Here is a 230,686-nt window from a genome sequence, read left to right on the forward strand (position 1 = left end):
AGATACCAATCAATCCACGGATTTGCGTAGGCAAAGTACTAAGAATTTTGAGTTGGATAAGACAATTAGCCATACCAAAAATCAACCTGGAACAATTAAACGACTCACTGTTGCAGTTTTGGTAGACAATAGGGCGGTAATGGATGAGAAAACTAAGAAAATGTCTAAAACTCCTTTGACGCAAAAAGAAATACAACAAATTAAATTACTTGCTGCAGATGCAATTGGATTAAATGCACAACGCGGTGATAGTTTAAATGTAATCAATACAGATTTTGTAAAACCCGATCCTATAGCGGCTATACCTGAAGAGCGTTTTTGGCAAAAGGATATTTTCTGGTCCATAGTGAAGCAAACGGCAGCTGCTCTATTTGTTTTGGCTTTAATTTTTGGCGTGCTAAGGCCCATGCTAAAAACACTGGCCAGTAATCGAAATGTCAGAGGTGTTGCGGATGATGAGCAACCTATAGCAGATTTGACCTATGATGGAACAATCTCAATCAAAGAAGCCAATGATTATGAATCGCAGTTAAATTTATTACGCCAGGTTGTTGATAAGGAGCCCAAGCGCGTAGCACAGGTAGTTAAAAATTGGGTTGATCGGGGGTAATTATGGATGGGATAGAGCGTGCAGCCATCTTGCTATTAAGCATGGGTGAAAAAAATGCTGCTGAAGTATTGAGACATCTTGAGCCGAGACAAGTACAAAAGGTGGGTGTCGCGATGTCGACGCTCAGTAATGTTACCAAGGCGAAAATGGAAACTGTGCTTGTCGAATTTACTAATGCTATTGGGGAGCAAACCAGTTTAACGGTAGATACAGAGCATTATTTACGTACGGTACTCATTGAAGCTTTAGGATTAGAAAAAGCGACTCCATTTATTGATCGCATTCTGATTTCTGATAAAGACAGCGGACTTAACCGTTTAAAATGGTTAGATGGTCGATTAATTGCTGATGTAATTCGTAATGAACATCCACAAATTATTGCAACAATATTAATCCATTTGGATAGTGAACAAGCGGCTGAAGTGGTGCGTTATTTTAGTGTGGAGAAGCGCTCGGAAGTATTGTTGCGTATGTGCAATATTGATACAGTAAAACCAGAAGCCATTTCAGAGTTAGGCCAAGTTATAGAGAAACAACTCAGTGGTCAGAAAGTAAGTAAATCTGCCTCGGTAGGAGGCATTAAGAGTGTAGCTGATGTAATTAACTATTTTGATGGTGCTATGGAAGAAGAAGTACTCGATAAAATTAAAGACTGGGATAAAGAGTTAAGCGAAAAAATTCGAGATAAAATGTTCGTCTTTGAGAATTTGGTGGATATGGATGATCGAAGCATGCAAACGTTATTGCGTGATGTGACACCGGAGCAATTAAAACTGGCTTTGAAAGGGACTACCGAGCCTACTAAGGAAAAAATATTCTCTAACATGTCTAAACGTGGTGCCGATTTATTACGAGAGGATATTGAGTTACAAGGACCTGTTAAAGTAGTTGATGTAGAGCGTGCTCAACGTGATATTCTGGCGACAGCAAAAAATCTTGCAGAAGATGGTAAAATTGCACTAGGCTCCAAAGGTGGGGATGAGATGATCTAACCTGGGTTGTAGTGAAGGGAACTAATGTTTATTTTTTTGCACTAAAGTTACATTTTATGATTGGATATGATTTTCAGGGATGATAAGTATATGTCGGATAAATTCGAGCCTTACCTAAAGAGAAATGAGAATAATAGCGAGTTTAGTGCCTGGGAATATAAATCGATTATAAATAATGAAGCGAAAGTTGAAATTAATGAAGAGGAGCGGTTTCTCGCCGAGTGTGAACGTTTAAAGCAGGAGGCTAAAGAAAAAGGCTATGCAGAAGGCATACAACAGGCACAGGCTGAAATTAATGAAAAAAGAAAACAGTTTATATATTGGTTTGATCTACTGCAAAAACCGATAAAACTTGTGGATGAACAGGTTACTCAAGAAATAATTCAAACTATAATTTGGTTAACTCAGCATTGTATTGGTGTGGAACTATCTGTTAATCCTAATAAATTAATAGATTTACTCAATGCCATCAAATCTGAATTGCCTTCCCTAAAAACCTATAAAGTGCTTGCCATGCATCCAGAAGATGTTACCTGGGTCAAAAAAGAATTTGGTGAAAAAGAGATACCTGGTCTGCAAGAGATTTTGGTGGCAGATCCTTTATTAAATCGAGGAGATTTTTATTTAAAAGGGGAAGATAGTGAATTAGATGCTCGAGTATATACCCGTTTAGCCACTTTATTCACAAAGTATATTACTCACGATCTGATTGAACCTTTGCAAAACTAAGGTGAACAGATGAAAGTTTACGAGTCACATCTGGCCAAAATATTGCCTGAAATTCGCGAAAAAAAGCATTTAGGATTATTACATTGTGGTCGCATAAGTCGGGCTGTCGGCCTCACACTGGAGGCTAAAGGTTTTAATCAACCTGTTGGTGCGCGTTGTTTTATTACTATTGATGAATCACGCACGATTGACGCTGAAGTTGTTGGCTTTAGCCAAGATCGTGCTTATTTGATGTCCATAGGCGCGATTCAGGGGCTTGCTCCCGGGATGATTATTACCCCAACGGGACGTGTCGCTCAGGTCGAAGTGGGGGCTCAATTATTAGGGCGAGTTATAAATGGTTCTGGAGTTCTTATAGATGACGGTCCTCCTCTTGAGCTAAATGAGGTATATCCTTTAATTAGTCCCATAATTAATCCTTTAAAAAGAGCGGTCATTGATACGCCCCTAGATGTAGGAATACGCGCAATTAATGGATTACTTACTGTGGGACGTGGCCAACGAATCGGATTATTTGCAGGATCAGGAGTAGGAAAATCTGTTTTGTTAGGAATGATGACTCGTTTTACCAAAGCTGATGTGGTTGTTGTGGGTTTGATTGGGGAGCGTGGTAGAGAGGTCAAGGAATTTATTGAATTGAATTTAGGTGAAGAGGGTTTAAAGCGCGCAATTGTTGTGGCGGCACCTGCAGATGAAAGCCCTTTAATGCGTTTACACGGTGCTAAAGTAGCTACGAGTATTGCTGAGTATTTTCGCGATCAGGGCAAGCATGTACTCCTGCTAATAGACTCTTTAACTCGTTTTGCTCAGGCTCAAAGAGAGATTGCTCTATCTATAGGTGAAGCGCCAGCAACTAAAGGATATCCCCCTTCTGTATTTGCCAAATTACCAAAACTCGTCGAACGTGCGGGTAATGGCGAAACTGGCAGTGGTTCGATTACTGCATTTTATACAGTCTTAACGGAAGGCGATGACATGCAAGATCCTATTGCAGATGCAGCACGAGCTATTTTGGATGGGCATATTGTTTTAAGTCGGTCTATTGCTGAAGAAGGACAATATCCTGCTATTGATTTGGAAGCTTCAATTAGTCGGGTAATGCAAACTATAGTATCTGAGCAACAAATGAATGATATGCTATTATTCAAAAAGAATTTATCACTGTATGAAAAAAATAAAGATTTCATATTGCTGGGCGCTTATGCAATGGGAAGTGATCCAAATCTCGATAAGGCGATTCAATCTCGAGATAAAATTCGCAGATATATGGAGCAAAGTATCAATGAACGGTTTCTTTATGAGGAAAGTGTGGATATGTTATCCCAGTTAGCATCATCTTTTGGAGTTAATGGATGAGTCAGCGATTGGAACGTTTAAAACAGCTTTTACAGATTAAAAAAGAAGCAACTTATGCTGCATATCAAGAGTTTTTAAAAGCCCAGGAGCAATTTAAGCATAATAAGTTAAAGCATGATCAGTTGGTTGCTTATCGACAGGATTATCTAAAGCAAGTTGAGAAAATTGGTCAACAAGGAACAGCAGTTGCTCGACTACGTAATCGCATCGATTTTATTAGCCATTTGGATACGGCTTTAATACAATTAACCGCACATTTGGCTCATTTAGGAAAAATAAGGGCAAAGGCTGAACTCAAATATAAACAGACAAAGATTTCTGAAGAAGGGGTTGGCCAATTGGTAGATCGGGTTAACAAGATCGAACAACTCAAATTACAGCGCATCGAACAAAAAGAAAATGATGAGTATGCGCAAAAGCAATGGTATAGTAAAAAAATCAATGAGTAATCGAACACAACGCGTGAGTACAGTATTAAAAAGAGTTTGGATGCTTTTAGCTGTCCTAATTATCTTTATGGCTGTTTTATCCAGCATATTTCGCTCTCTAACTCCCTGGGCAAAAGAATATAAGGGAGAAGTAGAACATCGTCTATCAATCCTTATAGGGCAACCTGTAACAATACAAACAATGGAAACAGGATGGTATTGGTTTCAACCTGTACTTAAATTAAATCAGGTTACTTTGGGGGATGATTCAGAGCATGATTTTCATATCAATAAATTGTTAGTCGGAATTAACTTATTTAAATCATTATGGAATTGGCAGATCCAACCGGGAGTTCTCTTTATTGATGACATGCATCTCAATTTGAGAGAAAAAGATAATCATTGGTCTATTGATGGTGTTGCTACCGATCCCCTAAATAGTACCGAGATGACGCCAGAGAAAACCAAGCGGATTTTGGTCTGGCTCTCGCAGCAAGAACACTTAATCATTAAGCATGTTTCAGCTTATTTCCATTTTAGCGACGGGGGCTTGATTCCTGTTGATGGTTTAAATGTATCGGTAGCAAATCGCGGTGGACATTATAAGTTTAAAGGAGAGGCGCAACTTGCACAAACAAGCAGTACTAATTTTCAACTGTTAGGTGATGGATATTTTGATCCCGACAATTTTGAGGATATTGAAGGGCAATTTTATTTTTCAGCTAAAAATATAGTGCCTGCTCAATGGCAAAATTTGTTTCCTAAGACGACTGAGCATTTTGAGGGGGGAAAGGGCAATATTAAGGTCTGGCTTGATGTACATCATGGTGCAGTTTCTTCAGTGCAAGCACAGATAACCTTTAAGCGGCTGGCTTGGCGATTGCTGAATAATCAAAACAGTCAACTTATCCAATCATTCTTTGCAAATCTTTCATGGAAGCCCGACAATTTAGGCTGGCAGCTCCAAGCCGATCCAATTAAATTGCGTATTGGTGGTGTAGCTTGGCCTGAGAATAAATTATTGCTTAAATACAATAAAGAACAACAAAGTTATCTATTATTTGCAAAATCAATCATTATTGAATCATTGTTTTCTGATGCAATTAACTGGCCTGAAAGTATCCAGAACATATTGGCTATGAAACCGCAGGGAATTTTAAAAGATACTCAGGTCCTGGTCTCACTAAATACCAATGTTTCGGTTATTCCTCCAGTCCCGGTTTTTAGCACGGTTACTGAAAATGAGCATTTGCAATCAGAATCTTCGACCGTACTTAACACAACCCCAAATGCTACGGACACATCACAAAAAAGAGGGAATGGTTTTTCTATTGATGACTATTCTATAAATTATATTTTAACACGTTTTGAGCAGTTAGGATGGGATGCCAAAGATGATATTCCCCAAGTAAAAAATCTTTCAGGTGTTATAAACTGGCAACCCGAACAAGGGCGATTGGAGCTTGACTCTGAAAATACTTCGATAAAGGTTAATGGTTATCCAGAGCAAACATTAACACTACTTAATGGTGCTTTTGACTGGAAGGAGTTGAATGATGGTTTACGGGTTAGTATGGAACGGTTTGTAGTAAGCCAGCCTGAATTAACATTAAGCATGCAGGGCGCGGTAGATCAGGTGACTCGCCAATCTGTGGGTCATGTTCGTCTTGGTGCGGAATTTTCTGGTAAAAATTGGCAGCAATGGGTTCCGTTTTTACCTAAAAAATACATGAAACCTAAATTGTATCTTTGGCTAAAAAATGATGTAAAACGGATTGCTAATGCGAGTGGAAGGGTAAGAGTTAATGGTATGGCAAAAGATTTTCCTTTCGATAACAATACCGGCGAATTTATCATAGAGAGTTTTGCAAGTGGTGGAGAGATAGCAATCAACTCCAAATGGCGGGCTATAAAAGAAATTGATGGATTTATTCATTTAAAAAACCGGGATCTTAATATTGATATAGTCCATGCTAATTTCCAGGGTGTACCTACAAAAGAAATGTATTTGCGTATCAATGACATTGGAAAGAATAAAGAAAATTTGCTGGTGACTGGAAAAATTGATGCATCAGTACAAAAAATGATTAATTATGTTATGGCTTCTCCTTTAAGGAAAAAGCTAACCCTTTTAAAAATGCTGTCCATTAAAGGCTCTGCCTTACTCAATTTAAGCGTACAGGTTCCTTTATATCCAGAAAATGATGAGGTACTTGCTAAAGGGAATCTCACCTTTAAAAATAATACAATTACAGTGAATCATGAAGTAGCCCAATTTTCTGTGAAAAATCTATCAGGCGGGTTGATGTTTAATGAAACAGGGATAACAGATAGTTACTTGTTTGCCGCAATCTTGGGACATCCAATGAACATCAAAATTCAATCGGTTAAAACACCAATGCCTGCAACAACAATTACGATCAATGGGAAATGTACCGTTGATTCTTTGAAAAACCAATTTAGATTGCCCCAACTTGCTGTAGTTGATGGTTCTTTAGATGTGAACGCAGTATTAAAGTTAAGTGATAAACCTTCCGAAGCAGACAGTATCAGTTTTAATAGTACTTTAGAGGGGATGGATGTAAATTTACCTACTCCTTTAGGTAAAAAATCAAATGAAAAGACCCCCTTGGAATTAACTCTTGAGCTCAATGCGAAAAAATCAATGCGCTTACGAGGTAACTACGATAATCGTTTAAGCGCGGATCTATTATTTAAAAATTCTAAAGAGGGGTATGCCTTTGATTCTGGACAGTTGCGTTTAGGTAGTGCAAATGCTGTAAATCAAAAATTACCCGGCCTTTCTGTTGTAGGTGCCTTAAAAGGATTCGATCTCCAGGAATGGAAGGATATCTACAGTCAATTTTCTTCTGCAAAAACAGACTCATCTATATTAAATAATTTGCGAATTATTAATATAACTATAGATAAATTCAGTTTTTTGAAACAGCAGTTTAATAGAATTATAGTGAAAGCAAAAATATTACCGAGTAAAGATTGGTCTTTTAATTTACAGCAAAAAAATGTTGCTGCTGACTTAATTTATCATGGACCTACCAATGAATTAAGCGGTCATGTGCACCATTTAAATTTGGATAAAATGGATACCGCAGGTAAAGAGTTTGCTGAAACGACACAAATGCATCCAAATCAAATACCAAACCTTAATTTGCGTGTTGATAATTTGTCTGTGGGAAAAGTGCAAGTGGGGGATGTAACTTTGAAGAGTAAATCCACCACTGAAAAATGGAAAGTCGATTATTGCCAAATTACATCTCCAGTCTATCAATTTAATGTTGAGGGGGAATGGATTCAAAAAGAAAATGTAAATCAGACAAATCTTGATGTAAAACTGAATATCACAAATTTAGCTAAAACTTTAGAGCGTTGGAATGTAACTCCTGCTGTTCATGCAAAAAAAGGGTATATGGAGTTTCATGGGGGTTGGAAAAAGAGTTTGTATCAATTTTCTCTTGCCGCGCTAAAAGGAACTATGTATTTACAACTTAAAAATGGAAGAATTACGAATTTAAGCAAGGACACAGAAGAAAAGTTAGGCCTAGGTAAATTATTAAGTATTCTAAGTTTGCAGACTATTCCACGCCGTTTACAATTGGATTTTAGTGATTTGGCACATCAAGGCTATAGTTTTGATATTTTTCAGGGAAATTTTAGTGTGAATAAAGGAATCATGGGTACACAGGATAGTTATCTTGATGGGCCTGTTGCTTATGCAAGTATGAAAGGAGATCTTGACTTAGTGAAACATACCTATGACCTGAACTTAAAAATATCTCCCCATATAACCGCGAGTTTGCCTGTGGTTGCAACTATTGCTGGCGGTCCTGTAGCAGGTGTTGCAGCTTGGGTGGCGAATAAAATTATTAATCAGAGCATGCAAAAAATATCTGCATACAGTTATAAAATTTCAGGGCCATGGAGCGAGCCTGTTGTACAACAGCTCGGCATGGTAAAAAAAATAATGAGAAAAGAAGAATCATTATCGGAGAGTAGGTAGTTTTGTAGTGATTAAATTTAATTAAAAAATGAAGACTTAAATGTTACATCTAATATTTGATCGTTATTGGGATATTTGCTTATTAAAAGAAAGTCCAGAAAATACACCTTACTCTATTACTCGAATGGTTTTGAGTGCTTTCTTATTGGCTTTACTTATGGCGGTCGAATGGGATTACGCTTATTTCAACTCTACTGAAAAGATGATAAATTCTTCTGGGGAGATGATAAATAATGTATTCACCTCCATATCTTTAATTATCTCCTATGTCATTTATACTTATCTTGTGTTGTTTGTTAAAGGATTGACCCCGAGGCTTGTGCAGACAGTCACTTCATTGTACTGTATTAATATTATCATCCATATATTAATTATTCCTCTATTGATTATTGGACCATATCTTTCTCTGGTTAATTTAAGAAATCCTTTATTTTTATTTATTGGCATTCTTTATTTATTTTTAAGTTTGGGATTATCTGTTTGGCAGATTGTTATCACAGCTCATATATATAAGTTTGCATTAAACACTACAGCGATTCAATCTGTATTGGCTGCATTTGGCTTAATAGCGGTTAATATTTTAACTATTTCTTTATTACAATGAGATTAGGATTATCATGCATTTACATATTTTAGGTATAAGCGGCACTTTTATGAGCGCCTTAGCTTTGTTGGCGCGTGATGCGGGCTATAAGGTTACTGGAAGTGATGCCAACTGTTATCCGCCAGTAAGTGACTTACTCGCAGCAAAAGGAATAACCTGGAATGAGGGTTATGATGATACTACTTTAGCATTACAAGCAGATCTGGTTATTGTGGGCAATGCCATTAAAAGAGGTATGCCAGTACTCGAAGCTGTAATTGAATCAGGCAAACCATATACTTCTGGACCACAATGGCTTGCTGAAACTATTTTATCCAGATATCAAGTAATTGCCGTTTCTGGTACCCACGGTAAAACAACAACTACGTCAATGGTTGCCTGGATTTTGCATCAAGCAGGACTTAATCCTGGATTTTTAATTGGTGGGGTCTCATCTGATTTTCAAACAAGCTCTTGTCTTGGTTTGGGTAAATGGTTTGTAATTGAAGCAGATGAATATGATAGTGCTTTTTTTGATAAACGTCCTAAGTTTATGCATTATCGTCCAAGAATCGCTATTTTAAACAATCTGGAATTTGATCATGCAGATATTTATCCTGATTTAGCAGCGATTCAATTGCAATTTCATTATCTGATGAGAACTATCCCTGCAAGTGGTGTTGTGATTAAGCCTCGAGATGATAAAGCACTTAATGAAGTGATTGCTCGTGGTCAATATTCGCGAATTGAAGAGTTGAGTTTAGGTGATAGTGCACAATGGACAGCACAATTAATTGAAGAGAATGGTTCAGCATTTAAAGTCTTGCATGATGGCAAGGAAGTGGCTGAAGTAAGATGGCCTTTAATTGGGCGTTTTAATGTGGAAAATGGCTTGGCTGCTCTTGTTGCCAGTGTAAATGCTGGAGTAAGCCCCAAAGTAGCAGCTGAAGCGTTAGAACGTTTTACTCCAGTAAAGCGTCGTTTAGAGGTTCGATCCAATAAATATGGTATAACACTTTATGATGATTTTGCGCACCATCCTACAGCCATTATGCGAACAATCGATGCTTTAAAACAAAGTAAGAGACATCAACGTATTTTTGCGGTGTTAGAATTTGCCTCATATACCATGCGTACTGGTGTTCATGCTAATGAAATGGCACATGCTTTGGAACCAGTGAATGGCGCATATGTTTTGGAACCGAATGATTTTAATTTGCACGAAACTGTAAACAACTGGACTTGTCCCTATAAGATTTGTAAAAACCATGATGAAATAATTAGAGAGGTGACTGGGGTTGTACAAGAGGGGGATGCTGTTTTGGTCATGAGTAATCGAGGTTTTAATGGAATTCATCAAAAATTAATCAACTCTATAGACGAGCGCTTTTCAAGATAGTTTATAACCTGGGCGAAGCGTACCCGCTTCACCCAGGCTTCCTTTAGTTTTTTTAGTTATGCTGCACCTTTGTTCGCCCGGGCTTAATTTCTTTGCTCTTCACCTCTTTCTTACTTGAGTTATCCTCGAACGTATTGGACATAAAAAATTATAAAAAAGACTTTTAATTCTTTTTATGTTCAATTAGTTAAATTAATAGTTGCATTATTTTTTATAGGTTGCTATAAAAAATGAAGGCGTTTACATTTTTGGACAATGACGCGTTGCAGTTATTGCGGGTCAATATTTGCAGGAGGGACGCAATGACAATGTTGTTTGCCGAATTTCAGCAAAAAGCAAGAGGACTAGCGACGTGTTTAGCGCGAACTAATGGACAACATGCGGGATGTTTAAGTTTTTTTTCCCTATTCATTTCGAGACATGCTGCCATGGATGATGCGACCACAATAAGTATGCTGGCTCACAGTTTAGATGAGACATATGAATTAATCCAATATGTTAAAGTCGTTAAAAGAAATCCTGAGCTAACTCTAGATGATTTCAATGAATTTAGAAGAAAGGTTATTATTGGAATATATTTGGTCAAGTGGTTTCAATATGATTCCTCGGTAAGTAATTATCTTCATCAAAGTTTAATTGATTTATTTCGCAGTCATTTAGACATTCAATCTCTTGAAGACATGGATAAGGATTTTTTTAACTCATGTTTGAGTGAGTTTAGTTACTATTGCACCTTTGTATATGAACGAAGAGAAGAAAAAACATATAAGGATCTAAACGAACGATTAGGAGCAACAATTCAAAAGGATATTCATGAGACAAAATATTTTTCGTTTAATAAGAACTCTTCATCCTTATATGGCTTTTATAAAGGGGTTATGAGTTCTCTAGGAATGAGTATGTATTAAGGAGGATGTATGACTTTTATCCCGCCAGCATTTGCAAAATTTAGAGTCAATACGCTTAATCTAGAAGCAAAATACTCCACTTTATTAGGAAGATATAAAGTAGTGGATAGTCAGGTCAATGATGGATCCTCTGTAGTACAACAATCTAGCCTTGAAGTATTAATTGCTAGAACAAATGAGGTAATAAAATGTAAATCGGGCAGAGATACCCAGGTTGATGTGTTTAATTTACTCATAAATGAACTGCGGCAAATTCCCAAAGAGGATAAAGAAAAAACCAAACAAGGTACTTTGTTTTTATTAGGTGCATTAATTCATCGCTATTTTCGGTTGATTAAAGAATATGATGATTATAATGCATATGCATCTTGGACCTACTTTGGCAAATGTGATGTGACCACTTGCAAGTTATTCCAAGCCATAAGAAGAGCTTTGCAATTTAAAGAAATAGATGTTGTCAGAAAAAGATATAAAGAGGATGATTTAAAGATTCTTGATGTTGTAACCATCGTAAAATCATTAGAAGTTTTTCGTGATAACATGTTGCTTGAAGATAAAGAGAAAGTTCCCCGTTTCATGAAGTACCCCCATTTTGTAAAGGATGAACATTTCAAACAGTATCTTCAGGATATTATTGATGAGCAAAGAAAACGTGGCGCAGCAGTGTTACATCGATTTAAAGCGATTGATTTTGTTAAATCTCTAGTGACACAAATCGAAAGCGAACGCCAACAGCTTGAAAAAGATATGGAGAAATGGTGTAGAGGGGTTGCAAAAGATTATAGGAATTTTAATTCGTTTAAAATTTTAGACGGAGAAACAATTAATGCCAGTCTGATTAAACATGTTGAGTCAGAGACATCAAGAAATGCAATATTTAGTTTATTTTATACTCCCTCGGTTCAAGATGATCTTGAATCGATTGATCACAGTAATTTTTTGGGAAAGATGAAAGATTGTTCTGATTCTACATGCAGTTACATGCTTTTTGGTGGTTATGTATTACTACTGCAACAACTAAAGCTCCTTGATACAGATCTGTTATTTATTATCCAACAGGCTTTAGGTCTGGAACGATCTCTGGATGAATTGTCAAAAGAAGATATGTTAGACGGTGTGAAATTTCTCAAACGGTTCATTGAGTCCAAACAGGATACTGCCTTTGATTGTGAGTTTTTTGAAGGAGCAGAGAAGATGCATACTGCGATTGCAAGGGCTGAAAAAGAACTTACTTTGCAAGTAGCACCGAAAAAAGAAGAGAGCGAAGTGGTGATTCTTACGGTTTAATTTTTATTGCAAACTAACCTGGGGTCGCGACCCCCAGGTCACACTGTATCATTTCCTCTTGTTTTGTTTAAATACTCGTTTTCTTGCTGGATGTAGTTGAGATCAAAACGAAATAAATTAAATTTTGTGTTTTTATCATAAATATCAATTTGTTCTATTTTTTTTAACTTATTGACTAGATTTATGGAGAGCGGAAGGCCACATAATTCAATAAACACCTTAATGAACCACATAGTGAACATCATGGTAATGAAAACAGAGTTAGGTAGTGTTTTATAAAATGCAATCGCTGTAAAAATTACACTATCCAGCCCTGAGGCTAAAAATGTAGCAAAAAGAAATCTTCCTCCCATATACCGTCCTTGAGTCTTAACTTTGGTTTTGGCAATAAGGTAAGAATTGAACGATTCGGCAATTAGGTAACTGATAAATGATGCCAAAATAATTCTGGAGTTAATGGTTAACAGGGTATCGAAAATAGCATTATTGGTGGTAAAATTAGGATTGGGCATATGGATGACAAGTTGGCCATATAAAATAAAAAATAAATTAAATACGAACCCACACCAAATAGTACGACGTGCATATTTATAACCATACACCTCAGTAATCAAATCAGAAAGCAAAAAGGATAATGGAAAGATCAGTGTTCCAGCATCAGTTGTTAAGCCCCAAACATTAATTAACCTTGGATCAAACCAATTAGCCAGTATAATGATCATGGAATAAGTTAAGGTCAAATACCACAAATAACTCGAATGAATAATAATTCTTCCATTTCCAGATAGATTATTTATGGTTGTATCCATGATTAAAGCGCTAATGAAAACGGATTAAAATTAGTTTTTACATCATAATGATCGACATTATCTTTTCGTTTTAAATAATTTGAAACACGATATGTGATGGGCAACGCACATACCTCATACAATACTTTGAGTAAATACATTGTTCCAATAATTTGCCAAATGCCTGCGTAGGGAATTAGGAACAAAAAGGCAATATGAGTAAAAAGTACTGTATCAATACCCACCCCAACCATCGTGCTTGTAATCGCACGCAGCCACAGACGCTCCCCGGATGTCAGCACTTTGAGTTTGGCTAAAATAATTGAATTGGCAAATTCCCCAAAAAAATAACTAATGACGGAAGCTACGAAAACTCTTAATGTTCCTTGATATACTGTTGCATAAGCTTCTTGATGAGACCAGTAGGGCGAAGGGGTCAGATAAATGGTAAGCCAGGTGCCCAAGAATACAATAGTATTCGCTAGTAATGCCATCCAAATGATCCGCCTGCTAACTTTAAATCCATATACTTCAGTCAGAATATCATCAAAGACATAGGTTAAAGGGAAAAAAATTAAACCCGCAGCAAAATTGATGGAACCAAAAGCAGCTATTTTAAAGGCTGCTAAATTCGATAAGATTAAAAAAGTTGTGAACAGTATTCCAACACTAATAACACTGGATTTGTTTGCGGGGGTTTGTTTGGGGAATCGTTTAATTAAATCCAGATTCTTGGTTTGTTCTGCAGAATATAAAGCCGCAATATGTGCTACATCTTCATGCGAAAAATTATCCAGCCATTTTTTTTGATACAATTCGCTTACTGACTTGTCAAAGGTTACTGCTTTTCCAGTAATTTGCACTGTAACATAAACTTTTGCAGTGTTTTGATAACTGTCATTAACTGAGATAATCCGATAAGCATTAGAAATAATTTTATCCGCTGGAACTTGGAACAGTTGTTTTATTCGATGAAATAATTTATTGATCATGTTTTTAGATTGAGAAAACAATAATGTATGACATGCTTATTATGCCCAAAAGTAAAACAAAAGTCAGTACACTTGTGCCTGAGAACCTTATTGGTCAAAGCATTCAAATGGAGCCTCTTGCTTTAAGTCATTACGAGAGCTTGCGTCATCCAGCCAATGACGCGCGAATTTGGACTTATATGCCCAATAAAGCGAATGGTAAATTTTATGATACCTGGTTTCAGAATTGTTTGATGAAGCAGCTCCACGGCATCCAACTTACCTATGTAATAAGACGGTTAAAGGACAATGAATTAATTGGAAGCCGAGCTTATTATGAGATAGATCTGCAACATAAAAAGCTAGAAGTTGGTTATGGTTGGTTTACACCGTCAGTGTGGGGGAAGCACTATAATCACGAGTCTTTGCTGTTACTGTTTCAAAATGCATTTGAGATCTGGAGTATCAATCGCATACAAATTGCAACAGACCCTCGTAATGTCAAAAACTACAATACGTTAAAAAAATTGGGAGCAACACAAGAAGGTATTCTCCGTCAACATATGATTCATCACAATGGCCAGGTCACAGATACGGTCCTGTTTAGTATCCTTGCCGGAGAATGGCCAGAGGTGAAAAAACGGTTAGTAGAACGGTTAAAGCGTATAAAGTGTTAAGAAGTAATCTAGATAGCATTGGATGAGGTATAATGGGGTCTGCTATTCAGTTATCTGCTTCCCGCAGACAAGCCGCGGGAAGCAGGGGAGAAAGTCGAGAATCCTTCACTTAATGGCCAGCACGACTATGACTCGCTCATGCGGCCATGATTAATGACTTGTAAATTTCATCTCACCCTCTTTATAAGTGACTTTAATGGTATCACCTGCCTTGAATTTTCCTGTCAATATATCTTGAGCCAGAGGATTTTCCAATTGTTGTTGAATGGTGCGTTTTAAAGGCCTTGCCCCATATACAGGATCGAAGCCTGCTTCTGCTAAGTGTGATAATGCTTCCTGAGCTACATCAAGATGGATATCTTGTTGTTTCAGGCGTTTTTGCAAATAACCAATTTGGATTGCAGCAATTTTCGCAATTTGATCTTTAGCAAGGGAATGGAAAACTACGGTATCATCAATGCGGTTAATGAACTCAGGACGGAAGTGCTGGCGCACCATTTCCATTACAGCATCCTTAATTTGTTCGTATTTAAATTTATTCCCCATTTCCTGAATCAGATTGGAGCCCAGGTTTGAGGTCATGACAATAATGGTATTGCGAAAGTCAACAGTACGTCCTTGGCCATCAGTCAAGCGTCCATCATCCATCACTTGCAGGAGTATGTTGAACACATCCGTATGCGCTTTTTCTACTTCATCAAGCAAAATAACGGAATAAGGCCTGCGTCGAACCGCTTCCGTTAAATAGCCTCCCTCCTCATAACCAACATATCCAGGTGGCGCCCCAATGAGACGGGCAACAGAATGTTTTTCCATAAACTCGGACATATCGATGCGTACCATCGCATCTTCGGTATCAAAGAGAAATGAAGCAAGGGCCTTACATAATTCAGTTTTACCCACACCAGTAGGACCAAGGAATAAAAATGATCCAATAGGACGGTTAGGATCGGATAATCCTGCACGTGAACGACGAATGGCATTGGATACAGCATCTATTGCCTCATTTTGACCTATGAGACGATGATGCAATACTTCTTCCATCCTCAGTAATTTTTCTTTTTCACCTTCCATCATCTTAGCTACAGGTATGCCAGTCCACTTGGAAACGACTTCTGCCACTTCATCTTCTGTCACTTTATTACGCACTAATTTATTTTCATGAGATTCTGCTTCAGCCACTTGTGTCAAACGTTTTTCAAGTTCTGGAATACGTCCATATTGTAATTCAGACATTCTACTCAAATCTCCAGCTCGACGTGCGGTTTCCATTTCAAGTTTTGCTTGCTCAAGGGCCTCTTTAATTTGAGTTGCTCCCTGCATCATCGCTTTTTCTGATTTCCAAACTTCTTCTAAATCAGAGTAGTTGTGTTCCATCTCGTCAATTGTATGTTGTAAGTCATCAAGTCGTTTTTTAGATGCTTCATCGTGTTCTTTTTTGAGTGCCTCACGCTCAATTTTTAATTGAATCAAACGTCGTTCTAACTTATCCATGCTTTCGGGTTTAGAATCAATTTCCATGCGGATCAGGCTTCCTGCTTCATCGATTAAATCAATCGCTTTATCGGGAAGTTGTCTGTCCGTAATGTATCGGTGCGATAAAGTAGCAGCTGCGACTATAGCTGGGTCAGTAATTTCAACCCCATGATGTACTTCGTAACGCTCTTTTAAACCACGAAGAATAGCAATTGTATCTTCAACACTGGGTTCATCAACAAGAACTTTCTGGAAGCGCCGTTCCAAAGCAGCATCTTTTTCGATATATTGTCGGTACTCGTCAAGAGTGGTTGCACCGATGCAATGGAGCTCACCGCGCGCTAAAGCTGGTTTGAGCATGTTTCCTGCATCCATTGCGCCTTCCGCTTTTCCAGCTCCCACCATAGTATGAAGCTCATCAATAAAGAGAATAATTTGACCTTCTTGTTTTGCTAGATCGTTTAGAACAGCTTTCAATCGCTCTTCGAATTCACCGCGAAATTTTGCTCCGGCAATCAATGCCCCCATATCCAATGAAAGTAACCGTTTATTTTTTAGACCTTCAGGAACTTCACCATTAATAATACGTTGTGCCAATCCCTCAACAATTGCTGTTTTACCTACGCCGGGCTCACCAATTAAAACAGGATTATTTTTTGTACGCCTTTGCAATACTTGAATGGTTCTGCGAATTTCATCATCGCGACCAATTACCGGGTCTAATTTACCTTGTTCTGCGCGGGCGGTTAGGTCTAGAGTATATTTCTCAAGAGCTTGACGTTGTTCCTCGGCATTAGGATCGTTAACCGTTTCTCCACCACGCAATTCATTAATTGCATTTTCTATTGCTTTCGCTTCACCACCTGCTTGTTTTAGTATGCGAGAAAGACTGCCTTCCTCACTTATTGCCGCCAAAACAAAAAGCTCGCTGGAAATAAAATTGTCTTTCTTTTGTTGCGCCAGCTTGTCAGTAAGATTTAATAGACGATTTAATCCATTTGAAATATGGATATCACCTCCCATACCAGCAACTTTAGGAAGTTTATCTAACGCCTGATCTAAAAGGGTTCTTAAGAGAGGGATATTAATACCAGCCTTACTAAGCAGCGGTCTGCAAGTACCTCCTTGTTGATCCAGAAGCGCCTTCATTAAGTGTTCGGGTTCGATAAAGCCGTTGTCTCGTCCTAAAGCCAGAGATTGAGCATCTGCCAGAGCTATTTGAAATTTTGATGTTAGTTTATCCATTCTCATGATGTATAACCTTCTAATGGTTAATGGGTATTAATTTTCTTGCATCTACCGTAAAATAAGGGCTTATTTAATTATTTCAAGTGATTGATTATGACAAATAACCATTCTTCTAATTCTACTTCGGATTCCCAAGCTTTGCTGAATCAAATCATTATTGATTATATGAAAGAAGCGAAAAGGAAGCGCCGATGGAAATGGTTTATGCGTGTTATTTATTTGCTCATCATTGCTTATATAGTTTATTACGTGTCAAAGGGAACCAATGAAGGTGTAGGTACTAATATCAAGTCTCACGTAGGTATAGTAGATATTACAGGAGAAATGTCTGAAACTAAAGCCAATGCAGATGATTTTGCAAAGGGGTTGGATTCAGCTTATAAAAATCCTGGGTTAAAGGCAGTGATTGTTCGTATTAATAGCCCTGGAGGCAGTCCAGTTCAGGCTGAATATATGTACAACATTATAAAATTTTATCATAAAAAATATCCGGATATAAAAATTTATTCAGTTTGTGTGGATGCGTGTGCTTCTGCTGCTTACTACGTTGCTGTTGCAACGGAAAATATTTATGCCAGTCCTGCAAGCATGGTTGGTTCTATAGGTGTTTTGTATAATGGTTTTGGTTTTGTAGATTTAATCAATAAAATTGGTATTTCGCGAAGATTACAAACATCGGGTGCAAATAAATCATTTTTAGATCCTTTTACCCCTGAAACTGATTTCGCCAAGCAAAAATTACAGGTTATGTTGGATCAAGTACATGAACAGTTTATCAATCGAGTAAAAGAAGGTCGAGGAAGTCGCTTACATATTGATAATGACACATTCTCTGGACTTTTTTGGACTGGCGAACAGGCTTTATCAATTGGGCTAATTGATGGTCTTGCCAGCAGTGGACAGGTAGCTCGTGAAGTGATTAAAATCCCTGAAGTTATTGATTATACCCATAAGCAAAATCTTTTTGATCGAGTGTCCAAAAGTCTTGGAACTGCTTTGGCTGATGAACTTCCTTTAGCTCTTGGATTAAAGCCGGGGTTTAAATAAAATTTAAGCCCTGAATTCTTTGCAGCCTGGGTGGAGCCCAGCGAAACCCGGGACTGTAACAAATTATTCCTGGGTAACGGCTCTGCCTTCACCCAGGCTACGATTTTTCTTATTTCAAAATAGGGGAAATAGTTTGTAACAATGATTTAAACACCTTAGGTGTTCCAGCTACAATGTCTCCGTATTTGAGAAAATCATCACCGCCTTGTAAATCACTAATTAATCCACCTGCCTCTCGAATTAATAAGGATCCTGCTGCAATATCCCAAGGCCGCAAACCGAACTCCCAAAATCCATCCAGCCGACCACTGGCTACATAAGCCAAATCAAGTGCTGCAGATCCAGTTCTTCTGACTCCGGCACATTTACCAAATAATGCTTCAAAAGTAGGTAGGTATTTTTGTGCTGCATTGATGTCCCGTGAGGGGAAACCAGTGCCTAAAAGCGAGGCCACAAGTTGAGTTTGCTTGGAAACGCGTATTCTTCGATCATTTAATCGTGCTCCGCGCCCTCGGCTTGCAGCAAAACATTCATGTCGTAATGGATCGTAAATAACTCCATGTTCTATCCTGCCTTTAACTTTTACCCCTATAGAAACTGAAAAGAAAGGAAATCCATGTAAGTAATTGGATGTTCCGTCCAGTGGATCAATAATCCAGATTGACTCGCCATCTCCTTCCTGGATACCACTTTCCTCAGCAAGAATCCCATGTTCAGGATATGCTTTATGAATCGTATGAATAATGGCTTGTTCGGCTTTGATGTCTACTTCACTAAAATATTCATGGTTATTTTTAGCGGTAATTTTGAGACGATCCACTTGCTCCATATGTCGAATTATAATTTCACCGGCCAGTCGTGCTGCGTTAATTGCTATATTTAAAAGTGGTTCCATGAATATACTCTTGAATGTACAAAACCGGTGATTCTATCATATTTTTTTTGCGCAAATAGAGTTAAATATGAAAAAAGCAAAAATCGTCAAAAAGGGTGTTCGATGATATGATAGAGGCATTTCAATGCATTAATAAAAGTTTTTTTATGAAGTTAAGCTCAATTCGTATTATTCTAGTAGCAACATCTCACCCCGGTAACATAGGCTCAGCAGCTCGAGCGATGAAAACTATGGGGTTAAATTCACTGTATCTGGTTAAACCTAAATCTTTTCCGGATTATAAAGCAAAAGAAATGGCAGCAGGGGCTGATGACCTTTTAGAACGAGCTGTCGTTACTGAAACTTTAGATGAGGCTTTGGTTGGCTGCCAGCTGATTTTGGGAACAAGCGCTAGGCCTAGAGGTCTTTCCTTACCTGGCTTAATTCCTGCATCGTGTGCGGATTTGGTAAGCCAACAATCAGAAAATACTCAGATTGCGATTGTTTTTGGAAGAGAGCATGCAGGTCTTACTAACGAAGAACTGCTAAAATGTCATTATCATATCCATATTCCGAGCAATCCTGAATATGCTTCACTTAATTTGGCACAGGCGGTACAGATTATTGCTTATGAATTGCGAATGAAGCTGTTAGCACCCAAAGCAGAAGTGGCATTACGTGAGGATGAATATGCTGCAGCGGATGAAATAGAACAATTTTATGAGCATTTGAGAGAAGTGTTTATTGAGATTCAATTTTTAAAAGCGTCAAATCCAAGACGTTTAATGCAGCGTGTGCGTCGATTATTTAATCGGGTAAATTTGGAAAAAATGGAAGTAAATCTGCTAAGAGGTATGTTGAGTCAAGTTCAAAAAACGTTGGAATGGGCAAGTAAAAGGAGCCGGAGTGAACAGAATAATTAAAATACCAATTTATTTTGATTATATGGCAACAACACCGACAGATCCGCGTGTAGTAGAGCGCATGATTTGTTATTTAGGCCCAGATGGAGATTATGGTAATCCTTCTTCAGTAACCCATGAATACGGTCGCGTTGCAGCTCTTGCTGTTGAGCATGCGCGTTTACAAGTTGCAGATTCAATTCGCGCGTCCATCCAGGATATAGTATTTACTTCAGGTGCCACAGAAGCGAATAATTTGGCGATAATAGGCGCAGCCCACTTTTATAAGAATAAAGGGATGCATTTGGTTACGATGAGTACAGAACACAAGGCAGTACTTGATAGTTTTTATCGTTTAGAAAAAGATGGATTCGAAGTAACTTATCTGCAGCCTGAATCCAATGGTTTGCTTGATCTTGAAAAACTTACTCAAGCATTGAGATCAGATACCATTTTAGTATCCATCATGCATGTGAATAATGAAATTGGTGTAGTACAAGATATTGCGTCTATTGGTGCTTTATTACGTAATAAAGGAATTCTTTTTCATGTTGACGCAGCACAAAGTGCTGGAAAAATTCCTATTGACCTTGAACATCTTTCTGTAGATTTAATGGCGTTATCAGCCCATAAAAATTATGGTCCCAAAGGTGTGGGTGCGCTTTATGTCCGGCACAAACCACGAATTCGTCTTCAGCCGCAAAGTTTTGGTGGTGGGCATGAGGGAGGTTTACGGTCAGGTACCTTGGCCACGCATCAAATTGTAGGCATGGGAGAAGCGTTTGCGTTAGCCGAAAGCTTACGAGAAGAGGAACAAGCCCGTCTTTTAAGCTATCGTCAGCGTTTATGGAATGGTATTAAGCATTTGCCGGGCATCCAGCTTAATGGAGATGAGCAAAAGCGAATTGCGGGCAATCTTAATATAAGTTTTGCCGGTTTAGATGGGGATTCTTTGCTTTTAGCATTGAATGAGTTAGCTGTATCTACTACTTCAGCCTGTAGTTCTGCCAGTATCCAACCCTCTTACGTGTTGAGAGCTTTAGGGCTAAGCGATGATTTGGCGCAAAGTAGCATGAGATTATCAATAGGGCGTTTTACTAAGGAAGAAGAAGTAGAGCACGCGATTAACGTTATTTGTACGCAAGTAACTCGATTGCATGAAATATCACCATCATGATGTATAATAGAATTGTAGAGGATTGTTTTTTTTCACCCAGACATGTAGGGGTTATCGATTTAAATGATCATTTTGCGGGAGTTGTTAAAAACGACCAAAAAGGTCAAGGAACGATTGAACTCTATGTACAGTGTAATTCAGAGGGTACAATTGTCCGAGCTTGTTTTAAAACAAATGGTAATCCTTATGTAATTGCGAGCCTGGAATGGTTATGCAGGCAGCTTGAAGGGCGGACCATGGATGCCGTACCGCAAATTGATTATCAGCTCATCGTTAAAGAATTAGATATTCCTGTTGCTCAATATCCTATAGCATTAAGGATTATTGATGTTTATAAAGAAGCATTGCTTTTAATGAAGAAAACAAATCGAATCGAGAGGTAATAATGAGTGTAGTAATGCATCATGTAGAAAGCACCGTACCTGAAATCATTTTTACTGAAGCAGCAGTAAAACACTTGGTGTCTTATTTGCAAAAAAATTCTGAATATACTGGGATCCGTTTATCGGTAAAAAAAACTGGGTGTTCTGGTTTATCTTATGTCATTGATTATGTACGAGCTCCTGATGAAAGTGATTTGGTTCTTACTCTGACTGAAAATTATAGTGCATGTATTGATAAGTCCAGTTATCCCTTTCTGAAAAATATGAGTGTTGATTACGTAAAACAGGGTTTAAATTATAAATTCGTTTTCAATAACCCTAACCAAACAGGTCAATGTGGATGTGGGGAAAGTTTCACAGTGGAGTAGAATGCGTTGCGGCATAAGCAATGTCTTTATAGCCTACGTGCTACGGAGAAGCTGTGGCACGTTAACGGAGGGCTTCATCAATAAACATACCTACATTGATGAGAATTTATATGGAAAACATAATGGATGCTCTTTAATTTGTTTCCTGTTTAATTGCTGCTTATTTGAAAAAAAAGCCTAAGACTTTATTTAATTCAGCTTTGGAAGAAGCGCCGAAGATTAACTATAGGCCGAATATGAATGAATCTATATATCTATCACGCGTTTCATTCGCCATTTCTTTAGGTTTTGTTCTAATTTCAATATACTTAGCTTTTGAACTTTCTACTATATCCACCGCGCCATCAAAAATATCAGTTAGATTCTGAATCATCTTATACACCAAGTTAAATGTTTCCAAATAATTACAATTAACTCTTTGGAATAAGCACTTTGGGGTGTTGCGGTGTTTTTTGGAGATATTCTCTACGTACTCGAATTAATTCTTCATATATTTCAATGCAGTTATTTTTTTTGCTGTTTTTTCCAGAAAAGGGAAACTAAAGGTTCCATTAAGATGGTAATACACGTCACTGGTATGCTCTTTTGGCCTATTTATCCTTAATAATTCAAATGCCACCAGTTATGAAAAATAATTGAAAAGATTAAATAGGAATCTACAATTTTTGGGCATTTGAGATAAAATCATACAAATTTTCTTATTATTTTTCTTCTACTTAATAAAAAATAACAGTCATACAGCAATTAAATAATAAATTCGCCTTGTCCATTCAACTTGTAAAATGGTAAAATTTTTTTGACTTAATATTTCCTTAAGAAATGAATATCATTAAAACAATATTTACACTCTTTGAGATGTTTGGTACTATATAGGCCATAGTGTTCGGTGAGTGTATGTACTGGGCATAATTTTATTTAATTAATCTGTACTAGGAGACTTAAATGAGCACAGAAACAATGGTGCAAAGCAGCGAAGCACTTTCACATCAAGTAATTCATGCTGTTAAGGGTTATTTAACCAGTATTAGCAATAAAGATTCCAACTTAAATTTATATCAATTAATTGTTGAAGAAGTTGAAGCTCCGTTATTTCGTACTGTTATGGAGTTAACCCGTTACAACCAATCAAAAGCTGCCCGTGTTCTTGGTGTAAGCCGTGGTACATTACGTACTAAATTAAAGCGTTATTTTGATGATGAATTTATTGGGACTCGTGATTTCTAATTGATTAGAATAGTCTCGCTGGTTTTTTCATAATTAAATATTCCCAATATAGTGGTCTTTAGCTAGGCACTCTGCTACTATTGATAACAGAGTTGGTCAGACAATCGCTCTTTGCTTTGCAAAGGGAGGAAAGTCCGGGCTCCATAGGGTAGAGTGCCAGGTAACGCCTGGGGGGTGTGAACCTACGGAAAGTGCCACAGAAAATATACCGCCTCTTTGAGGTAAGGGTGAAATGGTGCGGTAAGAGCGCACCGCACGGCTGGTAACAGACGTGGCAGGGAAAACCCCACTCGGAGCAAGATCAAATAGGAATCCATTTGGCTGAAAAGTCATTACGTGTGACCCGCACGGGATTCGGGTAGGTCGCTTGAGGCATGTGGTGACGCATGTCCCAGATGAATGATTGTCCATGACAGAACCCGGCTTATCGACTGACTCTTTTTACTTCATTATCCAATTATCTACCCATCGATTTGATTCTTATTCCTTAAATTACAATAATTTCAAGTTATAGAAATTCAATGTCAGATATCCATTTTATCATTATCGGGGATAGTGAAAGTAATATTTATGTTGTAAGAAGCCTTTGACACGAACTAAGCTACAATCCCAGCGCACTATGAAGCGACTGATTTCCAAGTTAAGGATTTTCAATTAGGTAGATCAATAGCTATATTCTTATTTTTAAACAATGATTCAATTTTGCCCTTAATGTAAATTCAATTTCCATTTAGCTCGAAATATGTGTAATTAATTGTCAATTTGGATTATAATATATTCATTCTGTTTTTAATCCGTAATGCTTATTATGAAAAATCAGCAACTGCGTGCCATTTATACAAACCCTGACGAAATCTCTGAACAAACTCTTCTAGAGCAAGTTAAGGAGTTCGCTGAAATAGGGTTTAATGAACACCTCAAAAAATTCATTGAATCCAATAAAAAGAACATTAAGTTATTCACTTCTACCGCGTTTGATGCCTCAAAATACAGCCAGGACTATTTGGATTTCCTAAATGCCATGATTCTAGTATTGTCTTCAGCAAAAACGGATATTAATACAAGGATTATTCGTGAGAAGCATGCTCAGAATCAACATTATTCAAGGCAACCAAAAACGAAGGACGAATATCCGTCAATTGAAGACATTGAGGACTCGACTCTCAATATGAACGTTGCCAAACGACTGGATGCATTTAAAAAAGAGTTAGAGGCTCTTCGCAATCAACAACTAGTCTTCAAAGCCAAGTCTTTAGTAAATTCAGCAAGAGTTGACATAGATATAAATCAGGAAAACTTGGGATTAATGAAAGACGATTATCTTGAGTTGCTTTCAAATTATTCGCAAGAATCATTTGTTGCATTTGAGAAGAAATTTGCTCGTTTATTTGCTGAGAAGTCCATCTTGGCATTCAGAAAGCACTTTGCTGAAAGAAAGCTCAGTATGGATGGAATCGTAAAGGAATGTAAAGGAACCTCTGTGGAAGAAGTGATTAAGAAGGAGCAATCAGAGCTTAATCAGCAAATAATAAACTTTGAATTGATTATGAAGCAAGCAACAGATTTAAAGAGCTTAACGACGCTGCTTAAGCAAGTAAAAACGATTGAAGGCATTATCACGCAAAAAGAAGTTGAACTACTAATCCTTTCAGATGCTCAGAAACTGCAAGAATTCATACGATTAATTGAAGCTAAGGAACAAGAAATACAGCATATCAAGCAAGGGATTAATGGCAGCTCGGAAATACATCAACAAACTATCCAGGCTATTGAAAAGATTGAACAATCCATTCGGCAAAAAAAGGTGGAGGCCGAGTCTCTTTTACAAAAAATTAGCAAGACGAGCAGTGAAGTGCCACAAAAAAGAATAGATGAGGAGTTTTCCTCTCCACAGGAGTTACCTGAGAAAAGTGATCCAAAAAATGAAGAAACGTTTATGGCAAAGAAAAACCGACTGCAAGAAGCAATCTCATTAATACAAACATATAGAGAAACAATAGAACACGAGCAAGAACGATTTTCTGTAAAATTTTTTCATAAATCACGAAATCAGGCGAAGATAAGCTATTGCAATGCATTAGAAAAAGAACTTAAGTTGCAAGATAAAGGTTTAAATTTTGAAAGCAACTTACACGATATTATTAATAATGCTCATAATAAAGTAACCACAGGCGCTGGTGCTCAAAAAGAAATCATCACCAAAGGTGGTAGCTATTTCGGTACAAGCCGCATGCTTAGTTTACAACGACTTTTGGGCATTGATGAAGCCTGGAAAATGAAAGGACACTCCAAAATTCTTTTATTTTCAACCAAGTCTGATTTGCATGGACTTAAAACTTCGGGCTTAGTTGGTGATGACGTAGAAAATATCGTGAAAAATTTCTTCCTTGAAGAAGCTGACAGTGATAAAGCATACCAGCAGCTAAAAGAACAGGTATTTCCAAGCGCAGCTGACAAAAAACTAGAATGCCTTTAATAACCTGGCTTGATTTGAAATCAAGGAGGGAGAGCGTTCTTTAATACCTAAAGCATTATGTGAAACAGGTGCCTCGAGTTTCTGGATAAAATTTCTTTTCTAATTCAAAATGAACCATTTCCTGTTAAGTGTTTTTTCAGGAGGGTATTAATTTGTTCCGGATTAGCTTTTCCTTTAGTTTGTTTCATAATTTGTCCGACAAAGAATGCCAATAATTTTTCTTTTCCTGCTCGGTAATCCGCAGTTTGCTCAGGATATTGCTGAATCAGCTGAAGGATCATTTCCTCCCAAGCAGCAGTATCATCGACTTGTTGGTATCCTTCACGCTCAATAATTGCTTCAATGTCTTTTTCTCCAGCCCAAAGTAATGCAAAAATAGCTCGCGCATTGTTTAAAGAAATAGTACCGTCATGCAGTTTATTAAGAAGGCTCGCCATGAGTTCTGCTGATATGCGCGGTGTATCAAAGGTTAAGTTCTCTTCATTTAAAGCAGCAGCATATTGACCTTTAAGCCAATTAATAATCATTTTTTCCGGAGCACGGCATTCAGCTTTAATTGATTTAAAAAACTGATAAGCTGCGGGTGAAGAGAGAATAAAATTAATGTCCCCCTCATTTAGAGAAGGTGCATTTTTTAATTCAGCATGAATTTTCTCAGGTAAATCCGGTAAATTATTCTTTACTTCGGCAATAAGGAATCGGGTGATTTGTATTGGCAGTAAGTCGGGATCTGGGAAATATCGGTAATCATTTTCATTTTCTTTACTGCGCATTGCATGTGTTGTATGTGTGTCAGGATTATAAAGACGAGTTTCTTGGATTATGGGGTGGCCACTTTCCAGTATATCCTGATGGCGTGCTTGTTCATAAGCGATGGCTTTTTCAATAAAACGGAATGAATTCAAGTTTTTCAATTCAGTTCGTGTTCCTAAAACAGAAGAACCTTTAGGTTTTAAGGATAGGTTGACATCGCAGCGGAAATTTCCTTCTTGCATGTTCCCATCACAAATACCTATAAATTGAACCAATTGATGCAGTTTTTTGAGATAACTCACCGCTTCATGGCTTGAAAACAAACAGGGGGCAGTTACTATTTCCAATAAGGGTGTGCCTGCCCGGTTAAGATCAATACCACTATAACCTGAATGTACTCCATGTAACGATTTACCTGCATCTTCTTCCAAATGGGCACGTACAATCAACACCTCTTTTTCGCTGCCGTCATTCAAAGCAACTGTTAATTTACCATTGCTAACTATTGGCTTTTGAAATTGGCTGATTTGGTAACCCTTGGGTAAATCCGGATAAAAATAGTTTTTACGCTCAAAAACAGATTGATCATTAATGTCAGCTTGGATAGCTAAGCCAAACTGAATCGCCATAATGACCGCTTCCTGATTTAATACTGGCAAAACCCCAGGAAATCCTGCATCGATAAAGCAGGTTTGAGAGTTAGGGGGAGAACCAAAAGCGGTAGATGCACCAGAAAAAAGTTTTGACTTTGTTTTGAGCTGAATATGTACTTCAAGGCCAATGACTGTATCCCATTCCATAATTCACCCTTATTGGTTTGGACTGGCCAAGTGCCAGTTGGTGTGTTGTTGATAATGATGAGCTATCTGGAGCAAGTGGCTTTCACCAAAATGTTTGCCCATGAGTTGCATGCCTACAGGTAACCCTTTAGAAAAACCTGCAGGTATTGAAATTGCGGGGAGTCCAGCAAGGTTAGCAGCTACAGTAAACACGTCTGCCAGGTAGTTTTGGATTGGATCAGCAATTTTTTCACCCAGTTTAAATGCACCTATCGGGGATGTGGGACCGAGAATAACATCGACCGATTTTAGTGTTGTAACGAGTTCTTCTTGGATAAGGCGACGAATTTTTTGTGCTTGCAAATAATAAGCATCAAAATAACCTGATGAAAGAACGTGGGTGCCGGTAAGAATTCGACGTTTAACTTCGATACCAAAACCTTCACTGCGCGTATTACGAATGAGTTCGGTTAATGTTGATGCATTATCACTGCGGTAACCAAAACGCAAACCATCGTAACGTGATAGATTGGATGAAGCTTCAGCGCACGCAACTACATAGTAACAAGGTACCCATAAAGGTTGGAGTTCTAAATTCAAATCAATAATTTCGGCGCCCATGCTTGCAAAAATTTTTACTGCTTCAAGAATCGTATTTTGTATTTCTTGATCTACCTGGGGTTGAAAAAAACACGAAGGTAATCCAATTTTTAATTCGGATAAAGGTTTATTGAGTTCAGTGTAGTAATCGGGAATTGTTGTATCAACCGATGTAGAATCTTTGGGATCAAATCCTGCCATAGCTTGGAGGACCAATGCAAGATCCTCTGCGCTTCTGGCCAAAGGTCCTGCCTGATCCAGACTGGATGCATAGGCAATCATTCCGTAGCGAGAAATGAGTCCATAAGTGGGTTTAATTCCACTAATTCCACATAAGGCGGCAGGTTGTCTTATCGAACCCCCAGTATCAGAGCCTATAGCGAAAGGGATCAACCCGGCAGCTACGGCCGCTGCTGAGCCACCCGAAGAACCCCCAGGAACCCGATCTTTATCCCATGGATTTTTTACCGCACCAAAGTAACTGTTTTCATTAGACGAGCCCATGGCAAATTCGTCCATATTTGTTTTACCTATCAGAATCGATCCTTGTTCAAGTAACTTACTGGCCAATGTCGCTTCATAAGGTGACTGGAACTGTTCAAGCATTTTAGAAGCACAAGTGGTCGGCATACGCTTGGTACAAAACAAATCTTTCAATGCCATAGGGATACCAGTAAGGATTTTGTCATCCCCATTTTTTAACTTATGATCTGCTTTTTGAGCTTCAAGGAGAGCATGCTCTTCATCCAAACTGATAAAAGCATTTAAATCTTTATGTTTTTGAATTTGCTTTAGGCAATGCTGAGTTAATTCAACACTAGAGAGTTTGTTCTGATGTAAATCCTGTGATAATTGCTTTAATGATAAATGTTCCATGATTATTTACTCTGGTCTATGACTTGAGGTACTAAATAAAGATCTTGTTCGAATTTTGGTGCAAGAGCCTCTAATTCAACCAGACAATTTTCTTCAGTAACCGCATCAGGCCTTAAACGTTGACTTAAGGCAAGGGGATGAAAAAGCGGTTCAACCTCTTGGGTATTAACAGAGCGCAGTTGATCGACAAAATTCATGATTGCGTTAATCTCTTCAACGAGCTTTGGCGAATGCTCTATATCCGTATCCAGATAGGCTAGTTGAGAAATTTTCTCTAAATCTTTTGCTGAGATGGTCATAAAATGGTACCCCAAGAATTAACACCATATTATAACGAGGATGTTATAACTTATAAATATAAATATAGTTATAGCCTGGGGGCTGCGTAGCGAAACCCGGGTTTTCATAATATGAATGAACTTCTAAATGCCGGGTTGCGCTGCACCCAGGATACATAATTTAATTATTTTTTCAGATAAGGAAATTCATCTTGCAATAAATGAATTACCTGGTGTAATTGTTCTTTGCTTTTTACAATAAGAAGCACGGTATCATCGCCAGCAATTGTACCTAATATACCTGAGTTTTGAGCGACTTGAGGGGAGTAAGACACGAATTTTCTGTCAATAAAAAAAGCCAGACTGTTTGCATTCCCTGGATGTGTATGAAGCACGATAAGACCATAATCGGATACTTGCATATTCAACACTAAAGGCAGGTTGGGTATATTGAAATCCACTACTTGATAAGTGCCCCCTATTTTCGCAATTTTTAATTTTTTCAATCTTCGCGATAGGGTTGCCTGAGGAATAGTATAGCCTCGTTGCTTTAAACTGTTTTGTAAATCAATTTGTTCCGCAATTTTCTCTGTTTGCACAATATTTAATATATGCCCATCAAGAGCAGCATCTTGGCTCATTTATCTCTCCACTTTATTAGTGTTTTTTGAATACAAAATCATTTTCAATGAAATTATATTCAAAATAAGTTGACAGGGCAAGTCAAGATTGATAAATTTAAAAAACGCATAAAAACTGGATTTATATTCAAATGAAACAAATATTCTTTACATTTTTAGTGGGGTTTGCTTTTTTTGTTTCTCTTTGTTACGCAAAGATTTCCAATGAAGGGGGGCAATATATTCATTTTGCAGTAGCTGCAGAATATCCACCATTTGAATATAACGATCATGGTCAAATCAAAGGGTTCGATATCGATTTAGCACGCTTGATAGCAAAAAAGCTTGGTAAGGAAGCAATGTTTGATACCATGCAATTCAGCAGTATTTTACCTGCTTTAAGTTCAGGACAGGTTGATACAGCAATTTCTACGATTACGATTACAGAACAGCGGAAAAAGAATTTTGATTTTACTAAGCCTTATTATTTTGAAAGTATGGCTGCTGTTTTTCCCGAAAAAAAGCCGATTAACGATGTAAAACAATTAGCTGATAAAAAAATAGCGGTTCAATTAGGCAGTACCATGGAAATTTGGCTAAAAAAGAATATGCCAAATGCCAGCCTTCTAGTAATGGATAATAACAATCAAACCATCGCAGCCCTAAAGGCTGGCCATGTTGATTTGGTTCTCGTTGATGGAGTGCAAGGTGCGGTATTTAGTCAGAAAAATCCTGGATTATCCTTTGCGATTCTTGCTCAATCAGCAGATGGCTATGGTTTGGCACTGAAAAAGAATTCTGAATTAACTCACAAAATAAATCATGCTTTATATGAACTGGAGCAAACTGGTGAGCTTACTGCACTCAAGAAAAAATGGTTGGAGGACACAAAATGGAAGAATTAAAACAAAATGTCCTCTATATTGGCGAGGGAACTCTAGTTACTTTAATTCTGTTGTTTGGTGGGTTATTGATAGGGACTTTATTAGGAACAACACTGGCTTTACTGCGATACCAAGGAATTATGAAGTCAATAATAAATGGATTTATTTCGCTAATGAGAGGGACTCCAGTAATTTTACAACTTAGTTTTATTTATTTTGCTGCTCCTGCATTAATCGGTATCAAACCAAATATTTTGGTAGCAGGACTTTTAACTTTTGGTTTGAACAGCTCCGCTTATATTGCCGAGATTTTGAGAGCAGGAATAGAGCATTTGCCAAAGGGACAGTTTGAGGCAGCAAAAACGCTTCAAATACCTGGTTTTTATCTATGGAAGGATATTGTTTTGCCGCAAGTGATTAAGAATATTTTCCCTGCATACATTAATGAAATGATTGCACTGCTGAAAGAAACTGCTTTGATTGCGACTATTGGAGGAATGGACTTGATGCGCAGAGCTCAATCGGTGGCTGCAGAGCAATTTACCTATTTTGTTCCACTGTGCATTGCGGGTTGTTTTTACTATGGCATGGTGCTTTTGATAGAGTTCCTGGGTAAGAAAATGGAACAAAGGAGGCTTTATGTTAGCAATTAATCAAGCCTGCAAATATTTTGGTTCACTCACCGTATTAAATAATATTAACTTAAAAGTACAAGCACAAACGGTGGTTGGTTTGGCGGGACCATCTGGAAGTGGAAAATCCACATTGTTGCGTTGCATACAACAATTAGAAACTTTGGATTCGGGTACGATTGAAGTAGCAGGTCAAAGTGGTTTTATGTTTCAGGATTTCCAGCTTTTTCCACATATGACTGTGATGCAAAATTTGGTGTATGCACCTCGCCTACATGACAAAATGTTACATCATGATGAACAGGCACATGAGTTACTGCTGAGTTTGGGAATTAATGATAAAGCATCTGCCTATCCCCACAAATTGTCCGGAGGCCAAAAACAGCGAGTTGCTTTAGCACGTAGCTTAATGATGAAACCCAATTTATTGCTTTGTGATGAGCCTACATCAGGTCTTGATCTGGCAACAATTGATGACGTGATTCACTTATTAAATACAGTGAAATCTTTAGGAGTTACGATGGTAATCGCCTCCCACGATCTTGATTTTCTCAGCAAAATGTCAGACCGATTAATTGTTCTAAAAGGGGGACAGCTAGTCGCGGATGTAGTACCTAAAGAATTAGCTGAACCTATTTTACATTTAAAACAATACTACCAGGAGTAAACCATGATTGAATCGATTAAAAAAATTGTCCTTGCCTATTCGGGTGGCCTGGATACTTCAGTAATGATTCCATGGCTTAAAGAGCATTACCAGCAAGCAGAGATTATCGCGATGGTTTGTGATTTAGGACAAAATGAAGATTTAACGGCGATCAAGGAAAAAGCAATAAAAAGCGGTGCCGCGAAAGCCTACGTGATGAATGTACAGGAAGAGTTTGTTAGCGACTACCTGTGGCGATTGGTTAAAGCAGGAGCACTCTATGAAAACCAGTATGTTCTGGGTACCATTTCTCGACCGCTCATTGCAAAAAAACTGGTTGAAATTGCCCTGTTAGAAAAGGCAGATGCTATTGCTCATGGAGCCACTGGAAAAGGTAATGATCAGGTTCGTTTTGAATATACTGTAAAAGCTTTAGCTCCAGAACTTAAAATTATCGCTCCCTGGAGATCCTGGAAAATTAAGTCCAGACAAGAGGCAATTGAATATGCCAAATTACATGGTATTGAAGTGCCAGTTACACCTAAATCACCTTATTCACGCGATCATAATCTTTGGTATATTTCTCATGAAGGTGGTGTTTTAGAAGATCCAGCACAACCTAAGCCCGATGATTTATTGCTGATGACTGCATCCTTAGAACAATCGTCAAATAATACTGAATTAGTGAACATTGAGTTTGACCACGGTGTCCCTGTTGCCTTGAATGCAAAAAAAATGAATTCAGTGGCGTTACTTAAAGAGTTAAATAAAATTGCAGGCGCTCATGGAATTGGGGTGGCAGACATTGTAGAAAATCGATTGGTCGGAATGAAGATTAGAGGAATATATGAAGCACCTGCGGCAGCAGTTCTTTATAAGGCCCATCAGATGCTTGAAAGTTTATGTCTTGACCGAGCAACTTTGCATTTAAAACAGTCCTTACAGCAAACTTATGCCAATCTTGTTTATGAGGGACGATGGTTTTCCCAAGCCAAAAATGCATTGGATGCATTGATTGATGTAACACAACAGCATATGACTGGAACTGTGAGTTTGCAATTATTCAAAGGGAACATCATTCCTTATGGAATGTACTCTCCATTTAGTTTGCATGATCCTGCATTGGCTACTTTTGAAGAAGATGGTGTTTATAACCAACAGGATGCTGAAGGATTTATAAATTTATTTTCTTTATCAGCGCAGGTGTATGGCAAGGTACATAAAGGAGATAAATAATGGCTCATAAAACATGGGGAGGGCGATTCAAAAAAGAACTCGATCCGGGTGTCATGCATTTTAATGCTTCTTTGGCTTTTGATAAGGTGCTTTATGCTCACGATATAGTCGGGAGTCAAGCACATGCAAAAATGCTTGCACGACAAAAGCTTATTTCCGGGAGTGAAGCAGATTTGATTTGCAATGGACTGGAAGAAATAAGTCATGAAATAAGGAAGGGCATCCATGAATTGGATGAGTCTTGTGAAGATATTCATATGTTTGTGGAGCAATTACTTATTGCGAAAATTGGTGATGTGGGTAAAAAGCTGCATACAGGTCGAAGTCGAAATGATCAGGTTGCCCTGGATTTAAGATTGTATGCTCGTGATGCAGGTGAGCAAATTAATCTGCTTTTGCAGCGCTTAAACCAGGTTTTGCAAAAGCTGGAAAGCCATCATGCTGAAGATAAAATTCCAGGTTATACCCATTTGCAGCAAGCTCAGCCAATTTATTTAGGACAATTTTTTGCTGCTTATGGGGCAATGTTTCAACGTGATTTAAGCCGTATGCACGATTGGCATACACGAATGAATTTCTCTCCTCTAGGTGCTGGGGCTTTAGCAGGGAGCTCGCTTCCTTTAGACAGAGCGTGGGTTGCTGAAACTTTGGGTTTTAACGGAGTGATTGAGAATACACTTGATGCAGTAAGCGATCGAGATTTTATTATTGAATTTTGTTCTGTTGCTTCCATCATTTTGATGCATTTATCACGTCTTGCTGAAGATTTGATTCTTTGGGCTACTCAAGAGTTTGGTTTTATTACCCTTGATGATGCCTTTGCAACCGGCTCATCGTTGATGCCTAACAAGAAAAATCCGGATGTTCTGGAGTTAATCAGGGGTAAAAGCGGTCGAGTTTTTGGGCATTTAATGGGTATTCTAACGGTAATGAAAGGATTACCGCTCGCATACAATAAGGACATGCAAGAAGACAAAGAATGTCTTTTTGACACAATAAAAACCTTGACTGCGTGCTTGGAAATAATTACTCCTTTTCTTGAAAGCGTGCAATTTAATACAAAATTGATGGAACAGAAAGCCAATGGCGGCTACTTGAACGCTACTGCAGTTTTAGAGTCCTTAGTATTACAAGGTATGCCTTTTAGGGATGCACATCATCAGGTGGGTTTGTGGGTGCAGGAAGCAATAGATAAAAATTGCTCTCTTGAGGAGATCATTAAAAATCCATCTTAACAATGTAGCCTGGGTGCAGCGTCTGTCTTGATTACATCCCTGACTACGCCCCCGCGGCTTTCTCCGCGGGGTCCAGTGTTCTAGGAAGATCTTCTGGATCTCGCGGGCACCCCTGCGAACAAGTCGTGGGGGTGGACATAGGAATAGGGGCTTGACTGGTTTTTCAGGGATGTGTAGAAAATTCAGTTCGCTGCACCCAGGCTACATTGGATCTAAGAAACGAGATCCTTGCAGAACACCATTTTTAAAGTAGAATGAAGATCTCTATAAATTATTTAATCGAGTTAGTCATTCATGTTGCAGCATTACAAAACCCAAGGAGGCGTTGAAGTAGAGTGTTCTCAGACCACTGTAGAGTACCAACAAGGTATCGAAAATCTTCTTGAGCATCTGGATTCACAAAGGGGAGCATTATTTGCTTCAAGTTTTGAATATCCAGGACGTTACACATGTTGGGATATCGGCTTTTATAATCCGCCTCTCGCTGTTATTTGCAAACAGAATTTAATTCAAATTGATGCTTTAAATCATCGTGGCAAGATATTATTAACTTTTATTATTCCCTTATTGGCAAATGAAGCGTCTTTAGAAATTGTGGCGCAAAGTAATGAGTTGTTGCAAATCCAGATTAAGGCCTCTGAAAGGGTTTTCAGCGAAGAAGAACGCAGCCAACAGCCTTCAGTATTTACGGTAATCCGTTTGTTATTGTCCTTTTTTAAATTCGAAAATGAATCTTATTTGGGATTATATGGCGCATTAGGTTTTGATCTGATTTTTCAATTTGAAGAGTTACAAAAGCATAAAGAAAGAGAGCTGTCACAAAGAGATATGGTTCTTTATCTCCCTGATGAAATTTATGTAGTAAATCATCGCAAAGAAGAAGCTTTTCTTCGACGTTATGATTTTCAATTCCAAGGTCAATCAACAAAATCTTTGCCGAGAGAGGGAGTTTCTCAAGTATATCAATCCTCTAATAAACCCGAAAAAGAATGTGATCATATGCCAGGTGAATATGCTCAGGTTGTAAATACAGCCAAGGAGCGTTTTTCTTGTGGTGATTTGTTCGAAGTAGTTCCAAGTCAGACTTTTTACACCCATTATAGAGAGCAACCGTCTTCTTTATTCAAACAAATGCGTCGATTAAACCCTTCCCCCTATGGTTTTTTTATTAATTTGGGTAATGGGGAGTATTTGGTTGGTGCGTCTCCTGAAATGTATGTTCGAGTTCAGGGAAGAAGGGTAGAAACGTGTCCAATTTCTGGAACGATTAAACGGGGCGCTGATGCGATTGAAGATGCAGAAAATATCCAGATCTTATTGGATTCAAAAAAAGAAGAATCTGAATTGACGATGTGTACGGATGTGGATAGAAATGATAAATCCCGTATTTGTGAGGCGGGCTCCGTGAAAGTTATTGGTCGTAGACAAATTGAAATGTATTCACGATTGATTCATACCGTGGACCATGTTGAAGGCATTTTAAGGGAAAACTTTGATGCTGTAGATGCTTTTTTAACTCATATGTGGGTCGTGACCGTAACGGGTGCGCCTAAAATTTGGGCTCTTAATTTTATTGAAAAACATGAAAAATCTCCTCGCAAGTGGTATGCCGGTGCGGTGGGTTGGTTTGGGTTCGATGGAAATTTAAATACCGGTTTGGTTTTAAGAACTGTACGCATTGAAAAAGGAGTTGCTGAAATTCGTGTAGGCGCTACTTTGCTTTACGATTCAGTTCCTGAATCTGAAGAACAGGAAACACGTTTAAAAGCATCTGCTTTTTTAGACATGTTGCAAAAGCGAGAAACCCATATCCAAGCAGAGACGTCCCATTTGCCTTTGATTGGAAAAGGTAAGCACGTCTTACTTATCGATCACCAGGATTCTTTTGTACATACTTTAGCAAATTATTTCCGCCAAACCGGGGCAGAGGTGAGTACAATTCGGTTTGATAAGGCCTTACACTATTTACAAAATCAAAAGTATGATCTTGTTGTTTTATCTCCCGGACCTGGTAAACCCAGTGATTTTAATCTATCTCAAACAATTGACGCTGCTGTCTCTCGCCACATCCCTTTGTTCGGAGTATGTTTGGGCTTGCAAGGAATTGTTGAGCATTTTGGTGGCATTTTGGATGTTCTAGAATATCCCATGCATGGCAAGCCATCCATCATAAAAGTTGTAGATAATTCCAAAATATTCTCGGGTTTGGGGGAGCACTTCAAAGCAGGGAGGTACCATTCACTCCATGCCCGTTTAAACGCGATGCCAAAAGAGTTGAAGGTTACAGCTATGAGTGATGATGGGATTGTGATGGCTATTTCGCATCGGCAATTACCAATCCATGCAGTTCAATTTCATCCTGAAACCATATTATCTTTAGTCAATCAGGCGGGGCTCAAAATTATTAACAATTTGATGGGGATGATTTAACGCAATGCGCAATAAGATATTAATGCTTTATGCTGTATCTTTTGTTTTAGGCATTGTAGTTGGCCTTGTCGGTTCAACATTTCGATTATCAATCGATATGTTGAGTAATTTGCTCGATAATTTTTTTCATTTACTTAGTCTTCATGGATGGCCGGCCGGATTGATTTCAGGTTTTGTCTCGATGATTATGGTTTACGTTGCATATTTAGCTGTGAAGCACTTTGCACCTGAGGCATCAGGAAGCGGCGTGCCGGAGATTGAAGGCGCATTACTCCATTTAAGACGCATATCCTGGCGCCGCTTATTACCTGTAAAATTCTTTTTTGGTATTTTGGTGCTCTCTGCCCAAATGATTTTGGGACGAGAGGGACCCACGATCCACATTGGGGGTAGTTTGGGAGAAATGTTGGGCGGGTTATTCAACCTGACGCGGCGTAGAAAGGACAGTTTAATTGCCGCAGGGGCTGCTGCAGGTTTAGCAGTTGCATTTAATGCTCCTCTAGCTGGAGTTATCTTTGTCATGGAAGAAATGCGAAATCAGTTCAACTATTCTTTTACCAGTTTCAGTATGGTGGTTATTTGTTGCATCACAGCTACTGTTATTCTTGAATTGATAATTGGTCCTCAGCCAACGATCCCAATGAATGTATTTGAATTTCCTCATCTTGATTCGTTATGGTTATTTGCTCTCTTTGGCATTGTGGTAGGCTTTGTAGGACTTTTATTTAATCTTTCATTAATAGGTACCCTAAAGCTCCTGGATAAACTTTCTTCAAAACAAAAAACATATTACGTGCTGGCTGTAGGATTTTTGATTGGCTATTTAGCAGTACATCATCCAGAAGCAGTAGGTGGCGGCATGCACATTATTCATCAGGCATTAACCCTATCGCCAGGATTTGGTTTTTTGTTTTTTCTTTTAGTAGCACGATTTATAGGAACCATGGCATGCTATGGAACAGCGGTTCCGGGAGGAATTTTTGCTCCTATATTGTCTTTAGGGACACTTCTTGGTTTGGCGATATTTCATATCCTGGAAATTTTGCATATTGACTTTTTAACCCAGCCGGGGATGTTTGCAGTTGCGGGGATGGCTGCACTCTTTGCCTCATCTACGCGTTCACCAATAACCGGAGCAGTATTGGTGGTAGAAATGACTCATAATTATTATTTAATCTTTCCGGTAATGATGGCATGTATTACCGCAACGATTGTGCTCCAGCTCACCCCAAATGGACCTATCTATGAGCAATTATTGAATCGTGCTCTCCATACTAAGAAAATTGCGTCTAAATAACCAGCACTCAGGCATACAATACATCCCGACTTAATCTACATGGACAACAATTTTGCCGAAATGTGCTCCTGATTGCATGTATTGATGTGCTTCTTCAATTTGTTCCAGTTTAAATTCTGAGTCAATAATGGGCATCAATTTTTTTATTCTCAAGTTTTCTATCCACTCTTTATGGGCTTGACTCCATAATTTATTTTTTTCTTCAATCGATTGAGAACGAAGCACAAAACCAATGATCTGCAATCTTTTACGCATAATCAATGCAAGATTGCATTCCACTGAGCTTCCCTTGAGGCATGCAATCTGGATGAGCTTGCTTTTAGGCCTCAATAAATGCAGATGCTTATTAAAATAATCTCCACCTATAAAATCAACGATTAAATCCACGCTGTGATCTTCAATTAAGTCTTCAAAATCCTGTTTGTGATAATTAAACACTTGATCTGCGCCGAGTTTAATTGCTTTTTCTACTTTGAAATCTGTTCCTGCTGTGGTAACTACATGGGCATGGATCAATTTTGCCATTTGAATTGCCAATGAGGCGATGCCGCTTCCTGCTCCATGAATAAGCAAGGTTTGTCCCGATTTGAGCTTCCCTAAATCGAATAAACTGGCATAAACGGTTGTTAGTGCTTCAGGAAGTGCTGCTGCATGCGCATAACTCCAATTTTCAGGGATATGTTGGGCTAGCGATTCTTCTACAGGACAAAATTCGGCATAAGCCCCACTACCGACTAACCCATAGACTTTATCACCAGGTTTGAATTGAGTTACGTTTGCACCCACCTCGACAACTTCTCCAGCAACCTCCAGGCCTAGAATATCTGATTCCCCAGGAGGAGGCGGGTATTTACCATAGCGTTGCATAATATCTGCCCGATTAAGGGCAGTCACTTTAACACCCACTAAAATTTGTGACGCGCTGTATTCTGGCTTAGGACCATTTTTGATGATCAATCGACTGTGGGGGCCTGGATTTTCTATGTGTACGTAGCGCAAAATGGTTTCCTTAATTTAAGAAATTAATGGGGCGAGTGAAGAGCTCAGACACTTTACTTAAAAAAACATACCTATATAATGCTTATACAGACCCTCTTATATATTGGGCAATGGCTAAATTCAATCATCAACGTCTTTCTGCTTGGCTTTTTATAATTCCACAACTTATTGTTACCCTCATATTTTTTATTTGGCCTGCATGTAATGCATTATTGCAATCTTTTTTTTACACGGATGCTTTTGGGTTACATAAAAAGTTTGCAGGATTTTCCAATTTTGTGGATCTATTCATTGATCCAAGTTATAGCAAGACAATTGGGGTAACCTTTATTATTGCTCTGAGCGTGACTTTTTTCACAATGAGCTTAGGACTCCTTATGGCCATATTAGTGAATAATAGAGGCAAGACGCAAGGGGTTTATAAATCTTTATTAATTTGGCCTTATGCTATAGCCCCTGCAGTAGCAGCAATTTTATGGCGTTTTTTATGCCATCCCACTTTAGGATGGCTGACGCATCTTTTACAATTATTAGGGATTAATTTTGATTATGTAAATAATGTAAATCAGGCATTTTCAGTAATAATTCTCACTGCCAGTTGGCAGCAGTTCAGCTATAATTTCCTATTTTATCTCGCAGCACTCAAAGCGGTTCCTTCGTCATTAATTGATGCGGCGATTATTGATGGTGCATCTGGATGGCAACGTTTTTGGCAAATTATTTTTCCACTTTTATCACCAACTACTTTTTTCTTGCTCATTATAAATTTAATGTATGGTTTTTTTGATACTTTTGGCATTATTCAAGTGATAACACATGGCGGACCTGGCAACAGTACGACTAATTTGATTTATAAGGTATATCAAGATGGGTTTGAAGGAATGGATTTGGGAAGTTCATCAGCGCAATCAGTACTGCTGATGTTTATTGTAATTATTGTTTCTTTAGTGCAATTTAGATACCTCGAAAAAAAGGTTCATTACGCATGAAATCATATTTCGCTCGTGTTATCCAGCATAGTTTTTTATGCTTTTTTGTGATTTTGATGTTATTGCCTGTTTATTTGGCTCTTGTCGCTGCCAGTAATGATGGCAGTGCTATGATGCAATCTCATATACCTATAGTTCCAGGGAGTTTATTATTCAAGAATTTGAAGGCTGTGATGACGGAGGGCTTGTCGGTTACAGGTGGGGAACCTATTACTTCTATGTTGTTAAACAGTTTTTTTATGGCTATAGCTATTGCTTTGGGAAAAATTGTTTTTGCCTTAGGTTCTGCCTTTGCTTTGGTTTATTTTGATTTTCCTTTTAAAAAATTATGTTTTGCATTGATCTTTACTACCATGATGTTGCCTATAGAGGTCAGGATTGTACCTACTTTTCAGGTTGTTGCTTCATTTGGATTATTAAATTCATTTACTGGGTTAACCTTACCTCTATTTGTATCTGCAACTGGAACTTTCTTGTTTCGTCAGTTTTTTAAAACAATTCCTTCTGAACTTGTTGATGCAGCAAAACTGGATGGGGCAGGTGCTGTACGTTTCTTTTTTGATATTGTTTTGCCTTTATCCAAAACGCAAGTTGCCTCATTATTTGTTATTTTATTCGTGTACGGTTGGAATCAGTATCTTTGGCCATTAGTGATTACTACGGAGAGTAAAATGGCAACAGTAGTTATGGGGATTCGCTATTTAGCTGGAGTGGCAGATCAAGTTCCACAATGGCACTACATTATGGCTGTTGCATTGATTGCTTTAATCCCACCTTGTATGGTGGTCATGTTAATGCAGCGCTGGTTTGAAAAAGGGTTAAAGTAAACATGGCAACAGTCAGTCTCATTGAAGTTTCAAAAAGTGTTGGATCAACAACGATTCTGGATAAAGTAAACGTTAGCATCAAAAAAGGCGAGTTTATGGTGATCGTTGGTCCTTCTGGATGTGGAAAAACTACATTATTGCGCTTAATTGCTGGTTTGGATGATTTAAGTTCGGGCTCGATTTTGATTAATGATCAATGTGTCAATAAAATACCTGCAGCAAAAAGGGATATGGCTATGGTTTTTCAAAATTATGCTCTTTATCCTCATATGACTGTATTTGAAAATATGGCTTATGGATTAAAAATGAGGCATTTTAAGAAAGCAGATATTAAGCAACGAGTAGATGAAGCAGCACAATTGTTGCATTTAACTCCTTATCTAGAGCGTAAACCTCAGGCACTTTCAGGAGGACAAAAACAAAGAGTGGCGATGGGAAGGGCTATGGTGCGTTCCCCAGCTGTTTTTTTATTTGATGAACCTTTATCTAATCTGGATGCAAAATTACGTACGGAAATGCGTCATGAAATTCGCCGTTTACATCAGCAATTAAATACGACCAGCTTGTATGTAACCCATGATCAAACTGAAGCAATGACTATGGCGGAACGCGTTATGGTACTTAATCAAGGAGTTGTTGAGCAGATAGGCACTCCCCAGGAACTGTATCAAAATCCTGCTACCTTATTCGTTGCAGGATTCACAGGACATTATCCTTTGAACATAGTATCTGGCGTCTTCAATAAAAGCAGCAATACAGTACAAACAGATTTGGGAGTTGATTATCTTATCCCAGAATTGGCACGGAACCTTGAAGATAAGGACGAACTCATTATGGCAATTCGAGCGGAGCATGTTGGGCTTTGTTCTGAAAATAATCCACAAAGCATCTCAATTCATGTCGAGTTTGTTGATAATATGGGTGCAGACAAATTGATACATGCGACATGCATCAAGAATAATCAGCCACTTAATTTGCGCGTCACTGCGGATCAACACATTTCGAGTGGACAACTCTGGGTTGAGCTACCTAAAATTAAGTTACATCTTTTTCATCGTAAGTCTGGAAAACGTATTGGAGAATGACGTGAGTAAAGAAAAAAGCAAGCAACTAAAACCAATTGATACTCCGGTCTACCGCTATTGGTCAGCATTGTATATGTCTTTCTATTCACGACGTCTTTATGTGGATGTTGGAAAACGTTGGCGAGGACTTGGTATTCTTTATCTCTTGCTCGTTATTGCCTTATTTTCGATTCCATTTTCTTTAAGGATGAGTTTCAGTTTGAATCAGGCGTTTAAAGAACAAATTACCGATCCTTTATCAAAAATTCCTGTTTTTATTATCCAAAATGGAGAAGTTTCTTTTAATAAGCCCATGCCTTATTTGATCAAGAATGATCAAGGAGAAGTGGTTATTATTGTTGACACAACAGGAGAAATCAATGATTTCCCTTCCAAATATCCTTACCTCACGATTTTGGTAAACAAAAATAAAATTTCACTTAAGGTGCCCAGTTTGAGGCTTTTTAATATGGCAGAAACAAAGCCGAGCAAAGGCACTCCATTAGTTCAAACTTTTGATAAAGGAACTAATCTAGTATTTGATGGCAAAAAAATTGCAGAAGAAGATTCAATTAGAAATCTGAGATTTTATTCAGAACTAATGATTTATCCTATGGTTGTAGCCATGTTATTTTCAATTTTCATCATTCTTTTCCTGGTCTTAGCTTTTTTGGGACAAGTTTTTTCAACCATATTCTTTTCTTTTAGTGTAACTTTTGCCCAATCAAGCCGGCTTTTAGCTGTTGCTGGAACCCCTATGTTATTACTTCTACTTGTCATGCTCACACTCAATTCAATTTTCATGGGTTCTGGTTACATTTTATTCGCATTGCTTGTTTTCTATTACAGCTTTGCACTTTATTCCCTACGCGCAGAAAGCAGACGAGTTGCCATTTTATAAGAAATTGTATTTTGTTAAGGCATTTTCATGGAGGTGGAATTAAACCGCTTATGGAATTAATGAATATGGAGCAATGCACGTGGTGACCTTATGAAAGAGTTGATTCATTTTGCACATGGGAATGGCTTTCCGGCGTTATGTTATAAACAAATGCTGGATCGACTCGAGGAAGAATTCGATTATTGTTATATTGACAAGATTGGACATGATCCTTTGTTCCCAGTTAGCGAAAACTGGCATAATCTGGTTTCAGAAGTCATTGCCAGTGTTAAAAAACAGGCCGATCGTCCTGTTATAGCAGTTGGGCATTCATTAGGTGGCATTTTAAGCTTATTAGCAGCAGTTGAACAACCTGAATTATTTAAAGCGGTCATTATGCTGGATTCACCCTTAATCGGCACTTTTAAATCAAGCATGGTTCGTTTGGCAAAAGCTCTAGGTATTATTGATCGGGTTACGCCGGCGTTTAGAACCCGAAGTCGGCGTATGTATTGGAAAGATCATGATCAATTAATGGGTTATTTAAAGACGCGAGAGTTATTTAAGACCTTTACTGATGTCTGCTTAAATGATTATATTACCTACGGTTTAAAGTATAAAGATGACGGTTATCATCTGCGATTTGATAGACACATTGAATATCAAATTTATCGAACTATTCCACACGTTATTCCAAACTATGAAGGTAAGTTATTAATTCCGGCAGCATTAATTTATGGTGACAAAAGTACTGTGGTTGGTAAAATGGATGTGCGCTATATGAAAAAATATTTTAATGTAACAAGTCATAAAACCAAAGGGACCCATTTATTTCCTATGGAACACCCGGAATTTGTGGCAAAGCAGATTATAAAAATTGTGACTGGTTTATACTTAAATAGTACGAGTGGTCGGAAGACCTCAAATAATTAAGGAGAATAATGTGCTACACGCTATTTTAGTGCTCATAATCATTGGTGCTGCAGGGATATTGCTTACCAGGCAGGCAGCAGTTTCAGTGTGGGCTATTAGCTTTGCTCTATTTAGTGCTCTTGTTTTCATGTATGGTTCTCCGGGATTGGCGACTCAAATAGTGCTTGTTTTAGTGGAACTTATTTTAATTGCTGGCTCTATAAAACCTTTAAGACGAATATTATTATCCAAGTATTTTTTTAAAACAGTAAGCAAGGCCATGCCTGCCATGTCTTCAACTGAGAGAGAGGCGCTGGAAGCGGGCACTGTAAGTTGGGAAGGTGATTTATTTAGTGGTGCTCCAGATTTTTCTGTACTGAGAAATGCCCCTACAATTCGTTTGACTGATGAAGAGCAAGCTTTTCTTGATGGTCCCGTAAATACCCTGTGCGGCATGATCGATGATTGGGATATAACTCATAACCTAACCGATTTACCTCAAGAAATTTGGCAGTTTATCAAGGAAAATCGATTTTTAGGTATGATTATACCCAAACGTTATGGTGGACTTGAATTTTCTGCCACCGCACAAATGTCAATTTTAGTAAAAATCTATGGTCGCTCAATTACAGCTGCTACAACTATATCTGTACCTAATTCTCTAGGACCAGGAGAGTTGTTACTTAAGTACGGAACCGAAGAGCAAAAAAATTATTACTTGCCACGCTTGGCTGATGGACGGGAAATCCCTTGTTTTGCATTAACTGGTCCCAATGCGGGCTCTGATGCAGCATCAATCCCTGACAAAGGCATAGTATGTCATCAAGAAATTGATGGTGAAAAAATATTAGGTATCCGCTTAAATTGGGATAAGCGTTACATTACTTTATGTCCAGTAGCCACAGTAATCGGGTTGGCTTTCAGGTTATTTGATCCGGATAATTTATTAGGTAAAGGCGAGGATGTGGGCATTAGCTGTGCATTAATACCAGCAAACACCCCAGGAATTACTAAAGGACGTCGTCATTTCCCATTGAATACAGGATTTTTAAATGGCCCAACTCAGGGAAAGGATGTTTTTATTCCCATGGATTACCTAATCGGTGGTGTAGCTATGGCAGGTTGCGGTTGGCGCATGTTAATGGAATGTTTAAGCGCCGGGAGAGCCATATCCTTACCTTCGAGTGCTAACGGCGGTGCCCAGGCTGCGGCTTTGGCTTCGGGAGCTTATGCACGTGTTCGCAAACAATTTAATCAATCAATTGGAAAGTTTGAGGGAATTGAGGAACCTTTGGCCAGGTTAGCGGCAAATACTTACATTATTGACGCTGCTGTAACAATGGCTGCTGCTGCTATTGATCATGGAGCCAAGCCTTCCGTAGTTGGGGCTATATTAAAATACCACACGACAGAACGTGCAAGACAGGTATCACTTGATGCCATGGATATCCATGGCGGAAAAGGCATTTGTCTTGGTCCTAATAATTATATGGGCAGAGGTTATCAAGGTTCACCTATCGCAATTACCGTTGAAGGAGCGAACATACTTACTCGAAGTTTAATTATTTTTGGCCAGGGAGCAATTCGATGCCATCCTTATGTATTTAAGGAGTTAGAAAGTATCAGAAACAACAATCTGGTTGAATTTGATAAGGCATTTTTTTCCCATGCTGGATTTATTATTGCTAACTTTACGAAGTCAATTATTTTTGCATGGACTGATGCACATTTGTCCAAAGCACCAGTGAGCAGTGTAAAGCGTTATTATCAACTTGTGCATAAATACAGTGCTAATTTGGCGTTTCTTGCTGATTTCTCAATGACTGTCCTGGGGGGTGACTTAAAACGTAAAGAGAAATTATCTTCACGTCTTGGGGACATGCTTAGTTCATTGTATTTGATTTCAGCAGTTTTGAAACGTTTTCACGAAGATGGTGAACCCAAAGCTGATTTACCTTTGGTTGATTGGAGCTGCCAACAACTTTTGCATGAATGTGAGACAGCAATGCATGGCGTTATTGTCAATTTTCCAGTACGTTGGGCACGAGTTGTTTTACGCTTGATTATTAAACCTTTAGGTAATCTAAGAAATAAACCAAATGATCTGCTGGGCCATAAGTTAGCCAGAATCCTAATTGAACCTGGGGAAACCCGTATGCGCCTCACTCGTTTAGTCTACAGCAGAGCCGGGGATAATTGTCCTTTAGGTCGTCTGGAGGAAGCTTTCCACAAAATTTGCGCAGTGGAGGAGTTGGAAAGAAAAGTAATGCGTGCAGTAAAAGATAATGTTTTAAAATCACTTACTTTACTGGAACAAATCGATGAAGCTTTGGCTTGTGGTTTGCTAACCGAGAAAGAAGCCAAGCAATTAAAAGAAGCAGAGTTGGCACGACAGGATGTAATTAAGGTAGATGATTTCAATGATGAAGATTTACGTCGACCCGCATCAACAAAACCTGTTAGGACTAAAAAGCTTATTGTTAATAAAGATGATATAGAATCAGAAATGATTTGATTTTTACTCGTAATAACTATAAATATTTTTCATAACCCGGGGTGTTTCGACATAACCCCCGGGTTTTTCTTTGATGCATACATTAAAAAATGAAAATACCAGATCAAGCCTTACTTTGCTTTAATCAGGCAACATTAGACTATACTTAGACAAGGTTATCCAGGTAAAGAAAAACACACTCATTTGTAAGAAAGCTCCTTAACGTATCAGGAATAATATAAGAATATGGAGGTTAACATGAAGCAAAGGGCAGTGAAGGAAAATATCATGATGTCCAGTATAGTGGGTTGCCTCCTGTTACTGATATCTACCTTGACCTTTGCGGATTCCTTCAATCAGGTTGCCCGATTAAGCTATATTAGTGGAACAGTCAGTTTTGTACCTGCAGGGGTAACGCAATGGGTAAGTGTCACCCTTAATCGGCCTTTAATTGCAAATGACCGGATATGGTCAGATACAGGATCTCATATAGAAATGCAATTGTCTGGAGCCACCGCACGTATGGGAAGTCAAACCGATCTAAAAATTTTGAATTTGGATGATCAAATCACACAATTACAAATTACCCAAGGAACTCTTGCTTTAAGTATCAAGCGCACAAAGCGTCAACAAGTTTATGAAGTTGATACACCAAATTTAGCTTTTATCATTACTGAACCTGGTTACTATCGTTTTGATGTAACAACCCAAAATAATATGACTACAGTTAGTGTGAGAATGGGACAAGGTATGGCTTATGGAGAAAATGCATCCAATAATATTGGTGTAGGTTATTCATGCAGTGCTACAGGAACTAATTTAGAAAATTATCAATGTACCCGTCTTGCTCCACTTGATTCTTTTGAAAACTGGAGTTTGGAACGGGACAAGATTGCAGGTACAGTCTCAACTCAGTATGTTTCCCCAGAAACTATAGGTTATGAGGATCTTGGAAATTATGGGGCTTGGATTGAAGATAAACAATATGGCCCAGTTTGGTATCCCAATAATGTAGCTTCAGATTGGGCTCCGTACCAAGATGGCCAATGGATATGGATAAATTATTGGGGGTGGACTTGGGTAGATAATCAACCCTGGGGTTTTGCACCATTTCACTATGGACGCTGGGCTTTCCTTAAGGAGCGATGGTGTTGGGTACCAGGACCAATAGGCGCATTTCCTATTTATGCACCTGCATTAACCGTATTTATTGGAGGTAATAATCCACAACTCATGCTCGATGGAGGATATGGTATAGGTTGGTTTCCTTTAGCTCCAGGCGAACCCTACATTCCGCCTTATCATGTTAGCTATAACTATTTTACAGCGATCAATCTGAATAACACAGTGATTAATGTTGCCTATCTTAAGAATATTTATAAGCATCAAAATATAAGAATTAATTATAAAAATACACAGATTCCTAACGCAGTGACCCTTGTAACAACTAATGATTTTATTAATTCCAGAATAGTGAACAACCTACGCTCACGTGTCCCTAATAAGATACTTTTCGATGCAAATAAAATATATGCCGCGCCTGTTGTCCCCCAGCCTATCAGTATATTCGGGGGGAGGAAGTTTACTCAGGTAATACCCCCAGCAGAAATACTATCAAAACCCATTATTGTCAAAACTCAACCTGCTTTAGCAACCCCATCCTTCTCTGAAGCACAACCACTTCTTTTAAAAAATGGAGGCAAGCCTCTAACCCCAGCACAAATTCGGACGCTAAGCGCTGGAAAGAATAAGGGTACACAGCTTCCTGCAACTGGAAAACCGACGATTATCAGGCAAACATTTCCGGGAGTTCAATCCGGTACACCGGTTCAATCTGTAACACCGGTTCAATCTGCAACATCTGTTCAATCTGGAACATCTGTTCAACCCGGAATACCGGCTCAATCTGGAGCACCGGCTCAACCCGGAATACCGGCTCAACCTGGAGCGCCGGTTCAATCTGGAACACCGGCTCAACCCGGAGCACCGGTTCAACCCGGAGCACCGGTTCAACACGGAATACCGGCTCAACCCGGAACACCGATTCAACCCGGAACACCGGTTCAGCCCGGAGCACCGTTTCAGCCCGGAGCACCTGCTCAACCCGGAATATCGGCTCAACCCGGAATACCGGCTCAACCCGGAATACCGGCTCAACCCGGAGCACCTGCTCAACCCGGAGCACCGTTTCAACCCGGAGCACCGGTTCAATCCGGAATACCTGCTCAACCTGGAGCACCGGCTCAACCCGGAGCAAGTGTGCCACCTGGTGCAAATGTACAACCTGATATAAATACTCGGCCTGGTGATGTAAATGTGGAGCCTGGTCCAACTATGCAACCTAATCCCAATATTCCTCCTGGCCTCAATGTTCCACCAAATAATCCTTGAACTTGTGGTATATAAATGAAGTAGTTATTATAGGATCAGTAGTGGAAGTGATGATTCTGGATAAGAGGACATTAACTGCAAATCATGAAATGAAACAATCAAAACATGAATCTATTACAGGAAAGTGGGAAGTCACGCATAATTAGTATAAGTACTTAAACTCTCTCTATGTTTTGGCAAAAAAATGCATTTGATTTCTAGTAGACTATTATTGAGTAAGATGCACTATGAATAAACAATATCCTCATTTCAATATAATCTTTCTAAAAAAGTCTCTAGGCGTTTTCTTTAACATCGTCTGGCATAGTGATGTTTAATTCAAGCACCGAGTTATCCCCCATGCGTTCAAGATTCACACTGACTTGATCACGTGTGACATGTACGTATTTAGCAATAACAGTAAGAATTTCTTCCTGAAGTTTGGGTAGGTAGTCAGGTGTGTTACGTTGAGAACGTTCGTGAGAAATTATTATCTGTAGACGCTCTTTAGCAACTGATGCTGTAGCACTCCTTCTGCGCAGGTAATTGAAAATACTCATACCGTCACTTCCTCCTTATTTTTGCTGAATAAGCGACGCAATAATCCTTTACGATCATTATTTATGAAGCGCATAGGTCTTTCTTCGCCGAGAAAACGAGCAATTGCATCTTGATAAGCAATACCGGCGTCACTTGTTTCATCAAGCACTACGGGTGTACCTGTGTTTGAAGCTTTAAGTACAGATTTTGATTCTGGAATAACACCAATTAATGGAATGGCTAAAATTTCCTTTACGTCAGTAACGGAAAGCATGTCGCCACGCTCAACGCGTTCTGGATCATAACGTGTTAATAACAAATGCTCTTGAATTGGTGCTTGATTTTCGACGGCTCTTTTAGTCTTGCTTGCAAGTATTCCCAGGATACGATCAGAATCGCGCACAGAGGAAACTTCTGGATTAGTCACAACGATTGCATGATCAGCAAAATACATAGCCATTAATGCACCCGTTTCAATTCCAGCAGGCGAATCACAAATAATAAAATCAAAGTCTTTTGCAAGATCATTAAGGATTCGTTCAACCCCTTCAAGAGTTAATGCATCTTTATCTCGAGTTTGTGATGCAGGAAGTATAGAAAGGTTTGCAATGCGTTTGTCTTTAATTAAAGCCTGATTTAGGCTTGCTTCCTTATTAATGACATTAATAAAGTCATAAACAACTCGACGTTCACAGCCCATGATAATATCGAGGTTTCTTAAACCGATATCAAAGTCAATGACGACAGTCTTGTGCCCTAATAGAGCGAGGCCTGAAGAAATAGCTGCAGAAGAAGTAGTTTTTCCTACCCCACCTTTACCCGATGTAATTACAATTATTTTAGCCAACGCTGAACCCTTCCTATTATTTTTGATTCAACACAATATTTAACCAACAGTGTACACGTTAATTGATAACTAATTCAAGTAGTGCAATAGTAATCTGTGGAAAAACATTTTCCACAATAAAGAAGAACTCTAAAGACAATTTTTAAACTTTTTATTGCCTTATCAATACCGTAAGATTATAAATTATTTAGCTTAATGATATTGAAAGAATTCTAAGCTCAATGAAAATATGAGGGGGTTTTTGATAAAAATAGATCAACAAGTCCTATAATTATAAAGAATTATTTTTGTTTACTGTAAATTTTCTGTTTAATTTGTCCACAATTTATAGTAAACTATTCGGTTAATTTAACTCTTGTAACGAGAATAAAATGGCTCTATCTATTGTGCAGCAATCACTAACTTTTGACGATGTCCTTCTTATTCCTGCCCACTCTTTGATATTACCTAAAGATGTGTCTTTAAAAACAAAATTAACTCGTGCGATTAGCTTGAACATTCCTCTTGTATCAGCAGCCATGGATACTGTGACCGAGGCTCGCTTAGCCATCGCTTTAGCGCAAGAGGGTGGTATCGGTATTATTCATAAGAACATGGCAATTATGGCGCAAGCTGATGAAGTCCGAAAAGTGAAAAAGTTTGAAAGTGGTATGGTGAAAGACCCGATTACAGTGACTCCTAATATCACAGTAAAAGAATTGCTTGAGGTAATGACCAAATATAGTATCTCGGGGGTTCCTGTAGTTGATGGTGAAAATTTAGTCGGTATAGTAACCAGTCGAGACATCCGTTTTGAAACCAATTTATCTTTGAGCGTTGAGCAGGTAATGACTCCTAAGACAAAATTAGTCACTGTGAGGGAAGGATCAAGTCGTGAAGAGGTACGCAGTTTATTACATAAGCATCGTATAGAAAAATTGCTTGTAGTTAATGATGCGTTTCAATTACGTGGATTGATCACGGTTAAAGACATACAAAAAGCCAAAGAAAATCCTTATGCATGTAAAGATGCTGCAGAACAGTTACGAGTTGGTGCAGCTGTTGGCGTAGGTGAGGGTACTGATGAACGTATTGAAGCATTAATTGAAGCGGGTGTTGATGCGCTTGTTGTTGATACGGCACATGGGCACTCACAGGGTGTGCTTGATCGCGTAAAATGGATTAAAAAATACCATCCGAATATAGAGGTGATTGGTGGGAATATCGCTACAGCTTCAGCAGCTCGAGATTTATATGCAGCCGGTGCAGATGCAGTAAAAGTAGGTATAGGTCCTGGTTCTATTTGCACTACGCGGATTGTAACTGGCGTTGGTGTTCCTCAAATTACTGCGATTGCAAATGTGGCACAAGAACTCAAAGGAAAAATCCCAATAATTGCTGATGGTGGTATACGTTTTTCTGGTGATGTGTGTAAAGCGCTTGCTGCAGGTGCAGATACTGTAATGCTTGGAAGCATGTTTGCAGGTACGGAAGAGTCCCCAGGAGAAATCGAATTATATCAAGGTAGAACCTATAAAAGCTATCGCGGCATGGGCTCAATTGGTGCTATGGCTTCATCACAAGGTTCTAGCGACCGTTATTTCCAGGATGCCTCATTAGGTTCCGAAAAATTAGTTCCAGAAGGAATTGAAGGACGTGTTCCTTATAAAGGATTGGCGCAAACAATTATTCATCAATTGTTAGGTGGTTTGCGTTCATGTATGGGATATACAGGATGTGAAAATATCGAACAATTACATACTAAGACTGAATTCGTACAAGTGACTAATGCAGGAATGAGGGAGTCACATGTTCATGATGTAAGTATAACAAAACAGGCACCAAACTATCAGGTGGATAATTAATAATGAGTGATTTAAAACAACATCCTTTGCTGATCCTGGATTTTGGTTCTCAATACACACAACTGATCGCACGGCGTGTGCGCGAATTAGGTGTCTATTGCGAAATCCATCCATTTAATATAACACAAGAACAATTTGCAGCTCTAAATCCTTGTGGCGTTATTTTGTCTGGTGGTCCAGCAACTGTAACCCATGATGAGAATCCACGTGCACCCCAATGGCTTTTTACTTCGGGCCTGCCTATTTTGGGGGTTTGTTATGGAATGCAAACTATGGCAGTGCAATTAGGTGGTGAAGTACAGTCATCTTCAATTAGAGAGTTTGGTTATGCTGAATTGAAATTACATGGTCACAGCCAATTGTTTTCACAAATTGAGGATCGACTTAATTCTGATGGAAATGCTTTATTAGATGTCTGGATGAGCCATGGAGATAAAGTGACGAAATTACCTCTCGGTTTTAAGGTAATTTGTGAGACACGTAATGCACCGATTGCTGGAATGGCTGATGAAAGCCGTCACATGTATGGAGTACAATTTCATCCGGAGGTAACGCATACACTACAAGGAATGCGCATTTTATATCGTTTCGTTGTTGATATCTGTAAGGCGTCGACTAATTGGACGTCTGAACTTATTATTGATGAAGCAATTAATAAAATCAGAGCTCAAGTAGGAACTGAGAAGGTATTGCTCGGTTTGTCTGGCGGGGTGGATTCTTCTGTTGTCGCTGCTTTATTACATAAAGCGATTGGCAAACAGTTGGTTTGTGTTTTTGTAGATACCGGCTTGTTGCGTTTTAATGAAGCAAGTGAAGTTATGGAAATGTTTGGCAAGCACATGGGTCTTGAAGTTATTTCAGTTCGAGCGGAAGAAAAGTTTTTGCAAGCGTTGAAAGGTGTGACCTGTCCAGAAGAAAAAAGAAAAATTATTGGCCGTACTTTTATTGAAGTCTTTGATGAAGAAGCACTAAAAATTCCTGGGGTTTCGTGGTTGGCGCAAGGAACAATTTATCCTGATGTTATTGAGTCGGCAGCAACGAGCACGAATGGTGCTTCAGTTGTAATTAAATCCCATCATAATGTGGGTGGTTTGCCGGAAACATTGAACTTGGGATTACTAGAGCCTATTCGTGAATTATTTAAGGATGAGGTGCGTAAAATAGGTCTTGAGTTAGGTCTGCCTCACGATATGGTATACCGTCATCCGTTTCCTGGACCAGGCTTGGGTGTGCGAATTTTAGCGGAAGTTAAAAAGGAATATGCAGATATTTTACGTCGAGCCGATGCTATTTTTATTGATGAATTAAGGAAGGCCGATCTTTATCATAAAGTCAGTCAAGCTTTTGCTGTATTTTTGCCTGTTAAAAGTGTTGGTGTGATGGGTGATGGACGTAAATACGATTATGTGATTTGTCTTCGCGCTGTGGAGACAATTGATTTTATGACAGCGCATTGGTCCCAATTGCCTTGGGATTTTCTAGGCCATGTATCCAACCGGATTATTAATGAAGTAGAGGGAGTATCTCGTGTAACTTACGATATTTCCGGTAAACCACCTGCTACGATCGAATGGGAATAATTGTAGCCTGGGTGCAGCGAAGGAGAACCCGGATTTCGCTTCGCTGCACCCAGGCTACGTTTTAAAATTTTTTGAAAATGAATGATCACTATTGGATGCAAAAGGCATATGCTCAGGCTATTCTCGCCCAAGAGGAAGGGGAGGTTCCTGTTGGCGCCGTATTGGTAAGTAAAGACAATCAGTTATTAGGTTTTGGACGAAATTGCATCCAAACCAGTCACGATCCCTCAGAACACGCCGAAGTCCGTGCAATTAGACAGGCATCGCAACAACTAAAAAATCATCGTCTGTTAGACACGACACTTTATGTGACTCTTGAACCATGCGCTATGTGTTCTGGACTTATTGTGCATGCACGAATTAGAAGACTGGTTTTTGCAACTAGAGATTTTAAAGCGGGTGCAGCAGGATCTGTCTATAACTTATTACAGGGTTATCCTTTGAATCATAAAGTTCAAATTGACGAGGGAATAATGCAAGCGGAATGTGCTTTATTACTCGCAGAATTTTTTCAGATACTACGATAAATTTTTGAGGGCTGCTCTTCTATTTGAGAATAATGGTGCATGGGGGTTGCCTTCAGGTATTTATAAAAGCAGAAAAATTAATCACTCGGAACTGATAATGAGTATAATTTTGAATGTTAAATTTTTCTTTATTTCAGTTTAGGTTGGCTCTTTTTTGGGCCTTCCTGTTGGTCTTTCAATACGGACGGACCCTTAAAAAATCTCAATGTATCTTTTTCCACGGGTGCTAATTTTTTATCAAAATCCAGAATTGCCTGATAAAATTCGGTAGTTTCTGGTTTTTGTAATTTTTTGGGATTACGAATTGCTTTCTCGGCAGCTGCTTGAATTTTTAGATATTTTGCAGCCGGACTTAAAGCAGGGTCGATAGCAATTTTATAAATACGCGCAACTCGATGAGGAACAGTTTTCTCATGGCCATCAACAATAATTGACTTGCCTCCTCCAAGTCCAAAGAAGCCAGTACTCCATATTCCATTTTTTATTTCATTTTTGATTAGATCAATTACAAAACTATTAAAAAATGCATGGTATTTCTTATTAGGGATATTTCGGGGTGCATAAGTCCCAACGATATCTGGTTTTGATTCCCAAGGAGCCTCTACTCTTTGTAATTGGTTCGCTTCATTTAAGAAGTAAAAATTGATTTGTCCTCGTTCATAATAAGGTTTAAATTGCTCCCAATAGCGGTAAAGAAAACGAAGTTCTGCAAAAGTTATCTTGTCAAATTTTTTCTCAAAACACATCTTATAATCTATTTTATTTAAAACAAAATGCAGTTTATGCTCATCGTTTAGCGTCCAAAATACTCCCATCTTGGACATTTTCTTAATGAAGGGTACATTCTCTTCAGGTAGTCTTGAGGGAGAGAACTGGTCTATCTCAGGTCTTAAAAGACTGGCATAAGATTTAAATGTTTGTGCTGGGGTATAAAAGGGATTGGATGGTTTTGCTAAACGGGGATCGAGTAATGAATCAAGAAAGGGATCAATAGTCGCATGGAATACGTCATCAACCCTGGTAGCGAAATCGTGTTTCCCTTGTTGTCTCAAAAAATGAAATAAACTAATACGCGAACCGCTTATTCCATAAACCAGATCTCCCTCTTCAAACCCATCCAATAAGACATCCAAGCTGTCCTCTAAAACAGCAGGAATAAATTCTTTCCAATACAAGGGGTAATGAGGCAAAGAAGGTTCACTCATGACTTCTACAACATGATGATATTCTTCTTCTATTTTTTCAGGGACTTCATCTTCGTCACCAAGATTTTCCAAAGTAGCATAGCTTTTTCTTAGCTCTTCAATTTCATCGATCTTAGAGTCCTGATAGAACTTCAAATATGAAGCCAGTCTTTTTTTTTTCATAAAATTTAAAGAATAAATTGTTTTTTATACTATAGATAATTTATGGTCGAATTGCAAAACTAAAAGGCATCTTGAGTATGTGAAAAAAATAGTTCCTCTATCTTTTACACAATCTGCATTTTTTTATTAATATCACTTTACTTTGAACTAATTTGTAATTCATGAATAAGTTTTTGTTTTAAAACTTCTTTCTCATCATTATTTAGTGACTGATTTTGTGGATTTGTAATATAAAAAGTATCTTCGGCACGTTCTCCAGCAGTCACAATTTTTGCGTTATGTAAGTGAACATTTAGAGTTGAAAAAACTCTACCTATTGTTGCCAATAATCCAGGTCTATCTCCAGTGACTAAAAATAAACGAGTTTGATTGTAAGAGAGATCATCATTGTAATGGATTTGAGTTTTGACATTAAAATGTGCTAAAGCACGCGAAAGTCTTTTTCGTGCTACAACGGGCAATTGTTCAGTTTTTGCTAAGTGAGTACATAGAGCTTGTTGAATATCATGAGAGCGTTGTTTATCAAAAAATGCCTGATTTTGTTCATCTAAAATAATATAGGTATCCAAATCATATTGATTATCACAGGTAAGAATCATTGCTTCCTGAATGGTGACATTGTGATTGCTCAAAACAGTAGTTGCTATAGCAAATCGATCATCTCGGTGAGGCATGTAAATGAAAACCTCGGTTCCGCCCTGGCTGTGGTGAGGCATAATCATGACGAGGGGGAATTTAGTGCAAGCCAGTATCGCTTTGGTATGGCGTGCTATGATTTCAGGGGACTCATGCAAAAAATATCTTTCCTTGAATTGCTTCCATAAATTTTCTACTGTTTTTGCTGCAATACCTTCTGTAACCAATATAGATAATGCATATTGTTTGCGTGCTTTGATGAGAGCAGTTTCATCTATTAACTCTTGCTCTTTATGTAACATATGTTTGGCAGCACGATACAACTCTTTAAGTAGAGAATCTTTCCAGGAGTTCCATAAAGTGGGATTGGTTCCACAAATATCAGCCACGGTTAGCAAATACAGATAATCGAGGTAGTGGGGCTGGGGTAAAAGTTGACAAAAATTTTTAATGGTATTGGGGTCATAAATATCTTGTCTTTGTGCTGTTTGTGACATGATGAGGTGATTACGCACAAGCCAAACAAGTAAATCACTGTCCTCTTTTTCAAGATGGTGATTTTGTGCAAAATATGCTGCTTCAATTGCCCCTAATTCCGAATGATCACCACCTCGTCCTTTAGCAATATCATGAAATAATGCACTTAAGTAAAGTAGTTCAGGCTTGTTTAAAGTTTGCATTATTGGGACACAGAGGGGAAATTGTTCAGCATAGTTTTTTTCTTTGAAGCGGGACAGATTACGAATTACGAATAAAGTATGTTGATCTACGGTATAAACATGAAATAAATCATACTGCATTTGTCCTGTTACCATAGCGAAACATTCAAGATAATGCGCTAGAACACCGTATCGGCTCATTCGATGTAATGCCTTATAAGGGCCCTCTGCTGTTTTAAGAATATTCATAAACAATTCTGTCGTTTCTGGAGATGCTTTAAAGCGTTTATTCATCAGGTAGAGTGATTCCCTAATTAATCGAATAGTATTTGCTCGAACTCCTTCAATATCAGGCCGTTTTGCTATCCAAAGAAATAGTTTTAATAGTGCCTGGGGATGGTGAATGAACACGCGAGTATTCCTTACTTCAATGTAATTGTTGGATAGCTGAAATTCATTATCCAGATGAAACAGTTTTTGCCTTGGGGAGTGGGCGATGGTTTCATCAAACCATTGTAATAACATCTCATTGAGTTCTCTATTACGTTTAATTACTTTAAAGTAATCCTTCATGAATTGTTCTATGGCTAATGAATGGGGTTTATCTTTATAACCAAAAAACTGAGCTAGTTTGATTTGGTAATCAAAGGATAAGCGTTCTTCTGCTTTTTCAGCTAATACATGTAAAGCAAAACGTACGCGCCAGAGAAAATGCTGACAGTAAGTAAGTTTTTCGTATTCTTTATCAGTAATGAATCCATAGTTTATGCCGTCAGCTAATTTTTTAATGTTAAAATGGCGTTTGCCAATACTAAGCAGGATCTGTAAATCACGCAGACCACCAGGACCATATTTTACATTAGGCTCCAAGTTATAAGCTGTTTCACCGTACTTGGCATCACGTTTTTTTTGTTCTTGAAGTTTCGCTAAAAAGTAATTTTGGCTGGTCCACATGTGTAAGGGATGGATTTGATAAATTAATTCCTCCATTAAGGCACCGCGACCACATAATAAATACATATCCATGAGACTGGAAATTACTGTGACATCTTGACTCGCTAGTTCCGCACAAGAAGAAACACTAGTGATTTGATGGCTTAGATCCAAACCTACATCCCAGCAATCCTGGATAAAGTTTTGTGCACGATGCAATTGTGATTTAGAGACTCTATCAGTATGCAGCAACAATATATCAACATCGGAATAGAGTTGCAGTTCTCGACGTCCATAACTGCCAAGAGCTAGAAGACAAAAAGCATCATGATCCAGTTGATTCTTAGTAAATAAACTAATAACCAAATCATCAATGAAGCTAACTAATTTACGAGTTATGGTGGTGATATTGGTTTTATAATCGAATTCTTCGCGAAGTTTTTCTTTGAATTGTTTCAGGTTATTTTTAAGATGTTGCAGTCCTAGTATCATTCTTTTTTTTTCTGCATCCTGCTTCTGGGAAAGGAGATGAGTTTTTGTATGTTTACTTTCGTTCTTCATCGCGCAGAGTCAAAATTTCTACACCATCATCGGTAACCAATAAGGTATGCTCCCATTGGGCTGAAAGGCTATGATCTTTAGTGACTACAGTCCATTGATCAGGCAATAAGCGGGTATGGTGTTTACCAACGTTGATCATAGGTTCTATAGTAAAGGTCATACCTGGTTCCAATTTCATTCCTGTTCCGGGTATTCCATAATGCAATACTTGAGGATCTTCATGGAAGATGCGTCCTATACCATGACCGCAATAATCACGGACAACCGAACAACGATTTTTTTCTGCATGTTGTTGTATGGCATAACCTATATCACCTAACTGTACTCCAGGTTTTACCATGTCAATTCCAATAAACAAACACTCATGAGCCACCTGAATCACATGTTTTGCTTTAACTGATGGTGCACCAATAACGAACATTTTACTGGTATCCCCATGATAGTCGTTTTTAATTACCGTGACGTCAATATTAATTATGTCTCCATCCTTTAAGACTTTTTTTCCTGGGATCCCATGACAAACCACATGGTTTACTGAGGTACAAATAGACTTTGGGAAACCATTATAATTTAAAGGGGCAGGAATTGCTTTTTGGATATTCACAATATAGTCATGACAAATAGTATTCAGTTCGTCAGTGGTGATTCCTTCTTGCACATGAGGACCGATCATCTCAAGAACTTCGCCAGCAAGTCTGCCAGCAATACGCATTTTCTCAATTTCGTCAGGGGTCTTTATAGTAACTGCCATATAAATCCAAAAGTGTTATTTGATTGTCCAATATATTTTGTTCCAATATATAGTGTAGGTTAAATAAGAACTGCATGTTTTAATCATTTTGGAACGAAAAGCATATTAGCATAATTGATTATGCATGTCACCGAATCCCAATTTTAGCGGGTTTTGATTTATTGTTGAGTAAACATGGATGCAACGTTGTTGCATCCATCTTGTTTTTTTATCTAAATAAGAATTTAGGTTGCATTAGGACTACTGCCAGTATGTCTGCGATTTTCTCTCTGCTCCAACATTTTATCTTCAATTTCCAGTTCCTGCTCCGTAGTTAAAAGAATTTGCTGATACCAAAAAGAACCGTATTTTGTGTTGTATTTGGGATCATATTTCTGCGCGCTTTTTCCACTCACAATTTCGGGTTTTACTGCAGTTGGATATTTTCCATTATGATTTGGAACGTAAGCTAAAAAAGAATCATCGGTGTTAGGTGGTGTACTCAGATATATAGTAAATTCGTTTTCTTTTAAAACAACATGGCTTTTACGTCCTGTATTGTTACGTAAAGCCTCTTTAACTAAATCTTGTAGTTCTATAACAGTTCCCTTTTGGGGATCCACAAAACAATCTCTAATCCTTACCCCAGAACTCATTTTCCTAAAAACCATACCAACAGGAATTGATAGATAAATCATAGAACCTCCATATAAGGCCAAGCAATCACTCAAGTGTACCATGAAGATCCATAGTTTCTATTTATTTGTCATGAAATTTTGTTGCGCTTACTTTCATTTCGAGTACTATACTTTATTAAAAACTGGCCTCTTAACTCTAAGGAAAGAAAATGAAACTCCGCGCACGTGTTTTAATATCTACCTTAAGTTTTCTGCTAAGTGCTTCGGCTTTTGCTTTTGAGGGGCATGGCGGAGGGTATCATGGTGCGCTTCCAAATACTGGGTATCACAATAATGGATATTATAATAACTATTATGGTAGTTATTACCATAACAACGAATGGTATGGAGGAAGTGTAAATGTGAATACCTGGAATGATGGTATTTGGTATGATGATAATTTAAATGATGATACAAATGTGGTTCTGGGAGTACCTAATGAAGGTTATTATGATCCTTCATGCCAAACAATAGATGATTGCAGCTCGGGTACTTGTGTTCTGGTAAATACATGTGATCAAGAATAAGCTTATGCATAAAAAAAAATATCAATGGGCAGTAGTAGGGGCCGGTCCCTCCGGAATCGCAGCTGTGGGCAAATTATTGGATAATGGTATTTTACCAGAGGATATTTTATGGCTTGATCCTCATTTTAAGGTTGGTGATTTTGGCCTTTATTGGCGTAATGTCTCAAGTAATACTAAGGTCAAATATTTTAAAGATTTTTTATCGGCAGTCCATTCTTTTCATTATCAAGAGGCTCCAATTGATTTTCAATTAAATCATTTACCTCTAGATGAAACATGTACCTTGAGTTTCATGGCAGAGCCCTTGCAGTGGATCACAGAAAATTTTTTACAAAAAGTCCAAGCAGTGAAAACAACTATCCATAATATGTTTTTATCTAAGCGGCTATGGTCTTTAAGTTCAGATTCACAAACCTACTACGCTAAAAATGTAATATTGGCTACAGGTGCATTGCCATCAACATTAAATTACCCTGGTGTTAACGTAATCCCTTTTGATACAGCAATTGATAAGGAAAAATTGTCTGCTGTTGTTCAGCGTGATGAAACTTATGGGGTATTTGGTTCTTCTCATTCTTCAATTATTATTTTAAAGCATCTTGTAGAATTGGATGTTAAAAAAATCATCAATTTTTATCGCTCCCCTTGCTGTTACGCTATTGAGATGGATGATTGGATTCTTTTTGATAATACTGGGTTAAAAGGGCAGAGTGCAGCCTGGGCTAGAGAACACATTGATGGAACTTTGCCCACTAATCTTGTACGTTACAATGTCAGTGAACCCAATATCGCACGTTTTTTACCCGAATGTGACCAAGTAATTTATGCAGTCGGTTTTGAGCAACGTAAAACGATTGTTATCGGCGATTATGAAAATTCACGCCATAACCCCTATGTCGGTATTATTGGACCAGGACTCTTTGGTTTAGGTATCGCCTATCCAGAAACAAAGGCAGATGTCTATGGTAATGTGGAATCTCAGGTTGGCTTATGGAAGTTTATGGTTTACCTCAATAAGGTGATGCCCCTTTGGCTTAAGTATCCAACTTAATTTTCATTCGAGCTCTCGGGGATTGATAGGATCATTCTTCCGATGGCTTTAAGTATGTATGATTTTAAAATACAGAAAAAATACTTTTCAACCTACGTAACACCTACTAAAATGAGTCTCTTTTTAACTTAAAAAATAATAATGCAAAGGATAGGTATATTATTCTGGTTTTCAGTATGTATCTTCGTTATGGGATGGCCGAAAAATGCAGAATGTGCACTTGAGCGTGATTTTCAATCTTGGTTTAATGTAACAGCGACTGCTAAGACTCATAGTACGGACAAAATACTGAGTCGTGTGCGATATTGGTTAGAAACACAAGAGCGCTTAGGTGATGACAGCAGTCGCTTCTCACAGATATTAGTACGCCCAGGATTAGGTTATGAATTAACAGAGAATCTGAGTATCTGGGTTGGATATGCCTGGATATATACGGGAAAACCTAATACCGCTAATCCATTTGAGGAAGATCGAATATGGCAACAACTTTTATGGACTAAAACCAATCGGTATTTGACATTCACCAGCCGAACACGTACAGAACAACGATTTTTAGAAAATAATCCTAAAACGGCTTATCGATTCAGGGAGCTTATTAAAATTTCAGTTCCGCTCAAACAATATGCTAAATTTAGTTTTGTTACGAGCGATGAACTGTTTCTTCATAAAAATAATTTTGTGGGTACAAACAGTCGCGGCTTTGATCAAAACCGATTTTTCATAGGTTTGGGTTATAAAATAAACCCAATAGCCACTACAGAAATTGGCTATATGAATCAATACATTCGACGTTTTGGGGTTCCTGACTTTTTAGCCAATATTGCATCAATAAACTTTTCTATGAATTTTTAAAAAGTGAGTTTTTTTCAGGATGAACTTAAGTGAAAAAATTGCAGGTTATTGCAAGTTATCTTGAGTATCATCCTTTAAAAACATTCATCTTAACTTAACGACCGCCAGCACCACCAAGTCCTCCTGCGCTACCAGGTCCCCCAGAGCTACCGCTTCCTCCAGCGCCGCCAACCCCACCGTAACCTGTATTATCTATTTTAGAAGTTTCCCCATGTTTTGGCGCATGACATCCTGTTAATAAAGAAGTTAAAAATAATAACAATAATAGTGCTTGCTTCATGAATGTCCTTATTATATCGATAAAAGAATATAATGTTCCTAGTAAACAAGTATAACTATTTTTTAAATGCGTGCAAAAGAAGGATAACTGATTTTTTAGGGTATAAAGCTTATTTTTTTATGTGCTTTCTTGGTGAAGGTAGTGTAATTCTTAAATAAATTTAGGAGTTCTCGGTCTATGTTGAGGTTTCTGCTTGGTGTGAGCGATAATGCCAAAATTTTGGCAAGGCCAAACAACAAAAGGTTACCCCTATAATGCATAATACACCGCCTGAGATCAGAGCCGTTGAAATGCTAAAGCTGGTAGCAATAAATCCAGCGCGTGTATCACCTAATTTAGGGCCACTCAAATAACTGATCATTTCAATCCCGGCTAACCTTCCACGATATTCCGTTGGAATAGTATTATTCCACAAAGTAGTGCGAAATATTCCGCTTACCGCATCAAAAGCCCCAGCAAGTGCTAAGAAAAACAGGACAAACCAAAGGGAACTTGATAAACCAAACCCAATCATTGCTGCACCCCACAAGATAGAGGCAATGGCAATGGCTCTACCATCATGGTTTATTTTTGCAGTCCAACCACCGACAAATGAAATAATCAGTGCTCCTGCAGCGGGTGCTGAATAAAGCAAACCTAAGGTTTTTGCACCGCCGAACGATTGGGCTACAGCAGGAAGTAACGAATTAGGCCACGCAAAAACCATGGCGATAAAATCTACAGCATAGCTTCCTATTAATTCCTGCCGATTAAACGCAAAAGAAATCCCTTGCTTTAGGGAAGATAAAATGGAAGCATGCTCCTGCGTGGCGGGCTTGGGTATTGTATGAATTCCGGCTAAAGTGATTAAAGATATAAAAAATGTAATTAAATCAACCGTATAAGTAACAACTATACCATATTGGGCAATAATAAGCCCAGAAAAAGCCGGTGCAATAATCATACAAAAACTGAATTTAAATGTAGCAAGCGCACCCAGTTTTTTGTAATCACTCGGGTTAACAATTTGTTGCATAATACTATCAAAAGCAGGGCGATGCAGTCCGTTAATCGCAGACATAGAAGCTGAAATGATAAAAATAAGACTTAGGGAGGGATATGTCTGATATGAGTTAAGAGCAAGTATAAAACATCCTCCGGCAAGAAGTAATTCACTAATAATTAATAATCCGCGACGATTGTATCGATCAGCAAATACACCACCAATCAGCGCAGTGATTAATAGAGGCAATAATTGAACCAAACTGAGTAAACCGACCAAAAAAGTTGACTGAGTCATATGATAAATTTGATAGGGCAGTGCGACACTGCTGATCATAGTACCTATAAATGAAATAAATTGACCTAAATAGAGAAATCTGAAGTCTCGATTCTTTTTAAGAAGAGAGAGATCTAAAAACAGGCTCATTTTGAAAATATCCAAATGTGTGGAACGGTAAAATAAAAAGACAAGAAAGATTTTATTCTTTTTAATTGATCCAGTACAGAACTGATTTGTTCTGGGAAAAGCGAGTACTTAAATAGCTGATCTAAGAAGGCTCGGACCCATTATTATGTTTTTTATTTTCTTCTGTATTTTGTGATTCATTTTTTGCTTTATTTTGGGATCCACTTTTTTCTTTATTATGAAGCATCAAAGGCTCAATAAAGCTCACCGGAGTGGAATAGGTCATCGGGATTTTTTCCTCATCAAGTGCTTTTTTAATCGTTGTGAGTACTTCATCAAGTGAACGACGTTGCTGGCTGGGTTCAGGATTTGTCCACCAATATATTGCAAAGTCAACACCATTAGAAGAAAAAGAAACCACATAGACTTGAATGTACTTATCTTTAGAAACCGTTTTACACTGCTCCATAGCTTTTGTAATGACGGAACGAGCTTTTTCTATATCGGTTTCAAAATCAATACTGCAAACAATTTTTTCGCGTCTGAGGGATTCATCAGTATATACCCGAACTATACTCGAATACATTTTAGAGTTCGGGATAAATATCCGTGTACCGTCCGTTTTACGCAAATGTGTATTTTGAACGGAAACACGATGAACATACCCTTGAATATCCTCTTGCCCTGACTCAACCTCAATAAAATCACCAATGCTAAAAGGTTCTCTGAGTAAGATCAAAATGCCAGTAAAAAAATTTTCAAAAACATTTTTGAATGCCAGACCGATTGCGACAGAGGTTAACCCCAAAGTTGCCAAAACATTTGCTGTTGTTACTGAGGGAATTAGAATAGCTGAAATAATTAATATCCCCAAAAACCACACTATGACAATGGTTAATTTATGAAAAATTGTTACTAAATTGGCGCGAATTGCTATTCTCGGTAAAAACGAACTCACCAGACGACTAATTAATTTCGCGAGAAAATAAGTAATAAAGGCAAAAATAATGGCAATAATGAAATTTGGAATAAGCGCAATAAAATTTTGCGCAAATTTATTTAGAGTTTTTAGAATAAGATCTAAATAGTTCATATATCGAATTTCCTTATTCTACTTTAGCTATTTATTGATCAGATTATCAATTTGCCGATAATAAAAGATTTCGAATCGGATTTATTGTAGTGTAGCAAAAAAACTTGAAAGTAAGTAATAAGTACGATCCCGATAAAATTGTGTAATTTGATGATTTATTGCATGTTTGTGTAAAATCAAAGCTTAGTTGTTGCGCTCTCATTTTAGAAACTTCCTTTGGCGGTATTCTTTATTGCACTTGGGATTTTTTATGATTTCTGCTTTTTGTTAGTTTTTGATCCTTTTTCCTTTGAAGGATAGATATCTGCTAAGGAAACGGATGTACCATGCTCTGAGACAATTCGTGCATGATGTCGTCTTAACTCTCGTGGCTCCTCTACGCCACAGGAATGGCAGATGATCCCTACTTCATTGGTGAGATTTTTGACATAATGATAGACGCGAACAGCCTTGTTTTTGGGGTTTAAGCCTCGGGTCAACCATTTGTTATGGGTTGTAATTCCAGTCGGGCATGTATTCTTATGACATCTCAGTGCTTGTACACAGCCAAGTGCGAACATAAATCCGCGCGCTGAATTAACAAAATCAGCTCCAACGCAAAGTGCCCATGCTACCATTCCTGGGGTGATTAATTTTCCGGAGGCAATGACTTTGATTCGATCACGCAAATCATATTCTACTAATTTATCAACAAGAACAGGAAGACTTTCTCTTAGAGATAGACCCATATAATCCGCGAGTGTTAAAGGAGAAGCTCCCGTTCCTCCCTCAGCACCATCAAGGGTAATAAAGTCTGGTGCGTACTCCAAACCGCGTTTGATGATTTCCTCACATAACTCATCCAACCATTCATAATCGCCAAGAACGACTTTAAATCCCGTAGGTTTTCCGGTTATTTCTCTTACATGATGAATTAGATTGAGTAATTCAGATGAATTTGAGATTTCAGGGAAGCGATTGGGGCTAATAGAGTCCTCGTGAGGTTTGATTCCCCGAATTTTAGCAATTTCCTTTGTTACCTTAACAGCGGGTAATATTCCACCTCTTCCTGGTTTTGAACCTTGACTTAGTTTAATTTCAAACATTTTAACTTGAGGATGTGCCGCTGCTTCTTTTAATTTTTCATCAGAAAGGTTACCGTCTTCATCATGGTATCCATATTTTGCGGATCCGATCTGAGCAATCAAATCACATCCACCTGCTAAATGGTAAGGGGATAATCCACCTTCCCCTGTATTGAGCCAACAACCTGCCTTTTTTGCACCATGCGATAAAGCAAGAATTGCATTTTGTGAAATGGAGCCATGACTCATTGCCGAAATATTGATTAATGAGTTTGTTGTATAGGGGTATTTGCAATGAATTCCAATTGTAACCGAATGCGCCTTTACTACATATCGTTTTAGCACAGGAAAAGGTGAGTCAACAAAATATATTGTATTCGGTTTTCGGGCACGAGTAGTTCCAAATCCTATAGTTGTATCGGTATTCTTACTTGCTTCATAAATCCACGTACGTTCGGTACGATTGAAAGGTAACTCTTCCCGGTCGCGAGTAAAAAAAAAGTGTCTTAAATAGACCCCTAATGATTCAGAGATATAACGCACATAGCCTATGAGAGGAAAGTTTCTTAATATAGTATGTTTTGTTTGGAATATATTCCAAATTCCTAAAAAAATAAGGAATACGAGAAAACTAGCAAATAATAATCCTAGTGTTGTAGAGAAATGGAAATAAGATTCTTTCATAAATTCGCAGCATCCCAGCCAAAGCAAAACCAGAATACACCACAAAAGTATTTTTCAGCAACTCCCACTTAAATCATGAATAATACTCATTTAAATTAAGTGAGATATAAAGGAACAGAGTGGATTGAAAATAATAACAGTTGAGCATATAATGCACACCAATTTAAATTAATTATAGAGGTGATATGCCAACAACTACGAATAACAATAATCATGACCCCAGTCAGGAAAATTCTAATTTTATGCCAATGGATGAAGTTTCAAAAAAAGCTCCTGTCCTAACTTCAACTCCACAGCAAATCATTCAGTCTAATCAAATAATTAAACTATTAAAGTTCAAGTCTCGTCAAAAAGAAGCAGAAAAAGCTTTTTTATATGCATTTGCAGATATAGAAAAACAAGCAGTATTGGATTTTATTACAACACTACAAGATTTACCTTTAGAAACCCCTGATACTGAGGCTGCTGCATTAATCCATAAATGGTATCTTTCAGTTGGCATGCAGTATAAAAAGGAGTTTGCAATGACTGATAAAGAGTATCAGCATTATAAATCTGCAAATATTGCGCGTATTATCACCTCTCATTTTTCACCGCAACAGAAGGAAAAATTGAAAGGAAAAGCTCTTCTTGATGTAGGTGCTGGTGATTGTGTAATGACTTATTTAGTAAGCCAGCATTTAGAGATGGAAGGAAATGCAATTGATATTCAAACTGAGATTGACTGGGGTGGTGAAACGAGCAGTGATCAAAAAAGAAAAAATCATTACATGGCTCAACTTCATAACTATTATGTATATGATGGCAGCGATCTGGTAAGTGCAGTTAAAGGGAAAAAATTTGCGGTAGTTATGTATAATCATTCATTACATCATTTCCCTTCATTTCAAGCACAGCTCAACAGTTTAAAACAGGCAAGCCAAATTCTAGAACCAGGGGGAGTACTTTTTTTGTCAGAGCATGCGAATTGTTTTGATGAGGACATACTGGATTTATCCCATATTTTATTAAACCTCAGATACAGTATCGATAAAAATCAAATTCCTACCCCTTCGGATGCTAAGATGGCTATTTTAAAATTTAAAGCCGAATATCAATCTCTTTATTTTTCTAAAAATATTCTTGATAGGATAACCCAGCAACTAGGGTTTACCTTGATGAGAGAGGAAGTACGTTCTCCAACGGATGTAGCAAAAGCAACATTTTTCTGTTTTGTAAAAAAACCTTCGAGAGCCGAGTTGACGTATTCTCCATATTTCTTTGATGAAGATAAGGCAAGTAGACTTCATCATGTAAAAGACTCCGATCATCAGGATCTACCTCAAAGAAGATACTCTGCCGAGTCTTTTAATTAATTACTGCAATCAAGTAGGGTTAGCTTGTATTGAACATGGACTTAGATACGGGCATTACCCTCCCATGAGCAAAAATTACATCATGGGAATATACGAAGTTGCTACAGTTTGTTCAGCTTCTGGGAGTGAGCTTACACCCAGAGTCTTTAAAAATTTTGAGCAAATTTCTTTAGATTCAGGAAATATTTTTGCATAAAAAGAAAAATCTTCAACCGTTTGACTCACGGTATTTTTCATGTATGCCTGCACATATTTTTTATCTTCAAACTGATAAGATTGACGATCCAAATTGTATAAAATATTCAAAACATGTTGTTGATATGCTCCAATTAATTGAGTCACATTCATTCGTTTTTCAAACAAATTAAGACTTGAAGGAGATTTGCGGATCGTTGCATCCAATGGTACTACATTTTTATTCCAGTATTCATTGTAGCGTTCTTCAAAGAAAGAATCTTGAAAGTTCATATTTATCCTTTATTAGTTAAAATGATAAATATAGTGACAAAATATTAAGAAAATATTAAATGCAGCAAGTTAATGTTTCATTAAAATTCATTTTTTAATGTAACTTTGGAAGACATGACTGATTCCCATACAGAGTGTACAAAGTCAGAATCTTCCATTTCAGGTAGCGTAACTGTTGGGGGCAATGAGGAATTTACATCCGCAAAGTGATTTCTTACAATTTCTCCATTTAGCAAGTCTTTTAAATCCGTTATATACGCAATAATACGCTCTGCAGGTAAACTCTCGATAATTGCTTCATGGGTACATTCTTCTGGAATGATATCTCTATGATCGAGAAACGATTCATATAGAGAAGATAATACGATTAGTCTTTCTGCAACGCCCACGATTAATCCACTCGTTCCATTTTCAATTTCTTTATCTTTTAAAAAGCCTGTGAATAAATCATTAAGAGCAACAGCTCCTCCATATGTTATTAGAGGTTTGTTTTCCGATAAGTATTTAGTTAAAGCCTCGATTGTTACTCTGTCAAAACTACCTCTTATTGGCAAGCCATCCTCAGGAAAAGTACCATGAATTCTATAATAAGGCACATTGCGTTCTATTGTTGATGCTAATCCACCAATACTTTGAGGTTTTGTGCTAAAAAAGCGTAGCTTCCCAATACTCATGCCCACACTCCGAATAAATAAATATACTTCAAAAAACAAAAGTAATTAGAGCGTTCATATTTTTATACGTTACTTGTATTTATTATAGTCATTATTTGGTTCTGTGCGCCTTTTGGCAAAGTATTCTTGGACCCAATTAAACTGTTTAGTCGGTTTTTTTCGCTTAACGTAGGGGTATGGAGATGTAGTAACCTTTGGGTGGATGCTACCCGATTAGAATAAAATTAACCTTTATAATTAATTTAGAATGATTATTTGGGTGATTTATATGGAGAGTCAAAAAACACCGGCAGCTTGAAACATGGGAATCATCCACATGCAAAGAATTAGAATGAAATCATAAGACTGCATCATTAGCGTGCATGAAAATTGTAAAATAACTTAGAGGTTTATTTTAATACTAAATCACAGCATACTCATTTCGCTTAGATAGCGTATTTAACATTCCGATAAAGTTTTCGGATGCACTAACTTTAAAAAATCTTCACTTTTGATTTTCAGAAGTTGAGTATGATTACCAGCATTAAAAACCAACCATTCCTTATGTGCAAGACTATCTGCAAGATAGACATCCATGCCATAAAGTTCACCAAACAATGGTATCGCTCCAACTTCACAGTCGGTAAACCTGTCTTGAAATTCAAATTCTTTAGCAATTTCTGCACGTTTTGCCTGAGTTTCTCTTTTTAATAGATTTAAATCCAGACGACTATGGGCGGGAATTGCTACGAGTGCAAATTTTCCATCCAATTTGACAACTATAGATTTAGCAAAACAATTTCCTTTAATATGCGCTGCTTGCGCACATTGTGATGCTGTATATGCTCTAGAGTGGCTGATAGTCTTATATGCAATATCATGATTATGCATGTATTTTCTAATCGATGGGCTTAACATGGAGCTCTCCTGAAAAAGATCTATTGATTAATTATAGTCCTTATTTAGCCCTGACAGGATAAAGGAGAGCTAGCACGCCAAATAGATTAATCTATGCTTGTTTGCTACGTCGCACGGGTGGCAGTTCAACAAGAAGAGAAAGCACCAAAGCAGCAAGGGCGACAATCTGAAGAATCGCGCGTGAAGCGTGTGCAAACTCCCACTGGTCCCGCAAACGAGTCCAATCAGGAGGCAGGGTGTCGGGTGACAGTGGTACAAGCGCAGCGTTTACCGGAGCGACCCAGATCCAGAAGATTGCGTGAGTCACGACAAGGCATAATGCAGCGAGCAAAGTCCAAAAAAATGCCTTCGGATGGTTGCGGATAGCAACAACCAGCACCAAAGAGGTAACAACCGCTCCGATTTCACAAACCCCTGAGACTCTTCCAAAAGTTGGATAGAGGGTTTGTAAGAGGTTAAGCCACAGCGCGCTGTCATAAGTAAGTTTGGCCGGCAATTCCAAAAGATGGGCAAACGCTGCACTCAAGCTCAACGCCGTCAGCATGATCGTGATGAATCGTAATGTCTTCATAAAACTCCCCAAGTTCAAGCCGGTGGTTTTTAATCTTTCTCCTCCATATGCAGCACCAATAGAATGATTTGGAGGTGCTATTTATTAATGCTAGATTTAACAATTCCAACCTACAAGTTTTATTTTATATTGGATTATTTATCCTATTTAATTTTTACAAAATACCTTATTTTCATAGTCATCCTTAGAATGGAACGTGCTGAATTAATTTTTCTGCGATTGATTCTGCAAAAAGGAAAATGCAGTTATAACGATACGTGATTGAGTCATCTATCCGCAAAGCCCATTTTTCTCACAAGGAGAAGCAGGTCTATCTACTAATCCCTATTCCTCTTTAGATCTGTATGAAAGATTGGCTAGCATGTTGCGTACTTATTTGATCTAGCTAATGAATATGTCCAACAAACTTATTGAATCGAGAAAGATGGTACATTTTATTGATGCTGATGTTAGATAAACCAGACTAAGGAGCTCTTTGTACTATAATTGATACAAATCAATGAATATATAGGCACAAATATGAACAGGGACGCAGAAGTATTAGAAATTTATCATCGAAATATAAGTAAAGAAGAAAAAATTCGTTTACTTGAAGACATTGCCCTTGATTTACGTAATGAAATGGAAGCTCAAGATCAAAATATGCATCCAGAAATTCATAATAAATTAGCTGAGGGCTTGAGACTTGCAACGAATTTTATAAGAGAACTACAGTCACTTAATAAATCATGACATATTGAAAGCTAAATAGCGTCAAATGTATAAATTTAACCCAAAGAGTTTATATAATAATTATAAATACCCCATTTTTGAACTGTGATAAATCAACTTTAGGAGTATTTATAAAATGAAAGCTAAGAAAGAGTCTCAGGAAGAGCTTCAAATAAAAAGAATTTTTGGAATAGTAGAAGAATATAATCAAGATCCAAAAAAAGAACCGATTCAATTTATTCATGGTGGAAGCTCGGCGCCCTTTGCATTTATGGGAAAAACGGTTTCCACACGGCAAGGCACACAAGAAATCCCTCAATCGTTAATTCCTACAGGTATATTAAGAAAAAAATACGGAATTTATCCTATTTCTGGAGAGCTTTCTAAAGGGGTATTTGGCACAGCTGGAAGTAGAAAATTAGGCGTCAATTATGATTCTTTATCGGGAATGGGAACAAAAGTAAGTGATATTGAGGTGGTTTATGGTTTTGCCAATAGATCTAAACGACATACTGACATTCATTCGTTCCATCAAAATATGGAGAACTTAATTACCCAAATTAGTCCAGCTACTTATCTTACAGTACTCAAAATGCTGGTAATGACAGCAACAAATTTAATGATCATGGATGCAAATGGTGGAAATGAGAAACGAGGTTATTATTTACAACTCTTACAAAATGAAAAAGAAAATCTATTAAAACGTACACAAGACCCCGAGGGAAAAATAAAAATTGTAAAATATTTTGCTAAATATATGAAAGAAATAGGAGAGCTCTTAGCTGGGGAAAATATACCTTTTATTGCCGATGACCTATTTATAAGGCAACTATTTAATCAGTATCCAATCATCTATTGTTCTACAGCAAAACCAATTCCATTTTCAATGGGTTCACCCGATGAGCAAATTTATACAGGGGAATTGGATATGCAAACGGTAAAACTTCTCTTTACTCCAGAAGAAAATGTACAGGAATTACACCTCATGCTAGACAAATTGGGACTTTCGCACATTCAAGTTCATGGCTTTACATTGCCACAAAAAACTCAAGAAACTGAATTAGATACACAAAGTGAAGCAGAAGAATTTGATTTGCTATTAAAAAATTTACAACGTATTGATTTGGGAAATAGAAAAATAACTAACTCATTAATTAAATTTTGCATGAAAAATTATTTTAGTGAGACGGGTCAGTCTGAATATCTAGAAAAAGGGATTTGGTTGTTGCAACGCGCTTGTTTTACAAGCACTCTCGATAAAAGCCTGATTAATGAACTAAATGCTATTTATCGAGAAATTCATTCTAAAGTACAGGCAGATCCTAATTATATTGAAAAAACTTGCGGCATTATAAGCACTGACTACTATCAAAAGCTTCAAGCAATTGAATACGTTTATGCCTTAATTGAATGCCGAAGGGTTATAAAAAAAGATGATTTAGGTATTTTTGATTATTCAACAGAAATGAATGAAGAAGTAATTGATGGGTTAATACATAGAGAAGCGCAAGATCCCCAGGCAAATATATTTTTGGAAAATCTTCATTTTATATTTTCAGAAGATCTGAAGAAAGCTATCAATGATTTTGAAATTCAAAATCTGGAGGCCAGAATAAAGGCAATTGATGATTATCATTTAAAACGATCAAGTAATGCAAAGATTGAGGATAATGTTACTCTCGATTTTAAAGATAAATTAATTGAAATTCGACACAATAATGTAGGAGAACCTGAAGATATTAGAGATCTTATTAATGAAATTGATGGGAAAATCGTTCTCCTAAAACAAGACCAGGAAAAATATCCTACTTATGGAAGATATCCTCACAAAATAAACGTTTTGGAAGCAACAAAGGATTTTTTAAGAGGAGAAATAACTCTCAAAGATTTAGAAAAAAAAATGGAAATCAATCATAAATATGATAAAGGGAATGGTTTACTTCGTACCGGTACAGGAAAATTAGTCGATAGAGCAGTAGAGTTACAAAATAGAATGAATCAACGATTAGAATTTTAATTTCTTATTTAAATCAACAATAATCAATGCATTGGGATGCATCAATAATTTAAAGAATTAAAACTGCATTAAATGGCTGCTGTCTAAAATTCTATTCCATTTGATCTCTAGATTGTAATAAATCCTGTAAAGGTTGGGGTAATATCGAGCGAATTGTATGCGTTAGTTTCGCTTCATTTTTTTGCCAAAGAATACCTAAATAAATAATACCAAAGCCAATAACTGTCAAAGCAACAGGGAATAAGTAACTGAGTTTAAAGACCTTGAATGCCAAATATCCTAGGTAGTAACAACTGCCTAAAGCGCCGAATAATACAAATACTTTTCTGTTTAGAATAACTCCAATCAAGATCATTAAAAGATTGATGCACAGATAGATAAATTTAGAAAGCTCATTATCTGAGTGTTGTGCGCTGAGTCCTCCCCAAAAAGTTATCACTCCAAATATATAAAGCCAGAAAGCAAAGTCTGCTGAATTTCTTGATCGAACGTCCACCCAAAAAGCTATTAATACGGTAATTATGCCAAAATACATAGAAACCATAGCGCCTAGCTCATAGGTATAATTTTCAGGATCAAGCATAGAAGTAAGATCCATAGACATGTACCAGAGGGTAACTGCAATCGGCATAATCATAAAGGGGTAGCGGTAGATCCAGGCCAGTATAATTCCTACGATAAGAGTCCCTAATTCCATGAAGATCCAGTTCCATTTGATATAGACATGATAGTCTTGGTACACGCTCTTATCTGGCCACCAGCCCATGCCTTGTTGTAATCCATAAATAGCTAGAGGAGTAAGACAGATTACAAAGGTGGCACATATTCCGGCGGGTATTTTATAACCGATATTATATAACTTATGAGTCAGTGCAACACCCAGAATGGAATAGCACACGGAGAGAAATAAAATTCCCCAGCCTCCATACATTTCCCATCCCAGGTTCATAAATAATGTCATGGCACCTATAGCAATAAGTCCACCAAAATAATAAAGAACATTCGTTAGATTAAATCCTGGACTTTGTTCGGGAAGATTTTTTATGAATTCAATTAAATCATTCGCTTGTTTTTCTGTAATGATTTTAGCTTCAATGGCTTTATTCATCATATTTCGGGAAATTTTCATCATATCTCTCCATGAGATTAGGAGTTCCTTTCAAGCAATAAGATTATAGCTTAGACTCAGAGAGTAAAAATGTAAAACTTACATTAAATTGTCTTAAACCTGCAGCGTATCCTTTATTTTGCTTGGGGAGTTCATTTTATTCTCGTATATTTAAAACTACTGTCTTTTATTTTATCATTTAATTGTATTACTGCTTTCTCTCTATTCTTTGGAAGGACTTTTTTGGTAGCTGCTAAAGAGATATGGGGTGTATAATTTTCTGGAGTAATATCTGCATACATTTTGAAATTTGTATGATAATCCTGATTGTATTTTTTAAGTAATAAAGCCAATTTCAAGTTAATGTTTTTTAACTCATTTCTAGTTGATTCATCCGGAAACAATACAATCGCATTACGAGTACATTTTTTATTGTTTGGTGTTGGCTTAGGACATGATGGCGATACCTGATAAATACCCGCTTCTCCAAAAAAATAGTCTATTGGTGATTCAGCTTTTAGCTCATCTTTCATCATATTTTCCAAGTTTTTATCGCTTTTTCCGTTTATAATCCATCCTGCTGTAACATGATAGTTAGGCATGTTTGTTTTATTTGTATTATTATCTTTTGCAATAACTGTATCCTTTACAAACTGAGCATAAATTTTTGTTTTATCTGTTGGATTGACACGTAGTAGCAAAACAAGATCAGTTGGTTTTGCTGCAAAAGATTGAGAAAGAAACATGAAAGAAAAAAGATAAGTAATTAATATTCTTCTCATAATTGGCTCCTAATAATATTCATTAGACTATATCCATTCAACATTAATTAATTCTTAATTAACATTAGTAACTAATGCATTCCCGATAGCCAATCATTAACTTTCCTCTACCCTGACGGGTGTAGGACAGGTGTGATCAAGAGAAAGTTGCAAGCATCCAGGCTATATTTGCTGGAGAAAATGGATGACACATTATTATTTCAAAGGAGAAATTTAACTAAGACGAAATGCTCTTTATTGTCTGCATTAATTTCATTTTCTTGGTCTGAGATTTCTTCTTTGGGAGTTAAGTGATAAGTTAACTCCCGTTTGCAAGCAAACGGCTTAGTGATTGTTGGGATGATATTTTTCCTCTGATGTAATGGCTTCAGTTTTGGCTTGATTATTAATATTAGTTCTTTGATCTTTAAACATTTTTTCAAATGCATCTACCGAAGATGTGTTAATACCTGTGGCTTGAGTAAACCATCGCTGCGCTGTTTTTAATGTATGATATTCGGGTGATTTTACTAATACATCTTTTAAATCATTTAATTCTTTTATCGTAGAAGTACATTCTATCCGCTTCTTAAAATCATTTAAAATTTTAGTTTTTAAACAATCACCTACCTGAGATTTATACCGTTGTTTAAAAGATTGCATTTCTTCTGGTTTAAATTGAACATCTGTTTTTTTATCCAAGCTATTAGTATCTATAAGATAATCATGCTTCCTTGGTTGATCCTGAAAGCCATATTTATTCAAAATGCGGTGCTTAGGCTTCTGTGACTGTAACTGTTGTGCAAATTCTATTTGTTGCGGTAGATTATTTTTTATAGCAGAATCAATCCTATCTTCACCCAAATAAATTTTTTGACCTTGTCGTTTGACATGCCACTGTTCCGCAAAAGCTTGAGCTGCTTGCTCTGTTTTAAACGTGCAGCATGCCACCTTTTTTCCTTCTTTATTTCTATCGGGTATCCAAGAAACTGAAGGTTTTTCTTTAATTGGCGCAGGCTTATCTGATTGAAGCATCGCTGTTTGTAATTGTTTAATTTTAGGATTATTTAATATGGTATCTAATATTGAATTTTGCTGTGCCTGGTCTACTGGCTTATTTCCTTGGGACTTATCCAATAAGATAAGTGGTTTACTTGGATCCGTTGGTACCATCAATTGATAGTGGTCAAAAACCAAGGTACGTAGATTGCTTTTTTTGCCTATACCAAACTCGATATTATCTGAAAACTTCTGCCAATCACCAATTGCGTAGCGATTAATCAACTGAGTAATTTGTTCCGCTTTAACCTTATCCAGCTCAGGAATCATAGCGGATTCCAATTGCTTTATATTAGCACTTTTTAATATCTCATCTAGTATTGCACCTTGCTGTACCTCATCTATGGCCTTATATCCTTGAGCCTTATCTAATACGATAAGCGGTTTATTCGGATCATTAGGTACCATCAGTTGATAGTGGTCAAAAACCAAGGTACGTAGATTGCTTTTTTTTCCTATACCAAACTCGATATTATCCGCAAACTTTTCCCAAGCGCCGGTTGCATAATGATTAATCAAACGAGTGATTCGTTCTATTTTGGCTTTATCCGCTACAGAAGGCACTGCTGTTTGCAATCGTTGAATTTCGACATCCTGTAATATGGCATCTAATATTTGACCACGCAGTGCATCATTGACTGGCTTATTGTTTTGAGCTTTATCTAAAATGATAATTGGTTTGTTGGGATCAGCGGTTATCATCAATTGATAATTGTGAAATGCCATGCTGGGTAGTTTGCTTTTAAATCCAATACCGAATTCAATATGGTCTGCATATTCTTTCCAATTACCTGTGGCATAATGATTAATTAAGCGAGAAAGCAATTCTACTTTAGCCGGATCCAATGCAGTTGATGAAGTAGTCTTAGGAGATATAGGATTTAATTTAGGAGCAGAATTTAGCAACGAAACAACAGCCTCTTGAGGGATACGCTTTAAAATACTCGCTATAATTTCCTGAGGATTATCCGTATTTTCCTCATAAGAAATGCCATTTTCGTTGTGATACTTATTTAAAACTTTGAACGTTCCATCGTCTCTTAGCTCTATCTTATGATCTCTCGTGATAATACCTGGGGCATAAGGTGGGACGTAATCGATACCAATTCGGCCAAACTTATCGTCAGCGAGCTCCTTCCAGGAAAAACTATCTTTTCCCTTAGTCTCCTTTAACAATTGAGCCACTTGTTGATGATTCGTAGGCAAAAAAGGAACCGCTGTAGGGACTGAAGGAGAAGGAATTGATTTAAGCTTTGGAATAATTACATCTTGTGGTATGCGTCTTAATACACCGTTTATTATTTTCTCACATTCTTCTAAATTTGTATTGATCTGATAAGAGGGTTTATTCCGAACGATAAAACCTCCATTATCATTTAATTCAATTTTATGATCCCGAGTTACAATGCCAGGCTTGTGGTTAGGCGTATTGTCGATGCCAATCCATCCAATCCCGTCTTGAATAATCGGGTTCCATTTTGGTGATGTCCCAGTATCGAATTCTCCGAGTAAATGAGCAAGCTGTTCCTTGGTAGCGAAATTTTTAAAATGCGCAGAATATTTTTGTAATGAAGGATCTTGTTTTATAAGCTTTTCTTGCTCTGATATTGGTAATTTCGCAAAAGAAGCACCTAAAATGTTATCCCGCATTGCCTCCATTTTTTTGCGTATTCCCTCTCGATGAGTGAATCCTTTGATTTCACCTAAAAAGTTATCCAAGTGATGTTTAAAATCGGGTTGGGCTAGCATTCTTGTTAATTTTGTACTAACTTCGGGATCTTGGAGTAACATTTGAATATAATTTGGGCCGTGAGCACTTTTTCTATTTAATTTACCAAGCGCTTGCAGGACATCATTCATGTGAGCATCTTGAGAATAATTAGCATTCGTTTGAAGAGCCAAGAGATCTTTAAATGCCTCTATCCTATCTTGCTTACGTAATTCCCTATACCCTTCTTTCGTGGCGATTAATGCTTCTTCATATGTTTTACCCGGATTTTTTTTTAAATAGTCAGAGGCCAGCTGAAAATGCCAAGCAATATTCGAATTGGCAATCGAGCAATTTCCTACTTTTTGATTCGATTTTTGAAGTTTGCTTGGTGCGGTTGAGTAAGATTTATTATCTTCGATAAATTTAGATACAACATCACGCTTTTCAGAAGTAAATGCGGTCCATATATCTTTAGAAAATCTCTCAAGATCGGCATCAGGTACTGTAAATACCCTTATAGTTGCATTGCTACCTGGACCTAAATGGCGTTCTCCTCGATTTGTATATACAAAATGGGTTCCATTCTGATCTTTCATCACATGTAAGGTAAATGCATGCTTATGCCATCTTGTTGCAAAACCAGAGTAATCTCCTAAAGCAAGATCTTTAATTTTCTTGGCAAACTGATTTTGAGACTGAGTTTTTATTGGATTGAATGCTACTGGACGCCCGTTAGTTAAATTTTTATATCTGCTTTTTATACTTTCTTGAGCATTCTCAACATACCAACCTTCATTTTTAAAGGCGGTATCAAATGGATTATCTTTTAAACCTAAAATATGAGAAATTTCTTTACGCTTTAATTTCGGCCGTTTGGCTTCAAATTTAAAAATTGACATCTAATAAAAACCTCAAGAGCAAATGCCTTTGTTGTTTAAATTATAGTCAATTGATCTTAAAGCGCGTTTATATGCATTACGTAAAATATGCAGTTACAATCATATTTAAATTTACTGTAGATTTGCGGCAAAAAAGCATTGAGTCATTATTTTCGTCCCAACCTATTGATTTTATTACGCCTGCTAGCTAACCTTGCTGCCCTTAAGAGGAGCAGGGTTGCTAAATGACACCAGCAAAAGAACTACCGATTGTCATTGAAAAATCACAAGAAGACGTTGATCAGATCATTGCATTGGTACACTCATCAAACTTACCAGAGGGAACAAAACCTTTTGTCATTGGGTGTATTCACCTGGCCTCCTGGATCCCGCGCGCGCATTGGTCGAGCATAAAATAACTGTATCCAATTTAAAGCGACTTATCTTTGGCATAGGAGATAAGGCTACGAAACAACAAGACAAATCTCCAAAGGAAGAAGAGAATAACGCCGATGCAGAAGAATCCGAAACCAGCCCTTCAAATGATGAGAGCTATGAGCCCAAAGAACCCACAGGACATGGGCGCCTTCCGCATACCGCCTACATCAATGCACAGGAACACACCAATGCCTTAGAGAGTCCCTAAGTACTGGACAACTATGCCACATCACTGTGGTGGCAGGCTTTATTCCATCAATCCCGTCATCCTTATTAATATCAAAGAACAGAATTTAGCTTCCGTTAATAAATATTGGATTGAGAAGCTACGATGCGCTTTATGCAATGAGATCTTTTCAGCCAATATTCCAGCTCATGTTCACCAGGAAAAGTATCATCCAAGTTTTAAAGCCATGTTAGCCTTACAAAAATACTACATGGCCATGCCTTTTCATCGAAAAGAATACTTTCAATCGCTCATTGGCTTTCCCATTCCTTCCTCTACCCAATGGCAACTCATGGAAGAATTAGCTGGTTGTGCGTTATTGGTATTTCCAGCATTAGAAGAACTGGCCGCTAATGGCTTTAATTCACAATGAAGATACTGTTCTTCGAATTCATTCAAGGGAAAAAGCTCGGTTAATTATTTACTTACATATTTTTTCTTCAATAATGATAATATAGTATAAACCCAAATTGGTATAATAATTTAGATGATAAATTCAAAGAATCTTTGAATAATCTTTTAAACTTACAGGTTGATTTTTATGGAAAAATAACTTCATATAAAGGAGTTTTAGATTTTCATAAAGTCATTGATTATGAAAAAATTACAATATATAAGTTCATTGAATAAAAAATGCAGGCGGCTTGCCAAAAGTTCATATTTAACCTCTCTTTAGTCACGGAAACATTCTTTGTAATAAAGCTAGAAGGGCGGTTATAGAGCGCACCATCTTCAATGTCTTGAATGGCTAAGCTCTCTTTCTCCGTTGCATCATGAGCTCCTCCTATCATTCTTATCAAGCAACCTTGCTCGGCAAAAAATTGGGGTAAAAGCGTTTTAGGTGGAGTAATCATCTTTTATTCTCAGCACTTATAAAACAATCACTATTTAAAAGATATATATCCAATAGTTCATTGCTGTCTCAGCAATAAAACCTTTTTCCCCATGCTAATTAGTCGAAGAAAAACACACAGGTTACGCTTGCTGAAGCGGAGTAACAGACTCTTGTGTTGTTTCTTTTGAAGGCATTTTAAATTTATCAAGCTCGGGAAGATCGCTCATTTCACTTTCTTTTGGTGTTATAGATTTATCTGTAATCTCTTGCGGACCATCTTTTCCTGGCCTGTAGAGCTTTCCATCACCATTAGAAAAAGCAATGACTTTATTGGTTTTTTCATCAATCATAATAAAACTTTTTCCTAAGTCAGCTTGTTCTTTAAAAAAGGCAGCCATGTCCTCATCAGATTTAAAAGATAGGTTTAATCGACCCTCTTCATCTTTCTGAGGCGGGTTATCCTTAAACCATTTTTCCCCGCAATGTTTTTTATAGGCTTCAAGCAAAGCTTCAGTTTGTTCACTTTGAATACTAGTACTCTTTTTCTTACGGGCAAGAGCTTGCAGATCCTGCATCTCAGAAGTCCCGGAAACTGTTTCCTTAGGAGGTGCTAATGGTAGATTGTCTTCCAAAGTTGGTGGCTGTAGATTGTTCTTTACCCAATCGTTAATCATTTGTTTTTGGCTTGATGTCTGCACACCAGCAGCCACACCACCACCAATTGCCAATCTTCCTTCAGGGGTTTTTTGATTAGTCCAGCCTAGTAACACGCCTCCATCATCCATAAATTGAGAAGCATGGCTAAGACTTTTTTTTACTGAATCATCATCAGCTGGCCCTGCATTTCCTTTGCTGTCGAATTTCATCGTGGTAATAGGAACTGTCCGGTATACGCCCTTTAAATGTTGATATTTTGGCTCAGTGAGTAGTTGCTCGATTTCGGATATAACAGATGCCTGATTCGCTCCATTTGTACCTGTTTTCCAGCCACCTTTATTGTAAGTATCTATAATTTTATCTGTTTGAGCTTGATTGGCAGAATAGGTGATCCCAACCGTTTTAGCTCCATTAGCGTGTAATCTCGCTACTTCATCCAAAATTTTAATTGCCTGATCTCTAGATGAAATTGAAGTACCATTCTTTTCGAAATCTACTCGGAAGGGAACAATACTGTTTGGCATGTCATAAATCCTTACAATTGTTATACTTTTTAAAGCATAGTTAAACCAATTTATATTTTCAATCAAAACCAAGCTAGGTTTAAATAATTTGTTAATGACTTAATTAGTAAGCGTAGGCCCTTTGCTTCAAACGGGGTTAACCTATTCGGAATCGTAAAAAATTAAATTCAAAGTCGGCGAGTAGTCAAATTTAGATAGAGACTATCACCCATGGATTACTTTAGTAGTTAGAAGAGTCCCTAAATGAACAAATAGGATACGCTTGGTTTTATTTTTAACAAAATTATTGACTAATTCAAAAAGAAATCTATTACTTTTAATAGAAGCTCATTTATTTCAGATTTTATCAATCTGATTATGAGAAATTGTATGATAAAGTGACTTTTGAAATAAAATGTAAGATAAGAAATTACATTGTTCTTTTCTAACAGCAAAAGGAGAATAGATGGATACTATTGCTGTTATTATAAATAAAATGGCCCAAAATTCCGCTAAAGCCATACTCTATTTAGATGGTTTAAAAAGTGCGAATATTTCTTATATTCTCTATGAGGCTACACCAAAAAATTTGCCGGCAACGATAAAGAAATGTATTAAAAAATATAAAATTATTTTGATTGGTGGAGGAGATGGGACGATACGTACAGCAGCTCATTATTGCGCCCATACTTCAGTAATTTTAGGGGTAATTCCCTTAGGAACTCTTAACCATTTTGCTAAGGAACAGGCCTTACCTAGCGACGTTAAAGATATAGTTACCAGTTTGAAAAAATCTCATACAATTAAAATCGACTTAGCTGCAGTCAATGACATTATTTTTATTAATAATTCTTCCATTGGCTTTTATCCAAAATTTGCCGACAAACGAGATCAGTATAATAAGAGCTATAATAAGTGGTTAAGCTATATACCGGGGTTTATCCAGAGTTTTAAAAAACATCCAGTCTTTTCTTTAACTGTAAAAAGCAAAAACCTGGATTTATCGTTTCACACTTCTTTTTTGATGGTCAGTAATAATGTATATTCTTATAAGTTTCCTGCAACAATTAAAAGGGATAGCTTTCAAAAAGCATTGCTCGGACTTTATTATTTTAAACAGGGAAAAATTCAACTATTTAAAATAATACAAAGCCTATTTTTCAGTAAAAATCTCTTTGAAAAAATTCAATCAAAACATCCTATTGAAATCCATTTTAATAATGAGAAAGAAATTAAAATCTCTGTAGATGGCGATACCATCAAAACAAAAACTCCATTGTATTATCGAACTTTACCCCGCTCTTTAATTCTTCTGAAGAGTTCATCATGAAAATAATACATATTTCCGATCTTCATTTTGGAATGCATAATTCTATGATTATTGAATCTCTTCTGGAGGATCTAAACTTATTGAAACCCGATATTATTATTATATCTGGGGACTTAACACAGAGAGCTCGTCCTAAGCAATATAAACAATTATTAGAATTCTTACAGCACTTCACTATGCCTCTGCTTATTGTTCCAGGCAATCATGATATTCCTTTTGATAATCCCATCCGCCGTTTTTTATATCCATTTAAACGCTATAAAGACTATATTTCTACTCAGCTGGAGGTAAGTTTTAATAATAAAGAAGTAAATATTCTTGGAGTTAATAGTGCCACCCCGTACCAGATTAAAGATGGTAGGCTAAGTAAAAAGACATTAGGTCGTATAAAAAAACATTTTTCAGGTGCCTCAAAACAATTAAATATTTTATTTTTTCATCATAACCTTAAATATTTTTCAGGGATGCATCATCCCTTAAATAATGCGGAAGAATTTATAAATTATTTAAAAGAAGGTTCTGTTCATATCGTTTGTACAGGTCATCTGCATTATGCCAATTTAGCATTAATTACCAAGAATCAAGGAGAACAATGTGCATTACTGCACGCGGGTTCAACATCTTGTTTACGAACTAAAGATGGGAAAAATAGTTATTATTCAATCAGTACGGATCAATTAAAGTGCTCTATTGATTGGCGGGTTTTTGTCAATAATTCCTTTGTATCCCATAAGATTTACGAACTCGATTTTACCCCTAAAGATGCTATTTGAGAACAATCACAATTATGAAACAATAATTAAGGATAATGATAATTCAAAGAAATTGTTTATACTAAGTTAATACTATAATTTCGTTTTAAAGGATATACATTATAAGTACCAGAAGAACTTTTGAGGTAAGCAAGCGCTGAAGTTGCACCCAGTAAACAAGTTAAAAGGGACCAGATACATGGATAAGATAACACCACATTTATGGTTCGATAAGGAAGCCAGGGAAGCTGTCGAGTTTTATACTTCTTTGTTTCCTAACTCGAAAATTAGGAATATTACAACACTCCATGACACGCCATCGGGAGATTGTGATGTTGTTTCTTTTGAGCTTTCAAGCCAGTCTTTTATGGCGATCAGCGCAGGACCTTTTTTTAAACTCAATCCTTCGGTTTCCTTTATCGTAAATTTCAATAAGGCAGAGGAAAAGGATGCCAGGGAAAAACTTGATTTGCTATGGAACAAGTTGCTTAGCAACGGCAGGGCGCTCATGCCGCTTCAAGAATATCCTTTTAGCAAATACTATGGATGGGTTCAGGACAAATACGGTCTTTCATGGCAACTCATTCTTTCGGATATCGGGAGTGAAGAACAGCCCCACATCATGCCGTCGTTCCTGTTCGTCGGGAATGTGTGCGGTAAGGCAGAAGAGGCTATCAATTTCTATATATCGATATTTAAAAACTCAAAATGGGGCAATGTCACTTATTATAGTTCTACTCAAGCTCCAGAAAAAGAAGGGACAATTGCATTTGCCAATTTTATACTTTCAGGCAAATGGTTCGCTGCGATGGAGAGTGCCCAAAATCATGATTTTACTTTTAACGAAGCGATATCGTTCATGGTGAATTGTGAAACTCAGGAAGAAATTGATTATTACTGGAAGAGGCTCTCTGCAGTACCGGAAGCGGAGCAGTGTGGGTGGCTTAAGGATAAGTACGGAATTTCATGGCAGGTAGTTCCCATCGCTTTGGGCGAAATGATGAAAAATGGCACCCGGAAGCAGATTGATCGGCTAACGCAAGCATTTTTACAAATGAAGAAATTTGATATCGCGACGCTTAAGCGAGCTTATGAAGGAAAATAAAATGAGAAAACTAGTAGTTCTATCATTTATATCTCTTGACGGTGTGATGCAGGCTCCTGGTGGGACCGAAGAGGATCCCACTGGCGGATTTAAATATGGAGGTTGGACCTTTCCTTATTTTGATGAGTTCCTTGGCAAAGTGATGGACAAACAAATGGGCCATCCCTTTGATTTATTGCTTGGCAGGAAAACGTATGAGATATTTGCTGCTTATTGGCCATATATAAAAGATGATCCAATCGCGGATAAATTCAATAGTGTGAAAAAATACGTTGTCTCAACAGCGCTTGAGAATCTTAGTTGGTCGAACTCTGTGCTCCTCAGTGACAATATCACGCAAGAAATTAGAAAGCTTAAGGAGCAAGATGGACCTGAATTGCAAGTATATGGTAGCGGTAATCTCATTCAAACACTTCTGAAGCATGACCTAGTTAATGAGCTTTGGCTGAAAATATTTCCCATCACGCTCGGCAATGGCAAACGTCTGTTTGATAAAGGTACAATTCCGGTTGGATTCAAGTTGCTGGAAAGTTTGGTTTCTCCAAGTGGAGTCATCGCTGCCTCATACGTGCGTGCAGGAGATGTCAAGATAGGGTCATTCGCGCTGGATAAACCATCGGAAGCAGAACTTGCTCGTCGCAAAAAGCTTAAAGAAGAATAACTAATTCGAAAAGAGTAAGTATAGGCTTCTTCACCCCCACCCCAGTAAACATCATCTCTCATTACCCCACGAATCGCATCCCCAGTGTCCTGAGCAATGATGAGACGATATAATAGGCTATCATTATCCTTTATCTTTAAGTTGGCGAGCATATTCCAAACCAAGACCTCTATTTGCTCCGGTAATTAGTACCTCCTCTGTAATTCAAAATTTTCACGAGATTGGAGAACTAGATTTTATTGTTTAAAATTCAAGTTATTAATTTCTAAAAAGTAATTTTTAAATTAATAAGTAGAGCATAGTCAAAGAAGAAATGACTACACTTATATTATTTTATTGGATATAGCATTTTTTTGGGAAACCAGAATATAATTCTTCACTCCAATCTGATTGAAGCCACCAACTCTGCTAAAGAGTCTTTATAACAGAATCGCTTATACCGCTGCAATCGGGAAAAAGGGTGTTAGAATTTATTTTTAAATCAGGAGAACTACATGTGGATTAAGGATTTGTTTATTGATATCCCTGTGAGAGATAATGGCCCGGAAACCAGATTGCATATACGGATAGTCAGTGAAAATGAGGACAATCTCGACAAAATGCCGTATGTTTTTATGCTTCCTGGCGGACCTGGTGCCAACCATTCGCACTACAAGGATTACGAATGCTTATGTAAGACAGGTAATATGGTATTCATTGATCCAAGAGGATGTGGGTTAAGCGATAAACACGAACCTTCTTCATATACCATGCAAAACTACATCCAAGATGTTAATGAAATTCGTAAATACCTTAATTTGGATGAAATAGTTTTATTGGGTAAATCTTACGGAGCTATGTGTGCATTGGGATATACCCTTGATTATCCGAAACATGTTTCCAGTCTTATTCTGGCAGCAGGTTCTCCAAGCTATAAAAATATTGAGACGGCGCGCATAAATGTTGAAAAAAGAGCTACCCTGGAGCAACAAAAAGCCTGTGAACAGTTATGGGAAGGGAGTTTTAAAAGTGATGAAGAGGTAGATAAATTTTTTGATGCCATGGATTCCATGTATTCTTGGAAAAAAAGACACAAGCTCCCTGTAAGTCGACCAGCTCCGGAATATGCTTTTGCTCACGAACCTTTGAACCAGGGATTTGGCGGATTTTTACGAACATTTGATTATGAAGATCGCTTGCATGAAATAGCCTGCAAAACGCTCATTCTGGTAGGGGAAGAAGATTGGGTTACCGATAAAAGACATTCCGAATTTATGGCGAGCAGGATTCCAGACAATAAGTTTATCGTATTTCCTAATGCAGATCATTCAATGGAATCTGATGTTCCAGAAGCATTCTTTTCAAGCATACAAACCTTTATAAAAAGCCAGTATGAAAAAAAAAATCCACATCATTTTTTTCAGGAAAAGGAGAGTACAAATAAGGAAAAATTTGATTTGAAAGCTGATGTAGTTAGTGGATTTTTTAATTCATAGAGTCCCACATAAGCTGTTACTTTTTTATTATTTGGCATCCTACTAGGGCTATGCAATTTTCTAATAATTTATCTATCAATGATTTGAAAATTGGAATAATCTACTGCTAATTATGTGCACATGACGAAAGCACCTTGATTTTAAAAGGAAATTAAAATGTCTAACTATGATCTCAACTATCGACCTGATATTGATGGTTTGCGAGCAATTGCTGTTTTATCAGTAGTTGGGTTCCATGTCTTTCCAACTTTGATAAAAGGCGGCTTTATCGGTGTTGATATTTTTTTTGTGATCTCGGGCTTTTTAATTTCCAGCATTATTCTTAATAATTTAACTAATGATAATTTTAACATCTTTAGATTTTATAGTCGTCGTATCAAGAGAATTTTCCCAGCACTTCTAATTACATTGTTAGTTTGTTTAATAGTAGGGTGGTTTATTTTATTCCCGCATGAATTTGCACAGCTAGGTAAGCACGTTTTGAGCGGTGCGGGTTTTTTTTCAAATTTTACTTTTTGGTCTGAAGCGGGTTATTTTGATAATTTGGCTGAAACAAAGCCTTTACTCCATCTTTGGTCTCTAGGGATTGAAGAACAATATTATATTATTTGGCCATTATTATTATATCTTATCTGGAAAAAGCCCCGGATTATTCCATTTGTTCTGTTGATTATTTTTATAGTTTCCTTAACCTTAAATATTAGCGTGGTGCACCGCGACTTAGTCGCCGCTTTCTACTCACCCCAAACTCGTTTCTGGGAGTTAGTAGCAGGGTCTCTTTTAGCCTATTTTATCTTTAAAAAACAAGTCTCAACCGCTGTTCCGGCCGCTAGGTCTTGCGAACAAGACACAGAACATAGCTTAGCCAGAGGCACTGTCAACAAGCCAGCTGCATTGTATAAGAATCGCTTAACATCAGGAAAAACTCTCTTCCAGAGCGCGAGTTATATAAACAAAAAATATTATATTTTACAACATGTTAGCTCGTTAATGGGTTTTATCTTACTCGGTATCAGCCTTTTATTTATTAACAAAACCAAAATTTTTCCGGGCTGGTGGGCAATCTTACCCAATATCGGAACCTTGTTGATTATTTTAGCTGGACCTAGAGCCTGGTTTAACAAAGTTATCTTATCCAATCGTATTTTGATTTGGATCGGATTAATCAGTTTCCCATTATATTTATGGCATTGGCCCATCCTTTCTTTCGCATTCATTCTGAAAGGGGATCATATAGGAATAAAAGCAGGATTAATGATTATTTTAATCTCGATTATGTTCGCCTGGGGAACCTACTCTTTTGTTGAGAAACCAATACGCTTAAATCAAAAAAATTTTATTGTGTATTTATTGATCTTGATTATGTTGGTGATTGCTTTAATGGGATTTTATTGTAATAGTAAGGAGGGTTTTTTAAATAGACCCTTCTGGAAAAATTTTAATGAAGTAAACGCCCAGTTTGTAGGTCCTGCCTGGCAATACACACAAAATGATACTTGCTTAAACCGCTATCCTTTTGATGAAGCAAAAGATTATCGATGGTGGTTTTGTATGACCAATAAAAACAAGAAACCAACCGTTATTTTGCTTGGGAATAGTTTTGCAAACCAGCTATATCCTGGGTTATTAAATAGTAAGCTATTCTCGAATGAGACCATACTTTCTATTGGCACGTGCGATGCGGCCAAAGTTGACAAAACTAAGTCAGTTGATATTTCCGATCCAGCTTTTCCTTGTGCGGGGGAGAGACCCATACACCAAGAAAAGTTTATAAATAATATTATTAAACAAAACGTTGGCTCCCTAAAATATGCAATAATTGCAGGTCTATTTGCCTCACCGTCAGAGGATTACATTTCTCGCTTGAAAAGAAAAATAGATTTTCTAGAAAAGAATCATATAAAAGTTATTATCTTTTTACCTCATCTTCTTTTTAATAAAGATGTCAAAAGCTGTATTAGACCATTTAGCAGATCTACTGGATGTATTTCCGATTTGAAAGAAAGGAACTCTCTTACTCAATTGAGTCAATCAGTAATTAAAGCAATATCAAAAACCAATCCAAATGTTGTTTTTTTTGATCCGAATGATTTATTTTGTGATAGCAAAAAATGCTCAATGACAGATACAAACGGTCTTCCATTCTATCGTGATCAATTGCATCTTTCTGAGTACGGAAGTATAAAGTTGATCGATTTGTTTGAAAAACAGTCAGAAAAAAATCTTTCGAAAACGATAATAACTCAGGCATAAGTAAGTATAGCAGGAAAATGCCTAAGCCGTCGGTGTAGGTCGGGCCTTGGCTCGACAATTTTTTTAAAATTGATTTGATAATCATAGAAAAAATCTGAATGTGGTTTTTATATATTGGTATTTTCGTTAGAAGGCCAGTAGAACCTTATAAGAAAGGCAGAAGAATCACTATGGAAAAAATTATTGTTCAAAATAATCTACATCAAGCCGACCTAGGGAAAACGGAATTGCTGCTATAATTATTATATTGAATTCATGGAGGAGAGAAAAACATGTTTACCGCCCATATCACACCCCTTATTTCATTAATTGCTGGAATTCTAATACTGCTTATACCTCGATTATTAAATTATATTGTTGCTATTTATCTGATTATTGCTGGCATAATAGGCTTAGGATTTTTGCATTAAGAAAAGAAATTCATTCATAACTGCCCGATAATAAGTCATCGTTGAGTTTAATAACTGATTCGGGGGCTAATGTGGTTTACTCGCTTAAGAGGCATTAGCACCTCTTCGGTAAGTGCATTTTAATAAATCAGAATAATGTCATGCAGTAAGATAGTAGCCATCAACCATAAGATCTTTTAGGCGGAGATTAAGCGAAAAGGTATTTTATATAACTCCAGGAGCTTCTTGAGGGCATCCCGCTCCGCCTATTTCAATACTCCGCTAACCAGAAAAACTTCCGTCGCCATTCGATGTAAAAATTCGAATATAGTAGCATTTAATTTCTTTCCAAGTTTTGCAGGAAAAATCTTTTCGACATCCAATGCAGCTGTCAAACGCTATTCCGCCTACACACATTTTAAATTCAAAGTTCAATAGCAATATTGTCAAGGATAATGCTACCCAGAAAAAATACAAATGTGTATTTGGAAATTTTTATTTTAAATTGTTTACCGAAGAAGGGAAAAGAACTCTTCCTAAAATTAATATTGAGCGTTAGCTGTTAAGCTTTACCAATAAAAATATGGTTTCTCTGCGTGAGTTTTGTCGGGCCAATGCCCGACCTACAACGGCTTCGTTTAATTTTGTAACGAGCAATAGGAGAAATATTTATAAAAAAAAGATTAATGGAGCAAGTTTTTGCTGCAAATCCGGATAAAATACTGTACAATATGTGACAAATTTTTAACCATTAAATTTTATAAGAGTGCTATGACTGATTTAAACCTTTACAGAAATATTGGTATCTTCGCCCACGTAGATGCCGGAAAAACCACCACTACCGAACGAATTCTTAAACTCACTGGTAGAATCCACAAAATAGGTGAAGTTCACGATGGTGAATCAACAACTGATTTCATGGAACAGGAAGCGGAGCGCGGTATTACCATTCAGTCAGCAGCAGTAAGCTGTTTCTGGAAAGGTCATCGCTTCAACGTTATCGATACCCCAGGACACGTCGACTTCACTGTAGAGGTATATCGTTCACTGAAAGTACTCGATGGCGGCATCGGGGTATTCTGTGGTTCTGGCGGTGTAGAACCTCAATCAGAAACAAACTGGCGTTATGCGAACAACTCAAAAGTATCTCGTTTGATTTTTGTAAACAAACTAGACCGTATCGGTGCGAACTTCTTGAAAGTTACTGAACAAATTAAAAAAGTATTGGGTGCAAATCCTTTAATTATGACTTTACCCATTGGCTTTGAAGACAGCTTCGTAGGTGTTGTCGATGTATTAACCCGTAAAGCGTATGTTTGGGACGAGTCTGGCCAGCCAGAAAATTACAAAATTACTGACGTACCAGCCGATATGGTTGACGACGTTGAAATGTATCGCGGGCAATTAATTGAAACCGCACTTGAAATGGATGATGAGTTGCTGATGGCTTATTTAGAAGGAGAGGAGCCTTCAATAGAAGACATTAAGCGTTGTATTCGTAAAGGTACGCTCGAACTAGCTTTCTTCCCAACTTATTGTGGTTCGGCCTTTAAGAACAAAGGGATGCAGCTATTATTGGATGCAGTGGTTGACTATTTGCCTGCTCCCCATGAAGTGAATCCACAACCTTTGACCAACGCTGAAGGTGAGCCAAATGGTCAATTCGCTATTGTTTCTCCTGATGAGCCATTTCGTGCCTTGGCATTTAAAATTATGGATGACCGTTTTGGTGCTTTAACCTTCGTGCGTATCTATTCAGGAAAACTGAATAAAGGGGATACTATCCTTAACTCCTTTACCGGTAAAACGGAACGTGTCGGCCGTATGGTTGAGATGCAGGCGAATGAGCGCAATGAATTACAAAGTGCTGAAGCAGGCGACATCATCGCGATTGTGGGCATGAAAAACGTTCGAACTGGCCACACTCTTTGTGATCCTAATCATGAGTGTACACTTGAAGCGATGGTTTTCCCTGAGCCCGTTATCTCGATTGCAGTGACGCCAAAAGATAAAGGCGCCACCGAAAAAATGTCAATTGCTATAGGTAAGATGGTTGCAGAAGATCCAACGTTTAGAGTGGAAACTGATCAAGATTCAGGTGAAACCATTCTTCGTGGCATGGGTGAATTACATCTTGATATTAAAGTGGATATTCTAAAGCGTACTTACGATGTTGAGTTAATAGTAGGCCAACCACAGGTTGCCTATCGCGAAACCATCACCAAATCGATTCAGGACAGCTATACCCACAAGAAACAATCAGGTGGTGCTGGTCAATACGGTAAAATTGACTATACTATTTCTCCAGGCGAACCAAATACTGGATTCACTTTCATCACCTCCGTGGTGGGTGGGAACGTTCCTAAAGAATTCTTCCCGGCAATTGAGAAAGGGTTCCGTTCAATGATGGATTCAGGTACGTTGGCAGGGTTCCCCGTATTGGATGTTGTAGTTAATCTCACCGATGGTGCTTATCATGCCGTTGATTCCTCGGCAATCGCATTTGAAATTGCTGCGAAAAGTGCTTTCCGTCAATCCATACCCAAAGCTGCCCCCCAATTGCTTGAACCAATCATGAAGGTTGACGTTTACAGTACGGAAGAGGATGTAGGTAATGTGATTGGTGACTTGAACCGTCGTCGTGGCATGATCTCGGGCCAGGAACCCAGTGCAGCTGGTGTTCGCATTAAGGCTGATGTTCCTCTTTCAGAAATGTTTGGTTACATCAGTACCTTGCGTACCCTTACCTCGGGTCGTGGTCAATTCTCAATGGAATTCTCGCACTATGCTGCTTGTCCAAACAATGTAGCTGAAGCAGTAATTGCCAAAGAAAAGGAAAAGAAAGCCGCTGCTATGGCGTAAGATAGTTAATAACTTTTAAAAAGCTCTGTCGGTTTGTTCTGATAGGGCTTTTAAAAGTTCAAATAAATCAGGTATGGAATTTAAAAGAAAGTTTCTAACTTATTGTAAACTTTTCCTTAGCCTGTCATTTATTACGCGATATTTACGTAGATTCCCCAAAATAATTGATTAAAAGTAATGAAAGGGGGCTCGTTGTACCTTACACTATTCAGAAATTTATACTTTGAAGCCTGCCAGGATCATAAGCATTCGGATAAGAAAGGCAATGATTCCTAAACCAACAACACTTGCTCCCCATAGAAAAATTAACCACCCAACACGATATAGCCATGATGTTTTATTTCCCATATTAATGATATCCCTCTCCAACTTTCACTTTACCGCGGAATACATAATAGGACCACATGGTATAAAAAAGAATGCATGGAATTACCAGTAGAGCACCAACCAGGGTAAATCCCAAACTTTGACTGGGTGCTGCAATTCCTCTAAAAGTTAGAGAGGGGGGAATAATATTCGGCCATATACTGATAGCAAGTCCTATATATCCCATAAAAATAATAAAAAGAGTAAGAATAAATGGAGAAAGATGGGGGATTTTTTGCAAAGCCCGAAGCATTATTCCTCCGGCAGCCAATGCTAAAAGAGGAAAAGGCGCAAGAAGAAAAATATTAGGAAAAGTAAACCATCGTTGAAAGATATTGTTGTGGGTAAGGGGTGTAATAATACTCACGAGCACAATCATAAAGAGAAGCGTGATTAATGTGGGTTTTGCCAGTTTTGTTACCTTTCTTTGTAGCTCTCCTTCAGTTTTCATAATTAACCAACTGCATCCTAAAAGTGCATAAGTGATGAGAAGACCAAGGCCAGTAAATAAACTAAAGGGAGTCAGCCAGTCTAATGCATTACCAACATAGACCAACCCATTGAGTTTGATCCCATTAATAAATGCTCCAAGTGTTACCCCTTGGAAAAAAGTTGCTATGTAGGATCCTCCAATAAACGCTTTATCCCAAAATGGTTTATGGTTCTCGCTTGCTTTAAAACGAAATTCAAAAGCTACTCCTCGCCAAATCAATCCACATAACATGAAAATTAATGGAATATAGAGGGCTGTTAATATCACTGAATATGCTAAAGGAAAAGCAGCCAATAATCCCGCGCCACATAAAACGAGCCAGGTCTCATTCCCGTCCCAAACGGGCGCAACGCTGTTGATCATCACATCGCGTTCCTCAGGATTTTTTATAAGGGGAAACAAGATGCCTATTCCTAGATCAAAACCATCCATAAAAACATACATCATTAATCCAAAGCCAATAATTAAATACCAAATGAGAGGTAAATCGATGCCCATTAGAATTTCTCCTTACTCAGATGTAATTTAGGGAGCAACATCGTTAGGTGCTGCAGAAAAAGGACGCGCAGGACTATGTATTCCTTTCGTATCTGCTTCTATATCTGATTCATGATCTTTGGGACCTTGTGCAATCAATTTTAATAAATAAATGATTCCTGTTCCAAAAACGAAAAAATAGATAATTATGAAAATAGCGAGACTTATGGAAAGTGTGAGTGCGGAATGATTGGATACTGCATCTTTGGTTCGCATGATTCCATAAATGATCCAAGGTTGCCTTCCAATTTCTGTGGTATACCAACCAGCAAGAATTGCTAAAACACCTGTAGGTCCCATCAGAGTGGAAAAAAACAAAAAAGGACGTGATTGGAATAATTTATCACGCCAGCGCAGCCATAAACTGATTATTCCTAATAACAGCATTAATAGTCCCAAACCAACCATGATTCTAAAAGTCCAAAATATAATAGTAGAATTAGGGCGATCCTCTGGAGCAAAATCTTTTAAGCCAGGAACCTGGCCATTCCATGTATGAGTTAAGATGAGGCTGCCTAGGTGAGGAATTTCCAGGGCATAGTTCGTGTTTTCCTCTGTCATATCGGGTAGTCCAAAAAGGATCAAGGGAACGCTTTCCCCTGGTTTATTTTCCCAATGTCCCTCCATTGCTGCTATTTTAGCGGGTTGGTACTTAAGTGTATTTAATCCATGCTGGTCGCCAAGGAAAATTTGTAATGGTGCCGCCGCTAGAATCATCCACATTGCCATGGAGAACATGATTTTAATTGGGCGTATCGTATTTCCGCGTAATAAATGCCAGGCTGCAGAGGCTCCAACAAATAAAGCTGTTGCCAGAAATGCCGCGGTTACCATATGGAGTAAGCGATAGATAAATGATGGATTAAAAATAACCTGAAGCCAATCTATGGGCACAACATGATTATTTTCAATGATAAACCCTTGAGGAGTTTGCATCCAACTATTGGATGCTAATATCCATGTTGCAGAAATTAATGTTCCTAAAGCAACCATCATAGTGGAAAAAAAGTGAAGCTGGGGCCCCACTTTGTGCCAACCAAAAAGCATGACTCCAAGAAAACCTGCTTCAAGGAAAAATGCAGTTAATACTTCATACATGAGTAAAGGCCCAGTCACACCCCCTGCAAATGAAGAAAAACTACCCCAGTTTGTTCCAAACTGATAGGCCATAACGATTCCAGATACCACACCCATAGCAAAATTTACAGCGAATAATTTGCTCCAGAAATGATAAAGATCACGATAAACACGCTCTTTTCTATAAAGCCATAAACCTTCAAGAACAACGAGATAGCTCGCTAAACCTATAGTAATTGCGGGAAAAATAATATGAAAGGAAATAGTAAATCCAAATTGAATTCTGGCAAGTTCTAAGGCATGTAATTGAAACATATCTCTCCTCTCCTAAAAAACAATGGGTTGCTACAAGTGGTTTATTTAGAAAATCTGTTGGCAACTATACTGATTTTTTAATTCGGATCAAATTAAGCTTTCCTAAAGGTTATAGGCGCATTAGGAGAATGTTATTTTCCAGTTCGATTTGGTGCTTCCTGAAGCAATACCTAATCTATATCTAACTTGTATAAGTTGGTAAACAATATATTAGCAGTTATATTTTTTTAAGTGTATAGCTATGTGTTTTAAATAATTGGAAGACTCCAAATATAAGAGTCACTCTATTTCGTGAAAACTATTGAAAATAGAAGATCTCTCCTTATATAAAACATGCCATGACGCGGTCCCATTATTGAGAATAGGGCGTTATTGGACCTGAATTAAGAATTAATTTTCCTATAAAAAATTTAGAATAATAATGCTAATAAGAGCAATAATATGGGCACTAATATATATCCAATAGCAAACCACATCATTTGAACCCTTGAGTGTATTTGAATGAGCAGCTTATGTTTTATTAAAGAATTATTAGTGCATCTGGCGGGTCGAGGGTAAAAGGTGTTGAAACTTTAATGGGATTCATTTTAAAGCAGATACCTATACCTTTGAAAAATCAAGTACTTCTTTTGTCCTGAAACACACCATGATATACTGCATAATTCTACCCTTCGCCTATAGGGAGGTAGTGCGATGGAACACGAACAACAAGTGGGTGAAAAGCTTCTACCTGTTTTTGAAACTCCTCCATTTCCGAGAACATCATCTGAATTCATCACGGTACTGGCGCATTATCATCGCGCCGAGATCGGTCGGATGGCTGGATGGCGGGATCGGATCGACCGGACGAGTAACTGGGCAATTACTGCTGTAGCCGCAATGCTTTCGCTGTCTCTGTCGACGCCCTCCGCGCATCATGGAGTACTGCTGTTTGCGATGCTTCTTGTTCTTCTACTTCTCCTCATAGAGTCGAGGCGATATCGTTTTTTTGACGTCTACAGAGGACGTGTGCGTCTGATAGAACGGTTTTATTTTGCCCCTATGTTTACGGCAGCCAGAGTAACTGATGATCATTGGGCTCAAGTTCTTGGCCAAGACCTGCGTGAGCCGCGTTTTCTTATGAGCTTCAGCGCGGCAATGTCGCGGAGGCTACGTAGAAACTATGTATGGATGTTCCTCATCCTGCTGATGGCATGGATCTTGAAAGTTTCTTCCACCCGGCTGCAAATCAGTGGTGTTCCTCGGGGAGTAGCAATGTCTTGGGGTAATATTGTGGAAAATGCAGCATTAGGTCCGGTTCCTGGGTGGGCCATTTTAATCGGGGTTGCCTTGTTTTTTATATGGATCGCCTATGCTTGCCTCCATTCACCCGAATATACTGGCGAATTATCATATGGCAATGTGCATGTATGATTATTTTCTATTACTAGATATATCTATATAGAAGGAGCTAACTATGTAAAACAAAATAATGTGAGCTACTTTTTTCCGCAAATCATCCAGAGTCTCCTCTTGATCTTTAATTAACTACTTTAGCCATTCGTATTAATTTATTGATCTTAATTTCCAAGGAACTACATTCTGTAACAAGTAAGCTAAGCATTAAAGATAAAAGATTTTCACCCTTTTGAGGCATTACATCCGGAACTGCTACTAAATGGGGCTTACGATCCAAGTATGAGAGATTTTCTTTTAACTTTATCATTGCGTTACTTAAAAAAATAAAGTACTCCTTATCCTTTTCATTGAGTCTAACCCCTTCATAAAGAATCAACGCAATTATTGATGCATAGTAACGGAAAATATGCCGGAAAGATTGTAAAATATCAGCCGCAACCTGGGTAAATCCAGAATCCTTGCCGATCTCAACCTGTGCTTCACTAATTAGTGTTTGAAAATGAGGAATCAGTGTTAGGATGTTGGATTCGCACCGGGTTAACCGTTTGGCTAAGTCTGTTGAATCATCTATGTTTGCAATGTACGTAGATAAAGCGGCATATTCTGCCAGAAATTCCTCCATTTCTAAAATGAGCATCTTTGTTGCTCGGTTTGGGAAAAAAAATCGTAGGGTAAAGAAGCCTATTAATATACCAATAATTACATTTGTAGGGCGTATAAACACATATGAAAAATTATTATAATTAATGAGACAAATAGCTAAGGTTACGCAACCCAAGATTCCAATATAACTTTTTTTAGTCCCTAAAAATAAATAGGTATATAGAAAAATTCCTATTATAAGTCCAATAAGATTCATAAGATAATTATTATGAAAAAGAAAAATAATAATAAGACTATATAAGGCACTACTAATCGTTGCGAACGCTCGCATTGAACAGCGAGTCAAAGAAGCGCCAATAGTATGTTGCTCAAACAAAATAATGAATAAAGAGATATAAACCCAAGTTGGCTCAACCAGAGTGAAATATGTTGTAACGATAAAACTAATAATTGCACCAATGGCCATACGTGCAGCCATTATTGTTTTTTGGCTTGTCATTTCTATAGAAAAATTAGATTTGAATAATGACATAACACGTCGCTCCAATAGGCAGAGGATAATGTTTGGAGTCATAATCAGTGATTTTAATCTGTACAGGGAAACGCTGAGGCAAGAGTACCCAATTATTCGTATCATTGGTTACAGTTTGGAGCTGAGTCTTGGGGTTTGTAATTTGCCGATTAGCAGCCCAAGCGCCAGATACCACTGTTCCATGGTATAGTTTTGTGCCAAAGTACATTCGTGGAATAATGTAGACTTTATTGCCAGTCTTTACCATACGCAAATCCAGCTCAGTAAAATTGGCTTGAATGTAAAGGCTTTCAGTATCAACAAAAGAAAATATAGGTTTATTAATTTCAATAGGTGTTCCCAAAGATAAATACATGTTTTGAATGCGGCCATTACTTTGGGCATAAACAGTTGTTTGTTCTAAATTAACTTTGGCATAACGCATTTTATAAATTAACGCTTTGATTTTGTGGTGCAGGCTCTGAATATTTTTTTCAACCATGCTAATCTGCTGTGTTTGCATGTTTACTTTGGCCAAACTACCAAGATTTTCATATTGCAAATCTTTGACATTAATTTCAGAAATTGCTCCTGATTTTAAAACTGCTTTATTGCGAAAATAATTTAAGTGAATTCTATTGTATTCTTGTGTGTATTGTATGAGTAATTGTTTCTCTTTTTGTAGCTGGTATTGTAAGCTTTGAAGCTCCGCTTTCGCAGTATGCACTTCCTCAATTAGCCTACCGTAAGTGAGCTTATAAGGCTCTTGGAAAACAGTAAATAAAGGTTGTCCTTTCTGGACATATTGTTCATTTTTAACATATAAATCAGTAATATACCCACTGACAATAGCAGCTACAGGGCGAACATTAGCGACGACAAAAGCATTATTAGTAAATGGAATTAAAAAAGAGAAAAAATAATATAAAACTGCGAATAAGACTAAGAAAAGCAAAACTGTATAAGGTTTTAACTTTCGAAGCTTTTGTGTTACCATTTTTCAATATTAGTCATGTTATTTATGGATCCGTTTAATTGCGCAGCCTGGCAACGCTAATTACTTTAGTCATGACAAGTGTGCTAGTAGCATGTATGCCAAGCGCAAAAAATTCACGACTCACGCCAATTTATATCCCTACATATCTGCAAGACTCAAGCAATGATGCATTAAATGGGCTTCCTTATCAAGCATGGTGGGAAGATTTTAGAGATCCTCTTCTTAATCAGTTTGTTGATAAAGCACTTCTTTACAATAATAATGTTACAGTAGCGAAGCAATCAATTCGTGTTGCACAGGCTGAGCTGCAAACGATTCGCTTAAATTGGCTTCCTGGTCTGAATCTTTTAATGGGTTTCGCCCAAAATCCTGCTTTAGGAAATCCTGGAGTGTTTTATGGTGTTCTTCCCAGCTATTACCAAAATTTTGTTGCGCTTTATTTTCAGCAAAAAAAAGCAGAATTTATCTTGGAGCGTTCTAAGGCATATTATCTTGGTGTTCGATTGGCTGTTATTGGAGAAGTAATCAGTAGCTATTTTTCTCTACTCGCTTGGAATCACCAATTAACTCTTCTGAAGCAAATTGAACAAGACAATAAAGAGCTTTTAGCATCATTAGAAATAGCAAGAAAACAAGGATTAGCGAATAAACTACAATTGTTAGCCTTAACAAGCCAATTACAAAGTATTATGGGACAGCAAAAGCAAGTACAAAACAATATCGTCGCAAGCGAAAATGCGCTACGTTATTTAATTAATCAGCCACCAGGAGAAATAAAATCAAATAAATCATTTATTAACATACCAAGTAAAGCAGTACCACTAAATAAAATTAATACTCAAGTTATTCTACGTCGTCCCGATGTAATGGTTGCTTTAACATCTCTTCTTGCGGCGTGCAGTGGAGTCAATATAGCAGAATCACAATTATTCCCAGCCGTAACCCTGGATTATTTTTGGGGAAGGGCGAGTTTGAACGGGACATTTAATAGTCCAACACATTCAGCATCATATGGCGATATATATGCAACATTTAACTTATCCCCCTCTCTATTTGGACAAATTATCACCAGTGAGGCGATTTTTAATAGGAGTTTGGCAGAGTATAATAATGTCATCCAAAATGCATTACGTCTGATCGCAAACAGTATCGCTGCCAATCAAAAGCTTATGGCTAAATACCAGGAAGACGCTCTCTCTTTAGCATCATTAAAGAAAAAATATCAATTGCAACAGGAACTCTATCGCAAAGGTCTTATTAGTCATAACGACTTATTATACAGCAGTATAGATATTAGCCAAAAAGACTATGAACTGACCGTAAGCAAATTAGAACAGTTAATTAGTGTTATCAGTCTTTATGAAGAGTTAGCAGCAGGCATACTTTATCAGAAACAATTCTAATGGAAATTCAAAGACCTAAAATTTTTTGTAGAATCGTGGCCATGAGTTTCCTTTAATCAGTTTTTCTGTTTGTAAAATTATCATTCAATATGAACTTATAATGTACTATAATTATATAAAGTTTTTCGGACCTTATCTTCAAACAGAGGTAAAGTTGATGAAAAAAAATATAATGAGTTGTATCTATTCAGTTCTTATTTTTTTATTCTTTATCTTTGGTCCTGCCTATGCTGAAGATGGAGGCGAACCCCCTCGGGTTGCTCGATTAAGTTCTATCAATGGCTCTGCAAGTTTGCTGCCCGGAGGGGAAACCCAATGGGTAAAAGGCCTTGTCAACCGTCCATTAATCCCCGGTGATCGCATATGGTCAAGTAATAAATCATTTCTCGAATTACAGCTGGGTTCTACAACGGTGCGTATGGGTAATCAAACCAGCCTTAAAATTCTAAACCTTAACCAAAAAATTTCCCAATTACAACTTTCCAGTGGGACCTTAATTGTCAAAGTAACCCGTTTGAATCCTGGGCAAACAATTGAAATCAGTACGCCCACTCTTGCTTTTATAGTAACAAAGCCAGGTTATTATCGAATTTTTGTCAACAATCAAGCAAAAATAACACTCATAAGTGTAATAAAAGGAAGAGGAAAGGTGTATGGTCCAAAAGTTTCTTATATTGTTAATCAAGGAAAATCCTACCCTTTTGGAGTAAATCTCAAACTATTTAAACCCACTGGTATCCCTGCGCCTGATAGTTTTGAGCGTTGGAGCCGTATGCGAGATCGTATAGGAAAAGGTATTACCCAATATGTATCTACTGAAATGATTGGCGAAGAAGATCTTCAACTCTATGGAAGTTGGAAAAAAACCCCTAAATATGGTCATGTATGGATACCTAATAAGGTGAACCCAAATTGGGCCCCTTATCGTACAGGTAAGTGGTTGTGGGTGCGCCAATGGGGTTGGACCTGGGTGGATGAAGAGCCCTGGGGATTTGCTCCATTCCATTATGGTAGATGGGCTTATCTTGAAAGAAGGTGGAGTTGGGTCCCTGGACCAAGATATGCCCGACCTGTTTATGCACCTGCATTGGTGGCATTTGTAGGAGGTAACAATTTTAACCTGAGACTGAGTACTGGGGTACCAGGAATAGCTTGGTTTCCTCTAGCCCCAGGAGAAATCTATATTCCTCCAGCCCACCTGGGACGTAATTATTTCATCAATGTCAATACAAGTAATACCCAGATTAATAATACCTACGTAAATAATATTTTCATTAATAGAAATACCAATATCTTCTATCAAAATGTAAATGTAGCACCCGCAATAACTGCGGTGCCAACGCAAACATTTGTTAATTCGCAACCAGTTAACCAGGCAGTGGTAAATGTCCCTTCTCAAATAATACAACAAGCGCCTAAAACCCCTATTGCAGCGATCGCGCCTGACACTGCCAGCGTATTAGGAGGAAGTTCTGCGCAGTCTCAACCGCCAAAAGAAATTTTAGAGCAAACGGGAGTAGTAACTGTTGCTCCTCCAACACCTCCTGTACCTTTTTCTGAAGAGAAAAAACTACTGGAAAAAAATCCCGGATCTCCTTTATCTACACAGGAAACACAATCTTTAAAACCATTGCCAACTGAATCAGCCGAAAAATTAGATGTAGTTAATCCAACACAAACGTCTACTCCCATTACTGAAAAAATTATCGATCAAGCCCCAGTACCTGATCCAGAATTGATTAAACCTCAGGAACAAACACAACCTCAGGAACCAACGCAGCCGCAGGAACCAACGCAACCTGCTCAGGAACCAACGCAACCTGCTCAGGAACCAACGCAGCCTGCTCAGGAACCAACGCAGCCTGCTCAGGAACCAACACAGCCTCAGGAACCTACGCAACCCCAGGAACCTACGCAACCCCAGGAACCTACGCAACCCCAGGAACCTACGCAACCCCAGGAACCTACGCAACCCCAGGAACAAATACAACCTCAGGAACAAATACAACCTCAGGAACAAATACAACCTCAGGAACAAATACAACCTCAGGAACAAATACAACCTCAGGAACAAATACAACCTCAGGAACAAATACAACCTCAGGAACAAATACAACCTCAGGAACCAACACAGCCTCAGGAACCAACACAGCCTCAGGAACCAACGCAACCCCAGGAACCAACGCAACCCCAGGAACCAACGCAACCCCAGGAACAAATACAACCTCAGGAACCAACGCAGCCTCAGGAGCCAACGCTGTCTCAGGAGCCAACGCAACCCCAGGAACCAACGCAACCCCAGGAACAAATACAACCTCAGGAACCAACGCAACCCCAGGAACAAATACAACCTCAGGCACCAACACAGCCCCAGGAGCAAATACAACCTCAGGTACCACCACAACCCCAGGAACCAATACAACCTCAGATACAAACACAGCCCCAGGAGCAAATACAACCTCAGGCACCAACACAGCCCCAGGAACCAATACAACCTCAGATACAAACACAGCCCCAGGAACCAACACAACCTCAGATACAACTACAGCCTCAGGCGCCATCGATACAACCGCAGATGCCCATCCAATCCCAGGAACCCATGTCACTTCAAGCTCCTGGACAACCACAAGAATCAATGCAACCCCAGTCTCCATGACAACCATAAGTTTATAAAATTACATAGAAGATACTTCATTAGTTAAAATCCAAAATTTATTCATTTCGACGCATATTTGAACTATAATCCAGCTATATGTAGCAATTAATATTTGATTATGCCAAATCCAGCTTTTGAATTTTTGCGTGCGATGGGTGTTGATCCACTGGAACAGCCAATTCATTTACCTTTTAGGTTAAGAAAAGAGTTTCATAATGCTTCTGAATATTTTAGAAACAATCAAGATGTTTTTAAATTAGGAAGAACAGATAAAGTAAAATTCAGAGAAAGATATGCTATTAAACATGGGGCGCAAGCAAAGCCTCCTGAGACAGAGCATAGTTTTTTTAATTTTAATGGTAAATTGGTTTGTACTCTACCTGGGGCGGAAGGAACTATTGGTTCAGGTAATTATGGCAAGGGGCGTCTTGCAATGGACGAATATGGACATGTTTTTTTAATTAAAGTTGAGAAAAAGTCTATTATTCGTAGACGCACTAAAATTAAAGAAGAATTAGGAGCAGAAGACGTTCCGCAAGATTCAATGGAGGAGGAAATATCGATTGGGAAGGATGTTAGGCTAATCATTGCCTCAAGTCAAAAAGGAGGAGAAAGTACGGAATACAATGAGCCAGGTATTCCAGAACAAACTTATGTATTAATGGAGTTCAGGGGGGATAGTGTCAAGAAAAAAATCATAAAATCCGATTTAACTCCAGAGCAAAGATTGGACATGGCGATTCAGGCAGCTTGGCAATGTCATTTATTGCATCAAGGTTATCTATCGCGATCAGGGATCCCCTATGTACATGGTGATTTAAAACCCGATCAGCTCGTCATTGATGCTCAAAATCAATTATCCTTGGTCGATTTTGGTTGTGCAAATAACAGATTAGAGGAAAAGCACGGAAATGATTCAGGGTCATTTGACTATTTATCACCATCCTGCAGAAACTATACTCGAAGGGAAGTAGATAATTTTGCCCTGCTTAGAACAATTTATATGCCCCAGATGTTTAATGATAGACTTGGGAATCCCAAACAAAGAAAAGAAGCATTTAATTCAGATAATATTTCTCTATTAGACGATGAATGTATTGAACAATTTCGGCTTAGAGAATGGTTTGATACATCCAATGGTAAATTACCTAAAGACAGCAGTCCTGAGCAAATAGCATTTTTATTAATTTTAACTCGGCTTCAATGCAAACAACTTTTTGAAGACTATAAGAACAACCAAGAAGCAATTTCTGCTTTGAATATTGTCTACCAATCCGGATACATTTCCACTCAAGAATTTAATGCTGAATCATTTTTAACTAATGAGATGGCAATAAGCTGCTTGGCGGAGCTCGCCCCAATCATGCATTTAATCGATAAGGATGCTCAATTAAAGCTTGTTGAGCAAATACTGAGTCCAAATCTTAATTTAAATACATCAGAGCAACATCCGTTATTAGCTTATTTGCAATGTGACTCCCAAACAAGACATTTGATTGCACCTGTTTTAAGCATGGCAATTAAAGAGGATATTGGCCTGAATCAGATCTTTGATAATATTGAATTTATAAAAGCTATATCTCCTCTTATTCGAGAGAATCCCAAAACTATTGTTTTTAGACCTGGAGAAAATATAGTGGAGCGATTATGTCAGGAATATAAAGAGGAACTTGGCAAGAATCTTTCTCTTTTTTTCACAGCTAAAAAATCGCTAACTCCAGAAAAATTTAAAGAAATTTTTAATACTCGGGATGTGATGGATGCATTAAAATATGAGGTTCAGGAACATAAAGAAAAATACTCTAAGAAAGGACAGGGATTTTTTGGTCGAAAAAACAATGATGGGATCAATAAATTAAATCGATTAGATAGCAGTGATGAAAGTACTTATAGTAAGTTTGCAAATAAGATTGAAGGAATCAGCCCTGATGGTGCACTACCTTTTTTCCGTTCACGAGATCCTGAAATCCAAAAATTTTATTGTATTGCCCATGTTCTCTTAAGTACTGTAGGTTATATTCAAGAAAATAAGCAAATTATGCAAAAACAAAGTGACTTATTCCAACCAGGGTAGATCCTAGCCCATAACTGCTTAAAACGGCAGGGGCACAGTTTATGATACAGAATAAACACTTTTGTGATATTCGTGTTTAATTTCTTTAATTTTGGCCATGTGATATTTGTTTCTGAGAGGCAAGCTCATCCAGAACCTGTTGTATCTGCGGTTCTTTATTTAAATTTGCTACAATACTTGCAAAGGTTGTTGACGTAGAACTATTAAATACCGCTCGTAATGCAAGCACATGACTGTTTTCATCTGGAGCCGGTTCCATTTTAGAAATACGTTTAATTTCTATTATATTTTTTACAATATTTAATTCGTTATTATAATCTATCTGTCTAAGAATACTTATTATCTCTTTAATATAACGAGGAGGAGAGTCCTCTGTATTGCGAAATAAAGAATTTGATAATAGATGGAAAACTGTATTTATATTAGTCTGTCGATCTAACGGGTCAATTCTCATAACATTCAGATGCGCTCTTGAAGTAAAGGCGGAACTTTCATCAGAGGTTGATTGATTTAGGCTTTTTATATATTTTAAACCGTCAAGAAAAGCAACATGAGTTGCATTATAAAGCTTCATTGCCTTATTTAATTTAGCGCAAAGCTCCTGAGCAGTGAGATTTAGCTGTTCTCCTTTATTTGGATCAAAAAATGAATCATATTATCCGGATTCTTCTTTATGAAGTTGGAGTGTCCATCCATTTTCTCAGTGATTTAGTAAAAGCCATAAATTTTATATAACAGCTATCTCCAGTTCATCTAGTTGTTCTGTAAATAAGGTGGAATCTAATGGTGATAATAATATCGTTTTATAAGAGAATCAAAAAGCATTATTTGCGCAGTAAGAATAGAGTATTCCGGGTATTAATATAGTCTATATTTAGTATAGAATATAAGAATCAAGAATTTTTTGATTGACGTGGTAAAGATCCTGAACTATCAATCACACATTGTGAACCTATCTTAAAAGAGCAAATGCAAGATTAATCTCAGATTGACAATCCACTGTAATTTATTAATTACTTCTGTAAATTTAGGCTTTTTAAGCTCATAAGCAATATATTAAGGTTTACAAAACTTACACATAAATCTATATATTTAAAAGGCCCTATTAAAAAATACTCACATGAACCTGTTATCTTGCTTAAAAGGTTTTATTGCTACGATTGAGTCTAAAAGCTTTTCGAAGGCAGCGCAAAGGTTGTATATCTCTCCATCCAAACTAAGCAAACAAATCACGTGGTTGGAGCAAGAGTTAAAAGTAGTTCTTTTTATACGCTCCTCAAAAAGATTAATTATTACCGAACCTGGGCAAATATTGTATGAAAAAAGTCTGGAGCTTTTTGAGCAATTAGAAAGGGTTAAACTGATTGCCAATCCTGAAACAATCGAATTTAAAGGTGTTATTAAACTCTATCTTATTGTTCCTCCGGCAACACCTTATTTAACTTCATTGTGTATTGAATTCATGCAGAAATATCCTCAGATTGAAATGGATATTGTAGTGGGGGCTGACACTAAAGATATCTTTTCCGCTACTTTTGACTTAGCAATCTCATTTGATGAAATCAAACATCCAAAACTTGTTTGTAACAAATTATTTTCAGTTCATCGAAATGTATTTGTTTCTCCTGCTTATATTGCTCAGTATGGCCAACCTCAGACAATTGATGAGTTACGCAACCATCAGTGTTTAATTAATACTCTTTATGGCCTGCAGAACAAATGGGTATTTAATCAAAGAATTATACACGTATCAGGACCTTTTAAGAGCAATAGTGCTTACGCTTTAAAACAAGCCGCTGTCGCAGGGATAGGGATTTTATGGGCTCCTTATTTTTCCGTACATGAAGAAATTAAAAAGGGGGAGTTAGTGCAAATATTACCTCAAGATGGATCACCAGAAATTAGCCTTTACTCAATTTATCCTATACACCTGGTTAATGAGCGTAAAGTGAATTTACTGTTAAATTTTCTTTGTGAGAAAGAGACGCTAGAAGAAATGTCCCTGTCACTAAATACGATACAATGAATTTTTAAAGTTAAAAAGAAAACAGCTGTTTTTATTCAGAGCTATATTAAAACAACTGTTTTGATGAAATTAAATATTTAGTGAAAATTAGTTTTTCTTTTCAATACCCCTGATGACGTCACCTAAAAAACTATATTTAATTGTTGAAATTTCTGTTTCAATAGCGAGTGCCAATTTATATAATGCATCATTAACCGCTTCCATCAGCAATTTACACGTATTAATTCTATTATCCCAATCTCCATAAGAAGCCTCGATATGAAGTTCCAACAAATTATGATTTCCATCCACTTTAGCTTTTGCAAATCCATTTGTTGAAAATCCTTCAACAACCAGGAGCTCAAGTTCCTCTAATTTTGCAGCTATTGCTGCTTCCATTCGAGCACTTTTTATTCTGATATTTTTTGCTGTTTGAGCACCTAGCGTTTTCATAATATTTTCATCAACTAACATTTCTTTTGGGTTGTTCATTTTAAGTACTCCTATGATAACAGGGATAATTTCCGAGAAAAGACCATTATAAATGGGTGGCAGTACGCAATATTTGTTCGTCTGTTTCACGCTCTAATAGGTCATATTTACTCATAATTTTGGGCAGCACAGAGGTCATTTGTGCATTTACTACTGCATTATTGCTGACTCCACGAGCGAAATTATCTGTCGAAAATTTTGATGCTACATTTGCTATTGCTTGTATATCCAATTTCTTTCTTTCTTCATCACAATCTCGTTGGTCAATAATAGTCGCTAAAACTCCCAGACCATAAATGGACGCAGAATAGCAATTTGAAGTATACATAGTGCAGTGTTGAGCCTCACAAATTGTTTTATTAATATCGCTGATTAACTCTTTAGCTTCTTTACCCGATATTACTACAGCATTCGAATTGGCCGGCCTGTGTTCAGAAACAGCTCTCAATGCGAATGAAGAGTGATAAAAAGGAGACCGTTCATCAGTCGTAGTAGCAAACGCTTGCTTTCTTGCAAAACTTATCTCATATCGCTGCTCATCCGGGATTTCTTTAAGCTCAATATCAATCATTTGCTCCGGTTGAATAATAACTCTCGGGTCGTTAGAGTTGTGACTTAATGGTTCTGTAATAAAAGGGCTAGATTTAAGTAAGTCATAATGACTTTCATTATCTAAATGCGTTCCAATTTTTGCTATACTTATAGAACTAATTTTAATTTGTTCTAAAATATAATTTTTTGACGATTTATGATCATCACGGACATATCCAGGACTTTGACGGCCAAATATCAAATATTCTTTATGTTCGGCTTGTACCAGAGGTCTTTCTGAAGACGCTTCAGTTGTTGAAAGGGAAGCCATTTCTTTACTAAATTGTTCATATTGATACGTTTCTACAATCAAGTATCCTCCAACAGCACCGGCTGTCATCAATCTACTTTTAGCAAACATACCACCATTAGTTGAAACACGAGACCACATAATTTTCTCCTACAAATGTAATGTTTTTTTAGTGTAAAACTTGAACATTAAGGGATTATTATTTAAATATTAAATAAATATTAAGCAATCAAATGGGTTTCTACATAAATTCAATGTAATCATGAGGTTAGAGCGACATCTCAAGTTAAATTCTATTTTGGAAAGAGTGATTTTCCTAAATAAGATATTTTCAGATTTTTATCAATATAATCATAAGCTTATAGAAGATCCTCCATCAGATTTCCATTTTGGAAACAATGACTTTTCGTTTTAGGTTTCGTCAAAAGGAGAAGAGTTGATCTATTGGAAATGTGGTCTAAAACTGCAAATAAGGTAAAATAAAAACAATCAAAGAGTTATTTTTAAGTTAAAACTTATATGAGCTAAATTCAGAAGGGAATTTGAAGATTTTGCATTTCTTTATAATTGGTTGTTAGCTTTCTCCATACTGTGTCAGAATGTTCAACCGATTTTCGTGTGACAATTAATAAAAAGTTATAATGAGCCAATTAATAAATAAATCATTAATGTTAAAATTTGTAATGTTATATTTGTTTTCACCTATTGATGATAAAATGATAGAGGTATTTAAAGCGTTTTTAGATCTCAATCATAATCAATCTAATTTCATTTATACTTTGAAAATGTTTCAAAAAGAAATTCATTCTATCCCTCATAACAATCGTTATAAAAGAAAAAATTTGTTCTTTTGCTATATGGTTCAAGAATCACCGCATTTTAAAAAACTAAATGCACTTTTCGACTTTTATATAGCACCTCCCGCAAATAAAGCGACTTGGTCTGAAAACTTATCTTACTTTTATCATCGTACTAGCCTTCATTTATGGAAAAATTATAAAAAATATATTGGTGGTATCTGCTTATTAGGAAGTGCTTACTTGATAGCACCACTATTCAGGGCAGAATATAATTGTAGTAATCCCTACCAATTTAAAAACTTGACCCATAATGGATTATGTTTAAATCCTAATGAGTTTATCTTAAATAATTCGTTAACTATATACGGCTCGAGCAATCATTTTTTTACAGAATTACTATGCAGCAATTGTGATGAGGGAAATTTTTACTTTGATAGGCATAGTATATATGGTCCGATTATAGGAACGCTCAGAGATGACTATAAGACAACAAAGCATTACCGCGGAAAATTTTTCAAAAAATTGATTTCTGATGAAGAAGCAGTTAATGTCTTAAAACAAATCCGCAGTATTTACTCTCAAATCGAAAAGGGAGAAATATCTTACTCTTTATTCACTTTTTCATGCATGGATTTTTCCCAAATTATTTATCAAGCAGCTGGTGGAAAAGAAAATTTATATAAAGAGTTCACGCAACAACGTCTCTCAGGATTAACAGGAGCATGGGCTACCTTAAGATATAATCGCTTCCATTATAACTATTGGTTATCCGCATTAGCTGTGCTTTGGCAAATGCCCTCTATCCAGGAAGAGATAGATCAATTTGAAGAACAACTTATACCTTGTATAGATAAAACAGATACAGATGAAATCATGTACTGCCATCAAACTCCATCCGGAGAAAAATATCCTGAAGGCTATCAGCCAAGCTATCAACCAACTGCTGAATTTCAAGAGGGAAATTTGAATTATCTATGCCGGCCATAAAAATAAGTTAGACTATATAGTCTTCCCTGGTTTGTTGTCACCTTGTTAATTACAATCTTTAACAATCAAAAATGCATCATAAAAAAAAACAGCTTAAAACGGGAGTGTATTGTCACAGGTATTCCGGTGTAAGAATAAAATTTTCATTATAAAATCATCAAGTCGTATCCTGTTTATACTCACGCTTACCTATCCAAAAAATTACTTAGTGCCCTCTTAATGCTCACTTAATCTATATATTGTACTATATGATCTCTTTAATTATTTCATAGGGTGCTTAATGCTAGTAAAGGTGGACAAAATATCATATGAAGGTCGATTCTTTGTGCCAACAGTGGAATTAAAAGAAAGAATAAAATCAAAACACGAAGTTAGCCCGGAAGATTTTACGATAATAGCTTACTCAAGTTCTGGTGGCAGTGAAGATGGTATAGATTTATTAGAACAAACTACGACTGCCTTTCCCAAAGAAATGGTTAGAAATTTAGTATGTTTGTATCCTGGACGACTTGTTGAACATGAGATACTTGCTCAGTTACAAGCGACCATGAAATTGGATAAGCATGTTGATGATGAGATGGATACATTCGGGCATGCTTTTACCCTGGTACAAAAAACACTAGAAGGGGATTTGTTTGAGGGAATGGTGTCTAAGATCAGTTTAATGCATGCCAATACCAAAATTGATATTATCGAATTTTTCAATGACTTAGATAATGGTAAAACAAAAAAGGTGTATCCTTTTTCCTCTGAGGAGTTAGGAACTCTAGGATCATTTTATGCGTCGATTTCAGGAAAAGAGCCATGGAGTTCTAATAAAGAATTACTTAAAGCGGTATGCGTCCAGCGAGCCATGGCATTGATTTATACTCAGAGAGCACGAGCAATAATTGAACCTGTGGTGACAGGATCTATAAATGAGCTTTGTAAACAACGTACTCTTGAACGATTAGAGTATGTTGAAAAAGAACGATCTGTAGCCATATTTACTACTGGAGGTGTTGCTTCCGGAAAAGGGAGTTGTCTTAAACTCGTTTCAAAAGTTATTGGACAATATAAACCCGAACCTGTTGAATGGAATCAACTTGTTCATCATAATGCTGATAGGCTTAAGCCTTTTCTACAAAAACCAGAAGTACATCCACTGAAATACTCTCAATTTACTTATGAAGAAGCCTTGTTAGTTAAAGAAAGGGTAATGCAAGTTATTGCAAAAAACAGCAATGAATTAAGTGGAGAGAGATACCCCAGTTTTCTCCATGACCAAACCAAATTAAAACCTGATGAGCTTCGAGAAGCGAATCACCGCTATGGTGAAGTAGATATTGTTGCGATCTCTACGGATGTAGCTGCTGCTATCGAGCGAGCATATGGACGAGGGAAAACAACACAACGATATGAACATACAGAAGGTTTACTTGGATCGCATCAAGCAGTACCTGGAGAAATGATGAAATCGTTAAATCAAAAGGAATTAATAGGTTCTAATGTATCTGTGGCGATGTTTGATAATAATAGTCCCACAAGAGAATTGACCATGTTTGCTTCAGTTAATATGAAAACGAAAGAGATTATTATTTATAACGAGGAAATGATGGAAAATTGGATTAAGAAAGAAAATATTAATCCTAAAGCAAAGTCAGGGGAATCTTTATATTTAGAAAAGCCTGTTCGCTCAATTACCGAATATTTTGCGCCTTTGATTGAGAATGGGTTCGAACTTGAGTATCCGGGGGAAGAGGCTACTATGACATTTAAAGTATAATTAAATTACCCATATTTGTTAAATTTAATATATCGTGGTTTAATGTTTATAATTTAATCACAAGGAGTAAACATGATGATGAAAAAGACTGACGGTGTAAAAAAACCTGGCGATGTTTCAAAAAAATGGTCTTTTTTAGATACGTCTAAACGAGTTTTGGATGAAGACAAAAGTTTAAAGAACTCAGAAGAAAAAGAAACAGTTAAGGATAAGGAAGAAACTATCAATAGTTTAGATAATATGGCTGAAGCGGAGCCAGATATAAATCAGCTTTTTAAACATAAATAGTTTGGATATAAGAGGCAATGCTCTTCGCTCTGCATTTTGGCGAACCTCTTTCGGTTCGAACATTTCCGTGCCAAAGACATGGGATGCTTTGGCAGCTATTTCGGAGTGACTCTGCTTTATGTGATTTTCATTCAGAAATGGAGCGCTAGAATAAAGCAAGCAAATGGTTACTTTTATATTATTAGCCGCTTTACTTTGACTTAGTATGACTGACGCCATCTTCACAAGTACACGTTCCGCTTTTTGTGGAGATATCAATGATGCAAGATTTCATCCCCTGATGGGCTTGACAAAAGCGGCCACAATTTCCTTGCTGAGTGGCATTGCACATTTTCGTTTCATCTGCTAAGGCTAAAAAAGGACTCAAATACAAGGCGAAACCAAACAAAGCAAGTACCGGTTTAATAAACATTTTTTCCTCCTGGCTGAATATTAATCACCATTATTATAGCAAGCATATCAATTTTAGCTTGATTGATCAGCAGCGAAATCAAGGTTATTTTTTAAATCCATGAGACTAATACTGATCAATCTTCGGAAGAACAGTAAGCTGGTTAATTAACGAAGAAAGTGTAGCCTTGATGAAGCAATATCTATTTAACATTTTATCTATGAGGCTCTAATATTTTTAAGAATTATTTTTCAGAATTAAGCTTTGTCAAGAACTTGACTCAAGGCATTATCTTTATGAGTATCATTATCAGCCGTAAAAATTCCTGTGGTTGCCATTTGAGATGCCTAATCATTCAATAAAGGAAGTACTATGCATATTGTCTTTTGGTTTTTATTCTTTGGGGCTACTTTAGTAGCCTTCGCCTCCTCGTCTAATATTCCTGATAGTTCACAAGATAGAATTGTATCCTTACCAGGCTTTGGTAGGCTTAAGAATTTAGAGTATGCAGGCTATCTTCCTCTTTCGACTTCTGTTTGTTTAAAGCAAAAATGTAATACACAAGGTAATTTATTCTATTGGTATGTTGAAAATCGAGAGCATTATACGAATGCTCCTTTGGTGTTATGGTTAAATGGTGGTCCCGGATTCGCGTCAATGTATGGTTTTTTTATGGAAAACGGGCCTTATGCAATTAATCAAGATGGGACTTTGTCAGAACGTCATTATTCTTGGAGCCGAAAAGCCAATTATTTAGTAATTGATCAACCAGCTGGGGTTGGATTTTCTTATGGGGAACATAATACATTCTCAAATGAGTCAGAAGCAATAGATCAATTATATGTTGCACTTAAGACTTTTTTTCAGCAGCATCCGGAGCTAGAGTCGAAACCATTTTATTTGGCTGGTGAATCTTATGCTGGAAAATATTTACCTCAATTAGCTATTCGAATTATTTCTGAAACAGGGACTACTCCCAAAATTAATTTAAAAGGACTGTTAATTGGTGATGCCTGGGTTAATCCTCGTCTGCAACAACGTGCAAATGCTGATTTTGCTTATTCACATGGTCTTATTGATCATCAAGTTCGAGACAAAGTATTAAAATTATATTATTTATGTACTAAAGAGATAGACAAAACAATCCCATCAAGTCGCAAAGCAAACCAGGTTTGTAAAAAAATGCAGGAATTAATAGAGAAAGAAAGTGGCGGACTTAATATGGCAAATATTGCCAAAGGTACAGAACCTGATGATACACCCATGATTAATTATTTAAATAAATCTGAAGTTCGTCAAGCTTTGCATATAGATAAGCGTATTCCACAATTTAACAATTTTAGTAAACAAGTAGCTCGTCGGCTTGAAATTGGTGAACAGGATTCTGTTGCCGATTTATATCCTAAAATCCTTGCAGCAGATATTCGAGTATTGATTTATAATGGTCTGGAAGATGGAAAGGACTCAAACTTTATGAGCACTGAATTATGGCTATCCGCACTTAAATGGCCATTCAAAAATAAATTTGTTCATACAACTTCCTGTGTATGGCATACAGATGGCAAAGTAGCTGGTTATGCTAAAATGTCAGGTGGCCTAACCCAAGTTAAGATTCGAAATGCAGGACATCTTGCCCCTATAGATCAACCGGCAAGGTTATTTGACTTATTTAATCACTTTATTAGTAATAAACCGTTGTGCTAATCTTGGTTGAACCAGTCCTTTGAGATCTGCAGTTGTTTAAACCTATTGAACAAGACAACGCTCTGGTTTTTCATCCTGTAACGCCAATGTGGCAAAACCGCCGGATGCCTTTTCATGTTGAGTGTGTTTCTGTTTATCTTGATTGGATTTCGTATGTGATTCCTGAAGTTGTGATTGCACTTTGGACATGGTTTCTTTGATACGCTCTAGTGAAAGCTCATCGGTAGGGTCAACGAATAATCCGGCTCTCACATGACTAAAACAAGGATTAATCCCATGCTCAGCCCTTAGCTTATTCTCATTGATATTCCCGCGATCAATTGTCCATAGCTCTTCTATGCTTTTTGAGAACAATCTTTCTATATACATTTTTTCGCTGTCCAAAAAAGCCATTTTACGTCTATCTTTGCCTCTAAAAAAATGTAACGTATGTGTAAACTCATGTCCAATGGAGATAAATGGAGGTTTGAAAGCTAAACTTGTTTCTTTGCCAAACGTTAAAGCTTGGAATGTAAAGCGCGGGTCTTCCCAAAAATTAGGAGGATATAAAAGCTGCATTTGCTTCCATATCGTTCTGGGATAATTAAAAAATTTTAATACTGGCTTTGTAGTAGCATCAGTCATTGCCGCGGATTCACCAACACCTGAGGTTGCCACAGGAGTAACAGATAGCATAGGGGTATTTTTTTCTTCAACTGAAATGCGACAACCATGCTGATATGCAAGTTGGTTTAATTTGATGATCAATCTCTGTCCGGTAGGTTGAGATAATAGTTGACGCACAAATACCGCAATATGTTCTTTCTGTTTGCTTTTTTTATCAAATACCAAGAAATTATCCATAAAGTAATTATATTGCTCACGCAAATATTCTGCGGGATGTGATTGTTTATCTTTCGGGATTAATTCTATGTTGAACGCATGAAAATATAAAAGTGGGTTATGTAAATGTACATTATGTAGTGCATTGAGTTTTTGATTCAGCTGACTGACTTCTTGAAATAAATCTGTAAAAACAATACCTGTTTTTACGTCTTGGTTACTATCAAATAACGCTAAAGTTTGATCAATACGCCGGTAGATTAGATGCTCTAAATTATCAGCTTGTTGAATAATATCGTTACTCTGCATCCTGGACATATTAGAAAGAAAAACATCAACTTTTGCCGCCAGTTTTTTATTTTCTAACTGTTCTATCTGTAAATTTTTCGCGTACATTGCACATTTCCAAGGCATTATTATTTCATTTTATAACACAATTAGAGGGCGTTTGCCAATAAATAAGCAAGAAAACTGTATTCAGGGTAATGATATGTGCGCTCTTGCAAAATCTTCGATCTAAGTATTCTAATTTATTGTCCATAAAATACCTGGTCTGGTATATTTGTGTTTCTAGTGTTCAAATGCAAATCTTTTGTTCAATTAATGTATTAATTCATTTTACCCTTAAGTCCAGTTTTTAAAGGTTAACTATGAATTAAAATCCAAATAAATAAGCGAGGATCAAACATGAAACTGATGTCTGTTATTGGTATTAACCTTGGAATAACAAAATGGATAGTTAGTGAATCCAAATCTCCATTTGATGAAGAAGATACCCTGTGTGTTTATGAATGCACCAAACCAGAAGAGGCTGAGCAGATGATGGAAAATATAAAGTCAGCATTCGTAAAGGATTCTATGGATTTGGATATAGGAGAACAAGAATCTCCATTATTGGATTATTATCTAGAAACACATGGTAATTATGTTGTTGCATCAATGAAGTTTTTAGAGAGGTATTTCGACGGGAAAGTTGAGGAAGTTCATCAGGAAAACAAATTCAGAAATCAATTTTTCTTGATAGGCAAGTTAATGGAGGACGAGGATAAGAACTTACGTTCCCGTTTGATTGTAGTAAATACCAGTGAAAACTCAATAATAATTAAACATATAGTACCGGAACAAATAGAGGAACCAGATCTAATCGATTTTGCGGAAGAATACCTGGGTGTTACTTTATATACTAAGAGGAATAAGGGAAGTACTGCTCAAATAAAAGAAGCGTATAATTTTAATGGACTATTTTTACCTGATGATAATTTTAGTGTACTTTGGTTACCTGCCAAACCTTATCAAGGACACGCTATGTTTACTGCCTATGGATGTTCGAGTCATAGGGTGGCTAAAATACTGGAAACAAAAATTAGAGAGGATGAAAATAAGAAACAAAAAGTAACTCCACTGGTAAGTAATAGGGAACATATGACTATGGTGTGTGTTGGACCTATCTTACTGGCTTCAGGGGAGTATTTAGAACAAATTTATGGTAAACCAATTCATGTGCCTCTAGTCAATGATTTAGTAAAGCAAGGTCTTGCAGATAAACAGGCTAAACAACGAGCAACTGTAGTAGATAAAATTTATGCCGAATGGAATGAAAAAACTCAATTAAGGAGTCAGACTTATCCTTTAAAGCTACAAAGCAGAACAACTCCAACGTTCTTCGCGTCCCAATTGACTCCAACTGGAAAGCATAGAAATCTTCTATTCGCATCTTCATCGATTAATGGCGAAATGACTATTGTTCCAAAACCTGATCCTATGCCATATCCTGGCATTTCTACTGAGGAAAAAACTATTGTTCCCACGCCTGCTCCTCTACCGTATCCTTTTATGCATGGGAGTCAAAATTCTGTAACAACTCAGAAAATGGTTGCTCCAAGAGCTCAATCAATGTTTTTTGCTTCTCATTCAGACGAGCCTTTAAAAACGTTTACTGAAGAGGAGTATTTGGGGCTCTTCCAGTAATAAATTATAGATGTCGCAGCTCTATTAGAAAGAGCCCAATGGTTATGCCCTATGGAGTTCTTTCTAATTTTAATAAAACTTCTGGCGAAAGACATGGAATGACATGGCGGTTATTCGGAGTGATTCTCCTTTTATGATTTTTATTGGGAAATGGCGCTAGCTATTATTTAGTATTTAGAACAAAGAATTAAATTTAACAGCTCCCAAGATTCAGGAGAAGGATAGATTCGTTACTCACTTTGTTCGCCCTCACTTCTTAGCGGCTCGCTGAAGCGCGTCAAAAATACTCGCCACGCTTTGCGCTCTTCTAATGCGGCTTTGAGCAATTTATTTTTGTAATTTTTAAATAAAATTTTTAGAGGGCTTGTTACCTCGTTCCTTTTTCATTACTAAAGAGCAGGAATTTCACTAGGAGTGATATCGATTTAGGTCATCTCGATGTTATTTCAATCAGCAAGGATTTATATTATAGTCCAACTTTTTAATTTGATGAGTATCTATATTCAATTCTCTAAAGGCTCATCCTCTTAGTCCTTCGAATTCAACGAAATCTAAAGTAGAAGAGAATGTGGAGCTAAGTCCTCAATAATTAAGATTAAGAAAACTTTCAATTTAAGAGCAACCAACTTTGAAATTGTTGGTCAATGACCTGACGGACCGTCAGTTTTTCATTTTAAATTTCTCTACGTACCGCGCTTTATGCGCGGTAACCAGAACGATATTTTAAGATGCCGCTGAACATTTCCATAGAAAGATCCCCTAGATACCGCGCATAAAGCGCGGTACGTAGCCGAAAAAATTAGTGGGTTTCTCATCAAAAAACTGAGGATCCCTCAGGACGAATGAACCCAAAACTACTGTTAAGCTGCTCCGGTTGCTCCCAATATAAAATATTTCCTCGCTTTAGATGTGTATATAAATCAGATAAGTTGAATAAGTGAACCAATAGTACTTATTTTAAGCGCATCAGTGTCGTCTGAGAATACTCTTATTTTGAAACTAGTTTTTCCAAAAAGGAAATGGACAAAAAAAATAGCGCGTCCGGAAGCTAGATATTATTTAGTATTTTAGAACATAGAATTAAATTTAAATGCTCCCAAAATTCAGGTGAAGGAATAGTTCGTCGCTTACTTTATTCGTTTTTCATCGCTTTGCGCTCTTCATTTGGCCTTTTGTCGTCGTGACCCAGTAACGAAGTATCTACCTTTTTCTAAAATGAATAATCTTCTTATTTTATAAGAAGCAGACATAATCCTGCGTAATTATTACTTCCAGAAATAAATCCTATTTCGCGACAGTGTCAAGTTACCCACAAATTCTGGGGATAAACCTGTGGAGAATCAAGGATAAAGAAGATTGGTTACTTATTATTTAACCAATGATGAATTTCTTGTATGCTTTCATCAATAACAACTATGGCTTCAATTTTGGCCATGCTAGGATATAAATTAAGGGAGTTACATGATGGAATGGTTCTTTGATCCCGCCATTTGGATAGGATTGCTTACACTCGTAACCTTGGAAATTGTTTTAGGTATTGATAATCTTATTTTTATTGCAATTCTTACCGATAAACTCCCTCCCCAACAACGTAATAAAGCAAGAGTGATTGGGCTAACTCTTGCAATGTTTATGCGTCTTATCTTGTTGTCCCTTGTTTTCGGGCTGGTTAAACTGACCAAACCGTTATTCTCTATAGGTCCATTTTCATTTTCAGGTCGTGATTTAATTCTTCTGCTTGGAGGACTGTTTTTATTGTTTAAGGCAACTTTTGAATTACATGAACGACTAGAAGGGGTCTCTCCAGTTCGTAAAGGAAGTAAGGTCTATGTCAGTTTTGGATTAGTTATTACGCAAATTGTTGTGCTCGATGCAGTATTTTCTATCGATGCAGTTATTACTGCGGTAGGGATGGTTGATGAACTTGCTCTAATGATAGCAGCTGTTGTCCTTTCCATTGCCGTTATGATATTAGCCTCAAAACCACTAACTCGTTTTGTGAATGCTCATCAAACAGTGATTGTTCTTTGCTTAAGTTTTTTATTAATGATTGGCTTTAGTCTTGTTGCTGAAGGGTTTGGTTTTAAAATTCCCAAAGGTTATCTCTATGCCGCTATTGGATTTTCGATATTGATTGAATTTTTTAATCAGTTGGCACGTCGAAACCTAATTAAAAATGAACCAGGTATCAGTTTTCGTGAACGAACAGCAGATGCAGTACTTCATCTGCTGGGAGGTTCTCCGATTGAAATTACGGACGAAACTGAAACTACGGCCAATTTAGAACAAGGACCTGTTTTTGTTGAAGAAGAACGCAATATGGTACGTGGTGCACTGACCTTAGCGGAACGAACAATCAAATCCATCATGACGCTACGTTCGGATATTTCCTGGATTAATCTAAGCGATAAGATTGATGTGATTCATCAACAATTATTAGAAACACCACATAGCTTTCTATTAGTTTGCCGCGACAACCTTGATAATATGATTGGGATTGCGCGAGCAAAAGATTTAATGGCTGATGCTATTTCAAAGGGTAGCATTGATGAAAAAGGCAGTTTAAAAAAACCCATTGTTTTACATGAAAACTGGAGTGTCATAAGAGCAATGGATATATTAAAACGTTCTTATGGACAGTTATTGGTAGTAGTGGATGAATACGGTGAGGTGAAAGGGCTTTTAACACCCATTGATGTTTTGGAGGCGATTGCTGGTGAGTTTCCTGATGAGGATGAGCAACTAACCATCCAGCAATTAGATACAGGGATCTGGAAGGTCGACGGTGCTGTCGATCTTTATCATCTGGAGCAAACGTTAGGAGTCGATTTTCTTAGCGATGATGAGGAATATGTATCTCTCGCTGGCTTTTTAGTAACACGATTTAATAGGATTCCTGAGGTAGGCGATGTTCTGGAATTTGAAGGTTTTCGGTTCGAGGTAGTAGAAATGGATGATCGACGAGTTGCCTTCGTTATGGTCAATAAAATTGAGCAGGAAAAAACAGCAGACTAATGGTGTCAACACAGGATTAAACACGAAGCTTATAGAAACCAGTTCTTTATTTATTTTATTCGTGATTTTATTGGCTTCCGTGTTTGATTTTACTAATGGATTTCATGATGCAGGCAATTCTATTGCTACATTGTGGCTACTGGTATTTTAACGCCTTTACAAGCGGTAATGTGGGCCGCTTTTTTTAATTTCATCGCATTTTTAATTTTCAAATTATGCGCTGAAACAGGAGCCGCTATGGTTATCTTTGCCGCAACAGATTTTGGTGTGCCTGTTTCTACTACCCTCATTGTAACGGGATCTATTGCGGGCGTGGGTATCTCGCAAAGTTTTTGGGGAACACAGTGGTCAATGATGCGAACAATCTTTTTAACATGGATATTGACCATTCCTGTAACAGCACTCATTGCTGCAATGATAATGCTAATACACCAATAAGGGTTAATGAGTAACAAAATTGTGATTATTCGAGTAATTGACAGTATGTTCAATAGGTTGCAAAATATTTTCGAAGTCCTAGGGCAGTTCACTTTTTAGGTGTTTTTCTTCTATCTTGTCTTTCCAAGCTGGTTATGCAAGACCCCTAGGTTTTAACCTAATTAGTGGAGATATATCGATGGCAAAACAAAGGTTTATATATTTTATTTCTTTTATTTTATACTTTCTTCTGGTTTTCCCTGGGTATAGTTTAAATCTAGACTCTCTTCTCCCTGATGAACAAAATACAGTAAAAGTTTTTCATGATTCATCCCCTAAAGTAGTTTATGTTCACAGATTGGCAACAGTTACCAATCCCTCTTTTGAGAAAATGCAAGTTAAGGAGGGTGCCGGTTCTGGAATTATCTGGAATAACAGTGGGTATATTGTCACGAATTATCACGTTATTAAGGGAGCGGATAAGTTGGCAATTACTTTGGGTAAAATGACAGTCCCGGCAAAAGTGGTTGGAGCAGAGCCGCGTAAAGATATTGCAGTATTAAAGATCGAAGCACCAGAAGCCTTGGTTTTATTAAAGCAATTTACACCATTCCAAATAGTACATCTTAATGATCTCATAGTGGGGCAAAAAGCGATTGCAATAGGTAATCCTTATGGCTTGGATCATAGCTTATCTAAAGGAGTTGTTTCTGCTTTGGGTAGAAAAGTTCCAGGGATCGGTGGGGTGACGATTCGGAATATGATTCAAACAGATACTCCAATTAATCCTGGTAACTCTGGCGGACCCTTATTGAACAGTGCAGGGCAGTTAATTGGCATGAACACCATGATTTACTCTCCCTCAGGTTCATCTGCTGGAATTGGTTTTGCTGTTCCTGCTGATGATATTGAGCGTATCGTAACGCAAATTATTCAAAATGGGCGAGTGGTATTGTCTGGAATAGGTATCCAAAGCGTTCCACCTACTATTGCACGTCAATTGGGCATACATAAAGGGATCTTGGTTGCAGATGTTCTCCCCAATACCCCAGCTGCTGAAGCTCATTTAAGAGGTACTCATCGAGATGCTTGGGGACGAATCATACTAGGAGATGTTATTATAGCGCTTAATGGTCACGTAGTTCGTAACTATGATATGTTATATAATATGCTTACGGAAATAAAAGTAGGGGAGCAAGTGACTGTTTCCATTGTGCGTGGTAATAAGCAAATGGATTTACAGATGAAAACTATAGATATAGCTGGAGTTTAAGCTGTAAACGTTTACATTTGATTACCCCTATTCAAAGTCTTCCAAGCCGGCGAGAAATCGCCGGTTTTCAATAGACCTTGCTCACTTAAAAAAAGGCAACTCAGATCCAATTTAAGCTTAGCTGGGAGTAAACGATAAATTAGCACAATCCTGAGAATTAAATTCATCTGATGAATCATCCGGCGCTCTGGAATATTATCGCACACACTCTGAAATGCTTGTTAAATTGATTCATCTCTAAGAGAACAAAAAGAAAATTTTATTGAACCCTTGAAATGAACCCATCACGACCCTATTTTCAGATTATCCAAAAACACTAATCAAGGAGATACTATGAATACTTTACGAAGAAGCTTACCTATGTATCAAGAAATGAATAGCTTACTGGAAAACTTTTTTAATCCTCAACGAGATGATGCCTCTTTTATCGAAACAAGTACGTGGTCTCCTCTTGTGGACATCAAAGAAGAAAAGGACCGTTTTGTTGTGCTTGCTGATATTCCTGGTGTAAAAAAAGAAGACATCGATATTTCTTTGGAACAACATGTATTGACTTTAAAAGGAGAGCGTCATTTTGAAAAGTCAGAAGAGCGCAATGGTTACACACGCAGAGAGCGGGCTCAAGGACAGTTCTACCGACGGTTTAGTTTGCCTCAAACCGCTGATGATTCAAAAATTACAGCACGTTATGCGTATGGAGTACTTGAAATTTCAATTCCTAAAAAAGAAACAGCTGCTGAGAAAAAAATAGCAGTTACCTTAGAAGACTGATTGTCCAAGCAACGTAGGTTTGGTAAAGCCTACGTTGCTCCATGATTTAGAGCCTAAGGGTTTACAGGTTCGATAGAGTGCTAATTTTTCCTAGAAATTATCCTGAAATAAGAACCGATAATCCTTATGAACAATCACGATACTTTTTGATGAGGAGAATTAACAACATCTACTAGCTTGAATTTTTGATATCCCAGTTTAGAAAGGAGATTTAGATGAAAAAGAAACTACTTCCTATTTTAATCTCTGTTCCTCTTATCACTATGATATCAGCAGGAGCCATAGCACTTGAAGTGAAACAAAATAATCAAGTGCAAAAGAACAATCAACAAGTAACCTCGGATCCCTTTGATAACGATGCCTTCTTTCAATCACCTAATGATATTTTGAAGCAAATGGATCAAACGCAACGAGCTATGGATCAATTTATGAAAAGTCAATTTTTACAAATGCAACATAACTTGGTGAATCAACCCAATCAAATGCCATTTGGTAGTACAAATACCATTGAAATTAAAGAAAGTAAAAATGAGATTATCTATAAAATAAAATTACCAAAAGGTGCTGATGGTAAAGTCGATGTCTCTGTTAAAGAGGGACAATTGAGAGTGAGCTCAAATGTAACGCAAAAAATTACGCGAGAACAAGATAATAGCAAAAGTGTAAGTTACTCTCAAAGCAATTACAGTCAAGCATTTCAATTACCCGAGGGTTATGATCCGAACACTATGACCACAAAAATGAAAGATTCAAATTTGATTGTTATTTTCAAAAAATCCATTGCGACATCTTCAGTACTCTAAGAAATTATGACCTCAAGCTTTTTCATAGTAACGCCAGTTTTTGTGGCGTTATTCCACTCATATCATTTCTATGAATTTATTAGATAAATTCATAAATTTGACCATTGCTTCCCGCTTGGGATTTATATGACTATTATATTAGAAAAAAATTGTTCTAATAAACTTCCTACAATGTTATTTGCAGGAAAATAACTTCCTAACAAATTATATTATCAAGGGATAAAGGGAACTTTTTTAATCTATGTAGGAAGACAAAATAAACTTAAAAAAGAACTTTTATGTTTACTAGTGGGGCAGTGTTAATATAGTTACCCCACTAGCAATTGAAAGGAAAATATTATTTATTCTTAAGGGATTTGTATCTCTCCATGCATATGATGCTCACCAAGAGAGAAAGGATATCTTCTGGTTGTATTTTTCCTTTTAAACTGTTTTTCTAATAATTTTTCAATAGCTGCAAAACCATCACGTAGAGCAATATATAAATTTTGGCTTTGCTTTCTACTGCTGATTTCCTTGCCAAGTAAAGTCATGTTAATGTTTACACTAAACATTATCCCTTTAAGTCGATTATTTTGTTCCCTATCGATGACTACTCGACAATGATTTATTTTTCTATAGATTCTCTTGAGTTTGTTATAATATTTATCGATATGGCATTCAATTGCCGATGAGTATGAAACAGAACGAAATGTTATTTGAACTGATGACATAGCTAAATCCTCTTAATTTTAAATTAATTTTTAAAAATAAAACAAAAAATTTTCAATTTAATGATAAGAGATATGATTCATATATTACTTCTTTGGTAGTTGTTAGTGATCCTCCTTATAAAATGCATTTTGATTAATCTATAGGGACATTTAAGTGAAATTTCAATGTATTTTTCATCATTTTTCAATCTTCATTTATATCTCAGCAAGCTATGCAGATGAGTAAGTGTAGCCAGGCGCTAGCTACAATGATATTGATTTAAGCTGTTGCGAGATAGTCTGTTCCAAAGTTGAGATGCTGTCGATAAAATGGCGATTGTGACTTACGAATAAAACAGCTCCGGGAAAAGCTTGAATAGACTCTACTAAGGCGTCAATTGATTCGAGATGGAGGTGATTTATTTCCTCACTACGTTGTGCGATACCGATGTCGATTTTTGTCGTTTGCGTTGAACGCGCGAACAACGAAAACGGCTCTTTTTATGCAATAATTGGTCAAGCTTCCCTGCTATACCTGCTGGACTATAGATATAAGCATAAATGGTTTCATGAAAGATAATGCATTGTCCGGCTAACCCTTTTAAGCCGACTTGAAATTTGTTGAGGAGACCAGCCTTCTTTCAAGCGAGCAATAATAACTTCCTTAAGCTCAGGAATCCAACTTAAATCCATGATGAAATTTTCATGATAAATACTGTTTGGGTATATCTACCCATACACAATCTAATGTTCATTTAATAATAATTTCTTACCATAAAGTATATTTATATTTCAAAAAACTTTTAGAAGATTAAGAGAATTACTGATTGAAAGACTTTCAATAACAAATTCACTTTATGAGTGGTTTGAACCTGAGAGAGATATTTATGGCAGATATAATCGATTTGATGAAGGAATTAGAATACCCGACCAACGAAGAAGGAGTATGCCTGGGTTTGGCTGTAATGGCAGAAAGAGCTCGCCATTGTGGTCAATATGAGCAATTTAAGGAGAGAATGGAGTATCTTGAGGGACTAAACAATGGTACGCTCAAATCACTTCTATGCGATGCAAAAGAAACGGCTAAGAGAAACGAAGTACTCACACAGGAGGAAAAAATTCTATTATCCATTGAGCCTTTCTTTTTTCAAATATGGTGTTATTTTAAACCGAGAGCAGTTCAAAAGTTTTTTCAAATTAGCGGACCTCATTTTAAACAGGACGATATTCCAAGAGTAGAAAAATTAATTCACCAGGATTTTTTATTAGCGAAATCTGATAGGTTTTTCCTCAGCACAGAACCAGAAGATGACGGAACATACGACCAAGGAAGATTTTTAACTCAATTCTTGCATGTCATTCAAGAGTATGAGGAATGCGGTTTATTAATTGCTTGTCCCGACCATATGGTACATCTTTACTACGATAAAAAACAAAGCAAATGGTATTTAACTGATCACTCGCGGTTATCCAATTATGAAAGAGTTGACGAATTATTGAAACCGCTCATTGATGTATTCACAGACAATGGAGTAACTAACTTATCGATTCAAGTATTTGCTGAAGAATCTCCGGATAAACAAGAACTACTAAAAAAACTCAATCAATTGAGTATGGATTCGGTGCAGCAATTAAAAGAAAGTGATAATCCTCATCGTTTTGACACTAATTGGTTCACAGCATTATCAAATGCAGCTCTAAATGATCATTACCTTGTCATAGAAAATTTATTGAACAACCGCAATGTTAATATAAATTTAGTCGATGGAACAGGAAAAACCCCTTTGGGGTTAACGGCACAAAATGGTAATAAAAAAGCTACAGAGGTCTTATTATTGCATCCTGATATTTTAGTAAATAAAGGTAATTCAAACGGATACCCTCCATTGTGGTCTGCGGCAAATGGAGGTTATTTGGGCGTAGTTAAAGCTTTACTTACACATCCAGATATACTAGTAAATAAAAGAAAGAGAGGATGTGTAACTCCCTTAGCTATAGCAGCACGAAAAGGCCATTTAGATGTTGTAGAGACTTTTTTGAAGCACCCAGATATTCTAGTTAATGAAGGTGATAAAAATGATATTACTCCATTACTTATAGCAGTAGCCTCTAGTCATTTAGATGTTGTTAAGGCATTGTTGAAGCATCCAGATATTGACGTTAACCTCTCCGATAAGGATGGGGTTACTCCTTTATGGATGGCTGCATATAATGGTCATTTTGATGTAGTTCAAGTCTTAGTAAATCATCCTAATATTAAAGTGAACCTAACAAATCAGGCTGGATGCACACCCTTATGGATCGCAGTACAGAATGGTCATCTCAATATAGTTAAGATTTTACAGGCTCATAGTGATATTCTTGTAAATTTAACTAGGAATGATGATGAAATTTCAGCGCTATGGATAGCTACTCAGCGTGGCCACTTGGATATAGTCCTTGAGTTACTTTTACATCCAACTATTGATGTAAACCAGCCTAACAAGAATGGAGTAACACCCTTGTGGGTAGCAGCATGCAACGGGAGGTTGGACATTCTTCAGGCTTTATTGAAACATCCCCAAATTAAAATAAATAAAGCCCAAAAAGATGGCATCAAACCTATAGATATTGCTAAGTACAAGGGACATCAAGATATAGTGGATGCACTAGAGAATCATCAAGAGTCGAATCAGAGGGATAAAGATCAATGTATTGAAAGATACGATATTGATCACTCTAAAGAAAAAACTTTAATGCTTAGAGACAATTTTTTTGCTAAAGAGCAAAGTACAGAATCAGAAGTGAATAAAAACTGGAATAGAGCAATCTGCATGTTGTTCTAATATGATACAAATATTCAGATTTATTGTAGCTGCGGGTACATTTAACTATCTACCTTCGCTCACTCGGCCATCTCTCCAATCAATGGCTGAGGAGCAAGCGTAGCCTTGATGGAGCAGCGAGTAATCAAGATTTTCATTCTCCCGGCAATATCATCACTATTTATATGTCCCACCAATTTGCATCATGAGAATGATGATAAGACTTCATCTAAAGGTTGGTGATTTAGGTAAATAAAACTTGAGCTACGAAATGTTCCATCAGGCTGGCTAGCTCCAATGATATTAATTTAAGCTGTTGCGAGATAGTCGGTTCCAAACTGATCAAGATAATCTTTATAATTTCCCAGGTAATTTTGAGCCCCATATCGCTCGGTTAAGACCAGGACCCGGGTTGAGATGCTGTCGATAAAATGGCGATTGTGACTTACGAATAAAACAGCTCCGGGAAAAGCTTGAATGGACTCTACTAAGGCATCAATTGATTCAAGATCGAGGTGATTGGTTGGCTCATCAAGAATAAGAACGTTGTTTTTTTCTAAAATCAGTTTGGCCATAACTAATCTTGCCGATTCGCCACCACTTAACAGTCCAATCTTCTTATCAACGTCTGAGCCGCGGAATAAAACCTGCCCTAGTATTTTCCTGATCTCCTGAGATGTGGCGACAACCTGCTCTTCCATCCACTCCAATACAGTTTGAGCCGGATCCAACTGCACTCTATAGTCCTGCGAAAAATACCCAACTTTTACGGTATCGCTCCATTCAAAATAACCTTGATCCGGTTGAAGTTCACGCAATAAAATTTTTAATAAGGTCGATTTACCGATGCCATTAGGGCCAATAATCGCGCATTTGTCGCCGCGATTAACATGAAACGCGACCTCTTTTAATAAAATTCTTTCATTAAATTGTTTATGAATGTTATCAACTTTAATAACGGATTTACCGGATGGTTTTTGTTGTTGAAAATTAAAATACGGTTTAAAAATATTAGAATCTTTTATCTCAACCAATTCGATGCGATCAATCATTTTTTGACGAGAAGCTGCTTGAGTAGCTTTACTTGCCTTTGCTCCAAATCGATCGACGAAGGATTGCATTTCATCAATTTTCTTTTGTTGATTTTTTAATTCACTTTTTTTCAGGATAAGTCTTTCTTCCTTAGCGGCAACAAATTGATCATAATTACCATGGTAATTTTGAATGGTATCGTAATCAATATCTAAAATATTGGTTGACACGTTGTTGAGGAAACCACGGTCATGCGAAATGAAAATGAGCAACCCTGTAAAAGACGTTTTTAAGAATGACTCAAGCCATGCTATCGATAAAATATCCAAGTGGTTAGTCGGCTCGTCGAGCAGCATGATATCTGGATTCTGATACAAAACTTGCGCCAGTAAAACGCGCAGCTTATACCCGCCAGATAAGGCGCTTAGTGGTCCGTTATGGAATTTTTCTGCGATGCCTAAACCAAGTAATAAATTTTTGGCAGTGGATTCGGCCTCATAGCCTCCTTGTTGCATGATAAGCTCTTCAAGCTCACTCACGCGATAGCCGTCTTCTTCGCTAAAGTGCTCACTGGCATAGATTTTATTCTTTTCGGTGAGCGCATCCCATAGGATCGCATTTCCTTGAATCACCACATCCAGCAGCGAATCGTCTTCGTATCGAAAGTGATCTTGCTTCAATATTCCCACATTCAGACTCTTCGCCTTTTCAACACTGCCACTGGTCGAGGATTCTTCACCCGCTAAAATTTTTAAAAAGGTGGATTTTCCTGTCCCATTTGCTCCAACTATGCCATAGCGCTTAGTCGGCAATAAAATCAAATCAACATTTTGAAATAGGGATTTTTTTCCAAAATCCATCCCAATACTTCTTACTTCTAACATATGAGCAACCTCAAACTAGGCATTTACTTTACTACATGATTTCAACTTGTTTGGCATATTCGCCTCGCTCACCCTCGGCCAAGGTATAACGAACGCGTTGCCCTTCAATTAATTCTTTGTAACCGTCGGTCTGAACTTCAGAAAAATGAACAAACACCTCTTTATCTTCTGCATCGGGTGTAATGAAACCATAGCCCTTAATTTTATTAAAACGCTTTACTGTACCTGTTTGCATTATTTGATTCCTTGCTACGAAATGTATGGCAGCCGTCGAACACTTTCTTTCCGACCTTCCCATTTTTAAATATTTATAAAACTTATCGCCCTGGCTTTGCCCCTTTGCGACAGAAGAATAAGGTGTGAAATGAAAGCCCTTCCAGTTTCTGGAACAACACGCCATGAAAATTGTTCACTTATATACAGCAAAAGGGTAATAAAATGAAGACTATCTTAACATTGATCGACCTCATTTTAAACAATTAATTTAAATTAAATACACTTAGGCCCTTTGCCTCTCTCTATATTTGAAAAATAGGTGGCTTAAACCCTGAGATTTTAACAATCAAGTTAGATTTTTTAATAGTGTGAGAATCTTGTCGAGACCCAGTTTATGCATTGTTTCAATATTATAATCTGGAATTTTACTGGTATCACCGTAATAATCAATCGCTTTTTCAATACTGCTTTCTCTTAAAATATGCAGCATAGGGTAGGGACTACGATTGGTATAATTGGATACATCTGTTGTCAAAACATCAGCAAAGCAATAATCAGGATGAAATGTCGCTAGTTGATAAATGCCTTCATAACCGCTCCCTGTTAACATCTCTTCTGCTAAAGAGACAAAGTCTAAATAATTATCAAAATCCGAAAGTGAAGAGGGAAAGAGTAATAAAACTGTTTCTATTTTAATGTCTTTGTCCATGCGCACCATTGTAGACATCATCATTTCAAGGGCTTGTTCTAAGTTTTTCGGTCGAACAATATCGATAACAAGTGTTTCTTGATTAACGGTATATTCAGCAAACGGGCAGATTTTAAATTGAATAATAAAGGAACGTATCCACGCTATAGTTTGTTTTTTAATCTGGTCGTCTGTTAACTTGGGCATATAAAATACCGTTGGCTGCAAGGAAAGCATATAGTACCGGATTGAGTTTAATTAGAAAGCTTTTTATTGCAGAAGGTGTACCAGGGGCTGGTTAATTCCTTTTCATTTTTATCTAAATTAACAGTTAGTTCTCCACTACACGACTATTGAGTTTGCGATGTATATCAAGAAATTTAGAATAAACTACATCTATTAGAGAAGGAATTTTATTGAGTCTGAGACCACATAAGAATAATCAATTTGTGCTTGTAGATTATTAATAGATTAAACAGATCAATACAGTTCATAGTGGCATAATTTTCAATTTGCCGAGTATTTTTCCGAATTATAGTGTTAGTGAACTACTTCTATCTATCGATGTGATAACATCATCGGCTGTAATGTCAGGATTTGCTTGATATTGTTGTTTTATAATTAATAAGTTCTTCGCAATAGTTTCACTACTTAAATCTCCCATTAATAAATCATGTGCAAACTTTGATGAAAATTCAGTACCGTCAATTATTAGACTCACGTCGCTACTTTGACTTTTACTTTCATAACAAGCAAGGCGGTAATGATCAATACTCCCTACCAATTTATCATAATTATCATCATGTTGTACTATCAACCCTTGCTTAACCTCAAGAGCTTGTACAAGATGCTGGAAGTTTTCACTCAAGAAATCCATTGCGTGCATGCGCTCCTTAGGCTCTGGAGCGTTTAAGCCTGCTAAAGCAGCTTGTATTCCAATAAACTTCTCCTCTAAATCAGGATACAATTTAAATATCACTTCCACCACTTTTTGGGCATACAGCTCTTGGAGGGTGATCCCAAGACTGTAGATATCATCTGCTCGGGTAAAGGTATAATCATCTTTAGGATGGGCCTGTGCAAATTTTGCTTGTTCAGGTGATGTGTAGGCAGGTGTAGAAATGGTTGAGTCATTAGCAGTGTAGACTCCATCCTGCATCTTAACTGCTGAGCCAAAATCGATTAATTGTACTTTTCCAGTATCGATAAGCATCAAATTATGAGGTTTAATGTCCCGATGGAGATAATTTTTTCTATGGAATTCTGATACTTGTTCTAGGATATTATTTATAACCCGTGCATAACCCGTTACAAAAGGACCCCATTGTACTGAGTCATCTGGATTATTTTTAGCAGAATCCATAATCTGGTCGAATATGGCTGTTGGGTTTGCTTCTTTTGCTCCACTAAGCATGACTAAATCATTACCCCGCAGCAATGGCATAGTGGAATAGACCAGCATATCGGTAGCAAAGACTGTTGCCGGGATGCCAAAATCGTTAAGTATGGTTTTGTTTTTCAGGGCATCTTCTAATGATTTTTTTTGGGTCTCAGGAATTACTTCCTTTAATAATCGATTTTTAAAAAATTCTATTAATTCTTTTTGAGATAATTCGTCATAATCTGAGTCTGGATATTTTTCAAGGTACATCCCTCTTAATGTGGGCTCATAATTTTCCATAAGCATATTTTCGTCAGAAATAAGTGTTATAACCAGCTCACGTAGTTCCTTACCAGAAAAACATTCTTTAATTGCGAGCCAACTGGATTTTCCAGTTGGCTCAATAATTTGTCCAGCCCTCATGATTCCTTCACCGCCTTCACCCAAAATGATATCAGATAAAACATATATATTGGCGCCATCATATAATATTCTAAAAGGCACATCGCTTGTATTATTCAAACAAAAAGGTGGCGGGCTAGAACTTTGTTTTATATTTTGTTTTATTTTTTTTATTTGAACGTCGCTAAGCAAGGGGGAATTTTGATCCATTAGTTCTTTTTGCTGTAGAAGGGTAGGCGGCATCTCAATGTTCTGAGGGGCTTTTTTTGGAGGGGGCTTCTTGAAAAAATTCTTAAACATATTATTTCTTATTAAATTAATAATAGATTAAGTATAGAATGATTGTATAAAAAATGTATATAATGGTTTAATTAGGGCAACCTCTAGGGAGTGGCATGCCTATTAAGCAAGAAATTTTGCACAGTCTTACTCGTAATGCTAGAAATTTAAGCACCTTGGACCTTAGTAATCAACAACTTACTGTAGCTGATATTAAAACATTGTTAACCGCGCTTGTTTTTAATACCCATTTAGTGCGATTAAATCTGGCAAATAACTTATTTGGCGATGAAGGGGCTAGCTTGTTGGCAAGTCAGCTTCGGGTTAGTGAGTTAAATGTAAGTTACAATCATATTTCTGATGAAGGGATAAAAGCCTTTGTAAAAAATAACGATTTGGATGCTATAAATATACAAGGCAATACCTTTACCTTTATTACACGGAAGCGTCTGGATCAAAAAATAGCTGCAAATTTTCAAGCTAAAATTAGCAAATTAGCCATAATCTTAAGTGTTATCGCACAGGGTAGAGGGCAGATCGCTAGCCCGCTGACTTTACTTCCTACTGAACTTATATTTTCTATTATTAGCTATTTGGGAACAAGTTGGTGTTCGGATAGCACATTGAATAAAATGGCAACGATAATATTTAATAATATTAATTACGATAGTAATTATCAAAAAATATTTCTCTGGAATCGACCTACGGAAAAACCATTTAAAGTTCCCAGTTTTTTTTCAATAGCAAAAACATATACACCTCACCTCATTGAAGGTCCTGACCTTGAGGCACAAAAAGAGCATAAAAGGTGAGCATTTACTTTAAATCTATTAGTTATCGAAACATATTATTGAACCCAATAATTTATAGTTTACTAATCATTTAAATGCTAATTAATTGAGTTTATGAATGAGATGTTGGGTCAAAATGAATTATTGCCCGCAAATATTCTGCTGGATGTGATTGTTTGTCTTTTGGGATTTAACTCCATGTTGAAAACATGAAATATAAAAGTCCCTAAACCATTCGGCCAAAAGGTATATTATCGGATGCTTGGGTCTATCAGATAAGATGCTCGTTAGTCCACCGGGATCTAAGAAAAATCAGGACAGATGCACATAACACCAGTCAAAAAAATTTCACCAACGTGAAGTCATTGAATTAATCGTTTCCTGTGACACATTGGTTTTAGATAGGGAATCTAAAGCATCAAGCTCAAATTTTAACGCCCCATGTAATTCCTTCATTATAAATTCTTTATGCTCAGCATATATTTCAAGCACTTGATCAATCGATTGTTTTTTTGAAACAGGGTTTGGAGTATCGATCATTCCTTTTGATTCATCAGCTGAAGCTTTTAAAATATGGAATAAAATTTCTTTCTTTGTTTCAACCTGCAAATCTGGGTTTGCTAAAACTTCCTTCGCAAAAGGAATTCCCTCGGATATTCTATCGAGTTTTCGATAAATACCCATCATTTTAGCGCATAATGCTGATTCCCATTCTTGACTCCTTACCTCTCCTTCTGAAGGAATGCTATGAGCAAGACTCAGGGCTTCTTGATATGCTCTCAAAGATAAATCAAAATCTCCCTCTTCTTTTAATCTTTTGCCTTGCTCTTCAAGAACAGTGAGTATCTTCTCCAATTTAATGAACGCATCTTTACGTTCTCTACAATCAACCGGGAGATCTGTAAGGGATAGAATAAATCTGTCTTTTGCTTCAATTAAATTTAAAAGCGATACTTTCCCCTTTAAATCTAAGGGATTAAATATCTTTAAGGCATTGTTGTAAGCTATTCGGCCATTAATTTCTTTTAATCTGTCGTTATACAGTATCTTTTCCTGGGGATCTTTGGTTCTTGAAGCGGCTAGTTCATAATATTTCTTTGCTTTTTCCAACCATGAAACAAAATAATCTTTTCTTTCTTTGTAATGCTCGATAAGCGCATCACGATGTTTTATTACCTCGGGGGATACATTTGACTTATATCCTTGTTGATTAAAATCTTTTATTTCTCCGTTGACAACAGTCATATTTTTTACCATCAAATCAATACGCTCAAAAGAGCCAATGATTCCATGTGCTAAGAAATAATTAGGTTCTATTTGCCCATCCCCCTGAGCGATGACCATGGGCAGGCTCTCCCCTTGATAAGAGAGGGGTGTGATTTGTTTTGGGTTTACAGGAAAATATGTTAATCGAGGTTTATTTTTCTTATTGGGTAATTCCTCAAAGCTTAAGCCATCATCACCAGTTCTTGCTTTCATGACCGCTTCGAACCATTCCATTTTTTTCTCTGGGGCTAAATTTTCAGGTGCCTCCACATAAAAGCATACCTTGTCTTTTGCAAATGGCATATTATAACTCCGAGGCATAGCAAACTCACGCCAACCAAATTCGCGAAGACGTTCCATTCCTTCAACAAATTCTATAGGTCCAATCCCAGAGATATCTTGAGGGGTTGGCGCACCCGTAGTTACTTTTAAAGTTCGCCAATCAGTTCTTACGTAAACGAGTAGATGATTTTTTACAACGACATCGTCAGTCACAAAAGAGGTACTAAATGGTTTTGTTTCCGAAGGGGTAGCTTCGTTTAATGCTTCAACAACCAAACGCTTACTGCCAGTACAATCTATCACATAATCACAAGGGGCAATTGTATTTTTTCCTTCTTTATCCTGAACAATAATCCCTTTTCCCTGTGAATCAAAACCAACAAATGCTTGCTTTTCAATACGTATATGTTGAGATATTGCTTCCATATAAAGAAGCCGCTCTATATCTTTAATATGGGCGGTTTTTTCAGGAAAATTGAATTGGATGCCTAAACCACTTTCGGCACGTTCAATTACTGACTTATTGATATGTCCAGGCCTTAAATATTCACCTGCACGAGGATCATAAATAACAATGTCTTGAACACCTGCTTTTTTGAGTTGAAGGGCTGTATAAAGACCGCTAGGACCTGCACCGATAATAACAACTGGCATTTTTAATCCGTGATTCACAAAAATATACATTGTATATTAATAATATTAAATGATTATTAATAAATCAATCTCGGATTAAAACTCAAAATATAAAAACAGTATCATGGGGTGCTTGTGGGACATTACATAATACAAATAGCCATTAATACATCTTTTATTTTGATGAAGTTTTGATTTGCTTTCTTTAATTCAGAATCCACTTTACTTTCTTGCTTTGGATCTATGATAACTACTAATGATTGGTCTAATATCTCAATATCCTTCTTATTTAAAAAGTATATATAAAATCAAATAACTAGTTTCACTCAAACCGTTTATCTGTCACATTATTTGTATTCCCGGTCGCCATTCATAGACAACCGGGACGTTACTAGGAAAGGGTATTTTTTTAATTAATCGCTAAATCTTCTGCAGCTTTTTCTACGGCTTTTACAGATTCTGGAGATGCGTATGAGAAGATGCTGTGACGTGAACCCAGAGCAGCAAAGGTAATCACTGCATTATCCAATCTTTTTACTAGGTTCTTCAGATAGTCACCCCAACCCAATCAGTTAAAAAGGAAGTAATTCAGGAACAAAAGTTTTATTTATGCATCGTCCCTAATGTAAAAATAAAAAAAACTTTATATTGTTCTTCACTATCCCTCATTTTGTGAAGGACTAAAAAAATATGGAGCGAAGATTTTGAACAAAACGAACGGAATTAAATTGTTTATTTGGATTTTATCTTTTGAATTAATAGGTTTCTTCTTAGGTTTATTAGCGCAAGGGAATATTTATTCTTGGTATGACGGGGTTCATAAATCAACTCTAACTCCTCCAGGGTGGGTTTTTTCCGTCGTTTGGTCCATATTATATGCCCTTCTCGCGATTGTTGGGTTTAGGTTATGGCAAAATCGCAGCAAACCCCAAATTAAAATAGTAATGCATCTATATGTAGTACAACTCATCATGAATTGGGTGTGGACCCCAATCTTCTTTCAACTGCATTGGATAGGATTTAGTTTTTTATGGATAGTAGCAATGATTAGTTTGAATGCAATAATTATCTTAAAAATTAAAAATACGGAAAGATGGGTCGCGCTATTATTAACTCCTTATTTCTTATGGCTTATTTTTGCGAGCTACCTCAATGGGATGATATGGATTCTCAATACGTAGGCCTACTGAAATGGTGCAGGCAAAATCGTGGCCCCACTCGGGCATTTTATATGATCGGAGATGTATATTATATCTAGACTCGATGACGCCCTCTGCCAATGTTTCTTTAGCCTACTCAGGGGTTAAATCTTTTATCTATATCTATAATTATTTTATTTATCATGGATTATGCCCACCTTAAAAAATTATTATTAATTTAAGGTGGGTTGAGCAAAGCACAGGAGATTCATCTCAATATGGATAAGATAAAGATTATGTCAATTAAGACGGTTTATCAGACGATTATTACGAATGTGGTTATTTTTTTTCTAATTTTAAGCACAATCCTTATATATGCGAATTATATTCAAAATCAGATTTTAAAAAGTGAAAGTAATCGTTATAACTCCATAAATACTGCTCAAGAACTATTGCAAAGTTCTGATGACTTAACAAAGATGGCTCGACTTTATACAGTAACGGGAGATGAGAAATATAAACGCTACTTTAATGATATTCTCGCCATTCGGGAAGGGAGACTAAGTCGCCCTAACGATTACTCCCAATTTTATTGGCATTATGTTGTGGGGGGTAAAATAATTCACAATCCTAACGGTGAAATTAGCAGTTTTAGCTCGCGCGTAAAACAATTAAATTTCAGCCAATTCGAAATGGCAATGCTAAAAAAAGCGGAGCAAAATTCGATAAATCTAACCGCACTCGAAAAGCGAGCTTTCGGACTAACAAAAGGTTTATACCCTGATAAAGAAGGGCGATATACGATTCAGGGGAAAAAAGACCTGGAACTGGCCCGGCAGTTATTGCATGGTAAAGAATATCACCGGGAAAAAGTAGCCATCATGCAAGCTATTGAAGAATTTAAGTTAGCTGTTGAGCGACGAACCGCTAAAAAATTTACAGACTTAGAGACAAAACAACAATACCTTTTATATATTTTTCAGTTTTTTATCCTTTTTGGCATCCTTCTATGCCTTTTTGGTTGGCGTTATGCTAATCGTCGCGTTATGCAACCTATTGCTGAACTTGTTAAGCAAACTGAGAAAATTGACCATGGGGATTATAGTGCGCGTAATCATGTTGCCGTTAAAAATGAGTTGGAAACACTCGGAAAAATATTAAATAAGATGTCTGGTTCCATTCAAAAAGATATAAGTAAACGTGCGCATCTGACCAAATTGCTTCAGGCGAGTGAAGAGCAATTCCGTAGTGCAATTGAGTTTGCGCCAATTGGCATGACAATTAAATCCCTGGATGGGCATTGGATTCAGGTTAATCAAGCTTTGTGTGAGATGCTAGGCTATAGCAGAGAAGAAATTCTAAGCCTAGGCCCAAAACAAATTACCCATCCTGATGATGTAGTCAAAGAAGAAGAGTTAGAAAAGAAATTAGCAAGTGGTACATATAAAAATTATCAATGCGAAAGCCGCTATATTCATAAGTCCGGCAAAATCGTATGGGTTTCATTGAGCGCCGCACTGGTATATGATGCTGAAGGTAATCCCTTAAATTTAATCTCGCAAGTTTATGATATTGGGCCCCGCCGGAGCAATGAAATAGCAATGACCAATCTTCATGAAAAAATGTCAGCAACATTAGTTGAACTTCAACAACGGGAGCATGAAAATGAATTGCTCTATAAAATGAATGAAATGCTCCAAACCTGTAAAAATGCGGACGAAGGACACTCTATCATCCAGCTAACAGTAAAGGCCTTATTTCCTTCGTTAAGTGGTGGTCTGGCAATCTATAACAAGTCTTCACACAAATTACAAACAAGTGCGGCAATGGGGCAAGCATCAGCTTTTAAAACTCTCTTTTACTCCAGATGATTGCTGGGCACTACGCAATGGTAATATATATACTGTCGATGACCCTCAAAATGCCATAATTTGTGAGCACTATATTTCACCACCCAAGGGTGCTTATATTAATTTACCTTTTATAGTCCGTGCTGAAATTATAGGTATGCTGGATCTTAATTGCGCTTCGGGTGAAACAATTACCGATAAGGATAAAAAATTGGCAATAACATTAAGTGAAAGCATCAAGCTGGCTCTGGCAAATATTAATTTGCGGGAAGCCTTGAGCTATCAAGCATTACGCGATGGTTTAACAGGGTTGTTCAATCGCCGCTATTTAGATGAGACGCTACCTCAAAAACTCGAGGAAATAAAACGAAATAAAAGCATTTTATCTATCGCCATGGTCGATATTGATTTTTTCAAAAATTTTAATGATAAATTTGGTCATGATGCCGGAGATACGGTACTTAAATTTCTTGCCAAGATCCTGCAACAATCCATTAGGAGCGAAGATATAGTTTGTCGATTTGGAGGTGAAGAGTTTGTTGTTATTTTAATGGATAGTAACATTTCTGAAGCTCAACGCCTAATGGAAACAATCTGTCAACAGGTTAAAAAAATACATTTGAATTTTCAGGGCATCCGTTTACCAAAAATAACATTGTCTGTTGGAATTGCACAAGCACCTATGCATGGGAGCGAGGTAGAAAAGTTGTTGGGTGCTTCCGATGAAGCACTATACATCGCCAAAAATTCTGGAAGGGATAAAGTCAAAATATTCCATAAAGATGATTAGGGAATTTTTATTTGGAAATGGCGCGCCCGGAAGGATAGATATTATTTAGTATTTAGAACATAGAATTAAATTTAAATGCTCACAAGATTCTGGGGAAGGATAGATTCGTCACTCACTTTCGCCGCACTTCGTGCTTTTCGCTTCACATTTTGTCGAACCTCCGACCCCCTGGTTCGTAGCCTTCTTCTTTTTGTTTAAAACCTTTAATAATCAACGCGTTGCGATGTATCGATTAGTTAAAAAACTTCATAAAACTGTATTAAACGGCATAGTACTGTCACAGTTATGTCATAATCTATGACACATTTTGTTAGTTTAAAAATAGCCAAAGTCTAGACAGATTTAGACTTCTTATAACCCAACCGTATTTCAAGAAATAGGTGCAAATTTAAAAGAACTATATATTATTCTTGATCCCTCTGATGCTCAGAAACAAACTTTATTAATACATTACCCTTCAGTGGATGTACATTCAGATGATTATGTGAAACCATCGATAAAAATCGAGGCTGGAGCAAAATCAGCACTAGATCCTCATTGCTCAGTAACTTTTCAACCCTATGTAGCTACAGAAATTTCCCATAATAATCTTCTGGGGAAAATATTATAACTATTGAACCATCAAGGACTTTTTGGGATAAGGTGATCATTTTACACGGTATTAGGTGTTGGTATGAAAATCGTGGAGAGTTACGACAGAATGGCCATCGAGTATCTCGTCATTATTATGACATTTATCAATTAATGCATTCAGAAATAGGAAATGAAGTCCAAAAAAGATCACGGGCTAGCAATAGACTGCGCTCGTCATGCACAATTATTTTTTAATAGTGCCGATCTAAATTTGAAACATGCACGTTTAGGATCGTTTGCTTTAATACCAACACAAAAAATGAGGCAGCTGCTTAATCGTGATTATCAGGCAATGGCAGGTATGATTTTTGGTCAAGTGCCTAAATTTTCAGATGTCCTTGATGTGGTTGCAGAGCTTGAGCAAACAATAAATTCTTATAAAATTGATGAATGACGGAAGTCTAATGTAAAGTCTGATGGTTTTACATAAATATATTCTATCAAAAGATACTGTGTTCTGAAGATCAAACTAACACTTAGTACGCCAATAAAAGCTTCAAGAAAAATAACTATATATATGGGAATAGAAATTTTTTCTTTCTTTAAACAAGAAGCAAATAAAAGAGTACTAGCTATAATAAATGTTGCTTCTGTGTGATATACAATTTATTTACTTCTTTTCTTAGAAATTTGGTCGCACATTTTTTTATATTTGTTTTCTAGGATTTGAAGCTCTTCATCACTTAACTCATCTAAATCGAGAGTAATATTACTTGCAGCTTGAATCGATTTAATGAGCTCATCCAATTTCAAGTTTATAATTTTAGTATCGCGATTTTGAGTATGTTGAATCAAAAAAACCATTAGAAACGTCACAATGGTAGTGCCTGTATTGATTACGAGTTGCCATGTGTCTGAAAATTTAAACACAGGTCCAGAAATAACCCACAAAAAAATCAAAAAAAGTGCGGTTAAAAAAGCCCATACACTACCGGTAATTTTGCTCACCACATCGGAAAATTTTTGAAACAGCACTTTTATATTATTCTTTTTTTTAGTCATTTATTAACCCGTTTACGCTTTGTTAGTTAAATATAAGCTCGCACGATTATATTTTCCAATTTATGGAAAACATTATATTTATAAATTTACTTTTCGCCATTTCATCTTACCTCGAAATTCCGGACATCCTTTTTAGCAGGCTAATCCAAACTAATTGAGTGCCATATTGCATGTTGAATGCAATCGCTGAGGAAAACGCATTCAATGTATGCGAATACAACCAATCGAGTTTCCGCTCTAGTTATACCCCAAAAAGCAAGCTGGTATGATCCAGGCTTTTTAAAGCTACTGTCTTTCAACTTTAAATTCCTGGGAAGGGTACTATTATATATTTGTATGAATTAAAAGAAAGGATACTATTATGACTCAAAAACCGAAGCCTCCATTTCCGGAGCAACCCATTACCCCACCTGGAATTGAAGAAGAAATGGACCCAAAGCCTCATTATGAAGCAGAGTCCTATCATCCTGCTGGAAAATTAAAAAATAAAGTCGCTTTGATAAGTGGAGGAGATTCAGGAATAGGTCGTTCTGTTGCGTTACTTTTTGCTCGCGAAGGTGCAGATGTGGCCCTGGTTTTTTTACCCGAAGAAAAGCGGGATGCAGATAAAATTAAGCAGGAAATTGAATCTTTGGATCGAAAAGTTTTGCTTATTGCAGGAGATTTGAAACAAGCAGATTTTTGCAAAAAAGCAGTGACGGATACTTTGGCTTTTTTCGAAAAGATAGACATTTTGGTTAATAATGCGGCTTTTCAAAAACATCAACCTAATCTGGATGCGGTGAGCATGGACCAATGGAATATTACCTTTACCAGTAACATTTATAACTATTATTATCTTTGTAAATTTGCAGTACCACATATGCAGCCCGGAAGTGTCATTATCAATACTGGTTCAATTACGGGATTAGAGGGAAGTAAAGAGCTTTTGGACTATTCTTCCACAAAAGGAGCCATTCATGCCTTTACCAAATCTCTAGCTAAAAATTTAATAGACAAGGGGATTCGCGTAAATTGCGTAGCACCAGGGCCTGTTTGGACTCCTTTAAATCCAGCAGAAAGAACAAGCGAGAGTATAAAAAATTTTGGTGGAAACACTCCTATGGGGCGACCCGCGCAACCTGAAGAGATTGCCCCAGCTTATGTGTTTCTCGCTTCTAATGCGGATTCGGGATACATCAGTGGTCTCATTCTTCCTATTTTAGGGGGAAATACAATAGCCGGTTAGAAAGTGCTTTAAGTTATAAGGAATATTTCCCAGGGAAAATAATTGGATTTATACAAAAAGTAGTGAGTTATAAAATATTCAGAAAGCTCATAATTATTTTTTATATCTATACTTGCATTGTAGATGGTGTCGTTCTCAAAATTTGAATTGACATACAGTTAAAAGGAGATCGTTATGAGCGAAGGAGATAAATCAAGTTATACAGATAAACAAAAGCGAACAGGCAAAACACATTGAGGATTCTTATGAAAAGGTATATCTAAGAAAGAAGCAGAAGAACGAGCTTGGCGTACGGTTAACAAACAAGATAAAGGTGGAAAGAAAAAATGATTTTAAACTTTTAAAAGCCTAAGTAAGATGATTATTTGGGCTTTTATTTTGAAGTAAGTGATTCTTCCTAATTTGTTATAATCGTATCACCTAAACTTTTAAAAAACACTATTATTTGATGCTTCAATATAAGCTATAATCTATTTAAATAGAGGATACTTTAATATTTTATCGACCCCCTGGTTCGTAGCCAGATTGATTGAGAATAAATTATAATAAAATCAGTGAGTTGTGATGTAACAAATATAACAACTACTGCATGGAACTGCCCGAAATAAAAGAGATTATATTTAACTTTGTTACAAATCTGCTACAGGGTAATTTTCAACAAGGTGATATATCTCAGTTCGGCTCACAAAAACATACGTGCGTTGCATTTTTTTATAGGCTGTTTGCGCCTGACCTATCTAATGGGAATTAGGCCTTATATGGATGCTAAAACTGGATTAGTCGGAGCTAAACGACGTATCATTCATCAATCGATATCAGAACAATTATACGTTGAGCCACATCAAGGGATTAAAAGTCAGAGTTTTTCAAGCGCTATATGGATTAGTACGTGCTGGTGTTATTAGTATTGTAAGTTAAAAAATTTGTATCATGGCAATCAAGAGAGAAGCCCCTTATAAAAAATAAGGGGCAGCGGCGTGAGCGACCGTGTATGGATGCCGTCGACAACTACGGCACCTCAGCACTCCCGAAACATTGTCGACAAAGGCTACTTCAATTCAGGTGTTTTCCCTTCCTTGAATTCGACTGGCTCAGGATATTGGCGCTCCCCCAGGAGTATTTTTGGATAACTAGCTGTTAACGTAGTTACCGAGGTGCTTTGGCGTGTTGCTGGCCTTGTTGTTTGCTGTTGGATTACTTGCTTTGTAATGGCAGGGATGTCAATAGAAACACCGTATTGCTTCATCATCTGCAGACCTGCTTCATCGATAGCAGGCGGTTCATCATCGAGTGCAGCGTCTAATGGTGCCTGGATAATATGTATGAGCAGCGCTTTAAATTGGAGCGGGCTACACTGTTTTTTGATGAGCATTGGTTGCGCACCATGACTAAATGCCGCAATTAAGAAGCGAATTAGATTATTATTGTTTTCTTGCCAAAATGCAGAATCATCAGGAATGGCTACAAGTAACTTGGCAAACATATGGATGAACTCACGATGTTGCCTGGTATCTAAGAGCATGACGTAGGATAATAATTGGGTGGCAAGTGCCTCCAAGTCAGATTTGGCTTCGTTATCCAAGTGAAGCAATACCTCGAGCTGATGTTTAACGAGTAAGGTACAATAGGGCTGGATGGTTTCTAATTGTGCTTCTACCGTTAGCACTTTGCTGTTGTCGCCTTGAGATAAGTGAGCCATCATTTTTAATAGCAACTTTGCAAGCGCTACCTTTTCGGTCAGTGCCAAGACCGACGATTCGTGGGCAAAGGAGCTGAGTTTTTCAAAAACACTCCGAAGATAGGTATGGTTAGCCCCCAGGCGCTCTAAATCTTCATTGATAAACAACAAGCAATCGGAGGGGCGCTGAAGCGCCTTGAATGCCGCACATTGCGTGGCTATGGCTTTGCTGTCTAACCGATGAATTCGTGCCAAAGCATAGTCTTTTAATGCCGATGCAGGAAAGCTGTTTATTTGAGTAATGCACCGCTGGACATCAACATCCGCAGTTCGATATAAAATCGCGGCAATCGAGAAATATTTAAGGGCTAAGCCGGTGTTATTTTTCCGATAGAAAACAGCCAGGTTCCATGCAGCACTCGCATGCGCTGCCCTTATCGCTTGAAGGTATAATTGAACCACTTTGTCATCACGCTCATTCTGGCTTAATTCTTTGCCTGCACGATTGTTTTCATACATCCATGCCAAGTTGCTTTGGGCTGGGGCATCTCCTGCTGTTGCCGCTTGAAGGTATAATTTAACTGCTTTGTCATCACGCTCATTCTGGCTTAATTCTTTGCCTGCACGATTGTTTTGATACATCAATGCCAAGTTGTTTTGGGCTGGAGCATATCCTGCTGTTGCCGCTTGAAGGTATAATTTAACTGCTTTGTCATCACGCTCATCCTGGCTTAATTCTTTGCCTGCACGATTGTTTCTATACATCCATGCCAGCAGGTTTTGGGCTGGAGCATGGTGCTTTTCTGCCAGTATAGAAAAAAGTTCCTGTGCTTTTTCATCCGATTGGGCTATGCCAATACCTGATAAATAGCACAATCCTAATTTAAAATCTTCTGTGCTATCGCGCGATCTTGTTCGGGCTTCAAGAACCTCTTGCGTCAATGGGATGGTATCAAGCGATTCATTTTTTTTAAAAAAAAGTGCGGCAGAGAGGCTTCCTGACATCCAGGCTTCATAAAGTGCTAAAACACCATCCAGGTTATTTCCCTCTTTAATCAGTAATAAAGCTTTTTGGGTTGCTCGATCGTACATTAATAGGTTCTCCTCATCTTCAATTCAGCTGGTTCCTCTTTCTTGAATTCGACTGGCTCAGGATATTGGCGCCTCCCCAGGAGTGTTTTTGGATAACTAGCTGTTAACGTAGTTACCGAGGTGCTTTGGCGTGTTGCTGGCCTTGTTGTTTGCTGTTGGATTACTTGCTTTGTAATGGCAGGGATGTCAATAGAAACACCGTATTGCTTCATCATCTGCAGACCTGCTTCATCGATAGCAGGGGGTTCATCATCGAGTGCAGCGTCTAATGGTGCCTGGATAATATGCATGAATAGCACTTTAAATTGGAGAGCGCTGCACTGTTTTTTGATGAGCATTGGTTGCGCACCATGACTAAATGCCGCAATTAAGAGGCGAATTAGATTATTATTGTTTTCTTGCCAAAATGCAGAATCATCAGGAATGGCTACAAGTAACTTGGCAAACATATGGATGAACTCACGATGTTGCCTGGTATCTAAGAGCATGACGTAGGATAATAATTGGGTGGCAAGTGCCTCCAAGTCAGATTTGGCTTCGTTATCCAAGTGAAGCAATACCTCGAGCTGATGTTTAACGAGTAAGGTACAATAGGGCTGGATGGTTTCTAATTGTGCTTCTACCGTTAGCACTTTGCTGTTGTCGCCTTGAGATAAGTGAGCCATCATTTTTAATAGCAACTTTGCAAGCGCTACCTTTTCGGTCAGTGCCAAGACCGACGATTCGTGGGCAAAGGAGCTGAGTTTTTCAAAAACACTCCGAAGATAGGTATGGTTAGCCCCTAGGCGCTCTAAATCTTCATTGATAAACAACAAGCAATCGGAGGGGCGCTGAAGCGCCTTGAATGCCGCACATTGCGTGGCTATGGCTTTGCTGTCTAACCGATGAATTCGTGCCAAAGCATAGTCTTTTAATGCCGATGCAGGAAAGCTGTTTATTTGAGTAATGCACCTCTGGACATCAACATTCTCAGTTCGATATAAAATTGCGGCAATCGAGAAATATTTAAGGGCAAATTCGGTGTTATTTTTCTGATAGAAATAGAAAACAGCCAGGTTCCATGCGGCACTCGCATGCGCTGCCCTTATCGCTTGAAGGTATAATTGAACCACTTTGTCATCACGCTCATCCTGGCTTAATTCTTTGCCTGCACGATTGTTTTCATACATCCATGCCAAGTTGTATTGGGCTAAGGCATATCCTGCTGTTGCCGCTTGAAGGTATAATTGAACCGCTTTGTCATCACGCTCATCCTGGCTTAATTCTTTGCCTGCACGACCTTCGTCATACATCCATGCCAAGTTGTTTTGGGCTAAGGCATATCCTGCTGTTGCCGCTTGTAGGTATAATTGAACTGCTTTGTCATCACGCTCATCCTGGCTTAATTCTTTGCCTGCACGACCTTCGTCATACATCCATGCCAAGTTGTATTGGGCTAAGGCATATCCTGCTGTTGCCGCTTGTAGGTATAATTGAACTGCTTTGTCATCACGCTCATCCTGGCTTAATTCTTTGCCTGCACGATTGTTTCTATACATCCATGCCAGCAGGTTTTGGGCTGGAGCATGGTGCTTTTCTGCCAGTATAGAAAAAAGTTCCTGTGCTTTTTCATCCGATTGGGCTATGCCAATACCTGATAAATAGCACAATCCTAATTTAAAATCTTCTGTGCTATCGCGCGATCTTGTTCGGGCTTCAAGAACCTCTTGCGTCAATGGGATGGTATCAAGCGATTCATTTTTTTTAAAAAAAAGTGCGGCAGAGAGGCTTCCTGACATCCAGGCTTCATAAAGTGCTAAAACACCATCCAGGTTATTTCCCTCTTTAATCAGTAATAAAGCTTTTTGGGTTGCTCGATCGTACATTAATAGGTTCTCCTCATCTTCAATTCAACTGGTTCCTCTTTCTTGAATTCGACTGGCTCAGGATATTGGCGCCCCCCCAGGAGTATTTTTGGATAACTAGCTGTTAACGTAGTTACCGAGGTGCTTTGGCGTGTTGCTGGCCTTGTTGTTTGCTGTTGGATTACTTGCTTTGTAATGGCAGGGATGTCAATAGAAACACCGTATTGCTTCATCATCTGCAGACCTGCTTCATCGATAGCAGGCGGTTCATCATCGAGTGCAGCGTCTAATGGTGCCTGGATAATATGCATGAGTAGCGCTTTAAATTGGAGAGCGCTGCACTGTTTTTTGATGAGCATTGGTTGTGCACCATGACTAAATGCCGCAATTAAGAAGCGAATTAGATTATTATTGTTTTCTTGCCAAAATGCAGAATCATCAGGAATGGCTACAAGTAACTTGGCAAACATATGGATGAACTCACGATGTTGCCTGGTATCTAAGAGCATGACGTAGGATAATAATTGGGTGGCAAGTGCCTCCAAGTCAGATTTGGCTTCGTTATCCAAGTGAAGCAATACCTCGAGCTGATGTTTAACGAGTAAGGTACAATAGGGCTGGATGGTTTCTAATTGTGCTTCTACCGTTAGCACTTTGCTGTTGTCGCCTTGAGATAAGTGAGCCATCATTTTTAATAGCAACTTTGCAAGCGCTACCTTTTCGGTCAGTGCCAAGACCGACGATTCGTGGGCAAAGGAGCTGAGTTTTTCAAAAACACTCCGAAGATAGGTATGGTTAGCCCCCAGGCGCTCTAAATCTTCATTGATAAACAACAAGCAATCGGAGGGGCGCTGAAGCGCCTTGAATGCCGCACATTGCGTGGCTATGGCTTTGCTGTCTAACCGATGAATTCGTGCCAAAGCATAGTCTTTTAATGCCGATGCAGGAAAGCTGTTTATTTGAGTAATGCACCGCTGGACATCAACATCCGCAGTTCGATATAAAATCGCGGCAATCGAGAAATATTTAAGGGCTAAGCCGGTATTATTTTTCCGATAGAAACCAGCCAGGTTCCATGCAGCACTAGCTTGCGCTGCCCTTATCGCTTGAAGGTATAATTGAACCGCTTTGTCATCACGCTCATTCTGGCTTAATTCTTTGCCTGCACGATTGTTTTCATACATCCATGCCAAGTTGCTTTGGGCTGGGGCATCTCCTGCTGTTGCAGCTTGAAGGTATAATTTAACTGCTTTGTCATCACGCTCATTCTGGCTTAATTCTTTGCCTGCACGATTGTTTTGATACATCAATGCCAAGTTGTTTTGGGCTGGAGCATATCCTGCTGTTGCCGCTTGAAGGTATAATTTAACTGCTTTGTCATCACGCTCATCCTGGCTTAATTCTTTGCCTGCACGACCTTCGATATGCATCCATGCCAAGTTGTTTTGTGCTGGAGCATATCCTGCTGTTGCCGCTTGAAGGTATAATTTAACTGCTTTGTCATCACACTCATCCTGGCTTAACTCTCTGCCTGCACGATTGTTTTGATACATCCATGCCAAGTTGTTTTGGGCTGGAGCATGTCCTGCTGTTGCCGCTTGAAGGTATAATTTAACTACTTTGTCATCACGCTCATCCTGGCTTAATTCTTTGCCTGCACGATTGTTTTCATACATCCATGCCAAGTTGTCTTGGGCTAAGGCATATCCTGCTGTTGCCGCTTGAAGGTATAATTGAACCGCTTTGTCATCACGCTCATCCTGGCTTAATTCTTTGCCTGCACGACCTTCGATATACATCCATGCCAAGTTGTATTGGGCTAAGGCATATCCTGCTGTTGCCGCTTGAAGGTATAATTTAACTACTTTGTCATCACGCTCATTCTGGCTTAATTCTTTGTCTGCACGATTGTTTTGATACATCAATGCCAAGTTGTTTTTTGCTGGAGCATATCCTGCTGTTGCCGCTTGAAGGTATAATTTAACTACTTTGTCATCACGCCCATCCTGGCTTAATTCTTTGCCTGCACGACCTTCGCCATACATCCATGCCAGCAGGTTTTGGGCGGGAGCATGATGCTTTTCTGCCAGTATAGAAAAAAGTTCCTGTGCTTTTTCATCCGATTGGGCTATGCCAATACCTGATAAATAGCACAATCCTAATTTAAAATCTGTGCTATCGTGCGATGTTGTTCGGGCTTCAAGAACCTCTTGCGTCAATGGGATCGTACCAAGCGGTTCATTTTTTTTAAAAAAAAGTGCGGCAGAGATGCTTCCTGATACCCAGGCTTCATAAAGTGCTAAAACACCATCCAGGTTATTTCCCTCTTTAATCATTAATAAGGCTTTTTGGGTTGCTCGATCGTACATTAATAGGTTCTCCTCATTTTCAATTCAGCTGGTACCTCTTTCTTGAAATCGAATCTCTCGGGATAATGAATTGCTGGCATAAGCATTTCTCTATTCGGTAAAATTAATGACAAATTGTGCTTTATATGTCTTGCGGTTGCATCCGTGAAATTCACGTATTGACATATCAGGATAACTTGGATAAGTAGTAAGTCGGGATGGATGCTCGATAGGGTGCGTTCTTGCTGGCGCTTTAATTTTATTTAACTTTGAAAATATAGCGTAGTTGAGCAGTGTCAAAAACGCACGGGCATGAGCGACCGTGTATGGATGCCGTCGACAACTACGGCACCTCAGCACTCCCGAAACATTGTCGACAAAGGCTACTTCAATTCAGGTGTTTTCCCTTCCTTGAATTCGACTGGCTCAGGATATTGGCGCCCCCCCAGGAGTATTTTTGGATAACTAGCTGTTAACGTAGTTACCGAGGTGCTTTGGCGTGTTGCTGGCCTTGTTGTTTGCTGTTGGATTACTTGCTTTGTAATGGCAGGGATGTCAATAGAAACACCGTATTGCTTCATCATCTGCAGACCTGCTTCATCGATAGCAGGCGGTTCATCATCGAGTGCAGCGTCTAATGGTGCCTGGATAATATGCATGAATAGCGCTTTAAATTGGAGCGGGCTACACTGTTTTTTGATGAGCATTGGTTGCGCACCATGACTAAATGCCGCAATTAAGAAGCGAATTAGATTATTATTGTTTTCTTGCCAAAATGCAGAATCATCAGGAATGGCTACAAGTAACTTGGCAAACATATGGATGAACTCACGATGTTGCCTGGTATCTAAGAGCATGACGTAGGATAATAATTGGGTGGCAAGTGCCTCCAAGTCAGATTTGGCTTCGTTATCCAAGTGAAGCAATACCTCGAGCTGATGTTTAACGAGTAAGGTACAATAGGGCTGGATGGTTTCTAATTGTGCTTCTACCGTTAGCACTTTGCTGTTGTCGCCTTGAGATAAGTGAGCCATCATTTTTAATAGCAACTTTGCAAGCGCTACCTTTTCGGTCAGTGCCAAGACCGACGATTCGTGGGCAAAGGAGCTGAGTTTTTCAAAAACACTCCGAAGATAGGTATGGTTAGCCCCCAGGCGCTCTAAATCTTCATTGATAAACAACAAGCAATCGGAGGGGCGCTGAAGCGCCTTGAATGCCGCACATTGCGTGGCTATGGCTTTGCTGTCTAACCGATGAATTCGTGCCAAAGCATAGTCTTTTAATGCCGATGCAGGAAAGCTTTTTATTTGAGTAATGCACTGCTGGACATCAACGTCCGCAGGTCGATATAAAATCGCGGCAATCGAGAAATATTTAAGGGCTAAGCCGGTGTTATTTTTCCGATAGAAAACAGCCAGGTTCCATGCAGCACTCGCATGCGCTGCCCTTATCGCTTGAAGGTATAATTGAACCGCTTTGTCATCACGCTCATTCTGGCTTAATTCTTTGCCTGCACGATTGTTTTGATACATCCACGCCAAGTTGCTTTGGGCTGGGACATCTCCTGCTGTTGCCGCTTGAAGGTATAATTGAACCGCTTTGTCATCACGCTCATCCTGGCTTAATTCTTTGCCTGCACGACCTTCGATATACATCCATGCCAAGTTGTATTGGGCTAAGGCATATCCTGCTGTTGCCACTTGAAGGTATAATTGAACTGCTTTGTCATCACGCTCATCCTGGCGTAATTCTTTGCCTGCACGACCTTCATCATACATCCATGCCAAGTTGTTTTTTGCTGGAGCATATCCTGCTGTTGCCGCTTGTAGGTATAATTGAACTGCTTTGTCATCACGCTCATCCTGGCTTAATTCTTTGCCTGCACGATTGTTTCTATACATCCATGCCATCAGGTTTTGTGCTGGAGCATGGTGCTTTTCTGCTAGGGTAGAAAAAAGTTCCTGTGCTTTTTTATCCGATTGGGCTATGCCAATACCTAATAAATAGCACAATCCTAATTTAATATCTTCCGTGCTATCGCGCGATCTTGTTCGGGCTTCAAGAACCTCTTGCGTCAATGGGATAGAGTCAAGCGGTTCATTTTTTTTAAAAAAAAGTTCGGCAGAGATGCTTCCTGACATCCAGGCTTCATAAAGTGCTAAAACACCATCCAGGTTATTTCCCTCTTTAATCATTAATAAGGCTTTTTGGGTTGCTCGATCGTACATTAATAGGTTCTCCTCATTTTCAATTCAGCTGGTACCTCTTTCTTGAAATCGAATCTCTCGGGATAATGAATTGCTGGCATAAGCATTTCTCTATTCGGTAAAATTAATGACAAATTGTGCTTTATATGTCTTGCGGTTGCATCCGTGAAATTCACGTATTGACATATCAGGATAACTTGGATAAGTAGTAAGTCGGGATGGATGCTCGATAGGGTGCGTTCTTGCTGGCGCTTTAATTTTATTTAACTTTGAAAATTATAGGTTAAGAGTTAAGGTTTTGTGTTCTTGTTATTTGCCCCCGGAAATGGGGAAGAGTCCACAATTTCTCAAAAACCAGATGCTTAGTCTGTAGGAAAAAACTTAAGTCTTTGATTTTAAATGGCGCGCCCGGAAGGATTTTATTACGTAGGATTAAATTGCAGCATTAAATTTAATTAGTTCCCAGATTCAAGGGAAGGATAGATTCGTCGCATACTTTGTTCGCTCCTTACCGCTTTGCGGTGCGCTGAAGCGCATCCAAAATACTTCGCCGTACTTCGTGCTCTTCGCTTCGCATTTTGTCGAACCTCGTTCGGTTCGAACACTTCCGGGCCAATGATATTGGAGTTTTGTTATAGTTTTCGGAGTGATTCTTATTTTGTGATTTTTATTGAGAATGGCGCGCCCGGAAGGATTTATTGCGTAAGAATAAATTGCAGCATTAAATTTGCATAGTTCCAAGATTCAAGGGAAGGATAGATTCGTTGCTCACTTTGTTCGCTCCTCACCGCTTCGCGGCGCGCTGAAGCGCGTCCAAAATACTTCGCCGCACTCCGTGCTCTTCGCTTCGCATTTTGTCGAACCTCGTTCGGTTCGAACCTTCCGGGCCAATTACATTGAGGCTTTGTTCTAGATTTCGGAGTGATTTTTATTTAGTTCTTCGATCTTAGGAATGGCGCGCCCGGAAGGATTCGAACCTCCGACCCCCTGGTTCGTAGCCTTCTACTTGTTATTTAAAATCTATAATAATCAATACCTTGCGATGCATCAAAATCATAAAAAACTGCCTAAAACTGCCATGAACCACCTAGTACAGTCACAGTTATGCCACAATTTATGACACAGAATTCTTATTTGTAATTAATAAAATTTTAATGATTAGATAAATATAGGATTTATGAATTTCATATAATTTTTTACAAAAAAGGTCTATTTGTGGAACGTACTTATAGCCTCAGATTTTTTTTATAACCATCCGTTCTGATCTAAAAATATGTTTTCTATGCAGAAAGTTGTATAGACAGTTATTTAAAATCTGCTTTGAGTAAAACTTATCTTATTTAATAATTCTAATGTATTAATTTTTCTACTATTTATATTAACAACATCATCTATTTTATTTTCACTTAATATATACCTTTCCCAAAAGTACTGAACTTGAACAGGAGAGATCTTTTGCACAAGATAAAATCCGGAAGCAACGATAACCGCAATTGAAATTATTAAAATTAATAAATTTATCCAACCCGGGGTTTCCTCAAAAAATTGAATATTTTTATTTGGTTTCTTTTTTAATTTACTAGCTTCAACTTGCTCATCTGATGGATTTGTAGAACTATTCAGGTTTGAAAACTTAAATTGAAATCCAGGATACTTATTATAAGCAATTTTACAGCTTGGGCACTGCCAATCAGGAGTTAGCTCATTTTCTTTACGAATATGGTCACAATTTGGGCATTTTATGAGTGATTTATCGTCATCGAATAATTGATTACTTTCTAAACCCTCTTTTTGATTATCTTCTGATGGAGGTTTATTAACAGTATGAATCATTTCTTTTTCAGTTGGTGAGGATGTATTAATAAAATTTGTTAAGCTAGCATGTTTGGTGTTCAAATCATTATATTCACCAAAATTAAAACAATAACTTTCTAATTCTTCTTTTTTATAAACAAAAACAATGATGTTACCTTGATTTTGAGTGGCAATAATATTCTTTTTGAATAAAAATTGTTGTAGTTTGTCTTTTATTTTATTTATAGTACTCTCGATCGAATTAGAAATAGTTTTATGAACTAAATATAAACTTTCAATATATTGCTTTAAGCAGAATGTAAGGTGATAAATGTCAGCTTCCGAGGGAAGACTCGAATTTGTCTCTCCACCAAATGTTGATTTTGAAACATGTTTATCTATCAAAGAATTTAGATTTTCTTTTTTATGAAGGCAGTTCATCCCAAACACTAATATAGATAATGGTTTTTTTTTATGAAGTGAAAATTTTCTCAAATTTTCTATTAAATTAAAGCTGGTAGAATTCGATAATTGATAATCAAATAGGTTCTTAAATTGATCTGGAGCTAGCTTTTCGCTTTCATTCCAATAGACTGTAAACAAGCTCAATAGGCTCATTAATTTTTCATTTAATTCAGATAGGTAATTGTGTATTAGGAACATCTTACTTTCTCTTTGTTCAATGCTTATATGTGATAATGTAAGTTCATAATTTATGAAATTGTGTATGATGGCTTCAAAATTTTTCTCAAAGCTTATAGCAGAATCGACAATTTCGTTAACTTTTTTCAAAAAAGTTAACTCCTCGTCTGATATTGGTATCCTTTCTACCGACGAAATAGAGCCATTTATTTCAAGCATAACAGTCTCATAGTTCCTTTTATATTATTATAGAGCATATGAGTTGTTGGATCTTAATAAAGAGGTTTCAAAACAAGATTGTGCATTTAGTTTTTATTTGGATTTATTAATCAAACCCAACGAAGCGATACTCTATTTTTGCCCCTTATTGAGTTCAATAAGGTTATCAGCTTAAGATAATCATTTAGTATTTATAAAAAAATTTAATACGTGGATCTACAACTATTAGGTAAAAATATAAGGAGCACTTAGGAATAGAGTTATAGCAAGTTCTATTTTATTTTTCTATTCAAATAAAAAACAACAGCAATAATTTTGAATGAAACTTTAGAGTCAATTAATGTATTAGCCCAATCTTCATTTAATGCTATTAATTCAAATAAATGCTCTGATGTAGAAATAGATAATTGCTTATATTTACGAATGATGATCTCCTCATCCTTTCCAACTTTAACCGCAACAAAATCTCCTGGATTTAGTTTTGCACTTGGATTAAAAATTAAAATATCATTTGTTCTGAATTCAGGTTCCATACTATTGTCTTTAATTTGTAACGCAAATGCATTTTCATCTATTTGATTTGATATGTCAGGGCTGACAGGTACAAAAGTTATTTTTTCGGGATGAAGCTCATCTTTAATTTTTTGTATATAAAAACTCGGATCACAAGCTTGTTTGTAGTCCAGCAATGGTATTAATGTCCCCATTCCAGAGTTTCTGCTAATTTCACCATCTCGGACATCGGACAATCCCATCAAAAAAGCAGGGGATACTTCTAAAGCTTTTGCTAACTGCGTAATTTCTTCCGGGCCAGGGGTTCTTTCTCCACGTTCATAATTGTTAATTCGAGAAATATTCAAACTATCGGTCAATTCAGCCAATGCCTTCCTAGTCAACCCTTTGGTTGTGCGTTCGTGTTTTATTCGCAATCCAATTTTTTCTTTGACATTCATATCGTTACTGAGCCTTCCAATTTCTAAGAAATAAAAAATTAGCAGATATTGACAAAAGCTCAATACGTGCTAAATTATACTCTTTAAGAGTTAAATTGCTCGATTAGAGTATTTTTGTGTAATCCATCGTTTAAAAGATAACACAATAAGAACTTTATGACGATAGGTAGAAGGAGCGAAGTGAGTAAATGGATTTCAAAATTAATCATCAGGAGTTAGATGCATTAAGTGGCTTGCCACATATCCAGCGCTTGGCATATCTAATGGGAATTAGGCCTTATATGGATGGTAAAACTGGATTAGTCGGAATTAAACGACGGATTAGCCACCAATCAATATCAGAACACTTGTATGTTGATCCTCATCAAGGGATTAAAAGTCAGAATTTTTCAAGAGATCAGGTTCGACGAGCGTTATATGGTTTAGTCCGTGCGGGTGTAATTACTATTCAGTCAGAAGGAATGCAGTTGATTTTAAAATGTGAATTAGCAACAATGCATTATTCTGTCCAAAATAAAGCCGCCATAAACCCGCCAAAGAAAGCCGCCATAAACCCGCACAATGAAAGTCTTGTAGAGACTAGGCTATCTTACGTTGAGCCACAAATAGCCAACATAGCAGAATCATCAAAAGCCGCCATACCTCTAAAAGAAGATAATTATATTTATTTATTATCGCGATTCGAACAATTTTGGTCGCTTTACCCAGAGAAAAAATCTAAACCCAAAGCACAAGCAGCATTTTTACAACTTAATCCAAGTGCTTTGTTATTTAAGCAAATCATGAACAGATTACAAGCCCAAATCCATCATGTTGAAACCATGAAAGTCAAGGGTGGATGGGTCGCGGAATGGAAATATCCTGCCAATTGGTTGGCACATCGCTGTTGGGAGGACGAAATCACTGAAATGAAGCAGGAGAGTCATCATGAAACACATTGGAAGCCTCATCCACATGAATCCACAAGAGACCCATTTTGGAACCCCAGTGAAGAAGACCATGAACCCGAAAGAACCAACATCGTCCATTTCCCGAGAGGTTAATCCCAAAAGCAAACTTATTGAAACCTTGTTTTCAAAGTTTGCAGCTTTTTATGGTCACATTTGGAGAAGCCAGTTTAAGAGTGAAGGATTTTTGGAGTATGCAAAAAAAGAATGGCAAGAAGGTTTGAGTGGGTTTAGCGAAAACACGCTTAATAAAGCCATCATTCAATGCCGCGAGTTTTATGAGTTGCCTCCTTCTTTACCACAAATGATCGCATGCTGTCGGGAGATTAAAAAACGAACTCAGTTCTATGTGGTTAAGAAGAATCATGTACCTGCAAAACAAGAGGTTGTTCTTACTCATTTAAACAAGTGTAAAGAAATTTTAACCAAAAAATAAAGGAAAAACATCATGTTGGTTTTAAGCAGAAAAATTGGAGAAAAAGTGGTGATTGGTAATGGGGAGATCGAGGTTCAGGTTTTGTGCTCTCGAGGAAATAAGCTCCTTTTGGGATTTAAGGTGCCAGAGAGTATGGGGGTCGAACGAGAGGAAGACTTTCTAAAAAAAATATTACAAGTTCCGGAGTTTTTAAAAGTAAATCATGCTTAACCAATGAATCATAAGGAGAGTGAAATGCAAAAACAAAATACCCTCATAAAAATCTTTAAAGGAGTCATCAGTACTTTATGTGGTTTTCTTCTTTCATCAAGCCTATGGGCTAATGATCTTTTATCCAAAGCCTTGGAAGGTGATGTTAAGGATTCATTAGGAAGCGGTTCGATGTTTTGGAAAGTATTTATTTTGGTGGACATCATTTTAGCCACAGCTATGGCTGTTAAAAGTAAGAATCCAATGGTTTTTGTTGGTGTTACTGCGGTTGCCTTTATTCCAGCATTTTTATTGAAAACATTCGTGTTTTAAGGAAGTTAAAAGATGAGCACCATAAGTTATCAATTTTTGAGCCACATTGATGCACCCAAGAGAATACTCACTTTAACCTTGGATGAGCTAGTGGTCGCAGGATTGGGCTTTATGTTGCTCGTCATCAGTAATCAAAAAATTTTGGTATCACTATTTGGACTGGGGCTATTAAGCGGTTTGCGTTATTTGAAAAAAGGGGATGGACCAAAAGGATTGCTGGTATTGGCTTATTGGTATCTTCCCAGTGGATTGACGCAATTCTTTTTACCCCAATTACCACTGTCGCATCATCGAGTGTATGTGGCTTAAGGAGAAAGCAATGGATTTTAAAATGTATCAAAGCCGATTAAGCCTATTATCTGCACGATTTAATTTAATGGTGTGTTTGGTATTTGGTTTATTAATCTCCAATATTGGATTGTCCTGTTTTGTTTATTCAGCATTTAAACATCATACCGTAGAGATTACTCCTTTTTCAGGAAGTCCTGGTTATCTCAAAAGTGCTTCATTTGTTGACAGTCATTATTTAAGTTTAATGACGGAGAATTTTATCAATGAGCGTTTGAACGTTAGCCCTGAGACCATAGATGCCAATCACAAGCGCTTACTTTCTTATGTGAGTCATCAACAGTATCCCTATTTTTTAAAATTGCTCGCACAAGAAGCCAGAGTGATTAAAAACAAAAAAATGTCCTCTGCCTTTGACATCACAGAAATTATAGTCAATCCCAATGAGCTTTATGCCGTGGTGAGTGGCACGTTAAAGCGTTATGTAGGAATTAAAGCAATTTCTGATATCCAAACAACCTACAAATTAGTATTTCAATATGTTAATGGCCGTTTATCAATTATTCAATTTGCACCAAAGAAGGAGAGCGACCATGCTTAAGGGGCTGGGTGTCATTTTGGCACTGGTATCACTGAATGTTGTGGCAAGTAACACTATCCCTATCAAAGACAACAGCGACATCTCATTAACGTTAAGCCAGGGAAATTACAACCGCATTTTAGTAAAGAATGACAAAATCATAGAAGCGGTGTTTCCCGAAAAGACAATGGCGATTAAACGTGATGAGCAGGATGGCTCAGTTTATATCATGTTGGCAGCAACGAATCCTTTTACCTTATTTTTGACTACCGAGGCAGGACGTCATTTTTCTCTAACATTAACCAGCGAAGAGTCATTAGGTAAAACCATTGAATTGATTCCTCAATCGCCTCACTTAGCAAAAGCGACTCCACCAAAAGTAAAAACAAATTTAACAAAGATAACTCATGAGGCTGTTCCAGAAGCAATTCTAGCACTGCTTAACGCTATGGAACATCACAAACCATTTACCGATGTAGTGGTAAAGCGCCAATTTGGCAAAGCAGAGCGTTGGTCGAAAGGGTTAACCCTTTTACCTAAAGATTATTGGAATGGAAAATTGCTTCAAGGAGAAACCATTGAACTTTATAACGCAGGTAAAGAGCCTTTAACATTGTCAGAGGCTTGGTTTGCCAAGAAAGGTACGCTTGCCATTAAATTTTCTAAGTCAACAATTAAGCCTAAAGAACATGCCATGCTTTATCGTGTTCAAGGAGTAAACCATGGCTAATTGGCAACTCAATCTCATTATTAAAAGTCGCCAAGTTCGGACATTGATTGTGGTTGGCAGTGCTATTTTACTAATCCTTGCAATCTTGGTTTCATTGTATGTAGAGGGCCGTCCTAAAAAAACTCCTGCTATCGAAAAACCAGTAGATATCACAGGTATTGTGGATGAATCATTCACCGAAGCTGTAGCCGATAATGCACTCACTGTCCAACAAACCGAGCTTGAATCACTCAAAAAGCAAATTAGTGAATTAACCTCCAATATAAAGAAGATGAGTGAAGAACAGCAAAAGCAATTAAGGGCACAAAAAGAAGAATTAACCGCGCAAATTTCTACAATGGTTTTAGCACATCAGGAAAAAGAAAAGGGTTCTGAGCTACCACAGAACCCATCCCAAGAATTAAAAGAAGTACGAAGTTCAGAGTTTTGGCATCATCCTAACACCTATGCCATGAATGGTGTCAGCAAATCAATTTCAATGGCTTTAGCTGATGGGGCACCACGTATTCATACTGTGTCATTTCATAAGAAACATCGTAATAAAAAAATTCACCCTAACACCTATTTAAACCCAGCCCATTACGTGCCCTCCAACACTTCAGTGCGCGCTGTTGTTTTAGGAGGGGCGGATGCAGATGCATCGGTTAATGGTCATTCAAAAAACAATGGCGTCATGCTCTTTAAATTTCTGGAGGATGGAACATTGCCAAATGGTGCACGTTCTCGCCTTCGAGGATGTCGCGTCAGTGCGAATTCTTATGGGGATATTTCCAGTGAGCGTGCTTTTGCAACGCTTTATCGTTTGTCGTGTGCTCATCATGGTTATCCCATCATTGATAAAGAAGTAACCGGCTGGGTGTTTTTTAATGGCAAAGTGGGAATAAAAGGCAAGCCCTTGATGCGGGATAACAAAGTGATGACCTGGGCAGGAGTCAGTGGTGCCTTATCAGGTATTGCGCAAGCGGCGCAGTATGCCCAAAGTATACAAAATATTGGTCCCTATGGTGCGACTTCCGTTGTTCCTTCAAGTCAAATTGCCCCATTTGCAGCCTATGGCGGTGCGTCCAAAGCTGCAGATACTTTATCGGCCTATTACGTCAAACGAGCCGAGCAATATCATCCCGTCATTCAAGTAGGCTCAGGCAATGTAGTCACCATTGTCTTTAAAGATGGATTTTATTTAGAGCCTGATGAAGACAAAAGCCAATATGCCATGGGTCAAGTAAAGAGAGAAGAAGAGTCACAAAGATTAATCGCATCCAATAATGATGACAGTTCAACTGAAATGAATTTTACAGTACCGCCAGAAGTCCTAGGGAAAATTGACCATGCGAATACCTTAACTGCAAATCAAATAGGAGGATTGCCATGAGTCAACTAAACAAGATTCTAATTACCTTAATTTCTTTTGGGTTAGCCGCATGTGGCCCCATTAATTCTAACTTTAGTTGTAATGCGACTGCAGGGGATAGTTGTTTGACGATTGAGCAAGTCGATGCCATGACACGATTCGCCGACGATTCAAGGCCTTTAAAAAATCAAATCAACGCAAAAAAAGAACCTCTTATCAAGCCTGGAAAAAGAGTCACGCAAAGTAATGGGCAAGCACTTTGGCTAGCACCGACAGTTAAGGGGCAATCATGGGCTTAAAACTCAATCAATTGCGAGATAAAGCACGTGAGCTAGCGCATCGTGCAAGCCACAAACTGGGGGAAACTGCAGGAATAAAACCTGACTCTTTGCAGCATCACTTTAAAGCATCTGAAACCTGTGCTTTAGATTTACCCTCCATAACCAGTTTGCTTCCTTATGAAACAGTGAGTGAGGAAGGATTTTTTATTAATCGAAACTCTGCAGGGTTTGGAATTCGATTAATGCCTATGGCCGGAGCAGATGAATCTTTAATGAAATCTTTGGCGGAACTATTTAAAAACAAACTCACAGAAGGCACCGATTGTACCGTATTGCTGTATAAGCATCCCTGGCTTGCCCAAAATTTGCAACACAATTATGCGCCTATTTTAAAGCAAGGTGGCATTTATGCAGAGCTTGCTCGTCAAAGTTTGAAATACCATCTTAATGCCATTACCAAGGGTTATAAAAATGGCCGCAATGTCCCAGCCACGTTGTCGGATTGCCAAGGTTATCTGTTCATTTCAAGACCTAACGAACCAGAAGTTGAAAGCACGCTGCGGGTACTTCGAGAAGAGTTTGAATCCGAACTCAAAGTGGCAGGATTTAGTTTGGCACGCTGTGATGCAGACGATTTTAAAATATTAATGCGTGCTCTAATGTCACCGAACTTTAATGAGCTGTCCTGGCCAGCCATCGAGGATTCATCACCTTTTATTGCGAAGTCCATTCTTAATCCCACTACCGTTTATGAAATTGATGATGAGGCGATTAATCTCTCCATCGCCGATGAGGAAGGAATTATCCAGAACTCAAGGGTGGTCAATTGTGAACTTAGTAGTTTTCCTAAAGCTCCTTTTGCGTTATGGCAAACGCCTGATTTATTTGCCAACCTTTTAAAGTCGGAACAAGGCATTCAGTGTCCCTTTCTGCTTTCATTTACCGTTCGCGGTGTGAATCAAGAAAAGATGAAAGCGCAAGCAAAAAAAAGAGCCAAATCGTTAACTGCCAATAATAATGCCATTCAATCCTTTATTAATCCGGGTATTAAAGAAGAAGCTGCAGAATGGCAATTTGTGCATGAGCATGCGTCCAAAGGTGAATTACATCTTCTGCCTACATTTTACAATTTAGTGTTGTATACGACAGTTGAAAAAGAACGCGAGCATGTGGCCAAAGCAATTGCAAGTTTTAGACAAATGGGATTTACCTTAGTACAAAGCCGTTGCAAACAATGGCTGCGATTTTTGGCGAGCCTTCCTTTTATGCTGACTGAAGGTTTTTTTTCAAGCCTAGACCTTTTAGGCATGACTAAAAAACTAAGCCATACGAATGTAGCTAATCTTCTGCCCGTAGTTGCCGATTTTAAAGGAGCACGACAGGGGCTCATTGTACCGACCTATCGGCATCAGTTGTTTTATCTAGATACCTTTGATGACCGAGTTTTACCCATCACCAATTTTAATCGCTTAACGGTTGCAAGCCCAGGCTCTGGTAAATCCTTTTTTGAACAAGCACAAATTCTTGATGGCTTATCCCGTGGCCAGCACATTTTTGTCATTGACTTAGGGGGATCGTACAAGCATTTATGCGAGTTAGTTGGGGGAAGCTACATTGATGCCTCCACATTGACCCTCAACCCTTTTACGCTATTTGATTTTGATGGAGTCACCGAAATTGATGGCGAAAAGGTGAACGACTCCATTCAAATTAGGGATTTATTAGCCATTATGGCAAGTCCCAATGAGGCTTTAGGAGAGGTCCAAAAGGCATGGCTTTTGGATGCAGTGCTTACCTGTTGGCAAGAACATGGCCGGCAAGCCAAAATGGATGATGTGCTCAATGCGCTGCGTGGACTGCTGCAAAAACCAGAATCCAGAAATGACCGCAGATTAAAAGATTTGCTCATTCTGTTGGATAAATATGGCAGCCAGGGAATCTATGGCAGGATGTTTAATAGTGATACTCCACTTTTAGATAACTCTAATTTTGTGGTGCTGGAAATGGGCCAACTTGAGAGTAATCCAGAGTTACTCACTATCGTCATGTTTGTGATGATAGTAATTATCCAAGGGCAGTTTTACCATTCCGACCGCAGAATACAAAAACGCTGCATCATAGACGAGGCATGGCGTTTTCTGGCTGTAGGCTCTAATCCAATTTCTGCAGGTTTTATTGAGCAGGGGTTTCGTACAGCGAGAAAACACACCGGTGGATTTGCCGTAATTACCCAAAATCTTGCCGACACTATGAATACCCTTCAGGGGCAAGCCATTGCTGCAGCAGCAGATACCAAAATCATCATGCGCCAAGGAGCATTTCGTGAGTATGTTGAGAAACATCCGGACCATTTTAGCCCTCTAGAAGTTTCAATGATTGAATCCTTTGGGGAGGCAAAAACCCAAGGCTTTTCTAATTTGATGATTCAGTTCGGTAATGTGACTACATTTCATCGTTATTTTTGCGACCCATTCTCAAGAGTATTGTTCTCCACATCGGGCGATGAATTTGGAGGAATCGAGTCCTTAATGAATCAAGGGATATCCCTCACGGATGCGGTTTATCAAGTAGCACAACATCACTATGGAGATGAATTATGCGATTGATTCATGCAGTAGTCGTCAGCGCTGCCGTAATGCTCTTTATTGGTTTGCAATTTTGGAGTTCACCAAAAACCAACATTGTACTTTTTGATTCTGCAGCGATTCAAGCGCAATTAGTCAGGCAATTAGCAGAACATCAAGCCAATGAGAAACAAGTGAGCCAGACAACCCAGCAAGTTAAGAAAAAATTGCACATGCTGTTAACACAGTATGCTAAGCAACATCACGTCATAATTTTTGACCAGCGTGAAGTGCTTGCGGGTGGTGAAGACATTACAGCCGAGATTGCTAACAAGCTCAGTCAGACGATGAGGAGGAGCTCATGAGAAGCGTAATACTGCTGGGTTTCATTATGATGGGTTTTTCGAATGCTTATGCCAAATCATTTGGTGTAGTAGGAGAGGTTTTTCCCATTAAGGAAAAGAGCTTCTTAGAGGTGATTGAAGAACGGTTACGTGCATTAACTGTTAGTGGTGAATTGGAGGCATTAAAGCAGAAATGGATTCATGCAGCAGCTCAACACGCAAACAGACCGACTGCATTAGATTTAAAACGCACTCAACAAACACTCAAGCATTACTACGCGCCAGAAATCACTTTAAGTCAGGATATAACCGATGCTAAAAGCAAGGTGCTTTACCCTAAGGGAACTGATGTCAATGCGCTGGAGTACATGCCGACGTATAAACCTTGTTGGCTGTTTTTTAATGCAGATGATGAAGCACAGATTCGTTGGGCGATGCTACAAAAGAATCAATGCCCAAATCCAAAATTGATTTTGACAGGTGGCGCGATTCACAGCACCGAAAAGAGACTCAAGGCAGTGACTTATTTTGATCAGGGAGGCCGAATTACACGAAAGCTTGATATAAGGCATGTGCCAGCGCGAGTAAGCCGCGAAGAAAATCAGCTTCTTATTGTTGAAACAGCAATTAAGGAGAGTGGCGATGTCCTTTAAAGTCCTTCTTTTCGTAATCTCTTTCGCTTTTTCTTATACAGGATGGAGCAAACAATGCACGGGGCATTTCGTCAATCCGATTCGTGATGTGTGTTGGCGATGTTTATTTCCTTTGTCGATTGGCAACATCAAGGTGGTCAATTCATCTCTTCCTGATACCGACAATGCAACAAGTCCCGTAGGAATATGCCCAGGTCCCTTGGGTTTACGTGTCGGGTTGAATATCGGCTTTTGGGAACCAATCGGATTAGTAGATATTACCGATACTCCCTATTGTTTGGTTAATCTTGGAGGCATTAAGCTCAATTTGGGGTTAAAGCACAATAGAGGAGGGCGTCATGTGGTAGGCCATGGCCAGCAACGCGCCTTTTTCCACGTGCACTGGTACAAATATCCGCTGATTAGTTGGCTAAATCTCCTCACCTCACTAGGTTGTATGCAAGGAGGTGATTTTGACATTGCTTACCTCACGGAGCTTGATCCTACCTGGCAAGACTCTGAAATGAGTTTTGTCTTAAGTCCTGAGTCGGTGCTGTTTGGAAATCCGGTGGCAGCAAGCGCATGTGCCGCAGATGCCATTTCTTCGACATTAACCAAAAAGCCGATAGAGAGCCTTTTTTGGTGCGCAGGTAGTCAAGGAACACATTATCCGTTGACTGGACACGTCAATGCGTCAATTTCTCCAGTGCAAACCGCGCTGCTTTTGACAGAGCGCATGAATTACAAAATGCATCGCGAATTTTTAGTGTCTGATTCAAGTCCTGCGTCGGGTGCGATTTGCAAAGAACATTACTATACCGTAACCCCTAAATCCCGCTACCGCTATGAAATGGTGAATCAAGTCGCAGATGGCAAACATTGCTATCCAGGAGGCTTAAGCACTTTGGCTTGGGAGTTCGGAAAAATTAAACCGCATACGCCCGACCAGTATGGATTTTTAGTGTGGCGAAAGCGCAACTGTACCTTCATTTAGATGGAGATTGAAATGCTAAGAAAAGGAATTATTTTGTTACTGGGATGCCTTACCAATACAGTACTTTTTGCGTCAACGGTATCAGTGTTTGTTAGTTTTTCCATGCCGGATAACTTATTGGAAGAAACGCTTAAAGAAAGTAGCCGTTTGCAGATTCCTGCTTATTTAAACGGACTTTATCATGATTCAATGCAAGACACTGCACTCAAGGTGATGGAATTAAGTAAGCATATCCCAAATTTAAATTTAGCAATTGACCCCACCTTATTTGAACGTTTTGGTATCCAGCAAGTACCCGCACTCGTTGTTGATGAGGGGAAAACCTTTGATGTGATATATGGTCATTTGCCGCTACACGAAGGATTATCACGAATTGCAGGACGTGGAGATACTCGCTTTTCAATGAGCGATGTCCGGAGGATAAGCGGTGAGTAAATTCATCTTAATGTTATTTTTGAGCGCGTTCATTACCGCAATCGTTGCTCAAACCCAATCTGATGCGTTAAAAGCGCGTGATGAGTCAATGCAAGCTTTGAATGGATTTAATCCTGCAAGCGTATTGAAGGGATATACACAAAACCCGAAGGAGACGAGCCTTCTCCCGCAAGAGGGAACGAACACTTTGTCCTCTACAGGTTTAAATGCACTGTCCAAAAATCCGGAAGCTTTAGAGGTTTATCAACACGCAGGCACCCGCACTAAAGGGCGCTACAATCCGAATAGCCCTGAGATGCGTTATGCCGAGAAATTACTTGAAAGTCCAGACAGCGCGGTAAATGGAGTCTGCTATAAAGAGCCAGGCTTTTGTGAATCCACACCAGAGACCAAAACCTGCGAAGAAACTATGGGCTACAAAAATATCTCATGTGGCGAAGCGCTTAAGGTAACACTAAAACCACTCACGCAACAGTTTACTCGCGAAGTCATGTTTCCTCGTGGAAGCGCAACCTTTCATTTAGCCCAATGTGGTAAACACAATAAAGGATGCAGCAAGGCAAATCTTGCCGAAATACACCCTGCCTGTGAAGCATTAAATCTTGTGGTGATGTATCACAATAAAGTGCTGCAACTCATAAAAATGCCTACCTGCAAAGACCCTACAGTCACAGTATTCTTAGGAAAAGTAATCCAAGCACCTATACCCCTTAAGATGATATTAACGCAACAGGTGGGTGAAGAGTCTTGGGTTACTCAAGTCTGCGACAAGAAAATTTCAGATTCTTGTATTTTGACGAACAACAATTCATGTCTAGATCCAAATGCCACAAAAATCATTGAGGGTATTGCCATTACCAGACCATGCTGGGGTCATGCTTCGAACTATCAATGCTCCTATTTAGAAAACAGTTATTGCATGCATTTGCTGCAGGCTGGCTGTTCGCAATTGAGTTCACAGTGTCTTAATGCGTCCAATGGATTGTGTACTCGATTTCTACAAACATTTTCATGTATGACTCAGGTTTGTTTCCCAGAAAAAACCATTTGTCCTGACAAAATACCCTGTAGCGATGGAGCGTGTGACTTATCTTTTGAAGAAGAAAGCGATGATGTGGCGGAAGGATTGTCCCGCCTCGGGGCTCTTGCCGGTGTGGCATCCGATGTTGCAACCAAGCAAGTTCGCAGTGGGATTCCTGCCATTTTTACTGGAACAAATTCAACCTGTCGCAAAGTGGTTGCCAATACACGCAATTGTTGTCATGGCAGTCACCAAATGACCCATTGCAGTGAAGATGAGAAGCGACTTGCCAAAGCCAAGGAGGAAGGCAGAGCATATAAAGTAGGGACTTTTTGTGCTTTAAAAAAGTTAGGGCTTTGTCTCGAGGAAAAAGAATCGTGGTGTGTTTTTCCCACAAAATTGGCCTCCATCCTGCAAATCCAAGGGCGATATTATCAGTTAGGTATTCACTTTGGCTGGGCCAAAGATGAAGACAATAAAGCCAATTGCCGTGGCATCACCCCAGAAGAACTGGAGCGTATTAATTTTTCTGTTTTGGATTTATCCCCCATTACCCAAGAGCTGATGAGTCGCAAAGTACTGCCAAATGATGGGCAAGTATCTGCGGTCAATCAGTCCCATATTGAGCGCTTAAAACAGATGGGGCGTGCACATGATTAAATGGGGTATTTTTCTTTTGCTATTCCATAATTCGCTTGGTGTATTCGCTGAGAAACCGGTCGGTTTTCTTTGGTACAGCATTGAAAAGGAGCAGAAAAAATCGAAGCAACCCAGTTCTCGAGGCAAGGCTTTTAATCAACTTAGCTTTACTGAACGTGATGCAGTGCTTCGCTTTTACACCATGGAAGCCTTACATAAAGCACGATATACAAAGAAGGTTGAAGACATGCGTGTTTTTTTAAGGCTGCAAGATTACTGGCTTAAAGAATCCACGCATTTTAAGCAGCTTTTTCAAAAAACGATGTTGGCTTATCCTGAGTACGACTATACGGTAACTCACCCTACGTCCAATCTTGGCGCCAAAATTACGGATGAGGTGCGCGAAGAGCAGCGAGTCGAACTCATCAAAAGGCTAGCCAAATCCCATGGGCTATTATTCTTCTATCGGGGAAAAAGCCCCTACGATATAAAACAAATTCCTATTCTTGTAGATTTTTGTCATCGTTTTCATTTGACTTTGATGCCTATTAGTATCGATGGAACCATTTCATCTCAATTACCTCATTCAAAGATTGATTCAGGCCAGGCAAACCATTTGGGTGTACGTTATTTTCCAGCAGTTATTTTAGTCAATCCAAAATCTAATAAAACAGAACCAGTGGCATATGGATTAACTACTCAGGATGTATTGATGGAGCGATTAGCCCAGGTGGCAACCCAATTTCAAGGAGTACAGGTATGAAAGGACGTATGCTTATTATCCTAATGATGTTACTTAGTCGTTCGCTTAGTGCAGCAAATTCCGATTGGCTCACAACAACGATTGCTGCAAAGGAGCAGGGGATAAAACCACAAATATTTAGCCAACCTCAAACGAAAGCACAAGTCTTTTTTAAAGAGCATGGGCTCATTTTCTTTTATGCAAGCTCTTGTCCTTATTGCCAACAATTTGCCCCTATTCTTAATTCATGGGCAAAACACAATAAAATAAAGGTACTTCCCTTAGCCTTTGATAACCAATCCTTGAGCGAATTTCCCAACTTTTTACCTGCTACCACCGAATGGATTAATGCAGCGTATCAAGAAAATCCGATTCAGTATCCTGCTTTATTTGTGGTAAATCCAAAAACAAAGAAGCTCTATCCCGTAGGGTTTGGGGCAATGACACACGATGAGTTGAGTGGCCGCTTAGAGCGACTCATCCCAAAAATTATCGCTTATGAGCAAAGTGGAGGCATGCATGACTAAAGGATTTGGCTATCTTTTACTATTGGTTATCTCAACGGGCCATGCCAGCGTGAGTACTGATTTAGATAATTTCTTCAATGGCATTGGCTATGCATCCAACATCACCTCACCTGCAGCGTTTGAATCCCAAGCCGCAGGTTTTTTTGGTGGCGGCTCACTCTATGCCCGCAACCAAGTTCGCCAATATCAACTGGTGCAATTAGATCTTCCAAGCTATCGCGCAGGATGCGGAGGAATTGATTTGTTTACAGGGAGCATGAGTTTTTTAAGCGAACAAAAGCTTGTGGATTTAGGCAAATCAGTAATGACTAATGCAGGGGCTTATGCCGTAGATGTAATGCTTGCTTCCACGGTGCCCGAACTCAAACAAGTTAGAGATTATCTGCAACAACTCGAACAAATGGCCAATCAAGCGAGCATCAATTCCTGTCAACTCTCACAAAATATGGTGGGCGGGGTTTGGCCTAAAACCGCTGAGAGCCAACAAAAAATCTGTAAAGACCAAGCTGCTATGGGAAAAGAAGGTTTATTTAGTGATTACGTCAAAGCACGCATGGCGTGTTCAGGAACTGGATTTGATAACGTCATGAGTAAGGCATCAACTGACCCCGAACGAAAAAAACAGGTGGTGCTCAACAAAAATTTAATTTGGTCCATTTTACAAGCAAAATCATTTTTAAACTCAGACCGAGAACTTGCTGAAATGGTCATGAGTCTTACGGGAACCCTCATTATCGATGGTCAAGGTAAAGTAACCAATGTACCCTCACTTGCCTCTAACCCCACTTTAATTAATGCATTGATTGGGGTAGGAACCACCCATCAAGCCAAAATATGGCGTTGTAAGGATGCAGGAAGCACGGGTGCATGCTTGCAAGTGAGTCTTCAAGATATTTCGATACCCGAAACGGCAACGCTCACTTACAAAGTACGTGAGATTATTCGCACCATTAACTCAAAACTAGTTAATGATGAAAAGCCAGGAACGCGTGAGCTCAATTTCTTAAGTATGACTTCATTACCAGTTATGAAGTTTTTATCCGTTCTAAACAGCATGCATTATGGCAGCACGACTGTGGATATTGAAGAGTATTCCATGCTTATTGCTCAAGATTTGCTGACTAATTATTTAAGCGAATTGCTCACCGAAGTAAGCCAAGCTACGGCAGGTTCTGAACTCAATTCCGATTTACTAAAAGAAATTCAGAAACGTATCAGTCAGGCAACAACATTAGTGACTTCAATCGATCCGAAAGTAGGGCATAAGCTGCAGCAGAAATTAGCGTTGGTGGAGCGCATGGCACGCATTGAAAAGCAAGTCGCTTCCAGCATGAATAGTGTAGGAGCATAAAATGATAACGATTCATGTACTGGCCGGTGGTGAACTCGTCCAACACGTACTTAATGCAACGACCTCTTTTATGAAGCAAGACAGCTTTTTAGGATTACTGCGTATTACCGCATTGATTGGCATTGTCATGGCTACCATCGGTTTTTTAAAAACCCGAAACCCTATGGCGTTTGCTCATTGGTTTATAGGATACATCGTATTAATTAATATTATTTTATTGCCTAAAACTTCAGTACTTATTGATGATATTTCCAGCCAAACTCCCAAATTAGTCGATAACGTACCTGTAGTGTTTGGCTTGAGCGCAAGCCTTATCACCACCATCGGCTATGGGCTTGCACAAAGTTATGATGCCTTGCTCTCAATGCCCAATGATTTGCAGTATACCCAAACGGGTGCTTTATTTGGTTCACGTCTTATTCAAGCATCCACCAGTTTTCGCATTATTGACCCCGTTCTTAAAGAAGAGATGAACGAATATTTTCGAGTCTGTGTGGTTGGAGATATTCGCATGAATCATAAATATTCAGTGGGTGATTTGGCACATTCTGCCAATCTCTGGGATTTAATCACCAAGAAAGCATCTCCTCTTCGAATGCTTAAAGTAAGTGGAAAGCTGGTGACTTGCCAAGAAGCATCAAAAGCTGATGGTCCATACAGTCTTCGCAAAAAACTTGAGACAGAAATTAAAAAAGCCTATACCTTTTTCGGCGTTAATTTATTTGGTAAACCCAAAAATACCACTTATGAAGCGCTCTTCAACACCCACTTAAAATCTGCGTTCAATTATTATCAAGGGCTCACCGACTCAGCAAGTAATGTGTTTTTACAAAGCATGATGATTAATGCCATGAGAGAAGGAGTAGGACAGTATCAGGCATTTACTGATGCCACCGCAGGAGTGGTTAATCAACAGTTTACTAAATCGCAAGTACAGCATCGCTGGAGCTGGGAAGTTCTTGGACAAAAAGCACTATGGATTCTCCCGATTACCCATACGTGCCTTACTCTGTTACTTTTTGGTGTTTTTCCTTTGATTATTGCCTTGAGCTCTCTTCCTGGTGGGGTGCGTATTCTGTATGGATACGTGCAATTTTTTATGTCGTTGCAGTTTTGGCCTGTTCTTTTTGCCATACTCAATGCAGGTATGACACTTTATGGTGCCTCTTCATCGGCAGAATTCGGTCAATTTACTATGGTGAATTTGAATCAAATCGATGAGCTCCATTCCGACATCTCTGGGGCATGTGGCTATTTGATGATGCTTATTCCGTTCTTATCCCATGGTTTAGTGTCCAATTTGGGTGGGGCTTTTAGTAATCTGGCAACAAGTATGATGAGCCACATGCAAGGCTCGAGTATGTCAGTTGCCGGCGAAGCTGCAAGTGGTTCGTTTGCTCTAGGGCAAACCAGCTTCTACAATACCACTGCCAATAATTTCTCAGCCAACAAACATGATTCCAACTGGACCCATCTTCATGGAATGCATACAGAACAATTAGGAAGCGGTGCTTTAAAAACAGTTAACGCACAGGGTGGAAGTATTTTTGATGTAAGTCCAGGTATGACCCGCAGTGCTGTTTCTATTAATACCGCTGAAGGATTAAGTGCATCACTGAACCAAGCCTATGAACAATCGCGTCAAGCAGCCATTAATGAATCCAACCATTATCAATCTGCTTTATCTCAGTTTGCCCATCGTGCCTTACAACTGTCTCAGTTACAAGGTCATGAGATGCGTTTAGGTGAGGGAGTTTCTGCCAGCGAGTCATCTCAATATTCAAAAGCTCTTTCCACAATCAGTCACATCGCCGAAGATGCAGCCCAACGAATGGGCGTGAGTAAAGAAGAAGCCCTGACTCATTTAACCAGTGGCGGTTGGGGTGCGCAGGCAGGGATTAGTACGAAACGCAGTATTTTTGGTAAGTTAGCACAATGGGGCACTGGGTTTCATGCAGGAGGAGAGACACATCTTAAATATGAGCAGTCCTCAAGTAACAGTAATCGCTACCACAAGTCAATGGATGGAAGTCTTTCTGCACGAGAAGCGAAAGATTTTAATGATGCAGTCAATTACATACAACACTTTGCAAAAAATCATCATTTTGACGACGGTCATTCACAAGCAGCTTCCTTATCCAATCAGCTGGGTGCAGACCTTCGGCAAGCAGAAACCGCAAGTCATAATTATGATGCGAACACGTCGAAAGCGCAGCGCATCTCTAAAGCAAAAAATTATGTGGAGTCGCATTCGGCTCAAATTAATACCGACTTAAATCAAGCATTTCCTGCCTATGTTGCCAAGAAAGTTGGCGAATTAAAACGAGACGAACTCTTTGGCCGACCGGGTGATATCAATGCGCTGAATCAACTTCAGGCACTCGGTCAAAGTTTCCTTGCCGACAAGCGAGAAGAATTACTCACAAATTTTGACTCCCAAGCCTCCCAAAAAAATGTGGCTTCTTTAAGTCAAGAAGGAAACCAGTATGTTGAGCAAAGAGAAAACCAATTGAGCGCATCTTATCAAAAGAATACTCAAGAATTGAAAGGGAATGCGGCAACATTAAACCTAGGAATAAATACTAAATCGACAGACTACTTACAACAAAATGTTCAAAAGCAAATCCATGAAATACCGCATCATCTCCAAGCAGAAGAAAAGTTGCTTCATAAGGCTCAGCATGATCTAATGAAGAAAGAGACTAAGGTCATTAATGAAGGGAGAGACGCACAAAAATTTGTTTTAAATGGAAAAAGTTCAAAGTCTTAGGACTGCAAACGCGAGGAGAAAAACAATGAACTCAATGGAATTGAAACGTGCATTAGATGCAGACATACAGCGCATTAAGCGATTAAATCCTGACATCATTCCTGCACGATTTTATTATGGAGCCTTGTTGAAATTATTTTTTAGTGGTTTTTGGAAAATATGGCTCATTATCTTAGCCACCTTTGTTTATACAGGTATCCGTAACCCGTCTAATGATGTTATGGCGCATGATACAGTAATGCACATTATCCAAGATGCAGCACTTTCGAGTTTATTTTTGAGTCTTGGTGCCATGCTGTTACTTACTCAAACACTTAACTTTAGTATTCTGGTGCGCTTTCATCTGGAGCGTCAATTAAAAACAGGTCCGTTACTGGTCAAAAAATTAAAGCAATTTGCTCATTTGTTCTTTGGCGTATTTACAGTAGTCTGCGCCTTATGTGCAAGTTTTGCTGAGTCTTCTGACATCTTTTTTCTCATGGGATTTACATACTTTGGTAGCCTTCTCATTACTTATTTTGTGGTGAGCATGGAAATAAATCGCATTGGATTAAATCTCCTTTTTTCAGTCATGCATGAGTTCTTTCAAAAAGACCAGAAAGGACACTGGGATTCTGTAAATTAAATCACCAAAGTAATTTATTAATTGCCATAAATACAAGCAGTGGTAGCCACTGCTTTGTCTAAAAGTAAGGAAGAAGAGTTAAAATGCAAAATGAGCCTAATTTCAAACATTATACCCGTGGCGGTCAAATTAGTTTTCATAATCTAAGAATGTGGGATCAGATTACCAAATCATTGACTGTAATTTGCTTGTTTCTTTGGTTGGTCGTAACTGGGCTTATCATTTGGAGTGTTACCTCCATTGAAAAATTACAGCATGCTTCTGTGTATTATTGGGCTAAACTTTTAAATCTTATTGGCCAAAGTCATATTTTCACGCTTTCTTTTCATGGCAAAGAATATCACCAAAACGTTAAGCAAGTTCTAAATTATTCCTATTATTATGAAAACGCTCGTGAGATGACTCGAACCTTAGGTCAATCTGCTTTAGGTGCTTTTTGTATTTCTTTTCTTCTAGGGGTGGGGCTTGCCTTTTATTTTATTCGCCGGGGTAAAGAGCAAAGCATGCATCAATTTATTCGAGGAAGTCGTATGGGCACTTCAGAACGAGTAAAGAATTTAATTATTCGCGATAATGTTGCTTCAGACATCCATATTGATGGCTTTCCATTAATTGCAGGAAGCGAAGTGCAACATTTTTTAGTCCATGGAACCGTGGGGACAGGTAAAAGCCAACTCATTATGAAAATGTTGGATGCATTACGCACACGAGGCGATCGCGTTATCATTTATGATAAAGGCTGCTCCTTTATCTCCCATTATTTCCAAGAAGAATTGGATGTTGTGTTAAACCCCTTTGATACACGCTGTCCTAATTGGGATATGTGGGCAGAAGCACCTCGGGATTCTGATTTTGAAAATATGGCCGAAAGTCTTATCCCGATGCACGGGGAATCAGATCCATTTTGGGTCAATGCAGCCCGAACGGTTTTTTCCTCAGTAGCGTCAACTATGCGCCATGACTCAGACCGATCGCTTGAGAAGCTTCTTCGGCTTTTGTTAACTGGCGAATTTTCTTTATTGGAAGAGTACTTAAAAGGAACGGCTGCTGCAACATTAGTCAGTGGTAAGATTGAAAAAACCGCGATTTCAATTCGTTCAGTAATTACGACCTATCTTAAATCCTTACAGACTTTATCAGGACTTGAAGCTCACAATAAATCAGCTTTCTCCATACGTGATTACATTTTAGAGGATAGTCGAAAAGGGTGGCTTTTTATTTCATCCAATGGCGAGCAGCATAAAACCTTAAAGCCCTTGATGTCGATGTGGTTGGCTATGGCATCACTGACTCTTTTAAGCTTAGAACCAAATCGAAATCGCCGTATTTGGTTTGTCTGTGATGAGTTACCTAGTTTGCATAAATTGCCTTTGTTAGGAGAAACCATTGCTGAAGTACGAAAGTTTGGAGGATGTTTCTTATTGGGAATGCAAAGCTTTGCCCAGCTTACCAAAGTATATGGACAAAGTGGTGCACGTGAATTATTTGATTTGCTCAATACCCGTTTTTTCTTTCGCAGTCCTAGTAGTGATATGGCACGTCTTGTTGCTAATGAATTGGGTGAAGAGGAAATAGAAGAATCTCGAGAGAATTACTCCTATGGGGCGAATAGCATTCGGGATGGGATTTCTCTGGGAAGTCAGCGGGTCACCCGTCCTATTGTTGCCTATCCTGAAATTTTAGAACTCCAAGATTTAGCCTGTTTTTTACGTCTTCCAGGCCCTTATCCTATGACTAAATTGCAGATTCAATTGATACAGCGCAAAACACAAACACAAGGATTTGTCGAAAGATATGTACCAACCTGTATCTCAGAGGATTCTTTAAAAGTGGAACAAGAAAGCGAGTCTTCCTCAGGTCCTATTTTAGAGGCGGTTTCCCAAAAAGCCAAAGAACGTCAACTCACAGAATATATGGACTAACAAAGAATGCTCAGCATACAACCATTAAAATCAGCCCAAGGTGCAGCAGATTATTATACTGCAGCGTTTAACTATTATGCAGGTGATGCAACAGCCATGCATTGGATGGGGAAAGCATGTACCCATTTGCAATTGCAAGGCGCTGTTGAAAAAGAGCAGATGTTATCTTTGTTAGAAGGTCGATTACCTAACGGACAAGTATTGCAAAACTTAAAAGGTGAGCACCGACCTGGCTTTGATATGACCTTTTCCGCACCTAAAAGTGTTTCCCTTTTAGTGGGTTTGGGTGCGGCTCCGGAGCTGATTCGCTTTCATGATGATGCAGTTAAATATGCGATTTCTCAAATAGAGACTGAGTTTGCCGAAACTCGCATCCGACGAGATGGCGAACTCTTTTATGAGAAGACGGATAATTTATTAATTGCGGCATTCAGGCAACCCAGCTCTAGAGCAAACGATCCAGCGTTACATACTCATTGTGTCACCATGAATATGACGTATCACCAGGGGAAGATGCGTTCTTTAGCCAGTGATCCTTCTCGAAATCGTGGCGTTATTGAGCAAATCCAAAATAATGCCCATTATTGTGGGTTAATTTATCGCCAGCATTTAGCCAATCAACTCAAAGAAGCTGGCTTTAATTTACGACTTACAGGCGATGGATTATTTGAAATTGAGGGAATTCCAGATGAAGTGTTAAAGGAATTTTCAAGAAGACGAGAAGACATTGAACAGCATTTAGAGGAAAAAGGTTGGTCGGGTGCAAAAAGTGCTTCTGCAGCAACCCTTCTCACGCGTCAGCATAAAGAAGAGCAAAATATGGAGGTGCTCGTTAATGATTGGCAAGAGCGTGCTAAAGAACTTAATTTTGATGCGCATAGTTTCATCAAGAATCGAGGTCAAAAGAGCAAATCCACCTCTTGGGTTTCAGAGTTGAAAGAGAAACTTATTAGCTTCGTTACAATAAATCGCCACACTAAAGAGCCAACAGAATCAAAGGCCGCAAAGGCCTGTGTGCAAGTAGCTATTGAAACACTAAGCCAACGAACTGCCGTGTTTAGTGAGCGAACCCTACTACACGAAGCCATGAAACACAGTCTTATTTATCCTGCAGCAATTACCAAAGAAACCATTACTGCAGCGATAGCACAAGAGAAGACAAAGCACACACTTTATGAAGGTACATGTCCAGAAACCCAGAAAACTCTTTTAACCACCCCTTGGCTGCTTACAGTGGAGTCCGAAACCCTTGCTCGAATTGAGCTAAATAAAGGAAGTGTAAAACCTATTGCAACGAAAGGGAGGGTCGAGACGTTTCAAAGCGAACGAAGCTCGATGTTAGCTCATTCAATGACTGCCTCCCAAAAACAAGCGATGATTGCATTATTGACCAATACCGATCGATTCTCTGCAATTCAAGGTTATGCAGGAGTTGCTAAAACCTCTATGCTCGCTGAGGCACGACTTTTAATCGAAGAGCGAGGATATGCCTTACGTGGCATAACTGTAGCGAGTTCCGCAGCGCATGAACTTCAAACAAAAGCAGGAATTACCGCCGACGTTTTTCCGATTGTGCATAAGGAGCTAAAAGATGCGCCAACCGCTTCTTTGTCGAAAACACTATTTATTGTTGATGAGGCGTCAATGCTTTCGTCGCATCAAGGCCATGAGCTGTTGAAACAAGTCGAGCGAACGGGTGCCCGTTTAGTGTTGGTTGGTGATAAGGCGCAACTTCCAAGCGTTAATACAGGTAGGATCTTTAGCCTAACCCAAGAGTATGGAATTAAAACCTCCATTATGGATGAAATCGTACGGCAAAAAAATAAAGAAACAAAAGATGCAGTAATTTATGCGACTCAAGGAAACGTTAAAGAGGCATTAAATCATCTTAACGTACAAACTTTAAATTCTCATGAGGAACGAATTCAATGGATAGCACAAAAGTGGTTGTCTTTGCCTCCACAGGAGCGTGAAGAAACCTTGCTGTTTGCTCCTACTCATGCCAATCGGCAAGAAATTACAGAAATTATTCGCCAAGGTCTTAAGGAGGAGGCGGTTTTAAGAGGAAATAAATTTGAGCACCAAGTGCTTAAGGCTAAATCTATAGAAGCAGCTCAGCTGCGTCATAGTCCTTATTATCAAAAAGGAAATGTTATTCGTTTTAATCAAGACTTTATGAATGGGCGGATAAAACAGGGGGCTTACTATACTGTTGGAAAAATGGACAAAAGCCATTACCGAGATAACATGTTACCGCTGACTAATAGGCAAGGAAAAATCATACCATTTGCGTTAAAAAATCTTCCCCAATATAAAACCCACATAGCACCCTTTGAACGAGTTATAGAGCTTTATGAATCGAAGCCCCTTGAACTCTATGAAGGTGATAAAGTCATGTGGACCCGGAATTTTAAAGAAGAAGGCATTCGAAATGGTCAATATGCCACCATTCACGAAATCAATGATGAAGCGATTCATTTTAAAACGAAGGAGGGTATTTCTTTGCGGCTGAAACGTACACATCCTTCCTTAAAACATCTTGATTACTGCTATGTCTTAACCAATTACAAAGTCCAGGGAAAAGATGCAAGTTATGGAATCGGACTTATGGAGTCTTATCATCGTTTTAGTGCCACTCTAAAAAATTTCTATGTACAAATTTCTAGAGCTGTTCATGGAATGACCTTGGTTACAGATAATAAAGAAGAATTGATTCAGGCAATTCAAAGAAATGCTGATGAAAAGCCTGCTTCTCTTGACGTTCTTTCCAGTAAACAATTAGTGGGTCATTACGAACGATACAAACAACAGAATCCTTTATCACTTCAGACAGTCATTGATAAGAAACAACTATTTGAAGCTCACCCACTTCCAAAGAATATCGGTGAGCTGTATTTCACCCAAAATACGAGTAAAAACCTTGTTTCTCAGAAACCAAAAGAATTGGTCAAAGAATTAGAACTATAAAGCAGGAGAAAATAATGCACCGTTTAACTATTTCATTACCCGAAAATTTGCATAGCCGTATCTCGTCACTCGCAATACAACATCATGAATCAATGTCCAGTATTATTAATCGGTTAATTCATGTTGGGTTACAGCACTGGTATGAGGAACAACAAAAAGCAAATTCGATTGTAGAACAGCATTGTCAGCAGTTAATTATTCAGATGAATGCATTGATAAAAAACATGTCAGTGGAATTACTTAAGTTTACTCCGGATGATTTGGAACAATTGCAAAGAGCAGCAATGAGTAAGTTTGCTGAATTGAGCAAAGTGAGTAAGAGTAAGTTCTCATTTTAAATATCGAAAAAATTAAGAAAACAGGTAGAAGGAGTTGGTGGATTAGACTAAATCCTTTTGCTGATAGGTAGATGGTGTTAAAAAAATAGAAAAAAAATGACAGAGCCTTATAATGTCGCCTATTTACTTTTTGGTGATCGTAATGATTCGATACATACTTTTACTGTGCTTTATCTCTCTAAGTTATGCCCAATCTCCAGGCTCTTTTTCACAGTCTAAGAAAATTGCAGCACAATTATTTCAGAAACATCAACAAACCATATATTGCCAATGCAGTTATGAAGATAAAGAAGTAAATTTAGCCAGTTGTGGCATGCAAGCTGCTGATTCAATCAAACGAGCGCATCGCATTGAATGGGAGCATATTATGGCTGCCGAACATTTTGGGCAGCAATTTGCATGTTGGCGTGAACTCATGTGCGAGGACAAACATGGCAAACCTTATAAAGGACGACGATGTTGTGAAAAAATCGATGAACAATTTCGCCATGTGGAGGCCGAACTTTATAACTTATGGCCCGAAGTAGGAGTGGTGAATCAAGCCCGGTCGAACTATCGATTTAGCGTGTTGCCGGAACAACCCGATTATCTGGGATGTACGATGAAAATTGATAAAAAATTGCGCCGTGCCGAGCCGCCTGACTCTGCCAAAGGAGTTGTGGCACGCGCTTATTTATTTATGGCTGAACATTACGGATTATCCTTAAGCTCATCGCAAAGACAATTGTTTATGAGCTGGAATAAAACATTTCCTCCAAGTTCCTGGGAAAAACAATGGGCATTGCAAGTTGCTGCAATTGAAGGATATGAAAATCCTTATATTATAAATTGGCAAGAACATGCGTCGCAAAGGATAGTTTCTCGATAAGAAAAATCACTTTGGTGGTTTTTCTTGGTGTTATTGGCATTCTCCTTCGATGAAAAGATGTTTTGTGCACAAAGAAAACATAAAATTCCCCAGAGTATATTTCACGAGGCCTTTCTCATTAATCAGTATTAAGGGACTATACTGACAATAACTCCTTAAATGGACGAAATCATGTGTGGTCGATTTGCATATGTGGCGTCTTACGACAAGTTAAAATACCAATTTCATCTATCGAATTCGATTGAGATTGCTCCACGATTTAATATTGCACCAGGAGCTGAGTTGGTGTGTCTTGTAGAAACCGAAATTCATGAAATTCAAAGTGTATTATTGCGTTGGGGACTTATTCCTTCTTGGATAACGGATAGAAAGAAAATAGGAAGTCTCATTAATGCACGTGCTGAAACACTTTTTGAAAAACCGGCGTTTCGCCAGGCGATGAAATCCAAGCGCTGTTTAATGCCCATGAGTGGTTTTTACGAGTGGCACCAAGAAAATGGTGTCAAACAACCGTATTTTTTTCAAAAAAAGAACCGTGATTTGCTTGCTGTGGCTGCTCTTTGGGATACCTGGCAGTATGCAGGGGAAGTAATACATTCGTGTTGTCTAATAACTACCGATGCCAATCCACTCATGGAGCCAGTACATCATCGGATGCCCGTTATTTTAGATGAAGAGGCTCAAGCCATTTGGTTGAATAACTCTCAATGTGATAAAGCACAATTGATTTCGTTAATGAAACCTTATCCTCATGACGATTTAGAAGGGTATAAGGTCTCTACTTTAGTGAACAAGGCTGACTTTGACCATCCATTGGCGATGGAGCCATTATTTAAATAAAAAGCATAAAAAAAATTTTCTTAATATTCTCGAAGACTTAATGTTAATTTCAGCGTATGTACCTCGAGTTGGGATTTACAACTTATTTTCTTGCGTCTATGATAATTGTACGTAAATCAAAAAAAGCGTCATTATGTCACCACGAGGCGGAAAAAGAGCAGGGGCAGGGCGTCCCAGGGGTGAGCCTACCAAAGCAGTTCGTCTTCCGGTAGCTCAGATTGCTGAATTAGAGCAATTAAAAAATCGTCCTGATTACCAATTGCCGGTATTCGCAAGTAAAATTCAAGCAGGATTTCCATCACCTGCGGATGATTACATTGAAGGATATCTCGATTTAAATGCCAAATTCATTAAACATCCATCCTCCACATTTGTTTTGCAAGCTACAGGGGATTCCATGGTGGATGCGGGTATTTTTTCAGGGGATTGGTTGTTAGTGGATAGAAGCCTGGATCCCTCTGATGGGCGTATTGTAATTGCGGCAGTCAATGGGGAACTCACAGTAAAGCGTCTTTCAAAAAAAGGGAGTAGGGTACAATTACTTCCTGCCAATCCCAAATTTAAACCCATTGATATTACAAAAGACTGTGAGATGGTGATTTGGGGTGTGGTCACTTTAGTACTTCATGAGCTGGCCTAACATGTTTGCTCTAATCGACTGCAATAATTTTTACGCCAGTTGCGAACGTTTATTTCGCCCGGATTTAAGGGATGCTCCCATTGTGGTGTTATCCAATAATGATGGATGTTGCATTGCGCGCTCAAATGAGGCTAAAGCATTGGGCATCGCAATGGGTGAGCCTTATTTTAAGATTAAAAATTTGTGTACACAGCATGGTGTGGAAGCATTTTCTTCGAATTACACCCTTTATGGCAACATCAGTCATCGAGTGATGTGCACCATTGAAGAAAGCTGGCCACATGTAGAAATTTACTCGATTGATGAAGCCTTTCTTGATTTAAGAAGTTTACCTGTCGCTCATCATAATACTTTTTGCCAGGATTTACAGAGGAAAATCTTAAAGCACATAGGAATACCCACTTCCATAGGCATTGGACCTACTAAAACATTAGCAAAAGTGGCCAATCATTTATGTAAAAAGGTCTTTAAGATTCCGGTATTTAATATCACATCGAATCGTGAGCAATTATTAAAGCAGATTTCAATAGGGGACGTATGGGGAGTAGGGCGGCAATGGGAAAATAAATTAATCGCCCGAGGTATTCATACTGCCTATGATTTGGCAACAACCAATACGCATCTTTTAAAGAAGAGTTTTAATGTGGTTCTAATGCGTACCGCAATGGAGTTGCAAGGAATTGCTTGTGGTGGTTTAGAGGGTATAGAACCTAAGCAAAGTATCATGTCGTCTAAAAGTTTTGGACAGATGCAAACACAACTCGGCTCAATTGCGGAATCAGTAAGTAGTCATTGTGCACGCGCAGTGGAGAAAATGCGTCAACAACATTTGGTGGCGCAACGTATGTTTGTTTTTGTGCATACCAACCGGTTTCGAGAGGATTTGGCACAACACGTTCAATCCATAGAGTTTCGTTTTATTAATCCAACGGATGATTTGCGGTTAATTACCAAAATCGCCAAGCGATGTCTGCAACGTATTTTTAAACCAGGGTATTACTATAAAAAAGCAGGTGTATGTCTTGAGGATTTAATTCCTACAAACCCACGACAGCGGGATCTATTTCATCAGCCAAATGATGAGCAACTCCGCCACACGGAACAATTAATGAGTATTTTTGATCAAATCAATCAAAAATATGGAAGAAGCACAATTCATTTAGCCGCTGAAGGTTATTCAAAACCCTGGGCCATGCGTGCTGAACTTAAATCACCTGCTTATACCACGCGATGGTCTGAAGTTCCTCAAGTTCATTTGTATTGAAAGGATAATTGATGAATGAATTAAAGGAGAGAAATCCGATAAGAAAAATCATTCATATTGATATGGATTGTTTTTATGCCGCAATCGAAATGCGGGATTTTCCTGAGCTTGCGAATAAACCCATCGCGGTAGGAGGGGCGGCTGATCGAAGAGGAGTTATTGCAACGTGCAATTATGTGGCACGAGCATTTGGTGTGCGCTCAGCCATGCCCACAGCACAGGCATTGAAATTATGTCGTCATCTCATCTTACGGCCTGTACGTATGGAGGTCTATCGAAACGAAAGTCAGTATATTAGAGCCTTATTTGAAGAATATACTGATCTCATTGAACCTTTATCCTTGGATGAAGCCTATCTTGATGTGACACAGTCTTCCAATTGTAAAGGGAGTGCTACGTGGATGGCACAAGAGTTACGTGCGCGAATTTATCAGACACGACAATTGACTGCGAGTGCAGGAATTGCCCCGAACAAGAGTTTGGCAAAAATTGCCAGTGATTGGCATAAACCTAATGGACAGAAGGTAATTCGACCTGGGGAAATTGCGGCATTTATGATTGATTTGCCGGTGCGCAAATTATTTGGGGTCGGCCCTAAAATGGAGGAAAAACTAAAGACACTAAATATTAAAACATGTGGTGATTTACACCATTATTCCATGGAGTATTTATACAATGAATTTGGTGTTATGGGGCAGAGACTTTATGATTTAGCACGTGGAATCGATGAGCGCCCTGTTAATCCTGAGCGCATTCGCAAATCCATTAGTGTTGAAGAAACTTATTTGCAGGACTTACCGGATGTAGAAGCATGTTTTGCTGCTTTACCTGAATTAATGGTACGTCTTGAAGCACGAATTAAGCGGGCGGGAGCATTGTCCTCAATACACACTCTTTTTGTTAAATTAAAATTTAATGATTTTCAGCAAACGACGGTGGAATGCGTGCATGACAGTCTCGATATAAATATTTTATTCCAACTCATACATGAAGGTTTTTTGAGAAAACAGATACCGGTACGATTGTTAGGTTTAGGAATTAAATTGAAGCAAGAGCTGATTCATGAGGGCATTCAACTTGAATTAAACTTAGATCAGAACGAATTAGAAAATTAACATAGAATTGCGGTAGAACGTTTTTTAGCTCCTCAAATATTATATCTGTTGTGTTACAAACTTCGCATTTAAAGTTGCCATACATCTGATCATTATAGTTTATTGGTTATTTCAAATTTCATAATTTCTTTATTCCAATAGTTGATTTTTCCCATATTACTCATTCCGCATTTTTTTAATACATTTTGGGAAGAGGTATTCTCAGGATGTACTACCGCAATTAGTTTTCGGATCTTGATATCTCGAAAACCAAATTGAATTAGAGACATGGTAATCTCTGTGGCGTACCCTTTACCCCAATATTGAGGCAGTAAAGCATAAGCCACCTCAACCTCTGATTGGTTGTCATCATAATTGAAATAAATCAATCCTGCTCGACCGATAAACTCATGTGAATCTTTTGTATAAACAGAGCCAAGACTAAATTGATGTTTTTGAAAGTGATTAATGGCTTTTTCTAATCCAACCATAACTTCATTTTTATCACGTTTCCCATTACCTATAAAACTCATCACGTCAGAGTTTGATTGTAGAGTGTATAGATTGTCTAAATCATTCAGAGATGGGTTGCAAATAATTAGTCTAGTAGTTGTTAATAATGGGCTCATTTAATTTTCATTTATGGCTAATAGTTATATTCAATAGTATACATTGGAGTCATTCATTAGTAGCAATTTATATTACTCAAGATATGGGGAGAAAAAAACTTTGAATTAACTGGATAGACTGGTTTTAGTCATAATGAGTAGATAATAATCGATTAAAATACTATTTGATCATTATGGGAGGTTTTGCTGCTAAATTTGGTGGGCAAAAATTTGACACAGAATAAAATGTGCCCTTAAAATGCGCGGCTAGGAAAAATATTGCCACTTACTATTGGCATTTTTATTCTGAATTAAATTTGCAAAGTGCAAATATAGATAAATAAAAAACAGATAAGGGCTTTTCTCTCTTTTTTGCAAAAGAAATATTAAATCATAAAAATCTACTTAAAATAGGTGTAATTTCATATGCAAGCAATTGCTAAAATTAAAGCGATTTTAGAACAAAGACCTAATCAATATATTCCTTCTATAAGAAAATTCCATCCACTTGATTTAGATGTATTATCAAATCAACTGAAATTAAGCGAAAAAGCGAAAGCTCGAGGCCAAAAAAATCAACCTAACTCCGATGCGACGGAATTAGATAGTATTGAAACTGAAATAATAAATACAATAGAAGCTGAAAAAAATCGCGACTACTCACTCCTTCTTGATCAAATACATGCATATGAAGATAGGATTACTGCCCTCAATCTGGATAATGTTACATTTAAAATTAAAAGTGCCGCTGAAAATGCTATTTCTGAGTTTGAAGCAGAGGCTCGTGATGGAATAAACCAACTTGAAAATGATATGCGACAGGTACAAGAATTACATCAAGAAAGAAATGATTTCCGTAAAAAAAATGGATTAGATAGAACAGCACGTTATCCTGAATCACGCATCTTTCATATTAGTATCATTATGGTTTTATTCTTAATAGAAAGCATTCTAAATGCAAATTTTCTAGCAATTGGTCTAGAAAATGGAATATTAGGCGGCTTTATTGAAGCATTAGCAATTTCAACGATTAACATTTTCGTTAGTTTAGGCGCTGGAATATTCCTATACCCCAGAGTAAATCATAAATATCTGAAATGGAGAATGTTCGGATGGATTTCCATTCTAATTTATTTAGCAATTATGATACTGTTTAACCTATTAGTAGCACACTATCGCCTAGCCTTAGCAAGCAATCAACCAGAATTTGCAAGCACACTTGCCCTTCAAACCCTGATTAATGATCCCATCAATCTACCTGATTTTCATTCCTGGATTATGATTTTTATTGGTTGTATTTTTTCTGTGACAGCATCAATAGATGGGTTTAAAATGAATGATCCATATCCAGGATATAGTAATTTAGATAAAAGATATAAATTAGCCCTAGATGACTATTCTAATCACCATGCAGATATTATAGATAATCTAAGAGAAATTAAAGATGAATCAATCTCTGATATTCATCAATCAAAAAATACGTTATCTGAACAACGTACTAACTTTGAAAATATAATGGTGAGTAGGCAAAGCTTAATTAATGCTTTTGACCAAAGAATTCATTATTTACAAGATTGCGCACGGCATCTCCTCAATATATATAGAGATGAAAATATTGAATCTCGAACTACAAAACCACCCTTGTATTTCACTCAACAATTTATACTTCAATCTCCTAGAAAGATAGATACACCAGCACATTATTTTGATTCTCAAAAAAAATTGGAAACGAATGTTGATGAAATTTACTCAGAATTGGACCTGATTATAAAAAAAATGCATTCAGAATTTACAGTAATCCAAAAAAGATTTCCTTTGTTAAATGAGCTATTTAGAGAAATATAATGAAGAAAAGAAGTAGCAGGCGATCAAAAAGGGTAAGAAAGAAAAATATATTTGGAGCTAGTTTAATTTTTTTAGTGTTAATATGTATTAGTGTTGCTGTTTCAGTGTATCTTTCACAAAAAAAGAACTCTATAAATATAGATCCAACCACGTTTTGTCCGGTTAATGGCTCACCCTTTGTAACTGCAATTTTAATAGATGAAACCGATCAACTTAGCCCTATTCAGCAGGCATCGCTCAAAAATGAACTTCAAAAAATCAGAGATGAAATTCCAAAATATGGAAAAATAGAAGTTTATCTTATTGGAAACACCAAGAAAAACCTTCTAAAACCAATACTGAGTCTTTGTAATCCAGGGAGAGGTGATCATGCAAACAAGTTATATCAAAATGCCAGGCTTATTGAAAAAAAATGGAAAGACGCTTTTAATAATCCTATGGATAAAATTATCTCATCCCTTTCAGATGTTAGTACATCAGATGAGTCTCCAATTATGGAGTCAATTCAGTCAATTTCGGTTTCATCTTTTAATAACGCTAATAATAAAAATGCAAAATTTCGCCTAATTATAGCTTCCGATATGTTGCAATATACAGATGGATTCAATCTTTATCATCTTAACACCAATACATTGACCTCATTCAATAGTGAGTATCTTAAACAAATGCATTCTGATCTTCGTGATGTGAAAGTTGAAATTTTACTATTTCGAAGAACAACTTCGAAAAAACTCCAAGGCCACCAACTCATTAATTTTTGGGAAGCCTTCTTTAACAATCAAGGTGCATTTATTGATCGCATCTATGCAATTACTGGATAAGAGGAATCTATGATAGACGATACCATCCCATTGAAGAAAAGATTTAATCTTCCAATCAAACACCAAGTGACAGATGGAATTGATAAGTTTGGATTTTTTGCAGCATTTTTTTTAGGACTGATTGGTATTTCTTGCTTAAAGTTATTGAATTGCTCTCAATCTTGGGTAACTTTATTTCCTGTAACAATAATGGTTCTCTATTCTTTTTTAATCTACTCGTTTCTTCGATTTAGATTAAATGAAGATCAAGCCGGAGATAATTTATATTATCTTGGTTTTTTATTTACCCTTATTAGCCTTGCATTCGCATTATATCAATTTGATAGTAATGGAGGCACAGCCATAATCATAGAAAATTTTGGAATTGCTTTAGCCACTACTATTACGGGACTTTTTTTACGCATTCTCTTCAACCAAATGAGACACGATCCGGTTGAGATAGAGAGAGAAGCACGTATGGAACTGACAAATGCTGCTTCACGTTTGCGCACTAATTTATTAGAAGTAACCGAAATAATGAAAAGCACTCTTATAGCAGCACAACAACAAACAGCAGAAGTTATGCAAGACTATGGAAAAAGATTCGATGATGTTGCTCATACTATTATCGAAAAAACAAATGAAGTCCACTCAACTGTTATAGAAAATACCAATCGACTAAAAACCAATACAAATGCACTTGTTGAAAGTGTAGAGAATTTGCTCGATCGTATAAATAAAATAGAAACTCCTTCCAACATACTTGAAGAGAAATTAGCCCCAGCTATAGAATCAATAAGGATGGCTGGAGAGGAAATTGCAATTAGAGCAAAAGGTGATGAATTAACAATTAAACAACTCACTAAAATTGTTAAAAACGCAATTAATTCAAGTGTGCAGCTTGAAGATAAAGTAAAATTACTCAATGATCAAAGTGAGAAAATTTATTTAATTCTATCAAACATTGACACAATTAATTCGCAATTTGAACAGTCCGGCACCCGATTCCACGAGGCTGCAGAAAAAGTAGCACGACTGTCAGAAGTGCAAACATTAATGCAAGATACTATTAACACTTCTTTAAATAATATAACTAAAACAAGCTCAACGATTATTTCAAAATATTCAGAAAGTACTAACGAAGCCATTGAAGCACAAAAATCTACCTTTAAAGAGCTTGAACTCACACTAAATGGCTCTCTCAAAATAACACAAACTCATAATGAAAAATTAGCAGAGGAACTTAAACGATCTCGAGAATATACAGAAAAAGTACATCATTCACTTGTTGAAATGACGGACTCTCTTACTCAAAAAATAGCAAATGAAAATCATATTAATACCTCTAATGTAATTGGACAATAAAATGTCAACTCAAGTTCTTGATCAAAATAGAGCATATCGGAAGGGACTTATTCTCGGCTTTACTATGGCTGAAATTTCTATCCTAATTATTTTTTGTCTTCTTCTTGCAACATCATTTCTTATACAAAGAAAAGATCAACAAATAGCCAAATATGTTGAAGAAAATAAGCAACTAACAGAAGTTAAAAAAATTTTAAAGAACTTGAACAGAAACTCTATGAATCAAAAGAAATTTGATGATTTTTTCCAAGAATTAAAACGTTTAGACGAAAAAACACAAAATATTGAACAACTACAACAACAACTTAAGAAATCACGAGAAGACACTAAACTTGTTCATAAAATTACTCAAATTCTATCATCTGAAAATACAACTAATGAATCAATCGAAAAAACAATAAGCCGTATAGCGAAAGAGGCTGAGTTTACCAAACAATTAAAAAACGCAATAAAAAATACAACTCTTCAGGAAAGCTCACCACAAATCATAGCTAAAATATTAAATACAACAGGGGATATTAAAAAAGAAACGGCTGAAAAAATTGAGGCTATTACTGAAGTAGAACGTTTAAAGGGCCAATTAGCAAATGCTCAAAATAAACTTGAACGACTCGGTAAAGGTACCGAAATGCCTGCATGTTGGGCAGACCCAAAAAATGGTAAACCAGAGTATATTTTTAAAGTCGATCTTACTTCCAATGGATTAGTAATCCATAACCAAAATCTTCCAAATAGAGTTGCTGATCAAAATTTATTGCCGCTTAATACAATTCAATTTGATCAAATCTTAAGTCAGAATAACTTTTTAACTCAAACCTTTCCTATATATCAATGGAGTATTAAACATAATTGTCGCTTTTTTGTAATTGTTAATGATAGTACTGAATCAAACCAAAAAAATGCATATAAAGCCATGCTATATACTTTAGAATCTCACTTTTATAAATTTGAGATAAAATGAATAAAAAAACCATTGAAAATGCAATCTTAGAACTAAGAGCTGAGATATTAATTAAAAAGTTATTACAAAATAATAAATATCTATCTACTAAGGATGCTCAAAATCTTGTAACAAGATATTCTGATACCGAAGCATTCGAAAAATGCATGAAGGAACTATCAAATTCCTTATCATCTTGGGCTAAAGAAAGATGGTATAGGGTCTTAAGGATATTACAAAAATAATACGACTTTAAACATGAACTTATTCAAAAATAGAATATTTCTCGGTGAAAAGGACAGTTCAAAGTGATGAAAACTGGTGAACCGGTGGTGAATGTCTTAGTGATATCAAAAAAATTATTCTTGTGGTTCATATAAAATATGGATTTTTGATTTTTATTCTTCACGATCACTCTTCACCACTCATTCGCCTACTTTTTAAACTTATTTTTTGTCAATAATCACTGCAAATGATTATAAAAAAGGATTAATACGCATATTTTAATAATGCGATAGGTGTGTGTGTGAGCTCAATATCCATTAAAAAATTTATTTTGTCTTTGCTTCTATCTTTTTTTATAAATTAATAATTTTGTAGTGCAGAAAATTGCACGTTTGTGATTGATAATATTTCGCCGTGGCTACATTAAGACCCACTTTTTATCTCAGTCTGCTTTTTGCAGTAATCAGACTTTTCAAACGTTATTTGAGCTGACTCTCTCCCCTCTTCTATGTTTGTTTTTACTATTAATCAGACTTAGTTGATAGGTTACCTGATTTTATGTGTATCTAACTTCGCCCCTTCCAATAAGTATAAATTCTAAGTTATATTAGATTTTAAGCAAAATTAATTTCTGATTAATATTTCATGGATATGATCAATAATATAATTACTGTGTTTTCATTCATACTTTCTGCTTTTGCTTTATACTACTCTAAATTTTATCTTCATAATTCACTGGTTATGAATGGGATAGGTATTAGTCACAGTGATAAAACCATCATAAGATTTAGTATTGGTAACATTGGTAATTGCAACCTTTTAATATACGACCTCGAAACCACAATCAAATTTACCAATGAAAGCAAAGAATTTGTTGAAGTTATGGAATCATTGGGCGGTAATCCATCGCCTGAAAAACTAGAGATTCCATCAGTAATAAAACCAGGTGAAATACAAATACATGAAGTCATTTTTTCACGAAATGACTATAAATTAATTTTAGAAAATAAGGTAAATCTAGTCATTATATATCAAATTCTTACTGTAAAAGGTAAAACAAAATTTCTTGTTGCAGAATTTGTTCCATTTAAACATAGATTGGATTGGAAGGAAGGATCTACAAAATTAACTAAAAATCACCCGCAATATAGTTAATTTAACCGGGACAAAATCACATAATAAATGGTATTGCTCGACCAGTTTTTCTGACTCACTCCCAATACATAATTGCTTGATCATTACCACTGCTCTTCAGTACTCAATACATCCTTATATACACTGCTTTCAACAAAATATAGTGTTCTTCATTAAGATTAGGAGCCATGTAAAATCTGAATTAGTTGGTCTCTAATTTTTAGCGATTTTTTCAGAGATTAAAGGCAAGTGTTATTTGACACATATATGTTATTTTTGCGATTATTATTTTATTTATAAGGACAATTATGGATTCGCTTGCAAATGTTGTAGATTGGAATAAGTTAGCCTCAAGTATTCTTAAAGCAGAATTGAAGCGTCGTGATATTAGTTATGAAAAATTAATCTCTTTATTACAGAAAATTGGGGTTCAAGAAACTCATTCCAGCATTTTAAATAAAATGAGCCGTGGTTCATTTCAATTTAGTTTTTTTTTACAGTGTGCCGCAGCTATTGGAATAAAAAATGTACGACTTGAAGATCTAATATCAGAGTTTGATTAATCATTTATTATTTTTTAAGAACAAACTCTATAGATAGGTAAAAGTGGAATAAATAACACGGGAAAGAATAATCCCAAAAGAAAGAAGGTTAAACTGTGTCTATTTTTGACTTTATAAAGCGACAAATTTTACGTTACCGAGACCTTCTCGCTAATTTATCACGGAGAAATAAAGAGATTTATTATCGTGAAAGTCGAGGACATTGCATCAATTTATCAAAAGCCCCAAATGTTGATGAGGCTTTCAGTGAGATTATCGCAGACAAATTTGTCCCAATGCGAATTGGGTCGCCATTATTCCAAGAATTATTAAATGATTCTAGTTTTGATCTTAGTAAGCATCTCTTATTAGAAGAAACTAATAATAGAGATTTAATTAAACGACTAGACAAAATAAGACTAGCGGATGATAAATTTCAACGTGAATATGGAATTTCAGGAGCCTGGATGCTTGGGCCGTTCCTTTGCTGGAGAGATACATCAACCTATAAACCAGAAGATCTACTAATTTCCCCTATTTTTAAAATAGCCGTAGACGTTATCAAGGACAAAAGAAAAAAATGGAGCTTAAAACTTGAGGATAATACAGCGCAATTAAATCCGTCATTAAGTCTAGCACTACGTCAGAAATGGGGAATAAAACTTCCAGAGTACTTTGAATCTGACCAGGTCAATGTAGCTTTGGAGGAGTTTAAGTACTTTCTTGAAGAATCTGGTAAATCTATTAATTATGATGATTCATTTACAGACTCGCTTCCTAAAATACCCCCTCGATTTAAAATTGTGAAAAATGAAGAAGGGGAAATTATAGATAGGGTTCCAGTAAACCTGGAGGAAGCCCTCTCCAAAAAAGAATTTGAACTATATAGCAAAGTAACAGCAAACCAGTTTTATATTATTGATATTGTCTTAGTAGATCATCTTAATGCAAGTCGTACTGTCCTGCTTCGTGATTATGACTCTATACTCGAAAATTCCGAAATGCATCCGATTATATCGGAATTATTTCTTGGAAAACCTATTCCTCAAGAGAAATCTGATATTACCGAACGAATTAAAGCACTTGATGATTATAAGGAACACGAAAATTACTTTGTTGTCAACATCGATTCTTCACAACATAGGGCAATTGATCAAACAACCAAGAGTAAAGTGGTAGTGATACAAGGTCCTCCTGGGACAGGGAAAAGCCAAACCATTACAAATTTAATTGCAGAAGCTCTTTCCAAAGGAAAAAAAGTTCTATTTGTCTCAGAAAAAAGAGCTGCGCTTGATGTTGTATTTGCTAGATTAAAACAAGCAAATCTTACCTCTCAATCTGTTCTAATTCATAGTAGCGATCTAAACAAACAAAGTTTATATCACTCCTTCCTAGAATTATCTGATGCAAGTCATGATCCTCAAGCAGATAAGGAGTGGAATTTATTAACTAGTGAACTTGATTCACTTAAGGCTGAAATAAATAGTTATTATCGTATCCTTGGAATGGTACATAATCCAAGTACATTATTTATTTCAGATTTACTTACGCAATATTCCGATCTGAAAATTGACAAAATGAATATTCCTTTAGTCAATATATTCAACAAATACTCGTTCGATGATTTAAATAGTATTTGCAAAAAAATTAATGAACTCCAAAATTATGTCAAAAAAATAAATAATTTTTCTAGTCACCCATGGCTTCATAGAAAAGCGGATGCAATTTTAACCAGTAGTTTTATTCAACTAATATCTGATTTAGTAGAGAAAATTAAAATAGCGCAGGAAACAATATCTAAAATTAAAAACTCACTTTCAGATATTGGTGTAAATAACTTCGAAAAAATACCTCCATCAGATGCTTTATATGAAGTATCTCAATTAGAAATTCCCCCTGAATGGCTAAACTTTGCGAATCAGTTTTATTCTGATCTTTCAGTTTTAGAGATATATCAAAAACAAGTTCAAGAAATATTGAATATAATTCATTGTGAAAAAACAAATTATAATTTAATTAATAAAAATGCTGACGAGCATGTTATTAGACAACTTGAATCCTACTATTCTATTTCGCATGGTGTCTTTGATTGGTTCACGCCTACCTTTTGGAGAATGCGTAATTATAGACGTCAATGTATAGCAACTTGGGATGGAACAAATAAACCCTTCCAGTCATTTAGAATAATACGAGAGGCGATTAAATCTTTTCAATCTATAACTCAGAACAAATTCCTCCCCTCAGAAATTATAGAATCGGATCCACAGACAATTATCCTAGCCTGTCATGAAATTAATCCTATATTGAAAGCTATTTTCAAAATAAGAGATACTATGATGCGATTAGGGTTATCAAATACACCAGAGTTTTCTACATATACACGTGAATCAGATACCACAATTAAAAAAATAATTTTAGACATTGCTAAATCAAAATGTAACCTTGAAATTCAAGTTAATATTCTTAATAAACTTAAAGAAGATTTAAACCAATATTTCGAAATGCCCCTTACAGATGAAGCTGATAAGCAAGATTTCAATTATGATATGCTTATTGAATCAATGAACGATTTAGAAATTCTGGATAAAATAGATTTATGTTTAAAAGACATTAGAGCCTCCTTTAATTGTGAGTTGTCCAAAGAATTATTGATTAAAAATTTGATTCTTATTTCTGAGAGTTGGGGTGAATATGTATTTTCATCTGTCATAAAGTGGTGGATAGATGAAGTTATTACACAAAACCCTGAATTGCGTAATTTCGAGAGAAATACTTTTCATGAAAAAATCGAAGAATTTAAAAGAACTGAAGAAAAGCACCGTATTTCAGCACGAGAATTTGTTAACAATACTTTCTCAAAAAGATGGGATAATGGTCATGGTGAATTTGAAGGTTTAAGTCTACTTAAAAAAGAAGCAAATAAACAACGTAAGGTGCTCTCACCACGAGAGATTATGGAACGTGGGGCGCTTTCCACTATGCTCAAACTTAAACCGTGTTGGTTAATGAGCCCATTAAGTATCAGTCAAGTACTTCCTATTTCTATGGGTCTCTTTGATATAATCATTTTTGATGAGGCATCCCAAGTGAGGGTTGAAGATGCTATTCCATCAATTTATAGGGCAAAATCAATGGTAGTTGTGGGTGATCCCAAACAAATGCCTCCAACTAATTTCTTTTCAGCAATTGAATTTGTTGATGATGACGATGATGATGAAAATGATTCGGACCTATCACAAAGCATCTTAGACTTATCGTCTCAAATTTACCCTTCTGAAATATTAGAGTGGCATTACCGAAGCCGATCTGAATCTTTGATTGCATTTTCAAACAGAGCCTTTTATGGTGGTAGATTAATTGCTGCTCCTAACCCATATTTTTTGACTGAGGGTGATGTTATTAAATTTCATCAAATTAATAATGCTTATTTTAATCAAAAAGATGGGAATAAGATCGAGGCAGAATCTTTAGTAGACAGGCTAGCTGAGTTATTACAAGTGCACTCAAAAGAAAAATCTTTTGGGGTAATTGCAATGGGGCAAACACAGATGGTAGCTATTGAAGACGCGATTGAGCGAAGAATACTCGCAGATGTAAATTTCAAAAATAATATAAAAATGGCAAGAACACACATTGATAGTGAAACAGATGCACATTTTTTTGTTAAAAATTTGGAAAATGTTCAAGGTGATGAAAGAGATATCATATTAATTTCTGTGGGCTATGCTCCTTCAGCCCCGGGAAAAAAATTATTTATGAATTTTGGCCCGCTTTCTAAGCAAGGTGGCAGTCGACGTCTGAATGTTGCTATAACTCGCGCAAAACAAATAATAGAAGTTTTTTGTTCTTTTGATCCCAATCAACTTCCAACTGAAGAAAGGAATTTTGGAAAAAACCCAGATTTAGTCCTATTTGGTAGATATCTTAAATACGCAAAAGCAATAAGTGATAAAAATTATTCTGAGGCCAAAACGATCTTAGATTCATTTGGTATTGGTGGTGCAATTACTACCAGAAAATCAAGCTCATTTAGCAAAGATGTTAAAAGACGATTAGAAGAGCTGGGTTATAAGGTATCGGCTGAAATTGGCTCTAGTGGATTTTACATCGATTTATGTATTCATCATCCAGTTATTCATACAAACTTTGTATTAGGCATAGAATGTGATGGAGCATTATTCCACTCCACACCCTATGCACGTGATCGTGATAAAATTCGCCAGGAATTATTAGAGTCACGTGGCTGGAAGATAGAACGTATTTGGTCTCAAGATTGGTCTAAAGATTGGAAGAGTGAAATAGCAAGAATAGATGATAGATTAAGAAAGATTTTAAGTAATCATTGATTAAATAATAGTCATTAACTTATGCCTTACTAGAATTGTGATTAAGGTTCAAGAACAATATACGGGACTGTAGTTCTCGCTTAAACGTCAAGATAGCTTACGCCATATATTAGCTCTGAAAGCGAAAGGAATCGAAATGTAGGCTTCTTTGTTGGTTTTATTGATAACGCCGCAATATATTTCTTATCTAGTTCTTCCAGCGTGATATTTAAGACTGAGTATTTTAATTCTCTACGCTGGTCAAACCATGTTGGAGCATAATTAACTCCATTGAGATTTATATAAACTTTGGTTTTTGCATTGTAGCCAATCCATGTTTTATCTTGCTGAATAAAGCATGAGACATTTTGCGGAGCTAGGCCAGGGAAGTAGACCTCAGCTTTTTGTCTATAAGTGCCATCGCTTAGTTTGGTGGTGTCGTCTCTACTAGGACCAAGATATTGACCATATATGTCTTGAAGTATTTGATTGCAAAAACTCATTAATCGTAGCGATATTCGAGAACTGTATAATTCATTTCGTGATTGATGAACTTTGAGGCAGAGAGAAATGTAGGAAATAAGCAAAACAAATAGAAATATGTTGAGCCATAGCTTAAGCTTTCGGTTTTTGCCGATATTTATCATTTACTTCCATCTCTTAAAGAATATAAAAAGACCAAACGGTAATTAAAGGTCAATAATAACACAAAATAAGTAGGGTCAGGCCCTGAGTGATCGACACTTTTAAAAAAGAAAATGTAAACAATAAATTACAACGAGTAGAAATGAATTGACCTGCATATCTTAATGCATATTATGACTGTTTTTCGACGACAGATTTCATAAGGAGCACTAAGATGCAGGTGACCGCAATTCTAGCCACATATTTAACAAAAGTCATGCGCAAATCACGCTTAAAAACACTTTCCGTATTAGTTGAATCGCTATTTCATGCTAAATTTTTTAGTCTAACCGGGCTTGGTCGCGCATTAATAACTGATGCACAAGAGCGAAGTTCAATAAGACGGGTTGATCGGTTTCTAGGAAATAAAAAACTACAAAATGATAGGCTCCCCATTTATGATACCATTTGTCGATTAATAGTCGGTGGAGCTTTAAAGCCCTTAATTATTGTGGACTGGTCAACAATCCCTAATCAGTCACACAATGTTTTAAGAGCTGCCTTGGTTGCTTCAGGACGAGCACTGACCATCTATGAAGAGGTTCATCCAGAAAAAAAATATACCAATCCGAAAGTACATATTCGATTTTTAATGAAGCTTAAACTGATATTAGATGCTGAGGTAAAGCCGATTATTATTACGGATGCTGGATTTGCTACCCCCTGGTTTAAGGCTGTTCAGGGACTGGGTTGGGATTACGTTGGGCGCATTAGAGGCAATAAATATTATCGCTTACAAAATAGCTCAACATGGTCACCAATCACAGGTTTACATAAAGCTGCAACAGCTACACCAACGCTTTTAGGAGATGTTGAGCTTTGCAAAGACCACGGATTTAAAACTACGCTTTATCGTTACAAAGGGAAAGCATTGGGGAGAAAAAACAAGAGTAAACGGGGACAGATTAAACAAACAAATCAATCAAAAAAGCATGCGAAGTCTAATAGAGAACCGTGGTTACTAGTTAGTTCGCTTCTTATTAACAGTAAAACAGCAATCAAAGTTGTAGAAATCTATAGTCTTCGAATGCAGATTGAAGAGGGATTTAGGGATCTAAAATCAACTAAATATGGCTTTGGCTTTGAGCATGTAAATACACAACATATTTATCGCTTAAATATTTTTTTCTTAATAGCAATGCTCTCAGCTTTTCTTGCCTGGATTGTTGGATGGGTGGCTGAGAAAATAAATATACATAGACAATATCAGGCCAACTCAATAAAGAATATGCGCATCCTTTCGCTGTTTTACCTCGGGTGTAGAATTATACTCAAAGACAAAGTGAAAATAGAAAATGCATCTATTCGTAAAATTATCGATGATTTCCCCGATTTTAGTGTGGTTTTTTAAAAGTGTCGATCACTCAGGGCCTGACCCCATTGGTGCGGCGAATACTCCTGAGACCCTTCACTCATCTAATGCGAGTATGCGACATAGCATAAACCTTGCTTTTAATAATAAAAATATGAAAAAAGATGGAATAAAATGTTTATCTCAATCCGATCAAAATTCTGCGACAGAATTATTTGATTTTATGGATAAATATGGTGTATTCATTGTTCGTAATGGTGAATTAGAATCCTAGCTTTCAGAGTTAAACATAAACAAAATGAAAACCAACTGGACGATTGATATCTTAAAGAAAATTGATGAAATAGATTTAAAACCCGGAAAAATGATGTTTGGTTATTTATAAATGCGATTCAGCAGTGGATTTCTGACCCTGAAAGAAAAGGAATGGACAATTAAATCTGCTCCACACTCCGAAGATGTATTTGTTGTATGGCGTCTAGACCGATTAAGTATATCTTTCATTTAATTGAAATAGTAGCTCTACTCGACTCGAAAAAGATTGATCATAAAAGTTTACAAGAATTCATCGATACATCTTCAAGTTCTGGTAAATTGATATTTCATATTTTTCGAGAATTAGCTGGGTTTGAGAGAAATCTTATTCGAGAACGCACCCAGGCAGCAAGAGGTGAAAAAGGTGGATGGCTTAAGAAACTATCTTCAGATAAAAGCTAAATTAGCTATACAGCTTTATTAAGGAAAACAACATAGCATAAGCCAAGTTTGTGAATTCATTGAGGTTTCAAAGCCAACTCTGTATAAATATCTTAAACAAATATAATACTCCGTACCGTTTCATATTGCTATTTAGGCTTCAATAACTTAAGTTCAAGAAAATTAAATCTTCCAAATAATTTAATAATTAGAGATATATCTTTTAATTCATATTTTTTTCAGTAAAACTATTAAGAATTACCAATTATTTCTAGAATAATTTAAATAGGTTAACCATGGCCAAAATTGAAGGGTTCAGAATAAAAAATTTTAAAGCACTAAAAGATATTACTTTAGGTAGATTATGGAACTTACAAAATGCCGAACCTCTTTCCCCGTTAACGGTAGTAATTGGTAAAAATGGCGTCGGTAAAAGCACTCTATTTGATGCATTTGGATTTCTTGCTGATTGTTTAAAGTCAGGAGTAGAAGAAGCTTGTGACGCACATGGGCGAGGTGGTTTTCAAAAAATTTTAACTCAAAATGAAAAAGGCCCTATCGAGTTTGAGATTTATTATAAAGAAGATGGTAATGCTCGTCCTATAACTTATGAATTAGCGATAAATATTGATAAGACCGGCAGGCCATATGTTCAAAAAGAACGTCTAAGACAACGCCGAAAAGGACAAACCAAGGGATGGCCCTTTTCCTTTTTAATATTAAATGAGGGTGTGGGCTTAGTTTGGAAAGGTGATAATGAAGGGCAACAAATTATAGAAAATAAAAATGAATATTTTAATCTTGATAAATTAATGCGTTCAATTAGTGATGAAGAATCGAGGGAGACTGAAGTTGTTGAGCTAGATGATAAACGTAAGCTCGGTATTTCAACATTTGGCTCCTTAAAACAGCACCCAAGAATTTCTGCATTTCGAAGATTTATTGAAGGTTGGTACTTAAGCTATTTCACTCCCGATGCAGCTAGGAGCTTACCACTTGCGGGTCCACAAAAACATCTTAATATACATGGTGATAATCTGGGTAATGTTGTTCAGTTTATGGAAAGAGAACATGCAAAACGATTTCAAACTATTCTTTCTAGAATTGCGGAGAAAATACCAGGTATTTATAAAATTGACACAGAAAAAACTAATGATGGGAGGTTGTTACTGAGATTTAATGATAGAGGTTTTAAAGATCCATTTTACTCACAACAAATGTCCGATGGAACATTAAAAGTTTTTGCTTACTTATTACTTCTTGAAGATCCTAATCCGCCTCCATTTCTTTGTATAGAAGAACCTGAAAATGGTTTATATCATAAACTGTTAGAAACCTTGGCTCAGGAATTTCGTGAACATGCGACAGGACGTAAAGGTGGCTCGCAAGTTTTCATCACTACACATCAACCTTATTTAGTCGATGCACTTTTACCTGAGGAAGTATGGATTTTAGAAAAAAACTCTAGTGGGTATTCAACTATACGAAGAGCAAGTGACGATGAACTAATAAAGAACATGGTTGCAGAAGGTTTACCTTTAGGTGGGCTTTGGTATAGTGATTATTTAGATGCGAGGTAATATGCATTTTGAAATTCTTGTGGAAGACACCTCTGGAAAAAAATTATTAGATATTATTGTACCTAAGATTATTGGAGAAGATCATACTTATAAAGTGCATGCTTACAAAGGGATAGGTAAAATCCCTAAAAATCTAAATGCAAAAAGTGATCCTCAGAAGCGCATTCTTCTTACCAATCTTCCTAAACTATTACAAGGTTATGGACAAACTTATCAAGGAACAAGATATAATGTAGCTATAATTGTAGTTTGTGATTTAGACAAAAAAAATTTAACCGAATTCCTTAGCGAACTAAACCAAGTTTTGAATTCTTGCAAACATAAACCAATAACTCGATTTTGCATTGCGATAGAAGAGGGAGAAGCTTGGTTTTTAGGCGATATTCAAGCTATAAATCAAGCTTATCCTAAAGCAAAAAGTTCGGTACTAGAGCAATATGTAAATGATAGCATTTGCGGAACTTGGGAAATTTTAGCTGATGCCATATATCCTGGTGGCGCTCAAAACCTTTCAAAAGCAGGTTGGGTAAGCATAGGTACAGAAAAATCTAATTGGGCTGAAAAAATTAGCCCCCATATGAATTTAGAATCTAATAAATCTCCAAGTTTTAAATTTTTTAGAGACACATTGCGTAAGCTTATTAATTAGTAAGCTCTTTAAGAATCATTTCCCTAAAAATTATTTCGCTAAATTTTGAGCATCAACGTTATGTGGTCTTATCGTTAAAGAAATTATTCACTAACTTAATTATTTAATATTAAAACGAACTTTGATTTTGGGCCAGAGTTTCCGAACCGATTCTAAGCAAAATATAGAGAATAACCACTCCTTCCCCACTTATTCCACAAACCCATCCTTTTACAAACTTGTAATTCTATAGCGAGAAGTAATTTTTTGCTTTAATTATATTTTAGGAAAATGAATCAAAGGTCTTGTGTTCTTGAGTAATCTTTTCAAATTGGTTTAGAGCATTTTTCATCGGTACCAAAACTGGTACCAAATTTTTCTGATGGGGTTTGGAGAACTTTATAAAACCCTTACTGGGCTTGGTCTGGACGGAAGGATTTGAACCTTCGACCACTAGCACCCCATGTACTTAACCTATCCATTTAAAAAAATAAATAACCAATCAATTAATTTTTTAAAAGTATCTCTATCAAAATATTCTTTACCATTGGCAACATGGCTTAGAATTAACGGATTAACTTCTAAAATTTCTGCAAATGATTCTAAATCCAGGAAAGTATGATGTAATATCATTTTCACTATAATTTTTTGGGATTTATTGGTTAATTTATATCTTGTTTCCTTTTGATCTAAAGCAACTGACAAACTCTCCATGTCCACTCCATCTAAAACAAAAAAATCGATAGTTGTTTACGTTGATTAAGAGTAAGTTGTTTTGATAATTTAAAAAATTAGAATATTTGCCTCGAAAATGTTATAGGAAAAATGCATAAATGAATCAAGAATAGTCATATTTTGATTTTAAATTTGCACAACTGAATCATTGATAACTTTGCTAGGTAAGGGCTCATCTAAAAGATTCTTAATTTTTCTATCAATGATTAATAGAAATATTCCACCTGCTAATGCCCATATCCCCAGTTGATAAAATACATGAAGATAATCTGGATTTGTGATAAGAGGATCTGTTACTTGGGTATGCACCATTTTATTAGAAATATATTGTGAAAGTGAGGCAGAAACTCCTGAAACCATCATCCAAGTTCCCATTAGAATACCTTGTAACTGAATAGGTGCTATGCGTCCAATCATTGCATAGCCAACTGGTCCTATAAGTAATTCAGCAAATGTTATAGCTGTAAAATGCAGTATGACCCAGAATAATCTACTGAAACCCTGATTATTAGAAAATATTACTGCAAAAGCTAAGCAAAGGAAGGACAAAGCTAAAATAAAAAAAGCACTAGCAAACTGAGTGGAAGTAGAAAAATTATATCCTCTGTTTTTAAATTTATTAATAAGTATTGATAAAACTGGAGCTCCGAAGATAATTATTACTGCATTAATATTTAAAATCCATTGTGTAGCAATTTCATAATTGAATATTTTTTTATCAACATTGTTTTTAATAAATAATATAATACCCATTGGACCAGTATAATAAATCATCCAGAAAATAATTGAGGTAGTTGCTAAGATTAAATAAATAAAGATTTTTTGCTTATCTTCTCGATTCTTTTGTCTAAGACCTAAGGTAAGAATAATTAAAAGCATGCCCAAACTTGTAATAATCACAAGACTATTACTCAAGTAAGAGGAATGAAAACATAAAACCAGTAAAGGGATAAGCAATAGAATTACCCATACACTAGTTATGTTTGTTCTAAGTTTTTCTCTACTGTTTATAAAACCTCTTAATTCTTTATCTTTAAGATTACGCCAACAAAAAATCAGGGTTAACACAGTTAGGATATTAGCTACTGAGCTTATATAGAATAAATGCTGATAGTTATTTGAATAGTCATAAAAGCCGCTAGTAATAAAGCCAGATAAAAATCCAACATTCATTGCTGCATAGCTTAAAAAAAATGCTTTATCTCTTCTGCTATCATCTGGCCCAAAAAGTTGAGATAGGAGGGTATTATAACAAGTCGTATTTAAACCACAGCCTATCAAAAATAGACTTAGACCAATATACAGCAGTGATTCATTAGCAAGTGAAAGAACTAAAAGACCAAATGTTTGGATTATAGTAGTAATTAAAAATAAACTGCGATTACTTAGATATTTTCCCCCTATAACCCCACCCAATAAATGTAAAACATAATTAAAGGCAAGGAATAAACCCACAATGCTATTAGAAGTAGTTTGAGAAAAGCCAAGCTTTTTATTGATATACAGTGAAAGTGAAGAATAAAGCACTGCAAACGAAAACGTTGAAAAAGCTTGAATAAAATATAGAGAAGTTACTCCTTGAGGCATTCTTTGTGATTTACTAAACATTTATTTCCTTTTACATCCTTGAGGAGGGTGACTCTATCATTAAATTTGACTACTATTAAATCCTTTTTACAATTATGCAAATTTTTAAATAAGGATATTTGCAGTAAACTGCATCATAAGTGTTATGGATATGAATCGAATAGTAAAAGTTTCATGGAATGAAATAAAAGATAGAGTGAATGTTGTAAACCCTTCTATTTATCAAGTGCTTGAAGAACTTTTATCTGAGTCACGAATCCCATTTTTTTTAGCTTCGTATAAATTCGGTGAGCATTTTGGTATTAAAAACCATGCTTATCTGCCTTCTCCATCAGGGAGTTTAGAAAAAATTGATAGTATTCATTTAGAGAACGAGTTATTTAAACATTTAGGTTATGGGAAAAATAGTCTTCCTTTGGGGATGATTCTGGACAAATTCTGCGAATGGCATTATTTTGGGGAGGAAGAAAGAATTTTTCCGGATTGTGTTCAAGGTCCAGGAGCAATTTTCAATATGCAAATTGTTTTTGATGAGGACCAAACAGTAGATAACAACGTCCTTTCTGTTTCATCGGGTGCTTTATCCTCCTTTTTGCTACCCAATATTGGTTGTCAAAGAAAGCATTCCAGAATACAAAAATTCTTTAATGTTTCTCACCCTCCGCCAAAATCTCCCTATGAGCATTATCGTATTTTTAAAGAGCTTTTAAGTGAAAAATTAACTACAGCAAGGTGGAATAGTCAGATTCTTTATTTTTCTGAGCAATTTATTGAAGAAGTTAAAAATAATGAAAAATGGTTGAAAGTAAAACTTTATTTTTCTGAAGCTCTGCGTAAGAAATTAACAAAAAATACCTATGATGCCTCCTGCAATGATTTATTTTTAAGTGCAAAGAAAGTAAATCGTTTTAGACCTACCCCCTTTATTATGGATACAGCAAAATATATTTTTAATATTTGTATGGGCTCTGGAATTGGAGTGAAACCAGCAGTTGATGAGCAATATTTGCCTGTTAGTGATATTCAAAAAATATACAACACTTGTTATGGACTTGAATATACCCCTACTGTAATGGTTCCATCAACTCTACAAGAAAAAAATGACAGCGTTTACTATCCATTACAATGTCCATTTGCAAAAATAAACACCTTTAAAACAAATCAAAGCAATAGTACGTTAACAGAGCTTGAAACTTTAAAGAATGTATTGTTAGCCTATAAAGAGGAATTTACAGAGGAGAAAGGGGATGCATTTGGTAGTACTTTGCATAAAGTAAGCAAAGAAACGCAATTTACTTTTTACCATTATAAAGAAAATGGGCAAAATTTGATTAGAAATCCTACTGAGTTATTAAATGAGGATCCTCGTTTTTTATATTCTTATTGTGATAACACGACGAATTTCTCTAGTGATGCAAAGCTATTTCGAGGATGTGTTCGACTTGCTAGATAGTTGATAATCTTTGATATTGATATCTAGGTTCCGTGAACCAATTTTTTTAATTACTTGAAAAGTAGGCAGTTTTTATAGTGAAATTCGATTGCGATCGTTAACAACACTAATGGAACTGCCTACATGTATAATAATATATCAGAACGAGTCTGGGATACAATTTATTCTTTTCTGCAAGGAGTAAAAGGATTGCACATTAAGAATAATGAGAAGACAAGATGCTTTGTGGAAGGAGTCTGGTATGTATTACGTACAGGCTGTCAATGGCGCCTGCTCCCGCCCTATTACGGACATTGGCGTAAAATTCACAAGCGATATAAAATGTGGTCAGATCGCGGCATTTGGACTGGCTTAATGTCTTCAGTTAGCGATGTTGATGATCAAGCCGTCATGATTGATGCCACCATAGTGCGCGCGCATGCGTGTGCATCTGGTTACGACAAGGAAGGGAATGATGCTCAGGCATTGGGGCGCAGTAAAGGAGGTTTTACCACTAAAATTCACGCTTTGGTGGATGGACTGGGGAATCCGATTAAGTTTATCCTGACCGGGGGACATCGAAACGATATTACTCAAGCAGCAGAGCTATTGAAGGAGCAGCGTGACACGATAGTTCTTGCAGATAAAGGATATGATTCACAGGCACTTGTTGACACACTGGAGAGTCAAGGCTGTATTGCAACCATTCCGTCAAAAAAGAATGCGAAGAACCCAAGAAAAATCGATAAAGAGCAGTACAAAGAGCGGTTTTTAGTTGAAGCTTTTTTCTCCAAAATCAAACACTTTCGGCGTGTTTTTTCTCGTTTTGATAAAACAACGACCGCTTTTTCCGGGTTCTTACATTTGGCCGGAGCGCTTATATGGATGCGCTAGAAAATTGGTTCACGGAACCTAGAAGTTGAAGATACTTTTCACTTAATTCTTTTCGATGAGCGGGTGGTAAATATAAGGTTGTGGTTTGATTAATTTTTGAATCTATTAAGTCCCTTAGTTTAATTTGCTCAATCCTAGGTTGTTTCATGGGAACTTGTGCTGCTTCATAAAGATAAGTGAAATGATCAGGGGTGTAGAACTTATTTAGGTATTCAAATAAAACCTGAATTTTGCTCGTTTGATTATTATCATGCATTCCGAGGTTTGCTACTTGCCATAAAATGACATGTGCATTTGTATCAATGTTTCTTTCATAGAGAAGCAGTTCTGTAGCATCCATAGTAAGGCATCCTTTATCACCTGGATCTATTTCTAAATCACTACATAGACAATCAAAAGTTGAAATTCCTGGGAGTATTATGGCACTTCCATTGTCTTCTTTTATTTTTTTTACAGCATTTAAGGCTGACTCAGAAAAGATTGTTGGATGTCCATAAAATAGAACACAAAGTACTATCCCTTTATTGTATTCGCTAATAATGTAGTTTGTGATGTTACTATAAGAATCTATTCGCTTATCACTATTGAAATAAAGTTTCTCTAAATTCTCAGCTTTTTTAGATTCACGTTGAATCCAAGACTTGAGATTATGCTCATTGACTAAATAGAGTACTTTGTCTGAATTTTTAATTATATATTTAGTTTCTTCAGTAAGATGCGAAACAGATTTTATTCCTGATCCACAAACTATTAGTTTTGACATTAACTATATAATTTCCACTATTTTATTGGAATCGGGTTGTGGCTCGGAACTCATTTCCTGAACCCTACACGCCAATTCTATATGTTTATTTGTATTTATAAATTCACTACCAACTGCATTTTCTATCTGCTCCAATAAATCCATTTTTTTCTCCATGAATCTAGTTGAGTTTATTGTATAAACAAAAGGGTTAAACGTATAGCTAATTTAAAAATTTAAACCAATCCTTTAAAAAATAAAAGACATTTATATTGCTCGCCAATACTCGATATGATGTAATAAGTGCACGAATCGAGTTATTCGAGAATATGGATATTAATATGAATCAAAATAATTTCCTCTCTAACAATACAAAAAGCAACAGAACTCTAAATATCCTCGAGGCCGCTAAGCTTTTAGGGGCTCATAAGGAAACTATTAGACGGATGGCTGCTAATGGATTAATCCCTGCCGCAAAAATAGGTAGAGGTTGGCGTTTCATAGAAGAAGATCTTGTGGTGTATATTAGAAACAAGTACTCTACTTGTGATGCATCGCAGGGTGTCAATATAAGGAGTAATGGTATATGGCACTCTATAAAAGAGACGGTATCTGGTGGACCGATATTTACCACCAAGGAAAACGTATACGCAAAAGCACTGGGACTGAAGTAAGACAAGACGCTCAACGCGTACACGACCAGCTTAAACGTGATTTATGGAATGAGAAAACTCAGAAGTCCTTACCTAAAAAATCATGGATGGATGCAGTTGTTCGATGGCTAGACGAATCCTCTTATAAACGAAGTTTAGAGATGGATAAAATGCACTTATTGTGGCTTGATCCTTATCTAAGAAAGTTTATGTTAGTTGATTTGGATAGAGATGTAATTGAATCCATTGCACAAAAAAAGGAAAAAACTGGTGTAACTTCTTCTACAGTAAATCGAATGCTGGAAGTAATTCGGGCAATTTTAAATCGAGCTCATAAACAATGGGGTTGGTTAGAATCTGTGCCAGTTATTCGGATGAGAAAAGAAGAAAATAGAAGAATACGGTGGTTAACTAAGGAACAGGCTGAACGTTTATTAAAGGAATTGCCTGAACATTTAAAATGTATGGCAGCCTTTACTTTATGTACTGGTCTACGTGAATCGAATGTTACTCAGTTAAAATGGAGTGAAATTTATTTGGATAAAGGACATGCTCTTATTCATCCTGATGAGTCTAAAACTAAAAGAGCAATTCCTGTTCCTTTGAATAAAAAAGCTATTTCACTTATTCAATCCCAAAAAGGTAAACATCCCTTGTATGTATTTACATACAAGGGTAATCCTGTAACTCGATGTAATAATCATGCATGGAGGAAGGCTCTACAAAGAGCGAATATTGATGATTTTCGATGGCATGATTTACGACATACATGGGCTAGTTGGCATGTGCAAAATGGAACGGCCTTACACGAGTTACAAGAACTTGGAGGATGGTCTAACTATGAAACGGTATTACGTTACGCTCACCTTTCAAGTGAGCATTTAAAAATAGCTGCAGAACGAGTTTATGACACGTTTATGCCACAGTAGATGGTTTTTTATGACACAGTAAAAGACTAATGCATTGATTTTACTATGTTAAAATGGCGCGCCCGGAAGGATTCGAACCTCCGACCCCCTGGTTCGTAGCCAGATACTCTATCCAACTGAGCTACGGGCGCGTTGACTGGCGGAGAGAGAGGGATTCGAACCCTCGATGGGATTTCTCCCATACTCCCTTAGCAGGGGAGCGCCTTCGACCACTCGGCCATCTCTCCAATCAATGGTTGCGCAGTATATCAGGTATTTTGATGCCGTCAATATGCGTTATCTATAAATTAAAATGGGATGCATAGGAAAGAAACTTTAAATACAGCAATATGAACTATAATTATCCAAAGAAGGGTAAATTGCTGTGTCAATCTTAGAGTATTCATTTTTTTCAACAAGTTAGTTTAATAATTTTTTATGTAATGCTTTATAAAAATTTCCAAATTTTCATGATTACTGCTACTCTTTATCATTCATAAATCAGAGCTGCTATCAGTGAAGAGGTATGGCGTTAAGTTAAAGGATCCGGGGTATCTCAACGGAAGTATGCTTCTCAATTTGGTAAAGAATAATTGAGAGTAATCTATTCTTTTAATGAAACATCGTTGCAGTGATGTAACCGCAATTTAAAAATAAGGAGGATCGATGAAACAGAAGTCGAATTTACATGGTCGAGATGTGTATGTTGTTGATGGAAATCGAACACCATTTCTCAAGGCCAAGGGAATAGGTCCTTTTTCTGGATCTGATTTAGCGGTAGCTGCAGGGATGGTATTATTAAATCGACAGCCTTTTTCTCCAACAGAGTTGGATGAAGTAATTATTGGTTGTGCAATGCCAAGTCCCGATGAGGCAAATATTGCGCGAGTAATTTCTTTGCGACTGGGATGTGGTGATAAAGTGCCTGCATTTACAGTGATGAGAAATTGTGCTTCTGGGATGCAAGCATTGGATAATGCAGCCATCCAAATTGCAAGTGGCCGTAGTGATTTGATACTTGCAGGGGGTACAGATGCCATGAGCCATGCTCCGTTATTGTTCAATCAAAAAATGGCATCCTGGTTGGCCAGTTGGTACTCTGCTAAGAGTATGGGCCAAAAATTAGGGTTAATCACACAATTTAGACCTAGCTATCTTGCTCCGGTTATTGCTTTGCTGCGCGGCCTTACTGACCCTATAGTGGGTATGAACATGGGACAAACCGCCGAAAAAGTTGCTTACCGCTTTAATATTACTCGTGAACAAATGGATGAATTTGCCAATCAAAGCCATTTAAGACTGGCAAAAGCCTATGACGAAAAGAGGATGTCGGAAGTATCACCGATTATTGGCTCTAAAGGACATATTTATTCACAAGATGATGGATTGCGAGCAGATTCAACCGTAGAAAAATTAGCGAAACTAAAACCATTTTTTGATAAAAAATACGGCATGGTAACTCCTGGTAACAGTTCGCAAATCACTGATGGGGCTTGTTTGTTGTTACTGGCCAGTGCTGATGCAGTGAAAAAATATGGTTTGCAGGTTATAGGCAGAATAGTGGATTCACAATGGGCCGCACTTGATCCTTCGCAAATGGGACTTGGCCCCGTACATGCAGCAACTCCTATCTTACAAAGACATAAATTAAAACCTGAAGACATGGATTGCTGGGAAATTAATGAAGCGTTTGCTGCTCAAGTTTTGGGTTGCGTTGCAGCTTGGAATGATGAGAATTATTGCCACACCCAGTTAGGTTTGGAAAAGGCCTGGGGAGGCCCTTCGCTCGAGAAGCTTAATCGTGATGGTGGTGCAATTGCAGCAGGACATCCTATAGGCGCAAGTGGTGCGCGTATTGTATTGCACGTTTTAAAATCATTAGAACAGAGAAATGAGTCTCGAGGTATGGCTTCTATCTGTATTGGTGGAGGACAGGGCGGGGCTATGTATCTTGAACGAGTGACTGAGGTGAAAGGACATGAATAATTACAAACATTGGGACTTGAAACGCGATAGTGACAATATTCTGTGGTTAGGCTTGGATAGAAAAGATACATCCATAAACAGCATTAATGAAGAAGTATTAGATGAACTCAACAGCCTTCTGCATGAAATTTCACAGGATAAAAAAGCTATAGGCTTAATTGTGCATTCAGCCAAAGAAAAAGGATTTATAGCTGGCGCAGATGTGAATGCTTTTTCAAAATTTGAGACTCCAGCCCAAGCAGTAGATTTCTTGCGAAAAGGACAAGCTGTATTTGCTCGATTACAGGCTCTGACAATTCCTAGCGTTGCGATGATTGATGGTTTTTGCATGGGCGGCGGTTATGAATTGGCTTTGGCTTGTACCTACCGAGTTGCGAGTGATGAAAAAGATACTCGAATCGGTTTGCCTGAAGTGATGTTAGGTATCCATCCAGGTTGGGGCGGCTCTGTACGATTACCTCAATTGATCGGTGGTTTTAACGCTTTATCACAAATCATTCTTACCGGAAATGCAGTCCATGCGGTAAAAGCTAAGAGTTTAGGTATGGTTGATGAGGTCGTTCCTGTTCGTCAGTTAAAACGAGCAGCAGTTTATTTCATTAAAAATAAACCACCAAAGCATAAACCTTCCTTTGTACAACGACTGACTAATAGTGCTTGGTTGAGAAAACCTATTGCTGCTTTAATGCGTCATAATATTGCGAAACGAGTGCGACGAGAGCATTATCCTGCACCTTATGCTATTGTTGATTTATGGGAGAAAGAAGGCGGCATAGGGGATAGGGCTTATTTGAAAGAGATAGACTCAGTGGAACGTTTAGTATCTACTGGAATTACTTCAAAAAACTTAATCCGCGCTTTTACCTTGCGTGAACGCTTGAAAGGTTTTGCAAAAGGCAGTGATTTTAAGGCAAACCATGTCCACGTTATAGGTGCTGGCGTCATGGGGGGCGATATTGCAGCATGGTGTGCTCTACGTGGCCTGCGAGTCACTTTGCAAGATCAATCTTATACTCAAATTGCTCCGGCAATTGGCCGTGCACATGCGCTATATAAGAAAAAATTGCGCAAGCCTCGTCTTATACAAGCAGCGATGGATAATTTAATTCCTGATCCTGAAGGACATGGTATTGCTCGTGCTGATGTAATTATTGAAGCGGTATTCGAAAATCTTGCTGTAAAGCAAGAAATTATGAGAAAAGTTGAAAAACTTGCTAAAAAAGATGCCATTATTGCTACAAATACTTCCAGTATTCCATTGGATGAAATGAGTAGTGTCATGGTGAATCCTAATCGCCTTGTTGGAATTCATTTTTTCAATCCAGTTGCTAAGATGGACCTGGTTGAAGTAGTGAGTAGTACACAAACCTCCAAGAAAGTTGAACTTAATTCCTGCGCTTTTGTCAATCAAATTGGCAAACTCCCATTACCGGTTAAGTCCAGCCCAGGATTTTTAGTAAATCGCGTATTAATGCCTTATCTCATGGAGTGTGTCCAATTGCTGGATGAAGGATATAGTGCTGAAACTATTGATGAAGCAGCTTTATCTTTTGGTATGTTCATGGGACCTGTAGAACTTGCAGATACAGTGGGGTTAGATGTCGGTTTGGCTGTTGCTGAAAATTTAACAGCCCATTTTGGTGGAACTGTACCTCAAAGGCTGCGTGACATGGTTAAAGAAGGTAAACTCGGTCGGAAAACAGGTCAAGGGTTATATCAGTACAAAAATGGTAAACCCATTAAAAAACAACCTAGTACGCCAATTCCTCCTCATATTGCAGATCGATTAATCCTAAGAATGGTTAATGAATCAGCTGCTTGTTTGCGTGAGGGAGTTGTTGCTGATGCAGATTTGCTTGATGCAGGTATGATTTTCGGCACCGGATTTGCTCCGTTCCGCGGCGGTCCAATGAACTATGCTAAGGATTTTGGAGCAAATAATTTGGAAAATTTATTTAAGACCCTTGAGTCCAAGTATGGCGAGCGGTTTAAAGTAGACGAAAGCTTTTAATTTACTTTTGGTATTTTTATGAAATATGTAGCCTGGGTGATATGTAGCGGAAACCCAGGTTACGTCTTTATCTTCATCAGACTCTGTTTATGGATAATTCATTGAAAATGATCTTCATCAAACAAAGGTTGCTCTTCTTGATTTTTATACAATTCTTTTGGGTATCTATTTCTAATGCCACCACCTTGGTTATCCCTGCAACAGGTGATGTAGTTGGAGAGGTTCAATATGCACAATCAGAGTTAAATGAAACGATTGATGAGATAGGAAAACGTTTCGATGTTGGATATTATGAGCTACTCAGAACAAACCCTCAAATCGACCCACGGCGCTCTTTAGCAATTAGTTCAGGACTTATTATTCCTACACAATATATATTGCCTAATGTTCCTAGAAAGGGAATTGTGATTAATTTAGCAGAATACCGCCTGTATTATTTTCCAGAAAATGAGAACGTAGTGATTACTTTTCCTGTTGGTATCGGTCGGGAAGGGTGGAATACCCCACTAGGGGTCACCAAAATTGTAGCCAAAGAAGCAAATCCCAAATGGCGCCCAACAGAAAATCTGCGCGCTGAAGCAGAAAAAAATGGAGATTTTCTTCCTGATGAGTTTCCTTCAGGACCCTATAACCCCTTAGGCCAACATGCTATGCGTTTGGGGTGGCCAACGTTTCTTATTCATGGGACAAATAAGCTTGATGGAATTGGCAAGCGTGTCAGCGCTGGGTGCATTCGCATGTATCCTGCTGATATCGAGTATTTATTTCGAATGGTACCCATCGGAACTCCAGTCAGGGTAATTAATGAACCAGTAAAAATTGGAAAATATGAAGGCGGATGGGTAGTACAAATACATCCTCCTTTAAGTGAACAGAGCGGTGTAACACTGCAATCTTCCCTGCAAAAATTGTTAAGTAGTCATCACGTACTTAACTTAAACAATAAGAAAATAATTCAAAATGAACTTGTTCATCCTACAGGTTTACTAAGAAAAATTTAGAACAAGACGAATTTTTACGGATCCAGTCTACAAATGGGCTATATTTTTTCTTGAGAACAGTATTTCAACACATAGTAGCTAATCCATAAAACAATAAATCCCCCGATAATATCAATTAAATAATGCCATCCTAATAAAACACAGGATGCAATAAGAAAAAAATTAATTATGGATAATAGAATACACGGAATGGTCCATTCTCTAAGCAGATTTACACATAAGATTGCCCAAATCACATGAAAAGAGGGAAGGGCTATTAATCCTCCTTCATTTGTAGTTGGATTAACATGGTTATGAATCTGATTGAATTTCAAGCCTGTAGCAATTTGCTCAGGCATGAAGAATGGGCTATTGGTGACGCTTGCTGGTGCAATAGTAGGAAAAAAATAATAAAATCCAAAACCAATTAGGACCGTGCATAACATATAGAAATAATATTCTCTGATCAGATGGAAGCGACGAGTAATAATGATCAGTACAGGCAAAATACTCATTTGATATGGAAGGCTGTCATAAATTACACCCAGTAAATATTTAAATTGAGGATGATTATGGGTCCAGGATACTATTGACTCCATATAGACATTCATATACTTCTCTTCGAATATGACGATAAATGGATCAATGATTGGAAATGGAGTTAATTGCACTGCATTTGTTGCGATGGCAATTACACTCATTATCGCAAAATAGTAAATTAGTTCTCGTCCAATTTGCCTGATTTTATTGTCCTGAGGAAAATAGAGGATGAGACCAAGGTTCAAAAGAATTAAGACTAAAGCAAGAAATGGGATGTCTTCAGGAAAATAGTTATTTCCTGGATATTTGAAAAAAAAATGGTTTATTAAAAGAATAATAGAGGATAAGGCCAGAATTAAACCGGAAAGAAAAATAATCGAACGCGATGATACCTGCCCCATTTTAGATATATTATTCAACAGTTTCTAAAAGTTTTTTTTGTTTAATTGCATGAAAAATCTCTTCTCTATGCACGTTCACGGATCTGGGTGCATCGACACCAAATTTTATATTTCCATGTTCTTGTGTTTTAAAAGCTAAAATCTTAATAGCTGTATCACCAATATGAATCATTAAAGGTTCTTCAAATTGAAGAGAAATTATATCCATTAATTACCTCTGTAACTTTCAAATAAGTTGATTATAAATCAAAGACATTTAACTTATGCACGGTAACTCAATTCATGGATATTTGTCACTATAAATTAATAAAAAATTTTACATAGGACATCTGATTTTAGCTTAACTCAGTTATTTAATTATTTTTAATTGTTTGATAATTGTATGATGCGATTAAAATGGTTATAATTAGCAGCTTTTTTTAAACCTTGCCTTACTGTTGTTATAAATAACAGAAGGCTTTAATCCATAAGGAGAAATCATGAGACATTATGAAATTATGTTTCTTGTGCACCCGGATCAGAGCGAACAAGTACCAGCAATGGTAGAGCGCTATGAAGGGATCATAAGTAAGCACAGTGGGGCGATCCACCGTAAAGAAGACTTGGGTCGTCGTCAATTAGCTTATCCAATTTGTGATGTACATAAAGCACATTACATTCTTATGAATATTGAATGTAGCCTTGAAGCTCTGGAAGAAATTAAAAATGCATTCAAATTTAATGATGCAATTATTAGAAATTTAATTACTCGTCAAAAACAAGCGATCACTACTGAATCTGTTTTGATGAAGAAAGAAAAAGAAACCAGATCTGCTTAAGAGGAGTTTTAATTATGTCAGCTTATTTCCGTAGAAAAAAAATGTGCCGTTTTAGTGCTGAGGGCGGTAATGAAATTGATTATAAGGATATCAATTTACTGAAAAATTATATTTCTGAAACAGGTAAAATTGTACCAAGCCGTATTACTGGTACTCAAACTCGTTTTCAAAGACAACTAGCAAGAGCAATTATGCAAGCCAGATTCCTTGGTCTGTTGCCATATTGTGATAGCCATAAATAAATAATAATGATGCGTGCAGGTAATTTTATAACAAAACAATGTAAGGTGATACTTGAAAGCAAACAGCAAGCAATTATTTATGCTGTGATTTTTTCAATATTGCCTTTTGCATCTTGGCTTTCAGTTGCCTTAGTATGTTTGGTGACATTAAGGAGGGGTGCAAAATCCGGTTTTGATGTTTTATTACCTGCACTTGTTATTCATACTGTTCCATTGATGATGTTAATACCATTATCCGGAGCTCTAATTAATACTCTTATTGCCTATCTTCCATGCTATTTTGCGGCATTGGGCTTGCGAAATACTGAACGATGGCAGGCAGTCGCCGGAGTATTTTTTGTACTGGCTTTTTTGGGGTGTCTACTCATCCAACTTTGGATTCCAGGTTTTATTGTCGAACAATTTAATTTGTTTAAAATGATTTTGACACAATACCAGGAACTGGTTGGGCCTGCTCTTAATGACATAAATTCAATAATTTTGGCGCAATTATTTTTTGGAATTCAGATATTAAGTGTTCTTGTTTCTGCGACAATTTCCTTAATGTTTGCGCGAGCAATGCAAGCAAAATTATTTTTACCTGGAGGTCTCAGGAATGAGTTAATGGCGTTTCGTAGTGGCAGACTTTCATTTTTAGTTTTCTTGGGGGTTTCTTTAGCAGCTTTTTATGAAATTCCTTTAGCTATTAATGTACTCCCCATAGTGCTTTGTTATTTCTTGGCTTCCGGATTTGGTCTGGTTTATTTTATTTTTTCTCGTAAGAGACAAGTTAAGGTCTTCATTTTATTAATGTTGTTAATATTTTTGAAACCAACTTTTGTATTATGTGCCTACATGGTCCTTGGTTCATTAGATAGTTTAGTTAATTTTAGATCGTATTTCCCTTCAGGGGTTGGCGAGTCAATTTAAGGGGTTATTAAGATGGAAGTTATCTTATTAGAAAAAGTGAGAAATTTAGGTAACCTGGGTGATAAAGTAAATGTCAAAGCGGGTTATGGTCGAAATTTCTTGATACCACAAAATAAAGCTGTTTTTGCAACACCTAAAAATATAGAATTATTTGAGCAACGCCGGGTTGAGCTTGAGAAAAAAGCCCAACAATCTTTGGCTACTGCGGAGCAGCGTGCGGCTAAATTGAATGATACTACTTTAGTGATTAACGCTATGGCGAGTGACGAAGGTAAGCTATATGGTTCTGTTGGTGTTAATGAAATCAAGGATGCTTTGACAGATAAAGGTATTGATGTGATCAAACGTGAAATTGTAATGCCAGAAGGTCCTCTGCATTCAATTGGTAATTTTGTGGTTGAGATACATGTTCATAGCGATGTTATTGCTAAATTGAATGTTGAAATTGTTCCATCCAAGTAATTATCTGAAGTTCTCATAGCCTGGGGTGAAGCGTAACACGCAACCCAGGCTTTTTCTTATATAAAAATCTGAGTGGTCGCTGGGCTGATGTGATTTATACGAAGATAATTCGGTAAAGTGCAAGTAGTGCAATGATCGTATTCAGGATAGCCCAAATATAAGAAGGAGATAACCCTTTATATCCGCTGTAGTAAGCATATATAGCAACTAATGTACTTCCCGAGAAAAATATCCATTTATCATTGTAGGCAAATCCCATAGAAAGTAAGGCGATACCAAAAACTCCCAATATTAAAAACACACTGTTTTCCTTACCGAACATCAAATAGAAAGTGAGTAATTGGCAACACATTAATATGGGTAAGAAAAATTGAGTATAAGGTCCGCTACCCAGTAAAATTGCTGCATGCCCTGCAATAAGTATTAATTGAAGCGCAATAAAATAAAGCATTCTAAAGTAAATAGCAGTTATAAGTAATGCAATAGCGCCAATAAAATAATAAAGTTGAGAATGAAGTTTAGGTAGGGTGGTCCCGAAAAACTTCAAAAGACCACACAGGATTATAAGTGAACCAATCCATCCTATAAGAATAAATATTTTTCTAGCCACATATCACCATTTTAAGTAAATTCCTTTTGCCACTGATTCCTGGATAATTGCACCTTGGGGTTTATTAAATGAAATCCAATAATTTCCCATATTGCTCAGAGCAAACTTAACTCTCGGATATTGACATACTTCTAAGACATTACGACAGTCCACTAGAGTAGTATTTTCGTCAACACGTTTATAACATTTAAAATTTAAGTTTTTAACATCAGAAGCAAATGCGCCCCAACTCATTGAATCCAATGTAGCATGTAAGGGCGGACTCATAAAGGCTTCTTCTGTATTTACACGCTCTAATTCAATTTTAGAATCAGAATGATTTTGAATTAAATAGTACGATTGATTTCCTGTTTCATTTAAAATCAAATAATTTTGACTGTATCCAAACCCCGTAACTTCACATCCACGTGGGAAAATACTTTCTGCCTGAACGGAACTAATGAGAGCTGCAGAGAAAATAATTGATTTATTAATTTGGTGAAATAAAGACATAATTACCTCAATAAGTATATTTTGTGGGTTATTTTAATCATAAAAAATACAAAGTCTATCCCACAATACAAACTATTCCTTTTGTGCGGCAATTTTTGCCTTAATCATAGGGTAATAAGTTCTGTAAAAACTTAAAAATAAGTACATTCCAACATAAGCCAAAGATAGGCTAAGACAAATGATATTTGTATTAGGATAGCTAATAAGTACGCAAATCGAGCTAATGGCATAAATAATAGAACAGATATGCATGAGTATTTTTAATACTCTGGATTCTGTTAAATAGTCCAGTCTCGAGGGATATACATACTTTACAGGTACAAAAATAAGTATGGAGAGTATGATTAATATAATGGCATTCGTTGCAGCAGAAGTATCAAAAATAAACATATATAAAATGGTAATATTCCAGTAACAAGGAAATCCTTTAAAGAAATGATCTGGAGTCTTGGCATCAGATTGGCAAAATTGATAAGCAGAGGTAATTGAAACCGCAGCAATAAGAAAGACAGAGTATTCAGGTGGGAGCATACCTGGTTTCACGAGTAAGAAAAAACATGGCGTAATAACGTAATTTAAATAGTCAACAATGTTATCAAGCAAAGCACCGTCTATCTTGGGCAAAATTTCCTTAATATTAACCAGGCGAGCTAGACTTCCATCAACGGCGTCGATAGCAACGGTAATAAACATAAGCCATAAAGCGAAAATGTATTCGTGCTGATATATCTTTACTAATGAAAAGACACCGATACAGGCTGCGCTCGCAGTAAAGAGATGCACTGACCAAGCCGCTACGTAGTGTAATGGATGGAATTGCTGTTTGCTTAAGTTCATTAATTATCCTAGTGTTAATAGCGCGTTTTTTAAAATATGGATTTTCCGAAATATTTATTAATTGTACTAATGTATTGATTTAAATTACTATTGCTTTTTCTGAAAATCTAAGAATATGAAAATAGTATCAATAATCAAAAGTAGTGCGCAAGGAGAGTTGATAACTTTAATTAAATATACTTTATTCTGTATGGAGACATCATGATAATTCAAACGGTAAATCCCGCAACTGAACAAATAATACAAAGCTACGATTGCATGAATGAGCAGGAAGTTGATAAAAAACTTAACGAATCACATAAAGCATATTTGGAATGGAAAAAAACGTCTTTTAGCCGCAGAAAGTCATTAATGTTGCAACTTGCCCAACTTTTAAAGACAAAAGCAGATGAATTGGCTCATTTAATGGCAATTGAAATGGGTAAACCCATTACTGCAGGTAGAGCTGAAATTAATAAATGCGCCTGGTTATGCGAGTATTTTGCAGAGCATGCAGAAGAATACCTTGCTCCAAAAGTTATTCAAACGGAAATGAAAAAAGCAAAAGTATGTTATCGTCCTCTTGGAATTGTTTTTGCCATCATGCCTTGGAATTTTCCTTTTTGGCAGGTTTTCCGTTTTGCTGTTCCCACACTTATGGCTGGAAACGTTGCCGTATTGAAGCACGCACCTATTTCAACGGGAACAGGCAACAAAATAGAAGAATTATTTCTTGAGGCAGGATTTCCAGCACACGTTTTTCAGCATTTGATCGTCGATAATGATGGAGCGGCAAAAGTTATAGAACATCCTTATGTTATTGCTGTTACCTTGACAGGAAGCGGACGAGCAGGACGTGCTGTTGCAAGTCATGCAGGAAAATTTTTAAAAAAATCAGTGTTAGAGCTTGGTGGAAGCGATCCCTATGTCGTTCTTGAAGACGCTGATCTTGATCTTGCTGCACGCTGTATTGTTAATTCAAGACTTAATAACTCAGGTCAAGTCTGTATTGCTGCTAAGCGTATCATTGTTTTAAAATCCGTTGAAAAAGAATTGACACATAAAATAATGGAACATATGGCTGCATTTAAAATGGGGAATCCACTTGATTCGGAAATGAACCTTGGTCCTTTAGCCCGTTCCGACTTGCGCGAAAACTTACATATTCAAGTAGAAAAATCACTGAAACAAGGTGCTAAATTATTGGTAGGTGGTATAATTCCCGCCGGAAAAGGTTTTTATTATCCACCAACTTTATTAACTCAGGTGACGCCTGGCATGCCAGCTTTCGATGAAGAGTTATTTGGACCTGTTATTGCTCTTATTACAGCCAATAATGAGAAAGAAGGCCTTGCATATGCAAATCAAAGCCAATATGGCTTGGGTGCTGCGGTGTTTACTCGTGATTTGGAGAGAGGAGAGCATATAGCTACTTACGAGATAGAAGCTGGTGCTTGTTTTGTTAACGCTTTTGTAGCTTCAGATCCCAGGTTACCATTTGGTGGAATAAGAGAGTCAGGGTATGGTCGTGAATTATCAAAAGAAGGCATATTAGAGTTTGTTAATACTAAAACCATAGCCATTAGTGATTCTTAATAATTAACTCATGCTGAGTAAAAAATATGATTTTTTGGCCACTCTTATCCAGCCGGTAAATAACCTGCCGGGATAAGAGTGGCTGGTTATTTATATATTTAAACAATAATTCTCGCTGTAGGGCTGAGCAAATCGATGAGGTAGAACAACAATGTCTTATAAATTTGAAGAGGGTAAAGACGTATTAATTGAAGCCATTGTCAATAGAATTAGAAGTTCTATGGTTGGTGATCAAACCGAGTTTTGCGCCGAATTTGCTAAACAGCTATATGGCACTGTAGCAATGGAAGATCTTAATGCATGGACTATCGATGATCTTTACGGCGCTGTAGTAAATTTTTGGGCTTTAATTAGTGAACGTGCACCACATGAGACAAAAATTAGAGTCTATAACCCAGATTATGAACGTCATGGATGGCAAACAACTCATACCGTCATTGAAGTAATTTGTGATGATATGCCGTTTTTGGTTGATTCAATTCGTTTGGTAATCCATAGAATGGGCCTATCCTCTCATCTAACCATTCATATGGGAGGTATTCGAGTTAAAAGAGATAAAGACAATCGAGTTTGTCAGATCTTACCCCGTAGCCAACTGTTAGATGAAAAAGGGGTGATCCATGAAGCGCCTATATTTCTAGAAATTGATCGGCAAACTGATCCTAAGGTACTTGAAGAACTGCATCAAGGATGTGAGCGAGCCCTGGAAGATAATCGCGTCGTTTTTGAAGATTGGGAAAAAATGCGTGCTGAAGTTCGGGAAGCAATTGCAGAGATTGATAAAGTATCTTCAGTACTTGATTTAGATGAAGTGGAAGAAACTAAGGCATTTTTACATTGGATTGAAGACCATCATTTTACTTTCCTAGGGATGAGAGATTATGAATTGGTAGAAAAAGGTAAGGAAACGGTTTTACAAGCTGTTCCGAAAACCGGATTAGGACTTTTGCGTGAAAGCGTTACTAAATCAATGGCGCGAAGCATTTCTGCAATGGCGCCTGAAGCACGTGAATTTACCTTGTCTCCACGAATTTTGGTTACCTCAAAAACAAATACGTTGGCAAGTGTTCATCGTGATGCTTATACCGATTACATTGGAGTCAAACGATTTAATGAGCAAGGAAATGTGATTGGTGAACGAAGAATTATTGGCCTTTATACTTCTGCTGCTTATCATACCAATCCGAAACAAATTCCATTCTTGCGACGTAAAGTAGCTCACATTATGGAAAATTCCGGATTAAATCCACGCAGCCATGCAGGTAAGGTTTTATTAAATATTCTTGAAACTTTGCCCAGAGATGATTTGATTCAAGGAACAGAAGATGAACTTCTGGAAATTGCAATGGGTATATTTTACATGCAGGACAGAAAGCGTATTCGTTTGTTCGCGCGGGTTGATGTTTATCGACGCTTTGTCTCTTGTCTCGTATATGTCCCTAAAGACAGGATAAATACCGAGTTAAGAATGGCTATGAAGGAAATTCTTGACGAGAGTTTTAACTCAATTGAGACTACTTATTCGACTCAATTTACTGAGTCTGTTCTGGCACGTGTTCATTTTATTATTAAAATTAATCCGAGTGTACCACTTGAATATGATTTAAAAGACATTGAAAGGAAACTGATTGAAGCCGGGCGCTCTTGGACCGACGATTTACAAACACATTTATATGAAGCTTATGGGGAAGAACAAGCAAATACCCTTTATGCTCGTTACAAGCATGCATTCCCTGTTGCTTATAGTGATATGTTCCCAGCCAGGACAGCAGTTTATGATATTAAACATATCGAACAACTCACAGCGGAACAACCTCTGGGTATTAATTTTTATAAACCCTTGGATGAATCAGAAAATAGTTTTAGATTAAAGGTGTATCAACATGATACCACCATTCCTTTATCTGATGTGTTACCGATATTAGAAAAATTGGGCTTGCGTGCTATAAGTGAACGTCCCTATCCATTAAAATTTGAGGATGGCAAAGTATCTTGGATTAATGATTTTGCCATGCAATATAATAAACCAATTGAGTTTGATCTTGATGAGATTAAAGAATTATTCCAGAATGCTTTTGCTAAAGTTTGGTTTGCTCAAGCTGAAAATGATGGATTCAATCAGTTAGTTTTAGCCGCAGGACTTAATTGGCGTGAAGTCGCTGTTTTGCGTACCTATGCCAAGTATTTTAAACAAATTGGTATTACCTTTAGCCAAGACTATATGGAAACGGCATTAAATAATAATGTTGCTATTGCTAAAAAATTAGTGAGATTATTTGAAATTCGCTGTAATCCTGCTGATGATACTAATAGAGAGGATCGTTTTGCTGATTTATCCATCGAAATATTAAGCGATCTTGATACTGTATCGAATCTAGATGAAGACAAAATAATCAGACAATACATTCATGCCATTAGCGCGACATTACGTACTAATTTTTATCAAATAAATGAAGATGGACATCATAAACCTTATATTTCTCTTAAGCTAAATAGTAAAATTATTCCCGGTGTGCCAAAACCACATCCGATGTTTGAAATTTTTGTTTACTCTCCTCGTTTTGAAGGGGTTCATTTACGTTGCGGCAAGGTTGCTCGCGGCGGTTTGCGTTGGTCTGATCGAAGGGAAGATTTCCGTACGGAAATACTAGGTTTGATGAAAGCACAACAAGTAAAAAATTCAGTTATTGTACCTAGTGGTGCCAAAGGTGGTTTTGTGCCCAAGTTTTTACCTGTAAACGGTACTCGGGAAGAAATAATGGCTGAGGGAATTGGTTGTTATCAATTATTTATTCGTGGTCTTCTCGATATCACCGATAATTATGTTGAAGGTAGAGTGGTTAAACCTAAGAACGTTATATGTTTTGATGAAGATGATCCTTACCTTGTTGTTGCTGCAGATAAAGGTACGGCAACCTTCTCTGACCTTGCTAATGCTATTTCTTTAGAATATGGCTTTTGGTTAGGTGACGCTTTTGCATCTGGTGGATCAATAGGTTATGACCATAAGAAAATGGGAATTACAGCAAAGGGTGCATGGGAATCAGTGAAGCGTCATTTCTATGAATTAGATATAGACATTGAAAATAACGATTTCACTGTTGTTGGAATTGGAGATATGGCGGGAGATGTATTTGGTAACGGTATGCTGTTGTCAAAACACATCAAGTTAATTGGTGCATTTAACCATATCCATATTTTTGTCGATCCTGAGCCTGATGCAGAAGTCAGTTTCAAAGAAAGAGAGCGTTTATTTCATTTACCACGTTCAAACTGGACGGATTATGATAAAAAACTTATTTCCAAAGGTGGCGGTGTGTTCAATCGTAATGCCAAATCCATCCCTGTCAGCAAGGAAATGCAAGCGGCTTTTGGAATTAAACAAACCGAAATTGAACCAAACGAGTTAATTAAAGCAATTTTAAGAGCTAAGGTTGACTTACTTTGGAGTGCAGGAATTGGTACTTATGTTAAGGCTAGTACTGAATCAAACGCTAATGTTGGTGACCGAACCAACGATGCAACTCGAGTCAATGCAAAACAATTACGTTGTAAAGTTGTGGGAGAGGGCGGCAACTTGGGATTAACCCAATTGGCGCGAGTCGAATACTCATTAAGTGGTGGAATGGTATATACCGATTTCATCGATAATTCGGGTGGTGTGAATTGTTCGGACAAAGAAGTAAATATTAAGATTCTGTTGAACGGCATTGTAGCGGTCGGTGATTTGACTCCCAAACAACGTAATGAATTGTTAATTGAAATGACCGACGAGGTCAGCAAACTGGTACTCCGTGACAATTTCTTGCAAACGAGAGCGATTAGTTTAACTGCATCGCAACCTCTTCAAGCATTGGATCTACAAAGTCGCTATATTAGTGAATTGGAACGCACTGGAAAAATTGATCGCAATCTCGAGTACTTACCTGACGATAAGGTTATTTTGGAACGCAAATTAATGGGTAAAGGTTTGATGCGTCCCAGTATTGCTGTATTAATGTGTTACAGTAAAACAATTCTTAAGGAGCAAATCCTGGCTTCAGCTGTTCCCGAAGAAGCGTATATGACACAATTTTTAATTAGTTCGTTTCCCAAACATTTGCAAAAGCGCTTTAGCAAGCAAATGCAATCTCATCCATTAAAAAGAGAAATTATAGCGACTCGATTAAGCAATATTATAGTAAATGAGATGGGCTTTACTTACATTTACAGATTACAAGATGAAACAGGAGCTCCTGTTTCAGCAATCGTAAGAGCATACGTCATTACTCGTTCTGTGCTTAATTTAGAATCTGTTTGGAAACAAATCGAAGAGTTGGGTACTAAAATAAGCGCTAAAAAGCAAATCGAAATGATGATGCTTTATTCCAGATTAGCTCGACGCCTTACTCGTTGGTTCTTGCGTAGTCAACGCAGAGCTGTGGATATTTCTGAGGTTGTCAAACTCTATGCACAAGGTGTTGTTGAATTGAAAATGTCCATCCCAGCGATTTTAAATGAAGAGCGACGAACAAAATACAATGAACATTATCAAGAGCTAGTTGATGAAGGAATTCCACCAGCGCTCGCACATGATTTAACGGTAACTCGAAGTTTATTTGCGGCAACTGACATCATCGAAATTGCTTATAAGAGAAATATGAAGGTAGCACAGGTAGCTGAGATTTATTTCGGAATTGGGGAGTTTCTGGATCTTGCCTGGATAAGAAAGCAAATTATTATGCATCCAAGTGAGAATCATTGGGAGTCTCTCTCTAGAGAAGCATTGCGGGATGATTTAGATTGGCAACAACGCCAACTCACTTCTGGACTGATTAACTATGATGGTGATAACCCGGATTTGCAGGCGCGCCTTGCTTCCTGGGGAGAGTCTCATCGTGCTTTAATTCAGCGTTGGCGCTTTATATTGGCAGATCTAAAAGCAAGTACAATTCTAAATTATACTATGTTTTTTGTTGCAATCAGGGAGTTACTGGATTTGACTCAAACAACTTTGCAAGCTTACGCATTGGTTGAGCAAGAAGCATAATACGAGTATGTTTGTGCTGGTTGAGACTTAGTTAAAGATCTCCGCCTTTTCGATCAGTTTATGATAAAGGCGGCGAACCAGTAGCTTGGGTCATTTTGACCTGAGGTAACGTCAGTTTTTCATTTTAAATTTCTCTATGTGCCGCTTGAATTTCTCTACCTACTGCTTGAATTCCCTACGTGCCACTTAAATTTCTCTACGTGCCGCTTAAATTTCCCTACGTACCGCTTAAATTTCTCTACGTGGCCACTTAAATTTCCCTACGTACCGCGCTTTATGCGCGGTATCCAGAACGATATGCTAAGATGCCGCGGAGCATTTCTATAGCAAGATCCCTGGATACCGCGCATAAAGCGCGGTACGTAGGCGAAAAATTTAAGCACGGTACGTAGGCGAGAAAATTAGTGGAGGTTTCTCATCAAAAAGCTGACATTACCTCAGGTCAAAATGACCCAAGCTACTGGTTCGCCAAGCAAGATCATATTAAGCGAGTGGATTTGCTAATATAACTGATGGATTGGTCAATTCTACTAACTGATTATGCCCTTCAAAAAACACCGTTGGCTCCACTTCTTTCAATATACTTACAGCAATTAAATACCGTCCAGATGTCAGAATAGAAAAATCAATTAATTCACCAACCTCTGACCCTTCGGTTTTGTTTAATAATTTTTGTCCGGAATAAATTTTTTGCTCAGTTGCAATTTCATAAATTTTCAATTGATGTTTTATAGTAGCTTTATAGTGCATCCGAGCAATAATTTCTTGCCCTTTATAGCACCCTTTATTGAAACTAATGTATGAGGTTTGTTGTAAACCAATTCTATGAGGTAAAAATAAGCCTCGAGATTCCGGATAAATTTCTATTTGCTGCTGGAATAACCTTAAAGTATGCCAGGTTAAGGAGCCAAGCAATTGGTCATTTTTCATAAAACGTTCTTGAATCGCATGTGCATAGTCAGTCAGGACTAGAAAAACATAAAATCCATTACCTAAATGATAGGAGCAAGAATGGTTGGTATATGTTTGTGCATATACCGAATTAGGAAAAAACTCTGTATCAGGAATAATATCTTCATGATTTTGTAAATAAAATCCAAAAATATGAAATTTGGTATTTTCTTTGAGCATAACGCGAGACAGTAATGCATATTTGCTTAATGAATTAATGGTTCTCTCTTGCAAATCTTGGGGTAGTACTAACTTAACCCCTTGCCAGTTAATAATATCCATTAACGTAAGAATTCGTCCTTTAAGATTGCACTGAGCGCCTTCTATCATTTGTATGTCAGACATGGAGTTTAAGTCGCAGGTTAATTGACCCTGAAGAAAATCAATGGCTTTATTACCTTCTACATCAATAACTGCAAGATAAGATAAATCAAATAAATAATTTTTGTTAGGTAGGAGTACTAATTCCTCTTCTAATGCTTTGAAGGTCGTTAATGTTCTGTCATTGATTAAATGTGTAAAAGTTGTGCTCATTATTTTAAACCTGAAAAACAGTTACTTTCTACTTGAGGGGTAACTATCAATTGAAATATTACAGAGTTTATCTGATTTTTTAAGCGCGCCATAGTAGTGCTTTAAATAGAGCTTAATGATTTCCGTTTATATAGACAGTAGTGTATTATGGTGTCCGTAAGCTGATCATAAAGAGATTTACCCATGTTGGATTTGGAAACCAAGGAAAAAGCAAGACTTGCATGGCATTGCCGCCGAGGAATGCTCGAATTGGATCTTATTTTGCAACGTTTTCTTGAGCATCATCTCGTGCATTTGTCTACAAAAGAACTTGAGGCGTTTAATTCACTGTTAAATTGCACTGATCCAGAGTTGTATGCTTGGCTAATGGGCCATGAGGATCCTCAAGATAAAGAGTTAAAAAAAATTGTCACCATTATCCGAAATAGTAATTAAACCAGGAAAATCAAAAACTTATTTGCGTTTGATTTTAGTGATATACCTCATTACCGTCATTTTGATTCTTTATTCATCAATATCTCTTTTTATTAAACCTATTTTACTTGGCTTTATTTTTCTCTTGCTGAAAATTGATTGGACTAATCAGAGTCCATGCCCATCAATTAAAAAAATTCAATTTATAGGCAATGCGTGGATTTTGGAAATCTCTCAGGATAAAAAGGAGACTTATACTCAAGCCGTTATTCTTATTCATAACCCTCTTTTTCAACTTATTGAATTTGCGAGTCCAAGTCAAAAAAAGCATATCGTTTTATTCCTTGATCAGATGACAAGCTATCAATTACGGTTATTACATCTCAAAATAAGTCAAAGTGGTATATAATTACACATATGACACAATAAAATAACAGTCATTCTTATAATGGAATTATGAGGGAGTGATGAATAAAGAAACTTCTTATAGTGATGAGGACTTGATTAGTTTGGCGAGACAAGGGGACATGGAAGCTTATAATCTGTTGTTGTCACGGTATAACAATAAAATACAGCAAATTATTTACTTACATATTCAAGATACGGCAAATGTTAGTGATCTGGCACAAGAAGTATTAATTAAAGTTTATCGCTATTTACATTATTTTAAAGAGAAAAGTCAATTTTCTACTTGGTTGTATCGAATTACCCAAAATACAATTAAAAATCATTATCGTGCTGCTAATTTACGTATGGATATGGAAGCAGAATATGCTGATAATTATTATTCTTCGGTTGAGCTATCCCCAGAATATCTATTGATTAATATCGAGTTTGGCGAGCAACTGGATACCATTCTATCTACTTTATCTGAGGAGTTACGTCTTTGTTACGGTATGTATATCCTAGATGGTCAATCCTATGAAGATATTGCAAGAAAAATGGATTGCCCCGTGGGAACGGTACGATCTCGTATTTTCAGGGCTCGAAAATTAATTATGGAGTCAATAGGTCAATTTGTTTAAATAGACATTTTTTCTTTTCGCAATTATGATATAAAAGCAATTTTTACTTATTAAATAGTCAGTTATCTTCTTTTAAAATTTCTAAGAGTTGAATTTATGCCTATTACTCTGGAGGTACGTTTAGTAAATTGCCGCGATAAATTTTTACGATTGTATCTAGAAAATGAACATCCACTAAGTCTTCTGCAGCAATTAAAGGATGTGGATGCATATTATAATTCCTCATTCAATAAATCGACTTATATGGCCGAAAGGATTGTGCAAAGTTATGAATTGTTTGTTGACAATCTTGTTAAAGTTAAAAATCGTCACCTTTCTGCTGATGAAGCATTACAAAAAATTCAAGATACTACATTTGACAGAAAACTTGGGATTGTTTTTTATAATATTGCGAAAGTTCTGGAAATAGCTTTCTGGTCTGCAGCAACCACCCTTTTTTTTCTTTGCGCAACAACAGCAACAGTACCCAATCCAATTTTAGGAGTCGGATTCACTATTGTTTTTGCTGCCCTAATGGTTAAATCAATAAGTAATTTATTTCATTGTATTGATGATCTTAAATCATGTACTCGATTGAATGCAGAAAATGAACGAGAACGAAGTTTGGTGTCATTTTTTAAACCGCCCATTTTTTCCATAATCGCCGAGCATTCTCCTGCAACTGAGCAACTTTCTGAAAATGGGGTTATGATGTTAGATTATCATTAAGCGGCAAGCTACCTTAGCTTTAACTGCTTTTTCAATTATGTTATAAAACGACCCATTATTCTTTTATTAAGGGATGAATTATGTCGAGTGCAATGGAAAAACGTTTAAACGAATGCGATAAAAGAATTGATGCATTGTTTCAAGGAGTGGAACTCAATGCGGAAATTAAACGAAGGTTAGAAGCGCTTAAAGCTTATTATCACAAGTTATATATTGAAGCCCTTGATGCTGAGTTAGAAAAGGAATCCATTAAATTCTATGAACTTCTTGTCCTAGGTCTTGAGAATGTAAAAAATGGAACGCTAAACTCTGAAGAGGTTTTAAAAGATATTGAAGAAATAAAGTCGTTAAGAAAAACGGGTATCGTTCTTGAGAATATCCTTACTTCCTTAGAATTATTATTCTGGGCCGCAGTCTCAAGTACATTCTTCTCGTATTGTGTTCTTATGGCTGCCCCATTAGTAGCGGTTAATCCTTTTTTTGCGCTTGCTGTATTATCGGTTTCCTGTGTGGTTGCAATATGCTCAATAGTTCGTTTTTTCAATTGCATTGATGAATTTAAATCGTCAACCCCAGTTGAGGAAGAGTTTGAGCGAGAAAAAAATTTAATACTATTTTTTAAACCTGCTGTATCGTCCCCTGAAGTAACTCCATCAATCGTCTCTGACCATGATGAGTTCCAACAAAATGAGGGATTATGTTTTCCATCAATTTAGGTATAATTTTTTTGGTGAATAAGAGTCCCCGGGTATGGGTTAAATTATAATCCGGGGCAATGAGGCACTACTTTTCAGAGTATCGCTGTGATGCCGCTTAAATATCTGTTAACAAATAAGCTGCTATTCAAAAAACATATGATAAAATGCTACCATTCATCTGAACTGTTAAAAGAACTTTATGCTGGAAAGTGACCGCTTAATCAGTACTCAAAGCACTACCTCAGAAGAGGCCATCGATCGTGCTATTAGACCTCTAAGTCTTAGGGAATATATAGGGCAAGATGCAGTCAGTTCGCAGATGCAAATTTTTATCGATGCAGCAAAAAAGCGAAGTGATGCTCTGGATCATGTCTTAATCTTTGGTCCTCCTGGCCTTGGTAAAACTACTTTAGCAAATATCATTGCTCACGAAATGGGTGTCAATCTGCGTCAAACCTCGGGGCCAGTGATTGAGAGAGCAGGGGATATTGCGGCAATACTTACCAACTTGCAAGCAAATGACGTTCTATTTATTGATGAAATTCATAGGCTTAGCCCTGTAATAGAGGAAATACTCTACCCTGCCATGGAAGATTATAAACTGGATATTATGATCGGCGAAGGGCCGGCTGCACGTTCTATTAAACTGGAATTGCCTCCTTTTACCCTAATTGGCGCAACGACACGAGCTGGATTGCTTACTTCTCCTCTTAGAGATCGATTTGGCATTGTACAGCGTCTGGAATATTACTCTGTTGATTCATTAACACAGATCGTTGCTCGTTCCGCACAATTACTCAATGTAAAAACCAAACCTGAAGGAGCAAGAGAAATTGCATTACGATCAAGAGGAACACCACGTATTGCAAATCGTTTACTGCGTCGTGTTCGAGATTATGCCGAAGTTAAGGGTAGCGGAATTATTAGTGTTGATATCGCGCAAAAAGCTTTGGAAATGTTGGAGGTAGATCGACATGGATTTGATCTTATGGATAGAAAATTGTTGTTAGCGGTAATTGAACAATTTAATGGGGGGCCGGTAGGGGTTGATAGCATTGCGGCAGCAATCGGTGAGGAAAAAGGTACAATTGAAGATGTTTTGGAGCCATTTTTAATACAACAAGGATTCCTTATGCGCACGCCAAGAGGTAGAATAGCTACCCCAAGAGCGTATCAGCATTTTGGTTTAAATACAGTAGAGCAGGATTAATCAATGGATGGCACAATCACGCATCAACATTCCTTTCGTGTTTACGCCGAAGATGTAGATTATATGGGAATTGTTTACCATGCGAATTATCTTTGTTATTTTGAGCGAGCTCGCACAGAAATGCTAAGGAAAAATAATTTGATCCTCTCGGATCTGGTGAAACAGGATACTCTTTTTGCCATATATGATGCGCATCTTCGTTATAAAGCACCAGCTCGATTGGATGATTTACTAACAATTAAAACCCAAGTACAGCAATTAGGGGCTTGTAGTTTTTTATTTGATCAGAGTATGCAAAATGAGCAGGAAAAAATAATTTGTGAAGCCAAAATTCAGGTGGTATGCGTGGATAGAAATTTGAAGCCAAAACGATTTCCGCATTGAATAAAAGAATTGTTATTGTAATTTGTGTAGGTAAAAGCACAGCACGAAAATGGTACTGGAGATAATATAGATGGGTAATCAAGCAAATGTATTAATGTATTTTATGCAAGCAGGTATGGTGGTTAAATCGGTTATGATATTGCTGGCTGCTGCATCCATTACTTCTTGGACATTAATATTTCAACGAGCCTGGTTTTTTAACCGCAAAAAACAGCTCACAGATGCTTTTAATCAAAGATTCTGGGATAGTGGTGATTTAAGCAGACTTTATGCCGATATTGATAGTAATTCGGATGAGCGACAAGGTATGGCGGCTATTTTTCATGCGGGGTTTAAGGAGTTTGTACGGGCGAGAAAACAAGGTAATGTAGTTATTGAACCAATACAACGAGTAATGCAAATTACTCATACAAAAGAAGCAGAGAAACTGGAAAAACATTTACCTTTTTTTGCTTCCGTAGGTTCTATTGCACCTTATGTAGGACTATTTGGTACCGTTTGGGGTATAATGACCTCTTTTCAGGCATTAGGTCATGCCCAACAAGCAACAATTGCTATGGTAGCTCCAGGCATTTCTGAAGCGTTAGTAGCTACTGCTTTGGGTTTATTTACTGCAATACCAGCAGTTATTGCATATAACCGATATACAACGCGTGCTAATGATTTACTAAATCGATTTGATTTATTTCAGGAAGAATTAATATCGCTTATAGAACAACAAAACAGTGATACTGTAAGAGGGTAAAATTTGAAATGATCAGAGCAAAAACCAAGCGTGAGCGTCCCATATCAGAAATTAATGTTGTACCATATATCGATGTGATGTTGGTTTTACTTGTAATTTTTATGATTACAGCACCTATGCTGAGCCAAGGAGTAACTGTTGACTTGCCTAAAGCTGCAAGCCAAACATTGGCTCCTACAGATAGAGAGCCCATTATTGTTTCAGTGAATCAGCAAGGCACTTACTTTCTCAATATTAGCAGTACCCCTGCAGAACCTATAGAATCCCAATCTTTAGTTGTTCGTGTCGCTGCAGAATTGGAGTTGGCAAAGCAATCAAACCAAAAACTTAATGTTTTAGTTAAAGGAGACCAGGGGGTTGCCTACGGCAAAGTGGTTCAGGCAATGGCATTGCTCAAGCAAGCAGGGGCAGAGCAGGTGGGATTATTGACTGATTCATCTCAGGAAAAATCAGAGGGGCAAGCATGATAAGTAATCCCAGTTATCGTAACGCTTTTTTTGCCGCACTTGGCTTACATCTTTTTTTAATCGTGATGCTTTTAACAGATAATTCAAGTCAGAGACCTGTTTTAACCGCGGAAACCAAAAATACACCTGGAGTAGATCAACCTATTGCTGTTACACCTCAAACTGAGGTGGTGAAAGCAGTAAGTGTTGATAATAAGCAAGTTATGGAAACAGTAAATCGCTTAAAACAGGAGCGGGAACAACAAAAAAAAGCTGAGATTAACCGACAAAACGAGCTCAAACGACAGGCGGAAACGGCAAGACAGCAGAGAATAAAAGAACAGCAACAACTTGCTCGGCTTAAAGAAGAGGCGAATAAAATTGCTATTGCTCGTAAAAAACAAGCCGAAGAGGAAAGAAAGCGTTTAAAGAAGCTTGAAGAGCAAAAAGCACTGGAAGCGAAACATATTGAAGATTTAAAAAAACAAAAAGAAGAATTGGTAAAGCAACAGCAATTGGAAGCTAAAAAACTTGCTGATTTGAATAAGAAAAAAATGGTGGAAAAAGCTCAAGCTGAAAAAGAAAAAGCAGAACTTGCAAAAGCAGAAGCGGAAAGAAAAAAACAAGCGGAGGCTGCTGCTGCCGCAAAACAAGCACAAGCAGCAAAAAATGCTGAAAGGCAGGCACGTATCGCTGGTGAAGTTGATAAATATAAAGCGCTCATTGTCAATGCCATTGGTAGAAACTGGATATTGCCAGAAAATGTTGACAGTAGCTTGTCGAGTCAGTTCAGAATACGCCTTGCTCCTGATGGAATGGTATTGGAAGTTACTTTAACTCGCAGCAGTGGCGACCAATTGCTTGACCGCTCAGCACAAACAGCTATTTATAAAGCATCGCCGCTACCGGTGCCTGCAGATGCAGAAACATTTAATTTGTTTCGTGATATAAGTTTAACCGTTCGACCAGAACAAGTGAGGGGGTAAAACTCGTGATTAACCGAATTATTACACTTTTTTTATTGCTTTTTACACAGCAAATGTTTGCTCTTGATTTAGAGTTAACCCAAGGGATTAACTCAGCTTTGCCTATTGCGATTAACTCTTTTGGTGCAGATGGTGCCGCTCAAGAAATCGGACAAGTTATTGAAGGCGATTTAAATTTCTCAGGACAATTTCGTATTGTTTCTGGCCCACAAGGTGCCAATGCGCAATCGTCAGTAAGCACGCTCAAGCAATTAGGCGCAGACAGTGTGGTAACAGGACATGTCATTCGAGCAGGAAATCATTATGAAGTGAGCTTTACTTTAACTGATGCGGTAGCGAATGGGGCGATTTTATTGACAAAAACATTTCAAATTAACGCGAATCAAGTCAGACCACTGGCACATCATATTAGTGATGAGATATACCAAAAACTAACAGGGGAGAAGGGTGTTTTCTCCACTCGTATTGCCTATATTTCTGTTCAAAGAACTGTAAAAAGTACTCGTTATTCACTTGAGGTTGCTGATGCAGATGGACATAATCCGCAA

At 37.4% G+C, this 230,686-nt stretch carries 204 protein-coding genes, 2 tRNA genes, 1 other RNA gene and 2 pseudogenes (2 of these 209 running past the window's edge); 142 read left to right on the forward strand and 67 right to left on the reverse strand.

Translation table 11 applies throughout. The features are described 5' to 3' along the window. From fliF to FOLKNPGA_RS07810, 10 genes are all read left to right on the forward strand, one after another. On the forward strand, nucleotides 1–610 hold the 3' portion of the coding sequence (fliF, locus tag FOLKNPGA_RS07765; RefSeq protein WP_182352496.1) for a flagellar basal-body MS-ring/collar protein FliF. The gene continues 1,028 nt to the left of window position 1, outside the view; only the last 610 of its 1,638 coding nucleotides appear in the window; its start codon lies beyond the left edge, outside the window; the stop codon is at nucleotides 608–610. A gap of 2 nt (nucleotides 611–612) precedes the next feature. Next, nucleotides 613–1,602: a flagellar motor switch protein FliG gene (gene fliG, locus FOLKNPGA_RS07770; RefSeq protein WP_182352497.1), complete on the forward strand. Its 990-nt coding sequence runs from the start codon at nucleotides 613–615 to the stop codon at nucleotides 1,600–1,602. A 90-nt stretch (nucleotides 1,603–1,692) separates the two neighbouring features. Then, on the forward strand, nucleotides 1,693–2,331 hold the full coding sequence (locus FOLKNPGA_RS07775; RefSeq protein WP_182352498.1) for a flagellar assembly protein FliH: 639 nt from the start codon (nucleotides 1,693–1,695) through the stop codon (nucleotides 2,329–2,331). Nucleotides 2,332–2,340: 9 nt separating this feature from the next. Further along, on the forward strand, nucleotides 2,341–3,687 hold the full coding sequence (gene fliI / locus FOLKNPGA_RS07780; RefSeq protein WP_182352499.1) for a flagellar protein export ATPase FliI: 1,347 nt from the start codon (nucleotides 2,341–2,343) through the stop codon (nucleotides 3,685–3,687). Beyond that, on the forward strand, nucleotides 3,684–4,136 hold the full coding sequence (gene fliJ / locus FOLKNPGA_RS07785; RefSeq protein WP_182352500.1) for a flagellar export protein FliJ: 453 nt from the start codon (nucleotides 3,684–3,686) through the stop codon (nucleotides 4,134–4,136). The genes fliI and fliJ overlap by 4 nt, the downstream gene beginning before the upstream one ends. Continuing rightward, nucleotides 4,096–8,133: a YhdP family protein gene (locus tag FOLKNPGA_RS07790; protein ID WP_370529195.1), complete on the forward strand. Its 4,038-nt coding sequence runs from the start codon at nucleotides 4,096–4,098 to the stop codon at nucleotides 8,131–8,133. Before fliJ ends, FOLKNPGA_RS07790 begins: the two co-directional genes overlap by 41 nt. 40 nt (nucleotides 8,134–8,173) lie before the next feature. Next, nucleotides 8,174–8,737 (forward strand): hypothetical protein, encoded by a 564-nt coding sequence (locus FOLKNPGA_RS07795; RefSeq protein ID WP_182352501.1) that lies wholly within the window; start codon nucleotides 8,174–8,176, stop codon nucleotides 8,735–8,737. Between the two features lie 13 nt (nucleotides 8,738–8,750). Continuing rightward, on the forward strand, nucleotides 8,751–10,115 hold the full coding sequence (mpl, locus tag FOLKNPGA_RS07800; protein ID WP_182352502.1) for a UDP-N-acetylmuramate:L-alanyl-gamma-D-glutamyl-meso-diaminopimelate ligase: 1,365 nt from the start codon (nucleotides 8,751–8,753) through the stop codon (nucleotides 10,113–10,115). Nucleotides 10,116–10,417: 302 nt separating this feature from the next. Then, entirely contained in the window at nucleotides 10,418–11,023 is a 606-nt protein-coding gene (locus tag FOLKNPGA_RS07805) for a hypothetical protein (RefSeq protein ID WP_182352503.1), read from the forward strand. Between the two features lie 9 nt (nucleotides 11,024–11,032). Beyond that, nucleotides 11,033–12,310, forward strand: a complete 1,278-nt coding sequence (locus FOLKNPGA_RS07810) for a hypothetical protein (protein WP_182352504.1) — start codon at nucleotides 11,033–11,035, stop codon at nucleotides 12,308–12,310. A 38-nt stretch (nucleotides 12,311–12,348) separates the two neighbouring features. On the opposite strand, the gene FOLKNPGA_RS07815 is transcribed toward FOLKNPGA_RS07810, so the two are convergent. Both FOLKNPGA_RS07815 and FOLKNPGA_RS07820 read right to left on the reverse strand, forming a co-directional pair. After that, nucleotides 12,349–13,119 (reverse strand): queuosine precursor transporter, encoded by a 771-nt coding sequence (locus tag FOLKNPGA_RS07815; protein ID WP_182352505.1) that lies wholly within the window; start codon nucleotides 13,117–13,119, stop codon nucleotides 12,349–12,351. A gap of 2 nt (nucleotides 13,120–13,121) precedes the next feature. Next, a complete protein-coding gene (locus FOLKNPGA_RS07820; protein ID WP_182352506.1) occupies nucleotides 13,122–14,090 on the reverse strand; it encodes a queuosine precursor transporter in 969 nt (322 codons plus the stop codon). 23 nt (nucleotides 14,091–14,113) lie between these two features. Between FOLKNPGA_RS07820 and FOLKNPGA_RS07825 the strand changes: the two genes are divergently transcribed. Then, nucleotides 14,114–14,746 (forward strand): GNAT family N-acetyltransferase, encoded by a 633-nt coding sequence (locus FOLKNPGA_RS07825; RefSeq protein WP_182352507.1) that lies wholly within the window; start codon nucleotides 14,114–14,116, stop codon nucleotides 14,744–14,746. A gap of 150 nt (nucleotides 14,747–14,896) precedes the next feature. Here FOLKNPGA_RS07825 and clpB read toward each other — a convergent pair whose 3' ends face one another. Continuing rightward, nucleotides 14,897–17,473 carry an ATP-dependent chaperone ClpB gene (clpB, locus tag FOLKNPGA_RS07830; RefSeq protein WP_182352508.1) on the reverse strand — a complete coding sequence of 859 codons (2,577 nt, stop codon included), beginning with the start codon at nucleotides 17,471–17,473 and terminating at the stop codon, nucleotides 14,897–14,899. 90 nt (nucleotides 17,474–17,563) lie between these two features. On the opposite strand from clpB, the gene FOLKNPGA_RS07835 reads away from it, so the two are divergent. Beyond that, nucleotides 17,564–18,517 carry a S49 family peptidase gene (locus tag FOLKNPGA_RS07835; protein ID WP_182352509.1) on the forward strand — a complete coding sequence of 318 codons (954 nt, stop codon included), beginning with the start codon at nucleotides 17,564–17,566 and terminating at the stop codon, nucleotides 18,515–18,517. A 109-nt stretch (nucleotides 18,518–18,626) separates the two neighbouring features. On the opposite strand, the gene FOLKNPGA_RS07840 is transcribed toward FOLKNPGA_RS07835, so the two are convergent. Next, nucleotides 18,627–19,412 carry an inositol monophosphatase family protein gene (locus tag FOLKNPGA_RS07840; protein WP_182352510.1) on the reverse strand — a complete coding sequence of 262 codons (786 nt, stop codon included), beginning with the start codon at nucleotides 19,410–19,412 and terminating at the stop codon, nucleotides 18,627–18,629. Nucleotides 19,413–19,558: 146 nt separating this feature from the next. On the opposite strand from FOLKNPGA_RS07840, the gene trmJ reads away from it, so the two are divergent. From trmJ to FOLKNPGA_RS07875, 7 genes are all read left to right on the forward strand, one after another. Further along, nucleotides 19,559–20,314, forward strand: coding sequence for a tRNA (cytosine(32)/uridine(32)-2'-O)-methyltransferase TrmJ (gene trmJ / locus FOLKNPGA_RS07845; protein ID WP_182352799.1), 756 nt, complete (start codon nucleotides 19,559–19,561; stop codon nucleotides 20,312–20,314). Between the two features lie 22 nt (nucleotides 20,315–20,336). Continuing rightward, the gene (locus FOLKNPGA_RS07850) at nucleotides 20,337–21,470 is read left to right on the forward strand and encodes an IscS subfamily cysteine desulfurase (protein ID WP_370529202.1); all 1,134 of its coding nucleotides are present in this window, start codon (nucleotides 20,337–20,339) and stop codon (nucleotides 21,468–21,470) included. Beyond that, nucleotides 21,467–21,853: an iron-sulfur cluster assembly scaffold protein gene (locus FOLKNPGA_RS07855; RefSeq protein WP_182352511.1), complete on the forward strand. Its 387-nt coding sequence runs from the start codon at nucleotides 21,467–21,469 to the stop codon at nucleotides 21,851–21,853. The genes FOLKNPGA_RS07850 and FOLKNPGA_RS07855 overlap by 4 nt, the downstream gene beginning before the upstream one ends. A gap of 2 nt (nucleotides 21,854–21,855) precedes the next feature. Beyond that, entirely contained in the window at nucleotides 21,856–22,221 is a 366-nt protein-coding gene (locus FOLKNPGA_RS07860; RefSeq protein WP_182352512.1) for an iron-sulfur cluster assembly accessory protein, read from the forward strand. A gap of 942 nt (nucleotides 22,222–23,163) precedes the next feature. Further along, nucleotides 23,164–23,445 carry a helix-turn-helix domain-containing protein gene (locus FOLKNPGA_RS07865; RefSeq protein WP_182352513.1) on the forward strand — a complete coding sequence of 94 codons (282 nt, stop codon included), beginning with the start codon at nucleotides 23,164–23,166 and terminating at the stop codon, nucleotides 23,443–23,445. A gap of 88 nt (nucleotides 23,446–23,533) precedes the next feature. Further along, nucleotides 23,534–23,888, forward strand: an RNA gene (rnpB, locus tag FOLKNPGA_RS07870) — RNase P RNA component class A. Nucleotides 23,889–24,253: 365 nt separating this feature from the next. Continuing rightward, a complete protein-coding gene (locus FOLKNPGA_RS07875) occupies nucleotides 24,254–25,921 on the forward strand; it encodes a hypothetical protein (protein ID WP_182352514.1) in 1,668 nt (555 codons plus the stop codon). Nucleotides 25,922–26,025: 104 nt separating this feature from the next. Here FOLKNPGA_RS07875 and gatB read toward each other — a convergent pair whose 3' ends face one another. From gatB to FOLKNPGA_RS07895, 4 genes are all read right to left on the reverse strand, one after another. Next, nucleotides 26,026–27,474: an Asp-tRNA(Asn)/Glu-tRNA(Gln) amidotransferase subunit GatB gene (gatB, locus tag FOLKNPGA_RS07880; protein WP_182352515.1), complete on the reverse strand. Its 1,449-nt coding sequence runs from the start codon at nucleotides 27,472–27,474 to the stop codon at nucleotides 26,026–26,028. 9 nt (nucleotides 27,475–27,483) lie between these two features. Beyond that, nucleotides 27,484–28,929: an Asp-tRNA(Asn)/Glu-tRNA(Gln) amidotransferase subunit GatA gene (gene gatA, locus FOLKNPGA_RS07885; RefSeq protein ID WP_182352516.1), complete on the reverse strand. Its 1,446-nt coding sequence runs from the start codon at nucleotides 28,927–28,929 to the stop codon at nucleotides 27,484–27,486. A 2-nt stretch (nucleotides 28,930–28,931) separates the two neighbouring features. Further along, nucleotides 28,932–29,228 carry an Asp-tRNA(Asn)/Glu-tRNA(Gln) amidotransferase subunit GatC gene (gatC, locus tag FOLKNPGA_RS07890; RefSeq protein WP_182352517.1) on the reverse strand — a complete coding sequence of 99 codons (297 nt, stop codon included), beginning with the start codon at nucleotides 29,226–29,228 and terminating at the stop codon, nucleotides 28,932–28,934. Between the two features lie 164 nt (nucleotides 29,229–29,392). Beyond that, a complete protein-coding gene (locus tag FOLKNPGA_RS07895; protein ID WP_182352518.1) occupies nucleotides 29,393–29,848 on the reverse strand; it encodes an ArgR family transcriptional regulator in 456 nt (151 codons plus the stop codon). Between the two features lie 131 nt (nucleotides 29,849–29,979). Between FOLKNPGA_RS07895 and FOLKNPGA_RS07900 the strand changes: the two genes are divergently transcribed. From FOLKNPGA_RS07900 to clcA, 7 genes are all read left to right on the forward strand, one after another. After that, a complete protein-coding gene (locus tag FOLKNPGA_RS07900) occupies nucleotides 29,980–30,732 on the forward strand; it encodes an ABC transporter substrate-binding protein (RefSeq protein ID WP_182352519.1) in 753 nt (250 codons plus the stop codon). Then, nucleotides 30,720–31,364, forward strand: coding sequence for an amino acid ABC transporter permease (locus tag FOLKNPGA_RS07905; protein ID WP_182352520.1), 645 nt, complete (start codon nucleotides 30,720–30,722; stop codon nucleotides 31,362–31,364). The genes FOLKNPGA_RS07900 and FOLKNPGA_RS07905 overlap by 13 nt, the downstream gene beginning before the upstream one ends. Next, nucleotides 31,351–32,010 (forward strand): amino acid ABC transporter ATP-binding protein, encoded by a 660-nt coding sequence (locus FOLKNPGA_RS07910; protein WP_182352521.1) that lies wholly within the window; start codon nucleotides 31,351–31,353, stop codon nucleotides 32,008–32,010. The genes FOLKNPGA_RS07905 and FOLKNPGA_RS07910 overlap by 14 nt, the downstream gene beginning before the upstream one ends. 3 nt (nucleotides 32,011–32,013) lie before the next feature. Beyond that, the gene (locus tag FOLKNPGA_RS07915; protein ID WP_182352522.1) at nucleotides 32,014–33,225 is read left to right on the forward strand and encodes an argininosuccinate synthase; all 1,212 of its coding nucleotides are present in this window, start codon (nucleotides 32,014–32,016) and stop codon (nucleotides 33,223–33,225) included. Further along, on the forward strand, nucleotides 33,225–34,460 hold the full coding sequence (gene argH, locus FOLKNPGA_RS07920) for an argininosuccinate lyase (protein ID WP_182352523.1): 1,236 nt from the start codon (nucleotides 33,225–33,227) through the stop codon (nucleotides 34,458–34,460). Before FOLKNPGA_RS07915 ends, argH begins: the two co-directional genes overlap by 1 nt. A gap of 294 nt (nucleotides 34,461–34,754) precedes the next feature. Further along, the gene (locus tag FOLKNPGA_RS07925; RefSeq protein ID WP_182352524.1) at nucleotides 34,755–36,890 is read left to right on the forward strand and encodes an anthranilate synthase component I; all 2,136 of its coding nucleotides are present in this window, start codon (nucleotides 34,755–34,757) and stop codon (nucleotides 36,888–36,890) included. Nucleotides 36,891–36,894: 4 nt separating this feature from the next. Next, on the forward strand, nucleotides 36,895–38,187 hold the full coding sequence (gene clcA / locus FOLKNPGA_RS07930) for a H(+)/Cl(-) exchange transporter ClcA (RefSeq protein ID WP_182352525.1): 1,293 nt from the start codon (nucleotides 36,895–36,897) through the stop codon (nucleotides 38,185–38,187). 30 nt (nucleotides 38,188–38,217) lie between these two features. Here the strand turns inward: clcA and FOLKNPGA_RS07935 are convergent, their stop codons facing one another. Next, complete coding sequence (locus FOLKNPGA_RS07935) at nucleotides 38,218–39,186, reverse strand: NAD(P)H-quinone oxidoreductase (RefSeq protein ID WP_182352526.1); 969 nt, start codon at nucleotides 39,184–39,186, stop codon at nucleotides 38,218–38,220. Between the two features lie 110 nt (nucleotides 39,187–39,296). Between FOLKNPGA_RS07935 and FOLKNPGA_RS07940 the strand changes: the two genes are divergently transcribed. The 7 genes from FOLKNPGA_RS07940 to FOLKNPGA_RS07970 all read left to right on the forward strand — a co-directional run bounded on the left by FOLKNPGA_RS07940 (nucleotide 39,297) and on the right by FOLKNPGA_RS07970 (nucleotide 48,743). Continuing rightward, nucleotides 39,297–40,175: an ABC transporter permease subunit gene (locus FOLKNPGA_RS07940; protein WP_182352527.1), complete on the forward strand. Its 879-nt coding sequence runs from the start codon at nucleotides 39,297–39,299 to the stop codon at nucleotides 40,173–40,175. Further along, the gene (gene ugpE, locus FOLKNPGA_RS07945) at nucleotides 40,172–41,002 is read left to right on the forward strand and encodes a sn-glycerol-3-phosphate ABC transporter permease UgpE (protein WP_182352528.1); all 831 of its coding nucleotides are present in this window, start codon (nucleotides 40,172–40,174) and stop codon (nucleotides 41,000–41,002) included. The genes FOLKNPGA_RS07940 and ugpE overlap by 4 nt, the downstream gene beginning before the upstream one ends. A gap of 2 nt (nucleotides 41,003–41,004) precedes the next feature. Beyond that, on the forward strand, nucleotides 41,005–42,087 hold the full coding sequence (locus tag FOLKNPGA_RS07950; RefSeq protein WP_182352529.1) for an ABC transporter ATP-binding protein: 1,083 nt from the start codon (nucleotides 41,005–41,007) through the stop codon (nucleotides 42,085–42,087). 1 nt (nucleotide 42,088) lies between these two features. Beyond that, the gene (locus tag FOLKNPGA_RS07955) at nucleotides 42,089–42,967 is read left to right on the forward strand and encodes a DUF1189 family protein (protein WP_182352530.1); all 879 of its coding nucleotides are present in this window, start codon (nucleotides 42,089–42,091) and stop codon (nucleotides 42,965–42,967) included. Between the two features lie 90 nt (nucleotides 42,968–43,057). Further along, entirely contained in the window at nucleotides 43,058–43,879 is an 822-nt protein-coding gene (locus FOLKNPGA_RS07960; RefSeq protein ID WP_182352531.1) for an alpha/beta fold hydrolase, read from the forward strand. A gap of 10 nt (nucleotides 43,880–43,889) precedes the next feature. Beyond that, entirely contained in the window at nucleotides 43,890–46,373 is a 2,484-nt protein-coding gene (locus FOLKNPGA_RS07965; RefSeq protein ID WP_182352532.1) for an acyl-CoA dehydrogenase, read from the forward strand. Nucleotides 46,374–46,610: 237 nt separating this feature from the next. Further along, the gene (locus FOLKNPGA_RS07970) at nucleotides 46,611–48,743 is read left to right on the forward strand and encodes a DUF6600 domain-containing protein (protein ID WP_220471057.1); all 2,133 of its coding nucleotides are present in this window, start codon (nucleotides 46,611–46,613) and stop codon (nucleotides 48,741–48,743) included. Between the two features lie 275 nt (nucleotides 48,744–49,018). On the opposite strand, the gene minE is transcribed toward FOLKNPGA_RS07970, so the two are convergent. Beyond that, entirely contained in the window at nucleotides 49,019–49,282 is a 264-nt protein-coding gene (minE, locus tag FOLKNPGA_RS07975; RefSeq protein ID WP_019233062.1) for a cell division topological specificity factor MinE, read from the reverse strand. After that, nucleotides 49,279–50,109, reverse strand: a complete 831-nt coding sequence (gene minD / locus FOLKNPGA_RS07980) for a septum site-determining protein MinD (RefSeq protein WP_182352533.1) — start codon at nucleotides 50,107–50,109, stop codon at nucleotides 49,279–49,281. The genes minE and minD overlap by 4 nt, the downstream gene beginning before the upstream one ends. A 371-nt stretch (nucleotides 50,110–50,480) precedes the next feature. Here minD and guaB point away from each other — a divergent pair, with 371 nt between their 5' ends. The 3 genes from guaB to tadA all read left to right on the forward strand — a co-directional run bounded on the left by guaB (nucleotide 50,481) and on the right by tadA (nucleotide 54,060). After that, nucleotides 50,481–51,953 carry an IMP dehydrogenase gene (gene guaB / locus FOLKNPGA_RS07985; RefSeq protein ID WP_182352534.1) on the forward strand — a complete coding sequence of 491 codons (1,473 nt, stop codon included), beginning with the start codon at nucleotides 50,481–50,483 and terminating at the stop codon, nucleotides 51,951–51,953. Between the two features lie 2 nt (nucleotides 51,954–51,955). Continuing rightward, nucleotides 51,956–53,533, forward strand: coding sequence for a glutamine-hydrolyzing GMP synthase (gene guaA, locus FOLKNPGA_RS07990; RefSeq protein WP_182352535.1), 1,578 nt, complete (start codon nucleotides 51,956–51,958; stop codon nucleotides 53,531–53,533). A gap of 77 nt (nucleotides 53,534–53,610) precedes the next feature. Next, nucleotides 53,611–54,060, forward strand: coding sequence for a tRNA adenosine(34) deaminase TadA (gene tadA, locus FOLKNPGA_RS07995; protein WP_182352536.1), 450 nt, complete (start codon nucleotides 53,611–53,613; stop codon nucleotides 54,058–54,060). Between the two features lie 128 nt (nucleotides 54,061–54,188). Here tadA and FOLKNPGA_RS08000 read toward each other — a convergent pair whose 3' ends face one another. From FOLKNPGA_RS08000 to FOLKNPGA_RS08015, 4 genes are all read right to left on the reverse strand, one after another. Continuing rightward, complete coding sequence (locus FOLKNPGA_RS08000; RefSeq protein WP_182352537.1) at nucleotides 54,189–55,427, reverse strand: hypothetical protein; 1,239 nt, start codon at nucleotides 55,425–55,427, stop codon at nucleotides 54,189–54,191. A 137-nt stretch (nucleotides 55,428–55,564) separates the two neighbouring features. After that, complete coding sequence (gene glnD, locus FOLKNPGA_RS08005) at nucleotides 55,565–58,147, reverse strand: [protein-PII] uridylyltransferase (protein WP_182352538.1); 2,583 nt, start codon at nucleotides 58,145–58,147, stop codon at nucleotides 55,565–55,567. 52 nt (nucleotides 58,148–58,199) lie between these two features. Further along, entirely contained in the window at nucleotides 58,200–58,967 is a 768-nt protein-coding gene (gene map / locus FOLKNPGA_RS08010; RefSeq protein ID WP_182352539.1) for a type I methionyl aminopeptidase, read from the reverse strand. A gap of 224 nt (nucleotides 58,968–59,191) precedes the next feature. Continuing rightward, the gene (locus tag FOLKNPGA_RS08015; RefSeq protein WP_182352540.1) at nucleotides 59,192–59,644 is read right to left on the reverse strand and encodes a permease; all 453 of its coding nucleotides are present in this window, start codon (nucleotides 59,642–59,644) and stop codon (nucleotides 59,192–59,194) included. Between the two features lie 149 nt (nucleotides 59,645–59,793). Here FOLKNPGA_RS08015 and FOLKNPGA_RS08020 point away from each other — a divergent pair, with 149 nt between their 5' ends. From FOLKNPGA_RS08020 to FOLKNPGA_RS08030, 3 genes are all read left to right on the forward strand, one after another. Then, a complete protein-coding gene (locus FOLKNPGA_RS08020) occupies nucleotides 59,794–60,150 on the forward strand; it encodes a hypothetical protein (protein ID WP_182352541.1) in 357 nt (118 codons plus the stop codon). A gap of 4 nt (nucleotides 60,151–60,154) precedes the next feature. Next, nucleotides 60,155–61,201: an FAD-dependent oxidoreductase gene (locus FOLKNPGA_RS08025; RefSeq protein ID WP_182352542.1), complete on the forward strand. Its 1,047-nt coding sequence runs from the start codon at nucleotides 60,155–60,157 to the stop codon at nucleotides 61,199–61,201. Nucleotides 61,202–61,390: 189 nt separating this feature from the next. Then, nucleotides 61,391–62,053, forward strand: a complete 663-nt coding sequence (locus tag FOLKNPGA_RS08030) for a DUF2490 domain-containing protein (protein ID WP_232890891.1) — start codon at nucleotides 61,391–61,393, stop codon at nucleotides 62,051–62,053. 94 nt (nucleotides 62,054–62,147) lie between these two features. On the opposite strand, the gene FOLKNPGA_RS19140 is transcribed toward FOLKNPGA_RS08030, so the two are convergent. The 4 genes from FOLKNPGA_RS19140 to FOLKNPGA_RS08050 all read right to left on the reverse strand — a co-directional run bounded on the left by FOLKNPGA_RS19140 (nucleotide 62,148) and on the right by FOLKNPGA_RS08050 (nucleotide 66,561). Beyond that, nucleotides 62,148–62,333 (reverse strand): hypothetical protein, encoded by a 186-nt coding sequence (locus FOLKNPGA_RS19140; protein ID WP_182352908.1) that lies wholly within the window; start codon nucleotides 62,331–62,333, stop codon nucleotides 62,148–62,150. A 175-nt stretch (nucleotides 62,334–62,508) separates the two neighbouring features. Continuing rightward, nucleotides 62,509–63,741 (reverse strand): MFS transporter, encoded by a 1,233-nt coding sequence (locus FOLKNPGA_RS08040; RefSeq protein WP_182352544.1) that lies wholly within the window; start codon nucleotides 63,739–63,741, stop codon nucleotides 62,509–62,511. 121 nt (nucleotides 63,742–63,862) lie between these two features. Next, entirely contained in the window at nucleotides 63,863–64,813 is a 951-nt protein-coding gene (locus FOLKNPGA_RS08045; RefSeq protein WP_182352545.1) for a mechanosensitive ion channel family protein, read from the reverse strand. A gap of 248 nt (nucleotides 64,814–65,061) precedes the next feature. Continuing rightward, nucleotides 65,062–66,561 (reverse strand): FMN-binding glutamate synthase family protein, encoded by a 1,500-nt coding sequence (locus FOLKNPGA_RS08050; RefSeq protein ID WP_182352546.1) that lies wholly within the window; start codon nucleotides 66,559–66,561, stop codon nucleotides 65,062–65,064. A gap of 185 nt (nucleotides 66,562–66,746) precedes the next feature. Between FOLKNPGA_RS08050 and FOLKNPGA_RS08055 the strand changes: the two genes are divergently transcribed. Next, complete coding sequence (locus tag FOLKNPGA_RS08055; RefSeq protein ID WP_182352547.1) at nucleotides 66,747–67,916, forward strand: bifunctional 2-polyprenyl-6-hydroxyphenol methylase/3-demethylubiquinol 3-O-methyltransferase UbiG; 1,170 nt, start codon at nucleotides 66,747–66,749, stop codon at nucleotides 67,914–67,916. A gap of 75 nt (nucleotides 67,917–67,991) precedes the next feature. Here FOLKNPGA_RS08055 and FOLKNPGA_RS08060 read toward each other — a convergent pair whose 3' ends face one another. The 4 genes from FOLKNPGA_RS08060 to FOLKNPGA_RS08075 all read right to left on the reverse strand — a co-directional run bounded on the left by FOLKNPGA_RS08060 (nucleotide 67,992) and on the right by FOLKNPGA_RS08075 (nucleotide 70,526). Continuing rightward, nucleotides 67,992–68,384, reverse strand: a complete 393-nt coding sequence (locus FOLKNPGA_RS08060; RefSeq protein WP_182352548.1) for a hypothetical protein — start codon at nucleotides 68,382–68,384, stop codon at nucleotides 67,992–67,994. 80 nt (nucleotides 68,385–68,464) lie between these two features. Further along, nucleotides 68,465–69,058 (reverse strand): hypothetical protein, encoded by a 594-nt coding sequence (locus FOLKNPGA_RS08065; protein ID WP_182352549.1) that lies wholly within the window; start codon nucleotides 69,056–69,058, stop codon nucleotides 68,465–68,467. Between the two features lie 438 nt (nucleotides 69,059–69,496). Further along, the gene (locus FOLKNPGA_RS08070; protein WP_182352550.1) at nucleotides 69,497–69,955 is read right to left on the reverse strand and encodes an aminoacyl-tRNA deacylase; all 459 of its coding nucleotides are present in this window, start codon (nucleotides 69,953–69,955) and stop codon (nucleotides 69,497–69,499) included. A gap of 91 nt (nucleotides 69,956–70,046) precedes the next feature. After that, nucleotides 70,047–70,526: a DUF1772 domain-containing protein gene (locus tag FOLKNPGA_RS08075; protein WP_182352551.1), complete on the reverse strand. Its 480-nt coding sequence runs from the start codon at nucleotides 70,524–70,526 to the stop codon at nucleotides 70,047–70,049. A 519-nt stretch (nucleotides 70,527–71,045) separates the two neighbouring features. Here FOLKNPGA_RS08075 and FOLKNPGA_RS08080 point away from each other — a divergent pair. Together FOLKNPGA_RS08080 and FOLKNPGA_RS08085 are read left to right on the forward strand one after the other, a co-directional pair. Then, nucleotides 71,046–71,258 carry a hypothetical protein gene (locus tag FOLKNPGA_RS08080; protein WP_182352552.1) on the forward strand — a complete coding sequence of 71 codons (213 nt, stop codon included), beginning with the start codon at nucleotides 71,046–71,048 and terminating at the stop codon, nucleotides 71,256–71,258. Between the two features lie 115 nt (nucleotides 71,259–71,373). Continuing rightward, complete coding sequence (locus tag FOLKNPGA_RS08085) at nucleotides 71,374–73,254, forward strand: hypothetical protein (protein ID WP_182352553.1); 1,881 nt, start codon at nucleotides 71,374–71,376, stop codon at nucleotides 73,252–73,254. 91 nt (nucleotides 73,255–73,345) lie between these two features. Here FOLKNPGA_RS08085 and FOLKNPGA_RS08090 read toward each other — a convergent pair whose 3' ends face one another. The 3 genes from FOLKNPGA_RS08090 to FOLKNPGA_RS08100 all read right to left on the reverse strand — a co-directional run bounded on the left by FOLKNPGA_RS08090 (nucleotide 73,346) and on the right by FOLKNPGA_RS08100 (nucleotide 78,792). Continuing rightward, nucleotides 73,346–74,383, reverse strand: a complete 1,038-nt coding sequence (locus FOLKNPGA_RS08090; protein ID WP_182352801.1) for a DUF2157 domain-containing protein — start codon at nucleotides 74,381–74,383, stop codon at nucleotides 73,346–73,348. Nucleotides 74,384–74,514: 131 nt separating this feature from the next. After that, nucleotides 74,515–75,144: a hypothetical protein gene (locus FOLKNPGA_RS08095; RefSeq protein ID WP_182352554.1), complete on the reverse strand. Its 630-nt coding sequence runs from the start codon at nucleotides 75,142–75,144 to the stop codon at nucleotides 74,515–74,517. A gap of 324 nt (nucleotides 75,145–75,468) precedes the next feature. Beyond that, a complete protein-coding gene (locus FOLKNPGA_RS08100; RefSeq protein WP_182352555.1) occupies nucleotides 75,469–78,792 on the reverse strand; it encodes a hypothetical protein in 3,324 nt (1,107 codons plus the stop codon). 224 nt (nucleotides 78,793–79,016) lie between these two features. Between FOLKNPGA_RS08100 and FOLKNPGA_RS08105 the strand changes: the two genes are divergently transcribed. Genes FOLKNPGA_RS08105 through FOLKNPGA_RS08115 form a run of 3 tightly spaced genes read left to right on the forward strand, consistent with a single transcriptional unit; the run spans nucleotide 79,017 to nucleotide 79,808 of the window. After that, the gene (locus tag FOLKNPGA_RS08105; RefSeq protein ID WP_182352556.1) at nucleotides 79,017–79,190 is read left to right on the forward strand and encodes a hypothetical protein; all 174 of its coding nucleotides are present in this window, start codon (nucleotides 79,017–79,019) and stop codon (nucleotides 79,188–79,190) included. Continuing rightward, nucleotides 79,172–79,417: a hypothetical protein gene (locus FOLKNPGA_RS08110; RefSeq protein ID WP_182352557.1), complete on the forward strand. Its 246-nt coding sequence runs from the start codon at nucleotides 79,172–79,174 to the stop codon at nucleotides 79,415–79,417. Before FOLKNPGA_RS08105 ends, FOLKNPGA_RS08110 begins: the two co-directional genes overlap by 19 nt. Before the next feature lie 13 nt (nucleotides 79,418–79,430). Further along, nucleotides 79,431–79,808 (forward strand): hypothetical protein, encoded by a 378-nt coding sequence (locus FOLKNPGA_RS08115; protein ID WP_182352558.1) that lies wholly within the window; start codon nucleotides 79,431–79,433, stop codon nucleotides 79,806–79,808. Between the two features lie 220 nt (nucleotides 79,809–80,028). Here the strand turns inward: FOLKNPGA_RS08115 and FOLKNPGA_RS08120 are convergent, their stop codons facing one another. Both FOLKNPGA_RS08120 and FOLKNPGA_RS08125 read right to left on the reverse strand, forming a co-directional pair. Continuing rightward, the gene (locus FOLKNPGA_RS08120; RefSeq protein ID WP_182352559.1) at nucleotides 80,029–80,289 is read right to left on the reverse strand and encodes a hypothetical protein; all 261 of its coding nucleotides are present in this window, start codon (nucleotides 80,287–80,289) and stop codon (nucleotides 80,029–80,031) included. Nucleotides 80,290–80,410: 121 nt separating this feature from the next. Next, nucleotides 80,411–81,517: a hypothetical protein gene (locus FOLKNPGA_RS08125; RefSeq protein ID WP_255466072.1), complete on the reverse strand. Its 1,107-nt coding sequence runs from the start codon at nucleotides 81,515–81,517 to the stop codon at nucleotides 80,411–80,413. 379 nt (nucleotides 81,518–81,896) lie between these two features. Between FOLKNPGA_RS08125 and FOLKNPGA_RS08130 the strand changes: the two genes are divergently transcribed. The 4 genes from FOLKNPGA_RS08130 (at nucleotide 81,897) to FOLKNPGA_RS08145 (ending at nucleotide 85,278) form a co-directional block, all read left to right on the forward strand. Continuing rightward, a complete protein-coding gene (locus FOLKNPGA_RS08130) occupies nucleotides 81,897–82,760 on the forward strand; it encodes a diacylglycerol kinase family protein (protein ID WP_182352560.1) in 864 nt (287 codons plus the stop codon). Next, on the forward strand, nucleotides 82,757–83,533 hold the full coding sequence (locus FOLKNPGA_RS08135) for a metallophosphoesterase (RefSeq protein WP_182352561.1): 777 nt from the start codon (nucleotides 82,757–82,759) through the stop codon (nucleotides 83,531–83,533). The genes FOLKNPGA_RS08130 and FOLKNPGA_RS08135 overlap by 4 nt, the downstream gene beginning before the upstream one ends. Nucleotides 83,534–83,711: 178 nt before the next feature. Next, on the forward strand, nucleotides 83,712–84,617 hold the full coding sequence (locus FOLKNPGA_RS08140; protein WP_182352562.1) for a VOC family protein: 906 nt from the start codon (nucleotides 83,712–83,714) through the stop codon (nucleotides 84,615–84,617). A gap of 1 nt (nucleotide 84,618) precedes the next feature. After that, complete coding sequence (locus FOLKNPGA_RS08145; RefSeq protein ID WP_182352563.1) at nucleotides 84,619–85,278, forward strand: dihydrofolate reductase family protein; 660 nt, start codon at nucleotides 84,619–84,621, stop codon at nucleotides 85,276–85,278. Between the two features lie 23 nt (nucleotides 85,279–85,301). Here FOLKNPGA_RS08145 and FOLKNPGA_RS19195 read toward each other — a convergent pair. Continuing rightward, nucleotides 85,302–85,385: pseudogene (locus tag FOLKNPGA_RS19195) on the reverse strand (3D domain-containing protein); the annotation flags it as partial. Nucleotides 85,386–85,772: 387 nt separating this feature from the next. Between FOLKNPGA_RS19195 and FOLKNPGA_RS08155 the strand changes: the two are divergent. The 4 genes from FOLKNPGA_RS08155 to fusA all read left to right on the forward strand — a co-directional run bounded on the left by FOLKNPGA_RS08155 (nucleotide 85,773) and on the right by fusA (nucleotide 92,257). Further along, on the forward strand, nucleotides 85,773–86,753 hold the full coding sequence (locus FOLKNPGA_RS08155; protein WP_182352564.1) for an alpha/beta fold hydrolase: 981 nt from the start codon (nucleotides 85,773–85,775) through the stop codon (nucleotides 86,751–86,753). Between the two features lie 156 nt (nucleotides 86,754–86,909). Then, nucleotides 86,910–89,006 (forward strand): acyltransferase family protein, encoded by a 2,097-nt coding sequence (locus tag FOLKNPGA_RS08160; RefSeq protein ID WP_182352565.1) that lies wholly within the window; start codon nucleotides 86,910–86,912, stop codon nucleotides 89,004–89,006. A 272-nt stretch (nucleotides 89,007–89,278) separates the two neighbouring features. Beyond that, nucleotides 89,279–89,416, forward strand: coding sequence for a DUF3096 domain-containing protein (locus tag FOLKNPGA_RS08165; protein WP_182352566.1), 138 nt, complete (start codon nucleotides 89,279–89,281; stop codon nucleotides 89,414–89,416). A 750-nt stretch (nucleotides 89,417–90,166) separates the two neighbouring features. Next, on the forward strand, nucleotides 90,167–92,257 hold the full coding sequence (gene fusA, locus FOLKNPGA_RS08170) for an elongation factor G (RefSeq protein WP_182352567.1): 2,091 nt from the start codon (nucleotides 90,167–90,169) through the stop codon (nucleotides 92,255–92,257). Between the two features lie 216 nt (nucleotides 92,258–92,473). Here the strand turns inward: fusA and FOLKNPGA_RS19200 are convergent, their stop codons facing one another. The 3 genes from FOLKNPGA_RS19200 to FOLKNPGA_RS08185 are packed head-to-tail and all read right to left on the reverse strand — an operon-like array spanning nucleotide 92,474 to nucleotide 95,045. Next, nucleotides 92,474–92,605 (reverse strand): DUF2474 domain-containing protein, encoded by a 132-nt coding sequence (locus FOLKNPGA_RS19200; protein ID WP_182352568.1) that lies wholly within the window; start codon nucleotides 92,603–92,605, stop codon nucleotides 92,474–92,476. Nucleotide 92,606: 1 nt separating this feature from the next. Beyond that, nucleotides 92,607–93,614 carry a cytochrome d ubiquinol oxidase subunit II gene (gene cydB, locus FOLKNPGA_RS08180; protein ID WP_182352569.1) on the reverse strand — a complete coding sequence of 336 codons (1,008 nt, stop codon included), beginning with the start codon at nucleotides 93,612–93,614 and terminating at the stop codon, nucleotides 92,607–92,609. A gap of 27 nt (nucleotides 93,615–93,641) precedes the next feature. Beyond that, a complete protein-coding gene (locus FOLKNPGA_RS08185; RefSeq protein WP_182352570.1) occupies nucleotides 93,642–95,045 on the reverse strand; it encodes a cytochrome ubiquinol oxidase subunit I in 1,404 nt (467 codons plus the stop codon). A 693-nt stretch (nucleotides 95,046–95,738) separates the two neighbouring features. On the opposite strand from FOLKNPGA_RS08185, the gene FOLKNPGA_RS08190 reads away from it, so the two are divergent. Beyond that, on the forward strand, nucleotides 95,739–96,458 hold the full coding sequence (locus FOLKNPGA_RS08190; protein WP_182352571.1) for a DUF2270 domain-containing protein: 720 nt from the start codon (nucleotides 95,739–95,741) through the stop codon (nucleotides 96,456–96,458). Nucleotides 96,459–96,564: 106 nt separating this feature from the next. On the opposite strand, the gene FOLKNPGA_RS08195 is transcribed toward FOLKNPGA_RS08190, so the two are convergent. Both FOLKNPGA_RS08195 and FOLKNPGA_RS08200 read right to left on the reverse strand, forming a co-directional pair. Then, nucleotides 96,565–97,578 carry an FUSC family protein gene (locus FOLKNPGA_RS08195; protein ID WP_182352572.1) on the reverse strand — a complete coding sequence of 338 codons (1,014 nt, stop codon included), beginning with the start codon at nucleotides 97,576–97,578 and terminating at the stop codon, nucleotides 96,565–96,567. Beyond that, on the reverse strand, nucleotides 97,559–98,554 hold the full coding sequence (locus tag FOLKNPGA_RS08200) for an HlyD family secretion protein (RefSeq protein WP_182352573.1): 996 nt from the start codon (nucleotides 98,552–98,554) through the stop codon (nucleotides 97,559–97,561). Before FOLKNPGA_RS08200 ends, FOLKNPGA_RS08195 begins: the two co-directional genes overlap by 20 nt. Before the next feature lie 95 nt (nucleotides 98,555–98,649). Between FOLKNPGA_RS08200 and FOLKNPGA_RS08205 the strand changes: the two genes are divergently transcribed. From FOLKNPGA_RS08205 to FOLKNPGA_RS08215, 3 genes are all read left to right on the forward strand, one after another. Next, nucleotides 98,650–99,957 carry a TolC family protein gene (locus FOLKNPGA_RS08205; RefSeq protein WP_232890902.1) on the forward strand — a complete coding sequence of 436 codons (1,308 nt, stop codon included), beginning with the start codon at nucleotides 98,650–98,652 and terminating at the stop codon, nucleotides 99,955–99,957. Between the two features lie 157 nt (nucleotides 99,958–100,114). Next, on the forward strand, nucleotides 100,115–102,613 hold the full coding sequence (locus FOLKNPGA_RS08210; RefSeq protein ID WP_182352575.1) for a DUF6600 domain-containing protein: 2,499 nt from the start codon (nucleotides 100,115–100,117) through the stop codon (nucleotides 102,611–102,613). Nucleotides 102,614–102,731: 118 nt separating this feature from the next. Beyond that, entirely contained in the window at nucleotides 102,732–104,687 is a 1,956-nt protein-coding gene (locus tag FOLKNPGA_RS08215; RefSeq protein ID WP_182352576.1) for a hypothetical protein, read from the forward strand. Between the two features lie 85 nt (nucleotides 104,688–104,772). On the opposite strand, the gene FOLKNPGA_RS08220 is transcribed toward FOLKNPGA_RS08215, so the two are convergent. Beyond that, nucleotides 104,773–105,261 (reverse strand): hypothetical protein, encoded by a 489-nt coding sequence (locus FOLKNPGA_RS08220; protein ID WP_182352577.1) that lies wholly within the window; start codon nucleotides 105,259–105,261, stop codon nucleotides 104,773–104,775. 546 nt (nucleotides 105,262–105,807) lie between these two features. Between FOLKNPGA_RS08220 and FOLKNPGA_RS08225 the strand changes: the two genes are divergently transcribed. Continuing rightward, the gene (locus FOLKNPGA_RS08225) at nucleotides 105,808–106,713 is read left to right on the forward strand and encodes a LysR family transcriptional regulator (RefSeq protein ID WP_182352578.1); all 906 of its coding nucleotides are present in this window, start codon (nucleotides 105,808–105,810) and stop codon (nucleotides 106,711–106,713) included. An 87-nt stretch (nucleotides 106,714–106,800) separates the two neighbouring features. On the opposite strand, the gene FOLKNPGA_RS08230 is transcribed toward FOLKNPGA_RS08225, so the two are convergent. Then, the gene (locus tag FOLKNPGA_RS08230) at nucleotides 106,801–107,184 is read right to left on the reverse strand and encodes a YbaB/EbfC family nucleoid-associated protein (RefSeq protein ID WP_182352579.1); all 384 of its coding nucleotides are present in this window, start codon (nucleotides 107,182–107,184) and stop codon (nucleotides 106,801–106,803) included. A 46-nt stretch (nucleotides 107,185–107,230) separates the two neighbouring features. Further along, complete coding sequence (locus tag FOLKNPGA_RS08235) at nucleotides 107,231–108,166, reverse strand: hypothetical protein (RefSeq protein ID WP_182352580.1); 936 nt, start codon at nucleotides 108,164–108,166, stop codon at nucleotides 107,231–107,233. Nucleotides 108,167–108,666: 500 nt separating this feature from the next. On the opposite strand from FOLKNPGA_RS08235, the gene FOLKNPGA_RS08240 reads away from it, so the two are divergent. The 3 genes from FOLKNPGA_RS08240 to FOLKNPGA_RS08250 all read left to right on the forward strand — a co-directional run bounded on the left by FOLKNPGA_RS08240 (nucleotide 108,667) and on the right by FOLKNPGA_RS08250 (nucleotide 111,865). Further along, the gene (locus FOLKNPGA_RS08240; RefSeq protein ID WP_182352581.1) at nucleotides 108,667–109,812 is read left to right on the forward strand and encodes a hypothetical protein; all 1,146 of its coding nucleotides are present in this window, start codon (nucleotides 108,667–108,669) and stop codon (nucleotides 109,810–109,812) included. 292 nt (nucleotides 109,813–110,104) lie between these two features. After that, nucleotides 110,105–111,577: a zeta toxin family protein gene (locus tag FOLKNPGA_RS08245; protein WP_255466073.1), complete on the forward strand. Its 1,473-nt coding sequence runs from the start codon at nucleotides 110,105–110,107 to the stop codon at nucleotides 111,575–111,577. Nucleotides 111,578–111,649: 72 nt separating this feature from the next. Beyond that, a complete protein-coding gene (locus FOLKNPGA_RS08250; RefSeq protein WP_232890925.1) occupies nucleotides 111,650–111,865 on the forward strand; it encodes a hypothetical protein in 216 nt (71 codons plus the stop codon). A gap of 190 nt (nucleotides 111,866–112,055) precedes the next feature. Here FOLKNPGA_RS08250 and FOLKNPGA_RS08255 read toward each other — a convergent pair whose 3' ends face one another. Then, nucleotides 112,056–112,277, reverse strand: coding sequence for a hypothetical protein (locus tag FOLKNPGA_RS08255; RefSeq protein WP_182352582.1), 222 nt, complete (start codon nucleotides 112,275–112,277; stop codon nucleotides 112,056–112,058). Between the two features lie 351 nt (nucleotides 112,278–112,628). Between FOLKNPGA_RS08255 and FOLKNPGA_RS08260 the strand changes: the two genes are divergently transcribed. Next, nucleotides 112,629–113,960, forward strand: coding sequence for a S10 family peptidase (locus FOLKNPGA_RS08260; protein WP_182352583.1), 1,332 nt, complete (start codon nucleotides 112,629–112,631; stop codon nucleotides 113,958–113,960). A gap of 42 nt (nucleotides 113,961–114,002) precedes the next feature. On the opposite strand, the gene FOLKNPGA_RS08265 is transcribed toward FOLKNPGA_RS08260, so the two are convergent. Then, complete coding sequence (locus FOLKNPGA_RS08265) at nucleotides 114,003–115,178, reverse strand: hypothetical protein (protein WP_182352584.1); 1,176 nt, start codon at nucleotides 115,176–115,178, stop codon at nucleotides 114,003–114,005. A 291-nt stretch (nucleotides 115,179–115,469) separates the two neighbouring features. On the opposite strand from FOLKNPGA_RS08265, the gene FOLKNPGA_RS08270 reads away from it, so the two are divergent. The 6 genes from FOLKNPGA_RS08270 to FOLKNPGA_RS08295 all read left to right on the forward strand — a co-directional run bounded on the left by FOLKNPGA_RS08270 (nucleotide 115,470) and on the right by FOLKNPGA_RS08295 (nucleotide 123,029). Beyond that, nucleotides 115,470–116,750, forward strand: a complete 1,281-nt coding sequence (locus tag FOLKNPGA_RS08270) for a hypothetical protein (RefSeq protein WP_182352585.1) — start codon at nucleotides 115,470–115,472, stop codon at nucleotides 116,748–116,750. A 1,461-nt stretch (nucleotides 116,751–118,211) separates the two neighbouring features. Then, nucleotides 118,212–119,765 (forward strand): TerC family protein, encoded by a 1,554-nt coding sequence (locus tag FOLKNPGA_RS08275; RefSeq protein WP_232890927.1) that lies wholly within the window; start codon nucleotides 118,212–118,214, stop codon nucleotides 119,763–119,765. Nucleotides 119,766–119,897: 132 nt separating this feature from the next. Further along, nucleotides 119,898–120,203 (forward strand): inorganic phosphate transporter, encoded by a 306-nt coding sequence (locus FOLKNPGA_RS08280; RefSeq protein ID WP_232890928.1) that lies wholly within the window; start codon nucleotides 119,898–119,900, stop codon nucleotides 120,201–120,203. A gap of 178 nt (nucleotides 120,204–120,381) precedes the next feature. Then, a complete protein-coding gene (locus FOLKNPGA_RS08285; protein WP_182352586.1) occupies nucleotides 120,382–121,455 on the forward strand; it encodes a S1C family serine protease in 1,074 nt (357 codons plus the stop codon). A gap of 333 nt (nucleotides 121,456–121,788) precedes the next feature. Beyond that, nucleotides 121,789–122,226 (forward strand): Hsp20/alpha crystallin family protein, encoded by a 438-nt coding sequence (locus FOLKNPGA_RS08290; RefSeq protein ID WP_182352587.1) that lies wholly within the window; start codon nucleotides 121,789–121,791, stop codon nucleotides 122,224–122,226. A gap of 215 nt (nucleotides 122,227–122,441) precedes the next feature. Further along, the gene (locus FOLKNPGA_RS08295) at nucleotides 122,442–123,029 is read left to right on the forward strand and encodes an Hsp20/alpha crystallin family protein (RefSeq protein WP_182352588.1); all 588 of its coding nucleotides are present in this window, start codon (nucleotides 122,442–122,444) and stop codon (nucleotides 123,027–123,029) included. 347 nt (nucleotides 123,030–123,376) lie between these two features. Here the strand turns inward: FOLKNPGA_RS08295 and FOLKNPGA_RS08300 are convergent, their stop codons facing one another. Both FOLKNPGA_RS08300 and FOLKNPGA_RS08305 read right to left on the reverse strand, forming a co-directional pair. Continuing rightward, entirely contained in the window at nucleotides 123,377–123,742 is a 366-nt protein-coding gene (locus FOLKNPGA_RS08300; RefSeq protein ID WP_182352589.1) for an HPF/RaiA family ribosome-associated protein, read from the reverse strand. Between the two features lie 243 nt (nucleotides 123,743–123,985). After that, a complete protein-coding gene (locus tag FOLKNPGA_RS08305; protein ID WP_182352590.1) occupies nucleotides 123,986–124,207 on the reverse strand; it encodes a hypothetical protein in 222 nt (73 codons plus the stop codon). A gap of 401 nt (nucleotides 124,208–124,608) precedes the next feature. On the opposite strand from FOLKNPGA_RS08305, the gene FOLKNPGA_RS08310 reads away from it, so the two are divergent. After that, nucleotides 124,609–126,546 (forward strand): ankyrin repeat domain-containing protein, encoded by a 1,938-nt coding sequence (locus FOLKNPGA_RS08310; RefSeq protein WP_182352591.1) that lies wholly within the window; start codon nucleotides 124,609–124,611, stop codon nucleotides 126,544–126,546. A 287-nt stretch (nucleotides 126,547–126,833) separates the two neighbouring features. Here FOLKNPGA_RS08310 and FOLKNPGA_RS08315 read toward each other — a convergent pair whose 3' ends face one another. The 4 genes from FOLKNPGA_RS08315 to FOLKNPGA_RS08330 form a co-directional block, all read right to left on the reverse strand. Then, nucleotides 126,834–128,417 carry an ABC-F family ATP-binding cassette domain-containing protein gene (locus tag FOLKNPGA_RS08315; RefSeq protein WP_255466074.1) on the reverse strand — a complete coding sequence of 528 codons (1,584 nt, stop codon included), beginning with the start codon at nucleotides 128,415–128,417 and terminating at the stop codon, nucleotides 126,834–126,836. A 55-nt stretch (nucleotides 128,418–128,472) separates the two neighbouring features. Beyond that, complete coding sequence (locus FOLKNPGA_RS08320) at nucleotides 128,473–128,676, reverse strand: cold-shock protein (RefSeq protein ID WP_182352593.1); 204 nt, start codon at nucleotides 128,674–128,676, stop codon at nucleotides 128,473–128,475. 327 nt (nucleotides 128,677–129,003) lie between these two features. Further along, nucleotides 129,004–129,552 carry a DUF1415 domain-containing protein gene (locus FOLKNPGA_RS08325; RefSeq protein ID WP_182352594.1) on the reverse strand — a complete coding sequence of 183 codons (549 nt, stop codon included), beginning with the start codon at nucleotides 129,550–129,552 and terminating at the stop codon, nucleotides 129,004–129,006. Nucleotides 129,553–129,877: 325 nt separating this feature from the next. Next, entirely contained in the window at nucleotides 129,878–131,428 is a 1,551-nt protein-coding gene (locus FOLKNPGA_RS08330; RefSeq protein ID WP_182352595.1) for a protein kinase, read from the reverse strand. Nucleotides 131,429–131,523: 95 nt separating this feature from the next. On the opposite strand from FOLKNPGA_RS08330, the gene FOLKNPGA_RS08335 reads away from it, so the two are divergent. Then, a complete protein-coding gene (locus FOLKNPGA_RS08335; RefSeq protein WP_182352596.1) occupies nucleotides 131,524–132,219 on the forward strand; it encodes a hypothetical protein in 696 nt (231 codons plus the stop codon). Between the two features lie 327 nt (nucleotides 132,220–132,546). On the opposite strand, the gene FOLKNPGA_RS08340 is transcribed toward FOLKNPGA_RS08335, so the two are convergent. Next, nucleotides 132,547–134,400 (reverse strand): FAD-dependent monooxygenase, encoded by a 1,854-nt coding sequence (locus FOLKNPGA_RS08340; RefSeq protein ID WP_182352597.1) that lies wholly within the window; start codon nucleotides 134,398–134,400, stop codon nucleotides 132,547–132,549. Nucleotides 134,401–135,083: 683 nt separating this feature from the next. On the opposite strand from FOLKNPGA_RS08340, the gene FOLKNPGA_RS08345 reads away from it, so the two are divergent. The 5 genes from FOLKNPGA_RS08345 to FOLKNPGA_RS08370 all read left to right on the forward strand — a co-directional run bounded on the left by FOLKNPGA_RS08345 (nucleotide 135,084) and on the right by FOLKNPGA_RS08370 (nucleotide 139,185). Further along, the gene (locus tag FOLKNPGA_RS08345) at nucleotides 135,084–135,560 is read left to right on the forward strand and encodes a TspO/MBR family protein (RefSeq protein ID WP_182352598.1); all 477 of its coding nucleotides are present in this window, start codon (nucleotides 135,084–135,086) and stop codon (nucleotides 135,558–135,560) included. A gap of 236 nt (nucleotides 135,561–135,796) precedes the next feature. Beyond that, nucleotides 135,797–137,389, forward strand: coding sequence for a PAS domain S-box protein (locus tag FOLKNPGA_RS08350; protein ID WP_182352599.1), 1,593 nt, complete (start codon nucleotides 135,797–135,799; stop codon nucleotides 137,387–137,389). Continuing rightward, on the forward strand, nucleotides 137,337–138,158 hold the full coding sequence (locus tag FOLKNPGA_RS08355) for a GGDEF domain-containing protein (protein WP_182352600.1): 822 nt from the start codon (nucleotides 137,337–137,339) through the stop codon (nucleotides 138,156–138,158). The genes FOLKNPGA_RS08350 and FOLKNPGA_RS08355 overlap by 53 nt, the downstream gene beginning before the upstream one ends. A gap of 642 nt (nucleotides 138,159–138,800) precedes the next feature. Continuing rightward, entirely contained in the window at nucleotides 138,801–138,986 is a 186-nt protein-coding gene (locus tag FOLKNPGA_RS19205; protein ID WP_182352601.1) for a hypothetical protein, read from the forward strand. Next, nucleotides 138,922–139,185: a hypothetical protein gene (locus FOLKNPGA_RS08370; RefSeq protein ID WP_182352909.1), complete on the forward strand. Its 264-nt coding sequence runs from the start codon at nucleotides 138,922–138,924 to the stop codon at nucleotides 139,183–139,185. Before FOLKNPGA_RS19205 ends, FOLKNPGA_RS08370 begins: the two co-directional genes overlap by 65 nt. Nucleotides 139,186–139,397: 212 nt before the next feature. Here the strand turns inward: FOLKNPGA_RS08370 and FOLKNPGA_RS08375 are convergent, their stop codons facing one another. Further along, nucleotides 139,398–139,793 carry a low affinity iron permease family protein gene (locus FOLKNPGA_RS08375; RefSeq protein ID WP_182352602.1) on the reverse strand — a complete coding sequence of 132 codons (396 nt, stop codon included), beginning with the start codon at nucleotides 139,791–139,793 and terminating at the stop codon, nucleotides 139,398–139,400. A gap of 361 nt (nucleotides 139,794–140,154) precedes the next feature. On the opposite strand from FOLKNPGA_RS08375, the gene FOLKNPGA_RS08380 reads away from it, so the two are divergent. Both FOLKNPGA_RS08380 and FOLKNPGA_RS08385 read left to right on the forward strand, forming a co-directional pair. Continuing rightward, nucleotides 140,155–141,021: an SDR family oxidoreductase gene (locus FOLKNPGA_RS08380; protein WP_182352603.1), complete on the forward strand. Its 867-nt coding sequence runs from the start codon at nucleotides 140,155–140,157 to the stop codon at nucleotides 141,019–141,021. 692 nt (nucleotides 141,022–141,713) lie between these two features. Further along, nucleotides 141,714–141,936 (forward strand): annotated as a pseudogene (locus FOLKNPGA_RS08385) (hypothetical protein); the annotation flags it as partial. Nucleotides 141,937–142,069: 133 nt separating this feature from the next. Here the strand turns inward: FOLKNPGA_RS08385 and FOLKNPGA_RS08390 are convergent. From FOLKNPGA_RS08390 to FOLKNPGA_RS08415, 6 genes are all read right to left on the reverse strand, one after another. After that, a complete protein-coding gene (locus FOLKNPGA_RS08390) occupies nucleotides 142,070–143,791 on the reverse strand; it encodes a tetratricopeptide repeat protein (RefSeq protein ID WP_182352604.1) in 1,722 nt (573 codons plus the stop codon). Then, nucleotides 143,791–145,656, reverse strand: coding sequence for a tetratricopeptide repeat protein (locus FOLKNPGA_RS08395; RefSeq protein WP_182352605.1), 1,866 nt, complete (start codon nucleotides 145,654–145,656; stop codon nucleotides 143,791–143,793). Before FOLKNPGA_RS08395 ends, FOLKNPGA_RS08390 begins: the two co-directional genes overlap by 1 nt. After that, nucleotides 145,656–148,004 (reverse strand): tetratricopeptide repeat protein, encoded by a 2,349-nt coding sequence (locus FOLKNPGA_RS08400; RefSeq protein ID WP_255466075.1) that lies wholly within the window; start codon nucleotides 148,002–148,004, stop codon nucleotides 145,656–145,658. Before FOLKNPGA_RS08400 ends, FOLKNPGA_RS08395 begins: the two co-directional genes overlap by 1 nt. A gap of 362 nt (nucleotides 148,005–148,366) precedes the next feature. After that, nucleotides 148,367–150,211 (reverse strand): tetratricopeptide repeat protein, encoded by a 1,845-nt coding sequence (locus FOLKNPGA_RS08405; protein WP_182352606.1) that lies wholly within the window; start codon nucleotides 150,209–150,211, stop codon nucleotides 148,367–148,369. A gap of 1,287 nt (nucleotides 150,212–151,498) precedes the next feature. Continuing rightward, nucleotides 151,499–152,845 (reverse strand): hypothetical protein, encoded by a 1,347-nt coding sequence (locus FOLKNPGA_RS08410; RefSeq protein WP_182352607.1) that lies wholly within the window; start codon nucleotides 152,843–152,845, stop codon nucleotides 151,499–151,501. 272 nt (nucleotides 152,846–153,117) lie between these two features. Then, nucleotides 153,118–153,798 carry an XRE family transcriptional regulator gene (locus FOLKNPGA_RS08415; RefSeq protein WP_182352608.1) on the reverse strand — a complete coding sequence of 227 codons (681 nt, stop codon included), beginning with the start codon at nucleotides 153,796–153,798 and terminating at the stop codon, nucleotides 153,118–153,120. Between the two features lie 188 nt (nucleotides 153,799–153,986). Here FOLKNPGA_RS08415 and FOLKNPGA_RS08420 point away from each other — a divergent pair, with 188 nt between their 5' ends. The 28 genes from FOLKNPGA_RS08420 (at nucleotide 153,987) to dinB (ending at nucleotide 181,531) form a co-directional block, all read left to right on the forward strand. Next, on the forward strand, nucleotides 153,987–154,841 hold the full coding sequence (locus FOLKNPGA_RS08420; protein WP_182352609.1) for a hypothetical protein: 855 nt from the start codon (nucleotides 153,987–153,989) through the stop codon (nucleotides 154,839–154,841). Further along, nucleotides 154,798–155,181, forward strand: coding sequence for a Vir protein (locus tag FOLKNPGA_RS08425; protein ID WP_182352610.1), 384 nt, complete (start codon nucleotides 154,798–154,800; stop codon nucleotides 155,179–155,181). The genes FOLKNPGA_RS08420 and FOLKNPGA_RS08425 overlap by 44 nt, the downstream gene beginning before the upstream one ends. Before the next feature lie 12 nt (nucleotides 155,182–155,193). Further along, complete coding sequence (locus FOLKNPGA_RS08430; RefSeq protein ID WP_182352611.1) at nucleotides 155,194–155,391, forward strand: carbon storage regulator; 198 nt, start codon at nucleotides 155,194–155,196, stop codon at nucleotides 155,389–155,391. A 24-nt stretch (nucleotides 155,392–155,415) separates the two neighbouring features. Then, entirely contained in the window at nucleotides 155,416–155,703 is a 288-nt protein-coding gene (locus FOLKNPGA_RS08435; RefSeq protein WP_182352612.1) for a hypothetical protein, read from the forward strand. Between the two features lie 12 nt (nucleotides 155,704–155,715). Continuing rightward, nucleotides 155,716–156,012 carry a type IV conjugative transfer system protein TraL gene (gene traL / locus FOLKNPGA_RS08440; protein WP_182352613.1) on the forward strand — a complete coding sequence of 99 codons (297 nt, stop codon included), beginning with the start codon at nucleotides 155,716–155,718 and terminating at the stop codon, nucleotides 156,010–156,012. Between the two features lie 10 nt (nucleotides 156,013–156,022). Next, nucleotides 156,023–156,592, forward strand: coding sequence for a type IV conjugative transfer system protein TraE (traE, locus tag FOLKNPGA_RS08445; protein WP_182352614.1), 570 nt, complete (start codon nucleotides 156,023–156,025; stop codon nucleotides 156,590–156,592). Further along, nucleotides 156,585–157,301 (forward strand): type-F conjugative transfer system secretin TraK, encoded by a 717-nt coding sequence (traK, locus tag FOLKNPGA_RS08450; protein ID WP_182352615.1) that lies wholly within the window; start codon nucleotides 156,585–156,587, stop codon nucleotides 157,299–157,301. The genes traE and traK overlap by 8 nt, the downstream gene beginning before the upstream one ends. Beyond that, nucleotides 157,294–158,673, forward strand: coding sequence for a TrbI/VirB10 family protein (locus tag FOLKNPGA_RS08455; RefSeq protein WP_182352616.1), 1,380 nt, complete (start codon nucleotides 157,294–157,296; stop codon nucleotides 158,671–158,673). The genes traK and FOLKNPGA_RS08455 overlap by 8 nt, the downstream gene beginning before the upstream one ends. Further along, nucleotides 158,670–158,951, forward strand: a complete 282-nt coding sequence (locus FOLKNPGA_RS08460) for a TraV family lipoprotein (protein ID WP_182352617.1) — start codon at nucleotides 158,670–158,672, stop codon at nucleotides 158,949–158,951. The genes FOLKNPGA_RS08455 and FOLKNPGA_RS08460 overlap by 4 nt, the downstream gene beginning before the upstream one ends. Then, complete coding sequence (traC, locus tag FOLKNPGA_RS08465) at nucleotides 158,942–161,539, forward strand: type IV secretion system protein TraC (protein WP_182352618.1); 2,598 nt, start codon at nucleotides 158,942–158,944, stop codon at nucleotides 161,537–161,539. The genes FOLKNPGA_RS08460 and traC overlap by 10 nt, the downstream gene beginning before the upstream one ends. After that, nucleotides 161,530–161,862 (forward strand): TrbI F-type domain-containing protein, encoded by a 333-nt coding sequence (locus FOLKNPGA_RS08470; RefSeq protein WP_182352619.1) that lies wholly within the window; start codon nucleotides 161,530–161,532, stop codon nucleotides 161,860–161,862. Before traC ends, FOLKNPGA_RS08470 begins: the two co-directional genes overlap by 10 nt. Continuing rightward, complete coding sequence (traW, locus tag FOLKNPGA_RS08475; RefSeq protein WP_182352620.1) at nucleotides 161,859–162,494, forward strand: type-F conjugative transfer system protein TraW; 636 nt, start codon at nucleotides 161,859–161,861, stop codon at nucleotides 162,492–162,494. The genes FOLKNPGA_RS08470 and traW overlap by 4 nt, the downstream gene beginning before the upstream one ends. Then, entirely contained in the window at nucleotides 162,484–163,467 is a 984-nt protein-coding gene (gene traU, locus FOLKNPGA_RS08480; RefSeq protein WP_182352621.1) for a conjugal transfer pilus assembly protein TraU, read from the forward strand. Before traW ends, traU begins: the two co-directional genes overlap by 11 nt. Nucleotides 163,468–163,479: 12 nt before the next feature. Further along, nucleotides 163,480–163,902: a type-F conjugative transfer system pilin assembly protein TrbC gene (gene trbC, locus FOLKNPGA_RS08485; RefSeq protein WP_182352622.1), complete on the forward strand. Its 423-nt coding sequence runs from the start codon at nucleotides 163,480–163,482 to the stop codon at nucleotides 163,900–163,902. Next, a complete protein-coding gene (traN, locus tag FOLKNPGA_RS08490) occupies nucleotides 163,895–165,583 on the forward strand; it encodes a conjugal transfer protein TraN (protein ID WP_182352623.1) in 1,689 nt (562 codons plus the stop codon). The genes trbC and traN overlap by 8 nt, the downstream gene beginning before the upstream one ends. After that, nucleotides 165,576–166,325 carry a type-F conjugative transfer system pilin assembly protein TraF gene (traF, locus tag FOLKNPGA_RS08495; RefSeq protein WP_182352624.1) on the forward strand — a complete coding sequence of 250 codons (750 nt, stop codon included), beginning with the start codon at nucleotides 165,576–165,578 and terminating at the stop codon, nucleotides 166,323–166,325. Before traN ends, traF begins: the two co-directional genes overlap by 8 nt. After that, nucleotides 166,322–166,831 (forward strand): type-F conjugative transfer system pilin assembly thiol-disulfide isomerase TrbB, encoded by a 510-nt coding sequence (trbB, locus tag FOLKNPGA_RS08500; protein WP_182352625.1) that lies wholly within the window; start codon nucleotides 166,322–166,324, stop codon nucleotides 166,829–166,831. The genes traF and trbB overlap by 4 nt, the downstream gene beginning before the upstream one ends. Beyond that, complete coding sequence (locus FOLKNPGA_RS08505; protein ID WP_182352626.1) at nucleotides 166,824–168,182, forward strand: conjugal transfer protein TraH; 1,359 nt, start codon at nucleotides 166,824–166,826, stop codon at nucleotides 168,180–168,182. Before trbB ends, FOLKNPGA_RS08505 begins: the two co-directional genes overlap by 8 nt. Nucleotide 168,183: 1 nt before the next feature. Next, a complete protein-coding gene (gene traG / locus FOLKNPGA_RS08510; protein WP_182352627.1) occupies nucleotides 168,184–170,952 on the forward strand; it encodes a conjugal transfer mating-pair stabilization protein TraG in 2,769 nt (922 codons plus the stop codon). A 25-nt stretch (nucleotides 170,953–170,977) separates the two neighbouring features. Next, a complete protein-coding gene (locus FOLKNPGA_RS08515; protein WP_182352628.1) occupies nucleotides 170,978–171,577 on the forward strand; it encodes a hypothetical protein in 600 nt (199 codons plus the stop codon). A gap of 83 nt (nucleotides 171,578–171,660) precedes the next feature. After that, nucleotides 171,661–173,499, forward strand: a complete 1,839-nt coding sequence (gene traD / locus FOLKNPGA_RS08520; RefSeq protein ID WP_182352629.1) for a type IV conjugative transfer system coupling protein TraD — start codon at nucleotides 171,661–171,663, stop codon at nucleotides 173,497–173,499. A gap of 6 nt (nucleotides 173,500–173,505) precedes the next feature. Beyond that, nucleotides 173,506–176,466, forward strand: a complete 2,961-nt coding sequence (mobF, locus tag FOLKNPGA_RS08525; protein WP_182352630.1) for a MobF family relaxase — start codon at nucleotides 173,506–173,508, stop codon at nucleotides 176,464–176,466. 14 nt (nucleotides 176,467–176,480) lie between these two features. Next, nucleotides 176,481–176,804: a hypothetical protein gene (locus FOLKNPGA_RS08530; protein WP_182352631.1), complete on the forward strand. Its 324-nt coding sequence runs from the start codon at nucleotides 176,481–176,483 to the stop codon at nucleotides 176,802–176,804. Nucleotides 176,805–176,946: 142 nt separating this feature from the next. After that, the gene (locus FOLKNPGA_RS08535; protein ID WP_182352632.1) at nucleotides 176,947–177,672 is read left to right on the forward strand and encodes an endonuclease; all 726 of its coding nucleotides are present in this window, start codon (nucleotides 176,947–176,949) and stop codon (nucleotides 177,670–177,672) included. A gap of 171 nt (nucleotides 177,673–177,843) precedes the next feature. Further along, the gene (locus tag FOLKNPGA_RS08540; protein WP_182352633.1) at nucleotides 177,844–178,512 is read left to right on the forward strand and encodes an SOS response-associated peptidase; all 669 of its coding nucleotides are present in this window, start codon (nucleotides 177,844–177,846) and stop codon (nucleotides 178,510–178,512) included. A 133-nt stretch (nucleotides 178,513–178,645) separates the two neighbouring features. Beyond that, the gene (locus tag FOLKNPGA_RS08545; RefSeq protein ID WP_182352634.1) at nucleotides 178,646–179,152 is read left to right on the forward strand and encodes a LexA family transcriptional regulator; all 507 of its coding nucleotides are present in this window, start codon (nucleotides 178,646–178,648) and stop codon (nucleotides 179,150–179,152) included. Next, on the forward strand, nucleotides 179,139–180,416 hold the full coding sequence (locus FOLKNPGA_RS08550; RefSeq protein WP_182352635.1) for a Y-family DNA polymerase: 1,278 nt from the start codon (nucleotides 179,139–179,141) through the stop codon (nucleotides 180,414–180,416). The genes FOLKNPGA_RS08545 and FOLKNPGA_RS08550 overlap by 14 nt, the downstream gene beginning before the upstream one ends. 11 nt (nucleotides 180,417–180,427) lie before the next feature. Continuing rightward, entirely contained in the window at nucleotides 180,428–181,531 is a 1,104-nt protein-coding gene (gene dinB / locus FOLKNPGA_RS08555) for a DNA polymerase IV (RefSeq protein ID WP_182352636.1), read from the forward strand. Nucleotides 181,532–181,623: 92 nt separating this feature from the next. Here dinB and FOLKNPGA_RS08560 read toward each other — a convergent pair whose 3' ends face one another. Beyond that, nucleotides 181,624–182,139: a GNAT family N-acetyltransferase gene (locus tag FOLKNPGA_RS08560; RefSeq protein WP_182352637.1), complete on the reverse strand. Its 516-nt coding sequence runs from the start codon at nucleotides 182,137–182,139 to the stop codon at nucleotides 181,624–181,626. A gap of 405 nt (nucleotides 182,140–182,544) precedes the next feature. On the opposite strand from FOLKNPGA_RS08560, the gene FOLKNPGA_RS08565 reads away from it, so the two are divergent. The 8 genes from FOLKNPGA_RS08565 (at nucleotide 182,545) to FOLKNPGA_RS08600 (ending at nucleotide 193,315) form a co-directional block, all read left to right on the forward strand. Next, nucleotides 182,545–183,963 (forward strand): hypothetical protein, encoded by a 1,419-nt coding sequence (locus tag FOLKNPGA_RS08565; protein WP_182352638.1) that lies wholly within the window; start codon nucleotides 182,545–182,547, stop codon nucleotides 183,961–183,963. Then, nucleotides 183,963–184,784, forward strand: coding sequence for a hypothetical protein (locus FOLKNPGA_RS08570; protein ID WP_182352639.1), 822 nt, complete (start codon nucleotides 183,963–183,965; stop codon nucleotides 184,782–184,784). The genes FOLKNPGA_RS08565 and FOLKNPGA_RS08570 overlap by 1 nt, the downstream gene beginning before the upstream one ends. 9 nt (nucleotides 184,785–184,793) lie before the next feature. Beyond that, nucleotides 184,794–186,128: a hypothetical protein gene (locus FOLKNPGA_RS08575; protein WP_182352640.1), complete on the forward strand. Its 1,335-nt coding sequence runs from the start codon at nucleotides 184,794–184,796 to the stop codon at nucleotides 186,126–186,128. 1 nt (nucleotide 186,129) lies between these two features. Then, a complete protein-coding gene (locus FOLKNPGA_RS08580) occupies nucleotides 186,130–187,089 on the forward strand; it encodes a hypothetical protein (protein WP_182352641.1) in 960 nt (319 codons plus the stop codon). Beyond that, nucleotides 187,086–187,313, forward strand: a complete 228-nt coding sequence (locus tag FOLKNPGA_RS08585; RefSeq protein ID WP_182352642.1) for a hypothetical protein — start codon at nucleotides 187,086–187,088, stop codon at nucleotides 187,311–187,313. The genes FOLKNPGA_RS08580 and FOLKNPGA_RS08585 overlap by 4 nt, the downstream gene beginning before the upstream one ends. Before the next feature lie 631 nt (nucleotides 187,314–187,944). Next, on the forward strand, nucleotides 187,945–188,448 hold the full coding sequence (locus FOLKNPGA_RS08590; RefSeq protein WP_182352643.1) for a hypothetical protein: 504 nt from the start codon (nucleotides 187,945–187,947) through the stop codon (nucleotides 188,446–188,448). Between the two features lie 287 nt (nucleotides 188,449–188,735). Then, on the forward strand, nucleotides 188,736–188,990 hold the full coding sequence (locus FOLKNPGA_RS08595; protein ID WP_182352644.1) for a DUF6471 domain-containing protein: 255 nt from the start codon (nucleotides 188,736–188,738) through the stop codon (nucleotides 188,988–188,990). A gap of 95 nt (nucleotides 188,991–189,085) precedes the next feature. Continuing rightward, nucleotides 189,086–193,315, forward strand: coding sequence for an AAA domain-containing protein (locus tag FOLKNPGA_RS08600; RefSeq protein WP_182352645.1), 4,230 nt, complete (start codon nucleotides 189,086–189,088; stop codon nucleotides 193,313–193,315). Between the two features lie 80 nt (nucleotides 193,316–193,395). Here the strand turns inward: FOLKNPGA_RS08600 and FOLKNPGA_RS08605 are convergent, their stop codons facing one another. Beyond that, entirely contained in the window at nucleotides 193,396–193,941 is a 546-nt protein-coding gene (locus FOLKNPGA_RS08605) for a hypothetical protein (protein WP_182352646.1), read from the reverse strand. 212 nt (nucleotides 193,942–194,153) lie between these two features. On the opposite strand from FOLKNPGA_RS08605, the gene FOLKNPGA_RS08610 reads away from it, so the two are divergent. The 5 genes from FOLKNPGA_RS08610 to FOLKNPGA_RS08630 all read left to right on the forward strand — a co-directional run bounded on the left by FOLKNPGA_RS08610 (nucleotide 194,154) and on the right by FOLKNPGA_RS08630 (nucleotide 198,215). Further along, nucleotides 194,154–195,329, forward strand: coding sequence for an IS4 family transposase (locus FOLKNPGA_RS08610; protein WP_182350969.1), 1,176 nt, complete (start codon nucleotides 194,154–194,156; stop codon nucleotides 195,327–195,329). Next, nucleotides 195,316–195,564 carry a hypothetical protein gene (locus tag FOLKNPGA_RS08615; RefSeq protein ID WP_182352647.1) on the forward strand — a complete coding sequence of 83 codons (249 nt, stop codon included), beginning with the start codon at nucleotides 195,316–195,318 and terminating at the stop codon, nucleotides 195,562–195,564. Before FOLKNPGA_RS08610 ends, FOLKNPGA_RS08615 begins: the two co-directional genes overlap by 14 nt. 197 nt (nucleotides 195,565–195,761) lie before the next feature. Then, complete coding sequence (locus tag FOLKNPGA_RS18925; RefSeq protein ID WP_255466077.1) at nucleotides 195,762–196,007, forward strand: recombinase family protein; 246 nt, start codon at nucleotides 195,762–195,764, stop codon at nucleotides 196,005–196,007. A gap of 275 nt (nucleotides 196,008–196,282) precedes the next feature. Next, the gene (locus FOLKNPGA_RS08625; RefSeq protein WP_182352648.1) at nucleotides 196,283–197,566 is read left to right on the forward strand and encodes an AAA family ATPase; all 1,284 of its coding nucleotides are present in this window, start codon (nucleotides 196,283–196,285) and stop codon (nucleotides 197,564–197,566) included. Between the two features lies 1 nt (nucleotide 197,567). Further along, nucleotides 197,568–198,215 (forward strand): DUF4276 family protein, encoded by a 648-nt coding sequence (locus FOLKNPGA_RS08630; RefSeq protein WP_182352649.1) that lies wholly within the window; start codon nucleotides 197,568–197,570, stop codon nucleotides 198,213–198,215. Between the two features lie 453 nt (nucleotides 198,216–198,668). Here the strand turns inward: FOLKNPGA_RS08630 and FOLKNPGA_RS08635 are convergent, their stop codons facing one another. Continuing rightward, nucleotides 198,669–198,908, reverse strand: a complete 240-nt coding sequence (locus FOLKNPGA_RS08635; RefSeq protein ID WP_182352650.1) for a hypothetical protein — start codon at nucleotides 198,906–198,908, stop codon at nucleotides 198,669–198,671. A 147-nt stretch (nucleotides 198,909–199,055) separates the two neighbouring features. Beyond that, entirely contained in the window at nucleotides 199,056–200,537 is a 1,482-nt protein-coding gene (locus FOLKNPGA_RS08640) for a peptide MFS transporter (protein ID WP_182352651.1), read from the reverse strand. Between the two features lie 130 nt (nucleotides 200,538–200,667). Here FOLKNPGA_RS08640 and FOLKNPGA_RS08645 point away from each other — a divergent pair, with 130 nt between their 5' ends. Continuing rightward, the gene (locus tag FOLKNPGA_RS08645) at nucleotides 200,668–201,969 is read left to right on the forward strand and encodes a hypothetical protein (protein WP_182352652.1); all 1,302 of its coding nucleotides are present in this window, start codon (nucleotides 200,668–200,670) and stop codon (nucleotides 201,967–201,969) included. 123 nt (nucleotides 201,970–202,092) lie between these two features. Next, a complete protein-coding gene (locus tag FOLKNPGA_RS08650; protein WP_058441825.1) occupies nucleotides 202,093–202,842 on the forward strand; it encodes an IS5 family transposase in 750 nt (249 codons plus the stop codon). On the opposite strand, the gene FOLKNPGA_RS08655 is transcribed toward FOLKNPGA_RS08650, so the two are convergent. Further along, on the reverse strand, nucleotides 202,826–203,605 hold the full coding sequence (locus tag FOLKNPGA_RS08655) for an SAM-dependent methyltransferase (RefSeq protein ID WP_182352653.1): 780 nt from the start codon (nucleotides 203,603–203,605) through the stop codon (nucleotides 202,826–202,828). The two genes, FOLKNPGA_RS08650 and FOLKNPGA_RS08655, sit on opposite strands and share 17 nt — an antisense overlap. Nucleotides 203,606–203,608: 3 nt before the next feature. Then, nucleotides 203,609–203,749, reverse strand: a complete 141-nt coding sequence (locus FOLKNPGA_RS08660) for a hypothetical protein (RefSeq protein WP_182352654.1) — start codon at nucleotides 203,747–203,749, stop codon at nucleotides 203,609–203,611. Nucleotides 203,750–203,925: 176 nt separating this feature from the next. Here FOLKNPGA_RS08660 and FOLKNPGA_RS08665 point away from each other — a divergent pair, with 176 nt between their 5' ends. Both FOLKNPGA_RS08665 and FOLKNPGA_RS08670 read left to right on the forward strand, forming a co-directional pair. Beyond that, the gene (locus tag FOLKNPGA_RS08665; protein WP_182352655.1) at nucleotides 203,926–204,258 is read left to right on the forward strand and encodes a helix-turn-helix domain-containing protein; all 333 of its coding nucleotides are present in this window, start codon (nucleotides 203,926–203,928) and stop codon (nucleotides 204,256–204,258) included. Next, complete coding sequence (locus tag FOLKNPGA_RS08670; RefSeq protein WP_182352656.1) at nucleotides 204,171–205,166, forward strand: site-specific integrase; 996 nt, start codon at nucleotides 204,171–204,173, stop codon at nucleotides 205,164–205,166. Before FOLKNPGA_RS08665 ends, FOLKNPGA_RS08670 begins: the two co-directional genes overlap by 88 nt. Nucleotides 205,167–205,220: 54 nt before the next feature. Here FOLKNPGA_RS08670 and FOLKNPGA_RS08675 read toward each other — a convergent pair. Both FOLKNPGA_RS08675 and FOLKNPGA_RS08680 read right to left on the reverse strand, forming a co-directional pair. Next, nucleotides 205,221–205,297, reverse strand: a tRNA-Arg gene (locus tag FOLKNPGA_RS08675). Nucleotides 205,298–205,303: 6 nt separating this feature from the next. Next, nucleotides 205,304–205,393: transfer RNA gene (locus FOLKNPGA_RS08680), tRNA-Ser, on the reverse strand. A gap of 418 nt (nucleotides 205,394–205,811) precedes the next feature. On the opposite strand from FOLKNPGA_RS08680, the gene FOLKNPGA_RS08685 reads away from it, so the two are divergent. The 3 genes from FOLKNPGA_RS08685 to FOLKNPGA_RS08695 all read left to right on the forward strand — a co-directional run bounded on the left by FOLKNPGA_RS08685 (nucleotide 205,812) and on the right by FOLKNPGA_RS08695 (nucleotide 210,143). Then, nucleotides 205,812–207,131 (forward strand): acetyl-CoA C-acetyltransferase, encoded by a 1,320-nt coding sequence (locus FOLKNPGA_RS08685; protein ID WP_182352657.1) that lies wholly within the window; start codon nucleotides 205,812–205,814, stop codon nucleotides 207,129–207,131. Beyond that, nucleotides 207,124–209,142 (forward strand): 3-hydroxyacyl-CoA dehydrogenase NAD-binding domain-containing protein, encoded by a 2,019-nt coding sequence (locus FOLKNPGA_RS08690; RefSeq protein ID WP_182352658.1) that lies wholly within the window; start codon nucleotides 207,124–207,126, stop codon nucleotides 209,140–209,142. The genes FOLKNPGA_RS08685 and FOLKNPGA_RS08690 overlap by 8 nt, the downstream gene beginning before the upstream one ends. 137 nt (nucleotides 209,143–209,279) lie before the next feature. After that, nucleotides 209,280–210,143, forward strand: a complete 864-nt coding sequence (locus tag FOLKNPGA_RS08695) for a L,D-transpeptidase family protein (protein ID WP_232890945.1) — start codon at nucleotides 209,280–209,282, stop codon at nucleotides 210,141–210,143. Between the two features lie 38 nt (nucleotides 210,144–210,181). Here FOLKNPGA_RS08695 and FOLKNPGA_RS08700 read toward each other — a convergent pair whose 3' ends face one another. Further along, entirely contained in the window at nucleotides 210,182–211,063 is an 882-nt protein-coding gene (locus tag FOLKNPGA_RS08700) for a phosphatase PAP2 family protein (protein ID WP_182352659.1), read from the reverse strand. 10 nt (nucleotides 211,064–211,073) lie between these two features. Then, nucleotides 211,074–211,271 carry a carbon storage regulator gene (locus tag FOLKNPGA_RS08705; RefSeq protein WP_182352660.1) on the reverse strand — a complete coding sequence of 66 codons (198 nt, stop codon included), beginning with the start codon at nucleotides 211,269–211,271 and terminating at the stop codon, nucleotides 211,074–211,076. Between the two features lie 271 nt (nucleotides 211,272–211,542). On the opposite strand from FOLKNPGA_RS08705, the gene rpsF reads away from it, so the two are divergent. Genes rpsF through rplI form a run of 4 tightly spaced genes read left to right on the forward strand, consistent with a single transcriptional unit; the run spans nucleotide 211,543 to nucleotide 213,494 of the window. Further along, complete coding sequence (gene rpsF, locus FOLKNPGA_RS08710) at nucleotides 211,543–211,881, forward strand: 30S ribosomal protein S6 (RefSeq protein WP_182352661.1); 339 nt, start codon at nucleotides 211,543–211,545, stop codon at nucleotides 211,879–211,881. Between the two features lie 14 nt (nucleotides 211,882–211,895). Beyond that, on the forward strand, nucleotides 211,896–212,123 hold the full coding sequence (gene rpsR, locus FOLKNPGA_RS08715; protein WP_010653600.1) for a 30S ribosomal protein S18: 228 nt from the start codon (nucleotides 211,896–211,898) through the stop codon (nucleotides 212,121–212,123). A gap of 6 nt (nucleotides 212,124–212,129) precedes the next feature. Beyond that, a complete protein-coding gene (locus FOLKNPGA_RS08720) occupies nucleotides 212,130–213,032 on the forward strand; it encodes a hypothetical protein (RefSeq protein WP_182352662.1) in 903 nt (300 codons plus the stop codon). A gap of 12 nt (nucleotides 213,033–213,044) precedes the next feature. Further along, entirely contained in the window at nucleotides 213,045–213,494 is a 450-nt protein-coding gene (rplI, locus tag FOLKNPGA_RS08725) for a 50S ribosomal protein L9 (protein WP_182352663.1), read from the forward strand. A 94-nt stretch (nucleotides 213,495–213,588) separates the two neighbouring features. Here the strand turns inward: rplI and FOLKNPGA_RS08730 are convergent, their stop codons facing one another. The 3 genes from FOLKNPGA_RS08730 to pcsA form a co-directional block, all read right to left on the reverse strand. Further along, nucleotides 213,589–214,104: a hypothetical protein gene (locus FOLKNPGA_RS08730; RefSeq protein WP_182352664.1), complete on the reverse strand. Its 516-nt coding sequence runs from the start codon at nucleotides 214,102–214,104 to the stop codon at nucleotides 213,589–213,591. 3 nt (nucleotides 214,105–214,107) lie between these two features. Then, the gene (locus FOLKNPGA_RS08735) at nucleotides 214,108–214,596 is read right to left on the reverse strand and encodes an enhanced entry protein EnhB (protein ID WP_182352665.1); all 489 of its coding nucleotides are present in this window, start codon (nucleotides 214,594–214,596) and stop codon (nucleotides 214,108–214,110) included. Nucleotides 214,597–214,668: 72 nt separating this feature from the next. Beyond that, nucleotides 214,669–215,433: a phosphatidylcholine synthase gene (gene pcsA / locus FOLKNPGA_RS08740; RefSeq protein ID WP_182352666.1), complete on the reverse strand. Its 765-nt coding sequence runs from the start codon at nucleotides 215,431–215,433 to the stop codon at nucleotides 214,669–214,671. Nucleotides 215,434–215,634: 201 nt separating this feature from the next. On the opposite strand from pcsA, the gene FOLKNPGA_RS08745 reads away from it, so the two are divergent. Together FOLKNPGA_RS08745 and FOLKNPGA_RS08750 are read left to right on the forward strand one after the other, a co-directional pair. Further along, nucleotides 215,635–217,008 carry an NAD-dependent succinate-semialdehyde dehydrogenase gene (locus FOLKNPGA_RS08745; protein WP_182352667.1) on the forward strand — a complete coding sequence of 458 codons (1,374 nt, stop codon included), beginning with the start codon at nucleotides 215,635–215,637 and terminating at the stop codon, nucleotides 217,006–217,008. Between the two features lie 151 nt (nucleotides 217,009–217,159). Next, nucleotides 217,160–222,037 (forward strand): NAD-glutamate dehydrogenase, encoded by a 4,878-nt coding sequence (locus FOLKNPGA_RS08750; RefSeq protein WP_182352668.1) that lies wholly within the window; start codon nucleotides 217,160–217,162, stop codon nucleotides 222,035–222,037. A 483-nt stretch (nucleotides 222,038–222,520) separates the two neighbouring features. On the opposite strand, the gene FOLKNPGA_RS08755 is transcribed toward FOLKNPGA_RS08750, so the two are convergent. After that, a complete protein-coding gene (locus FOLKNPGA_RS08755; protein WP_182352669.1) occupies nucleotides 222,521–223,522 on the reverse strand; it encodes a folate-binding protein YgfZ in 1,002 nt (333 codons plus the stop codon). Between the two features lie 183 nt (nucleotides 223,523–223,705). Here FOLKNPGA_RS08755 and FOLKNPGA_RS08760 point away from each other — a divergent pair, with 183 nt between their 5' ends. The 11 genes from FOLKNPGA_RS08760 to tolB form a co-directional block, all read left to right on the forward strand. Continuing rightward, complete coding sequence (locus FOLKNPGA_RS08760; protein WP_220471059.1) at nucleotides 223,706–223,957, forward strand: succinate dehydrogenase assembly factor 2; 252 nt, start codon at nucleotides 223,706–223,708, stop codon at nucleotides 223,955–223,957. Continuing rightward, nucleotides 223,929–224,345 carry a hypothetical protein gene (locus FOLKNPGA_RS08765; RefSeq protein WP_182352670.1) on the forward strand — a complete coding sequence of 139 codons (417 nt, stop codon included), beginning with the start codon at nucleotides 223,929–223,931 and terminating at the stop codon, nucleotides 224,343–224,345. Before FOLKNPGA_RS08760 ends, FOLKNPGA_RS08765 begins: the two co-directional genes overlap by 29 nt. Before the next feature lie 58 nt (nucleotides 224,346–224,403). After that, entirely contained in the window at nucleotides 224,404–224,961 is a 558-nt protein-coding gene (locus FOLKNPGA_RS08770) for a sigma-70 family RNA polymerase sigma factor (protein ID WP_182352671.1), read from the forward strand. Between the two features lie 96 nt (nucleotides 224,962–225,057). Continuing rightward, nucleotides 225,058–225,669 carry a DUF5638 domain-containing protein gene (locus FOLKNPGA_RS08775; RefSeq protein WP_182352672.1) on the forward strand — a complete coding sequence of 204 codons (612 nt, stop codon included), beginning with the start codon at nucleotides 225,058–225,060 and terminating at the stop codon, nucleotides 225,667–225,669. Between the two features lie 80 nt (nucleotides 225,670–225,749). Continuing rightward, nucleotides 225,750–226,385, forward strand: a complete 636-nt coding sequence (locus FOLKNPGA_RS08780; protein ID WP_182352673.1) for a DUF5638 domain-containing protein — start codon at nucleotides 225,750–225,752, stop codon at nucleotides 226,383–226,385. A 181-nt stretch (nucleotides 226,386–226,566) separates the two neighbouring features. Then, the gene (ruvB, locus tag FOLKNPGA_RS08785) at nucleotides 226,567–227,577 is read left to right on the forward strand and encodes a Holliday junction branch migration DNA helicase RuvB (protein ID WP_182352674.1); all 1,011 of its coding nucleotides are present in this window, start codon (nucleotides 226,567–226,569) and stop codon (nucleotides 227,575–227,577) included. 3 nt (nucleotides 227,578–227,580) lie between these two features. Then, complete coding sequence (locus tag FOLKNPGA_RS08790) at nucleotides 227,581–227,961, forward strand: YbgC/FadM family acyl-CoA thioesterase (protein ID WP_182352675.1); 381 nt, start codon at nucleotides 227,581–227,583, stop codon at nucleotides 227,959–227,961. A gap of 70 nt (nucleotides 227,962–228,031) precedes the next feature. Continuing rightward, the gene (gene tolQ / locus FOLKNPGA_RS08795) at nucleotides 228,032–228,706 is read left to right on the forward strand and encodes a protein TolQ (RefSeq protein WP_019232435.1); all 675 of its coding nucleotides are present in this window, start codon (nucleotides 228,032–228,034) and stop codon (nucleotides 228,704–228,706) included. 8 nt (nucleotides 228,707–228,714) lie between these two features. Then, nucleotides 228,715–229,173, forward strand: coding sequence for a protein TolR (tolR, locus tag FOLKNPGA_RS08800; protein ID WP_182352676.1), 459 nt, complete (start codon nucleotides 228,715–228,717; stop codon nucleotides 229,171–229,173). Then, complete coding sequence (tolA, locus tag FOLKNPGA_RS08805) at nucleotides 229,170–230,138, forward strand: cell envelope integrity protein TolA (RefSeq protein ID WP_182352677.1); 969 nt, start codon at nucleotides 229,170–229,172, stop codon at nucleotides 230,136–230,138. Before tolR ends, tolA begins: the two co-directional genes overlap by 4 nt. 5 nt (nucleotides 230,139–230,143) lie before the next feature. Continuing rightward, on the forward strand, nucleotides 230,144–230,686 hold the start of the coding sequence (gene tolB / locus FOLKNPGA_RS08810) for a Tol-Pal system beta propeller repeat protein TolB (protein ID WP_182352678.1). The gene runs 717 nt beyond the window's last position; the window shows 543 of its 1,260 coding nt (coding positions 1–543); it begins with the start codon at nucleotides 230,144–230,146; its stop codon lies beyond the right edge, outside the window.

Source organism: Legionella sp. PC1000, from assembly GCF_014109805.1.
In the GTDB taxonomy this organism is placed as follows: Bacteria; Pseudomonadota; Gammaproteobacteria; order Legionellales; family Legionellaceae; genus Legionella; species Legionella resiliens.

Coding starts and splice junctions, on each gene's coding strand:
- FOLKNPGA_RS08015 (WP_182352540.1), bottom strand. CDS start 59,644: ATGATTTATCTATCAATTCCTGTTGGTATGGTTTTTAGGAAAATGAGT.
- gatC (WP_182352517.1), bottom strand. CDS start 29,228: ATGACCATCTCAGCAAAAGATTTAGAGAAAATTTCTCAACTAGCCTAT.
- FOLKNPGA_RS08630 (WP_182352649.1), top strand. CDS start 197,568: ATGCATTTTGAAATTCTTGTGGAAGACACCTCTGGAAAAAAATTATTA.
- FOLKNPGA_RS07820 (WP_182352506.1), bottom strand. CDS start 14,090: ATGATCAATAAATTATTTCATCGAATAAAACAACTGTTCCAAGTTCCA.
- FOLKNPGA_RS08045 (WP_182352545.1), bottom strand. CDS start 64,813: ATGAACTATTTAGATCTTATTCTAAAAACTCTAAATAAATTTGCGCAA.
- clpB (WP_182352508.1), bottom strand. CDS start 17,473: ATGAGAATGGATAAACTAACATCAAAATTTCAAATAGCTCTGGCAGAT.
- FOLKNPGA_RS07970 (WP_220471057.1), top strand. CDS start 46,611: ATGAAGCAAAGGGCAGTGAAGGAAAATATCATGATGTCCAGTATAGTG.
- FOLKNPGA_RS08565 (WP_182352638.1), top strand. CDS start 182,545: ATGCAAGCAATTGCTAAAATTAAAGCGATTTTAGAACAAAGACCTAAT.
- FOLKNPGA_RS08235 (WP_182352580.1), bottom strand. CDS start 108,166: ATGTGGTCTCGTGTTTCAACTAATGGTGGTATGTTTGCTAAAAGTAGA.
- pcsA (WP_182352666.1), bottom strand. CDS start 215,433: ATGAACTTAAGCAAACAGCAATTCCATCCATTACACTACGTAGCGGCT.
- fliJ (WP_182352500.1), top strand. CDS start 3,684: ATGAGTCAGCGATTGGAACGTTTAAAACAGCTTTTACAGATTAAAAAA.
- mpl (WP_182352502.1), top strand. CDS start 8,751: ATGCATTTACATATTTTAGGTATAAGCGGCACTTTTATGAGCGCCTTA.
- FOLKNPGA_RS08470 (WP_182352619.1), top strand. CDS start 161,530: ATGCGATTGATTCATGCAGTAGTCGTCAGCGCTGCCGTAATGCTCTTT.
- traE (WP_182352614.1), top strand. CDS start 156,023: ATGGATTTTAAAATGTATCAAAGCCGATTAAGCCTATTATCTGCACGA.
- FOLKNPGA_RS07795 (WP_182352501.1), top strand. CDS start 8,174: ATGTTACATCTAATATTTGATCGTTATTGGGATATTTGCTTATTAAAA.
- FOLKNPGA_RS08755 (WP_182352669.1), bottom strand. CDS start 223,522: ATGAGCACAACTTTTACACATTTAATCAATGACAGAACATTAACGACC.
- guaA (WP_182352535.1), top strand. CDS start 51,956: ATGAGTGATTTAAAACAACATCCTTTGCTGATCCTGGATTTTGGTTCT.
- FOLKNPGA_RS08060 (WP_182352548.1), bottom strand. CDS start 68,384: ATGAACTTTCAAGATTCTTTCTTTGAAGAACGCTACAATGAATACTGG.
- FOLKNPGA_RS08570 (WP_182352639.1), top strand. CDS start 183,963: ATGAAGAAAAGAAGTAGCAGGCGATCAAAAAGGGTAAGAAAGAAAAAT.
- FOLKNPGA_RS08185 (WP_182352570.1), bottom strand. CDS start 95,045: ATGTTTCAATTACATGCCTTAGAACTTGCCAGAATTCAATTTGGATTT.
- FOLKNPGA_RS08745 (WP_182352667.1), top strand. CDS start 215,635: ATGATAATTCAAACGGTAAATCCCGCAACTGAACAAATAATACAAAGC.
- FOLKNPGA_RS08670 (WP_182352656.1), top strand. CDS start 204,171: ATGGCACTCTATAAAAGAGACGGTATCTGGTGGACCGATATTTACCAC.
- FOLKNPGA_RS08040 (WP_182352544.1), bottom strand. CDS start 63,741: ATGAGCCTGTTTTTAGATCTCTCTCTTCTTAAAAAGAATCGAGACTTC.
- traC (WP_182352618.1), top strand. CDS start 158,942: ATGGGCTTAAAACTCAATCAATTGCGAGATAAAGCACGTGAGCTAGCG.
- FOLKNPGA_RS07810 (WP_182352504.1), top strand. CDS start 11,033: ATGACTTTTATCCCGCCAGCATTTGCAAAATTTAGAGTCAATACGCTT.
- FOLKNPGA_RS08300 (WP_182352589.1), bottom strand. CDS start 123,742: ATGTCATCAGTTCAAATAACATTTCGTTCTGTTTCATACTCATCGGCA.
- clcA (WP_182352525.1), top strand. CDS start 36,895: ATGCGCAATAAGATATTAATGCTTTATGCTGTATCTTTTGTTTTAGGC.
- FOLKNPGA_RS07815 (WP_182352505.1), bottom strand. CDS start 13,119: ATGGATACAACCATAAATAATCTATCTGGAAATGGAAGAATTATTATT.
- FOLKNPGA_RS07865 (WP_182352513.1), top strand. CDS start 23,164: ATGAGCACAGAAACAATGGTGCAAAGCAGCGAAGCACTTTCACATCAA.
- tadA (WP_182352536.1), top strand. CDS start 53,611: ATGAATGATCACTATTGGATGCAAAAGGCATATGCTCAGGCTATTCTC.
- FOLKNPGA_RS08545 (WP_182352634.1), top strand. CDS start 178,646: ATGTCACCACGAGGCGGAAAAAGAGCAGGGGCAGGGCGTCCCAGGGGT.
- FOLKNPGA_RS07910 (WP_182352521.1), top strand. CDS start 31,351: ATGTTAGCAATTAATCAAGCCTGCAAATATTTTGGTTCACTCACCGTA.
- argH (WP_182352523.1), top strand. CDS start 33,225: ATGGCTCATAAAACATGGGGAGGGCGATTCAAAAAAGAACTCGATCCG.
- FOLKNPGA_RS08575 (WP_182352640.1), top strand. CDS start 184,794: ATGATAGACGATACCATCCCATTGAAGAAAAGATTTAATCTTCCAATC.
- FOLKNPGA_RS07960 (WP_182352531.1), top strand. CDS start 43,058: ATGAAAGAGTTGATTCATTTTGCACATGGGAATGGCTTTCCGGCGTTA.
- FOLKNPGA_RS08685 (WP_182352657.1), top strand. CDS start 205,812: ATGAAACAGAAGTCGAATTTACATGGTCGAGATGTGTATGTTGTTGAT.
- FOLKNPGA_RS08165 (WP_182352566.1), top strand. CDS start 89,279: ATGTTTACCGCCCATATCACACCCCTTATTTCATTAATTGCTGGAATT.
- FOLKNPGA_RS08435 (WP_182352612.1), top strand. CDS start 155,416: ATGCAAAAACAAAATACCCTCATAAAAATCTTTAAAGGAGTCATCAGT.
- FOLKNPGA_RS08335 (WP_182352596.1), top strand. CDS start 131,524: ATGCCTATTAAGCAAGAAATTTTGCACAGTCTTACTCGTAATGCTAGA.
- ruvB (WP_182352674.1), top strand. CDS start 226,567: ATGCTGGAAAGTGACCGCTTAATCAGTACTCAAAGCACTACCTCAGAA.
- fliI (WP_182352499.1), top strand. CDS start 2,341: ATGAAAGTTTACGAGTCACATCTGGCCAAAATATTGCCTGAAATTCGC.
- traU (WP_182352621.1), top strand. CDS start 162,484: ATGTCCTTTAAAGTCCTTCTTTTCGTAATCTCTTTCGCTTTTTCTTAT.
- traW (WP_182352620.1), top strand. CDS start 161,859: ATGAGAAGCGTAATACTGCTGGGTTTCATTATGATGGGTTTTTCGAAT.
- FOLKNPGA_RS08025 (WP_182352542.1), top strand. CDS start 60,155: ATGCATAAAAAAAAATATCAATGGGCAGTAGTAGGGGCCGGTCCCTCC.
- FOLKNPGA_RS08410 (WP_182352607.1), bottom strand. CDS start 152,845: ATGCTTGAAATAAATGGCTCTATTTCGTCGGTAGAAAGGATACCAATA.
- trmJ (WP_182352799.1), top strand. CDS start 19,559: ATGAAGTTAAGCTCAATTCGTATTATTCTAGTAGCAACATCTCACCCC.
- FOLKNPGA_RS08605 (WP_182352646.1), bottom strand. CDS start 193,941: ATGATAAATATCGGCAAAAACCGAAAGCTTAAGCTATGGCTCAACATA.
- minE (WP_019233062.1), bottom strand. CDS start 49,282: ATGAGTATTTTCAATTACCTGCGCAGAAGGAGTGCTACAGCATCAGTT.
- FOLKNPGA_RS08660 (WP_182352654.1), bottom strand. CDS start 203,749: ATGGATTTATTGGAGCAGATAGAAAATGCAGTTGGTAGTGAATTTATA.
- FOLKNPGA_RS08340 (WP_182352597.1), bottom strand. CDS start 134,400: ATGCCAGTTGTTATTATCGGTGCAGGTCCTAGCGGTCTTTATACAGCC.
- FOLKNPGA_RS08255 (WP_182352582.1), bottom strand. CDS start 112,277: ATGTTTATTAAACCGGTACTTGCTTTGTTTGGTTTCGCCTTGTATTTG.
- rpsR (WP_010653600.1), top strand. CDS start 211,896: ATGTCAGCTTATTTCCGTAGAAAAAAAATGTGCCGTTTTAGTGCTGAG.
- FOLKNPGA_RS19200 (WP_182352568.1), bottom strand. CDS start 92,605: ATGGGAAATAAAACATCATGGCTATATCGTGTTGGGTGGTTAATTTTT.
- FOLKNPGA_RS08550 (WP_182352635.1), top strand. CDS start 179,139: ATGAGCTGGCCTAACATGTTTGCTCTAATCGACTGCAATAATTTTTAC.
- FOLKNPGA_RS08105 (WP_182352556.1), top strand. CDS start 79,017: ATGACACCAGCAAAAGAACTACCGATTGTCATTGAAAAATCACAAGAA.
- FOLKNPGA_RS08050 (WP_182352546.1), bottom strand. CDS start 66,561: ATGAAAGAATCTTATTTCCATTTCTCTACAACACTAGGATTATTATTT.
- FOLKNPGA_RS08000 (WP_182352537.1), bottom strand. CDS start 55,427: ATGAAAAAAAAAAGACTGGCTTCATATTTGAAGTTCTATCAGGACTCT.
- ugpE (WP_182352528.1), top strand. CDS start 40,172: ATGAAATCATATTTCGCTCGTGTTATCCAGCATAGTTTTTTATGCTTT.
- FOLKNPGA_RS08430 (WP_182352611.1), top strand. CDS start 155,194: ATGTTGGTTTTAAGCAGAAAAATTGGAGAAAAAGTGGTGATTGGTAAT.
- FOLKNPGA_RS08540 (WP_182352633.1), top strand. CDS start 177,844: ATGTGTGGTCGATTTGCATATGTGGCGTCTTACGACAAGTTAAAATAC.
- FOLKNPGA_RS08635 (WP_182352650.1), bottom strand. CDS start 198,908: ATGGAGAGTTTGTCAGTTGCTTTAGATCAAAAGGAAACAAGATATAAA.
- FOLKNPGA_RS08530 (WP_182352631.1), top strand. CDS start 176,481: ATGCACCGTTTAACTATTTCATTACCCGAAAATTTGCATAGCCGTATC.
- map (WP_182352539.1), bottom strand. CDS start 58,967: ATGGCAGTTACTATAAAGACCCCTGACGAAATTGAGAAAATGCGTATT.
- FOLKNPGA_RS08030 (WP_232890891.1), top strand. CDS start 61,391: ATGGGATGGCCGAAAAATGCAGAATGTGCACTTGAGCGTGATTTTCAA.
- FOLKNPGA_RS08285 (WP_182352586.1), top strand. CDS start 120,382: ATGGCAAAACAAAGGTTTATATATTTTATTTCTTTTATTTTATACTTT.
- FOLKNPGA_RS07855 (WP_182352511.1), top strand. CDS start 21,467: ATGATGTATAATAGAATTGTAGAGGATTGTTTTTTTTCACCCAGACAT.
- cydB (WP_182352569.1), bottom strand. CDS start 93,614: ATGGGCATCGATTTACCTCTCATTTGGTATTTAATTATTGGCTTTGGA.
- FOLKNPGA_RS08380 (WP_182352603.1), top strand. CDS start 140,155: ATGACTCAAAAACCGAAGCCTCCATTTCCGGAGCAACCCATTACCCCA.
- FOLKNPGA_RS08700 (WP_182352659.1), bottom strand. CDS start 211,063: ATGGGGCAGGTATCATCGCGTTCGATTATTTTTCTTTCCGGTTTAATT.
- tolQ (WP_019232435.1), top strand. CDS start 228,032: ATGGGTAATCAAGCAAATGTATTAATGTATTTTATGCAAGCAGGTATG.
- gatB (WP_182352515.1), bottom strand. CDS start 27,474: ATGGAATGGGATACAGTCATTGGCCTTGAAGTACATATTCAGCTCAAA.
- FOLKNPGA_RS07825 (WP_182352507.1), top strand. CDS start 14,114: ATGTATGACATGCTTATTATGCCCAAAAGTAAAACAAAAGTCAGTACA.
- FOLKNPGA_RS07950 (WP_182352529.1), top strand. CDS start 41,005: ATGGCAACAGTCAGTCTCATTGAAGTTTCAAAAAGTGTTGGATCAACA.
- FOLKNPGA_RS08750 (WP_182352668.1), top strand. CDS start 217,160: ATGTCTTATAAATTTGAAGAGGGTAAAGACGTATTAATTGAAGCCATT.
- FOLKNPGA_RS08405 (WP_182352606.1), bottom strand. CDS start 150,211: ATGTACGATCGAGCAACCCAAAAAGCCTTATTAATGATTAAAGAGGGA.
- FOLKNPGA_RS08560 (WP_182352637.1), bottom strand. CDS start 182,139: ATGAGCCCATTATTAACAACTACTAGACTAATTATTTGCAACCCATCT.
- FOLKNPGA_RS07790 (WP_370529195.1), top strand. CDS start 4,096: ATGCGCAAAAGCAATGGTATAGTAAAAAAATCAATGAGTAATCGAACA.
- FOLKNPGA_RS08705 (WP_182352660.1), bottom strand. CDS start 211,271: ATGGATATAATTTCTCTTCAATTTGAAGAACCTTTAATGATTCATATT.
- FOLKNPGA_RS08315 (WP_255466074.1), bottom strand. CDS start 128,417: ATGGATTTTGGAAAAAAATCCCTATTTCAAAATGTTGATTTGATTTTA.
- FOLKNPGA_RS08135 (WP_182352561.1), top strand. CDS start 82,757: ATGAAAATAATACATATTTCCGATCTTCATTTTGGAATGCATAATTCT.
- FOLKNPGA_RS08595 (WP_182352644.1), top strand. CDS start 188,736: ATGGATTCGCTTGCAAATGTTGTAGATTGGAATAAGTTAGCCTCAAGT.
- FOLKNPGA_RS08580 (WP_182352641.1), top strand. CDS start 186,130: ATGTCAACTCAAGTTCTTGATCAAAATAGAGCATATCGGAAGGGACTT.
- FOLKNPGA_RS08330 (WP_182352595.1), bottom strand. CDS start 131,428: ATGTTTAAGAATTTTTTCAAGAAGCCCCCTCCAAAAAAAGCCCCTCAG.
- fliG (WP_182352497.1), top strand. CDS start 613: ATGGATGGGATAGAGCGTGCAGCCATCTTGCTATTAAGCATGGGTGAA.
- FOLKNPGA_RS08205 (WP_232890902.1), top strand. CDS start 98,650: ATGCCAAGCGCAAAAAATTCACGACTCACGCCAATTTATATCCCTACA.
- FOLKNPGA_RS08310 (WP_182352591.1), top strand. CDS start 124,609: ATGGCAGATATAATCGATTTGATGAAGGAATTAGAATACCCGACCAAC.
- traK (WP_182352615.1), top strand. CDS start 156,585: ATGCTTAAGGGGCTGGGTGTCATTTTGGCACTGGTATCACTGAATGTT.
- traF (WP_182352624.1), top strand. CDS start 165,576: ATGATTAAATGGGGTATTTTTCTTTTGCTATTCCATAATTCGCTTGGT.
- FOLKNPGA_RS08375 (WP_182352602.1), bottom strand. CDS start 139,793: ATGACTAAAAAAAAGAATAATATAAAAGTGCTGTTTCAAAAATTTTCC.
- FOLKNPGA_RS07900 (WP_182352519.1), top strand. CDS start 29,980: ATGAAACAAATATTCTTTACATTTTTAGTGGGGTTTGCTTTTTTTGTT.
- FOLKNPGA_RS08020 (WP_182352541.1), top strand. CDS start 59,794: ATGAAACTCCGCGCACGTGTTTTAATATCTACCTTAAGTTTTCTGCTA.
- FOLKNPGA_RS08220 (WP_182352577.1), bottom strand. CDS start 105,261: ATGAAGCTTTATAATGCAACTCATGTTGCTTTTCTTGACGGTTTAAAA.
- traG (WP_182352627.1), top strand. CDS start 168,184: ATGATAACGATTCATGTACTGGCCGGTGGTGAACTCGTCCAACACGTA.
- fusA (WP_182352567.1), top strand. CDS start 90,167: ATGACTGATTTAAACCTTTACAGAAATATTGGTATCTTCGCCCACGTA.
- tolA (WP_182352677.1), top strand. CDS start 229,170: ATGATAAGTAATCCCAGTTATCGTAACGCTTTTTTTGCCGCACTTGGC.
- FOLKNPGA_RS08240 (WP_182352581.1), top strand. CDS start 108,667: ATGAGCCAATTAATAAATAAATCATTAATGTTAAAATTTGTAATGTTA.
- FOLKNPGA_RS08250 (WP_232890925.1), top strand. CDS start 111,650: ATGATGATGAAAAAGACTGACGGTGTAAAAAAACCTGGCGATGTTTCA.
- FOLKNPGA_RS08590 (WP_182352643.1), top strand. CDS start 187,945: ATGATCAATAATATAATTACTGTGTTTTCATTCATACTTTCTGCTTTT.
- FOLKNPGA_RS08400 (WP_255466075.1), bottom strand. CDS start 148,004: ATGTACGATCGAGCAACCCAAAAAGCCTTATTAATGATTAAAGAGGGA.
- FOLKNPGA_RS08760 (WP_220471059.1), top strand. CDS start 223,706: ATGTTGGATTTGGAAACCAAGGAAAAAGCAAGACTTGCATGGCATTGC.
- FOLKNPGA_RS08415 (WP_182352608.1), bottom strand. CDS start 153,798: ATGAATGTCAAAGAAAAAATTGGATTGCGAATAAAACACGAACGCACA.
- FOLKNPGA_RS08130 (WP_182352560.1), top strand. CDS start 81,897: ATGGATACTATTGCTGTTATTATAAATAAAATGGCCCAAAATTCCGCT.
- FOLKNPGA_RS08080 (WP_182352552.1), top strand. CDS start 71,046: ATGAACAGGGACGCAGAAGTATTAGAAATTTATCATCGAAATATAAGT.
- FOLKNPGA_RS07840 (WP_182352510.1), bottom strand. CDS start 19,412: ATGGAACCACTTTTAAATATAGCAATTAACGCAGCACGACTGGCCGGT.
- FOLKNPGA_RS08270 (WP_182352585.1), top strand. CDS start 115,470: ATGAAACTGATGTCTGTTATTGGTATTAACCTTGGAATAACAAAATGG.
- FOLKNPGA_RS08720 (WP_182352662.1), top strand. CDS start 212,130: ATGATGCGTGCAGGTAATTTTATAACAAAACAATGTAAGGTGATACTT.
- FOLKNPGA_RS08775 (WP_182352672.1), top strand. CDS start 225,058: ATGCCTATTACTCTGGAGGTACGTTTAGTAAATTGCCGCGATAAATTT.
- mobF (WP_182352630.1), top strand. CDS start 173,506: ATGCTCAGCATACAACCATTAAAATCAGCCCAAGGTGCAGCAGATTAT.
- FOLKNPGA_RS08095 (WP_182352554.1), bottom strand. CDS start 75,144: ATGAGAAGAATATTAATTACTTATCTTTTTTCTTTCATGTTTCTTTCT.
- FOLKNPGA_RS08275 (WP_232890927.1), top strand. CDS start 118,212: ATGATGGAATGGTTCTTTGATCCCGCCATTTGGATAGGATTGCTTACA.
- FOLKNPGA_RS07850 (WP_370529202.1), top strand. CDS start 20,337: ATGGCAACAACACCGACAGATCCGCGTGTAGTAGAGCGCATGATTTGT.
- FOLKNPGA_RS07805 (WP_182352503.1), top strand. CDS start 10,418: ATGACAATGTTGTTTGCCGAATTTCAGCAAAAAGCAAGAGGACTAGCG.
- FOLKNPGA_RS08505 (WP_182352626.1), top strand. CDS start 166,824: ATGACTAAAGGATTTGGCTATCTTTTACTATTGGTTATCTCAACGGGC.
- FOLKNPGA_RS08290 (WP_182352587.1), top strand. CDS start 121,789: ATGAATACTTTACGAAGAAGCTTACCTATGTATCAAGAAATGAATAGC.
- FOLKNPGA_RS08155 (WP_182352564.1), top strand. CDS start 85,773: ATGTGGATTAAGGATTTGTTTATTGATATCCCTGTGAGAGATAATGGC.
- FOLKNPGA_RS08090 (WP_182352801.1), bottom strand. CDS start 74,383: ATGAAAATTTCCCGAAATATGATGAATAAAGCCATTGAAGCTAAAATC.
- glnD (WP_182352538.1), bottom strand. CDS start 58,147: ATGATACTAGGACTGCAACATCTTAAAAATAACCTGAAACAATTCAAA.
- FOLKNPGA_RS08585 (WP_182352642.1), top strand. CDS start 187,086: ATGAATAAAAAAACCATTGAAAATGCAATCTTAGAACTAAGAGCTGAG.
- FOLKNPGA_RS08780 (WP_182352673.1), top strand. CDS start 225,750: ATGTCGAGTGCAATGGAAAAACGTTTAAACGAATGCGATAAAAGAATT.
- FOLKNPGA_RS08320 (WP_182352593.1), bottom strand. CDS start 128,676: ATGCAAACAGGTACAGTAAAGCGTTTTAATAAAATTAAGGGCTATGGT.
- FOLKNPGA_RS08115 (WP_182352558.1), top strand. CDS start 79,431: ATGCCACATCACTGTGGTGGCAGGCTTTATTCCATCAATCCCGTCATC.
- FOLKNPGA_RS08395 (WP_182352605.1), bottom strand. CDS start 145,656: ATGTACGATCGAGCAACCCAAAAAGCTTTATTACTGATTAAAGAGGGA.
- FOLKNPGA_RS08085 (WP_182352553.1), top strand. CDS start 71,374: ATGAAAGCTAAGAAAGAGTCTCAGGAAGAGCTTCAAATAAAAAGAATT.
- trbB (WP_182352625.1), top strand. CDS start 166,322: ATGAAAGGACGTATGCTTATTATCCTAATGATGTTACTTAGTCGTTCG.
- FOLKNPGA_RS08075 (WP_182352551.1), bottom strand. CDS start 70,526: ATGAAGACATTACGATTCATCACGATCATGCTGACGGCGTTGAGCTTG.
- FOLKNPGA_RS08265 (WP_182352584.1), bottom strand. CDS start 115,178: ATGTACGCGAAAAATTTACAGATAGAACAGTTAGAAAATAAAAAACTG.
- FOLKNPGA_RS07940 (WP_182352527.1), top strand. CDS start 39,297: ATGGCTAAATTCAATCATCAACGTCTTTCTGCTTGGCTTTTTATAATT.
- FOLKNPGA_RS08370 (WP_182352909.1), top strand. CDS start 138,922: ATGAAGTCCAAAAAAGATCACGGGCTAGCAATAGACTGCGCTCGTCAT.
- FOLKNPGA_RS08100 (WP_182352555.1), bottom strand. CDS start 78,792: ATGTCAATTTTTAAATTTGAAGCCAAACGGCCGAAATTAAAGCGTAAA.
- FOLKNPGA_RS08230 (WP_182352579.1), bottom strand. CDS start 107,184: ATGAACAACCCAAAAGAAATGTTAGTTGATGAAAATATTATGAAAACG.
- FOLKNPGA_RS07895 (WP_182352518.1), bottom strand. CDS start 29,848: ATGAGCCAAGATGCTGCTCTTGATGGGCATATATTAAATATTGTGCAA.
- FOLKNPGA_RS07875 (WP_182352514.1), top strand. CDS start 24,254: ATGAAAAATCAGCAACTGCGTGCCATTTATACAAACCCTGACGAAATC.
- FOLKNPGA_RS08070 (WP_182352550.1), bottom strand. CDS start 69,955: ATGTTAAGCCCATCGATTAGAAAATACATGCATAATCATGATATTGCA.
- FOLKNPGA_RS18925 (WP_255466077.1), top strand. CDS start 195,762: ATGGCGTCTAGACCGATTAAGTATATCTTTCATTTAATTGAAATAGTA.
- FOLKNPGA_RS08055 (WP_182352547.1), top strand. CDS start 66,747: ATGCCAACAACTACGAATAACAATAATCATGACCCCAGTCAGGAAAAT.
- FOLKNPGA_RS08770 (WP_182352671.1), top strand. CDS start 224,404: ATGAATAAAGAAACTTCTTATAGTGATGAGGACTTGATTAGTTTGGCG.
- FOLKNPGA_RS08350 (WP_182352599.1), top strand. CDS start 135,797: ATGGATAAGATAAAGATTATGTCAATTAAGACGGTTTATCAGACGATT.
- FOLKNPGA_RS08420 (WP_182352609.1), top strand. CDS start 153,987: ATGGATTTCAAAATTAATCATCAGGAGTTAGATGCATTAAGTGGCTTG.
- FOLKNPGA_RS08065 (WP_182352549.1), bottom strand. CDS start 69,058: ATGAGTATTGGGAAGCTACGCTTTTTTAGCACAAAACCTCAAAGTATT.
- FOLKNPGA_RS08140 (WP_182352562.1), top strand. CDS start 83,712: ATGGATAAGATAACACCACATTTATGGTTCGATAAGGAAGCCAGGGAA.
- FOLKNPGA_RS08735 (WP_182352665.1), bottom strand. CDS start 214,596: ATGTCTTTATTTCACCAAATTAATAAATCAATTATTTTCTCTGCAGCT.
- FOLKNPGA_RS08210 (WP_182352575.1), top strand. CDS start 100,115: ATGAAAAAAAATATAATGAGTTGTATCTATTCAGTTCTTATTTTTTTA.
- FOLKNPGA_RS08655 (WP_182352653.1), bottom strand. CDS start 203,605: ATGTCAAAACTAATAGTTTGTGGATCAGGAATAAAATCTGTTTCGCAT.
- FOLKNPGA_RS08215 (WP_182352576.1), top strand. CDS start 102,732: ATGCCAAATCCAGCTTTTGAATTTTTGCGTGCGATGGGTGTTGATCCA.
- FOLKNPGA_RS08200 (WP_182352573.1), bottom strand. CDS start 98,554: ATGGTAACACAAAAGCTTCGAAAGTTAAAACCTTATACAGTTTTGCTT.
- trbC (WP_182352622.1), top strand. CDS start 163,480: ATGCTAAGAAAAGGAATTATTTTGTTACTGGGATGCCTTACCAATACA.
- FOLKNPGA_RS08160 (WP_182352565.1), top strand. CDS start 86,910: ATGTCTAACTATGATCTCAACTATCGACCTGATATTGATGGTTTGCGA.
- FOLKNPGA_RS08390 (WP_182352604.1), bottom strand. CDS start 143,791: ATGTACGATCGAGCAACCCAAAAAGCTTTATTACTGATTAAAGAGGGA.
- FOLKNPGA_RS07915 (WP_182352522.1), top strand. CDS start 32,014: ATGATTGAATCGATTAAAAAAATTGTCCTTGCCTATTCGGGTGGCCTG.
- rpsF (WP_182352661.1), top strand. CDS start 211,543: ATGAGACATTATGAAATTATGTTTCTTGTGCACCCGGATCAGAGCGAA.
- FOLKNPGA_RS08295 (WP_182352588.1), top strand. CDS start 122,442: ATGAAAAAGAAACTACTTCCTATTTTAATCTCTGTTCCTCTTATCACT.
- FOLKNPGA_RS07775 (WP_182352498.1), top strand. CDS start 1,693: ATGTCGGATAAATTCGAGCCTTACCTAAAGAGAAATGAGAATAATAGC.
- guaB (WP_182352534.1), top strand. CDS start 50,481: ATGGCTCTATCTATTGTGCAGCAATCACTAACTTTTGACGATGTCCTT.
- FOLKNPGA_RS08425 (WP_182352610.1), top strand. CDS start 154,798: ATGAACCCGAAAGAACCAACATCGTCCATTTCCCGAGAGGTTAATCCC.
- FOLKNPGA_RS08225 (WP_182352578.1), top strand. CDS start 105,808: ATGAACCTGTTATCTTGCTTAAAAGGTTTTATTGCTACGATTGAGTCT.
- FOLKNPGA_RS08460 (WP_182352617.1), top strand. CDS start 158,670: ATGAGTCAACTAAACAAGATTCTAATTACCTTAATTTCTTTTGGGTTA.
- FOLKNPGA_RS08640 (WP_182352651.1), bottom strand. CDS start 200,537: ATGTTTAGTAAATCACAAAGAATGCCTCAAGGAGTAACTTCTCTATAT.
- FOLKNPGA_RS07925 (WP_182352524.1), top strand. CDS start 34,755: ATGTTGCAGCATTACAAAACCCAAGGAGGCGTTGAAGTAGAGTGTTCT.
- traD (WP_182352629.1), top strand. CDS start 171,661: ATGCAAAATGAGCCTAATTTCAAACATTATACCCGTGGCGGTCAAATT.
- FOLKNPGA_RS08190 (WP_182352571.1), top strand. CDS start 95,739: ATGGAACACGAACAACAAGTGGGTGAAAAGCTTCTACCTGTTTTTGAA.
- FOLKNPGA_RS07835 (WP_182352509.1), top strand. CDS start 17,564: ATGACAAATAACCATTCTTCTAATTCTACTTCGGATTCCCAAGCTTTG.
- FOLKNPGA_RS08790 (WP_182352675.1), top strand. CDS start 227,581: ATGGATGGCACAATCACGCATCAACATTCCTTTCGTGTTTACGCCGAA.
- FOLKNPGA_RS08645 (WP_182352652.1), top strand. CDS start 200,668: ATGAATCGAATAGTAAAAGTTTCATGGAATGAAATAAAAGATAGAGTG.
- gatA (WP_182352516.1), bottom strand. CDS start 28,929: ATGGAACATTTATCATTAAAGCAATTATCACAGGATTTACATCAGAAC.
- FOLKNPGA_RS08515 (WP_182352628.1), top strand. CDS start 170,978: ATGAACTCAATGGAATTGAAACGTGCATTAGATGCAGACATACAGCGC.
- rplI (WP_182352663.1), top strand. CDS start 213,045: ATGGAAGTTATCTTATTAGAAAAAGTGAGAAATTTAGGTAACCTGGGT.
- FOLKNPGA_RS08325 (WP_182352594.1), bottom strand. CDS start 129,552: ATGCCCAAGTTAACAGACGACCAGATTAAAAAACAAACTATAGCGTGG.
- FOLKNPGA_RS08260 (WP_182352583.1), top strand. CDS start 112,629: ATGCATATTGTCTTTTGGTTTTTATTCTTTGGGGCTACTTTAGTAGCC.
- FOLKNPGA_RS07860 (WP_182352512.1), top strand. CDS start 21,856: ATGAGTGTAGTAATGCATCATGTAGAAAGCACCGTACCTGAAATCATT.
- FOLKNPGA_RS08650 (WP_058441825.1), top strand. CDS start 202,093: ATGTATAATAATATATCAGAACGAGTCTGGGATACAATTTATTCTTTT.
- FOLKNPGA_RS08665 (WP_182352655.1), top strand. CDS start 203,926: ATGAATCAAAATAATTTCCTCTCTAACAATACAAAAAGCAACAGAACT.
- traL (WP_182352613.1), top strand. CDS start 155,716: ATGAGCACCATAAGTTATCAATTTTTGAGCCACATTGATGCACCCAAG.
- dinB (WP_182352636.1), top strand. CDS start 180,428: ATGAATGAATTAAAGGAGAGAAATCCGATAAGAAAAATCATTCATATT.
- FOLKNPGA_RS08145 (WP_182352563.1), top strand. CDS start 84,619: ATGAGAAAACTAGTAGTTCTATCATTTATATCTCTTGACGGTGTGATG.
- FOLKNPGA_RS19140 (WP_182352908.1), bottom strand. CDS start 62,333: ATGAAGCAAGCACTATTATTGTTATTATTTTTAACTTCTTTATTAACA.
- FOLKNPGA_RS08455 (WP_182352616.1), top strand. CDS start 157,294: ATGGCTAATTGGCAACTCAATCTCATTATTAAAAGTCGCCAAGTTCGG.
- FOLKNPGA_RS08625 (WP_182352648.1), top strand. CDS start 196,283: ATGGCCAAAATTGAAGGGTTCAGAATAAAAAATTTTAAAGCACTAAAA.
- tolR (WP_182352676.1), top strand. CDS start 228,715: ATGATCAGAGCAAAAACCAAGCGTGAGCGTCCCATATCAGAAATTAAT.
- FOLKNPGA_RS08690 (WP_182352658.1), top strand. CDS start 207,124: ATGAATAATTACAAACATTGGGACTTGAAACGCGATAGTGACAATATT.
- FOLKNPGA_RS08195 (WP_182352572.1), bottom strand. CDS start 97,578: ATGTCATTATTCAAATCTAATTTTTCTATAGAAATGACAAGCCAAAAA.
- FOLKNPGA_RS07905 (WP_182352520.1), top strand. CDS start 30,720: ATGGAAGAATTAAAACAAAATGTCCTCTATATTGGCGAGGGAACTCTA.
- FOLKNPGA_RS08610 (WP_182350969.1), top strand. CDS start 194,154: ATGCAGGTGACCGCAATTCTAGCCACATATTTAACAAAAGTCATGCGC.
- FOLKNPGA_RS08120 (WP_182352559.1), bottom strand. CDS start 80,289: ATGATTACTCCACCTAAAACGCTTTTACCCCAATTTTTTGCCGAGCAA.
- FOLKNPGA_RS08535 (WP_182352632.1), top strand. CDS start 176,947: ATGATTCGATACATACTTTTACTGTGCTTTATCTCTCTAAGTTATGCC.